General features: G+C 40.7%; 195 protein-coding genes, 1 other RNA gene and 1 riboswitch (2 of these 197 only partly in view). Of the genes, 113 read left to right on the top strand and 83 right to left on the bottom strand.

Annotated elements, in window-relative coordinates:
* Positions 1–1,253, top strand: the 3' portion of a protein-coding gene (locus K0S23_RS04285; RefSeq protein WP_300354751.1) for a T9SS type A sorting domain-containing protein. Its footprint begins 445 nt before the window's first position; the window shows 1,253 of its 1,698 coding nt (coding positions 446–1,698); its start codon lies off the left edge, out of view; the stop codon is at positions 1,251–1,253.
* A 27-nt stretch (positions 1,254–1,280) separates the two neighbouring features.
* Here K0S23_RS04285 and K0S23_RS04280 read toward each other — a convergent pair whose 3' ends face one another.
* The 5 genes from K0S23_RS04280 to K0S23_RS04260 all read right to left on the bottom strand — a co-directional run bounded on the left by K0S23_RS04280 (position 1,281) and on the right by K0S23_RS04260 (position 5,801).
* Positions 1,281–1,796, bottom strand: coding sequence for a VOC family protein (locus tag K0S23_RS04280; protein WP_300354748.1), 516 nt, complete (start codon positions 1,794–1,796; stop codon positions 1,281–1,283).
* Positions 1,797–1,819: 23 nt separating this feature from the next.
* Positions 1,820–2,182: a DUF2200 domain-containing protein gene (locus K0S23_RS04275; protein ID WP_300354745.1), complete on the bottom strand. Its 363-nt coding sequence runs from the start codon at positions 2,180–2,182 to the stop codon at positions 1,820–1,822.
* A 72-nt stretch (positions 2,183–2,254) separates the two neighbouring features.
* Positions 2,255–3,727 carry a glycosyltransferase family 39 protein gene (locus K0S23_RS04270; protein ID WP_300354743.1) on the bottom strand — a complete coding sequence of 491 codons (1,473 nt, stop codon included), beginning with the start codon at positions 3,725–3,727 and terminating at the stop codon, positions 2,255–2,257.
* A gap of 268 nt (positions 3,728–3,995) precedes the next feature.
* Positions 3,996–4,709 (bottom strand): hypothetical protein, encoded by a 714-nt coding sequence (locus K0S23_RS04265; protein ID WP_300354740.1) that lies wholly within the window; start codon positions 4,707–4,709, stop codon positions 3,996–3,998.
* Positions 4,710–4,892: 183 nt separating this feature from the next.
* Positions 4,893–5,801: a pentapeptide repeat-containing protein gene (locus K0S23_RS04260; RefSeq protein ID WP_300354737.1), complete on the bottom strand. Its 909-nt coding sequence runs from the start codon at positions 5,799–5,801 to the stop codon at positions 4,893–4,895.
* Positions 5,802–6,143: 342 nt separating this feature from the next.
* On the opposite strand from K0S23_RS04260, the gene K0S23_RS04255 reads away from it, so the two are divergent.
* The 4 genes from K0S23_RS04255 to K0S23_RS04240 all read left to right on the top strand — a co-directional run bounded on the left by K0S23_RS04255 (position 6,144) and on the right by K0S23_RS04240 (position 10,300).
* Positions 6,144–7,301, top strand: a complete 1,158-nt coding sequence (locus K0S23_RS04255; RefSeq protein WP_300354734.1) for an ADP-ribosyltransferase — start codon at positions 6,144–6,146, stop codon at positions 7,299–7,301.
* Between the two features lie 74 nt (positions 7,302–7,375).
* Positions 7,376–7,897 carry a DinB family protein gene (locus K0S23_RS04250; RefSeq protein WP_300354732.1) on the top strand — a complete coding sequence of 174 codons (522 nt, stop codon included), beginning with the start codon at positions 7,376–7,378 and terminating at the stop codon, positions 7,895–7,897.
* Positions 7,898–8,000: 103 nt separating this feature from the next.
* Entirely contained in the window at positions 8,001–9,146 is a 1,146-nt protein-coding gene (locus K0S23_RS04245) for a PHB depolymerase family esterase (RefSeq protein ID WP_300354729.1), read from the top strand.
* A 128-nt stretch (positions 9,147–9,274) separates the two neighbouring features.
* Positions 9,275–10,300, top strand: a complete 1,026-nt coding sequence (locus K0S23_RS04240) for a PAS domain-containing sensor histidine kinase (RefSeq protein WP_300354726.1) — start codon at positions 9,275–9,277, stop codon at positions 10,298–10,300.
* Positions 10,301–10,309: 9 nt separating this feature from the next.
* Here the strand turns inward: K0S23_RS04240 and K0S23_RS04235 are convergent, their stop codons facing one another.
* Both K0S23_RS04235 and K0S23_RS04230 read right to left on the bottom strand, forming a co-directional pair.
* Entirely contained in the window at positions 10,310–11,872 is a 1,563-nt protein-coding gene (locus K0S23_RS04235) for a WG repeat-containing protein (RefSeq protein ID WP_300354723.1), read from the bottom strand.
* Between the two features lie 49 nt (positions 11,873–11,921).
* Entirely contained in the window at positions 11,922–14,120 is a 2,199-nt protein-coding gene (locus tag K0S23_RS04230) for a radical SAM protein (protein ID WP_300354720.1), read from the bottom strand.
* Between the two features lie 134 nt (positions 14,121–14,254).
* Between K0S23_RS04230 and K0S23_RS04225 the strand changes: the two genes are divergently transcribed.
* The 16 genes from K0S23_RS04225 to K0S23_RS04150 all read left to right on the top strand — a co-directional run bounded on the left by K0S23_RS04225 (position 14,255) and on the right by K0S23_RS04150 (position 32,021).
* Positions 14,255–15,904 (top strand): tetratricopeptide repeat protein, encoded by a 1,650-nt coding sequence (locus K0S23_RS04225; protein WP_300354717.1) that lies wholly within the window; start codon positions 14,255–14,257, stop codon positions 15,902–15,904.
* 237 nt (positions 15,905–16,141) lie between these two features.
* Positions 16,142–17,467, top strand: a complete 1,326-nt coding sequence (locus tag K0S23_RS04220; RefSeq protein ID WP_300354714.1) for a T9SS type A sorting domain-containing protein — start codon at positions 16,142–16,144, stop codon at positions 17,465–17,467.
* A gap of 170 nt (positions 17,468–17,637) precedes the next feature.
* Positions 17,638–17,958: a metalloregulator ArsR/SmtB family transcription factor gene (locus K0S23_RS04215; protein WP_300354710.1), complete on the top strand. Its 321-nt coding sequence runs from the start codon at positions 17,638–17,640 to the stop codon at positions 17,956–17,958.
* A gap of 112 nt (positions 17,959–18,070) precedes the next feature.
* Complete coding sequence (locus tag K0S23_RS04210) at positions 18,071–18,529, top strand: SRPBCC domain-containing protein (protein WP_300354707.1); 459 nt, start codon at positions 18,071–18,073, stop codon at positions 18,527–18,529.
* Positions 18,530–18,613: 84 nt separating this feature from the next.
* Positions 18,614–18,997, top strand: a complete 384-nt coding sequence (locus tag K0S23_RS04205; RefSeq protein ID WP_300354704.1) for a DoxX family protein — start codon at positions 18,614–18,616, stop codon at positions 18,995–18,997.
* A 16-nt stretch (positions 18,998–19,013) separates the two neighbouring features.
* Positions 19,014–19,619, top strand: a complete 606-nt coding sequence (locus K0S23_RS04200; protein ID WP_300354702.1) for a DUF1801 domain-containing protein — start codon at positions 19,014–19,016, stop codon at positions 19,617–19,619.
* Positions 19,620–19,658: 39 nt separating this feature from the next.
* The gene (locus K0S23_RS04195; protein WP_366944281.1) at positions 19,659–19,832 is read left to right on the top strand and encodes a four helix bundle protein; all 174 of its coding nucleotides are present in this window, start codon (positions 19,659–19,661) and stop codon (positions 19,830–19,832) included.
* A gap of 166 nt (positions 19,833–19,998) precedes the next feature.
* Positions 19,999–20,556 carry a DUF4256 domain-containing protein gene (locus K0S23_RS04190; RefSeq protein ID WP_300354699.1) on the top strand — a complete coding sequence of 186 codons (558 nt, stop codon included), beginning with the start codon at positions 19,999–20,001 and terminating at the stop codon, positions 20,554–20,556.
* 23 nt (positions 20,557–20,579) lie between these two features.
* Positions 20,580–21,044 (top strand): SRPBCC family protein, encoded by a 465-nt coding sequence (locus K0S23_RS04185; RefSeq protein WP_300354696.1) that lies wholly within the window; start codon positions 20,580–20,582, stop codon positions 21,042–21,044.
* 69 nt (positions 21,045–21,113) lie between these two features.
* Positions 21,114–22,097 carry a winged helix-turn-helix domain-containing protein gene (locus K0S23_RS04180; protein WP_300354693.1) on the top strand — a complete coding sequence of 328 codons (984 nt, stop codon included), beginning with the start codon at positions 21,114–21,116 and terminating at the stop codon, positions 22,095–22,097.
* Between the two features lie 694 nt (positions 22,098–22,791).
* Positions 22,792–23,208, top strand: a complete 417-nt coding sequence (locus tag K0S23_RS04175; protein ID WP_300354690.1) for a DUF1761 domain-containing protein — start codon at positions 22,792–22,794, stop codon at positions 23,206–23,208.
* A 90-nt stretch (positions 23,209–23,298) separates the two neighbouring features.
* On the top strand, positions 23,299–23,871 hold the full coding sequence (locus K0S23_RS04170; protein ID WP_300354687.1) for a YdeI family protein: 573 nt from the start codon (positions 23,299–23,301) through the stop codon (positions 23,869–23,871).
* 317 nt (positions 23,872–24,188) lie between these two features.
* A complete protein-coding gene (locus K0S23_RS04165) occupies positions 24,189–25,907 on the top strand; it encodes a DUF4331 domain-containing protein (RefSeq protein ID WP_300354684.1) in 1,719 nt (572 codons plus the stop codon).
* A gap of 28 nt (positions 25,908–25,935) precedes the next feature.
* Positions 25,936–27,990, top strand: a complete 2,055-nt coding sequence (locus tag K0S23_RS04160) for a DUF4331 family protein (RefSeq protein ID WP_300354681.1) — start codon at positions 25,936–25,938, stop codon at positions 27,988–27,990.
* A gap of 398 nt (positions 27,991–28,388) precedes the next feature.
* Positions 28,389–29,723: a hypothetical protein gene (locus K0S23_RS04155; protein ID WP_300354678.1), complete on the top strand. Its 1,335-nt coding sequence runs from the start codon at positions 28,389–28,391 to the stop codon at positions 29,721–29,723.
* 30 nt (positions 29,724–29,753) lie between these two features.
* Positions 29,754–32,021 carry a TonB-dependent receptor plug domain-containing protein gene (locus K0S23_RS04150; protein ID WP_300354675.1) on the top strand — a complete coding sequence of 756 codons (2,268 nt, stop codon included), beginning with the start codon at positions 29,754–29,756 and terminating at the stop codon, positions 32,019–32,021.
* A 135-nt stretch (positions 32,022–32,156) separates the two neighbouring features.
* Here the strand turns inward: K0S23_RS04150 and K0S23_RS04145 are convergent, their stop codons facing one another.
* Together K0S23_RS04145 and K0S23_RS04140 are read right to left on the bottom strand one after the other, a co-directional pair.
* A complete protein-coding gene (locus K0S23_RS04145) occupies positions 32,157–33,485 on the bottom strand; it encodes a T9SS type A sorting domain-containing protein (RefSeq protein WP_300354672.1) in 1,329 nt (442 codons plus the stop codon).
* A gap of 470 nt (positions 33,486–33,955) precedes the next feature.
* A complete protein-coding gene (locus tag K0S23_RS04140; protein ID WP_300354669.1) occupies positions 33,956–34,705 on the bottom strand; it encodes a hypothetical protein in 750 nt (249 codons plus the stop codon).
* 165 nt (positions 34,706–34,870) lie between these two features.
* Here K0S23_RS04140 and K0S23_RS04135 point away from each other — a divergent pair, with 165 nt between their 5' ends.
* The 4 genes from K0S23_RS04135 to K0S23_RS04120 all read left to right on the top strand — a co-directional run bounded on the left by K0S23_RS04135 (position 34,871) and on the right by K0S23_RS04120 (position 37,161).
* Complete coding sequence (locus tag K0S23_RS04135; RefSeq protein WP_300354666.1) at positions 34,871–35,191, top strand: metalloregulator ArsR/SmtB family transcription factor; 321 nt, start codon at positions 34,871–34,873, stop codon at positions 35,189–35,191.
* Positions 35,188–36,153 (top strand): SRPBCC domain-containing protein, encoded by a 966-nt coding sequence (locus K0S23_RS04130; protein WP_300354663.1) that lies wholly within the window; start codon positions 35,188–35,190, stop codon positions 36,151–36,153. Before K0S23_RS04135 ends, K0S23_RS04130 begins: the two co-directional genes overlap by 4 nt.
* A gap of 118 nt (positions 36,154–36,271) precedes the next feature.
* The gene (locus tag K0S23_RS04125) at positions 36,272–36,778 is read left to right on the top strand and encodes an SRPBCC domain-containing protein (RefSeq protein ID WP_300354660.1); all 507 of its coding nucleotides are present in this window, start codon (positions 36,272–36,274) and stop codon (positions 36,776–36,778) included.
* Positions 36,779–36,783: 5 nt separating this feature from the next.
* Positions 36,784–37,161, top strand: a complete 378-nt coding sequence (locus K0S23_RS04120) for a DoxX family membrane protein (RefSeq protein WP_300354658.1) — start codon at positions 36,784–36,786, stop codon at positions 37,159–37,161.
* A gap of 208 nt (positions 37,162–37,369) precedes the next feature.
* Here K0S23_RS04120 and K0S23_RS04115 read toward each other — a convergent pair whose 3' ends face one another.
* Both K0S23_RS04115 and K0S23_RS04110 read right to left on the bottom strand, forming a co-directional pair.
* The gene (locus K0S23_RS04115; RefSeq protein ID WP_300354656.1) at positions 37,370–39,769 is read right to left on the bottom strand and encodes a hypothetical protein; all 2,400 of its coding nucleotides are present in this window, start codon (positions 39,767–39,769) and stop codon (positions 37,370–37,372) included.
* A gap of 107 nt (positions 39,770–39,876) precedes the next feature.
* Positions 39,877–40,218: a hypothetical protein gene (locus tag K0S23_RS04110; RefSeq protein ID WP_300354653.1), complete on the bottom strand. Its 342-nt coding sequence runs from the start codon at positions 40,216–40,218 to the stop codon at positions 39,877–39,879.
* A 576-nt stretch (positions 40,219–40,794) separates the two neighbouring features.
* Positions 40,795–40,939: riboswitch (cobalamin riboswitch) on the top strand.
* 141 nt (positions 40,940–41,080) lie between these two features.
* On the opposite strand from K0S23_RS04110, the gene K0S23_RS04105 reads away from it, so the two are divergent.
* The 6 genes from K0S23_RS04105 (at position 41,081) to K0S23_RS04080 (ending at position 49,382) form a co-directional block, all read left to right on the top strand.
* Positions 41,081–41,329 (top strand): cysteine-rich CWC family protein, encoded by a 249-nt coding sequence (locus K0S23_RS04105; protein WP_300354650.1) that lies wholly within the window; start codon positions 41,081–41,083, stop codon positions 41,327–41,329.
* A gap of 71 nt (positions 41,330–41,400) precedes the next feature.
* Complete coding sequence (locus tag K0S23_RS04100; protein WP_300354647.1) at positions 41,401–41,790, top strand: acyl-CoA thioesterase; 390 nt, start codon at positions 41,401–41,403, stop codon at positions 41,788–41,790.
* Positions 41,791–41,861: 71 nt separating this feature from the next.
* Positions 41,862–42,488: a hypothetical protein gene (locus tag K0S23_RS04095; RefSeq protein ID WP_300354644.1), complete on the top strand. Its 627-nt coding sequence runs from the start codon at positions 41,862–41,864 to the stop codon at positions 42,486–42,488.
* A gap of 163 nt (positions 42,489–42,651) precedes the next feature.
* Positions 42,652–44,745: a T9SS type A sorting domain-containing protein gene (locus K0S23_RS04090; RefSeq protein ID WP_300354641.1), complete on the top strand. Its 2,094-nt coding sequence runs from the start codon at positions 42,652–42,654 to the stop codon at positions 44,743–44,745.
* A 367-nt stretch (positions 44,746–45,112) separates the two neighbouring features.
* On the top strand, positions 45,113–48,664 hold the full coding sequence (locus K0S23_RS04085) for a GEVED domain-containing protein (protein ID WP_300354638.1): 3,552 nt from the start codon (positions 45,113–45,115) through the stop codon (positions 48,662–48,664).
* A 151-nt stretch (positions 48,665–48,815) separates the two neighbouring features.
* Positions 48,816–49,382 (top strand): alkylphosphonate utilization protein, encoded by a 567-nt coding sequence (locus K0S23_RS04080; RefSeq protein ID WP_300354635.1) that lies wholly within the window; start codon positions 48,816–48,818, stop codon positions 49,380–49,382.
* A gap of 109 nt (positions 49,383–49,491) precedes the next feature.
* Here the strand turns inward: K0S23_RS04080 and K0S23_RS04075 are convergent, their stop codons facing one another.
* A complete protein-coding gene (locus K0S23_RS04075; protein ID WP_300354633.1) occupies positions 49,492–49,773 on the bottom strand; it encodes a GNAT family N-acetyltransferase in 282 nt (93 codons plus the stop codon).
* 32 nt (positions 49,774–49,805) lie between these two features.
* Positions 49,806–50,684 (bottom strand): pirin family protein, encoded by an 879-nt coding sequence (locus K0S23_RS04070; protein WP_300354630.1) that lies wholly within the window; start codon positions 50,682–50,684, stop codon positions 49,806–49,808.
* A gap of 246 nt (positions 50,685–50,930) precedes the next feature.
* On the opposite strand from K0S23_RS04070, the gene K0S23_RS04065 reads away from it, so the two are divergent.
* The 5 genes from K0S23_RS04065 to K0S23_RS04045 all read left to right on the top strand — a co-directional run bounded on the left by K0S23_RS04065 (position 50,931) and on the right by K0S23_RS04045 (position 56,194).
* The gene (locus K0S23_RS04065) at positions 50,931–51,218 is read left to right on the top strand and encodes a DUF427 domain-containing protein (RefSeq protein WP_300354627.1); all 288 of its coding nucleotides are present in this window, start codon (positions 50,931–50,933) and stop codon (positions 51,216–51,218) included.
* A 9-nt stretch (positions 51,219–51,227) separates the two neighbouring features.
* The gene (egtB, locus tag K0S23_RS04060) at positions 51,228–52,376 is read left to right on the top strand and encodes an ergothioneine biosynthesis protein EgtB (protein WP_300354624.1); all 1,149 of its coding nucleotides are present in this window, start codon (positions 51,228–51,230) and stop codon (positions 52,374–52,376) included.
* Position 52,377: 1 nt separating this feature from the next.
* A complete protein-coding gene (egtD, locus tag K0S23_RS04055; RefSeq protein WP_300354621.1) occupies positions 52,378–53,328 on the top strand; it encodes an L-histidine N(alpha)-methyltransferase in 951 nt (316 codons plus the stop codon).
* Between the two features lie 176 nt (positions 53,329–53,504).
* Entirely contained in the window at positions 53,505–54,659 is a 1,155-nt protein-coding gene (locus tag K0S23_RS04050; protein ID WP_300354618.1) for a MauE/DoxX family redox-associated membrane protein, read from the top strand.
* Positions 54,660–54,880: 221 nt separating this feature from the next.
* Positions 54,881–56,194 (top strand): retropepsin-like aspartic protease, encoded by a 1,314-nt coding sequence (locus tag K0S23_RS04045; protein WP_300354616.1) that lies wholly within the window; start codon positions 54,881–54,883, stop codon positions 56,192–56,194.
* Positions 56,195–56,268: 74 nt separating this feature from the next.
* Here the strand turns inward: K0S23_RS04045 and K0S23_RS04040 are convergent, their stop codons facing one another.
* From K0S23_RS04040 to gyrA, 3 genes are all read right to left on the bottom strand, one after another.
* Positions 56,269–57,054, bottom strand: coding sequence for a prolyl oligopeptidase family serine peptidase (locus tag K0S23_RS04040; protein WP_300354613.1), 786 nt, complete (start codon positions 57,052–57,054; stop codon positions 56,269–56,271).
* Between the two features lie 267 nt (positions 57,055–57,321).
* Positions 57,322–58,431: a tetratricopeptide repeat protein gene (locus K0S23_RS04035; protein ID WP_300354610.1), complete on the bottom strand. Its 1,110-nt coding sequence runs from the start codon at positions 58,429–58,431 to the stop codon at positions 57,322–57,324.
* A 129-nt stretch (positions 58,432–58,560) separates the two neighbouring features.
* A complete protein-coding gene (gene gyrA / locus K0S23_RS04030) occupies positions 58,561–61,131 on the bottom strand; it encodes a DNA gyrase subunit A (RefSeq protein ID WP_300354607.1) in 2,571 nt (856 codons plus the stop codon).
* Between the two features lie 211 nt (positions 61,132–61,342).
* Between gyrA and K0S23_RS04025 the strand changes: the two genes are divergently transcribed.
* Together K0S23_RS04025 and K0S23_RS04020 are read left to right on the top strand one after the other, a co-directional pair.
* Positions 61,343–63,862: an ATP-dependent Clp protease ATP-binding subunit gene (locus tag K0S23_RS04025; protein ID WP_300354604.1), complete on the top strand. Its 2,520-nt coding sequence runs from the start codon at positions 61,343–61,345 to the stop codon at positions 63,860–63,862.
* Between the two features lie 81 nt (positions 63,863–63,943).
* Positions 63,944–64,798 (top strand): hypothetical protein, encoded by an 855-nt coding sequence (locus tag K0S23_RS04020; protein WP_300354602.1) that lies wholly within the window; start codon positions 63,944–63,946, stop codon positions 64,796–64,798.
* 59 nt (positions 64,799–64,857) lie between these two features.
* Here K0S23_RS04020 and K0S23_RS04015 read toward each other — a convergent pair whose 3' ends face one another.
* Positions 64,858–65,244: a hypothetical protein gene (locus K0S23_RS04015; RefSeq protein WP_300354599.1), complete on the bottom strand. Its 387-nt coding sequence runs from the start codon at positions 65,242–65,244 to the stop codon at positions 64,858–64,860.
* A 234-nt stretch (positions 65,245–65,478) separates the two neighbouring features.
* On the opposite strand from K0S23_RS04015, the gene K0S23_RS04010 reads away from it, so the two are divergent.
* On the top strand, positions 65,479–66,357 hold the full coding sequence (locus K0S23_RS04010; RefSeq protein ID WP_300354596.1) for a tetrahydrofolate dehydrogenase/cyclohydrolase catalytic domain-containing protein: 879 nt from the start codon (positions 65,479–65,481) through the stop codon (positions 66,355–66,357).
* Positions 66,358–66,375: 18 nt separating this feature from the next.
* Here K0S23_RS04010 and K0S23_RS04005 read toward each other — a convergent pair whose 3' ends face one another.
* Positions 66,376–67,869 carry an NAD(P)/FAD-dependent oxidoreductase gene (locus K0S23_RS04005; RefSeq protein WP_300354593.1) on the bottom strand — a complete coding sequence of 498 codons (1,494 nt, stop codon included), beginning with the start codon at positions 67,867–67,869 and terminating at the stop codon, positions 66,376–66,378.
* 65 nt (positions 67,870–67,934) lie between these two features.
* Here K0S23_RS04005 and K0S23_RS04000 point away from each other — a divergent pair, with 65 nt between their 5' ends.
* The 11 genes from K0S23_RS04000 (at position 67,935) to K0S23_RS03950 (ending at position 80,241) form a co-directional block, all read left to right on the top strand.
* The gene (locus K0S23_RS04000) at positions 67,935–68,417 is read left to right on the top strand and encodes a YkgJ family cysteine cluster protein (RefSeq protein ID WP_300354590.1); all 483 of its coding nucleotides are present in this window, start codon (positions 67,935–67,937) and stop codon (positions 68,415–68,417) included.
* 66 nt (positions 68,418–68,483) lie between these two features.
* Positions 68,484–73,535 (top strand): gliding motility-associated C-terminal domain-containing protein, encoded by a 5,052-nt coding sequence (locus tag K0S23_RS03995; protein WP_300354587.1) that lies wholly within the window; start codon positions 68,484–68,486, stop codon positions 73,533–73,535.
* A 79-nt stretch (positions 73,536–73,614) separates the two neighbouring features.
* Positions 73,615–74,154, top strand: a complete 540-nt coding sequence (locus tag K0S23_RS03990; protein ID WP_300354584.1) for a DUF6272 family protein — start codon at positions 73,615–73,617, stop codon at positions 74,152–74,154.
* A gap of 1 nt (position 74,155) precedes the next feature.
* Complete coding sequence (locus tag K0S23_RS03985; RefSeq protein ID WP_300354581.1) at positions 74,156–75,061, top strand: histone deacetylase; 906 nt, start codon at positions 74,156–74,158, stop codon at positions 75,059–75,061.
* A gap of 423 nt (positions 75,062–75,484) precedes the next feature.
* Positions 75,485–75,997 (top strand): hypothetical protein, encoded by a 513-nt coding sequence (locus tag K0S23_RS03980; RefSeq protein ID WP_300354578.1) that lies wholly within the window; start codon positions 75,485–75,487, stop codon positions 75,995–75,997.
* Complete coding sequence (locus K0S23_RS03975) at positions 75,987–76,784, top strand: glycerophosphodiester phosphodiesterase family protein (protein ID WP_300354575.1); 798 nt, start codon at positions 75,987–75,989, stop codon at positions 76,782–76,784. The genes K0S23_RS03980 and K0S23_RS03975 overlap by 11 nt, the downstream gene beginning before the upstream one ends.
* Positions 76,781–77,125 (top strand): translation initiation factor, encoded by a 345-nt coding sequence (locus K0S23_RS03970; protein ID WP_300354572.1) that lies wholly within the window; start codon positions 76,781–76,783, stop codon positions 77,123–77,125. The genes K0S23_RS03975 and K0S23_RS03970 overlap by 4 nt, the downstream gene beginning before the upstream one ends.
* A gap of 329 nt (positions 77,126–77,454) precedes the next feature.
* Entirely contained in the window at positions 77,455–77,994 is a 540-nt protein-coding gene (gene pyrR, locus K0S23_RS03965; RefSeq protein WP_300354569.1) for a bifunctional pyr operon transcriptional regulator/uracil phosphoribosyltransferase PyrR, read from the top strand.
* Positions 77,994–78,923, top strand: coding sequence for an aspartate carbamoyltransferase catalytic subunit (locus tag K0S23_RS03960; RefSeq protein ID WP_300354567.1), 930 nt, complete (start codon positions 77,994–77,996; stop codon positions 78,921–78,923). Before pyrR ends, K0S23_RS03960 begins: the two co-directional genes overlap by 1 nt.
* Before the next feature lie 64 nt (positions 78,924–78,987).
* Positions 78,988–79,326, top strand: coding sequence for an STAS domain-containing protein (locus K0S23_RS03955; RefSeq protein WP_300354564.1), 339 nt, complete (start codon positions 78,988–78,990; stop codon positions 79,324–79,326).
* Positions 79,327–79,329: 3 nt separating this feature from the next.
* Positions 79,330–80,241 carry a ribonuclease Z gene (locus tag K0S23_RS03950; RefSeq protein WP_300354561.1) on the top strand — a complete coding sequence of 304 codons (912 nt, stop codon included), beginning with the start codon at positions 79,330–79,332 and terminating at the stop codon, positions 80,239–80,241.
* Between the two features lie 57 nt (positions 80,242–80,298).
* Here the strand turns inward: K0S23_RS03950 and K0S23_RS03945 are convergent, their stop codons facing one another.
* The 5 genes from K0S23_RS03945 to K0S23_RS03925 form a co-directional block, all read right to left on the bottom strand.
* Positions 80,299–80,742 (bottom strand): DUF1572 family protein, encoded by a 444-nt coding sequence (locus K0S23_RS03945; RefSeq protein ID WP_300354557.1) that lies wholly within the window; start codon positions 80,740–80,742, stop codon positions 80,299–80,301.
* Positions 80,743–80,746: 4 nt separating this feature from the next.
* Entirely contained in the window at positions 80,747–81,661 is a 915-nt protein-coding gene (locus K0S23_RS03940; protein WP_300354554.1) for a GNAT family N-acetyltransferase, read from the bottom strand.
* The gene (locus K0S23_RS03935; protein ID WP_300354551.1) at positions 81,658–82,479 is read right to left on the bottom strand and encodes a 1-acyl-sn-glycerol-3-phosphate acyltransferase; all 822 of its coding nucleotides are present in this window, start codon (positions 82,477–82,479) and stop codon (positions 81,658–81,660) included. The genes K0S23_RS03940 and K0S23_RS03935 overlap by 4 nt, the downstream gene beginning before the upstream one ends.
* A 154-nt stretch (positions 82,480–82,633) precedes the next feature.
* A complete protein-coding gene (locus K0S23_RS03930; RefSeq protein ID WP_300354549.1) occupies positions 82,634–83,587 on the bottom strand; it encodes a DUF4249 domain-containing protein in 954 nt (317 codons plus the stop codon).
* Positions 83,569–85,962 carry a TonB-dependent receptor gene (locus K0S23_RS03925; protein WP_300354546.1) on the bottom strand — a complete coding sequence of 798 codons (2,394 nt, stop codon included), beginning with the start codon at positions 85,960–85,962 and terminating at the stop codon, positions 83,569–83,571. Before K0S23_RS03925 ends, K0S23_RS03930 begins: the two co-directional genes overlap by 19 nt.
* Positions 85,963–86,059: 97 nt before the next feature.
* Here K0S23_RS03925 and pheT point away from each other — a divergent pair, with 97 nt between their 5' ends.
* From pheT to bioA, 4 genes are read left to right on the top strand one after another with little or no spacing between them, the layout of a single operon-like run.
* Positions 86,060–88,492: a phenylalanine--tRNA ligase subunit beta gene (gene pheT / locus K0S23_RS03920; RefSeq protein WP_300354543.1), complete on the top strand. Its 2,433-nt coding sequence runs from the start codon at positions 86,060–86,062 to the stop codon at positions 88,490–88,492.
* Positions 88,493–88,532: 40 nt separating this feature from the next.
* Positions 88,533–88,985 carry a hypothetical protein gene (locus K0S23_RS03915; RefSeq protein WP_300354540.1) on the top strand — a complete coding sequence of 151 codons (453 nt, stop codon included), beginning with the start codon at positions 88,533–88,535 and terminating at the stop codon, positions 88,983–88,985.
* A 38-nt stretch (positions 88,986–89,023) separates the two neighbouring features.
* Positions 89,024–89,638, top strand: coding sequence for a dethiobiotin synthase (bioD, locus tag K0S23_RS03910; protein ID WP_300354537.1), 615 nt, complete (start codon positions 89,024–89,026; stop codon positions 89,636–89,638).
* A complete protein-coding gene (gene bioA, locus K0S23_RS03905) occupies positions 89,617–90,897 on the top strand; it encodes an adenosylmethionine--8-amino-7-oxononanoate transaminase (RefSeq protein WP_300354534.1) in 1,281 nt (426 codons plus the stop codon). Before bioD ends, bioA begins: the two co-directional genes overlap by 22 nt.
* Positions 90,898–91,031: 134 nt before the next feature.
* On the opposite strand, the gene K0S23_RS03900 is transcribed toward bioA, so the two are convergent.
* The 9 genes from K0S23_RS03900 to K0S23_RS03860 all read right to left on the bottom strand — a co-directional run bounded on the left by K0S23_RS03900 (position 91,032) and on the right by K0S23_RS03860 (position 100,588).
* On the bottom strand, positions 91,032–93,191 hold the full coding sequence (locus K0S23_RS03900) for an FUSC family protein (protein ID WP_300354531.1): 2,160 nt from the start codon (positions 93,189–93,191) through the stop codon (positions 91,032–91,034).
* A 155-nt stretch (positions 93,192–93,346) separates the two neighbouring features.
* A complete protein-coding gene (locus tag K0S23_RS03895) occupies positions 93,347–94,507 on the bottom strand; it encodes a kelch repeat-containing protein (protein WP_300354529.1) in 1,161 nt (386 codons plus the stop codon).
* A 111-nt stretch (positions 94,508–94,618) separates the two neighbouring features.
* Positions 94,619–95,812, bottom strand: a complete 1,194-nt coding sequence (locus K0S23_RS03890; RefSeq protein ID WP_300354527.1) for an aminotransferase class III-fold pyridoxal phosphate-dependent enzyme — start codon at positions 95,810–95,812, stop codon at positions 94,619–94,621.
* Positions 95,799–96,293 carry a sensor of ECF-type sigma factor gene (locus K0S23_RS03885; protein ID WP_300354524.1) on the bottom strand — a complete coding sequence of 165 codons (495 nt, stop codon included), beginning with the start codon at positions 96,291–96,293 and terminating at the stop codon, positions 95,799–95,801. Before K0S23_RS03885 ends, K0S23_RS03890 begins: the two co-directional genes overlap by 14 nt.
* Positions 96,294–96,329: 36 nt before the next feature.
* Entirely contained in the window at positions 96,330–96,845 is a 516-nt protein-coding gene (locus K0S23_RS03880; protein WP_300354521.1) for a hypothetical protein, read from the bottom strand.
* Positions 96,846–96,867: 22 nt separating this feature from the next.
* Positions 96,868–97,431 (bottom strand): RNA polymerase sigma factor, encoded by a 564-nt coding sequence (locus K0S23_RS03875; protein WP_300354518.1) that lies wholly within the window; start codon positions 97,429–97,431, stop codon positions 96,868–96,870.
* Between the two features lie 3 nt (positions 97,432–97,434).
* Positions 97,435–98,388, bottom strand: coding sequence for a transketolase family protein (locus tag K0S23_RS03870; RefSeq protein WP_300354515.1), 954 nt, complete (start codon positions 98,386–98,388; stop codon positions 97,435–97,437).
* Between the two features lie 2 nt (positions 98,389–98,390).
* Entirely contained in the window at positions 98,391–99,746 is a 1,356-nt protein-coding gene (locus K0S23_RS03865; protein WP_300354512.1) for a VWA domain-containing protein, read from the bottom strand.
* Positions 99,746–100,588, bottom strand: coding sequence for a transketolase (locus tag K0S23_RS03860; protein WP_300354509.1), 843 nt, complete (start codon positions 100,586–100,588; stop codon positions 99,746–99,748). The genes K0S23_RS03865 and K0S23_RS03860 overlap by 1 nt, the downstream gene beginning before the upstream one ends.
* Positions 100,589–100,728: 140 nt before the next feature.
* Here K0S23_RS03860 and K0S23_RS03855 point away from each other — a divergent pair, with 140 nt between their 5' ends.
* The 3 genes from K0S23_RS03855 (at position 100,729) to gap (ending at position 105,116) form a co-directional block, all read left to right on the top strand.
* Complete coding sequence (locus tag K0S23_RS03855) at positions 100,729–101,091, top strand: hypothetical protein (protein ID WP_300354506.1); 363 nt, start codon at positions 100,729–100,731, stop codon at positions 101,089–101,091.
* The gene (locus K0S23_RS03850) at positions 101,088–104,006 is read left to right on the top strand and encodes a gliding motility-associated C-terminal domain-containing protein (protein WP_300354497.1); all 2,919 of its coding nucleotides are present in this window, start codon (positions 101,088–101,090) and stop codon (positions 104,004–104,006) included. The genes K0S23_RS03855 and K0S23_RS03850 overlap by 4 nt, the downstream gene beginning before the upstream one ends.
* Positions 104,007–104,111: 105 nt before the next feature.
* A complete protein-coding gene (gap, locus tag K0S23_RS03845) occupies positions 104,112–105,116 on the top strand; it encodes a type I glyceraldehyde-3-phosphate dehydrogenase (protein WP_300354494.1) in 1,005 nt (334 codons plus the stop codon).
* A gap of 62 nt (positions 105,117–105,178) precedes the next feature.
* Here the strand turns inward: gap and K0S23_RS03840 are convergent, their stop codons facing one another.
* The 3 genes from K0S23_RS03840 to ribD all read right to left on the bottom strand — a co-directional run bounded on the left by K0S23_RS03840 (position 105,179) and on the right by ribD (position 108,559).
* Positions 105,179–106,528 carry an SPOR domain-containing protein gene (locus tag K0S23_RS03840; RefSeq protein WP_300354491.1) on the bottom strand — a complete coding sequence of 450 codons (1,350 nt, stop codon included), beginning with the start codon at positions 106,526–106,528 and terminating at the stop codon, positions 105,179–105,181.
* 29 nt (positions 106,529–106,557) lie between these two features.
* Entirely contained in the window at positions 106,558–107,415 is an 858-nt protein-coding gene (locus K0S23_RS03835) for an MBL fold metallo-hydrolase (protein WP_300354488.1), read from the bottom strand.
* A 100-nt stretch (positions 107,416–107,515) separates the two neighbouring features.
* Positions 107,516–108,559 carry a bifunctional diaminohydroxyphosphoribosylaminopyrimidine deaminase/5-amino-6-(5-phosphoribosylamino)uracil reductase RibD gene (gene ribD / locus K0S23_RS03830; protein ID WP_300354485.1) on the bottom strand — a complete coding sequence of 348 codons (1,044 nt, stop codon included), beginning with the start codon at positions 108,557–108,559 and terminating at the stop codon, positions 107,516–107,518.
* Positions 108,560–108,996: 437 nt separating this feature from the next.
* Between ribD and K0S23_RS03825 the strand changes: the two genes are divergently transcribed.
* Both K0S23_RS03825 and K0S23_RS03820 read left to right on the top strand, forming a co-directional pair.
* Positions 108,997–110,253, top strand: a complete 1,257-nt coding sequence (locus K0S23_RS03825) for an MFS transporter (RefSeq protein WP_300354483.1) — start codon at positions 108,997–108,999, stop codon at positions 110,251–110,253.
* Between the two features lie 84 nt (positions 110,254–110,337).
* Complete coding sequence (locus K0S23_RS03820; protein ID WP_300354479.1) at positions 110,338–111,615, top strand: dicarboxylate/amino acid:cation symporter; 1,278 nt, start codon at positions 110,338–110,340, stop codon at positions 111,613–111,615.
* 13 nt (positions 111,616–111,628) lie between these two features.
* On the opposite strand, the gene K0S23_RS03815 is transcribed toward K0S23_RS03820, so the two are convergent.
* From K0S23_RS03815 to K0S23_RS03780, 8 genes are all read right to left on the bottom strand, one after another.
* A complete protein-coding gene (locus tag K0S23_RS03815; RefSeq protein ID WP_300354477.1) occupies positions 111,629–111,937 on the bottom strand; it encodes a hypothetical protein in 309 nt (102 codons plus the stop codon).
* A 34-nt stretch (positions 111,938–111,971) separates the two neighbouring features.
* Entirely contained in the window at positions 111,972–112,190 is a 219-nt protein-coding gene (locus K0S23_RS03810) for a DUF4287 domain-containing protein (protein WP_300354475.1), read from the bottom strand.
* A gap of 54 nt (positions 112,191–112,244) precedes the next feature.
* Positions 112,245–113,006, bottom strand: coding sequence for a hypothetical protein (locus K0S23_RS03805; protein WP_300354472.1), 762 nt, complete (start codon positions 113,004–113,006; stop codon positions 112,245–112,247).
* 49 nt (positions 113,007–113,055) lie between these two features.
* The gene (gene nth, locus K0S23_RS03800) at positions 113,056–113,700 is read right to left on the bottom strand and encodes an endonuclease III (RefSeq protein WP_300354469.1); all 645 of its coding nucleotides are present in this window, start codon (positions 113,698–113,700) and stop codon (positions 113,056–113,058) included.
* A 117-nt stretch (positions 113,701–113,817) separates the two neighbouring features.
* Positions 113,818–114,222: a hypothetical protein gene (locus tag K0S23_RS03795; RefSeq protein WP_300354466.1), complete on the bottom strand. Its 405-nt coding sequence runs from the start codon at positions 114,220–114,222 to the stop codon at positions 113,818–113,820.
* Positions 114,223–114,224: 2 nt separating this feature from the next.
* Positions 114,225–115,121 (bottom strand): hypothetical protein, encoded by an 897-nt coding sequence (locus K0S23_RS03790; protein ID WP_300354463.1) that lies wholly within the window; start codon positions 115,119–115,121, stop codon positions 114,225–114,227.
* Positions 115,122–115,380: 259 nt separating this feature from the next.
* On the bottom strand, positions 115,381–115,779 hold the full coding sequence (locus K0S23_RS03785; protein WP_300354460.1) for a hypothetical protein: 399 nt from the start codon (positions 115,777–115,779) through the stop codon (positions 115,381–115,383).
* 7 nt (positions 115,780–115,786) lie between these two features.
* Positions 115,787–118,231, bottom strand: coding sequence for a thiamine pyrophosphate-dependent enzyme (locus tag K0S23_RS03780; RefSeq protein WP_300354458.1), 2,445 nt, complete (start codon positions 118,229–118,231; stop codon positions 115,787–115,789).
* A gap of 382 nt (positions 118,232–118,613) precedes the next feature.
* On the opposite strand from K0S23_RS03780, the gene K0S23_RS03775 reads away from it, so the two are divergent.
* Positions 118,614–120,365 (top strand): hypothetical protein, encoded by a 1,752-nt coding sequence (locus K0S23_RS03775; protein WP_300354456.1) that lies wholly within the window; start codon positions 118,614–118,616, stop codon positions 120,363–120,365.
* Between the two features lie 207 nt (positions 120,366–120,572).
* Here the strand turns inward: K0S23_RS03775 and K0S23_RS03770 are convergent, their stop codons facing one another.
* From K0S23_RS03770 to rpsA, 3 genes are all read right to left on the bottom strand, one after another.
* The gene (locus K0S23_RS03770) at positions 120,573–122,075 is read right to left on the bottom strand and encodes a PspC domain-containing protein (protein WP_300354453.1); all 1,503 of its coding nucleotides are present in this window, start codon (positions 122,073–122,075) and stop codon (positions 120,573–120,575) included.
* Positions 122,072–122,410 (bottom strand): PadR family transcriptional regulator, encoded by a 339-nt coding sequence (locus K0S23_RS03765; RefSeq protein WP_300354451.1) that lies wholly within the window; start codon positions 122,408–122,410, stop codon positions 122,072–122,074. The genes K0S23_RS03770 and K0S23_RS03765 overlap by 4 nt, the downstream gene beginning before the upstream one ends.
* A gap of 287 nt (positions 122,411–122,697) precedes the next feature.
* Entirely contained in the window at positions 122,698–124,497 is a 1,800-nt protein-coding gene (gene rpsA, locus K0S23_RS03760) for a 30S ribosomal protein S1 (protein ID WP_300354447.1), read from the bottom strand.
* 790 nt (positions 124,498–125,287) lie between these two features.
* On the opposite strand from rpsA, the gene K0S23_RS03755 reads away from it, so the two are divergent.
* On the top strand, positions 125,288–132,073 hold the full coding sequence (locus K0S23_RS03755) for a gliding motility-associated C-terminal domain-containing protein (RefSeq protein ID WP_300354444.1): 6,786 nt from the start codon (positions 125,288–125,290) through the stop codon (positions 132,071–132,073).
* Positions 132,074–132,200: 127 nt separating this feature from the next.
* On the opposite strand, the gene K0S23_RS03750 is transcribed toward K0S23_RS03755, so the two are convergent.
* Complete coding sequence (locus tag K0S23_RS03750; RefSeq protein WP_300354441.1) at positions 132,201–133,553, bottom strand: FAD-dependent oxidoreductase; 1,353 nt, start codon at positions 133,551–133,553, stop codon at positions 132,201–132,203.
* Between the two features lie 157 nt (positions 133,554–133,710).
* Between K0S23_RS03750 and K0S23_RS03745 the strand changes: the two genes are divergently transcribed.
* On the top strand, positions 133,711–135,198 hold the full coding sequence (locus K0S23_RS03745; protein ID WP_300354438.1) for an ankyrin repeat domain-containing protein: 1,488 nt from the start codon (positions 133,711–133,713) through the stop codon (positions 135,196–135,198).
* A 47-nt stretch (positions 135,199–135,245) separates the two neighbouring features.
* On the opposite strand, the gene K0S23_RS03740 is transcribed toward K0S23_RS03745, so the two are convergent.
* The gene (locus K0S23_RS03740; protein ID WP_300354435.1) at positions 135,246–136,157 is read right to left on the bottom strand and encodes a hypothetical protein; all 912 of its coding nucleotides are present in this window, start codon (positions 136,155–136,157) and stop codon (positions 135,246–135,248) included.
* Positions 136,158–136,223: 66 nt separating this feature from the next.
* Entirely contained in the window at positions 136,224–138,593 is a 2,370-nt protein-coding gene (locus K0S23_RS03735) for a M1 family aminopeptidase (RefSeq protein ID WP_300354432.1), read from the bottom strand.
* Positions 138,594–139,088: 495 nt separating this feature from the next.
* Here K0S23_RS03735 and K0S23_RS03730 point away from each other — a divergent pair, with 495 nt between their 5' ends.
* Positions 139,089–139,478, top strand: coding sequence for a hypothetical protein (locus tag K0S23_RS03730; RefSeq protein ID WP_300354429.1), 390 nt, complete (start codon positions 139,089–139,091; stop codon positions 139,476–139,478).
* Positions 139,479–139,536: 58 nt separating this feature from the next.
* On the opposite strand, the gene K0S23_RS03725 is transcribed toward K0S23_RS03730, so the two are convergent.
* From K0S23_RS03725 to K0S23_RS03690, 8 genes are all read right to left on the bottom strand, one after another.
* Positions 139,537–140,601 (bottom strand): PA0069 family radical SAM protein, encoded by a 1,065-nt coding sequence (locus K0S23_RS03725; RefSeq protein ID WP_300354426.1) that lies wholly within the window; start codon positions 140,599–140,601, stop codon positions 139,537–139,539.
* 114 nt (positions 140,602–140,715) lie between these two features.
* The gene (locus K0S23_RS03720) at positions 140,716–141,612 is read right to left on the bottom strand and encodes a WG repeat-containing protein (RefSeq protein WP_300354424.1); all 897 of its coding nucleotides are present in this window, start codon (positions 141,610–141,612) and stop codon (positions 140,716–140,718) included.
* A 22-nt stretch (positions 141,613–141,634) separates the two neighbouring features.
* A complete protein-coding gene (locus K0S23_RS03715) occupies positions 141,635–142,717 on the bottom strand; it encodes a PEGA domain-containing protein (protein WP_300354421.1) in 1,083 nt (360 codons plus the stop codon).
* A gap of 158 nt (positions 142,718–142,875) precedes the next feature.
* Positions 142,876–143,277, bottom strand: a complete 402-nt coding sequence (locus K0S23_RS03710; protein WP_300354419.1) for a hypothetical protein — start codon at positions 143,275–143,277, stop codon at positions 142,876–142,878.
* A gap of 11 nt (positions 143,278–143,288) precedes the next feature.
* Positions 143,289–143,735, bottom strand: coding sequence for an SRPBCC family protein (locus K0S23_RS03705; protein WP_300354417.1), 447 nt, complete (start codon positions 143,733–143,735; stop codon positions 143,289–143,291).
* Positions 143,736–143,765: 30 nt separating this feature from the next.
* Entirely contained in the window at positions 143,766–144,143 is a 378-nt protein-coding gene (locus K0S23_RS03700; RefSeq protein ID WP_300354414.1) for an iron chaperone, read from the bottom strand.
* The gene (locus K0S23_RS03695; RefSeq protein ID WP_300354411.1) at positions 144,115–144,510 is read right to left on the bottom strand and encodes a DoxX family protein; all 396 of its coding nucleotides are present in this window, start codon (positions 144,508–144,510) and stop codon (positions 144,115–144,117) included. Before K0S23_RS03695 ends, K0S23_RS03700 begins: the two co-directional genes overlap by 29 nt.
* A 240-nt stretch (positions 144,511–144,750) precedes the next feature.
* Positions 144,751–145,170, bottom strand: coding sequence for an SRPBCC family protein (locus K0S23_RS03690; protein WP_300354408.1), 420 nt, complete (start codon positions 145,168–145,170; stop codon positions 144,751–144,753).
* Positions 145,171–145,208: 38 nt separating this feature from the next.
* Here K0S23_RS03690 and K0S23_RS03685 point away from each other — a divergent pair, with 38 nt between their 5' ends.
* Positions 145,209–146,279, top strand: coding sequence for a helix-turn-helix domain-containing protein (locus K0S23_RS03685; protein WP_300354405.1), 1,071 nt, complete (start codon positions 145,209–145,211; stop codon positions 146,277–146,279).
* A gap of 23 nt (positions 146,280–146,302) precedes the next feature.
* On the opposite strand, the gene K0S23_RS03680 is transcribed toward K0S23_RS03685, so the two are convergent.
* Positions 146,303–148,138: an adenylate/guanylate cyclase domain-containing protein gene (locus tag K0S23_RS03680; protein WP_300354402.1), complete on the bottom strand. Its 1,836-nt coding sequence runs from the start codon at positions 148,136–148,138 to the stop codon at positions 146,303–146,305.
* 170 nt (positions 148,139–148,308) lie between these two features.
* Between K0S23_RS03680 and K0S23_RS03675 the strand changes: the two genes are divergently transcribed.
* The 6 genes from K0S23_RS03675 to K0S23_RS03650 all read left to right on the top strand — a co-directional run bounded on the left by K0S23_RS03675 (position 148,309) and on the right by K0S23_RS03650 (position 161,140).
* Positions 148,309–149,880 (top strand): helix-turn-helix domain-containing protein, encoded by a 1,572-nt coding sequence (locus K0S23_RS03675; protein WP_300354400.1) that lies wholly within the window; start codon positions 148,309–148,311, stop codon positions 149,878–149,880.
* 376 nt (positions 149,881–150,256) lie between these two features.
* Positions 150,257–150,925, top strand: coding sequence for a hypothetical protein (locus tag K0S23_RS03670; RefSeq protein ID WP_300354398.1), 669 nt, complete (start codon positions 150,257–150,259; stop codon positions 150,923–150,925).
* Positions 150,926–150,927: 2 nt separating this feature from the next.
* The gene (locus K0S23_RS03665; RefSeq protein ID WP_300354396.1) at positions 150,928–156,681 is read left to right on the top strand and encodes an Ig-like domain-containing protein; all 5,754 of its coding nucleotides are present in this window, start codon (positions 150,928–150,930) and stop codon (positions 156,679–156,681) included.
* 27 nt (positions 156,682–156,708) lie between these two features.
* The gene (locus tag K0S23_RS03660) at positions 156,709–157,632 is read left to right on the top strand and encodes a type IX secretion system membrane protein PorP/SprF (RefSeq protein WP_300354394.1); all 924 of its coding nucleotides are present in this window, start codon (positions 156,709–156,711) and stop codon (positions 157,630–157,632) included.
* A 17-nt stretch (positions 157,633–157,649) separates the two neighbouring features.
* A complete protein-coding gene (locus K0S23_RS03655; RefSeq protein WP_300354392.1) occupies positions 157,650–159,908 on the top strand; it encodes an OmpA family protein in 2,259 nt (752 codons plus the stop codon).
* A 485-nt stretch (positions 159,909–160,393) separates the two neighbouring features.
* The gene (locus K0S23_RS03650) at positions 160,394–161,140 is read left to right on the top strand and encodes an ice-binding family protein (protein WP_300354390.1); all 747 of its coding nucleotides are present in this window, start codon (positions 160,394–160,396) and stop codon (positions 161,138–161,140) included.
* A 101-nt stretch (positions 161,141–161,241) separates the two neighbouring features.
* Here the strand turns inward: K0S23_RS03650 and K0S23_RS03645 are convergent, their stop codons facing one another.
* Genes K0S23_RS03645 through K0S23_RS03630 form a run of 4 tightly spaced genes read right to left on the bottom strand, consistent with a single transcriptional unit; the run spans position 161,242 to position 163,341 of the window.
* Positions 161,242–161,610: a hypothetical protein gene (locus K0S23_RS03645; RefSeq protein ID WP_300354387.1), complete on the bottom strand. Its 369-nt coding sequence runs from the start codon at positions 161,608–161,610 to the stop codon at positions 161,242–161,244.
* Positions 161,611–161,617: 7 nt separating this feature from the next.
* Positions 161,618–162,352: a hypothetical protein gene (locus K0S23_RS03640; RefSeq protein WP_300354385.1), complete on the bottom strand. Its 735-nt coding sequence runs from the start codon at positions 162,350–162,352 to the stop codon at positions 161,618–161,620.
* A gap of 20 nt (positions 162,353–162,372) precedes the next feature.
* Positions 162,373–162,708 carry a hypothetical protein gene (locus K0S23_RS03635; RefSeq protein ID WP_300354382.1) on the bottom strand — a complete coding sequence of 112 codons (336 nt, stop codon included), beginning with the start codon at positions 162,706–162,708 and terminating at the stop codon, positions 162,373–162,375.
* Positions 162,709–162,753: 45 nt separating this feature from the next.
* A complete protein-coding gene (locus K0S23_RS03630) occupies positions 162,754–163,341 on the bottom strand; it encodes a hypothetical protein (protein ID WP_300354379.1) in 588 nt (195 codons plus the stop codon).
* Positions 163,342–163,533: 192 nt separating this feature from the next.
* Here K0S23_RS03630 and K0S23_RS03625 point away from each other — a divergent pair, with 192 nt between their 5' ends.
* Together K0S23_RS03625 and rsgA are read left to right on the top strand one after the other, a co-directional pair.
* The gene (locus K0S23_RS03625) at positions 163,534–163,911 is read left to right on the top strand and encodes a hypothetical protein (RefSeq protein WP_300354377.1); all 378 of its coding nucleotides are present in this window, start codon (positions 163,534–163,536) and stop codon (positions 163,909–163,911) included.
* Positions 163,912–164,248: 337 nt separating this feature from the next.
* Positions 164,249–165,301 (top strand): ribosome small subunit-dependent GTPase A, encoded by a 1,053-nt coding sequence (gene rsgA / locus K0S23_RS03620; protein ID WP_300354374.1) that lies wholly within the window; start codon positions 164,249–164,251, stop codon positions 165,299–165,301.
* Between the two features lie 88 nt (positions 165,302–165,389).
* Here the strand turns inward: rsgA and K0S23_RS03615 are convergent, their stop codons facing one another.
* From K0S23_RS03615 to K0S23_RS03605, 3 genes are all read right to left on the bottom strand, one after another.
* Positions 165,390–165,551, bottom strand: coding sequence for a hypothetical protein (locus tag K0S23_RS03615; protein ID WP_300354372.1), 162 nt, complete (start codon positions 165,549–165,551; stop codon positions 165,390–165,392).
* A 176-nt stretch (positions 165,552–165,727) separates the two neighbouring features.
* Positions 165,728–166,858, bottom strand: coding sequence for an alpha/beta hydrolase-fold protein (locus K0S23_RS03610; RefSeq protein ID WP_300354370.1), 1,131 nt, complete (start codon positions 166,856–166,858; stop codon positions 165,728–165,730).
* A gap of 250 nt (positions 166,859–167,108) precedes the next feature.
* The gene (locus tag K0S23_RS03605; RefSeq protein WP_300354368.1) at positions 167,109–167,489 is read right to left on the bottom strand and encodes a helix-turn-helix domain-containing protein; all 381 of its coding nucleotides are present in this window, start codon (positions 167,487–167,489) and stop codon (positions 167,109–167,111) included.
* A 92-nt stretch (positions 167,490–167,581) separates the two neighbouring features.
* On the opposite strand from K0S23_RS03605, the gene K0S23_RS03600 reads away from it, so the two are divergent.
* Positions 167,582–168,664, top strand: a complete 1,083-nt coding sequence (locus tag K0S23_RS03600; protein ID WP_300354366.1) for a Gfo/Idh/MocA family oxidoreductase — start codon at positions 167,582–167,584, stop codon at positions 168,662–168,664.
* 780 nt (positions 168,665–169,444) lie between these two features.
* Here K0S23_RS03600 and K0S23_RS03595 read toward each other — a convergent pair.
* From K0S23_RS03595 to recR, 5 genes are all read right to left on the bottom strand, one after another.
* Entirely contained in the window at positions 169,445–170,869 is a 1,425-nt protein-coding gene (locus K0S23_RS03595; RefSeq protein ID WP_300354363.1) for a DUF2971 domain-containing protein, read from the bottom strand.
* A 495-nt stretch (positions 170,870–171,364) separates the two neighbouring features.
* Positions 171,365–171,770, bottom strand: a transfer-messenger RNA (tmRNA) gene (gene ssrA / locus K0S23_RS03590).
* A 232-nt stretch (positions 171,771–172,002) separates the two neighbouring features.
* Entirely contained in the window at positions 172,003–172,731 is a 729-nt protein-coding gene (locus K0S23_RS03585) for a hypothetical protein (RefSeq protein ID WP_300354360.1), read from the bottom strand.
* A gap of 127 nt (positions 172,732–172,858) precedes the next feature.
* Entirely contained in the window at positions 172,859–173,248 is a 390-nt protein-coding gene (gene mscL, locus K0S23_RS03580; protein WP_300354357.1) for a large conductance mechanosensitive channel protein MscL, read from the bottom strand.
* A 221-nt stretch (positions 173,249–173,469) separates the two neighbouring features.
* Positions 173,470–174,075, bottom strand: a complete 606-nt coding sequence (recR, locus tag K0S23_RS03575; RefSeq protein WP_300354355.1) for a recombination mediator RecR — start codon at positions 174,073–174,075, stop codon at positions 173,470–173,472.
* Between the two features lie 121 nt (positions 174,076–174,196).
* Between recR and K0S23_RS03570 the strand changes: the two genes are divergently transcribed.
* Together K0S23_RS03570 and smpB are read left to right on the top strand one after the other, a co-directional pair.
* On the top strand, positions 174,197–174,865 hold the full coding sequence (locus K0S23_RS03570; protein ID WP_300354352.1) for a hypothetical protein: 669 nt from the start codon (positions 174,197–174,199) through the stop codon (positions 174,863–174,865).
* Positions 174,858–175,310 carry an SsrA-binding protein SmpB gene (gene smpB / locus K0S23_RS03565; RefSeq protein WP_300354349.1) on the top strand — a complete coding sequence of 151 codons (453 nt, stop codon included), beginning with the start codon at positions 174,858–174,860 and terminating at the stop codon, positions 175,308–175,310. The genes K0S23_RS03570 and smpB overlap by 8 nt, the downstream gene beginning before the upstream one ends.
* A gap of 2 nt (positions 175,311–175,312) precedes the next feature.
* Here smpB and K0S23_RS03560 read toward each other — a convergent pair whose 3' ends face one another.
* Together K0S23_RS03560 and K0S23_RS03555 are read right to left on the bottom strand one after the other, a co-directional pair.
* Positions 175,313–176,164 (bottom strand): J domain-containing protein, encoded by an 852-nt coding sequence (locus tag K0S23_RS03560; RefSeq protein ID WP_300354346.1) that lies wholly within the window; start codon positions 176,162–176,164, stop codon positions 175,313–175,315.
* Positions 176,164–177,162: an AMP-binding protein gene (locus K0S23_RS03555; RefSeq protein WP_300354343.1), complete on the bottom strand. Its 999-nt coding sequence runs from the start codon at positions 177,160–177,162 to the stop codon at positions 176,164–176,166. Before K0S23_RS03555 ends, K0S23_RS03560 begins: the two co-directional genes overlap by 1 nt.
* 110 nt (positions 177,163–177,272) lie before the next feature.
* Here K0S23_RS03555 and K0S23_RS03550 point away from each other — a divergent pair, with 110 nt between their 5' ends.
* Positions 177,273–177,725, top strand: coding sequence for a thioredoxin family protein (locus K0S23_RS03550; protein ID WP_300354340.1), 453 nt, complete (start codon positions 177,273–177,275; stop codon positions 177,723–177,725).
* 319 nt (positions 177,726–178,044) lie between these two features.
* Here the strand turns inward: K0S23_RS03550 and K0S23_RS03545 are convergent, their stop codons facing one another.
* From K0S23_RS03545 to K0S23_RS03525, 5 genes are all read right to left on the bottom strand, one after another.
* A complete protein-coding gene (locus K0S23_RS03545; RefSeq protein ID WP_300354338.1) occupies positions 178,045–179,040 on the bottom strand; it encodes a sialidase family protein in 996 nt (331 codons plus the stop codon).
* The gene (locus K0S23_RS03540; protein WP_300354336.1) at positions 178,997–179,935 is read right to left on the bottom strand and encodes a lysophospholipid acyltransferase family protein; all 939 of its coding nucleotides are present in this window, start codon (positions 179,933–179,935) and stop codon (positions 178,997–178,999) included. The genes K0S23_RS03545 and K0S23_RS03540 overlap by 44 nt, the downstream gene beginning before the upstream one ends.
* A complete protein-coding gene (locus K0S23_RS03535) occupies positions 179,932–181,206 on the bottom strand; it encodes a replication-associated recombination protein A (RefSeq protein ID WP_300354333.1) in 1,275 nt (424 codons plus the stop codon). Before K0S23_RS03535 ends, K0S23_RS03540 begins: the two co-directional genes overlap by 4 nt.
* A 154-nt stretch (positions 181,207–181,360) precedes the next feature.
* Complete coding sequence (locus tag K0S23_RS03530; protein WP_300354330.1) at positions 181,361–181,864, bottom strand: YqgE/AlgH family protein; 504 nt, start codon at positions 181,862–181,864, stop codon at positions 181,361–181,363.
* A gap of 145 nt (positions 181,865–182,009) precedes the next feature.
* Positions 182,010–184,574 carry a putative LPS assembly protein LptD gene (locus K0S23_RS03525; protein ID WP_300354327.1) on the bottom strand — a complete coding sequence of 855 codons (2,565 nt, stop codon included), beginning with the start codon at positions 184,572–184,574 and terminating at the stop codon, positions 182,010–182,012.
* 469 nt (positions 184,575–185,043) lie between these two features.
* Here K0S23_RS03525 and K0S23_RS03520 point away from each other — a divergent pair, with 469 nt between their 5' ends.
* From K0S23_RS03520 to K0S23_RS03495, 6 genes are all read left to right on the top strand, one after another.
* Positions 185,044–186,180, top strand: a complete 1,137-nt coding sequence (locus K0S23_RS03520) for an N-acetylmuramoyl-L-alanine amidase (RefSeq protein ID WP_300354325.1) — start codon at positions 185,044–185,046, stop codon at positions 186,178–186,180.
* 5 nt (positions 186,181–186,185) lie between these two features.
* Positions 186,186–187,223: an MlaD family protein gene (locus tag K0S23_RS03515; RefSeq protein ID WP_300354323.1), complete on the top strand. Its 1,038-nt coding sequence runs from the start codon at positions 186,186–186,188 to the stop codon at positions 187,221–187,223.
* 12 nt (positions 187,224–187,235) lie between these two features.
* Positions 187,236–188,564: a (Fe-S)-binding protein gene (locus K0S23_RS03510; RefSeq protein WP_300354321.1), complete on the top strand. Its 1,329-nt coding sequence runs from the start codon at positions 187,236–187,238 to the stop codon at positions 188,562–188,564.
* 107 nt (positions 188,565–188,671) lie between these two features.
* A complete protein-coding gene (locus tag K0S23_RS03505) occupies positions 188,672–189,466 on the top strand; it encodes a (Fe-S)-binding protein (RefSeq protein WP_300355353.1) in 795 nt (264 codons plus the stop codon).
* Complete coding sequence (locus K0S23_RS03500; RefSeq protein ID WP_300354319.1) at positions 189,463–189,915, top strand: hypothetical protein; 453 nt, start codon at positions 189,463–189,465, stop codon at positions 189,913–189,915. The genes K0S23_RS03505 and K0S23_RS03500 overlap by 4 nt, the downstream gene beginning before the upstream one ends.
* Positions 189,916–190,165: 250 nt before the next feature.
* Complete coding sequence (locus tag K0S23_RS03495) at positions 190,166–191,395, top strand: pyridoxal-dependent decarboxylase (protein ID WP_300354317.1); 1,230 nt, start codon at positions 190,166–190,168, stop codon at positions 191,393–191,395.
* A gap of 372 nt (positions 191,396–191,767) precedes the next feature.
* On the opposite strand, the gene K0S23_RS03490 is transcribed toward K0S23_RS03495, so the two are convergent.
* Together K0S23_RS03490 and K0S23_RS03485 are read right to left on the bottom strand one after the other, a co-directional pair.
* On the bottom strand, positions 191,768–192,802 hold the full coding sequence (locus K0S23_RS03490) for a DUF4421 family protein (protein ID WP_300354315.1): 1,035 nt from the start codon (positions 192,800–192,802) through the stop codon (positions 191,768–191,770).
* Complete coding sequence (locus K0S23_RS03485) at positions 192,795–194,900, bottom strand: S9 family peptidase (protein WP_300354313.1); 2,106 nt, start codon at positions 194,898–194,900, stop codon at positions 192,795–192,797. The genes K0S23_RS03490 and K0S23_RS03485 overlap by 8 nt, the downstream gene beginning before the upstream one ends.
* Before the next feature lie 68 nt (positions 194,901–194,968).
* Between K0S23_RS03485 and K0S23_RS03480 the strand changes: the two genes are divergently transcribed.
* From K0S23_RS03480 to K0S23_RS03420, 13 genes are all read left to right on the top strand, one after another.
* On the top strand, positions 194,969–195,742 hold the full coding sequence (locus K0S23_RS03480; protein ID WP_300354311.1) for a class I SAM-dependent methyltransferase: 774 nt from the start codon (positions 194,969–194,971) through the stop codon (positions 195,740–195,742).
* 44 nt (positions 195,743–195,786) lie between these two features.
* Complete coding sequence (locus tag K0S23_RS03475; protein WP_300354309.1) at positions 195,787–196,758, top strand: cytochrome c peroxidase; 972 nt, start codon at positions 195,787–195,789, stop codon at positions 196,756–196,758.
* Between the two features lie 160 nt (positions 196,759–196,918).
* Positions 196,919–197,500 (top strand): sigma-70 family RNA polymerase sigma factor, encoded by a 582-nt coding sequence (locus tag K0S23_RS03470; protein ID WP_300354306.1) that lies wholly within the window; start codon positions 196,919–196,921, stop codon positions 197,498–197,500.
* A 193-nt stretch (positions 197,501–197,693) separates the two neighbouring features.
* Complete coding sequence (locus tag K0S23_RS03465) at positions 197,694–198,596, top strand: hypothetical protein (protein WP_300354303.1); 903 nt, start codon at positions 197,694–197,696, stop codon at positions 198,594–198,596.
* A 381-nt stretch (positions 198,597–198,977) separates the two neighbouring features.
* Positions 198,978–199,832 (top strand): hypothetical protein, encoded by an 855-nt coding sequence (locus K0S23_RS03460; protein ID WP_300354300.1) that lies wholly within the window; start codon positions 198,978–198,980, stop codon positions 199,830–199,832.
* Between the two features lie 86 nt (positions 199,833–199,918).
* Positions 199,919–200,968 (top strand): quinone-dependent dihydroorotate dehydrogenase, encoded by a 1,050-nt coding sequence (locus K0S23_RS03455; protein WP_300354298.1) that lies wholly within the window; start codon positions 199,919–199,921, stop codon positions 200,966–200,968.
* Positions 200,961–201,815 (top strand): hydroxymethylglutaryl-CoA lyase, encoded by an 855-nt coding sequence (locus tag K0S23_RS03450; protein WP_300354296.1) that lies wholly within the window; start codon positions 200,961–200,963, stop codon positions 201,813–201,815. The genes K0S23_RS03455 and K0S23_RS03450 overlap by 8 nt, the downstream gene beginning before the upstream one ends.
* Positions 201,816–201,830: 15 nt before the next feature.
* Complete coding sequence (locus K0S23_RS03445; protein ID WP_300354293.1) at positions 201,831–202,484, top strand: hypothetical protein; 654 nt, start codon at positions 201,831–201,833, stop codon at positions 202,482–202,484.
* Between the two features lie 24 nt (positions 202,485–202,508).
* Positions 202,509–202,928, top strand: coding sequence for a hypothetical protein (locus tag K0S23_RS03440; RefSeq protein ID WP_300354290.1), 420 nt, complete (start codon positions 202,509–202,511; stop codon positions 202,926–202,928).
* An 88-nt stretch (positions 202,929–203,016) separates the two neighbouring features.
* Complete coding sequence (locus tag K0S23_RS03435; protein ID WP_300354287.1) at positions 203,017–203,463, top strand: hypothetical protein; 447 nt, start codon at positions 203,017–203,019, stop codon at positions 203,461–203,463.
* Between the two features lie 68 nt (positions 203,464–203,531).
* Positions 203,532–203,876, top strand: a complete 345-nt coding sequence (locus tag K0S23_RS03430) for a hypothetical protein (protein ID WP_300354284.1) — start codon at positions 203,532–203,534, stop codon at positions 203,874–203,876.
* 41 nt (positions 203,877–203,917) lie between these two features.
* Entirely contained in the window at positions 203,918–206,242 is a 2,325-nt protein-coding gene (locus K0S23_RS03425; protein WP_300354281.1) for a TonB-dependent receptor, read from the top strand.
* A gap of 24 nt (positions 206,243–206,266) precedes the next feature.
* Entirely contained in the window at positions 206,267–206,824 is a 558-nt protein-coding gene (locus K0S23_RS03420; protein ID WP_300354278.1) for a hypothetical protein, read from the top strand.
* A gap of 58 nt (positions 206,825–206,882) precedes the next feature.
* Here the strand turns inward: K0S23_RS03420 and K0S23_RS03415 are convergent, their stop codons facing one another.
* The 3 genes from K0S23_RS03415 to K0S23_RS03405 all read right to left on the bottom strand — a co-directional run bounded on the left by K0S23_RS03415 (position 206,883) and on the right by K0S23_RS03405 (position 211,069).
* Positions 206,883–208,331: a glyceraldehyde-3-phosphate dehydrogenase gene (locus tag K0S23_RS03415; RefSeq protein WP_300354275.1), complete on the bottom strand. Its 1,449-nt coding sequence runs from the start codon at positions 208,329–208,331 to the stop codon at positions 206,883–206,885.
* Between the two features lie 149 nt (positions 208,332–208,480).
* Entirely contained in the window at positions 208,481–209,347 is an 867-nt protein-coding gene (locus K0S23_RS03410) for an RNA polymerase sigma factor RpoD/SigA (protein ID WP_300354273.1), read from the bottom strand.
* Between the two features lie 255 nt (positions 209,348–209,602).
* The gene (locus tag K0S23_RS03405) at positions 209,603–211,069 is read right to left on the bottom strand and encodes a trypsin-like peptidase domain-containing protein (RefSeq protein ID WP_300354271.1); all 1,467 of its coding nucleotides are present in this window, start codon (positions 211,067–211,069) and stop codon (positions 209,603–209,605) included.
* A 127-nt stretch (positions 211,070–211,196) separates the two neighbouring features.
* Between K0S23_RS03405 and dapF the strand changes: the two genes are divergently transcribed.
* From dapF to K0S23_RS03360, 9 genes are all read left to right on the top strand, one after another.
* Positions 211,197–211,982: a diaminopimelate epimerase gene (dapF, locus tag K0S23_RS03400; RefSeq protein ID WP_300354269.1), complete on the top strand. Its 786-nt coding sequence runs from the start codon at positions 211,197–211,199 to the stop codon at positions 211,980–211,982.
* The gene (locus K0S23_RS03395) at positions 211,969–212,463 is read left to right on the top strand and encodes a hypothetical protein (protein ID WP_300354267.1); all 495 of its coding nucleotides are present in this window, start codon (positions 211,969–211,971) and stop codon (positions 212,461–212,463) included. Before dapF ends, K0S23_RS03395 begins: the two co-directional genes overlap by 14 nt.
* Positions 212,464–212,746: 283 nt before the next feature.
* A complete protein-coding gene (locus K0S23_RS03390) occupies positions 212,747–213,286 on the top strand; it encodes a GNAT family protein (RefSeq protein WP_300354265.1) in 540 nt (179 codons plus the stop codon).
* Positions 213,256–214,317 (top strand): endolytic transglycosylase MltG, encoded by a 1,062-nt coding sequence (mltG, locus tag K0S23_RS03385; protein WP_300354262.1) that lies wholly within the window; start codon positions 213,256–213,258, stop codon positions 214,315–214,317. Before K0S23_RS03390 ends, mltG begins: the two co-directional genes overlap by 31 nt.
* Before the next feature lie 2 nt (positions 214,318–214,319).
* Positions 214,320–215,315, top strand: a complete 996-nt coding sequence (locus K0S23_RS03380; protein WP_300354260.1) for a N(4)-(beta-N-acetylglucosaminyl)-L-asparaginase — start codon at positions 214,320–214,322, stop codon at positions 215,313–215,315.
* The gene (locus K0S23_RS03375) at positions 215,309–217,786 is read left to right on the top strand and encodes a hypothetical protein (RefSeq protein ID WP_300354257.1); all 2,478 of its coding nucleotides are present in this window, start codon (positions 215,309–215,311) and stop codon (positions 217,784–217,786) included. Before K0S23_RS03380 ends, K0S23_RS03375 begins: the two co-directional genes overlap by 7 nt.
* Positions 217,787–217,853: 67 nt before the next feature.
* Positions 217,854–218,297 (top strand): MarR family transcriptional regulator, encoded by a 444-nt coding sequence (locus K0S23_RS03370; protein WP_300354254.1) that lies wholly within the window; start codon positions 217,854–217,856, stop codon positions 218,295–218,297.
* Between the two features lie 186 nt (positions 218,298–218,483).
* The gene (locus K0S23_RS03365) at positions 218,484–220,910 is read left to right on the top strand and encodes a TonB dependent receptor (protein WP_300354251.1); all 2,427 of its coding nucleotides are present in this window, start codon (positions 218,484–218,486) and stop codon (positions 220,908–220,910) included.
* 352 nt (positions 220,911–221,262) lie between these two features.
* Positions 221,263–222,813: a DEAD/DEAH box helicase family protein gene (locus K0S23_RS03360; RefSeq protein WP_300354248.1), complete on the top strand. Its 1,551-nt coding sequence runs from the start codon at positions 221,263–221,265 to the stop codon at positions 222,811–222,813.
* Positions 222,814–223,184: 371 nt separating this feature from the next.
* Here K0S23_RS03360 and K0S23_RS03355 read toward each other — a convergent pair whose 3' ends face one another.
* Complete coding sequence (locus K0S23_RS03355; protein WP_300354246.1) at positions 223,185–223,805, bottom strand: carboxypeptidase-like regulatory domain-containing protein; 621 nt, start codon at positions 223,803–223,805, stop codon at positions 223,185–223,187.
* Between the two features lie 267 nt (positions 223,806–224,072).
* On the opposite strand from K0S23_RS03355, the gene K0S23_RS03350 reads away from it, so the two are divergent.
* The 9 genes from K0S23_RS03350 to K0S23_RS03310 all read left to right on the top strand — a co-directional run.
* Positions 224,073–224,432: a hypothetical protein gene (locus K0S23_RS03350; protein WP_300354243.1), complete on the top strand. Its 360-nt coding sequence runs from the start codon at positions 224,073–224,075 to the stop codon at positions 224,430–224,432.
* Between the two features lie 79 nt (positions 224,433–224,511).
* Complete coding sequence (locus tag K0S23_RS03345; RefSeq protein ID WP_300354240.1) at positions 224,512–224,979, top strand: hypothetical protein; 468 nt, start codon at positions 224,512–224,514, stop codon at positions 224,977–224,979.
* Between the two features lie 41 nt (positions 224,980–225,020).
* Positions 225,021–225,491: a hypothetical protein gene (locus K0S23_RS03340; RefSeq protein WP_300354238.1), complete on the top strand. Its 471-nt coding sequence runs from the start codon at positions 225,021–225,023 to the stop codon at positions 225,489–225,491.
* A gap of 20 nt (positions 225,492–225,511) precedes the next feature.
* Positions 225,512–225,982: a hypothetical protein gene (locus K0S23_RS03335; protein ID WP_300354236.1), complete on the top strand. Its 471-nt coding sequence runs from the start codon at positions 225,512–225,514 to the stop codon at positions 225,980–225,982.
* A gap of 21 nt (positions 225,983–226,003) precedes the next feature.
* Positions 226,004–226,441, top strand: coding sequence for a DUF5362 family protein (locus K0S23_RS03330; protein ID WP_300354234.1), 438 nt, complete (start codon positions 226,004–226,006; stop codon positions 226,439–226,441).
* A 123-nt stretch (positions 226,442–226,564) separates the two neighbouring features.
* Positions 226,565–228,247: an energy-dependent translational throttle protein EttA gene (gene ettA / locus K0S23_RS03325; protein ID WP_300354231.1), complete on the top strand. Its 1,683-nt coding sequence runs from the start codon at positions 226,565–226,567 to the stop codon at positions 228,245–228,247.
* Positions 228,248–228,321: 74 nt separating this feature from the next.
* The gene (locus tag K0S23_RS03320) at positions 228,322–228,540 is read left to right on the top strand and encodes a VF530 family protein (RefSeq protein WP_300354228.1); all 219 of its coding nucleotides are present in this window, start codon (positions 228,322–228,324) and stop codon (positions 228,538–228,540) included.
* Positions 228,541–228,618: 78 nt separating this feature from the next.
* Complete coding sequence (locus tag K0S23_RS03315) at positions 228,619–230,073, top strand: aminoacyl-histidine dipeptidase (RefSeq protein WP_300354226.1); 1,455 nt, start codon at positions 228,619–228,621, stop codon at positions 230,071–230,073.
* Between the two features lie 156 nt (positions 230,074–230,229).
* Positions 230,230–230,686 carry the 5' portion of a sensor histidine kinase gene (locus K0S23_RS03310; RefSeq protein WP_300354223.1) on the top strand. It continues 695 nt past the right edge of the window, so the window shows 457 of its 1,152 coding nt (coding positions 1–457); it begins with the start codon at positions 230,230–230,232; its stop codon lies off the right edge, out of view.

Genomic DNA, 230,686 nt, shown 5'->3' with positions numbered 1-230,686 from the left:
AGTGGGTAAAAGGAGTAGAAGAATCACACTTTGGCAACAATATTTGCATCGGATCAACGATTTCCGTCACCCCGGATAACCAGCTGATCCTTACAGGAGCTTATTTCAAAGGAATCATTATCGGAAATGATACATTGGCAGGAAACCCGGCTTTAGCAGGAGGTATGTCGCCATATGGTTTTTATGCCAAATTGAATTCCGACGGAACACCTGTTTGGGCCAGACGTTTTTCAAACCTGGTTACGGGAGCGTTCAATTCTCCCAGCGGTATTGGCTCAACGGCTGTTGACGAAGAAGGAAACCTTTTCTTTATGATGGGGCTTGACAGTGCAGTTGTAATGGGGAATGATACCATTTCATCAACGAGTTTAACAACGGTTATCAAAACAGATTCCGCAGGGAATTTTATCCGGGCGATTATTCCGCAGTCAACTTATAACATTGCAAAGGAAATTACGCTCGACAAATGTGGAAATGTCCTTTTTCTGGGAGAATTTATTGATTCCATTCAGCTTGAAAGTACGACCCTTATCGCTGCCTCATCACGAGATGTATTTGTTGCGAAACTGGATAACAACCTGGATTTGCTTTGGATGAAGCAATTTTACAGTTCGGGGGGTGATCTGTCCGGTGGAATTGCCTGTAACGACCGCAATGACGTTTTTTTTAATTTCGAGTTTTGGGGAGAGATAAACTACGCCGGGCCTTATTCTCCTTCACCGCTGGGAACAATGGATGCTCTTTTAATCAAACTTGATGAAGACGGGAATTACATCTGGCATAAATATACAAGCGGTCCCGGGAATACTTCTGTAAGCAATGTTTCCGTTTCTCCTTCAAACAAAATTGCAATGGCTGGGAGATACCAGGGACAGGAACAATTTGATGGGACTACCATCAACAGTACTCCGACCAATTTACCGGATGTCTGGTTTGCTTCATATACAGATAATACTTTAGCTTCCTTACCGGCAGATTGCGAGGGAGACCTGGGATTAAGCATTTTAACCGCAGATGAAGCATTAATCATTTATCCGAATCCTGCCAGTGAAAACATTAAACTTTCCTTTTCGGAAGAGCATCAGAGCGCTTGGGTAATTATCACGGATACTTACGGAAGGATCATGTATTCCGGAGAATATGAGAAAACCCAGCCGATTTCGCTTGCCGGATTCCCCGAAGGGATGTATATTGTTCGGATGCAGTTTGAAAACGGGAAAAGCCGCAACGGAAAATTCGTGGTAAAACTGTAGGCATGCGATTAATCGCATAGTGCATGTTTAAATGACCGGTTTTTTTTCCATTTGTTCAAGGGCGATCCAACCTGCCGGGGTAATTCCCATGATTTCTGTAACAAGCCCCAGGGCTTTGGTTGTGTCGAAGAAAGCCATCCGGGCAACCGGGTGGTCAACCTTACTGATAAGAGCATAACCTTCTTCGGAGAGTTTGCCTGTGATTCGTTCGAAATCACTCACAGGTAAACGAAAGGCAAGATGCTGAGTACCTCCTGCGGGATGTTGTTCCAGGTAATCATGGAACATACTTTGTCCGGAAAGCGGCTGCACCAGTTCAATGAAAGCAGAGCCGTTATAAGTCTGTGTTGTCAGCCATTCTGCGTTTACCACTTCGCCGTAATAGGTCATGTTCAGATCCTGAGCACGGACAAGTTCCGGTGGTGGAAATCCTGGGATCCCTAATGCATTTGAAAGGAATGCTACCGCAGCATGGATATCGGGAACAACCCAGCCAATCTGTGCTAGTTCCAGGTCTTTAGTTATTTTGGTAATATCTTTCATAACTGTGGGTGTTTATTCGCAATTCATCCTCGCAGAATCTTCTCCATTTTCCTCCCCTTGGCAAGTTCATCAACCAACTTGTCCAGGTATCGGGCTTGTTTGGTAAGCGGAGTCTGGATTTCCTCTATCCGGTAGCCGCAGATCATGCCGGTGATTAATTCAGCATTGGGATTCAGTTTTGCTTGTTCAAAGAAGGATTCAAATGTGACTTTCTGATCGATCAGCTTCTGGAGTTTGGCTTCGTCAAAGCCGGTAAGCCATTCGATCACCTGGTGCAATTCCTGTTTCGTCCGGCCTTTCTTTTCAACCTTTGTAACGTAATGCGGATAAACCGAAGCAAAGGTCATCTTTGCAATGCGCGAGTCGTGTTCCGGAGATGTACCCATACCATTCAATTTAAAACAATGAAACTGTAAGTTATAACTTGTCTTTCAAATGTAAGGATTCTTCAGAAATTCTTAATTGGCCTTTTTAAAATCGTAGATCACAAAAAAGTCATCAATGGTAACTTCTTTTTGTAAACGATAGTGTTGATTTAATGAGTCCAGAATGCCATTACCGGGAAAAGAAAAACTTGCTGCTGCATCCAAGTAGATGACCTGCTTTTTCCCTTTGAAATCTGCTTCGGTAATATTGTTTATTCCAATTACCGATTCCTGTCCCATTTTCGAATCAATGAGCTTATAGATGTCGGTTTCGTCTATTGTTGTAAACAAGGTCCGGTCATAATAATACGCAATGTTGAATGAAAAATGATGCGGACAGAATAGCGTAAGACTTTCCTTATCCTGTTTTAGTTCTTTCAGTACCCTGACAACTTCCCGGACATTTCGCTTCGTTGACAAATTGGGTTTACTGGTGATTATAAACAACAAACAGAACAACGCCGGAATTATGTATTTCCAGTTGGTTTTCCGGATCATAAAATCAGCGATCAGTGCCAGGAATAGGCAAAAACCAATGGACACAAACATGAGGTATCTGTCTAAAAATAGGGGAGTCTGGTAAGATATGAGGAACATCCCGATAAACGGAAGTAAAAACCAGGTGACAATGAGTTTACTTTGGAAGGATGCACTTAGTTGATTTTTTCGCTTCAAAAGAATGAATTTAATGAAAGCAGAAACCATTAATATGATTGTAAGAGCTGCTACTACCGGGGCATTCGTAAACTTCCATAGCATATTGTACAGATCAACAAATCCTGTCGGAGGTGTTAACCAGGTGCCGCCGATTCCAGCCGAGGTTGTAACCCGTTCAAGCAAAACTTTAATATTCGGCAGGTATGCCAGGAGAATAAGCAATGATCCTGAGATCCAAAAACGGCTATGTGCTTTTCGGATTTGTTTATTGAAAAGGATACAAATGAATTGTATGAAGAGTACAAAAAAGCCGAAATAATGCGCATAAATAAGGAGAATATTGACAAGCAGGAAAGCTGTTTTAACGAAACGAATTTCTTTGCGCTTACCGTTTACCAGTTCCAGGAAATAATACATGGACATGGCAGTCAGCATTCCCATCAACGAATATACACGCGCTTCGTGGGCATACGTGATCTGGTAGTTGGAAAAAATAAAAAACAGGGATGCATAGAATGCAATCCGGATATTGAAATTTCTCAGCCCGATCCGATAAATGAAAAACACCGTTAAACAACTGAAAATAAGCGAAGGGAAACGAACGGAGAACTCGGATATCCCAAAGCATTTAATCCAATAATGCAAAAACAGTTCAAATAATGGCGGATTGTTTCCGGTAGATAAATAAGAAACAAGCGGAGAAATATTCAATTGTGAAACATATACACTAAATGGTTCGTCTCCTCCAAGTGAATTCCCATCTAAATAAATTCCCTTAAAAATGAAATTCGCCAGTATAAGGAATAAAGGGAGAAGGTACTTCTTTAGGTAGTTGTTTGTTTCTAACAAAATGTGAAGGTTATGTAATTCTTGGGGAATAAAATTAATTAATCAATTTAATTATCCCATACTTTATTTGATCTGGCTGTGCAGAATAGTGATTTGGCAGCTCTGAAAAAGTAGGAATTATGTAAATAGTTTAAGAAAAATTGCAAATCATTTGATAGGCATAATTTTAATTTAGTACTGGTTGAAGGTTGGTAGAGCAGCAGCCGTATTAGGTAGTTTAAGTTTTAGGTTTAGGGTCCCGCAGCGGACCCTTTTTTTTGGAATCTAGTTAGAAAAATAAGCTCTTGTTATCGTATGCCAATTTTGCCAGTTTATATCCTGCAATTGTTTCGACCGTTAAGTTTTCAATCTCGGGTACTTCAAAGAACATGGGGTTTGTCCCGAATTTCTTTTGTTTATTCCGACTGAATGCGCTGCGGTTAAAAATATGAAAGATCGTATCTTCGAAGATCACGAAATGTGGTTCGTCCCGGAGAGTCGTAATAGGATAATTCGTGTTGCTGTATAAACGCTTCTCAACACGGGAAAGACTCATTAGGGAATCGAATTGCTGGTATTCATCATTAAGCACGTAGGTGTAATAACGTTCGATAGCCTCTTCGATGGTTTTGATCGAAAGCAGCGGATTGATGCATTGCGTCTGCATAAAATGCTCTCCGGCTGTTTTTTCAAGTGCACGAGCTGTGATCAGATCGGATGTCGGCATTTCTTCTAGGATTCGTGCATTGGAGTATTCTTCCGAATACATATCGGGATGCGGCAAATCGACAAAGGAAATCCTTGGAGTACCACCGCATGTTTGTCTCACGGTATTGGAATCGGTCGTAATCACAATGTGATTGATAGCTTTAATGGCAAGGAGTTTTTCGACCATCAAGCGGTACAAATGCCTTCCGTCAAATTCTTTAAAATGGGCATCGGGTAATTCTGTGCGGGGAAATTCCCGGACTGTAAGTAATGCAGTGATAGCTGGTTTATTCATGTGAACTAGTGTTTTTAGGGGGCAAGAATAGGGATTTTTCTTGAAAGTCTTGTGATGTCAGCTAATTATTTCATTGATCGCTCAAATACAAAAAAGCCCCGGCGATATATGCCGGGGGCTGTTTTTTTTATTTTACAATCCGGGGAAACGGATGACATCACCGAATAAAAAACACGGTCTCCTTCACAACATTACCAGCTTGATCCCGCTCATATCTGCTTTCCCGTTTTTCAGGAATTCATAAGTCAACCGGTCAGCCTGACAGTCGATAAATTTGATCTGTTTCAAACTCTTGTTTTTGAAGAATGTATTCGTGAGTGTTGCATTCTGGAAGGTCACTCTTTTAAAGGCACAGTTTTCAAAACTGCAATTCTCGATATTTCCTTCGAAAACAAGGTCGGCAAGATACATGGAGTTAAAGGAGCTGCGATTCCAAACAGCATTGCTTAATGTGTTTTTCTCAAAACCACCGGATTTAAATACCACCCCGGTAAGGTCAGTACCGCTAAAGTCGCAACCCAGGACATGGCTTCCCGAAAACTCGGTATCTCCCAGCGAACAGTCGGTGAATTGATCGTTCTGCAGGTGAGAACCTTTGATATGACTGCCGTTCAGATCCGACTCCGAAAAATCACAGCCGTTTATGTTATTGCCGCTGAGAAGGAGCCCTGACAGATCAGAACCGATAAATTTGCAGCGCAGCATATTGGAAGAGCTGAATTTTTCATTCAGGTTTTTCAAACCGGAAAAGTCGGCATCCACCCAGTTCCCGCGCGACATATCCCATTTAAGGGTTTTTCCTGCCTGCACGGTTTCAGTTGTCTGTGCAGAGCCTTGGTCAAAGGAAGCTTCGGAATTTTTAACCGGTTCGGAGGAGGTAGATTCCGGATGTGCTGAAAAATAATTCAGGTCGACCCCAAGGATTTCTCCCAAACGGTTTAAAGTAATAATATCGGGCATGGATTCTCCGCGTTCCCATTTTCCAACTGCCTGTGAACTGATAAAAAGCTGTTCTGCAAGTTGTGCCTGCGAAATGTTTATTTTCTTCCGCGCTTCGGTAATTCTGTTACCAATGATCTTTGTGTTCAACATAGTACTATTTATTAAAATTCGACTCTGCAAAGGTATTTTGACTCCTCCCGGGAATCGATGAAAATAACAATACTTATAGTTGTAATTACGCTACTTTTAGTTGTTTTTATACAATTATTAATGGTTCGTTTGTTTGATTAGTCATTAATTGGGTACCCCATTTGAATATTTAATCTCTTGCAGATTGAAATAAATAGTTAGTTTTGAGTTACACTATTCACAACTATTGTCTTGTACGATCAGATTAATCAAAATGAGCAGAAAAGCAACTTGACTGAGAAGAAACAATCTTCGCAGTACTTTAGTACTTTATTTAGAGACGATCGGCCTGAAGCTATTCAGATGCGAAAAATCCTGGAAAGAGGAAACAATAACTCACAGGCAAATCAGATCACTCAATTACTGGACAGACAAAATTTAAGCTTTTCACATGATCAGTCTCCAAATTCTGCTTTCGGTTCTAAGGGTGTTATTCAACGGATGCCTGGCGACTTTGATCGGATCAATAAAAGAGAAGGCAAAAAAATCCTTGTTTCGTATAAAAAAGGTCCGGAATGGTTGAAGCTAACGGGTGCTTTGACCCAAATAAAATCAACATCTCTTTATATAGGTGACAAGCGATTTGTGAAAAATTGGGTGGAGGATCATGATTTTAAGATTCTAAGTGGTGTGGAGGATTCTTCCGAGGGAGAAGTAGATCATTTCAGGCCAAATGATCAGGAATTATGGACAGAAGAGCCTGATAAGAACAAGTCTCCCGGTTTAGAGAAAAAAAGAGAACTGGTTGAACTGACGCGTAAAGTTGTGAAATTAGCTGAAACGATGCCTGTTGAACTACAGGAGATTATGCCTCACGATGATGTTTTCAATATGACCCCGGAAGGACAATTGGAATTTTGTGTTGATGTAAGTAAAGGATTTGACGTGGGAACATTGGCCAAATGCCTTTATACTTCCTATTTCTATGTTCCAATTAATAAATACCTCAGAAAGACTTTACCTAAAAAAGTAGATAAAACAATTCTTGAGCTGATAGAAAAAACTATTGAGGTACTGGACGAAACAATCAACGAAAGCAGTGTAAAAGAACAAATCAAACTTCAAAGAGTGGAATTGCAGGCTGAATGGATGGGAGAACCGAAAAAAGGTGACGTGTTAAATTTTCCGGGATTCACAAGTACACATGCGGATAGCGGTGGGGTGGAAAACATGGCTACGGATATAAGCGATGGAACATTTGGGAAAGTGACCAAAATGGCGGTACTGATATTTCAGGGAAATACAAAAGTAATGGTGCCGGAAAATGATATTAAGTATTTCCCCAAAGAGAACGAAATAATACTCCCTCGAGGGATGAAAGCAAGTGTAATGGATATAAAAGACGGTAACATGAAAATTCCCGAATCAGATAAATCAATTCCTTATATAGAGTATACATTGAAAATACAAGTACCTGAGGAAATGAAAGAGCTACAAGAGTCTAAGGAAAACTCGGAGTGACATAAGTTAAAAAAAACAAATCATTTTGATTAAAAATTGGAGAGCAGTACCTTATTGTTTATAAACAAAAAGATATGATGTTACAAGCCTTAATAGAAGAATTCGAGCAGGAAGCGGAAAGCACCCGGAAATTGCTGCATGCTGTACCCGCAAAACATATCGGGTATAAACCTTCTCCAACCTCCTGGACAATGGGTGAATTAGCCCAGCATATCGCTACCATTTATTACTGGTATGTCGGGACGCTTACCAAAGATGTATATGATATGGATGCTGATGAAATGGAACGCGGGTCCACGGACGATATTCATGCAACGCGGGATCTCTTTGAAAAAAACGTTGAAAAAGCGAGGCAAGCTCTGAAATCCATAACGGAAGAAGATTTACAGGATCAATGGACCATGAAATCCGGTGGTCGCACCGTGTTAGGACCTTTTCCGAGGGGCACTGTGGTACGCAGTTTTTTATTCAATCATATTTATCATCACCGGGGAGAAATGATCATATACTTGCGCGCAACAGGAAACGAAGTTCCGGGCCTTTACGGACCAACGTATGAGGACGATATGAAAGTAAAGGATATGAATAAAGAATAAGATTGCTTGCTATTTCTAAAAATAGTCGCAATTAATCTGAATATCTGAATATCTGAATATCTGAATATCTGAATATCTATTAAAAAAATCCTAAATTCCCTCTATGATATCTAAGTACTGCTTTTCTGCATTGTTTGTGTGCCTGTTGGGATTTGTACAGGCGCAAACTACCGTTTCGGGTTCTTTTGTTCACGGAGGAATTACCCGGACATATTCGTTTTATGTACCGGCTTCTTATACTCCGGGAAATCCTGTTCCAATGGTGATCGGCTTACACGGATTGAGTTCAAGTGGTGCTGATTTTGCGGAAAACAGGGATTTCAGACCGATAGCAGATACGGCGAATTTTATTATGGTCCATCCGGATGGTTCAACGATGTTCGGAGTGAGATTCTGGAACTATGAAAATATATTGGGGTCGACAGTAGACGATGTAGGATTCCTGGAAGCGCTGATCGATACGATAGCGGCAAGCTATTCTATCAATTCGGCTCGGATTTACTGCACCGGTATGTCAAACGGAAGTTTTATGGCTTATTTGCTGGCTTGCCGAAGTAATCGCTTTGCGGCGATCGGAACGGTTACCGGGTCGATGTCTGTTGATATGTACGATGAATGTGTTCCGGCACAGCCAATTCCGGTTCTTCATATTCACGGCACAGACGATAGTACCAATCCGTATGAAGGAACTTCAACCATGAAAGGAATAGATGAAACAAGTCTTTTTTGGGTGGATCAGAATAATTGTAATCCCGTACCTGCCGTTAGTTCAATTCCGGATATAAACACAAGCGACAATGCCACTGCGACACGCTATGTATATTCCGGTGGAATAAACGGACACACGGTAGAATTGTTTAAGATTAATGGTGGCGGACACAGCTGGCCAGGATGGCCGGTTTCAGGGTCTTCGGGTAATACCTGCATGGACTTTGATGCGACAAAAGAAATCTGGCGTTTTTTCAGTCAGTATGAATTGAATACGCTTGCTTCCCAAACGAATAAAAAAACAGTGGAAGTCAGTTTCTGGCCAAACCCGGCATCAAAAGAAATCACTGTTCAGGCGGCAGATAATTACCTGATTACTGAAATATCGATCAGCGACTTACAGGGACGCTTAATCGAAACAAAAACAGGAAAGAATCTTCAATTCATCCGCCTGGATTATCTGAAAGCAGGAAATTACTTGCTGAAAATTTCAGGTGATAACTTTACGGTCTCCAAAAAACTTGTGATACAAAACTATTGACCCATCAATGCGTGAGCCCCCGGCTCTTGTTAATATGGATTGTGATTTTACGATTCTTATTGTTATTTACCTGGTTTTTACTAAATTGGGATACTAATTAGTAACTATTACTTATTAACGCTACTTCATTGAAAAGATCTATTTTAAACTTAAGTATTCTTGATAGCTTGCTTGAAGGCTTCCAGGTCATCGATTACAATTGGAAATACCTTTATGTAAACAGGACAGTTGCAAGCCAGGGGCAAAGTACTATCGAACACCTGATTGGTAAAACAATGATGGAATGCTATCCGGGAATTGAAAACACGTTTATGTTCAGCCAGCTGAAAAAATGCATGGAGGAACGCGTAACTCTTCAATTTGAGAATGAATTTACTCAAAATGACAATACAAAAGGCTGGTTCGAGTTGCGGATAGAACCCATTCCGGAAGGAGTGTTCATCCTGTCGACAAACATCACCAATCGAAAAAGAGCAGAGGAGGAGCTTCTTCAATTGAAGAACGACCTGGAGAATAAAGTGCAGAAACGGACAGCCGAACTGGAAAAATTGAACAATGAAAAAGATGTGATTCTGAAAGAAATGCATCACCGCGTAAAAAACAACCTGCAGATCATTTCCAGTCTCATTCGCCTGCAGATGGAAGAAGGGGATAATAATTTCAATGGTGTATTAGACAAAACACAATCACGGATTGAAACCATCGCCAGTATTCACGAATCACTTTACAAACACAAGGATCTGGCACTGATCAATGTGGCCAACTACTGGGAAAAGCTCTTCAATGATTGCCTGAATTCTTTGGTGAATGATCCCGATAATTTTAAACTCGAACTGGATATCGATTACCTGGAACTCCCGGTAGATAAAATGATTCCGCTTGGATTACTGATCAACGAATGGATCACGAATTCGATCCTGCATGGATTTAAAGGGAGAAATCAGGGATCGATCTATCTTTCCCTTCGCTTGAAGGATGGTAAGTATTTATTGACATACAAGGATGATGGGGCAGGATTTTCGGAAAATTCCGGAGCAGACGGCGAACATCATTTCGGACATTTTTTAATTGATGGCTTTGCCGAACAATTGAACGGTGCGGTTCAAAGTAAGAAGAGCGGCAACGGCGTTTGCTTCGAACTGGAATTTGAGTAAATAAAAGGCTTATTTAACAGGCGCAGGCTTATTCCCATATAAGTCATAACGCATGCCTGGTGTTTTAATAAATCCATACTCGAGATCAAATTCTCCGATATTTAATTCACTGGTTTCATAGTAAACCCTTCCATCCAGGTTCATGATTTTAGTATGCCCTTCTTTTTTGCAGATAATTCCGCTGGAGGTCGTTTCAATGGATTCGTATTCAATGGGAATAAGTATTTTTTCTTTGGTATTGATGATTCCTTGCTTGGCGCCTTCCGTAATGACAAATACATCTCCGCGTTTGATATCCGTTTCAAAAGAGAAAGATCCAAAATGATCCAGTCCTTCATATTTAATGGGAAGGATGACTTTTCCCAGGCTGTCAACGACCCCGTATTTTCCGTCCTTCTTCACTATTAGAAACGGACTATCCCAGGTAGCGCTCAGTTCTTCGTATATTGGTTCGATCAACAATTTCCCACTTTTACCAGCCCAGCCGTGTAAATAACCGCTATTTGTTTTGATGTGTACATCCCTTCCATATTGGTAAACGATTCGCGAAACACTGTATTTGCCAGGGGAAAGTACAAATTGTTTTAAGCGGAGATCATAGATTCCGGAAGTAGTTCTGGAAGAATTTGGTTTCTCTCGCTGATTAAACTGGATTAAAAAATTGGAATCATTGTTTCCATATTTGTAGTACTCTGAATAAATGGTGTCGAGAATAAACTTTCCATTTAGGTCTGTCATTCCAACAACCAAGTCTTTGTTTGATCTACCTTTACTTACAATATAGAAACCATCGTAATCTCCAACTATTCCGGTGTAAATGCAAGGGATTATTTCTTTGCCCTTTAGATCAATCACTCCGCGATTATTGGGTTTTCCTTTAACACGGATATTTGTTTCGAAATAGGTTTTCTTGAAATTAAGTTGCTCGAACTCGAAAGGAATAGTCACGCGATTATCTTCAGAAATGATTCCCGCTTTACCGTCTTTCTTTGCGTAGTAGAAGAATTCAGAAGTTGCATTGCTTCCAATAGGACTTAGACTTTCATATTCTAGAGGAATAACAAGGATTCCTTTTTTATTGATAACACCGTATTTATTGTTTTTTTTGACAACGAACAGATGATCGGCAGAATAGATTGTTACTTCTTGATAAATGGCTTGAACAAGCGTATCACCGTCATAAATGAGTCCTCTTCCTTCAGTGGTGTTAAATCCTTGGAATTTTTCACTTTTCCAGTCATTCGGGCCGGGATCTAGTCCGTGGAAAGCATCGGGATGACCCATTTCCGGAATGTTTTGTTCGATCCGTAGCTTCTCACCCGGGCTTTCTATCTCTTTGCCGTTAACGTCAATAAAAGTCCATTTGGTTCCTTTGAGAACCTTTGCGGCTATAATACTTTTTTTTCCAACGCTTATCTGGTAAAACCGGCCAACAAGTTTATACCCCCGATTGGTAATAAATGCTTTGAATTTTGAGTCTCCTACATGTCCGAATTCGTCGTATTTGAAAGGTTGTGCATGAACACTCAAAAAGGATAAGGTGGCGATGACGCAAAAAACGAGGCGATTCATGAATGATTTTTTTACAAATATATAGCTTTTAGCATTTTATGTTCTCCGATTATAACGCCAACAACCCCGCTTCCTTCAACGGAACAAGTTGTTTTCCATACCAGAAAGGTTCAAAATCTTCTCCTTCGTTATCTTGTTCGTAATCGGATTTGATCTCATGGAAAAGACTTCTTTTGTTTTCGGATACGGAAATTTCTTTCAATAGTTTACCAAGCCAGATGCCTTGAGATTTGCTTACCTGGATTGAGAAAAGATCTTTTCGGGTGTGGAAAGTCAATTCTGCCATTTCCCATTGATTTCCTTTTTTCGCTTTGGTATAGAAACGGATGGAAGGTTGAGTCCCAAGCCATAAGATCCTGGAGCTTGGTTTGATAAAAACAGTTTCGTTTTCTTCGATAGCTTGCTCAATAAAATCGGAAGCAACGGAGGTGCGCGGTACTTTGAAGTCAAACCAGCTTTGCAAAGGAAGATCAAACCCAATTCCGTGCATGAAGTTATACAATGATTTTTTGAGTCCGAAGCTGAATTGTTCGTGGTCGATGCCGGTTTTATCCTGGTGGATAAGGTCGTTATTTGCAAAGGTTCCGGTCCCGGTTTCACGAATGACATTGAAACGTTCGGGCTCCAAACCAACCGGGCTATGTGCAGTCATCGCAAACTGGTGCCAGAATCCGGATTGTAAAACTCCGGTTTCGAATAGCTGGCGTACCATTTCAAGCGAGTCAATTGTTTCAAGGACTGTTTGGGTAGGAAATCCATACATCAGATAGGCATGAACCATAATTCCCGTTTCGGTGAAATTACGTGTCACTTTGGCAACCTGTGAAACGGTTACTCCTTTGTCTATCAATGCAAGCAGGCGGTCCGAAGCAACTTCAAGTCCCCCGGAAACAGCAATGCATCCGGAAGCTTTCAGCAGGATACACAGATCGCGGGTAAAACTCTTTTCAAAACGGATATTGGTCCACCAGCTCACTACCAGTTTCCTGCGAATTATTTCCAATGCCAGTTCGCGCATCAAAGCCGGAGGTGCTGCTTCATCTACAAAGTGAAATCCATTTTGCCCGGTTTGAAGAACTAACTCTTCCATTCTGTCGCATAGGATTTTCGCTGTTGCTGGTTCATAGATCCGGATGTAATCCAGTGAAATATCACAGAAAGTACATTTCCCCCAATAGCAGCCATGTGCCATGGTGAGTTTATTCCAGCGACCGTCGCTCCACATGCGGTGCATCGGGTTGACTACTTCAATAACGGAAATGTATTGATCGAGCAGTAAATCACTGTAATCCGGTGTACCCAGATCGCGTTGTTTATAGTCGGGCGTTTTGGAATTGTTGATGTAGACAACCCGTTCATTTACTAATGCAAAGGTGCGTTTGAGATCGTGAATATCTCTTTTACCGGAAAGATGTTCGATCAGGTTTTCTATTGGTGTTTCTCCGTCGTCGAGTGTAATGAAATCAAAAAATTCAAAAACGCGAGTGTCTGAAAGTGATCGCAGCTCCGTATTTGGAAAACCACCTCCCATGGCAGTTTTAATATGCGGGAAGTGTTGTTTGATGTATTGTGCAGATCGGAAAGCAGCATAGAGATTTCCTGGAAAAGGAACAGAAAATGCGATGAGTTCAGGCTCGGTATCCCGGAGTCTTTGTTCAAGTATTTCAAGTAAGATCCGATCAGTATAGGTGGCTTCCTGTTGAAGGGAATCATACAATTCATCGAAACTGAGTGCTGATCTTCCCAGGCGTTCTGCATAACGGCTGAACCCGAAATGCGGATCAATTGTTTCAACGATCAGGTCGGCAATATCTTCGAGATAAAGTGTTGCAAGGTGTTTCGCTTTGTCTTGTGTGCCCATGATCCCGAATGCCCAATCGAGTTCGTCCAGCTGGTTAAAACGCGAGGCTTCGGGTAAAAATTCATCCTGACAAATAAGATGTGCCAGGCTCGGGTTTTTGCCTTGCAGAAAAAGAATAACCGAATCAATGGTTTGAATGTAATCGGATTGGAGACGAATGATCCGCTCTGCGTTTGGACTCAGAAGAATGTCTTTTGATTCGATTTCTGCAAAAAGAGTCTTTAATCCTGCCTCCGAAAAGATCTTCAGGATCACTTCAATACCTAAATCTGCCTGGACAGCTGAGATGTTCTTTGTGTTTAGAAACCCTTTCAGGTAAGCCGTTGCCGGATACGGAGTGTTTAGCTGCGTAAATGGGGGAGTGACTAACAGGAGCTGATTTTTCAAAACAAGACTTTAAGTAAATGTGCTAACAAAAGTATCGCTATTTTTTGGAATGGACTAACGATTGAAATGGTGTCTTCAAACAGATAAAATGTATATTTGACTGTATTGACGGAATTATTTCCGGCTTGAAAACAATGAGAAGTATAAAATACAGGGCGGTTTGTTTATGCATGTTATTTGGTCTTGGGGCATTTGGCCAGACCGAAGAGCAGGTGGCCCGGATGCACCTGGGAACTTCCGTTGATCAGCTGGTGAAGAATACAGACTCCGCATTGGTTGAAGCACTGAAAGCAAAACAGAAGTTACCGGCTATTGCTTCGATCGGTCTGAAAATTGAGATTCTCCAAAACCTGGGAGACAATTATAAGGTGAAAGGTGATTTTGCAAGTTCCATGAAGTATTATTTCCAGGCGAAGACGATGGTTGATAATGCTGTTTCCAAAAATCCGGGGAATCTTAGTTTGAACTTATTGAAAGCAGACGCAAGGATCAAAATGGGAACTTTATACCTGCAGCTTAAAAATTACAGGAAAAGTATATACTACCAGGAAGAAGCTTTATCCATTTTGGAAAAAGCAGATAAAAGAACCCCAAAACTGGAATTGGTCAAACGGAAGCTGAAAGTATATAATAATTTAGCGGCCGTTTTTATCAGTCAAAGTGATTTCGAAATGGCGCTGGTATACTTCAGGAATGCGCTTGAACTGAATAAGATCATACAAGATCCGGATTACGAAAGTTCACTGCTGAATAATATTGGAATTTGTCACCTGGAGCAAAACGAACTGGATCTTGCGAGTCATTATTTTCAAAAATCCTTCAAAATAAGAAAACAGCAGGGAGACGAGCAGGGACAGGCACAGGTACTCAATAATTTGGGGAAAAATGAAGTGTTCCGGGGTGATTTCCATAAAGCGTTGGAATACTTTACAAAAGGCCTTGAGCTCAGTAGAAAAACCGGCAACAAGGCATCTACTCTAATTTCATTGGAGTCGCTTTCATCCGTTAATGATACCCTGGGGAATTACAAAGAGGCCCTGAATTTTCATAAAGAATTTAAAACGTTAAACGACCAGGTTTTTAACCTGGAAAGCAAAACAGCGATCGCCTCACTGGAAGAATCTCATCAGCGGGAACATGATAAAAAAGCTTACGAGTTGAAGTTGAAACAGAATGAGTCAGATAAACTTCGGAATCTGGTGCTACTTGCCGTACTTCTTCTGGTGCTTGCAATCGCAATTTTCTTCATCATTATCATGCGGAGCAGGATTAAAACGGCAAAGCTGCAGCAGGAAAAACTTACTCTTGAACGGGAAAACCTGAATCTGGCACACAAGACCCTGGAAGAGGACCTGGAATTCAAAGAGCGTGAATTAACTGCAAAAGCGCTTTTTTTGTTGAAGAATACAGAACTTTTGGACCGCGTTACGGAGAACTTGCAAAAAGCGAAACATGCACTTACGAAGGAAAATCAGCAGGTGATACAAGAAATTATTGCAGATCTTCAGTCCGGACAACGAAACAATGGCTGGGATGAATTTGAAGTTCATTTTACACGTGTACATTCGCGTTTTTATCAATCGCTCCAGGATAAATTTCCAACACTGACTTCCAACGAAAAGAAATTGTGTGCCTTTCTTAGATTGAATCTGTCAACCAAAGATATTTCGGCGATCACCAATCAATCCGTTAACAGCATTACTGTTGCCAGAACCCGCTTAAGAAAAAAACTGGGTATCGATGGAGAAGATGTTCACCTGATTAACTTCTTGATGAGCTTGTAATTGTTCAGGAACTTCCTTGAATATTTTAATTAGCACACATCTTAATGAATTGATAATTAACAACTTACAATCACCTGTATTGTAAATGTAATACTCTTTTTTTAGGGTGTACTGTCTTTGTAAGCACAGAAATAAGAATTCCCCCGGTTAATCCCTCTACTTTCGATTCAAGGTTGCAGTTTCTGAATTTTAACAGCATTGCTGCAACTGCAATTAACTATAAAATACCATATAAAAATGAAAAAAAAGCTAGTAATCATTGCGGGATTTGTTGGTCTTTCTCACCTCGGATTTTCTCAATTCATTGTAAAAAATGTCTTTTTCCAAACCCAGGGAGTATCAAACACCGGGGAAGTTGCCGGATATGAAGAATGGACCGGACCTTTTTCCATTTGGACACCTGAAACACAAGTTGTAGAGTATATTGGAGGAATTGCCCCGGGAAATGGAGTAGGTGGCGGTGTAACATTTTCGCTGAATGGGAATTTCCTTTCGGGATCTGCCCTTGCAAACAATAAAGTGGAAATGGCGCGCTACGACAGGACGACTAACTCATGGACAGCATTGGGAAGTCTTGGGGTTGCAATGGATACTGCAAGAAGCGGTGGATATTGTATTTCCGGAGATGGAAACACGGTGGTAGGAAATGCCTGGAAAAATGATGGTTATACAGATGCTGTTGCTTGGAACCCGACAGAAGGAATCATTGATTTGGGGACTTTGTTTGCGGGGAAAAGTACAAGAGCAAATGCGGTGAATAATGACGCTTCTGTTGTTGTTGGTTGGCAGGATTTCAACGGGCCATGGAAATCTGCTGTGTGGCGGAAAAATCCGGCGGGAGGTTATTTTCCCAATGAATATATTCTACTGGATCCGAACGGGAACCCGAATGATGAATACAATCAGATGGGGGAATGTACAGCCGTATCCGCTGACGGAAACTGGATCGGCGGAGCTGGAGATTATGCTAATAACAACAATGCCTGGATCTGGAGCCAAGCTACCGGTGTTATTGATTTAGGAACCCTTTCTCAGGGAGCTCAATCTTATGTAGCTGCATTAAGTGATGATGGAACAGTTGCAGTAGGAAGAATCCAGGTGGGACCTTGGGATCCGGAAATTCCATTCATTTGGACACAGGCAAACGGAATGCAAAACCTGAATGATTATGCGCACAATGTTCTTGGTATTGCTACAGGAAATAAATTGATCTACTCGGCGAATTGTATGTCCGCAAACGGAGATTACATTGTTGGATATGGTGTTGATACGGTTACGTTCGAGAGTTTCGCATACCGCTTAAGCCCCTTGAATTTAGGTTTGAATGAACTTTCGAATACGGAATTGAAGGTGTATCCGAATCCGGCAAGTGAGCTGGTTACAATTGAAAATGAAGGGAATGCTTCTCTTACGGTTTCCAATCCTGAAGGGAAGATGATCATTCAAAAACCGATTACGGGAACATATGAATTAAATGTGTCCTCTTTTGCATCTGGAATTTATTTCCTGTCGGTTCAGGGAGAGAACAGCATCAAAAAAACTACTAGGTTAGTGGTAGACTAGTAGTGTTTCATAGTAGAAAAGGAGGTCAAAAATCTCATTGGTTTTAGTTCGCGCTGACCTCCGTTTGGAGCGGGTAAAGTTTTTTACCCGCTTTTTTATTAAAAACTTGCGTAGTTAAATAACTACATATATATTTGTAGTCAAATAGCTACATATATAAAAGTTATAAGATGAATTTAAGAAGAGACGTATTTCAAGCCATAGCAGACCCAACCAGGAGAGCAATCTTGTTGTTGGTGGCTTCACAATCCATGACAGCCGGTGCAATTGCCTCCAACTTTGATACGGCAAGACCAACTGTTTCCAAGCATCTGCAGATCCTTACCGAATGTGAGTTGTTACAGCAAACACAGAACGGCAGGGAAGTCTATTATCAAATTAATGCAAAAAGTATGAAAGAGGTGGCCGACTTTATCGAACCATTCCGCCAACTATGGGATGACCGATTCAACAAACTGGAAGAAATCATGAAAACGTATAAAGACAAATAGAGGAAAAACATCTCCCACGAACGGGCACGGAAAAACACGGAAGTAAATAATGTAACTTATTTTCTTCTTAAGCGCCCCTCTGTGTTTCTGCGTGGGAAAAAAACAAAAAATTATGGAAAGAAAAACACAGATTCACGCCGAAGACGGCAAACAGGAATTGTTCATTACCCGCGAATTTGATCTGCCTTTGGAATTGCTTTTCAAGGCTTATGAAGAAGCTGAGATCGTTGAGCAATGGATGGGAACCAAAGTGCTGAAACTTGAAAACAAAAAGCACGGAAGTTATCAGTTTGAAACGACCGATCCGATGGGGAATAAACACGGATTCAACGGTACGATCCACGAATTTATTCCGAACCAAAAGATCATCCGGACCTTCGAGATGGAAAGTGCAGCTATTGGTGCGCAACTGGAATTCCTGGAATTCGAGAAATTATCTGACACCAGAAGTAAATTGATTATGCAGGTTATTTACCGATCCGTTGAAGCCCGTGCCATGCAATTGCAAATGCCATTCGCAATGGGATTGAATATGGCACATGACCGGATTCAGGAATTGCTTAAAAACTAGGATCGTCAATCCATCACGGAGGATGACGTATTATGGGGTACTTACTCTTGATAATTGATAATTACATCATTAATAATTTACACAATGAGAACAAAAAAAATAATCTATTGGATCGCCACGATCTGGCTTTCATTGGGAATGCTTTCTACCGGAATTGTACAATTACTTAAAATGGACCAGGATGTCGATCGGATGGCTGATCTGAATTACCCGGTTTATTTGCTGACATTATTGGGGATTTGGAAAATCCTGGGAGTGATTGCGGTGTTGGTCCCTAAATTCCCGATACTGAAAGAATGGGCGTATGCCGGTTTTTTCTTCGCAATGTCAGGAGCTGCATTTTCACATATTATGGCGGGAAGTCCTGCAAGTGAAATCTTTCCTTCGCTCTTGCTTTTAGTTTTAACTGTTGTATCTTGGTATTTCAGACCGGAAAGCAGAAGAGTGGCAGTAAGATTGGAACAGTAAAACAAATTAAATGAGTATGAATCCGAAAGTTGATTGGTTTTTCGATAAGGCTGAAAAGTGGCAGGAAGAGGTAAAGGAATTGAGAAGGATCGTTCTTGAATGTCACCTCACCGAAGATCTGAAATGGGGCTGTCCTTGCTACACTTACGAGAAAAGGAATATTGTGCTGATCCATGTATTCAAGGAATATTGTGCCTTGTTGTTTTTCAAAGGTGCTCTGATGAAGGATCCGGAAAATATACTGATTCAGCAAACCGAGAATGTGCAGTCTGCACGACAAATCCGTTTTACGGGTATGAAAGAGATCCGGGAATTGGAAACTGCTTTGAAAAAGTACATTTATCATGCCGTTGAAATAGAAGAATCGGGTGAAAAGGTAGCATTCAAAAAAACAAAAGAGTTCCCGGCTCCGGATGAATTAAAAGCGAAGTTCGCAGAGTTTCCCGCATTGAAACAGGCATTTGAGGCACTGACTCCTGGCCGGCAGCGGGCATATATCCTCCATTTTTCTCAACCTAAGCAAGCTAAAACGCGTGAGTCGCGGATTGAAAAGTGTATGGAGCAAATTCTGGAAGGAAAAGGATTGAATGATGTAAACGAATATTTGATCAGTAAAAGGTGAAAATACTTTCGTAATTGATAAGATATTAAGGCTTTCGAGATGAGCAAAGCACATAATTTTAGAGAATTGAAAATTTGGAAAGAATCTATGGTTCTTGTGAAAGAAGTTTATTCAATTACTTCACAACTTCCGGTAGAAGAAAAATTTGGACTCGTATCTCAAATTAATCGTTGCGCTGTTTCCATTCCTTCAAACTCAATTAATTCTTGTTGAAGATATATTTCAATTAGATCCAAGAAAACAAATTGACAATTTACACGAATTACAATTAAAAAACAGGAGCCTTAAAAGAAGTTTAAATAACTAGAAATCAAGAAAGAGGTTTAAGACATTTCCCGTCCTAAAATCTTAGAATCTTGATGTCCTAAAATCTTGAAAAATGAGTAAAGTATTGACAAAACAGGAAACGGAGGAATTGCTTAAAGTGTTAAAAGCCCGTTTTGAAAAGAATATGGACCGTCATAAAGGCATCGAATGGGCTAAGGTTCAGGAAAAATTGGAAGCACACCCAAAAAAACTATGGTCGCTGGATGAAATGGAAAGTACGGATGGTGAACCGGATGTGGTAGGCTACGATAAGAAAACCGATGAATACATCTTTTACGATTGTTCTCCCGAAAGTCCGAAAGGTCGCCGCAGTTTATGTTATGACCGCGAAGCCTTGAATTCCAGGAAAGAGCACAAACCTGCAAATAGTGCGGTAGATATGGCGGATGAAATGGGAATTGAAATCCTGACGGAAGAACAATACCGTGAATTACAGCAATTGGGAGAATTCGATAAGAAAACATCCAGTTGGGTGCAGACACCGGAAAAGATCCGGAAATTGGGAGGCGCCGTTTTTTGCGATAACCGCTTCGGAACAATTTTCCTCTATTGCAATGGTGCAGAATCGTATTATGCAGCAAGAGGGTTTAGAGGAATGTTACGGGTTTGAATTAATTGGGAATTATCACTGTTATGAAACATACGGAAAACAGAGAACTTCGTACAACAGCCACATTCAATGCACCGCTGGTTTTGATTTGGGAAGCCTGGACTGATCCCGAGAAGATCGTAAACTGGTGGGGACCAAACGGCTTTACGACCACGATCCATGAAATGGAATTCAAAGAAGGTGGGGAATGGAACCTGACACTCCACGGCCCGGATGGTACGAATTATCCGAACAGGAGTATTTACCGGGAAATAATCCCTTTAAAAAAGATCGTGTTTGAGCATTTTAACCCCCATTTTATTGCCACTGTCCTGTTTGAATCACAGGAAAACGGAACGGAAATGGAATGGAACATGCTCTTTGATTCTCCCGAACAATTCGAGATCATTGTGAAAGCACATAAAGCGGATGAAGGTCAGAAGCAAAACATTGAACGGCTTGAAAATTATACGCAACAGTTGCTGGATGAAGGAAAGTTCCTCGATTAAAGTGTAAATTAATGTAAATTACACCTGGAATACTTCACTCAAAGAGCGCATTCAAGTAGATTTGTATCTATGTCGGCAGAAAAGTTTAAACTGGTTTTATTAATTCTTATAAATAGTTTTTGGACCGTATCGATGAGTTATGGCCAGTCTGGTAAAGAAGAACAGCATATCCTGGTCTCCATGCGGATGATCGGACACCAGGTTCTGCTCAGTTCCGGCGATAGCGTATCGCGGGTTTTGCCGGTCGAGAAAATAGCCGATAGTTACAGAATCCAGTTTGAATCAGCTTTCGAATTTAATCCGGAGGATCTGACTTCTGTTATTGATCGTTTTGTACTGAAAACAAAAGTTGCGAAAAGTTATATTGTTGAAGTAAAAAGATGTTGGACGGATGAAGTGGTTTACAGCTATGAAAAGGGAGATTCCATCAATCCGGATCTGATTCCCTGCGGACCGAGATCTCAGCCTAAAGCTTGTTATACTTTGTTCTTTACTATTTTGAAAGGATACGATCTGAAAGCGATCTATAATCCTGCACCTGCGGAATCAATAACTACGGAAAATCTGAAACAAGTAACAACCACCCGGATCAGTACTTCTACTACTGAGAAAAAAAACAATTCGTCTCCCGTAAAAAAACAAACCAGCTATTCTATGATTGCTTTGCCGATCGGCTCACTCTTTGTGCTGATCAGTTTATTTCTCTATTTCAGGAAGAAAAAATCAATCCCGGTTTGGAATGATTTGAATAATCAGGATCTAATTGCAATTGGAAAATCACATTTTGACAAGAAAAACATGACACTTTCGGTAGGGAACGAAACAATAGAACTATCGGGCAAAGAGTCGGATTTATTATTCTTGCTCTATTCAAATGAAAACAAAACACTACAGCGCGAATATATTCTGAAAGTTGTTTGGGGAGATGAGGGAGATTATATCGGGAGAACACTCGATGTCTTTATTTCCAAATTACGCAAGAAACTCGAACCCGATTCCAGTGTCAAAATTGTCAACATCCGCGGAATAGGCTATAAATTTATCGTAAACTGAGAGGATATTAAGATAACATCTTTAGTCTTCCGTCTTCTGTCTTTAGTCTTCTGTCTTCCGTCTTCCGTCTTCCGTCTTCCGTCTTCCGTCTTCCGTCTTCCGTCTTCTGTCTTCCGTCTTCCGTCTTCCGTCTTCCGTCTCCCGTCTTCTGTCTCCCGTCTTCCGTCTCCCGTCTTTAGTCTTTAGTCTTCTGTCTCCCGTCTTTAGTCTTCCGTCTTTAGTCTTAACCTCCGAACCTCCATAAGCTTCTCAAAAGTGTAAAATTAACTGTAAAGAATTTCGTAGAAAAACTACTTGATTTTTGGTTCTATATGGTCCAAGTATAGGTTAAGTATGGATCAAGTATAGGTCAAGTATGGATATAGTATGAGTAATGTATGAAAGTGTTATGGATTTAACACTTGATTTTACTGGGTTTTAGGATTGTTATTGACCATTTTTGGAGAAAACCAAGTCTCAAAAATCCTACTATCTTAAGTCTTAAGGTCCGATCATTCCTTCCCAGAAGTGTAATCTTTCCGCGTACAATTAGACTCTTGACTCTCAGTCTTCGTTTTCGTCTCCCGTCTATACAGGCTAACATCTTTTTCAAATCTCAATTTTTGATAATTAAGCCATTGATAATTCAACACCCCTGACATACCGTTGTCACAATTGGCTTCTAAATTTGCTGAAACATTAAAAATTAAGATTTATGATTCAGTTTATTTCAGAAGTTAATTGGTTAGGCATCCTTGCAGCATTTATTGCCTATTCCGTTCTCGGAGCACTTTGGTTTACCTTATTCTTTAAAAAGCAGTACGCAAAATCCCTGGGTAAAGAAAATGAGAAACTCCAGAATTCGGCTCCTGTCTTTTTCATTGGTCCGGCAGTTTGTTCTTTACTGATTACGATTACAAGTTCCTTACTGATGCATGCACTGGAAATTGATTCATACGCTGAAGGATTGGAATTTGCATTGATCGTAGGTGTAGGATATCTATTCTCCAATACAGTAAATATTGCAATTAATCCGAATATGCCTAAACCGATTCCTTATGGATTGATCAGTGGATTTTTTCATTTGGTCGGAATTCTGATTGTTTGTACTATTTTGGTGGCAATGGGTTAATTTAAAATACTTTGCGCTCTTTGTTGCTTTGCGGTTAAAGATTTTACCGGGGAAGTGTGCAAAGAGCGTAAGAGGTTTATGTATTATTTTATGAGTGAAGTAGAAATTTTTTATCCGGAAAACCGCAATCAATGGCGGAAATGGTTGCAGGAAAATCACGATAAAGCGCAATCTGTTTGGGTGGTGTTTTACAAGAAAGCATCCAGCATGCCTTCTCTTACCTGGAGCGAAGCGGTTGATGAAGCACTGTGTTTTGGTTGGATCGACAGTAAGAAAATAGCCATAGACTCAGAGAAATCACACCAGTTTTTCAGCAGACGAAGAGCAAAAAGTATTTGGTCGAAGATCAACAAGGAGAAAGTAGACCGCTTAATTGAAAGTGGACAAATGACTCCAGCTGGTTTGGCGTGCATTGAAATTGCAAAGGAAAACGGTTCCTGGAATATTTTAGATTCGGTGGATGCATTGATCATCCCGGAAGATCTGGAGAAGGAATTCAAAACTGCACCGGGCGCGGAAGAGTTCTTTTTGAACTTGAGTAAATCTGTCCGAAAACAGATGCTATATTGGATTATCTCGGCAAAACGACCGGAAACAAGACAGAAAAGAATTGCTGAGATAGTTGAGCATGCCATTCAGAAACAAAAGCCACCACAATTTTAGAGCAAATCGTAAAAGAGCACCTCACTCTTAACTTCTTACTTATTAATCCGAAGTGATCCGGTACCTTGGATCTGCTTTGGATTCAATTCAATTCTCTGACTTTATTCCGCTTATCAGTGACTTTCAATCTATGATACAGAATTTGCTGCATGTAAAGTAAAATCCCCCTTGATAACTTAAACTATTGATAATTGATAATTGACAATTCCCCACTTTTCACTTCTAAAAAATCCGGATTCATTCTTTCTGCGTATGTAGTTGGTCTCTTATTCCATTTGGAGAGATAATAGACTATTTACTAATTAATTATGAAAAGGATGAAAAAAATCTTATTCTCGGTTATCTTAGCTGGAAGCGCAGCTTCGCTAAGCTACGGTTCGAGTCACAGAGAAGCACCTTTGATTGCAAATGACCCGTTGGCGGATAACACCGATGTGTATGCTTTCAAAAGCCCTGATGATCCGAACTCAATTACGATCATTGCCAATTACATTCCGACGGAGTTTCGAAATGGCGGACCGAACTACTACAGTTTCGGTGAAAACATTCGCTATGAAATCCATGTAGACAATGATGCTTCAACACCAGGAGACGATATCACGTATCGCTTTACTTTCTCCAAGGTAAATGAAGATCCTACTACCTTTTTCAACATTCGTTTGGGACAGGAAAACCTGAAAACCACCTACATGATCGAAAAAAGTACGGATGGAGGAGCAACGTTCACAACCTTTATGACAGGTTTGGCAGTTCCGCCGCCAAACATCGGTGATCGCTCTATTAATGATCCGGTTGTTGGTTTGGGTGCCGCATCTTACGAAGATCTGATCGCCAGTTCCATTTACACAACTCCGGAAGGCGGACAAGTGTTCTGCGGTCCGTCGGATGATCCTTTCTTCGTGGATCTGGGTGGTATTTTTGATCTGGGTGATGCCCCACGTCAAAATAATGGCGGTGTCGTTCGCGATGGTTTGGCGAAGTTCAATACCCATTCAATTGCAATTAAAATCCCGGTTTCTGTTCTTCAAAAGGACGGTTTGGGAGTTTCCTCCGCAGCAAACATTTTGGATCCGAACTTTGTGATCGGAGTGTGGGCTTCTGCAAGCCGTCAAACAACACGCACACTAACGGCAGGTTCTCAGAATTATGCCGGAAGCTGGGTGCAGGTTTCCCGTTTGGGAATGCCTTTGACAAATGAGGCGGTTATTCCGGTTGGAAAAAAAGATTTCTGGAATTCATTAACGCCTTACCAGGAATTGGCTGAAACGACTTTGGATGAGCACTTCTACAATCCCGAATTGGCTTTGTACATGGATGACAGTTTGTTTGGTGGAGCAGTTCCTGCTTTTGCCGGACTGCGAATCCAACGCAATTCATTACAAGGCTTCGACTTTGGAAACGGGCAAGATGGTTTATGGCCCCTGAAAGGTTCTGCAGCTGTTGCCGGAACAGCTTTGGATGATGCTGTTTTCGGAACATTGTTATTACCGGCTGCCGGAAAACCAAGATCTGTGGATCTTTGGCCGATCTTCCACACCGGAGTTCCGAATATGGCTCCGTATCAGTTGGCAACAGGGAAAAATGGAAACCCATTGGCTGCCGGAAAACCCTTCATTAGTAATTTCCTTCCGAATGGTGGAGATATGCTGCGTTTGAATATGGCTGTACCTGCTACTTCCAGATCGAGTGCTGCATTCAGTTCTTTGGGATTGGTAAATGCTGCTGTTTTAGGATTGACTGATCCTGCATACAATACAACTACTGCGATCCAGTTCATTCCAAATATGGATGGCTTCCCGAACGGGCGGCGCTTGGAAGATGATGTAACGCGGATCGAATTACAGGCGGTGAGTGGAGTAGTGCTGGCAGCTATCGGCCTGTGGTATGATGATTACGATGCATCGTCTTCAACTCAGTCACCGGTTACCAACCTGCTTCTGAATGTTTTGAACTATTCCACGGGGGTAGAACAGAACGATGTGGCATTTAAGACTTCATTTCCTTATGTTGCTTCACCTTGGGTAGGTAAAGATTAACCGAAGTTTCACATTAAAATTTTAAACGATGAAAAATTTAATTAAATATTTATTTGTGGTGCTTCCGTTTGGAACGGTGTTCGCTTCGAGTCACAGAGAAGCTCCGCTTATTGCAAATGATCCGCTCGCGGATAATACGGATCTGTACGCTTTCAAAAGCCCGAATGATCCCAATTCGATAACCATTATTGCGAATTATGTTCCTTTGCAGGTGCCTCATGGGGGACCGAATTACTACAGTTTCGGAGAAAACATCCGCTACGAGATCCACATTGAAAATGATGGGACTGCAGGTGATGATATCACTTACCGCTTCACTTTTTCTCAGACAAATGAAGATCCTACGACCTTCTTCGATATTCGCTTGGGTGCTGAGAATCACAAAACAACGTATCTGATGGAGCGCAGCATCAATGGTGGGGCTTTTACAACGGTTATTGCAGCCGGAGCAGTGCCTCCTCCGAATATCGGACCGCGTTCTATTGAGAACAACGTGGTTGGTTTGGGTGATTCGTATCAAAATCTTATGGATGATGCAATCGAAACCACGGGGATGAATGAGAAAGTGTTCTGTGGTCCGTCGGATGATCCGTTCTTTGTTGACTTGGGCGGAATATTTGATTTAGGTGATGCTCCGCGTCAAAATGGCGGAACTCCTCAAGACGCACTTCAATGTTTGAACGTAAGTACAATTGCAATTCAGGTTCCGGTTTCCGTATTACAGAAAAACGGCCAGCCGCTAAGTGCTGCAGCGAATATTTTGGATGGTGATTATGTTATAGGTGTTTGGGCATCAGCTAGTCGCCAGGAAACTCGCACCTTAAATCCTGCAACAGGAGAATTTGCCGAGTCAGGGAACTGGATTCAGGTATCTCGCCTGGGAATGCCTTTAACCAACGAAGCAGTGATTCCGCTTGGAAGCAAGGACGAATGGAATTCACGAACTCCATACAATGAAAACCCGGCAATGGAAGATTTCTTCTGCAACCCGGAGTTGGGATTATACATGGATGACGCCTTATTCGGAGGAGCAGTTCCGGCTTTTGCACCGCTTAGAATCCAACGCAACTCCTTACAGGCTTTTGATTTTGGAAATACAAACGATGGTTTGTGGCCGATTCGTGCTACGAATGGCGGAGCAGGAACCGCTTTGGATACTTTGTTATTCGGAAATTACCTGCTTCGTGAAGGGAAACCACGTTCAGTAGATTTATTGCCTATTTTCCATACGGGAGTTCCAAACCTGGCGCCATACCAATTGGCTACCGGTAAAAACGGAAATCCGCTGGCAGTAGGAAAGCCCTTTATCAACAACTTTTTGCCAACATTTGGTGATATGCTGCGTTTGAACATGGCCGTTCCTGCCACGCCGCGTAATGATCCGAATTTCAGTTCCCTGGGATTGGTTCAAGCTGCTGTTTTAGGACTGACCCAGGCGCCTTACAACACGACCGCGAATTTGGAATTCATTCCGAATATGGACGGATTCCCGAACGGCCGCCGTTTGGAAGACGATGTAACGCGTATTGAACTTCAGGCAGTTGGTGGGATAGTACTTGCCGCAATCGGATTGTGGTATGATGATTATACTGCAGGCGGACCAAATCCGGTAACTACTGATCTTTTGGAAGTATTGACATATTCCACGGGTGTCGGAGCGAATGATGTTCCGTTTACAAGCGGATTCCCTTACGTTGCAGCGCCGCATCGCGGAACGGATAATTGTCTTGGGAAACCATACAATTATACACAACCTGCTATTCTTTCGCCTTCTACAACTGCCGGACTCGCAGAGAATACGGTAAACGCAGAAAAATACGCGATCAAGGCATACCCGAATCCGTTTACAAGTTCAGTGAACTTTGAATACAATCTGGATGCTGATTCGCAGGTTGAGATACGTTTGTATACCTTATCTGGTCAGCAGGTTGGTACGGTTCTGCCGAATACGAATCAATCTTCCGGTAAGCATACGCAGGCATTCAATACTTCAGGTCTTTCGGACGGCGTGTATTATGCGCGTGTCAATATCAAAGGCCCGAAAGGGAAAGCATCAAAATTGGTGAAGGTGGTGAAATCATAATCATTCAACCAAAATCAGATAAGGACGTGATGCTTCGCGTCCTTATCTTTTACAATACAATAAAGCAGAGAAGGGGGATTAGTATTAGTCCTCCTTTTTGTGTTTTGGAAAATGCGACAGATTCATTATTCGATTCTTGGAAAGAAAGTTTACCACGAATAAACGAATAACACACTGTAGTTAATCTGCGAAAATCCATAAACTTCTCAAAAATGCAAAGTATTTCTCCCTACACGGAATCTTTGTCCTCGGTCTTAAGTCTCTTGTCCTAAAATCCTGAAGTCCTAATGTCTTAATGTCCAAAAAAAATCCGGTTTTCAAAAATCCATAACTCTTTGGAATGCGTATCTGATTTAATTCTGCTAATGAATTTTTTAAAAACGCTAAACGCTATAGTTATGAAAAATAATAATTACTCTTTTTACGCACTTTCAATTGCCGCTTTGTTATTCACCTCCTCCATGATTTCGTCATGTAATTCGACGGAAGAGAAGGAAGAACAAGTGCTTGTAAAACAAGGCTTTCAAATTCCGGAATTACTGGAACGGGAAAAAGATTTGTCGTATGATGAATTTTTGAAGATCAGGGAGAAATTCAATAAGCTTTCCTTTGAAGCCGGAAATGAAAAGACAAAGATTGAAAGCCTTATTAAACTTTCCGAAATCTATATCTATGAAGCACGCGTTACAGGTGAACACCCTTATTATTACAACGCTGCCCTGGTAACATTGAATGAGACCTTGAAGGATACAGCAAAGATGACTGCAGATCAGCATTTCACGGCTTTGTTCTATAAATCAACGGTTCAATTATCCCAACATAAATTCAATGAAGCACTGATTACCGGAAAACAGGCTTTGGCTTTAAATAATACCAATTCAGGAATTTATGGGGTGTTGGTTGATGCAAATGTAGAAATAGGGAATTACGAAGAAGCAGTGAAGAACTGTGATAAAATGATTTCTATTCGTCCTGACTTACGTTCATACAGCCGGATATCTTATCTGCGGGAAATTTATGGCGATATGAAGGGGAGTGTCAAATCAATGGAACAGGCAATTGAAGCAGGAGCACCATACTCCGAATACAAATGCTGGACGATTGTGACGATGGGGAAAATGCTCGAAAATCACAACCAACTGGATTCTGCAATGGCTTATTATCAGTTTTCTGCGAAAGAAAGAGCCAATTACCCTTTCGGGATTGCTGGAATGGCAAGTGTTGAGGCGAAACGGGGAAATTATGCAAAAGCAGATTCATTGTACACAGTTGCTTTGAATGCTGTTCCGGAAATTGGTTTCATTATCGATCAGGCGAAACTATATAAGAAACAAGGTAAAAAAGGAGAAATGAAACGACTGGTTCCACGCATCGAATCCATGTTCCAGGAGGATATCGAATCCGGACATAACGTAAATATGGAATACGCTTTCTTTTTGCTTGATTTTAAAAAGGATTATAAACGAGCATTGGATTTGGGATTGAAGGAGTACAAATTGCGTCCCAATAATATTGATGTAAATCGCTTGCTGGCCTTCGCTTACTATGCAAACGGAGATAACGAAAATGCTGCCAAGCACATCAAAATTGCGATGAAAACCAATAAGCAGGAAGGTGATCTGTATTGTATCAGTGGTTTAATAAATAAGGATCAGAAGCAGATCAAAAAAGGTTTTGCTATTGATCCTTACCAAGACCATTTGTTTGCGGATCGTGCGAGAAAAATGATCTGATTATAAAGTTCTTCTTTAAAACCTTAAGTTATGAAAAATGTGTACTCCTTCGTCATGAATGGCAAGCGATTCATGCTTCTGTTGACCCTTCTTTTGTTTACAAACCTGGGTTTTTCTCATGGTATCAATGGAATCGTCATTGACCTCCAATCCCAGGGAATTCCGAACGCCAGGGTGACTTTGAACGGTACAGCTAAGTTCAGCCTAACGAATGGGTTGGGAGAATTTGTTTTAACGGATGTACATCTGGGCGATTCTATTCTGATTGAAAGCCGGGGATATCAAAAACGGAAGTTTGTAATTGATAACGAAAGTTACTTCGAAAAAAATGTGCTGTTTCAGCTCTTTGAAAATGCAACGGAATTAAGTGAGGTAAAAGTGACCGGGAATAAGACTCAGTTGACACAAAGTGCAAATATCAACCTGAACTTGCAGCCTGTTCGTTCAGCACAGGAGTTGTTGACCCTTGTTCCGGGTTTATTTGTAGCTCAGCATGCCGGAGGAGGTAAGGCAGAGCAATTATTCCTGCGTGGTTTTGATATCGATCATGGAACGGATGTGGCACTTTCCCTCGATGGAATGCCTGTAAATATGGTTTCTCATGCACATGGTCAGGGATATGCGGATTTTCATTTTGTAATGCCGGAAGTAGTGGACAAAATCAATTTTGAGAAAGGTCCCTACGATGTAACCAAAGGCAATCTGGCAACTGCAGGATCTGTCGATTTTCAAACCCGGGAACAATTGGAAAAAAGTTTTGTTTCCGGTGAATATGGTATGTTTCAGCACAAAAAGATCACTGCAGGAATCAAGGTTTTGGAAAATCAAAGGAGCAATGCGTATTTCGCAGCAGATTATTTTCAAACGGATAATTATTTCGAATCACCGCAGGATTTCAAACGCATAAATTTCTATGGAAAATACACAGGGATCGTTTCTCCGAATTTCAAAGTAACTGTTTCAGCTTCCACTTTTCAAAGCAGCTGGAATGCATCTGGTCAGATTCCCGAACGGGCAGTTGCAAATAACGCGATCTCCCGCTTTGGCGCAATTGACAACACGGAGGGCGGGAATACTTCGAGAACGAATGTGCAGTTGGGAGTGATCCAAAAGATCTCTGCTTCTTCCTCTTTGAAAAGCGACTTTTTCGTTTCGATGTATGATTTCTCGCTTTTTTCCAATTTCACTTTTTTCCTGGAAGATTCCATAAACGGAGATCAGATCCACCAATATGAAAAAAGAAAGATTTATGGCGGGAAGACCGAATATAAAAGGTCTGTCTCACTGGATGAGAACACGGTATTTAGTTTCACAGGCGGTGGTGGATTCCGGTACGATGATATCAATGATATCGGACTGGCACAAACAACCGGGCGTACACAGTTACGGAATCAAATTCAGTTGGGGAATATCAATGAATCCAATATATTCGGCTATGTTTCGGGTAAACTGGAAATCAACCGTTGGGTGATCAGTGCTGCTTTGCGCGGTGATAATGTGAACTTTTATTACAATAACCTGAAAGACACGGTGTATCAGCCCAAAAGTCTGTCACAAATGGTGTTTTTGCCCAAATTGTCTTTGCTGTACAATGTCAGGGAAAATATGCAGCTATATTTGAAATCAGGGATTGGATATCATTCGAATGATGCGCGGGTACTTCTGTCATCAGATGAACTGAACAAAAAAGAATTGCCACTGGCCTTGGGAGTTGATTTGGGAACCAGCTGGAAAATCACAAAAAAGCTGTTATTCAGCGGAGCCTTGTGGTATTTACTTTCCGAACAGGAATTTGTCTATGTCGGTGATGCTGGAGTAGTAGAACCCAGTGGAAGTTCCCGGCGCCTGGGAGTTGATGCCGGTCTTACTTTTCAGCCCTTTAGCTGGCTCTTTTTGTATTCCAATCTGAATTATTCGCATGCGCGATCAGTTGCAGAACCAAAAGGGGAAAACTTTATTCCATTGGCTCCCGTTTTCACTTCTGACGGAAAAGTACAGGTGAATTTCAAAAAAGGAATTTTCGCTGCTTTCTCTTATCGCTATATGGGAGATCGCGCAGCAAATGAAGACCGGAGTGTTTTGGCAAAAGGATATCTGGTAAATGATCTCACTTTGGGATACCAGCGAAAGTCATTTGCAGTAACTGCTATTGTTAACAATGTGTTCAATGTAAAGTGGAACGAAACACAGTTTTTAACGGAATCGCGCTTAAAAGACGAGACCGAATCGGTGAGTGAAATTCATTTTACTCCCGGAACTCCTTTTGCATGCAGACTGCAGCTGAAGTTTATGTTTTGATTTGATTTGATTTGCGCTTCTTTATCCTCTGTTTTATCAACTTATTCTTTTTCAGGGGAAGATTTTCTTTTGAAAGGCGGGGATAATGAAAATAAAAAGCCATCCACCGGGGTGGACAGCTTTTTAGCGCATAAATTATTTCACTATTAGTAAGGAAGATGAAGTATTTCCCTTGTTTTCAATTGAAACGACATACGTTCCTTTTGCGAAATCGGATACATTCAATAGTTCTCTTTTGGTGCTTATTTTTGTACTGAGAACGGTTGTTCCGGAGGTGCTCGTAATCACTAATTCTCCGCCGATCAGCTTTTCATCCAGAATTTGAACTTCAACTTTTCCATCTGTCGGATTGGGTGACAATTGGAACCCGCTTTTTTCTGCAAAATCATTGTACTGCGGACGATTGCTTTGCATGGCTTTGGATTCGCCTCCGGGTAATGGTTCGGATGTTTGCGGGAATTTGGTACAAATGGTGTATTCACAGGCAGTACAGTCTTCGTTGGTGAAATTCACATCCAGGCAATAACTGACTACGTTTTTACAGCAACTCAGATCCAGTACTCCAGGGAATTTTAAATCGATCTGAACATTGGCATTGACCACTGTCGGAGTAAGGAAGTTCCAGCAGATTTTTCGGGAATAACCTAAATTGTGCGGATCATGAAGTAAGCCAGGGGTTCCTGCAATCGGAGCTGCCCCAAGAATTGTTCCGAAACGCTCTTTATTCTGAGGATCACATTTCAGACATGCGTCGTCGACGTTAGAAAGATAAAATGGCATATCGATGCATATTGATCGTACCGGGATTCCCATACTGTTTACGTTCACATTTGCGAAGGTATTTCCGTCGGAATCCACAGTTCCTATGATGTTGAATTTGGTATCGTGGCGGCATTCACATGGGCGGGTGCAGCAATCAAAAGTAATCGAATCAATGCTGAGTCCATAACCAACTCCGGGACGGGAATAAATGAAAGAAATATTCGTCACCGGCCCGTTCCATTGAACCCAGCCGGTCGCATTGTCTATAGTAGCGTCGACCGCCGTCATGGAAGACCCCGGATCAAAGAATGGCCCTGCCAAACTGCTGTAAGCGGGAGTAACCGCAGTCAGACTCTCATTTGAGATTCCATCCAAATCAACAAAACGGATTCTTAGGTTACATACTTCAGATGAGAATCTGAAATTCATTGGAATTCCTGTTGATGCGTCAGCAAGGGTGTTCGCCGGAATAATGATTCCATTAATCAATGCCGGATTCCCGCCCGAAGTGACATTTGTAAACTGATGATTGCCGGAACTTATTTCATAATTTACCTGGCTACCGTTGCAGAAATCAAAATTTGGACTGACGGCAGAACTGACGGGCGAACCGGAAACCCAGGTTAAATCGTCGGAAACAGTTTGTGCTTGTGCAGTGCTTGCTGCAAATAACAGCAAGATGCAAGAAATTTTTCTTTTCATAATGAATAGTTTAAAAGGTTGGTTCTAATGTAGTTAGAAGTTTTATTATCTCAAACAGAATGATAAAAAAAATGGATTAAGAATGAAAAACCCTTAAAATCACTTGAATTTGCTCTTCCTCATCAGCAGATATAAAATCAGCAAAAGCACCATAAGGACAGAAATGATTTTGATAATCAACAGATAGGTAGCCATACTTTGATCTTTAATGAATAAAAATGGTTGGTAGTTTCTGGCTGATCGGTTATAAATAGTTTGTAAGGATTCTATTGGATTTTTTTGAAAAGCTTGATCTATTATAGATTCTAAGTTGAAGTTCTCACATGAATTCCCGACTATCAAAACTCCCTGCTCTCTTATTTCGAGATAAATTTTCGCTCCTTGTGTGTTGATTCCCTGCGAAAAAAATAAGATTATCAAGAAGCAAAGATCTTTCATTCGAAATAGTTTAATACAAGTAAGAGTATGGTTCAATCCTTTTTCTTTTTTATAAAATACAACGAAAGTAACAAAGCAAACCCACTCGTTGGTAGCACATACCACCAAACAGAAGTCTCCGAATCTGCGTTTGGTGATTCGGTTTTTTGTGAGTTCTCCGGGTTTGCGATCTGCAAGGCAAGGGGAGAAGCAAGTTTTGGAACTGCTTCTGTAATACTAGAAGGTGCTTTGAATCCAATGGCATCTTCCCGTAATTCATACCTCCATGCCATTCCGTATTTTTTATCCAGGTAGTCAAAAATTACCTGGTTATATCCTGCTTCATCTTCGTGTTCCCCCGATCTGAGACAGCCTTGGGAGAAGAATTCAACCCGGTATTTTTCCTGGAATTCTCTATCTGCTTTGGAACTAAAATCAGGCATCCCGCCAAATCCACCTGGGAAAAGTATACGCGGATCTCCCTTTTTAATATCGGCCTTTGCACCTTCTTCGTTGTAGAGAGACACGATTTCAAAGGATTTTACTTGTACTAAAAGGGAGCTGAGATCAAACGTATCTATCTTCATTGGAATAATACAAGGTCTGCCGTATTCTCCCCATGGACCTCCCGGACCTGTTCTCCAATAAGAACTGTCAAGTGTTGCGCTTATAGGAAGAACTCCATTGGCCGAATCCTTTCCGTTTGTGATTGCCGTATCCGTAATGAGCGAACTATCCTGCTGTGCAATCAATTCAGTTGAAAAAATCTGGAAAAGGGCAATGATGACATAAATCCGTTTCATACGAAGTTCTTTTTAATACTAACGTGAATACACTACAAACGTTGTTTCGTTCAATAGAACCGATGATGACATAGATTTCGAAAAAAAACTATCAAAAATTTGCGAAACCGAAAAGTTGCTTATATATTTGCAACTGATTGGTTTCATATTTAAAAACTGAGTATTATGAGAAGAGACGTCTTTCAAGCTATTGCAGATCCAACCCGAAGAGCTATTATCTTGCTGGTTGCCGTGCAATCCATGACACCGAATGCCTTGGCCGAGCATTTCGATACTACCCGTCAGGCGGTTTCAAAACACTTACGGATCTTAACCGAATGTGAATTGTTAAAACAAAACCAATCGGGGAGAGAGATTTATTACGAACTCAATGGAGATAAAATGAAAGAAATTGATAAATGGCTGGAACAGTTCCGAAAGATCTGGGAAAGCCGCTTTAACCAATTAGACGATGTATTAGCAACCCTTAAAAAAAATAACAAATGAATTCAAACTTGCTTTTTGATTTTTCCGTAAACAAGGAAAATAACACGATTCACGTAACACGCGATTTTGCTGCAAACCTGTCTTTGGTTTGGGATGCATGGACAAAACCCGAACTGTTGGATCTTTGGTGGGCGCCGAAGCCGTTTCGGACCAAAACGAAATCAATGGATTTCAAAGAAGGAGGAGGCTGGCATTACTGCATGATTTCTCCCGAAAATGAAGTTCATTGGTGTCGCCTGGATTATCGGAAAATAGAAAATCAAAAATCCTATTCCGGATTGGATGGTTTTTGTGATGAAGACGGAGTTTTGAACATGGAATTCCCACGCTCTTTGTGGAATAATGAATTCGCTGTGAACGGTGAAAATACTACTGTGAATATTACGATCAAGTATGAAACCCTGGAAGACCTTGAAAAGATCATTTCATTTGGATTCAAGGAAGGTTTCATGATGGCTATGGAGAACCTGGATCAGTACATCGAAGCAAAATTCAAACTTCGGAACGAATTGAAATTGGATCGTCTGCCAAGAGTTTGTTCCTATTTGAATTTCCCTGGCAATACGGAGGAAGCCTTTTTGTTTTACAGGTCGGTTTTCAAAACAAATTTTTCCGGAAACGGAATCCAGCGCTTCGGGGATATTCCCGCAGACCAAAATCATCCGCCGGTAGCAGAAGCCATTAAAAAAATGGTGCTGCACGTAGAATTACCAATAACAGCGAATCATGTGCTGATGGGCACGGATGCCCCGGAAGAAATGGGATTTACACTTATACAGGGCAATAATATGAACATTTCCATCGAACCGGAAACCCGGGAGGAAGCAAAACGTATTTTTGAGGATCTTTCTGCCGGAGGAACAATTACGATGCCCCTGGAGGATATGTTCTTCGGAGCTTACTTTGGATCCTTCACAGATAAGTATGGAATCAATTGGATGATCAATTACAAGAATAATTAGTAACTTTTACTTACTTCAACTCCCTTCAGTAATCTTAATTTTTAAAGGTGGCTGAGCGCTGAAAACCTTGACCGGAGCGTCAATGGAAGTTGAAGATACATTTAATAAAACCAAGATTATGAAGCACAATTTAGCATTTGATTTTTCTGTGGATAAAGACAACAGAACGATCGCAGTCAAAAGAGACTTTGCAGCCGAGCTGCCTTTGGTTTGGGATGCATACACAAAACCTGAAATTTTGGACCGGTGGTGGGCTCCGAAACCTTGGAAAGCGCGCACGAAAAGCATGGATTTCAAAGATGGCGGAACCTGGCTTTACGCTATGGTCGGCCCGCAGGGAGAGGAACATTGGTCAGTGGTAAATTACATAAAGATCCATCCTCAGAGATCGTTTTCAGGGGAAGATGCTTTTTCCGACGACCAGGGCAAGATTAACCGTTCTATGCCACAATCCAAATGGGAAATCACCTTTGAAGATAAAGGGGAAGAACTGACAGGAGTGCACTTCCATATCAGTTTTGACGACCTGGCTCAATTGGAAGCAACCATCGAAATGGGCTTCAAAGAAGGATTGGCAACCGCGATGGAAGGATTAGACGAATTATTACCAACACTTAAAAAATAGAAAATATGAAGAATAAGATTTTGTTTGTGTTCAGTCTGCTTTTTGGATTGCTTTTCATTAACTCCGGCTTGAATAAGATTTTCCAATACATGCCAATGCCTAAGGATATGCCCGAGGACATGATGAAAGTAGTGGAAGCGTTCGGGGCGATTGTCTGGCTGATGCCTTTGATCGCAGTAGTGGAAATTATAGGTGGTATTTTAGTGATAATCCCGAAATACCGGGCACTTGGAGCGCTTATGATCTTGCCGATCATGGTGGGAATTCTGCTGACTCATATTTATAACGCACCGTCCGGCTTACCGATAGCTTTGATATTGGCTGCGGTTTTAGCCTGGATAATGATTGAAAACCGCCACAAATACGCGGCTTTATTCAGATAAAAAGATTAATACGAATTACAATCATTCGTAATTTTCAAGGGGAGATTCAGCAATGTTTCTGCCCTTTTTTGTTAACAAACACGATCTGAAATATAGAGTTAAACCGCGTTCCCATAGTGTTTTTTGAGATAATTATTTCGCGGTGGAAGTGCTATAAATAAGATGTTATAATCTCCCACCCCGTCCCGGAGGGTGGGAGAAATAAGAATTAATTGACTCTGAAACGGCTTATTCGCTGGTTTGCTGCCTCACCATTTTCCTTTACCAAGTAAATTCCGCTGCTTAAAACAGGTAATTCGATTTCACATCTTCCATCCAGGATTAGCAAAGAAACCGGTTGAATGATCTTTCCGTCTAGGCTTTGAATCACGAAATCAGGTGCGTCTGAAACAATGGTCAGACCTTCACCCGGTGAAACAGGATTCGGATAGAGGATTAGTTCATTTTTGCTCAGTTCTAAAAGTCCCAATTGATCGATCACAATACAATCGCTGGTATCGGTGCATGAATTGTGACTTGCGATGACAGCATAGGTCCCGTTAGCTGAAGGAGTAAAGGTAAATGTTCCGGATCCCGGAGCAGGGGTTCCGTCCAAACAATTGATCCAGTTCAAACTATTTGCTGTTGGGGCGTTTACTGTGATGGAAGTAATGTTATCCGTAATTGAACTGATGATCGGAGCCAAAACGTTCACAACTGTAATCACCGTACTGTCATCACCATTCATGTCCTGAAGGATATCAAAATAAGTTCCTGACTGAGAGTAATAATTTGTACCGACAGCGATTGAATCCCCGGCACATAAAGTGATTTGCTGCTGGGTGACATTGCTTGTAAAGCCAATCGTTATCGGACCGTTTACCGGTAAGTTACCTGAACTGTAAAGTGTTCCTGCATTCGCTCCGTTGCATAATCCGCTCGTGCCGGAGGGTAGAAATGCCCATTGTGTTCCGTTCCAAACTGTTAAAGAAATGTCGGCACAATCTGTTAACCCACTTGCAAGTGCATTATTCCAGCCAACTGTCACACCAACCAGGTCGCTTGCGTTTGAATTCGTAAAATCCCAATATTCAAATGCACTGACGCTTTGCATTGGGGTTTCAACAGGTGTTAAACTGCTGTAAGGATTATCCAGGTATTCAACTTTTATCTGAGTGCTTGCTGAAGTCGGGGAGGTAATTGTTAAAGGACGATACCTGTTGGGAACAGTACCAAGCGGAAATGTGAATGCATCATTTCCTGTTTTTTCTACAGCTCCGTTTATAAAGGTTGAATCCGATTGTCCGGACAAAATAAGATTATCAGCGAGTTTTACAAGAACTCCCGGGGCAGAGACAAGGATGCCGTCATACAACTCCAAGGAAGAACCAATACTGAGATTTGTGTTAAGAGAAATTCCGTATCCGCCGTCTGAAGGGCCGTTAGCCTGGTTTTCAATTTGCAAACCATGAAGTATCAGGTTGTTGGAAGTATGATCAACACTTTGGTCATCGGATCCGTTCAGGATCAATTGGTTTGTGTTGTGGTTGAAGGATCCTGAAATATTGAGATTTCCGCTGATATGTAATTCCGGAGGATAAACATGATTAAATGCTTTTCCTAAAGGAATGTTCAGATTCCCCAATTGATAAACTGCATTCCCCAACCCGGATTGATTCCCGTTAAAGGTCGTATTGCCTGATTGGAACACGGAATTACTCGTTCCGTAAACTACTCCGTCGTTCATCCAGATAGCAGAACTAAGATCTTTCCAAACTGCACTGTCTGCAAGAATGATAGAATCTCCTGCCAGCAATTGCACACTGGCTCCGGAGTTTTCCAAAACCGACCCGGAGCCGCTTAATTCCAAATGCATTCCCATCGTACTGGTGGGATCGTTTCCAATTGGTCCGGTAACGAAAACAGAGCCACCTGTTGAACGAAAGTAACCTTTTCCGGCTCCAGGAGCTGCGCCAAGCCAAAGGAGTGCACCGTTGACGTTCAGCGTTCCACCGTTTTGCTCGAAAGTAGGATAGAAGACACCTGCTTCGTTCTCAAAACCGAATTCAGCATTGGTGGTAATGATTCCTCCGTTTTGAACCAGTTTACTGGACCCTAAAGCACTTCCGTCAACCAATGCGATCGTTTCGCCGACTGTTACTGTTCCGTTGTTAATGGTTCCCGTTGCGCCCAACTCAAAAAGCAAACGTTGTGCACTGGATAAACTGCCGCCGTTCATTTCCAGGTGAGCATCATCTACAAAGATCAGTCGTGCATTATTTCCGGCACCGATCAATGAAAAAGCTCCGCTGTTTGTAATCGTGATTTGTGTTCCTATTCCGATAATTTCAACCTGGTCTGTTGTATTCAGGGTTCCGGAAATGGTCAGTTGAGCTCCGTTTTGAACCAGCATTTCTGCAGGCGTGAAGTTGGAACTTCCACTAATGATTGGTTGTGCCATTGCACCTGTGTAATTTGCCGGATCGATCTCAATATCGTCCCCGTTTGAAGGACTTGCCGACCAGTTACCCGGATTATTCCAGTCTGAGTTGACATTTCCTGTCCAGCTTTGCCCGAAAGCATGATTTGTAATAAGATAGATACTAAAAATCAGTAATATTTTTTTCATAATAATATGATATATAAAAACAGCCTTGCTATCCATTGTAAATGAATACAAACCGGACGAAAACCGTTTATTGTTTTTAAAAATTTAATAAAAAAGTACGCGAATTATTAAGCGCAACAGGGAGGACGAAACAATGCAGCCAATGCAGGATTCTTAGGTGGGTGGTTTTTGAAAAGGATTTGCAGATAAGTGTCCAAAGCAATTGTTCTTCCTTTTGGAATAGTTAAGATACCAGGCATAACACCGATCTGAAAAGGGAAGGGAGCTGTTATCTTTTTAAAGGGCAACTGCATGTCTTTATCCTGGTCTTTGTCATTAAAATCGTCTCCAACATAATGCATGGAAATGAAGTCGAAAAGGTCTATGCTCTTGTTTGCTGCTCGGTGTTCTGTGAAATGTGTGAGCAGGTCGGGAAGTTTGAACAATTCTCCAATGGAACTGTTAAACATAAAAATCGGTAAGAGTATGTATATGAACACCTTTTTCACATTGCAAAGATACTAAATTGAGATTTTGACTGAGTGTTTTACCAAAATTTATGAATGATAAATGGAGCCTGCATTTACGGTCATTGAAAAACATAAAATCAAAAATAGGATAAAATGACCTCCGGGTTTATCAATAAAAATTTGAGATCAGGTTTACTTCGGTAAAACCTGTTTTTTTATGTCAACTTCTCTGCAAAGACCGAAGGTCCGCAAAGTCCTCCACAGCGAAAGGCTCTGTCCGTCAATTGACGGACAGAAAATCGAGGGATATAGCTACTATATTCCCAGTATTAAGCATAGATACTCCACCTTTTAAGTATGGATTAAGCATAGATACCCCACCTTTTAACCTGCGAAGTCGACGACAAAGTAGGTTTCCGTAGCGTCAATGGTAGTAGTTTTCGTGCACTTCATCTGGAATAAAATAGGAAAACTTCGTGCTCTTTGTGTGCTTTGTGGTTAAATAATACGTGTGTTATAATATCCCGATAGCTATCGGGACGGCATTCGTAATTCGTAATTCACAATTATCCGTACATTTACCAAACGTTCTTTACTTGTTCAATATCCGGAAATAAAAAGGGGAATCGTGTGAGAATCACGAACTGTCGCGCAACTGTAATTCTATTCGTCATTCGACGGATGAAAAGTCAGGGTACCTGTTATTTCCTGTCTATTCGTTACTGACGGATGGAATTGACCATGCTTTCGCGATTTGAAGCTCATGTCAAGGTTGTTTTTTATGCTCTCTATCCGGGGTGTAAACTGCCTTTACGTTCTCTAAATTTTCGAAAGCGCCCGGAACTTAATTTAAAGAAGTACTATGAGTGATCATGAACATGTAATCTGTCCGCGCTGTAATTCCCGTTTTGAGTGCAAAGTCGGATCAATCTCCCTTTGTCAGTGCACTGCCATATCTTTAACAGTAGATGAAAGTCAGTATATCTGTGACAATTACGAAGAATGTTTATGTGCAGCCTGCATGCTCGAAATGAAAAAAGAGTACAATTCAAAACTCCTCGAGCAACGATTCAATCAGATTTCAACCCTTTTTAATAAAAGACATAGTTAAGTCAAAATGCAAGATTATCGAATCAACTGGTAATTCGTAATTAGGCATTCGTAATTCGTAATTAAAAATATATGAACGTAGAAGAACGTATTCAAAAAGCAGAAACACGCATTTTTAAAGCTGTTTTCCCCAACACAACGAATCATTACGACACCTTATTCGGAGGTACGGCAATGCAATTGATGGATGAGGTGGCATTCATTGCCGCAACACGGTTCAGCCGACAACGAATGGTAACCGTAAGCAGTGATAAAATTGATTTCAAAAAACCAATTCCCGCGGGAACAATTGTTGAACTGATCGGTAAAGTGACCTATCTGGGAAGTACCAGTTTGAAGATTCGAGTAGAAATTTTCATCGAACAAATGTATTCGGATGAACGTGAAAAAGCTGTAACGGGTGAGTTTACCTTTGTGGCAATTGATGAACAGAAGCAGCCGGTAAAGATTTTGAGAGATTGAGCTTTAATTTTACACTGTTTTTTTGAGTTGTAGCCGCTTATTTCCTATTTTCGGTATTGAATAGGCACTTTATGGTTCGATCAATTCTTGTTTGCATATATCCTTGCTTGCTGATATTCGCTCTTTCATGTGAAAGCAGCGGAAACAAACGGATATATACCAGTGAAAACCAGGAACAACTGGTTTGGGATTCTTCAAGTAATTTACCGTTCACCTGTGTAATAGATACACCGTTTTGTACTGATTCTGCCTGTTCGGGTATGTACCGCGGAGTTGAATTTGTATCGGAACGTTACATAGATCGCTTGGATTTAAACGGAACGGATGTGGCACATCAATACTCAAATAAAATGTGTGAGTATGTCGGGAACAAACTGAAGCAATTATATCGCGACACCTTATACAGCAAAGTTGATTTTAGCAGAATCCGTATTTCTACAAAAGGAATGAATTCCAACTATGTTGAATATAAAGTGTACATCCCTTTTAAGCGTGTTCCCAAAAGTCAGGCTATGACTGCTTTTGATCATTGCGGAGGGTGGGGACACAAACCCGAACTCAAAAAGAGGAAATTCGATTTGCTTTCCAGCCCGAATAAAATCGTCAAGAATCGCAGACTCTGGATCAGTAGGCTGTTTAAAACAAAAGAAGGATTGCAGGAATACTGGATTCAATGGCAGCATTCCGATTATAATTAAATGATTAATCAATTAATTTAACAATATGTGAAAATTTAACTGCTTTTAATTAAGAAGTTTAATTTTTCATTTAATTGGAATCCACGTTTCAATTTAAAAATGTCTGAAAAATGAATTCATTTATTCAGTATAATTGCTTTTGTATTAAAACATGCCGAAAATTATGAAGAAAATTTACCTATTGTTGGGTTGTTCGCTGCTATTGCAATTGTCGAATAATCTAACAGCTCAAGTGCTTGTCACTGAAGACTTCAGTTCCGCAACAGGAACAACTCCACCCGTAAACTGGATTAATAATGACATCGCAGGAGGTGGAAATGTTTGGGAATTTGATAATCCCGGAGGAAGAGACTTAACATTGCCGATTTCAGATCCTGCAGCAATTTTTGACAGTGACAACTATGGAAGTGATGATATTCCGGAAAACTGTGCCTTAGAAACTCCTTTGTTTGATGCAAGTGTTACAACAAATCCCATTTTCCTGTCATTTGATCAATATTTTGATGCACAATACGGTGGGTCCAGTTATATTGAAGTTTGGAACGGAAGTGCCTGGGTGGAAGTATATTCTTCGTTTACCACTTCACCTGATCCTGATCACATAACAATTGATATAACAGCTGATCTGAATGGTGCTTCGGATGCACAGGTGCGTTTTCGCTGGGAAGGCGATTATTCCATGTATTGGATCGTTGACAATATCTTAGTTGAGGCAGTTTCCTGCATTCCCGTATCAGACTTGGCCATTGATAATACCGGAACAGACTTTTTCGATCTTTCCTGGACAATCAACGGTACTGAAACAAGCTGGGATATCGAATATGGAGCACCGGGTTTTATGCCTGGAACAGGTAATGAACTCGGTTCGGAATCTGCAACCACAAATCCGTATACCCTGAACGGTTTGGATCCGGGAATGGCTTATGATATTTATGTCCGTGCAAATTGCGGAACCGAAGAATCTTACTGGACCCTTGTTTCGGGAACAACCGATTGTGCTCCGATCACAAACCTTCCCTGGTCCGAGAATTTTGAATCAATGACTGAGTTAGGATTTGGTTACTTCCAAACCTGCTGGTCGGCATCAGAAGAAATGTGGTTCTCAGACTTTACCGGCTCCTGGGAGATCGGAGCACCTGCTTACTCAGGTACGAACTACATGGCCAGTTATTCATGGAATGTACCTGATACTTTATGGACTCCAGAATTTCAGTTAACGGCCGGAACGAATTACGAATTCAAATTTTATTTCGCAGGCGAGTCGAATGCTTCACCGGGATGGGATGCAGAAGTTCTGTCACTGAACACCCAAACGAACACTGTCAGCACAATTCCTACAGGAACATTTATTACACCGACTGAATCTTTAGATGACGAATTCAGAAGTCATTTGACCTGTTTTACACCTGCAACATCCGGGGTTTATAAATTCGGATTGAGCATTGATTCAAATGGAAATCCTTACTTCCTTCAGGTGGACGACTTTAGCCTGATTGAAAGAGGAGCAGGTGCTGGAACAAATGGTTCTGCAAATGTTTGTCAAACAGAAGGATTGGTAGATTTAAACAGTTTAATTGTAAAAGACGATCAAATCGGATCATGGACATTTGCTCCGAATCCCAATGCAATCGTAAACGACTCGCTGTTCAATCCTCAATATGTACCAGCCGGAGCAGTTACTGTAAACTACATTACAGAAGGCTGTCTGCAGGATACTGCTTCAGCGGTTATCACGATCTATCCTCCTTCCAGTGCAGGAACCGACGGTTCAATTACAGCATGTAAAAATGAGCCGGTTGACTTATTGTCAGGTCTAGGTGGAACTGTAAACTTTGGCGGAAGCTGGTACGATCCTCAAAATAACTTGATGGCATCATCACAGGTTACAACAGGAACATTTCCGGGGCAATACAACTACGATTATATTACAGGGAACGGATTTTGCCCGAACGATACTGCAGGTGTTGTTATAACTGTGACGAATTGCAATTGGTTATCTGTCGATGAAAATGCTTTGGAGGAAATGAGCATATATCCGAATCCTTCTGCAGGTTTGGTATTCATTGAGTCTTCATTTGAAGAAGGAGTTTTTCAATTGGAAATTACAGATCTGAACGGAAGAATTGTGGAGAATGGAAAGAATACTATTTCCGCAGGAACAAATACGATAAACCTGGGTGATGTGCAAAAAGGAACTTACTTCTTCAAATTGTCAAATGAACATGCTGAAAAAGTATACCGGATTGTGATCCAATAAATCTCATTATAAACAAGAACCCTGATCCTATACGGTCAGGTTTTTTTGATTTAATAATGACCATCTTTCAAAGAGTTGACCAGAAGATTGTTAATAATGTAACATTGTGAATAAAAATTTTCAGTTGATGAAAAGTTTTTCGAATGTAAATGAAGCACAATGTTAAAAACAATGTATCATTTGTCATCTCAAGAGATTACGTGTAAATTGTCTTGTCAATTATTGACGTGGTTTAATTAGTTGAAACTAAAATTGCTGTTTTTTATTTGTCTGGAAGCAACAAAAACGGCTGAACACTAGTCTTTTAGGAAGAGTTTTATTTTTTAATATTATACTCAAAATAATCTAAACAAAACATACTATAATTATGAAGAAAATTTACAGTTTGTTAAGTTGTTTGCTCCTGTTACAGGTGACAAACGATCTCTCAGCCCAAGTCATTTTTAATGAAGATTTTAGTTCCGCATCAGGAACAACTCCGCCAACCGGGTGGACAAGCATTGACATTGCCGGAAATGGCGAGGTTTGGGAATTTGATAATCCCGGGGGCCAAACGTTAAACGCTCCGATATCTGATCCCGCTGCAATATTTGACAGCGATAATTATGGGAACAATGGTTTGGCTGAAGAAGCTACTCTGGAGTCTCCGGTATTTGATGCAAGTACGGTTTCAGGAGCAATCCTGCTTTCTTTTGATCAAACTTTCTACAACGACGATTCATTTGGAGGAGGAGAGTACTTTGTTGAAGTTTGGAATGGTACTTCCTGGATTACAGTTTTGAGCGGGATTAATGATTCACCTGATCCGGAACATGTAATCCTTAATATTACAAGTGCAGCAAATGGAGCGGCTAATGCAAAAGTCAGGTTTCGCTGGACAGGAAGCTGGAGTTATTGGTGGATACTTGATAACGTGGTGTTAGAAGAGACAAGCTGTGCCCCGATAACCGATTTGGCTTTTGTAGGTGCAACTTCAAATTCAATCGATATTTCCTGGAATGCCGGTGGAAGTGAAACAAACTGGAATATTGAATATGGAGTAAGCGGGTTTATGCCTGGCTCAGGAACTACAGTAGCTCTATCAGGTAACCCGGAGTTTTCTGCAGGTTTATTGACTTCCAATACATATTATGACTTTTATGTACAGGCAGATTGCGGCGGTGGGGACGAGAGTACTTGGTTCGGTCCGATAAGCGGATATACAGGATACTGCGAATTCAGCAATTCAAATTCCAATTATTACATCAATAATTTCTCTACCACAGGTGGAATTTCAAATATTTCAAACATGGCTTCCGGAAGTGCGGCCAATGGTTATGAGGATGCAACCGCAATGGTAGTTTCTCATTTTGCAGGCGGTCCGGATATTGATTTTTCAGTAGATTTCGGATTTGAGACCTGGTATACTTTCGGTTTTGGTATTTGGGTAGACTGGAATAACAATATGGTTTTTGACCCAAGTGAACAAATGTTTAGCTCAACGAGCTATGAAGACAATTTTTCAGGATCGTTCGGAGTTCCTCCAGGAACGCCGGTCGGGACTTACAGAATGAGAATTCTTGCAGATTATAACAATTCTGAGCCCACAGATGCCTGTTCTTTAGCTACAGGTGACGGAGAAGCGGAAGATTATACCTTTGAGGTAACTCCTACACCATCATGTTTGCCAATAACGGATCTGACTTTAGACGGAGTAACTCCAAACTCGGCAGATATTTCCTGGACAATCGGAGATGCGGAAACCAACTGGAATATCGAGTACGGTGTAAGTGGGTTTACACTCGGTTCCGGAATTACAGGAACAGCATCGGGTACACCGGCATTTACTGCTAATTCATTGACTCCTGATACGGAATATGAATTTTACGTTCAGGCTGATTGCGGTGGCGGAGATGAAAGTATGTGGATCGGTCCGTTAACAGCTTATACAGGTTATTGTGAATTCGAAGGAACGGATCCTGACTACTACATCAACAATTTCTCCACAACAGGAGGGGCAACATCCAATATTTCAAATTTGAATTCGGGAATTTCTCCGAATGGTTATGAAAACGCAACCGCAATGAGCGTGTCTCAGTTTGAAGGCGGACCTGATGTGAACTTTACGGTTAATTTCGGCTTAGAGAGCTGGTATACTTTCGGATTCGGAATTTGGGTGGATTGGAACGATAACATGATTTTTGAATCAAGTGAACAAATGTTCCAGTCTTTCGGATACCAGGATAACTTCTCCGGGTCTTTCGGAGTTCCCTTGGGTGTAGCGGTAGGTACTTACCGAATGCGTATTATGGCGGACTACAATAACAGTTCTCCGACTGATCCATGTACATTGTATTCGGGTGAAGGTGAGGCAGAAGATTACACCTTTGAAGTAGTTCCGATTCCTTCCTGTTTACCTGTTTCAGATCTTGAGACAGAAAATGAAACTTCGAATTCAATTGATATTACATGGACCCCTGGTGACAGTGAAACAACTTGGAATATTGAATGGGGAACTCCTGGTTTTGTTCCCGGAACAGGTACCGGAATTGATTCGGCACAGCAAACGTCCAGTGCATCTTTTTCAATCGGTGGATTGACATCTGCTACTAATTACGACATCTATGTTCAGGCAAGCTGCAGTTCAACCGATTCATCTTATTGGACAATGGTTAGCGGAACAACACTTTGTGCACCAATCACCGCTTTACCTTGGACTGAGGATTTTGAAGCAATGACGGATTTTGACTACAATTTATTCCCGCTTTGCTGGTTAAATGAAAATGACGACTGGCTTTCCGATAATGGTGGCAACACTCCTGGAGTTGCTAATTCAGGTTCAAATTTTGTCGGGATCTACAGTGGGTCAAACGACCACTTGTGGACGCCTGAATTCCAGTTGGTCGCAGGAAAAAAATACGAGTTCAGCTTTATGTGGACCGCAGTAGACAGCAATATAGGTTGGGCTGGTTCTGTTGTTGTGAATAACACACAATCATCAACCGGTGCTACACCACTCGGTGCTCCGTTTATTGCACCTACCGATCAGCCAAATGATGATTATGGAAGAGAATTTTTCTGTTTTACTCCACTTACTTCAGGGGTTTACACATTTGGAATCAAATTAAGTTCTTCATTTAATCCATATTTCTTATCATTTGATGATTTCAGTTTAATTGAACGCGCAAACTCTGCAGGAACCGGTGGTGCAACAAATGCATGTCAAATAGGCGGATTGGTTGATCTGAACGAACTAATTACAATTAACGATCCGTACGGAGCATGGACATTCTCTCCAAATCCTACGACAATTGTAAATGATTCCTTATTTAATCCTTTGTTTGTCCCTTCAGGTACAGTTAGTGTAGACTATGTTACCAGCGGTTGTTTAGTGGACACAGCTTCAGTAATGATTACCGTTTACCCTCCATCAGTTGCAGGTAATGACGGGGCGATCACAGCATGTAAAAACGAACCGATTGATCTGTTATCAGGTCTAAGCGGAACAGTTAATATGGGTGGAGATTGGTACGATCCCAACAATAATCCAATGCCAAATTCCCAAATAATAACAGGAACATTCCCAGGTCAGTTCAACTATGATTACATTACCGGAAACGGAGTTTGTCCGAATGATACTTCCGGTGTAGTGATTACTGTTACAGACTGTGATTGGTTATCTGTTGATGAAAACATACTTGAATCGGTGAATCTTTATCCGAATCCCTCAACAGGATTGGTGTACATTGAATCTACTTTGAGTACCACATCATTTGAGCTTGAGATTACAGATATCAACGGGCGTGTAATTGAAACAGGAAGCAATTCGATCACAAATGGAGTGACTGCTATTGATCTGAAACATGTTCAAAGAGGAACGTATTTCTTTAAACTTTCAAACGAACAGACTGAAAAAGTAGTTCGTATAGTTATTCAGTAAGATAAACGTAACAAAATCAAAGGTCCTGATCCATTTTATGGGTCAGGACTTTTTAGTTAAATTGATTTTATAGAGCTTCCGGTAGGTTTGTTAGCAAGTTTGCTAACCTGCTTAAAGTATTTTCTTCGATAGTTTCTGTTAACTTTGCAGCATGAATTTTGAAAAACAATTGATTGCCCGAAGTGGCGAAGTATGTGAATTAAGCGGATCAACAGAAAATCTGCAGGTATATCAGGTGCAGCCGTCGGAAGGGAATTCAGTTGACGATTTTATTCTGATCACTCAGAATCTGAAGGACCAGTTAGAAGGTACAAAGGAAGTCGTTCCCAATGATTGGAGATGTCTGAATGATGCAATGTGGAGTGAAGTTTCTGCAGTTAAGGTCGTTTCTTACCGGATGCTGAATAATTTGAAACAAGAAGGGTGGCCGAATGATTTGCTTGAAATGATCTATCTTGATGACAGTGAACTTGCCTGGGCAAAATCGGGAATGGAGGACGAAGATGCGATCAAACACATTGATTCCAACGGAGTGGTTTTGAAAGCGGGTGATACAGTAGTTCTGATCAAAGAATTGGATGTTAAAGGTTCAACTATTACTGCAAAACGCGGAACATCTGTTAGAAACATTCGTTTGGTTCAGGACGACCCAACATTGATTGAAGGAAAAATAGACGGTCAGTCGATCTACATCCTAACGCAGTTCGTGAAGAAATAATTAAAAATGCAAAATGCAAAATGCAAAATGCAAAATGCAAAATTTTAGATTAGCCTACTAACTCCGTCCCGTGAGGAAAATTGCCTTTTTTGGATTCTACATTTTGAATTCAGAGAACATCGTGGTAATCCGGAGTTTTATCAAATACACTTTTTGCGAACGGACACAAAGGAACGATCTTAATATTGGCCTTTCGTGCGAATTCAACAGCGGCCTGAACCATTAGGTTTCCAACACTTCTGCCTCTGAATGCCGGATTTACTTCTGTATGATCAATAATAATGCGATCGTCATTTACCCAGGCATAAGTCATTCTTCCTGCTTCTTGTTCATCTTCCGTTGCTTTGAAGAATCCCTTCGTTTCACGGTCAAATTGTTTTACTTCTATCATAATCGTATAAATTCAAAATTCAAAAAAGTCTGTTAAAATCGGGCTTCCGGCAAGTCAACAAATCCTGTTTCCCCTTCAATTTTAGGAAAAGTCCGGTCAGCCCATGCTTTTTTTGCTTCTTCTATTCGTTCTTTCCGGGATGAAACAAAGTTCCAAAAAATGAAGCGCTCTTCCGGAAATGCTTCTCCACCGAAAATATAAACCGTAGAGTTTGCAGCCATTTCGAAAGTACAAAGTGCAGCATTCTTTGCAATCAGGATTTGCTTCGGACCGTATTCTTCTCCATCGTCTTTGATGCTTCCTTCCAGGATATACAAAGCACTTTCCCCGAATAACTGTTCGCCGATATTGATTGTGGCTGCTTCCCGGCTCTTAATCTCAAGAAAATAGAGTGGACTAAATACGGGAACGGGTGATTTTCTTCCGAATGCTTCGCCGGCAATCAGCTTAAACTGAAGTCCGTTTTCTGTCCATGCAGGGATTTCTTGTGCTTCAACATGCGTAAATGAAGGTTCCATTTCTTCCAGTTCAACCGGTAGTGCAACCCAAATCTGCAGCCCATGAAGGTGTTTTTCCGAATGACGCAAATAATCCGGCGTTCTTTCCGAATGAACGACACCTTTTCCGGAAGTCATCCAGTTCACGGCGCCCGGTTGGATCTCAACTACGGAACCGATGCTGTCGCGATGCATAATGGCTCCTTCAAATAAATAGGTCAGTGTGGATAACCCGATATGCGGGTGAGGTCCGATATCCAGGTTCTGATGATCGTTTAGCTTTACAGGTCCCATGTGATCAATAAATACAAATGGTCCAACCGCCCGCTTTTGTCGAAAAGGAAGCAATCTTCCCACCAGGAAATTGCCAATATCCGCAGCGCGTTCTTCTATAATAAGCTGAATGTTTGACATGGATCTGAAATATTTTTTTGAAGTTCAGAATTAAAAATCGGATTACAAAATTTCAGTATAAAAGAGTATTTGACTTCCCGAAATCCGGGATTATTAAAATCTTAATAATTAAATATTTAGGTTTTTTTTACAAAAACAAAGAGTATCTTTAGTAAGTAAGGCAGTAATTCATTCTGAATTTTAGTAAAAAGTTGAAATCCAAAAGTGAATGACTGCCGTATTTATTTGCATTAATTCTGAGAGATTATGAAAAGAGCAATTTGGAACAATACTGTTGTTGCGGAAAGCGAAAACACGGTGGTGATTGAGGGAAATCATTATTTTCCGGCAGAATCAATCAAAAAGGAATACTTCAGGGATTCAGATACACATACAACCTGTCCGTGGAAGGGAGAGGCGTCATATTATACACTGGAGGTCGATGGACAAACGAACAAAGATGCTGCCTGGTATTATCCCAAAGCTTCGGAACTTGCTAAAAGTATTGAAGGGAAAGTGGCTTTTTGGAAAGGGGTTCAGGTAGTTGTCGATTAATTAAACAGCATGCATTTGAAAGAAAAATACAATGAAGTAAGGAGTAGGACAGAGGCAATATGTCAGCCCTTGCAGGTAGAAGATTATGTTCCTCAGCCGGTTCCTTTTGCCAGTCCTCCGAAGTGGCATTTAGCACATTCTACCTGGTTCTTCGAAGAAATGATCTTAAAGAAACACTTGGAATCATATAAGGAATACCATCCGGATTTCGGGTTCCTGTTTAATTCCTATTACAATACGATAGGTGAGCGCACTTTCCGGGCAGACCGGGGAAATATCACACGGCCCGGAGTTTCGGAAGTGTATGCATACCGCGCTTATGTGGATAATGGAATGGCAAAATTGTTTGAACAGGAATTGTCCCGGGAATTGAAAGATCTCATTGAACTTGGACTAAACCACGAACAACAGCACCAGGAATTGTTGATCACAGATTTAAAATATACACTCGGGCATAATCCGATTTTCCCGGTTTATGATGAAACACAAAATTTACTGGCTGATCACAACAAGTATTCCGGCTGGCTTCCCATGGAAGAGGGGGTTTATGAGATCGGACACGATAACGATGCGTTTTGCTTTGACAACGAACTGAACAAGCACAAAGTATATTTACAGGCATTTGAAATCGCTCACACACTCGTGACGAATGGAGAGTACATGGAATTTATGGAGGACGGCGGGTATTCGCGTTTCGATTGCTGGTTAGACGAAGGATGGGCTTGGCTGAATGAAAATAAGATTACAAGTCCGCTTTACTGGCACAGGATAAACGGAAAATGGCATTACTTCACCCTTGCGGGTCTGAAGGAAGTTGATCCGGATGCAATTTTGGGGCATATTTCCTATTACGAGGCACAAGCTTACGCAAGTTGGAAAGGACTTCGTTTACCAACAGAATTTGAATGGGAAGCAGCTTCTGGATTCCTGGACTGGGGTAAACGGTGGGAGTGGACAAACAGTGCCTATTTACCTTATCCGGGCTTTAAAACAGCAGAAGGAGCAGTTGGAGAATACAACGGAAAATTCATGATCAATCAAATGGTTTTGCGGGGAGCTTCAGTGGCAACAGCACCTGATCACAGCAGGAAAACTTACCGGAACTTTTTCCACCCGCATTTTCAATGGCAGTATTCAGGAATCAGATTAGCAAAATAAGATGATATTAGAACAATTTAAGCAAGACGTATTGTTTGGACTTTCTCAGACTCCCAAACAAATTCCATCGAAATATTTTTATGATAAACGGGGCGATGAATTGTTCGTTCAGATCATGAATATGCCGGAGTATTACCTGACCCGCGCAGAAATGGAAATCTTTCAGCAACAATCACGTGACATTATTTCAAGCTTTGATATTCAGAAAGGAGAGGAAATTGAAGTAGTGGAGTTGGGGGCAGGTGACGGAACCAAAACAATTCATTTGTTATTTGAATTGATTCGTGCACGGGTGACTTTCAAATACGTTCCGATCGATATTTCTTCCAATGCCTTAACCGGCCTGGAACACCGGATGAAAGAAGAAATCCCCGAGTTGGCAATTAACAGCCTTCACGGCGATTATTTCCAAATGCTGAGTGATCTGAAGAAATCTCCCAACAGGAAAATTATATTGTTCCTGGGTTCCAACATCGGGAATATGTCGGATGAACAAGCAACGGCCTTCATAGCCTCGTTGAGCAAGAACTTAAACAAGGGAGATAAGATCGTTTTGGGAGTTGACCTGATCAAGGAAAAAGAAGTTGTTCTTCCTGCATACAATGATCCTGCGGGGATTACGCGTGATTTCAATCTGAACCTGCTGAAAAGAATGAATCGTGAATTGAGCGCCGATTTTGATTTGAATTCTTTTGTCCACGATCCTGAATACCATGAATCGGAAGGAATAGCAAAGAGTTTCCTAAAGAGTACACGAAAGCAGGTCGTAGATATCAAGTTGATAGGCAAACAATTTCTTTTTGAGGAGAATGAGCGGATCCACACTGAAATATCCAGGAAATACAATGATTCCATCCTGGAAAAAATCATCGACAAATCTCCGTTGTCTGTTCAACATTGTTTTACGGATAAAAAAGCCTGGTTCGGAGATTATATTATCAATCGGGTTTAGCGATTATATATGTGTTAATCTGTTAATATTTAGTACAAATATCGAGATACACACGGGATATCTGCTTGTCAAATACGGAGTGTCATTTAGGAATAATTCGTTTGAATTTGTTAAGCTTTTCCTAAAATGGAAAAGAAGCCCACATCTTTCTGTTATTTTAGAGGCAAAATTGCAATATGACAACTACCGGCTTGGAAAAACAAACCTTCGTGAACAAACAACTTCCGATAATCATAAAAGGATTGATGGCATTTATGTTCCTGCTTTCAGCAGTGGCAAAGTTGTATCCATCACCAAATTTTGCGCTTTCCACATTTGAAGTGAAGCAACTAATCCCGATGGGTTTCAGTGAAACGAGCGCGGCTTATTTTTCGCGCATTCTGATCGGTTGCGAATTGGCTTTGGGACTTCTCTTACTTCAAAAGAACTACTTCAAGAGATTAGTCATTCCGATGTCCTTTTTGATGTTGTTGGTTTTCAGTATTCACTTAAGCTACGAAATTGCATCTTCCGGAAATAGTGGGAATTGCGGTTGTTTTGGTACTTTATTGCCCATGACACCGGTTCAGGCATTGATCAAAAACATTATAGGAATGGGCTTGTTGGTTCTTCTTTATCAAAAAACAGCTAAAGAAAGCGACCGATTGAATTTCTCTTTTTTAGCCGCGGTAACATTCGCTTCGATTCTTGCGGTCTTTTTAGTTGGACCAATGCAACGCAAATCCAACGATGAAAACGAAAAATTGGTGGAAGAAATGATGCAGGAAATGAACATGGATGATTCGGAGGATAATACTTTGAAGGCAGAAGATTCGACGGGTGTAAAAATTGAAAATTCTGAAAAGGCCAAAATTGTAGATCCCAAAGACTCGAAAATAACCAAACAGGAAACTGTGCCAGAAGAAAAACCTCTTGCAGACGAGCCGAAAGCAAAAAGATCCGGCTTTGCATCCCAGTTCGGAGACATTGACAAAGGAAGAAAGATTCTTTGCTTTTTCGCTCCCGGTTGCGATCACTGCAAGGAAACAGCGAAAGCTTTAACAGAACTGGCAGCGAAAGACGCCAATTTTCCGGAGATTAAAATTGTATTCATGGATGAAGAAACAGAATTGATCCCTGACTTTTTTGCTTTTGCAGGGAAAAAATACCAATTCAAAATCCTCGATGTTGCTTCATTTTGGACCGTTTTGGGTGGTACAAAAGATACACCTGGTGTTTTCTATCTTTGGAACGGAAACAGCGTAAAGGAATACGACGGAATCAATGAACGCGCGTTTAAAAAGGATGAGTTCCGAAAAATCGTTCAAAAGAAGTGGTCGGAATTAAAGTAAGGACCTGGAAATTATAGACTCGAAGCTTTTTAGAAGTAGATGTGTTTCTATTTTCCACAGATGCACTGATAGAAAGCTCGCTTACCAGTCTCACCTCAAAGTATCTTAACGCTACCGGTAGGAGCGCAAAGAATCTGTGCATTAGTGAGAAGAAAACAGGAAGTGGTTTACATGATGCTTATATCTCCGATTTGGTTATCTTCATGTCTCATTTTACTGATATGAAAAACCTGTTTACTGTTCTATTTTGTTTGCTAAGTCTCTTTTCGGAAGCACAAAAAAAACACTCCTTTAATGAGGCTCAATTTTATTCGGAGCTAGGAACTCTTGCTGAAAAGAAGGACTTCTTCCAAGTGAAGAAACTACTTGTTACCAATAAGTCAAGAATTGATCAGGAAGTTTACTACTATTATTGGAGTTTGGCAGAAAATGCATTTTCCCATTTTTCGGCATCCAATGAAGCAATCGAACTTTTTTTAGAGGGAGCAGGTTCCATGAAAAACGATTCGGTTTTCAAAGAAATCTTACTGGTAAAACAACTGAATCTGGTCAATTTATTTGAATACAAAGATGCCTACTTAACGAATCAGTACATCCTGGAACACTTCAAACATGTTTGTACGGAAGAGGAAATCGAAGACTTAACTAATACGGGAAAGATTTGGAAAGCATTGGAAAACTCAGGGAAACAGAAAATCCACCACCCGGTTGATGTGAAAATCGGACTCACACGCGATATGGCAAAACTGGCCAATGTTCCGGTTACCGTTTCTGGAAAAACGAAAAACTTCATATTTGATACGGGAGCTAATTTCTCCGTCATCCAGCGTTCTGTGGCACTTGAAATGAATTGCGAGATCATCCCGGTTCAATTTGACGTATCAGCAATAACCGGGGCTAAAGTGAAAAGTGACTTAGCTGTAGTGAAAGAATTATTTATCGGAGATCAAAATTCAGGACAAGTTGTAAGGTGCGAGAACGTTGTTTTTCTTGTTTTTGACGACAAAGATCTGACATTTTCAGAAGTGAATTATTCCATTCAGGGAATTATCGGTTTCCCTGTGATTCGCAATCTGGATGAAATCCGCATTACGAAAGAAGACGAGTTGTTAATTCCGAAAACACCGGAAGTTTACCAGCAAAGCAATATGATTTTAAACGGTTTTGTACCGGTAGTTCAGGTGATACAAGAAAAAGATACCCTGCAATTTTCTTTTGATACCGGGGCTGTCGAAACCTCATTGAATCGTGCATATTATCAGAAGTATAAAAAGAGAGTAGAGAAGAAGGGAAAAAAGAAAACGTTGAAATCCGGTGGTGCAGGAGGAATGGTGGAATTTGAGGGCTATTTATTGCCAAGTGTTACACTTGCTGTCGGGACATCAGAAGAAGTTACCTTGAAGGATATCCAGGTTCGAAAAGATCAGGTAGGAGAAGTAAGTGCTGATTTTGACGGAAATCTCGGACAGGATTTCATCAAGCAATTCGATGAAATGATCATCAGTTTCAAATATTCAGCAATACAGTTTAGATAAGAGAAAGCAAGGCTTTCGAGAATAAACTAGCGTTAGCGCAGTTTTTTTCAATTGTCAATCTCTATTTCCAATTTTTAATTACTCCCGACTCCTTTCGTTGTGGTTTTGTTTCCAGGGTTTGTTTCCTGAACTTTATCCTTATTTTCAGTAACCGGAATAGTCATTACGACTTCACCCGCTGCAGTGCGTACTTGAGCAAATAACCAATTATACATCTCATCTCCGCGGAAGATCCGTTCCAAGGCTCCGTGATTTGCTCCTGCAATTTCTGTATAGATCAGGTTTTTTCCATTGTTGCAATTTTTGATTGCGCTTACCATTTCTCTCGAATAACGTACCGGAACAGCTTCGTCTCTGTTTCCATGCTGGATCCACATGGGGATACTTGCCAGATTACAAGCGTCTTTTGGATTTCCACCACCACAAAGAGCAACAGCTGCAGTGATCTTATCTGCGTGTTTTCCAACAAAATGCATAGTTCCGTAACCACCCAGACTCATTCCGCAAACATATACCCGGTTCGTATCCGTTTTATAGAGTTTTTGAACGTATTCCAGAACTTCCAAAACCTTATCCGGGTTCCAGGATCCTGATGCTACCTGCGGAGCAATTACAATGGCGGGAACTTTTCGTCCTTTTTCAATTTCGTGAATTACACCGTATTTTTTCACCCGGTTCAAATCCGTACCACTTAAACTTTTCCCATGGAGGAAGATAAGAATAGGAGGGTTGTCGTTCAAAACACTTGAATCCGGAAGGTTTAGCCAAAAGTTGTAGGATGTTTTTCCTTTTACAGCACTTAACTGTGCAAAGGAATTCAAGCCAATAAATAAACAGATTGCAATAAGTATATTTTTCATATATTTTTCTCGGGATGGCTAAGATAAGGATTAAATAATAAATGGGATTTTAAATTTTGCTTACTGATTGTGGACGTCTTCAAGTTTTTGGATAATAATTCAATTTTAAATTACTGAAAATTAAACACTTCCACCATATGGTAAATAGGTAAATAGGTAAATAGGTAAATAGGTAAATAGGTAAATAGGTAAATAGGTAAATAGCAGGTTAAACAAAAAAGGCTACCCAACAGGATAGCCTTAATAACTTAACTTCTAAACAACTACTTATTGCTTTGCAGCATCGAGCAGTTGCTTGTATTTCGCTTCTTTTTCGGTGTTTTTAAGTGCACGTGCAATTTTCACTAAGCTGTTCAAAACCACTACGTCTTTTGGAGAAAGAGCTACATATCTTTCCAAGGGCTCCAATGCTAAAGCATAGAATTCCAAACTTTTTGCAAGTAACTCATCCGATTCCTTTTTGGCATTCGGAGGAAGATCACCTGCCTTTAAGCGTAAATCAGATCCTTTCCCGGAGAAATAAACTCCCAGGTTGTAATGTGCATCGGCATAGGCCGGATCAATCTCCACTGCTTTGTTCAGGTTGTCCAAAACTGTTTGATCATCCTTCATTTCCATTGCAATTGTACCTAAAGCAAAATATAAATGCTTGTCTTTCGGAGATTTGGCAATAGCTTGTTTCAGGAACTCAACCGCTTTGTCATTTTGACCTGCTTTGATGTAAGCCATTGCAGTTGAACGGTAAATGATGTCCGGTTTGTAATTCGCATCTGCTGCTTTTTTGTAATACTCAGCTGCCTGAACCCAATTTGTATCATTCTCTGCAGCAATAGCAGCATAATAAATGGAAGTTGTATCCATTTGATTGATAATATTGGTATAGTCATTTACAACAGCAAATGTCATCATAGCCTCTTTATACTTTTTAGCATCAAATGCAGCAGAACCTGTTGTGTAAAGCACTTGCTTAATCGTATTTACACTGTTCTCGATGTCCGAATCATACTTGTTAGAAAGATCATAAGCTTCTTTGTAAGCTTTGATAGAAACTTCCTTAGCATTTTCCGGAACATTTTTGTTGAACTCGGCATCTCCAAGCATTTTCAAGAAAAGCATCGAAGTGTAGATCTCACCTTTCAGAAACAATGTCTTCGGGCTTTTTTCGGTTTCAGGATTGGCAGCAGCGATATCAATAGATTCTTTTGCTTTCAACAGTTGCTTTTTCATTTCAACCATATCACCACTCATTTGAGCTTTCTCAAAATTCTGGAACGCTAAAGCCGCATCGGTTTCAACCTTTTTTTGAGCAAAAGAAAGAGAAGAAACCATCATGATTCCAGCTATTAATGCTCCTTTAGTAATGTTCAAATAGTTCATACTTATTAAATTTATCTGCACACCGTTTGATCTTTATCAAAGCTGCGCTTTTCTTATTTGCTGTGACTTCATTTCCAACTTTTATGCCAAGCTCGACACTAAGATGCAAATAAAATGCATTTTCCATATTTATTCCTCAGAATTTGTTTCGTTTGATTCTTCACCTGCAGATTCTTCTGTTGTGTCATCTATCGGTTTTTCGATGATTGTTCCGTCTTCATCGAATTCCGCTTCATCTTCATCTGAGCGTGGAACTCGTGCTACAGCAGCAATTGCAGCTGAACCTTTCAGGTTAATCAAACGAACACCTTGTGCAGCTCTTCCCATTACACGAATGCCGTCAATATGCATACGGATGGTAACACCAGCCTTAGTGATAATCATCAAGTCATCTTCGTCCGCAACGGTTTTGATTGCCAATAGAGGTCCGGTTTTATCCGTAATGTTAATAGTCTTAACACCTTTTCCTCCGCGGTTTGTGATACGGTAAACCGGCTCTCCGTCTTCAGGATCATTTAAGAATGAACGTTTTCCATAACCCTTTTCAGAAACAACCATGATCGTTTCAGCGTTATCTTTTACGCAAATCATTCCGACAACTTCATCCGAATCATTCTGAAGAGTCACAGCACGAACACCGGAAGCGTTTCTTCCCATCGGACGAACTTTCTCTTCGTTGAAGCGAATCGCACGTCCAGCTTTTGTTGCCAAAACCATTTCGTTAGTTCCATCTGTTAATCTTGCTTCAAGCAATTCGTCGTTTTCACGAATAGTTATCGCATTGATACCGTTTGCTCTTGGTCGGGAATATGCCTCCAGGGAAGTTTTCTTGATAATCCCCTGTTTAGTACACATAACTATGAAATTGTTCTCAACGTATTCTTTGTCGGTCAAATCTTTGACTTTCACATACGCTTTGATCTTATCATCCTGCTCAATATTCAATAAATTTTGAATTGCCCTTCCTTTTGCCGTTTTGTTTCCTTCAGGAACTTCAAATACACGCATCCAGAAACAACGTCCTTTTTCGGTGAAGATCAACAAGTAATTGTGGTTTGTTGCAACGAACAGGTGCTCAAGGAAATCTTTGTCCCGTGTTGTAGAACCTTTCGACCCCATTCCACCACGGCTTTGAACCTTGAATTCATCCAGGTTTGTACGTTTGATATATCCTGCATGAGAGATTGTAATAACCACTTCTTCATCCGGTATCAAATCCTCGATCTTCATTTCAGAAGCAGAGTATTCGATTCTCGAACGGCGGGCATCACCGTATTTGGTGCGAACATCAATTAACTCGTCCTTAATGATCTGCATTCTGCGTTCTTCACGAGCCAAAATGTCCTTCATATCAGCAATAAATGCCATCAAATCAGCGTATTCTGCGCGTAATTTATCCTGCTCCAGTCCGGTTAACTGACGCAGACGCATTTCAACAATTGCACGGGATTGAATATCCGACAACGAAAAGCGTTCCATCAAACGCTCACGCGCTTCTTCCGGGCTTTTGGATGAACGGATAATTGCAATTACTTCATCGATATTATCAGAAGCAATGATTAATCCTTCTAAGATATGCGCACGCTCTTCAGCTTTACGCAATTCATATTTTGTTCTGCGGACGATCACTTCATGTCTGAATTTAACAAATTCAGCAATCATTTCCCGTAAGTTCAATAAACGAGGTCTTCCGTCAACCAAACAAATGTTGTTGATAGAGAATGAACCTTGCAGCGCAGTGTATTTATAAAGTTTGTTTAATACCACATTCGGAATGGCATCGCGTTTCAATTCGAAAACGATTCGCATACCATTTCTGTCAGATTCGTCGCGAATGTCAGAAATACCTTCTATCTTTTTGTCATTTACCAGTTCAGCAGCTTTCTTGATCATTTCTGCTTTGTTGACCTGGTAAGGGATTTCAGTAACAATGATTTGTTCTCTTCCTCCTGATTCTTCGATCTCTGCCTTTCCGCGAATAACCACACGGCCACGGCCTGTTAACAAGGCCTCGCGGGCACCGTCAACACCATAAATAATACCTCCTGTCGGGAAATCGGGAGCTTTTACATGATGCAGCAACTCATCGTCTTCCAGGTCATTGTTGTCGACATATGCAATAATTGCGTCTACAACCTCACCTAAATTGTGAGGAGCCATATTCGTAGCCATACCCACAGCGATACCACTTGCTCCATTCACCAACAGGTTAGGGATTTTTGAAGGTAAAACCGTTGGTTCTTCCAAAGAGTCATCAAAGTTTGGAGCGAAATCTACCGTTTCTTTATCCAAATCATCCAGCATCTCTTCTGCGATCTTGCGCAAACGTGCTTCCGTATAACGCATTGCTGCCGGACTGTCACCATCGACAGAGCCGAAGTTACCTTGTCCGTCAACCAAAGGATAACGCAAAGACCAGGATTGTGCCATACGAACCATGGTATCGTAAACGGAACTGTCACCATGCGGGTGATACTTACCGAGTACCTCACCAACAATACGAGCTGACTTTTTGTGTGGTCGGTTGGAATAAACTCCCAAATCCTGCATACCATATAATACACGGCGGTGTACAGGTTTAAATCCGTCACGCACATCAGGAAGTGCACGAGATACGATCACTGACATCGAATAATCGATGTACGCCGACTTCATTTCATCTTCGATGTTAATCTGGATAATCTTTTCTCCATCTGCCATCTTGTCATAGTTTTAAATTATGCACGAAATTTGCGTGCTAAAAGCAAGTTTCGAAATTAGTTTTTTTATAGCTACAAAAAAGAGGGGTAAAAGGATTTTTACTAACAAAAAGCGGTGAAAAAATGCTATTTCGATGTACTTATTAACATTTAATGTGTTTGTATATTTGTATGGTGCAGTTGTTGTACCTGAATCTTAAATTAAGATAATTATGGAAGCGAAATTTTCACCCCGTGTAAAAGATGTACTTAGCTTCAGTCGAGAAGAAGCTTTGCGTTTGGGGAATGATTTTATTGGGGTAGAACATTTCTTGCTTGGAATCTTGCGTGAAGGAGAGGGGAACGCTGTGCGGATCCTGACCGGATTTAATCTGGATTTACAAAAGTTAAAGGCAGAATTAGAAAAACCATTGCTGGAGGCAGCTAAATCGAATTCGCCGGTTGGTGCGAATATACCTCTGGTAAAACAAGCTGAACGTTTGTTAAAAATAACCTATTTGGAAGCGAAATTGTTTAAGAGTCCTATGATAGGAACAGAACATTTATTACTTTCGATGCTAAAGGATGAAGATTCCGTAGTTTGTAGGGTGTTAAACCGCTATGGAGTAAATTATAATACAGTTCACGAGGAATTAGAGAATATGGTCGACGAAAATAAACTACCAAGAGCAGAAATGTCGTCTTCTTCTGAAGATGACGACCAAACATTTGGAGCCAGCCAAAGAAAAGCTACTGACCCTAAATCTAAAACACCTGTTTTGGATAATTTTGGTCGGGACTTAACAAAGATGGCGGAAGCCGGAAAACTGGATCCGATTGTTGGACGTGAAAAAGAAATTGAGCGAGTGTCTCAGATTTTGTCACGCAGAAAGAAAAATAATCCGATTCTGATCGGAGAACCCGGAGTAGGAAAAAGTGCAATTGCCGAGGGATTGGCATTGAGAATTGTTCAGCGCAAAGTTTCCCGGGTACTGTTTAATAAACGAATTGTTTCATTGGACCTGGCTTCCATGGTTGCCGGTACAAAATACCGCGGTCAGTTTGAAGAACGCATGAAAGCCGTGATGTCGGAAATTGAGAAAAATCCGGATATCATTTTGTTTATTGACGAAATCCACACCATTATCGGTGCGGGTGGAGCGAGCGGTTCTTTGGATGCTTCCAACATGTTTAAACCGGCTTTGGCACGCGGTGAAATGCAGGCGATCGGAGCTACTACTTTGGATGAGTACAGACAGTACATCGAGAAAGATGGTGCTTTAGAGCGTCGTTTTCAAAAAGTATTGATCGAACCAACCAGTATCGAGGAAACAATCCAGATCTTGAATAACATCAAAGAGCGTTATGAAGACCATCACATGGTTACTTATACGGATGAAGCGCTTGCTGCTTGTGTGAAATTGACAGAACGTTATATTACTGACAGACATTTACCGGATAAAGCAATTGATGCCCTGGATGAAGTTGGTTCACGTGTTCATATTACAAACATCAATGTTCCGCAGGATATTATTGATATCGAGCAGGAAATTGAAGAATTGAAGGATCAGAAGAACGAGGTCATTAAATCTCAGCAATACGAGAAAGCTGCCGAATTACGTGATTCTGAGCGTAAACTTCAGGACCGTTTGGAGGAGGCTAAAAAACGCTGGGAAGAAGATTCCAAGGCGAAAAGAGTTGTTGTGACCGAAGAGGATGTAGCAGAAGTGGTTTCCATGATGTGCGGAATCCCTGTGACACGTGTTGCTCAAACCGAAATGGGTAAATTAGCAACTATGGCTGATGAACTTCAGGGGAAAGTAATCGGACAGCAGGAAGCAGTTGAAAAAGTGGTTAAAGCTATTCAGCGAAACAGAGCCGGATTGAAAGATCCGAATAAGCCAATCGGTTCGTTCTTCTTCTTAGGACCAACAGGTGTCGGGAAAACGCAATTGGCAAAAGTTCTTGCGAAGTATTTATTCGATTCGGAAGACTCGTTGATTCGCATTGACATGTCTGAATACATGGAAAAGTTCTCTATCTCTCGTTTGGTAGGAGCGCCTCCGGGATATGTAGGTTATGAAGAAGGTGGTCAGCTGACTGAAAAAGTAAGACGCAAACCGTATTCGATCATTTTGTTGGATGAGATTGAAAAAGCACATCCGGATGTCTTCAATTTATTACTTCAGGTTCTGGATGACGGACATATGACGGATGGTTTGGGTCGCAAGATCGATTTCAAGAACACCATATTAATTATGACTTCCAATATCGGAGCACGTCAGTTGGCAGATTTTGGTGCCGGAGTTGGTTTCGGAACAAAATCACAGACAGATCAGCGCGATGATAATGCCAAAACGGTTATTCAAAATGCTTTGAGAAAAGCCTTCTCACCTGAGTTTTTGAATCGTATTGATGACATGATTATTTTCCATTCATTAACGAGAGAAAACATTCATAAAATCATTGATTTGGAATTGGTGAAATTGTTTGATCGCATCGCTATATTGGGTTATCATGCCTCAATGACTGAAAAAGCAAAAGATTTCATTGTAGACAAAGGATACGACGAGAAATTTGGTGCAAGACCATTGAAAAGAGCAATTCAAAAGTACATTGAAGATCCATTGGCAGAAGAGATCATTAAAGCAAATCTGCAAGAAGGAGATACCATTGTTCTGGATATGGACGAAGCAAATACAGGCTTGAAAATTTCTATTGAAAAAGGAAAAACGAAAGCTGCAAAAAAGTAAATAAATTCTTTTAAAGAAAGGTGGGGGTGTGATTAATTGCATCCCCACTTTTTATTCAAGCCCATTTTTTATCTTTGAATAATGAAGTTAAGATTAACCATTTTGTTTTTGAGCTTTTCTGTATTGGCATTGAGCTATGTAGAAATGACACGCGTTGATGCAAGAGTTTTTATTGCGAATCCCGAAACGGATTTCAGTAAAATTCAGGTAAATAATGAAGCGTTGAAAGCTAAAATGGTAGAATTCCTCTTTAGCAATGATTTGGTAGATCATATCGGAACGAAAGCTTATGATCCGGGGGCTTTATTTGTTAACTATTACAAACAATTCGCACCCTTGTATCAGTTGATTGATTTGAATAATGACAAAGTTCCGGAACTTATTTTCAACGGATATGCTGATGAAGAAAGGGAAAAGGAACACTTGCAGATTTTTACCACGATCAAAGGTGAATTGGTTTCAGTTTATAATGAAATAGGGCATGTGTTAGCTTATAAAATCCATCCAAATACAAAGGAGGTTTTATTGTATCATCATCAGTATCCATGTTGTGAAAATGCGTCACATAACCTGAACCGTTTGCGATTAGTTGATAATAAAATTGTACAGATCAAACGTTATTTTTTAGGAAGGGATCACGGCATGCTCGGAAGGTTCTTCCCGGATAAGTCCGGTTTCTCCGGTAAATTTCACCAAACCACAGCGAAAACAGCGCTTTATTGGTCCGGGGAGGAAATAAATAAAGCTGCCTGGCCCGGCAGATCTGAAAAGAATATCATTGCGAATTATCCGGATTCGACCAATTATTCTATCCTTGCAGAAAAAGGAAAATGGCGCTTTGTTATTATGCATGGAGCACCGCTTGCAGAAGAAAACCGGGTAATTAATCCGTCCAACTTTTCGAATACCTGGATTTACGGGTGGATCAGAAATTGAATGATTAATTATCAAGGAAGGAATTCCTTTTCATAGTTAAATCATTTATAATTGATCAGTTAATTAATGTCGGTTTGTTTCCAGTTAAGCACGAGTTGATGATGCTTGTTTTGGAATATGGCCATTAATTTATCGGAATCAGATTCTTTGCCAGGTGAGCGTTTTTCTATTGCCCGGAAAGTTTGTTGAATGATTTCCAAAATGTCTGATTCCATTAATATTTCAGAAGTGCTTGTGTCGAAACTATAGCTTTTGTAAACTTCAATAATCTTATTCCGATCACTTTGCTCTTGTGGCAGTAGTGTGTTCTTTTTAGATAATTCATTGAAAAAAGGCAGCAATTTTGCACTCAGTTCAATAAAATGCCTCAAAACAATCGTAGCTTCATTAATTTGCTGAATTGCAGAGGTCTGAATAAAGCGTTTCTTAGTGAGTTTGTTTTCCATGACATTTTGTTTTGTCGTTTCATAATTAAGACGCCGCAAGGGTTAAATGGTTGGATTCATAAATTGGTATTTGATTAAACCCTTGCTTTCATTGAGTAAAATGGAGTTTTATGTTATTATTTAATTGCTAAATCAATTAATGTTTATAAAATTTCACAAATCAATTTGTTTTCAATCGCATTAATCATGCTGCTAAATCGATGTAAGCCTTATATTTGCACAAAAAATCACGACATGCAGATACTTAACGGGAAAGAAACAGCTGAAATAATCAGGAAAGAATTGGCAATTCAAGTGAAAGAGCGTAAAGCTGCAGGTCGGAAAATCCCTCATTTAGCTGCTATTTTAGTTGGAAATGACGGTGGTTCGGTTACTTACGTGAACAATAAATTGAAATCCTGTGAGGAGATCGGTTTTGAAAGTACATTGATCCGTTATGATGATTCGGTTTCGGAGGAAGTACTTCTGAATAAGGTGATTGCATTGAATGAAGATAAAAGTATTGACGGATTTATTGTTCAGTTGCCGCTTCCGGCTCATATTGATGAAATGAAAGTGACTTTGACAATTGATCCGAAGAAAGATGTGGATGGTTTCCATCCGATCAATGTTGGAAATATGATGTTGAATATCCCCGGATTTGTTCCCGCAACACCAGCGGGGATCGTTGAATTAATGCGTCGTTACAAGATTAAAACTGCGGGGAAAAACTGTGTGGTTGTTGGAAGAAGCAATATCGTGGGGACCCCTTTGAGTTTGCTTTTGGGGAAGAATACGGATCCTGGAAACTGTACGGTGACACTCGTGCATTCAAAATCTGAAAATATTAAAGAAATCTGTTCTCAGGCTGATATTTTGGTTGCCGCAGTTGGTATTCCGGGATTCATCACAGCCGATATGGTTAAAGAAGGTGCGGTGGTGATCGACGTGGGAACAACCCGTATTGAAGACGCAACAAGAGAAAGAGGATGGAGACTGGCAGGTGATGTGGACTTTAAAGAAGTTGCGCCTAAAACTTCTGCGATTACCCCGGTTCCGGGTGGAGTAGGACCAATGACAATTGCATCTTTGATGATCAATACATTAAAGGCAATGGAGTTGAAAGGAAAGTAGGCTGATCGATATAACCTTTTATAATCGCTCCAGCGGAGTTTTCACACCGTCGACCAAAGAGTAACAAGCTAGTTTATCTTTAAATACCGAAGACTTAAACAGGGATCGGTTTAAAAGCATCCTTACACATTCCTGGATTCCTTCCGCAATAGAAGGATGGGGATGAACTAATTCCGCAATCACGTGAATGGGAAGTCCCAGTTTCATGATTAAACCGATGGTTTGAATAGCTGTAGAAGCATGTTCACCGACAGCACGCATTCCGAGAACCTTCATATCACTATCGTTCGTAACGATGATCTTGAAAAAACCTTCGGTCTTTCTCATAGCAATTGCTCTGGCGATTACAGAATAATCGATTTTGACCACTTTTACCGGAATATTCTTTTCAAGACATTGCATTTCGTTAATTCCGACTGCAGCAACTTCGGGTTGAAGAAACATAATCGTACAGACATTATCGTAGCTCAAGCGTTCGCGGATCGTTCCAAAAGCTCTTTCAACCGCATGGCGAGCCTCAATTTCACCCATGTTTACCAATGCAATTCTCCCGGAAACATCTCCGACAGCGTAAATATGCGGAACATTCGTTACCGTATCATCATCACCGATATGTTGTCCGCGCTTAGACATTAGAACACCGGCATTCTCCATTTTTAAGCTTTCAATATTGGGTACACGTCCAATAGAAAGAAGAGCTTTTTCAACACGAATCACTTCGCGGGTGCCGTCCGGATAACTTAATTCATATTCGACCTCGTTACCCAGGTTTTCCAGTCTTTCAAGTTGTGCATTATGGTGAATTGTAACCCCTTTTTCTTCCAGGTTCTGACTGACAATATCCGTGATGTCGGTATCTTCAAACGGAAGGATCCGATCAGCACGGTCGATCAGGTATACTTTTGTTTTTCCAAAATTTGAGAAGATCGTTGCATATTCACAACCGATTACACCGGCTCCTACAATCACGAGGCTTTTGGGATAATCCTTCAGGTTTTCGATCCCATCACTGGTGAAAATGGTTTGTTCGTCCACTTTAACATCTTTCATTTTCCGTGGTCTGCTTCCACTGGCAATGATGATATTTTCTCCGTAGACCACTTTGCGATCTCCATCATTCTGAACGATTTCGACCTCGTGTGGAGAAATGAAGCTGGCGGTTCCACGTTCATAGCTGAGCAATTTATTCATTGTCTCCGCCTGCAGAAGCTTTAAGTGGCAAGAATATTGGAATTTACGTTCGAAAACGGCTTCGTCAACAGTAGCGTCGACATCCTGCCAGGAAAGGTAAAATTTTTCTCGTCCTTTTCCGCCAATAGTATCATTTACAGATGCGATTTTCTGGGAGATCTCCCACAATGTTTTTGATGACAGGGCGCCGTTATAAACTCCGGCACCGCCAACCCGGTCTTTTTCAATTAAGCAAACACGTTTTCCATAATCGATCCCGCGCATTGCTGCTGCATAACCAGCCGGTCCACCACCTATAACGATTAAATCAAAATTTTCCATAAGTATCTTGGACTAAATTAAGCAATACTTTAAAATTCAGCATCTGTTTCTGTTAATTTTGTAAGATGAATTTGAAAGAGCTAATTGATTACGGAAAGGCCGAGAAGGAATTTTTTGTTAAGTGGATTAAAAAAGCCAAAAAGGCTAACAATCGAAACTTGGATGAACAATTCCATCAGTTGCATAACGAAACCTTTCGTAAAATCGATTGTTTGGCGTGCGCAAATTGCTGTAAAACCACCAGCCCGATTTTCAGAGACGTGGATATCAAACGTTTATCAAAACGCTTGCGACTCACGGAAAGTAAATTCATTGACACGTATTTGAAAATGGACGAAGACCAGGATTATGTTCTCCGGACAGCCCCATGTCCTTTTCTTGGTGAAGATAATTACTGCTCGGTTTACGAGGACAGACCCCTAGCTTGCAGGGAATATCCGCATACTGACAGAAAGAACATGTACCAGATCTTGGATCTGACAAGAAAGAATATGGAAGTCTGTCCTGCTGTAAGTTTGATAATGAAAGAAATATCGAGAAAAATATAACAAAAATTACAACCTTTTGTATAATTTGGCGTCTCTTTAGTGAACTAGTTTTATCCAATTTATAGCATGAGGTCTACACTTCTCTCCACATTACTACTATTTGTTTGTACTCTTACATTTAGTCAGCAGGCCAAAAACGGAAATTATACGGTCACCGCAGCAGGAACAGTTCTTAACGCTTATACTAATGTTACGGCAGATATTACTGCAAGTGCTACTACTATTCCGGTAGCTTCCAGTGTCCTGACTAATGGTGTGAACCTTACTATGGCTTTAGCTCCAGGTGATTTGATTTTAATTATTCAAATGCAAGGCGCTACGATGGATATTAGAACTGATCCAATTTTTTGGCCTGGAAATTATACACTTTCTAATTCTGCAATGGGCGATTTAGGAAATATGGATAATTATCGTCCTGATTGGGGAGGAGTCACCAATTATAACAATGCTGGAAAATATGAATATGCGGAAGTGCTTTCGGTTCCCAATGGCACATCTATCATTGTACGATGTGCTTTAAAGAATTCCTATACGGCAGCTGGTCATGTACAAGTTGTTCGTGTACCCAGATTCGGAAATTTGACTCTGAATGCGAATACAACAGTAGTTCCAGGATTTTGGAATGGATCAGCTGTAGTGGCCGGCGGATGGAATGGTGTTACTGGGGGGATTGTAGCTTTGGAAGTAAATGGCACATTGAATTTTGGAACAAACTCAAAGATTATTGCTACCGGATATGGATTTAGAGGTGGGATTACAGATAATACAACTGGAGGTCCTGCAGGTTCGGCTACCCAAAAAGGGAAGCCAGGATATTCTACAGCAAATGAAGGAGCTGAGAAAGGAGAAGGAATCGGAGGTTCGGCAGCTAATGAATATACTGTACTTTATTCAAGATATGGACTAGGAGCTGCTGCTAACGGTGGTGGCGGTGCAAACTACAAAAATGCCGGAGGAGGAGGAGGTTCCAATATTGGAACTGGAATGTATAATGGAAAAGGTGTTGCTACCGCTGGTTATGCAGCATTTTGGAATTTGGAAACTGCAGGAATGGCTACTACACCCAGCTCTGGAGGAGGGCGCGGAGGATATTCCGGTGCACAAAGTGATCAGAATGAAGCAACAGTTGGACCAAATAATGCCGCTTGGTCTGGAGATAGCAGAAGAACAGAAGGAGGTCTTGGAGGTCACCCATTGACCTACGATGCAACGCGTGTTTTTATGGGCGGCGGCGGCGGCGCCGGTGAAATGGATCAAAATCAAGGCGGAAGTGGTGGAACTGGTGGAGGAATTGTTTTCATTCAATCATATGGAAGCATTACTGGAACAGGAATAATAGAAGCTAATGGAGCAAACGGACAGAATTCAAATCCGACCAATACACCCACACCAGGAGCTTTTTCTAATACAAAATTGGGTGTTGATGGTGCTGGTGGTGCTGGCGGTGGCGGTGCGATTATCATTTCGAATGGAACAGCTCTACCCAATACAATCACATTAAATGCAAATGGCGGAACAGGAGGAAATAACGCGCTTGCCTTTGGTGGAGTTGCTTCAGGAGTTGAAGTTGATGGTCCGGGCGGTGGCGGTGGCGGTGGTATGATTGCTTTTACTTCGGGAACACCAATTCAAACGGTTACTGGCGGAGCTAATGGGATTGTTACTGCTGTCGGCACAACGAACATAGTTGCGAGTTTCCCTCCAAACGGAGCTACTGTTGGGGCGGCAGGTTCTTCATCTTTACCTCAAACGTATTATAACTTAATCCCAAACAATGCAACTATTTGTACCGGGAATACTGCAAATCTTTCCGTAACGGTTCAGGGTACTTTACCTGCACCAATAACAAATGCAAATATTACCTGGTATACAAGCTATACGGGAAATGTTTCCGTTGGAACGGGTCTTACTTTTACAACTCCTGTTTTAACAACTACAACAACTTATTATGTCGGATTTTGTCCGGGTGGAACATTCAGAGTTCCGGTTACTGTTACGGTTGGCGGACCAACTATTTCCGGAACAGCTGTAGTAACAAATGCAACCTGTTCCTCAGGCGGTTCAATAACAGGCTTAACAACTTCCGGCGGAGCACCAACACCTGTAATTACCTGGAACGGGGTGGTAACACCTTCCATGAATTTGTCAGGAGCATCAGCAGGATCCTATACGGTTACTGTCACTGATGGAGTAGGTTGTACGGCTACTTCCGGACCATACATTATCGGAACATCGGGAGGACCGGCTATCAATTCAACCAATATGCTTGTGACGAATGCCTCTTGCCTGGGCGGTGGCGGTTCGATATCAGGAATTACAGCAACGGGAACAGGGCTTACTTATAACTGGAATTCAGGAGCTTATTCAACATTGAATATCGCAGGTTTGAATTCGGGAAATTATAGTTTGGTAGTAACCGATAATAACGGATGTACGGCTTCTCTCGGACCAATTAATGTAGGACAAAATCCGGGACCAACAATCAATACGACCAACATGCTTGTTACAGGAACTTCCTGTGGTGCAAATAATGGGAGTATAAGTGGAATTTCTGCAACAGGTGCAGGTTTAACCTATCAATGGAACGGAGTAAGCTCGCCAACATTGGATCAAAGTAATCTTGCTTCAGGAAATTACAACTTACTTGTTACGGATAATATCGGTTGTACTGCTTCTGCCGGACCAATAGCAATCGGTGCTTCGAGTGCTCCTGTCATTAATTCGGCCTCGATAGCGATTACTCATGCTCATTGCGGGCAATCGAACGGAGCTATTTCAGGGATTACAGTTTCCGGAGGACAGGCAGCATATACTTATTCCTGGAATGCCGGGGCATATTCAACGCTGAACTTAAATGCAATCCCGGCCGGAAATTATACACTGACTGTTACGGATAATCTCGGATGTGTTGCGAATGCAGGTCCTTTTACTGTGAATGATATTGCCGGCCCGGTGATTAATAGCACAAATGTTGTAATTACCAATGAAACCTGTGCAGGAAACGACGGATCGATTACAGGGATTACTGCAAGTGGAACCGGAACCCTGACGTATAATTGGAACCTGGCTGTAAGTCCAACTTTAGATCATACAAATATCCCGGGCGGATCTTATGGCTTGTTAGTATCTGATGCTTTTGGTTGTAATGCGGTAGCCGGACCTTTTAATGTAGGTTTATCTCCCGGTCCTGCAATCAATACCACCAATATGACAGTAGTAGGAACTACTTGTGGCTTGAATAACGGATCGATTAGCGGAATTACTGCAACAGGAACGGGTTTAACTTATCAATGGAACGGAGTGAGTTCTCCGACATTGGATCAAAGTAACCTGGCTTCAGGAAATTATACTTTGGTTGTTACCGACGCCGGAAGTTGTACTTCTACTTTCGGGCCGGTTTCGATAGGCGCTTCGAGCAATCCGGTTATCAATTCGGCTGCAATTTCGATTACACATGCACATTGCAGTCAGTCGGATGGAGCGATCTCAGGATTAGCTGTTTCCGGCGGACAAATGGCATATACCTATTCCTGGAATTCAGGAGCATACAATACTTTGAATCTTTCCAATATTCCAAGTGGAAATTATAGTTTGCAGGTTACGGATAACTTGGGCTGTATTGCAAATGCAGGACCATTTACTGTGAATAATATCGCAGGTCCGGTATTGAATTCTTCCAATGTTCTGGTGACTGCGGAAACCTGCGCACTGAACGATGGAACAATTTCAGGCTTAACAGCTAGCGGTGGAACAGGGACATTAACTTATATGTGGAATGGTGTTGGTAGTCCGACTTTAAATCAGACAAATCTGTCTCCCGGCAATTACAATTTAGTCGTAACAGATGCATTTGGTTGTACCGCAAACGGAGGTCCTTTTGTTGTCAATGCAATGATTCCATTGAGTTTGGATCAAGGTTTACTTGTTATTACACCAACCGGATGTACAGGAAATACGGGAGCAATTCACGGATTACAGATCGTAGGGGGTATAAATCCAACAGTTTCCTGGTCACCGAATGGTGAAACCACATTGAGCATCGGAGCTTTAGCAGCAGGAAATTATACTATTACAGTTACCGATGATCAAAACTGCTCTGTTCAGGAAACATTTACAGTTCCAAGTACATCAGGCCTTACTATAAATACGAACAATGCCGTCATTACAAATGATATGTGCGGTGTTGGGTCAGGTTCAATAACAGGAGTGAGTGTTTCCGGTGGAACTACTCCTTATACTTATTCCTGGAATAGTTCACCTGCTCAGAATTCCCTGAACGCTTCCAATTTAACTACCGGAAATTACACCTTGACCGTTACGGATAACGGAGGATGTCAAGCTACAACTTCGATGTTTGTTGGAATTGTACCTCCTTCAACAATTGATCAAACTGCTGTGACAATAAGCAACGAGAGCTGTGTTGGAAACAACGGTGCAATTAGTGGTGTTCAGGTTTCCGGAAACGGACCATTCATGTATGCATGGACCGGAAGTCCGTTAACAACTCTAAATCTGACTAATCTGAATTCGGGAATATATACATTAACAGTTACGGATGCTAACGGGTGTATCACAAACGGTTCACCGATTACGGTTGGTTCAATGGCTTCTCCGAATGCGGATTTCACGATGTCCAGCTCGATTGTATCACCGGGAGAGACTATTAATTTCACAGATGCCAGTTCGGGTGGACCATTTCAAAGCTACAGCTGGACGGTCTCAGGAGAAGGACTTATTGGAACAGGATCTTCAGTGAGCTATAATTCAATGGTCGAAGGTGATTACAGCATGACACTTGTAATAGAAACGGTTGACGGTTGTGTTGATTCAATAACAAAGACATTCCAGATTTTAGGAGAAATCAGAATTCCGAATATCGTAACTGCCAATGGGGATCACACGAATGATGAATTTTACATTACGAATTTAAAGCCAAATTCAAAAGTGATTATTCAGAATCGTTGGGGCAATGTGGTGTTCGAATCTGACAACTATAAAAATGATTGGGGCGGCATTGATATCACGGGGGAAAAGTTGGTAGATGGAGTTTATTTCTACCAATTAATAACTGCGGATGGTAAAATGTGGCAAGGAAATGTTCATTTGCTCATTGATTGAGATAAGTCTTTTTTGCTTTGTTATATTTACTGATTGTTAACAGTTGATGCAGCCTGGTACACTTTACATAGAACCCAAAATGATATTGGCCTCTTGGATTCAAGACGTTAAGGATAGTCATTTCAATTCGGTTCAGGTTGCTCATTTCGGTCCCTTAAATCAGGATCTTGTGAATAGCTTCACGCTTAGCACGGAAGATTTCATGATTTCAGCCGGAGATAAGAAAACCCTGGTCAAACGCGTTTTCTCCATATTAATTGAAGGTTTACAGAACATCCTGCTTCACGGTAAGAAATGGGAAAACGAACAGCAGGCACTGATAATTGTGGCTTTCAATGAAAATGCATACAGAATTGCGCTTGGAAATCTGACAGATATTTCTGAAAAAGAAAAACTGGCGTCTTATCTTGACAGGTTAAACTCAATGGATGAAGAGGAGGTCAAATCATTTTACCTGGAAACGCTGAATAACGGATTGATTTCGGACAAAGGAGGGGCTGGGCTTGGCTTCATTACCATGAGAATGAAATCTAAAAGCCAGCTGAATTACCAGTTCGTCCCCGTGAATGATGACTTAATGTTATTTACCATTTCGACAGACGTAGACAGGACACAATAACATGTCATTTTTTGTAGCTTATCATCCTGCATATATTCATTCCGTTCCAAGTACCCATCGTTTCCCGATGGAAAAGTATGGTTTGATCCATCAGCAACTGCAATACGAAGGAATTCTGGAAGAGAAAGAGTTTTTAAAGCCATCTCTCATCGATCTTAAACATGTCCGGCAAGTACATTCAGAAGTCTATCTAAATAAATTACTGAGTTTAAGCTGTTCTCCCAGGGAACAGCGGGTAAGCGGTTTTATCCATAATAACGAATTGATCCAACGCGAACTCAGGATCATGGAAGGTACCCGCTTATGTGCTGAAATGGTGAAAAACGGTGGAGCAGCTTTAAACATTGCCGGCGGAACACATCACGCATTTACGGATAGGGGCGAAGGTTTCTGTTTGTTGAACGACCAGGCAATTGCAGCTAAATGGCTTTTGGACCAGCATTTATTCAAACGGATCTTAATTGTAGATCTGGATGTTCACCAGGGAAACGGAACAGCGCAAATTTTCAGGGATGTTCCGGAAGTATTTACCTTCAGTATGCATGGTGGTGCCAATTATCCCATTCACAAAGAAGAATCCGACAAGGATGTTCATCTGGAAATATTTTTGGATGATAAATCTTATTTGAACATTTTAAAAACCGAACTGACTGCTATTGTGAAATCCTTTAATCCGGATTTTATATTCTATCAATGCGGAGTAGATATTTTAGAATCCGATAAACTGGGTAAACTAAAGATCACGCAGAACGGAATCCGGCTGAGAGATGAATTTGTACTAAACCTGGCACGGGAAAGAAACGTTCCGATTGTTTGCAGTATGGGAGGCGGATACAGCAAGGATGTTCGTGATATTGTCAATGCACACATGCATGTTTTTCGCTTGGCGCATCAGTTGTTTTCATAGTATTCCTGGTCATTCCTGCAACGAAGCGTTTTGAACCGATTTCTGTTAACCTTTTAGTTAATTAGTTTCCCCTAATTAGCGGAATACTTCATCGCTGAAACGCAGTTATCCTCGTAAACTTGCAAATTTGCAGTTTCACGTTTGGATCTGATTAAAATAAAGATTCAGCTACTTTTAACAAAATAATTACTAACAATGCTTGGTAATTTATTTTCTAAGAGTACCTTTGTGTAGAATTAGTCTAAATAAAGATGGTTAAAAAAGAAGTTTACTCAGCGCAAACGATTTTACCTCTGTTCACTTGTAATAATTGCTCTTGCGACAAAAAGAAAGATTGTTGTAAGAAGTATAAAAGAAAAGGATACCACTGTAAAAAGTGCCCGAAACTTTAGTTTTAGGAAAAGCATTCCTTATTTTTGAAGCATGTTTCGAAGACTTGCTTTTTTGGTGTTATTGCTTATTCCATTTTCGGGAAGATCACAGGACTCAGCGAAGTATTCCTTAGGAGCAGATTTTAATTATCATCCCCAGGGTTTCTTTTTTCATGTTCGTGGTCAATTGATCCAGAAGCATCTGACTCATGAAGTCTTTTTAGGCTTTGGAATCACCAATACAATTCTTCAGGGACAATTAAGACCAGCTTTGGGTTACGACATATCGTATCCTTCGAAACTCATCGATTGGATCACCATTTCCCCGTTTATTCGTCTTTCTTATTCTCTTCTGAACACAAAGGTTCCTGAAAAACATCCGCTTATTCATACAACAGAAAGTTTTTTAGCCTGTCGGCTGGCTTTTGGAAAAAGGAGTAAAATTGCACTTGCCGGCGGAATTGGTCCTGCGATAGAATGGAAGTACGATGCCTACTTAGCGAAAAGGAATCATTTTTTTATGTGGAATTATTTTGCGGAAATTGCTTACTACTATGAGTTCTAAATATCTGATATGGATTATTTTGCCGCTTCTTTTCTGCTGCGGGAAACGCAAAGACCTTTATCCCGATACGGTTATCGGCGGACATGCTTGTGCGGGTTTGCATATCTCCAGCAGCAATTATCACGACAATAGCTTAGAGGCTTACAAATACGCCAGAAGCTTTGAAACGGTCTTAATGATTGAAGTTGACGCTCAGTTATCCTCAGATGGAACTTTATGGCTTTTTCACGATCCCGAGTTGGACAAGGAATCAACAGGTACCGGATCCGTTTCTCAAAAGAGCGATGCATACTTGTCCGGTGTGAAATACGAATCCTTGGAACACGAACGTTTGATCCGCTTATCGGATCTTCCGGCTGATTTAAAAGGAATCCGGTTATTGATTGACCTGAAGGAGTCTGATGGAGCAGGAGGCTTGATAGATTCAACGAAGCTCATAAGTGCCCTGAATCAGGCAAAACAGTATTTTTACAACGGTGATCTGGGAATGGTAACAAACACCGGAAGATTCTTATCAACTATTAAGGGGCTAGGATTCAGGATTTACTATAACGCAGTGAACTCCGGTCAGTTTTTGAGTTATCCGAATATGTCTTTGGCTGATGGAGCAATCTTTCGAAATTCAGATATTGCAATTTCGGATGTGAATTCTGTTAAATCTTTTGGAAAAGAGGTAATAATATACGATGTTCGGTCTCCGGTAGGAATAAAGTCTGCATTGGATAAAGCTCCCGATTATTTATTGACAGATGATATTAAAGCAACATTAATTGAAAAATACAAATGAGTAAAAAGAATAAAGAAAGACTAAATATTGTGTATTCCACAAATCCTGATTTCTCTTATGATTTCGAAGCGGATGAAGCACCTGAAACTTTGGAACCTTCCAAACAATTGTTGTATGTTTCGCTGGATAAAAAACAGCGTGCGGGTAAAGAAGTGACTTTGATCGAAGGATTTATCGGTTCGGATGATGATTTGAAGGAACTTGGGAAATTGTTGAAATCAAAATGTGGAGTAGGCGGATCAGCAAAAGACGGAGAAATAATAATCCAGGGATCTTTTAGAGATAAAATTATCGAATTATTGACCAAAGAAGGGTATAAAACCAAACGAAAAGGTGGTTAAAATGGAATCTAGATGCCGGCTTTACGTTTCAAAATTTATAACCAATAACCAACCCTATGAAAAAGTAAATATCTTCCGACACCTAAAATTCCAAATTAAATATCAAAATAGAAAAATGTGAAAATTCCTTCGATCCTGTTTCAAAAGTACATTAACTTTTTATTAAATCCATAAAAAATGAGTAAAATATTTACTTTATTGATTGAACGGTAAAAAATTGATTATTAATCTTTTCAAACTATAAGAAAGCGATTTAAAACGATTTAGTTTGCACATCGAAATTCGAAAAAAAGCTTGACTAATCGAATCCTTTTACTAAATTTGTCTCGATGGAAAAGCAAGTCATTTTAGATGAACAGCAGGTTCAGTTAACCATGAACCGTCTTGCTTATCAATTAATCGAAAATCACGACGACTTCTCGAATACAGTTCTGATCGGTTTGCAACCGCGGGGTATTTTTGTGCTGGAAAGACTGAAACAGATCCTGGAAGATGTGCGTCAGGAAAAAGTGACTTGCGGACAACTGGATATAACATTCTACCGCGACGATTTCAGAAGAAGAGAAAAACCGCTTATTCCTAATGTTACCAATATTGATTTTACGATCGAAGGAAAAAATGTTGTTTTAATTGATGATGTTTTATACACCGGGAGAACCATTCGTTCCGGGCTGGATGCTTTAATGGCTTTTGGTAGACCGCTTCGTGTGGAATTAATGGTACTGATCGACAGAAGATTTCAGCGCGATTTGCCGATCCAGGCGGATTATGTTGGAAAAGCCGTTGATACGCTTGATTCTGAGCGTGTAACCGTGGAGTGGAAGGATAGTGAAGGAAAAGATAAAATTGTATTGTATACACCCGAATAATGGAGCATTTAAGTGTCGATCATTTAGTTGGAATTCGAGACCTGACCCGTCAGGACATCGAATTGATCTTTAAAACTGCAGATAGTTTTAAGGAAGTTATTAATCGGCCAATTAAAAAAGTTCCATCACTTCGAGACATTACCATTGCCAATCTCTTTTTTGAGAATTCTACCAGAACAAGACTTTCATTTGAATTAGCTGAAAAACGCCTTTCCGCAGATGTGGTTAATTTTTCAGCCAGCTCAAGCTCCGTAAAGAAAGGGGAAACACTGATCGATACCGTAAACAACATCCTTTCCATGAAAGTGGATATGGTGGTGATGCGCCATCCGAATCCCGGAGCGGCAAAATTCCTTTCCGAAAGAACGAATACCTGTGTGATCAATGCCGGGGACGGAACCCACGAACACCCGACTCAGGGATTACTCGATGCCTTTTCGATCCGCGAAAGATTGGGTTCTGTTGAGGGGAAAAAAGTGGTGATAGTCGGAGATATTCTACATTCCCGTGTAGCTCTATCGAATATTTATACACTTCAAAAATTAGGCGCAGAAGTAATGGTTTGCGGACCTACAACTCTGATACCAAAATACATTGATACTTTAGGAATTAAAGTCGAACACAATTTGAGAAGAGCCCTTGAATGGTGTGATGTGGCAAATATGTTGCGTATTCAACTGGAAAGACAGGATATCCAATACTTCCCAAGTTTAAGAGAATATTCCATGCAATACGGACTGAATAAGGAAATTCTGGACAGCCTGGACAAGGAAATTATTGTCATGCACCCGGGACCGATTAACAGGGGAGTTGAAATCACTTCAGATGTGGCTGATTCAAAGCAATCGATTATTCTTCAGCAGGTTGAAAATGGTGTTGCTGTCCGAATGGCGGTAATTTATTTGCTCGCAGCAAAAATCGGACGCTAAAGTCTTTTTATTTTCAGGCTGTAAGAAAGAATATTTTGTTACATTTGATAAACACTGTGGCAACATGAATTTTATTATTGCACAAGATACCAACTTTACGGTCATTCAGTCTTCTGTTGAAAAATTGGATGCTTCCAATGCTCCCGATTTGAAAAGTGAACTGCTTCTTTTAAACAAAAACGGAGTAAACTCAATTATTTTAGATCTTTCCAAAACAAGATACTGCGATTCATCTGGCTTATCTGCTGTTCTGACGGCAAATCGATTGTGCAAAGACACGAATGGTCAATTTGTTTTATGCGGTTTGCAGGAGAATGTAGCAAAGATGATCCGGATCGCTCAATTGGATAAAGTTCTAAATATCTCTGAAACACTGGAAGAAGCAAAATCAGTTTTGATATAGCGAATGAATTTTGAAGTAACCATATTGGGTTCAGGTGCTGCATTGCCAACTTCAAATAGAAATCCCACTGCTCAGTATGTACAATGCAATGACCGCCATATCCTAATTGATTGCGGAGAAGGTACTCAGGTTCAGCTGCGTAAATATCACGTACATATTCAGAAGATCAATCATATTTTAATTTCCCATCTTCACGGCGACCATTTTTTCGGGTTGGTCGGTTTACTGAGTACTCTGCATTTGTTGGGAAGAGATAAAGGAATAACGATCTATGGTCCTGAAGAACTGGAGCAAATTATTCGTCTGCAATTGGAAGTTGGCGGTACCAAACTGGGATTTGATCTTCAGTTTGTTTCGCTGAACGGAAAGGAGGAGCGTTTGCTTTATGAAGATAAACTGATCGAGATTCGGACCTTTCCTTTAAGCCACAGAATCCCGACAAACGGTTTCCTGATCAGGGAAAAACCGAAAGAACGAAAGCTGGATGCCGCGCGTTTTGAAGAAGCCGGCTTATCATTGACCCTGATTCCAAGATTAAAGCAAGGAATTGACGTTGAATTGGAATCCGGTGAGATTATCTATGCGGATGAATATACCTATCCGGCAAAACCGTTCAAAACATATGCCTATTGTTCCGACACTATTTTTGATGAACGAATTGTACCATACATTAAAAACGCGGACGTTTTGTATCACGAGGCAACATTTTTGAACGACAAACTGGAGCGCGCAAGGCAAACATTTCACTCAACGGCTGAACAAGCTGCTGTGATCGCTAAACAAGCGGAAGTTGGTAAATTGTTGCTGGGTCATTTAAGCGCGCGCTATGATAATGGCTTAAAGCATATGGAAGAAGCTTCAAGAATTTTTGAGAACGTCAGAGTGGTGGAAGACGGGGAAACGTATCTTATTTAAATTGATTGAGGAGTTTTTTCTTATTTCAAACAATCCACTCTTTTCAATTATTCATTTTCAATTCTGTATAATCCTCCTCAAATAATTGATTTGCCCCAGGTGATATCCCAAATGACTCGCCAATTTTGTAATCATGTGATTGGTGCTCATTGAATACCCGAAAGGTTCATGAGGGTATGTCCTCTCCAATTGTTCATTGGTAAGTGATCCAAGTACTTTTTGAAGCATTTCGGAAGTTTTGCCAAGTTCAGTTATCAGCTCCGCTTTGGTGAAATAGCGTTCCGAAAATTCAGCTTCCCGGTTTCTTACATATCCCGTTTCACCAATTGTAGCTCCGATAAAATGATTCAGGTTTCCGATCAGGTGCTGGGTCAGGTTCCCGATCGAGTTCGTAATTCCCGGAACAACACGCCATAAAACAGTTTCTTCGTCGCAAAGTTCTATTTCCTTGGCTAATGACTCCAGGTCCTTTGTAAAACAGCGTTCAAACTCGTGTGTCATCTTATTAGTAAGTTAAATGTCGTTCTTTTTTGTCCTCATAAACATCGGCAATGGTAACCAGTATCCCGGTTTCTTCAACATTCCCGAAATCCGGATTTACAGCGGTTCCGAAAGTCTTCATCGTTGGAGAAAGGTGCATATAAATGTTTACTAAAGGCGGTACATTTTCTCCGTGTTGTCTCACAAAGGTGTTGAGTACTTTAAAACCATCTTTGAAATCCAGCCCTTTTAACTGTTCCTCCACGAACATGGCATTGTATTCGATTTTCAGCGGATGATAAGGAACCATCAGGTTTTCAGTATCCGGGAAATAATGTTCCATGAATAACAGCAGAAAGTCTCTTGCTTCGCGGTTATAATAAGGGTACATGGTTACTTTTCCAAAGAAATAACGGATCTCCGGGTAATGAATAACCAAAGCTCCCAATCCGTCCCAAATATTATCCAACGCGAATAATCCTTTGCGTGGATTTTGTGTCGGCTGATAATTAGGCTGTACCCAACTTCTGCCCAATTCACAGGTTGTTGGCAGGTAGTCTTTTATGAACTTTTCAGAGAAATCAAAATAATGAGTTGTAGACAGATGGATTTCTCCACTTTCATCAATGGCGTTTTTACACAGTATAAATCGGTATCCGCCTATAATTTCTTCATCTTCCGGCGACCAAACGATCAATTGCTCATAGCAGTTTTCCTGTGTGTCGAATTCGTCCAAATCCAACTCTTCACCGGTTCCCCCGCCGGCGAAACGGAAAGTAACTTCACGTAAGCGACCGATCTCACGAAGGATATTCGGAGCGTTATGAATATTTACAAAATAGATCTCATTATCACCTTTCCGGGTAGTGCGAATTAATCCTAGCTCGGCAAGTTCTTTTTTGATGATCTCTTTGTCTACAGCAGGTATTATTGGTTTCATAAATTGTGTTTCAAGGTATAGACGTAATTTCTGAACCATTCGGCCCATGTAACATCTGAGATATTTGTGTCTAATGTTTTAGCTTCAACGGGTGTTCCAACGGTAAATTGAATGTGTTTTCCTTTTTGACGAAACATTTCATCTGCAAGGTAAAGCATTTCAATGTTGGCTTTTATTCCCAGAAATTTACGAAAATTCGCCAAACGGTAAAAAAAGTTTGACAACTCGCCGTCAATATGCACCGGAATGATCAACTGATCATTTAACCGGGCCTGTTTTACAAACGCCTTCTTCCATTCCAGGTCTTTTACAACCCCGTTTTTCTTTCTGCTTACCAACCCGGCAGGGAATACACAGATCAACTGGTCTGAAGAAAATAATGTGTTCACCTGGAGCAGGGAACTGCTTTTCGTTTTTCCGTGTTTATTGATTCCTACAAAAATTTCCTTTAGCGGGTCTAAGTTCAAAAGAAGGTCGTTGACGATAAACTTGATATCTGTCCGGTGATCACGTAATGCGTCAACCAATGCAATTGCATCCATACCTCCGAGCGGGTGATTCATAACGATCACACACTTTCCTGTTTTTGGAATATTCCCGATCCCGTTAATGGAATAAGTAACGCCAATTTCTTCCAGTACTTCTTTACAGAAATCCTGATTTTTAGAATCATGTGTATTTAGAAAATGATTGATTTCCTTTTGGTGAAGAATACGCTCCAAATAACGGATGATAAAACCAGGGATCCATTTTAATAAACGTGGATTCTTGCTTTTAATCAATCTCCGTACATTAATGAAATCTTCTTGTTGTTTCATGGGACAAAGTTAATATCTATCTGACAGTTCACGATAAAATTGTCAAAATGAAAATAACAAAAGGGCGTGAATAACTAAGATTAAAAAGTTCAAGGTTCAAAATGATCAAATATTGTGAGCTGGTAACTTATGAACCTTTTCAACCCTTTGAACTTTAAGGAACGCAATATAAAGTGTCAAACGATGGTGAGTATCCTGCCCAAACGCCAATCGCACCACCTTGAATATTTGTAGGAATGGTCGTCGGTGAGGCAAACGGATTTCCTGCGGTTCCAAGTTGCATGTATTTCTTTTCTAAAAAATCGAACACATTTGCGTCAATCTTTGAGAATTTGATAACTACGGAATCTCCCTGCTTGTAATACCCTTTATCATCGTCTTCTACTGTTTCATCATCCCAGGTAAAAGGATTTTCATAAGAGAAGTCAAATGATTGTCCATTGAAAAATTCATCGTTGAATACCGGGCTGAAAGTCGTTTTAAAGTTAGGGTCTTTAGTCTGACCGTTTACCATATTGATTCGTTTTACCTGCCACAGGTATGCATCGAATCCCGGCGGATCTGTCAGTTTTGCCCAGGAATAGCCATGCCCCGGATTTGCTCCCGGATCTTGTTTCCAGTATACTGAATCAAGTGGGGTAGGATTTACTATCTGGGTGCTGGAAAGGAAGATTTCCCCGTTTAACTGAACTTTTAGGGAATAGGTTTTTCCGACTTGTCCCCAAATAGCAGGATTGAAAGTAGAATAAGCGCATAAATGATAATTTTCCAGTTCTTCTTCCGGAATGCCAAATAATGCGGCTGCCATGGCTTCTGTTCCCGGGGGAAGATTATCAGAGCAAATTTCGTCTAAAACCACGGTGGTTGTGCCATCGGAAACAGTTACAATAGCTCCCGACTGGAAGCTGTTTAAAAAAGCATCCAAAGTTGTCGGTGAATAGATATTCTGCGTTTTGGAAATCAATACGATAGGAGGCATGCCTGTTTCGATCCGTCCATCAATGACTACTTTTTCTTCAAAACCCGGAATATCGATCTTTACTTCCTTGGTACAAGCTGCAAGGACCAGGGTCAAACTGAAGAATGCAATTAAAATTCGAAATTCCATGTTATACTTGGTAAAATTGGAAATAATGAAACTTGTTTTACGGATATTTTAAAATCGTTGGAAGTAATACTTCCTTCGTTATCAATATACAAAAAATAAGGATTCGCCCGGTTATAAACATTGTAGATCGAGAAAGCCAGGTTTTGTCTGAATCGTTTAACGACCTCTGTCTTTTCACCAGTTTTTTTGTCGATTTTTGTTTTTGTTGGTTTGTCATACCAGGTTGCAGACAGATCCAAACGGTGATAAGGAGCCATTCTCGTGGAATTTCTTGATCCGTATTCGAACAGCAGATCCTGGTTGTTGAAATACCAGCTGTTTGGAAGTGTTAAGGTGTTTCCGGAAGCATAAATGAAGGAAAATCCAAAAGTCCAGCGTTTGTTCAGTTCGTAAGTACCGACAAGAGTCAGATCGTGTCTCCGGTCATATTTCGCGGGATACTTTGTGCTTTGAATATCCTGGAAGTAACGGTCAGAGCGCGCAAGCGTGTACCCGATCCATCCGGTAAGTTTTCCGAAGGTTCGCTTAATGAAGAATTCTGCCCCGTAACTCCATCCAACTCCGTAAACAAGCAAATTGTCTGTATTGTCATTGACGTTGTCTGCGGGTAAAGCTCCTTGTTTGAACTCGATGATATTCAGCATTTTCTTGTAGTAAAGCTCCACGGAAGTTTCCCATTTGTTGTTATTGAAATTCCTGAAATACCCCAAACTTGCCTGCCAGCCTTTTTGCGGACGTGCTTTGTCTGTACTCGGGTACCAGATGTCAGTCGGAAGTGAAACTGCACTCAAACTTGCCAGGTGCACATATTGATTGTTGTAAGTAAAACCTGCCTTGATAGAGCTTTTATCTTTCAAAAGGAAGCGCGCAGAAATTCTGGGTTCGATTCCAAAATACGACTGGATAATTTCTCCTTTTCGATATGTTTTGGTGGAATCGGTATATCCCGAAAAGCTTTTGTAATAACGGGTAAAAGGACCTGTGAATTGATACATGCTCACCCGTATTCCCGCATTCACACGTAACCAGGAAGTAATGTCAACTTCATCCTGGACATACACCCCGGATTCGTGACTGAATAACTTCTGAGCTAAACCCGTGTCGAAAACCACATCCTCCTGCGAAGCGGAAACACTGGTAGGAGTAAAGATGTGATACAGGTAATCTGCTCCCATCTTAATCGAATGCCGTGTGTTTGGAAAGTAGGATAATTCAATTTTCCCGCCGTAATCGCGGATCCCGGATTTCAGCTCGAATTTAAATTTATCCTGTTGGGAACCGAAACTGAAAAGATAATCAGTCATTGTAGCGGTGGTGTTCATGAATAATTTGCTGTTAAACTGATGGTTCCATCTGAGCGCGGCAATTCCATTCCCCCAGGGCATTTTCACACTGAAATCTTCGTCTTTATTCCCGAAATTGAAGAGATCCTTTCCGTAGTACCCGCTTAAATAGATCTTGTCTTTTGGACCCAGGCGGTAATTCAGTTTGGCATTGAGATCGTAGAAATAATAACTTGAGCCATAAAAAGCACTCGATTTCTTTGAAAATGCTTTCATGAATACATCAATATAGGTTCTTCGGGCAGAAACAATAAATGAACCTTTGTCTTTTACAATCGGTCCTTCAAAAGTAAGACGGGAAGAGATCAGCCCCAGTCCGCCGGTAACCTTGAATTTCTTATTGTTTCCTTCATTCATGTTTACTTCCAGTACGGATGAAAGCCTTCCGCCGTAACTTGCGGGCATGCTTCCTTTTATCAGGTTGACACTTTTTACTGCATCGGAATTGAAAACCGAAAAGAATCCGAATAAATGGGAAGCATTGTAAACCTGTGCATTATCCAGCAATACAAGGTTTTGGTCGGGACCGCCCCCACGGACGTAAAATCCCTGTCCGCCTTCACTCACCGAAGATACTCCGGGAAGTAACTGGATGATTTTTATGACGTCCACTTCTCCAAGAAAAGCGGGGAGTTTTTTAATAAGATTGATATCCAGTTCGATTTGTCCGATCTTGGTAGAATTGACATTGTCTGATTTTTTTGCATTGATCTCGACTCCGTCTATTTGAATCGCTTCACTTAATTCTGCACGAATAACAGTATCGTTTACCAGGTTAATACGGATGGTATCATTAGGGAAACCTCCACCGCGATAAACGATTTCATATGTTCCTTTGGGAAGTGTTAGTGAGTAAAACCCAAATTCATTGCTTGAAGTTCCTTTCTGAAGTCCCGGAACAAATACCTGTCCGCCGATAATTGGTTCTCCCGAACTCTCTTCATTGATATAGCCGCTAATTGTGGCATTTCCCTGTCCGAAAGCGGCAGAAACAGCGAATAGAAATAAAATTTGTATCGTAAGGGATTTCATCCAATCATCAGTGTGAACGAATTTAATGCTTTTATGTCAAATTAAACCTCGTTTTCTTTGCTTTTTCTTAAATTTGAGCTTCGAAAAAATTACAACAATGAAAATTTCATCTGCTTGGTTACACGAGTTTTTACCGGTTCACAAATCTCCCGAAGAATTAGATCAGCTTTTAACAGATACAGGTCTTGAGGTCGAAGGGTTTGAGACAATTGAAAGCGTAAAGGGTGGCTTGCAGGGTGTTGTAGTTGCGGAAGTGATTGAATGTGAGCAGCATCCGAATGCTGACCGTCTGAAAGTGACCAAAGTAAACAATGGAAAAGAAATTCTCCAGGTTGTTTGTGGTGCACCCAATGTAGCTGTCGGACAAAAAGTGATCCTGGCGCAGGTTGGAGCTGTTCTCTATCCGAAACCGGATGAAGCTTTGAAGATGAAGGTTTCCAAAATTCGGGATGTGGAATCGCACGGGATGCTTTGTGCCGAAGATGAATTGGGTTTGGGGACAAGCCACGATGGAATCCTGGTTTTGGATCCGGATGCAAGAGTAGGAATGCCCGCTGCTGAGTACCTGGAATTGGAAAGCGATGTTCAGATTGAAATTGGCTTAACGCCAAACAGGGCTGATGCAATGGGACACATTGGTGTGGCCCGTGATGTACTTGCTTATATGGCTTGTCATGAAGGAAGTAATGCAAGACTTCAGTTAAAAGAAATAAAGAAAGCTGTGAAGGAGGCTAATCTGCCTGTTTCGGTTTCAGTAGAAGATTTAGAGAAATGTCCGCGTTATATGGGAATTACCTTGAGCGGGGTGACAGTGAAAGCTTCTCCGTCCTGGCTGCAGAACAGGCTTAGAGCTGTTGGTTTATCTCCGATTAATAACGTGGTGGACGTAACCAATTACGTGATGCGAGAGTTGGGAACACCATTGCACGCTTTCGATGCTTCGGTAGTCAAAGGGAAAGTTGTGGTCCGAACAGCCAGAGCAGGTGAAAAGATGATCACACTGGATGGTGTGGAGCGCGAACTGAACGAAGAAGACCTGATTATTGCAAACGAAAAGGAAGCCATGTGCATCGCCGGTGTTTTCGGAGGAAATCACTCCGGAATTTCTGATTCCACAACGGAAGTATTCCTGGAAGCAGCATACTTTCAGCCTGTGTCCGTGCGTAAAACTGCCAAAAGACATGGCTTGTCTACTGATGCAAGTTTCCGTTTCGAACGGGGTGTGGATGTTGACCTGATTCCGTATGCTTTGGGAAGAGCCGTGGAATTGATTCAGCAACTTGCAGGTGGGAAAGTTGGAATGGAGGTAGTGGACCTGTATCCTAATCCGGTTCAAGAACGCAAAGTGACTCTTCGCTATTCACGGATCAATCAGATCTTAGGACATGAAATTGAAAAGCATATCATCCGGGATATTTTAACTTCTCTTGATTTTGAGATTTTGTCTTCCACTGACGATGGTTTGGAGCTTTCTGTTCCGAATTACCGGGTGGATGTGGATCGTGAAATTGATGTGATCGAAGAAGTATTGCGTATTTATGGTTTCAACCTGATCCCGCTACCGGAAAAATTGAATACCTCTTTGGTTGTCAGTGAAAAACCGGACCTCGAACGTTTGGGAGTGAATTTGGCGGAAGTTTTAGCTGGAATGGGATTCAATGAAATGATGAACAATTCTTTAACAAGTCCGCAATACGCTGAAAAACTGGGAGGAAATCAATTCCCGCTTGCGAAGGCAGTAAGAATGCTCAACCCGCTGAGCCAGGATCTGGCTGTGATGCGTCAAAGTTTGCTGTTCCAGGGAATGGAAACAGTTGCGCATAATCAAAACCGCCAAAACCCGGATTTGCGTTTGTTTGAATTTGGTAAAACCTATTCATTCGAAAATGATATTTACTCGGAGAATAAACGTCTATTGGTTTTAATGACCGGAAATAAGCAGGACGAATCCTGGGCTTTAACACAGGGGAAATCTACCTTGTTTACGTTGAAAGGTGTTGTTTTAAATGTATTCGAACGTTTAGGTTTGGCATCTTTCATCCAGGAAGAGAGCCTGTCTGATCAGGAAGTTTTGGCAGACGGTTATCAGATCCGCATCCTGAAAAATGTGGTTGGAACGGTAGGCTGGGCCAATGCAAAAGTGAAGAAGCATTTTGGAGTGAAGCAAGACGTTTTCGTTGCAGACCTGGATTGGGATGCAATTTTGGATTCATTGAAACTGGTAAAAGTTCAATACAAAGAATTACCGAAAACATTTGAGGTTCGTCGCGATTTCTCTTTGCTTCTGGATTCGAAAGTCCGTTTTTCTGAAATTGAGCAAATAGCTAAAAAGGTGGATAAGAAAATTCTTCAAAAAGTTGGTTTGTTCGACGTTTACGAAGGGAAAAACCTGGCTGAGGGCAAGAAATCTTATGCAGTTTCATTTACGTTCCAGGATTCGGAGCAGACATTGAAAGATACCCAAGTGGATGGAATTATGAATTCGATCCGAACCGAGCTGGAAAAACAATTGGGTGCAGAATTGAGATAAACTGCTATAAAATCATTAAATTGTCTGTAAAGAATTCATTATGAAAATACTGCTGATAATACCGTTTCTGATTTTTTCGTGCGTTTCTTTTTCCCAAACTGAGCCTGAGGAACGTGTTTGGGAGAAAATAGAGAATGCTCCGGTAATCGATGTGAAGAATGCTGCGACTTTTTCCACTTATGAAAATACTCTGGAATCTGTAGTGAACTATTTTTATGCTTCTCAGATCCGAAAAGATAAAGAATGGGAAAAAGTGGTTCCGCTTCCTGAAGAGAGAACGGAACGACTGCAAAGCAAATTGAAAAGATATGAAGAAGTCTGGACGATTACTACCTTTCATTTAGTAAGCAAGACGCAAACTTCGACGAATCGATTTATGGTGAGAGTCTATTTCGAAATAACCGGCCCGGACGGAAGAAAAGATGGAGGAATCGATACCGCTGAAGTACGCTTGATAGACGGGAAATGGGTGATCACCAGCATTCCGACCTAGATTTTCATTCAAAAAAATACACCGAAAGGAAAACGAAGATGAACTCATTTGTAGTTACAGGAATCGGAACGGAAGTAGGAAAAACAGTGGTGAGCGCTGTTCTTTGCGAAGCCTTGAAAGCGGATTACTGGAAACCGATTCAGGCTGGAGATCTGAATGCACTGGACAGTGATTTTGTTCGTTCCTATACATCCCAAACAAGTGTTTTACCTGCGAATATATTATTGAATCATGCACTTTCTCCGCATGAAGCAGCACGATTGGACGGAATTGAATTGACGGAGGATCAATTCGATTTACCCCGGTTTTCAAAACAAACCATCATTGAAGGTGCGGGAGGAGTAATGGTTCCGCTGAATGATGAAGGACTTTGTTATATCGACCTGTTTCAATTATGGGAACTTCCTGTTTACGTGGTGACGAAACATTACCTGGGAAGTATCAATCATACTTTATTGACATTGAATGCATTGATGTCGCGCGAAATTCCCATAGCAGGATTGATCGTTAACGGTGAACGGAATGAAGCTTCTGAACGTATTTACCAAAGCCATTTTTCAGATCTGCAAATTACCACGATTCCGGAATTGAACGAATTTTCAAAAGAAAGCATACAACATGCAGCCAAATTATGGATAGAGCAACAAGCTTAGAAAAAGACAAAAAACACGTTTGGCACCCATTCACGCAAATGCAAACGGCTAAAGATCCCTTGCACATTGTGAGAGCTGAAGCGACCACCCTTATTGATTCGAACGGAAAAACATATATAGACGCGAACTCTTCCTGGTGGGTAAATGTGCATGGACACAGTCACCCGTATTTGGGGCAGGCGCTCAATGAGCAGTTTTCACAGCTGGATCATGTAATATTTGCCGGAGCTACACATCCGCAAGCTATTAAACTGGCAGACCGTATAAGCTCCCTGCTTCCGGATAAACTGGAAAAAGTATTCTTCTCCGATGACGGTTCAACTGCTGTGGAAGTGGCATTGAAAATGGCTTTCCAGTATTGGTTCAATAAAAACGAATCAAAAAGGCGGGTGATTGCATTGGATGGAGCTTATCACGGAGATACTTTCGGTGCTATGTCAATCGGTCAGCGCGGTACTTTCAATAAACCTTTCGAACATTTGTTCTTTGATGTGGATTTCATTGATTTCCCGGCAAATGAAGCACGCGGCCGGGCATTGATCCAGGCGGAACAAATTCTAAAAACGGGTGAAGTGGCGGCTGTTATTGTGGAGCCATTGGTGCAGGGATCTGCCGGAATGCGGATGTATGATTCCAACTGGTTGGATGCCTTTGTTTCGTTGGCTAAAAAATACAATGCACTGGTCATTTTTGATGAAGTAATGACTGCCTGGGGAAGAACGGGGAAATTGTTCGCCCATAATTTTTGTACACAAGAACCCGATATCATTTGTTTGTCGAAAGGTTTGACAGGCGGCATTCTTCCTTTGGGTTTGACCGTGGCAACAGATGAGATCTACAATGCCTTTCTTCACCCGGAAACAGCAAAAGCCTTACTTCACGGACATTCGTTTACCGGAAGCGCGCTTGCCTGTGCAGTTGCGAACGCAAGCCTGGATTTGTTTGAGCAGCCGGAAACCTGGGATTCAATCGAATGGATCGAAGAGCGCCACCGCTATTTTATCGAGGCTTTGAAAACTCATCCGAAAGTAAAAGAGATCGGTTTGTGCGGTACTATTTTGCGTTTTGAAGTAGAAACCGGGGAAGGAAACAATTACTTTTCTTCGATTCGCGACAAAGCATACGATTTTTTCCTGGAAAAGGGATGCCTGATTCGTCCCCTTGGAAATGTACTGTATTTAAATCCGCCATATTGCATCTCGGAAGAAGAGCTGGATAAACTGCATGTGGTTTTATTGGATTTTTTGGACAGTTTGTAAGAAATAGTTTTCAGTTTCCCTCCTTGAGGAGGGATTAAGGGAGGTGGTAAGTGTACAGATTTTAGCCACCCTCCTTTGTCTTTCCCTTCGTTCTTCAAAAGCAGTGCTTTCTCTTCTCAAGGGAGGATTTTTTGTTACCCTCTAAACGCTTTCAATGCTTCCAATTCGAAGACAATTTTCTCCAGATCTCCCTGGATAGCTTGGAGCTGCTCGCTTTCTTCGAAGACCGGATCCTGGAGGATGGCTTTGATGGGTTTGAAATCAATTTCCTTTTCCCGCTGAATATGCTGGTAAAAAATAATTTGGATCAGTTCGATGTACTCGTTCAGAACCGGGGTCAATTTTCCCGATGTTTCCTTTTCCAATGCAAAGGCCAAACTGGTGATCTCACGGGAAATCCGGATATTGGAACCAACCTTGGCAAAGTGAACATCGATTTGCCGCTGATGTGCCTGAGGTTCTTCATACATCCGCTGAATGCAGGCAAATAAATTGTTATTAGCTGCCTCGCTCAGGCGACGGCTCTTATGCCAGGTAATTCCTGGAGGAAGTTTTTTCTGGTAACTCAGGATCACCTGGTTCAAAAAGAAGAGATTCTGGTTAAATGAACTATTCAGTAGAGCAGGGAAGCGCTGTTTCTCCCACATGGGCCAAAACGCAAAACTGATGAGAATTGCTAATGCGGAACCGATCAGGGTAGAAAGAACGCGCCACCAGATCAAATCCCAGGAACCCTGCTTGGAAAGCTGCATCATTACAACCAGCATAATGGTGACGAAAAACACTCCGACCTTGTAATTATTCCTCAGGTAATAGGCAACAAAGAATGAAATGAAAATGAGGATTATCACGAAGGTTTCGTGCTTGATCGGAAGCAACATGATTGCACCGCCGATTACAATTCCGGCAACAGTTCCAATGATCCGTTCAAAACCTTTTTTCCGGGTTGCTCCGTAATAAGGCTGAATAACGATGAGCAGGGTCAGGGCGATCCAATGACCGTGATCAATTTTAAAGAATTTAAATATAAAGACAGAAAGAGCCAGCCCGAGGCCAACCCGGAGCGCATATTTGAATTGCTGGGAATCAAAATTGAAAATTTCGCGGACGATTTGAAATAAAATCCGTGGCTGCAAGCCTGCAATGAAGTGGTTGAATGATAATTTATAATTCTCAAAATAATTGCTGCGCTTGAAATTCAACTTTTGATTCATCAGCTGTATAGTGGTTTCCATGAATTGCTGACACTGGTTCAGACTGACAATAAACTGGTTCAACACCAATTTATGATCTTCGGATAAGTCTTGTTGCTGCAGGTTTTGCTTCAGGATTCCGGCAGCAATCTCAAAACGCTTGATACGCACTTTTGCCATTGTCAGATCTTCTCCCCGGAAGGTGAAAATAACGATCGAGAGTCGGGCAGAAGCTTGCGAGAGTGCCGAAAGGGTTTTGTACAAAATGGAATGGTTTTGTAACAGAACGGGTTCGTTCTTAATCGCTTCCAATTCTTCGTGGATCAGTTTAATACTGGCACCAAAATAGGCAGCTGATTTCCGGATCTCGATCATCTGGTCGTAATGTTCGGCTTTGAAGCTCGAATTTTCCTTTCTCCGGTTAAAAAGTTCAATGGACTTATCGATGGCGGTGCGAATTTCAATTTCTTTTGCGGTGATCTCCAGCAAATCTGCTTTTGTCTCCGGATCCAGGAATTGCTGAATGATCGCATCGAGGTAATCGGTATTTCTTTTCCAAATTGTAGCAACAGAACGTCTTAAGGGATTTGATGCAGAGAATGGAAAGGAGAGGAAAATAATGGCAATAGCCCAGAGTGCTCCGAAAATGATATACTTGCCATAAACCAACGATTCCGGGAATGTTGTGGGATTGGAGATTCCGAAAAGATAAAAGAATCCGACTCCCACACCAATGGTGGAACCATAGTCACTCCAGTTCCGGATCAAAGCAGCGAAGACCCCAATGACCAACATTCCGATAACGGAAAGAATAACCGAATCACCGATATTCATTCCGAGGATCGCTGCAATTAAAATAAGGATCGCTTCGACCAGCTGTATGATCATTTTTTTGTAGTGAGACCCCCTGTAATCGATCAGGGTGAGCATGTAAGCTGCAAAAGCGGACCAGATAATGTGGTATGAAAATCCAAGGAAAATCGGGAAAACAATTAAGGGAACATTCAAGGCAAGAACTACACGGATAGACCAACTGATTGTGGGCTCAAGATATTCTTGCTGAAGAATGGTGTTAAATTGCTTAATCGGCTGAAACCGCATACCAAGTGAATTTCTTAACAAAGATAGTCACTGAGAATGGAAAGAACTAATCCTAACCCGGATCAAAAGTTTAAAAAGCTTAAAAGTTCAAAGAGCCCGATCAATCTCATTAAACACGAAGTTCTTTATCTGAACATTTTGGAACTTTTAACCTGTTATAATTTGGCAATCTTCTTGATTTCTGTGGTGTTTTTCCCTTCAATGAGACAGATGTATAAACCTACCTGAAGTTGTTTGATTTCCAAAAATCCGGCATCATTGGTTTTTAAAGTTTGAACAAGTTGTCCGCCAACGGTGTACACGGAAACTTTCGCCTGCGGTTCTGAGATCAGGTTAAAGTAATCTTTACTAGGGTTTGGGAAAAGGAGTGTTTCCTGAACAGTTACGGTGGGAACTTGAAGTTGGTAAAAATCCGAAACACGAACGTAATTATCGTTGATTCCTGTTCCAAGAAAGAACTTACTGTTTAAGGCAAAGCCTTTTGCGCCTCTCAATCCGTTTGGAGGAAGGGCTGCTATTGATTTCCAAGTTTTGGTGTAATCGAGGTAATAACATTCATTTTTAAAGATACTGTTTTCGTCCATTCCACCGCAAACAATCGCACTGAACTCATTGCTGACAGCCATGCCGTAAGAGCGTAAGCCGGCAGGAAGAGGAGGGATCTCTGTCCAGGTTTCAGTCCCGGGATTATAAGAATGCCAGGATCCTTCATAGGCAATGGGATTGACATCAAATCCTTCACCGAAAATTCCCTCGTTTAAAAGCGGGAAACCCAATACACTTCGATTGGGTCCGGCCGGATAATCGGAAAGCCTGGTCCATGAATCTGAATCCGGGTTGTATTTCCAAAAATCGGCAAGTGTTGAATCCGGAGAAGTTCCCATCCCGAAATAAGCCTGGTTTTGAATGTGAAGGGCTGTTGCATGCCAGCGTGCAACTCCCGGAAAATCATTCAGCTGTGTCCAGTTATTGGTGAAACCATCGTATGCCCACACATCCTTCAGAGCTTGGCTCGATTCGGAATAACCGCCGATTACATAGGCCTTATTGTTTAGCGTAAAAACAGCGGAATATTGTCTGGCGGTTCCGGGAAAAGCGGCTTTTTCGTTCCATGAATCAGCGTTTGGATCGTATTGGAATAATTTGTTGCTTTCAGTGAATCCGTTTAGGTACCCGGTTACAATATACCCAAAACCGTTTAATGCAAAGGCAAGTCCATCGTCTCTTCCGGCACTTGGAACCGAACTAACAGGAGCCCAGGTTTGAGCATTGAGATGAATATTAATCAATAAAAACAGGACGAAAATCCCTTTCATGGTAAAGCATTTGTTTGGTTTAACGCTGAATTTGGGGAAATCGTATTTGCGAATTACGAATTCGGGGATTTGATTCAATTGTTGAATTAATTCGTAATTGGGCACTCGTAATTAGGAATTAGTCTCTCTGACCGCCTGCTGTATTAATTTCCCAACCTCGTGAATTTGCTCTTCGGTAATATTCAAGGGTGGTGAAAGCCTGAAACTGTAAGGGTGGGAAAGAAACCAGAAGCTAATTACCCCCAGTTCCAACAAGCGCTCGACCACTTTTGCAACGCGTTCATCACTTTCCATGTCACAGGCAAACATCATTCCTTCTCTCCGGATTTCAAAGATTTCATCAATTTCACTTAAATAGCTTTCAAGCAAACTTCCAAGTCTTTCAACTTCGGAAAAATCAATTTCGGATTCAAATACTTCCAGCGTTCCCCAGGCTGCCGCATTAATTACCGGATTCCCTCCGAATGTTGTGATGTGTCCCAGCATAGGTGAATGGCTCAACTGGTTCATGGTCTCGTGCTTTGAAATAAATGCTCCTATCGGCAATCCGCCTCCTAACGCTTTTCCCAGTGTCAACACATCCGGAATTACTCCACTGTGTTCAAAAGCGAACATTTTACCGGTTCTTCCCATACCACATTGAATTTCGTCGAAGATCAAAAGCGCTCCAACTTCATCACATCGTTTGCGAAGGGCTTTCAGAAACTCATCCGATGCTTTTCTAACTCCGGCATCACCTTGAACTGTTTCCAGGATCACTCCTGCAGTTCTTGTGGTAATTCGCTGAAGATCGCCTGTTTCATTCAATCGAATAAAATCTACATCAGGCAATAAGGGGCGGAATGGAGTTTTCTTGATCTCGTTTGCCGAAACACTCAAAGAGCCATGTGTGTTTCCATGATAAGAACCCTTGAACGCGATCAACTGAGTTCGTCCTGTAACGCGTTTTACCAGTTTTAATGCAGCTTCATTGGCTTCAGTACCTGAATTTACCGGATAAACACAATTCAATTCTTCCGGAAGGAATTTACGCAGCAAACGGGCCATCTCCAGGGAAGAATCCTGGATAAATTCACCGTAAACCATCACATGCAGATATTTGTCCAATTGTTCCCGGATGCGTTTGATGACTTGCGGATGCCGATTTCCAATATTACTTACGGAAACACCTGAGATCATATCGGTGTAGCGTTTTCCTGATTTATCATAAATGAAAATCCCTTCCGCCGATTCAACATCAATTAAATAGGGGAAGGGATTTGTTTGTCCTAAATGCTTTAAAAAGTCTTCTTTACGGTTTTCCATGATGTCTTTTGTCATGCGGCGGCGGTCCATCCCTGCGGTCTTTTAAGCGCTCAAGGAGAACCCGTCTGAATTCATGTTCCAAACTTAAGAGTTTTAAGGTTCTTTTTTCACCGATGATCTTAATAAATTTCTCACTGTACTCTTTTTTCAGATCCAGTTCTTTCTGATCGTTCTCGAAAAGCGTATTGAGTTTTTTCTTTGCATCGTCGTTGGTGATCTTTTCTTCCGATTCTCTCAATTCCTGGTTGATCTTACGGGCACTTTGGCGAATTTCTTTCATTTTCGCTTCCATTTCGTTGTAGACAGGCCAGAATTTTTCGGCTTCTGTAGAAGATAAACTCAATTCCTGGGTGATAAATCCAACTTTTAAAGCTTCAATTTTATCATCCTTTTCTTTGTCATCACCGGGTCCCTGAGCAAACGTATTTGCTGCAAACAGGATTGGGAGGATTGTCCATGCTAATTTATGTATCAATTTCATATTTTTCTTTTTTAGACCCACTGTAACGGATCGGTTTTAACTTTCTATCAGTAAATATTCATCCAATTCACCGGATTCATCATCCAGGTAATCCAAAATTTCTTCATCCTTTATGTTGTCCAGTAAAGTTACCCCCGAAGAAATCGTCTGTTTGGGTGCTTCAACATTTTCAGATGTTTCGTTTTGTGCTACCGCTTCGTCACTTAAATGAAGTGCGATCGTTTCGGTATCCAGATCTTCAATATTTTCACTGAGATACTGATAAATCTCTTCATCACTGACCGAAGAAAAATTGACTGGTTCAGAATCTGTTGAAGGATTGGTATTGTTGCGGAAAAGAAGAATGGCAAAGGCAAGAATTGCTGCAGCAGATCCCCAAACGTACCAGCGCTTGTACATGGGAATAATTCGTGTTTTTTCGTTCTTATTCAGACGATCATTTCCGATCTCCTTCAGGATGTTTTTTTTCAAATCTTCAAAATAGGAATCAGAAGGCATTTGAACAGGCGCAACCTTTAAATCATCAATAATATGTCTCTTTTCCGGATTCATAACTCTAGGATTACTTTGTTATTCAATGGTTTAATTTCCCTTTTAAAAATTCTTCGATCTTTCCCACTGCATGAAAATAATTGGCCTTCAATCCGCCTACCGAACCGCCGGTCAATTTGGCAATTTCTTCGTATTTCAAATCCTGAAAATACTTGTATTCAAAAACCATGCGTTGCTTTTCAGGTAAAGTGTTGATCGCTTCAAAAAGTAATTTTGAAATTTCTTCCGAAGTCAGTTTACCGTAATGTTCCGATTGATGAGAAAATGAAACAGCCGGCTCATCGATATTGAGAGTGCGGTGTTTGTTTTCTTTTTTGAGAAAATGGATGGTTTCATTGTAGGCGATCCGGTAAATCCATGAAAACAGGGCGCTATTGCCTTGAAATTGCTTCCGGTTATTCCAAACCTTTATGAAAACTTCCTGGATAATGTCGTTGGTGATCTCGTGGTTATTGACCCAGCGGCGAATTGTAGTGTAAAGGCGCTTACTGTGAAGATCAACAATCCATGTAAACGCGGTATAGGCTAAAGCATCATCCCGATGAAAATAAGAAATGATAATATTTTCATCGGGAATTTGACTCATGTATTATTTTCGTTTTAAAACTTTTTTAACTGCTTCAACAATATTTGGAGTATCCAAACCATATTTTACCATTAGTTCGTCAGGTGTTCCCGATTCACCAAAAGTATCGTTTACTCCAACATATTCCTGGGGTAAAGGCATGTATCTCGAAAGCACTTGTGCAACGGCATCACCCAAACCTCCATTTAACATGTGTTCTTCTGCAGTAACCACACATTTGGTTTTACCAACTGAATCTAGGATTGCTTTTTCGTCCAAAGGTTTAATCGTATGCATATTAATTACTTCTGCACTGATTCCCTGTTCTGCTAATTGTTGTGCCGCTTCAATTGATTTCCATACCAAATGTCCGCAGGCAATGATCGTAACATCGGTTCCTTCGATTAGTAAATCCGCTTTACCAATAGTGAATTTGGCATCCGGCTGAACGAAAATCGGAACGACAGGTCTTCCGAAACGCAGATAAACCGGTCCGATATGATCTGCAATTGCCATTGTAGCCTGTTTTGTCTGATTAAAATCACAAGGAACGATCACTGTCATGTGAGGAAGCATACGCATCATCCCGATATCTTCCAATATTTGGTGAGTTGCACCATCTTCTCCTAATGTCAAACCGGCATGAGAAGCACAAATCTTCACGTTCTTTTGAGAATACGCTACTGACTGACGAATCTGGTCGTATACCCGGCCAGTAGAGAAATTGGCGAAAGTACCGGTGTACGGGATCTTACCTCCGATAGTCATCCCGGCAGCCATTCCAATCATATTCGCTTCAGCAATTCCAGCCTGGAAGAAACGATCGGGAAATTCTTTTAAGAAGGCATCCATTTTAAGAGATCCGGTCAAATCTGCGCATAATGCGACAACGTCCGGATTTTTGCGACCGATTTCTAATAACCCTTCACCAAAACCTGAACGGGTATCTTTTTTTCCTAAAATTTCAAATTGCTTCATTGCTATAAATTAATCGAAGTTGTTTTATTGGATTGTATTCTAAAATCTTTTTCTGTTGTGTAAGTAGTTGATTTCAATTGTTTTTGCCTGTAAATCAAGCGGTATTTCCCCGGTTGAAGGTAGATCAAATCTTTTAAATTGACCAAGTCAAGATTACAGACCCATTCAAGTTCTCCGTTATCTTGAATAACAAATATTTGTGCCGCTACCATTTTTGTAGCACTGTAACTCAACTGGCCAGGAGCAGGTAAATCGATTGTTTCAGTAGCACTTTGACTTACTTCGACAGTATGATAAATGCGCGGAAGGGTTAAAATCTCCACCTGATAAGTTCCAACGATGTATTTGTCAGTCGAACCTACTGCTTGTGTATTCAGTGTTTTTTGGTCTGTTTTCTGATAAACCCTTGAAATTACCTTGTAAGGGCTGGTAGCATTCGTAAACCGGAGTCTGATGAATCCCTGGGGACAATCGACCGGAATGACATTATGTGTATTCTTTATAATAGAAATGTTGTTCTTGTAAACTTTTGGAATGGTATTGACAACCAAATCGTATTTAAAAGCAGGATCCATTGTTAAAGTATCCGGATTTCCCTGGCGATTTAAAGTGTGAACAAAAGTGTACATCAGTTGTTTTGTTCCGGCTTTGTACAAGAACATAGTAACATCCGTTTCATTCGGAACCTTATTGATATTATTGAGATTAATCTGGACAGTTGTATTAATCACTGCTTTTGCAATGACCGTTTTCAACACATTACTGAAAGCTTCTTTTGTTTCAGCTTCAGAATAACTTCCGATACATTTAAACTGTTCCAGGTAAGAAAGGTCGAGGCCCAAACCAATTACGAAAGGTGTGACTTTTACTCCCTTATCATGCAGTTTTTTTGCAATGACGCACGGATCGTTGTCACAGGCTTCCAAACCATCTGTAATTAAGATAATAATGTTCCGGGCATTTGTGTCCGGGAAATCGGCTGCTGCAGCTTCCAGGGATCTGGCTATTGGGGTTGTTCCTTTTGCGATGATCGTTTTGATCTTATTGCGGACTTTCATGAAGTTATCCGGCCCAAAAGGAACTTCCAGTTTGGTATCGTTACAATCCTGGTAAGTTGCTGTAATAGGAGATTGGTGACCGTAAACCCGTAAAGCAATCTGCAGGTTTGCGCTGCCGTTTAAACTATCAACAGTTTTTATTAATAATTCTTTTGCGGCTTCAATCCGGGTTTGGGCTCCCCAATTCGCATTCATAGAGTTGGATGCATCGAGGATAAATAAAATACGCGTCAGTTCTTGTCCCTGAACCTTTGAGAAGCTCAAAAATAAAAAACAACAAATGACAGCGAAAAATTTCATTAATAATCTCCTAAAGTTTCTTCCAATTGGATTAAAGCCTGTTGCAGTTGTTCCAGATTCGGCGCTACGCCATGCCATTTATGAGAACCTACCATGTAATCAACTCCCTGACCCATTTCTGTTTTCATTATAATGATAATTGGTTTCCCGTTTCCGGTCATGCTTTTCGCTTTATTAAGTGTTTCGATCAAATCTGAATAGTTATGTCCATCCATTTCCAAAACTTCCCATCCAAAAGCTTGCCATTTTCCGTGCAGGTCTCCCAAGGAAAGAACATCCTCTACGTCACCATCAATCTGACGGCCATTGTAGTCAATCGTTGCAATTAAATTATCAACTTTATTTGCTGCTGCATATAGGGCTGCTTCCCAAATTTGTCCTTCCTGCAATTCACCGTCACCATGTAACGAATAAACCAAGCGGCTGTCACTATTCAATTTCTTGGTAAGCGCTGCACCAATTGCATTTGACAATCCCTGTCCAAGAGAACCCGATGCCATGCGTACACCGGGGATTTTTTTATCCGTACTCGGATGTCCCTGAAGCCTTGCATTCAATTTGCGGAAAGTTGCCAATTCTTCGATAGGAAAATATCCTGATCTTGCTAAAACGGAATACCAAACAGGTGAAATATGACCATTTGAGAGAAAGAACAAATCTTCATCCTTTCCATCCATTGAAAAGTGATCCGGATTGTGTTTCATCATTTCAAAGTAAAGTACGGTTAAGAAATCTGAGCATCCCAAAGATCCACCCGGATGGCCTGAATTTGCTCCAGAAACCATTCGTACGATGTCTCTTCGTACCTGTGTTGCAATTGCTTGTAATTGTTGAATTTCCATTGTTATTCCTATTTGGCATTGCAAATCTAAGCTTTATATTTGCTTCCACTTCTTTTTTTTTTAACTACTTTTAAACGTTCGTGCAACTCTTTTTTAATGAATGGAGTCTAGAACATTAAATAAATCACAAATAATAAACAATGATAAAGACACTACTCTCCCTTGGTTTTTTGTTTTGCATGGGGCTGTCTTACGGACAACAAACATCCAAGACTCCAAAGACACGTGACGGATCTCAATATCCGGTTCCGGTTTTGACCAAAGAAATGCAGAACTATGCTATTGCACATGGTAGTTTTATTACTACAGAAGTAATTAAGGACGGTGCTCCAATTCAATATGACGGGGAGATTTCAGCTGAAACTGCAAAAAAGGTTAATCCTGCTGAGATGGGAATAGCAATTACAGACAAAGATCAATATTATAAAATAACCGGAACTAACCAATATTTAGTCGTGAAATCTACTTGGGCATTGGATGGTGAAATGAAAATGCAAAAATGATGAGAAAATATACACAACTTCTTTTAGTCTTTATTCTACTTGTGGTTTCTAAATCTGCATTTGGACAAAATGTGATTATGGGATCGGGGGTGGAGTTTCCTCAGAACAGCCCTGCAGACTGTAATATTTACGATGGAGCAACAACCAATTTCTTTGATGACGGTGGCTCGGGAGGTAATTATGCTCCTAATTTTAATGATACCGTAGTTCTTTGTCCGGATCTGACATTGGGGACAAAGATGGGGATGACTTTCGGAATCAATGCTGGTTATGCTTTTGATGTTGACGGATCGGATTCCATTTATGTTTATGATGGTCCTACTACCAGTGCTCCTTTGGTTGGAGTTCATAATTCCGTTACGGATCCGGGAGGATTTTCTCATACGGCATCCTGGAGTAATCCAACGGGTTGTTTGACTTTCGTATTTATTTCAGACGGCGCTACAGAGGGGACGGGATGGATTTCCAGTATTGAGTGCGGGAATCCGGCTCAGCCTTTTGAAATGCATATGGAGGCGTTCGTCAACGGATCACCTTTAAATTCGTTAAATCCGATAGATACCGGGTTTGTCGATGTATGTTTGGGAGACAGTATTCTTTTCGTAGCAAAACCTCTTTTTCCTTATTCACTTGAGACGACGGGCAACGGATATTCTCAAAACCTGGGGAATGTAGTTTATGACTGGAACATTTCGGATGGAGGAACTTATCCGAATAATGATTCTATTTGGTTTGTACCTCCTACAAGAAATGGTTTTTTAGTTGATTTGAAAATCACTGATATTTTCCCTAGTTCAGAGCGAATAGTTGCGAAGGCAAGGGTTTCCCAGCAACCGATTTTTGCAGGTACAGGTCCGGTAGAGGATACGGTTTGTCTAGGGGAGAACACAATCCTGATTGGTGGTGTTACGCCAAACGATACAGTTGGTGTCACAATTCCTGAAGGGTCTTTCCAATTAGGTGGTTCTTATGCAGGATTAACCTATCTTCCTGATGGTTCAGGATTGCAATATGAAACAAGTATTACGATGAGTGGTTTTCCAAACGGAGCAACTGTTCAAAATGCACAGGATTTGAACCAGGTTTGTTTGACAATGGAACATTCCTATACCGGAGATTTAGAAATTTGGTTAGAATGTCCGAACGGTCAAACTGTGGAATTGTTGAATTCCTACGCTCCAGGTTTTTTACCTGGTGGAAACAGCGGTGGCGGAATCTTCTTAGGTCATCCTTATGATGTTAATACTCCGAATCCTGGAATCGGATGGGAATACTGTTTCAGCTCTGTATTTAATACGATCGGACCAATGAGCCAAAACTGGGCAAATACAGTTCCTGTGGCTGCACAGGTAGGTCCACCACAACTTTCTGCAGGAACTTCCATGGATCCTTCGGATGTATATGCTCCGGATGAGGCGTTTAACCTTGCTTCAGGGTTATTAGGTTGCCCATTGAATGGAGACTGGACAATTCATGTACAGGATAATTTGACTCAGGATAACGGATATATTTTCGAATGGGGATTATTCTTTGATCCTTCTTTCTTCCCTGGAATGGGTGGTTATTATACATCTGCTGTTGATACTTACTGGAATCCGGACCCTACAATTGTCAGCGGACCAAATGATACATTGGTGAATGTTATACCAAATCAAACAGGAAATCACAATTACATTTATAACCTCGTTGATAATTACGGCTGTCATTACGATACAACCGTGACGATTTACACCTTGCCTTTGCCAATCATATTCCCGGATACTCTTGCATGTGACATGACTTACCAGGTCACAGGTACACAAGCATATAACGGAGGAGTTTGGAATGCTACACCAGCCGGGTTGAATTTCAGTTCAACTACAAATAACAACCCTTTAATTACAACGAATACGGCAGGAACGTATACTGTTTCCTATATAGATAATGCCTGTAGCGATACCGTCACCTCGACGATCATATTCCCGCCTTATCCGCAAATATTTGACGATACCTTGCTTTGCGGGGATGATTTTCAAGTGACAGGAACCCTGGCTTATGCTACCGGAGGAGTTTGGTCCGCAGCATCGCCTGAAGTAAGTTTCCTTGCTAATAACACGACATTGAATCCTACAATTACAGCGACTACAAGCGGGCAGTACACGGTTACATTTACAGATAATGTTTGTAACAATTCTACATCATCGCAAGTAACATTGTTCTTGCTTCCTCAGATTTTCCCGGATACATCTGCTTGTAATTTTACTTACAATGCTAGCGGAACTATCGCTGCAAACGGAGGTGTTTGGTCAAGTGCAGATACAAATATTCATTTCAGTCCGAATGCGAATGTATTGAACCCGGTTATTACATCCAGTATTCCAGGAACATTCACTGTAACGTTTACAGATAACCAGTGTAATACTTCAGTAACATCGGAGATTGAATTTATTAATTACGCTTACGTAAATACAGTTGACACCGTAATTTGTTTCGGTGCAACGATTCTTACATCTTGTGGGGTTTACCCACAGAATGATAGTTATGTTTGGAGTGAGGGTACCGTTGGTAATAATATTTTGGCTGGACCAGGTGTTTATACAGTGACGGTGGAGAATGAGTGTAATACACATTCCTCGACAATGACAATCGGCGGAAAAGTATGTTACATTACAGCACCGAATATCATTGTTCTTTCATCTAATTCAGGGAACAATAAATTCTTCCTTTCTTATGATGGGGTAGAAGAGTTCCACATTTCGATTGTAAACCGATGGGGTAACCTGGTCACTGAGTACGACGATCCAAACGCAGCTTGGGATGGGAAGAACTTAAACGGAGAAGTAGTTTCAGAGGGTACTTACTTTTACACCTTTACAGCAAAACTCCAAACCGGTGAAGAAATACAACAACAAGGATTTGTTCAAGTCTTCCACTAAATAAATGATGTTAAAAGGCCCTGACGAAAATGTCAGGGCCTTTTTTATTTTTGTAATTTCAAATTAAGATTACAAACTGCATTATTAAACTTTACACAATAACAGATGGAACAACGCATAAGAGTAGGAGTTAACGGATTTGGAAGAATCGGACGTTATTTTAGCAGATTAGCTTTGATGAACCCGCAAATAGATTTGGTGGCGGTTAATGATCTGGCACCGATAGAGACTTTGGTTCATTTGCTGAAGTATGATTCCATCCATGGCAGAATGCACGATGAATTGAAGATCAATGACAATCAACTCATTTTTAATCAGACACAGAAGATCGAGTTTTTACAATATAAGAATCCGGAAGAAATTCCGTGGGGAGCTTTGGGAGTTGATATTGTTATTGAATCGACCGGTTTGTTTTTAACGAGTGAAAAAGCAGGAGTTCACTTAAAGTCGGGTGCTAAACGCGTTATTTTAAGTGCTCCTTCCGTGGGAGACGATATTTTTAATGTGGTAATCGGGGTGAATGATCACCTGATCACTGACGATCATAAAATCATCAGTAATGCTTCCTGCACTACCAATTCTGCGGCTCCGTTGGTAGCTGTTTTAAAAGAGTTTTGTGATATTGAGGAAGCTTACATTACAACGATTCACAGTTATACATCAGATCAACGTCTGCATGATAGTCCGCACAAGGACCTGAGAAGAGCCAGGGCAGCAGCTCAAAGTATTGTACCTACATCCACCGGTGCTGCAAAAGCAATTACCCGGATTTTCCCGGAACTTGAAGGCAAGATGGGAGGATGTGGAATGCGTGTTCCTGTTCCGGATGGTTCATTGACCGATTTAACGGTCATTGTAAAAGAAAACCCACCGACTGTTGAACAGATCAATACTGCATTTAAAAATGCAGCTGAGTCCAATCTGAAAGGAATTGTCCGCTATACAGAAGATCCGATTGTTTCTGTTGATATTCTGGGGGATTCCAATTCCTGTATTTTCGACAGCGAACTAACTTCGGTAATCGGGAATATGATCAAAGTTGTGGGATGGTATGACAATGAAGCCGGTTTCTCGAATCGTTTGATTGATTTGGTTATAAAGCTTGGTTAAATTTATAGACAAAAAGTAGGGGGGCGCGATTAATCGCGCCCCCCTACTTTTTATAAGGTATTTTACATTTTCAATACCCAGGCACCTGGTACTGAACTTTGAATAGTTGCTGCTTCGGCTGTTGCTTCGTTTAAAGTGCTGAATCCTTTTACACTAACGCGGTACATTCCATTGTTCATTGTTACAGAAGCCTCATTGAATCCTTTTGATTGAAGTTTTTCTGCTAATTTTTTTGCATTTGCTTCAGATCCGAAAGAACCGGCAATAATGTGGAAATGTCTTGAACCATCGAATGATGCAACAGAACCACCCGTATTTTGAGGTTTTGATTTTGTAACAGGTTTCTTATTAACCGTAACGGTAGTTTTTGGCTTTGGAGCAGGTGTTTCCTTTTTGGGAGTTACCACTTTCTTTGGTTCTTCCACCTTTGTTTCAGGAAGCTGATCCTCCACTACCTGTACCTGATCTTCAGGAATTGGTTCGGATTCGGTTTCCGAATCAATATTCACATCCGGTTCATCTTCCAATTGTTTTACATCATCACTTCCTTTTGCTACATCGTCGTTTTCACCTGCCAGATCTGCCAGGATCGGGAAATCTTTTTTGAGACTGTCGAATTTAATAGCAATAAAGGTTCCCGAGCCAAGGATCAAAACAAGGAATCCCCATAAAATATAAGCAAATACGGAAATTTTTTTCTTTTCTTTCGGAGCTTTAGGTTCTTTCACCGGTTTTTCCTTCTTAATCGGAGCTTCTTGTTTTGGGGCTTTTGGTTCCGTTTTTTCCACAGCAGGCGGAATGATTTTCGCTGTTTCCACTTTCAGATTTTCAACCACTATTTTTGGTTCTTCAGCGGCGGGAGCTTCTTTTGCTACCGGTTTTTCTGCTATAATTTTCTTTTCTTCTTGCTTAGGTTCTTCGACAACTTTTTCCGGCTCTATTACAAGCGGTGGAACTTTTTCCTGCTTCGGTTCCTGAACCGGGGAATCCTCTTTTTGCTCTGGCTCCTCAATCACCGGTTCCTGAACGATTAGAGTTTCTGTAATTATTTCCTTTGGTGCTTCATTCTTGTCAGATGAAACTTCAGTATTTCCGATAGTTTCTCCCCATGCTTCAAAAGCAATTTCCCCGTCTATTTTTACAAAACGGCCAAATTGGTACATATCATAGGAATTTCCTTTATCGAGTTCGGCAGTTACTTCCCGGACAAATTTAGAAATCAGGTTACTTGCATCATTCAGTTCCATGTTTTCCTTACTCGCGATATGCTTGGCCAAGGTGCCGTCATCGAACTTTAAATAAGGCATAAAAAGGATTTCCCCAGTGCTTTCATTGGTAACTGTTAAAGCCCCAAGTCCGGGTATAATCAATGTTTTGACCTCTTTTAATAGTTGTAGCAAGTAATTATTCATGATGTGAAGTTTTGTTCTAATTTACAATTTTATCCAAATACCGATGAAAAAGTCATACTATCTTTTAAGCGGACTCCTCTTTCTGTTTGTTCTACCAGGCAACATTCATTGACACTGTCATGTTCTAAAAATAATACAAGTTCCTGGTTTGCAGCTTTTTCCAGGAATAATCCTTTTTCCCCAAGTGTGATTAAAGGTCTGGTATCGTATCCCATAACATATGGCAAAGGAATATGTCCGGTACTCGGAAGCAGGTCAGCCATAAATACCAGTGTTTTATTTTGATAATGAATGTGAGGCACCATCATACTTTCGGTATGACCATCTACAAACAAGACATCAAAGTTGTTGAATACAGATTCTGTATAATTCCCGGTTCGTTCAATGAATTTCAATTGTCCGCTTTCTTGAAGAGGAAGAATATTTTCACTTAGGAAGGATGCTTTTTCTCTTGGATTCGGTTCAGTAGCCCAACGCCAGTGATTTTCCGTGCTCCAATAAATTGCATTTTTAAAAACAGTTTCCAGTTTTGTCCTGTCTGAATTCCATTTAACAGCTCCGCCGCAATGATCAAAATGAAGGTGAGAAAGGAATACATCCGTAACCTGGTCCAGGCCAAACCCCAATTTATTTAAGCTTTGTTCCAATGTTTGTGTATCTGCGAGGTAGTAGTGAGAAAAGAACTTTTCACTCTGCTTATCACCAATTCCCGTATCAATCAGAATCAGTCTGTTTCCGTCTTCGATCAATAAACAGCGCATAGACCAAGTACACAGGTTGTTTTCGTCTGCCGGATTTGTTTTTGACCAAAGTGTTTTCGGAACGACTCCAAACATTGCTCCTCCATCTAACTTAAATGTGCCGGTTTCAATCGGGTAAATTTTCATCTTTATCTATTTGAATGCTTCATGTGAAATCAGCTGTCAGATTTCTTAATGCGAACTAAAAATAGAAAATTCAAGGGTTTCGGCAATAGAATCGTTGATTTTAGACGGAATAATTCTGAAAATAGTTCAGCGTGTCTTTTCCGAAGCGAACAGTTTTGACCGGATTTTTCGCAAGAACAGGAGCCTTAAGTCCTGATTTGAATTCATTTTCTCCCGTAATTACGAGTGCTTCATCCCATAAACCGGATTCTATGAAGCTACTTAAAGTGGCTGATCCACCTTCTATTAAAACAGAATTAAGATTGTTTCGATAAAGTATTTCAAGGATCGATTGCGGATCCAGGCTGTCTGATTTGATATAACGGACTTCGTTCACGATCTTGTCTTCCAGGAGATTTAAAACAATCGTTTGATTTCCATCATTGAAAACCTTTGCGTCTTTTGGGGCCTGTAATTGTGAATCGAGAATAATGCGAATTGGGTTGGGACCTTTAAAAGCTCTTGTCGTAAGTGAGGGATTGTCATTTTTAATTGTGATCCAGCCAACCAGAATAGCCTGTTCGCGACTGCGTATCTGATGAGTGATGACTTGTGTTTCAGGCTGTGAGATCCAATTTATCCCGGTTTTTTGTTCACCGGTACGGTCCAAATCAATAAAAGCATCTTTTGATTGAGCCCATTTCAAGGTTATAAACGGACGTTTTTTTGTTTGAAAAGTAATAAAACGCTTGTTTAGTTCCTTTGCTTCCTGCTCCAGAATTCCGCAATCAACCTGAATTCCAGCCTGTCTCAGTTTTTCAATTCCCCGACCGGCAACTTCCGGATACGGATCTATCTGAGCGATTACAACCCGCTTGAACTGATAACGAACCAACAAGTCTGCACAAGGCGGTGTTTTGCCAAAATGGGAGCAAGGTTCCAGTGTCACGTAAATAGTTGCTTCATTAAGAAGTGATTTGTCGGCTACTGAATTCACCGCATTTACTTCTGCATGAGCTTCCCCATATTTTTGATGATAACCTTCCCCGATAATCATGTCATTCAGAACAATAACAGCTCCAACAAGCGGATTGGACTGAGTCGCAATGCCACCCATTTTTGCCAGTTGTAAAGCACGCAACATATATCTTTCGTCGGAAACCATTTTATAAAATTACAAATTCCTGATTACGAATGCCTAATTTTTGGACTTCAATCTATGCTTCATCTATGCTTCAATCATGGTTCATTCATGCTTGAAAGACGGAGTACCTATGCTAAAACTACGTTATGTCCCTCGGCTTTTCCGTCTTGTAAGACGGAACCTTCCGCCTCGGCGGACTAGCGCTGTCCTTCGGCTATTCTGTCTTGTGAGACAGAGCCTCAGTCTTCGTCAGCTAGCGCTGTCCTTCGGCTATTCTGTCTTGTGAGACAGAGCCTCAGTCTTCGTCCGCCGCGGCGGACTCTTATGTCTACGAAGTATCTTCGAAGAAATTCGTTTATATCCTTTTGGCTTTTTGTCTTGTAAGACTGAATCACTTTTTCACTTTAACTTCTCACTTTTAAGTTTCAAATGCTATCTTAGGGCTCAAACAAACTACTTTGGAAAAGATCACTTCATATAGGCCTTTATGGTCATTGCCGGTAATTGTAGCCGCACTTGGTTACTTCGTAGATATTTACGATTTACTTCTTTTTGGGATCGTCCGCGTTCCAAGTTTACAAGGTCTTGGATTTGACGAAAAGGAAATAACCCATGTTGGAACGATGATCGTGAACTGGCAAATGGGAGGTTTGCTTTTGGGAGGGATTCTATGGGGGATTTTGGGCGATAAGAAAGGACGTTTGTCAGTTCTTTTCGGATCGATCGTACTGTACTCGTTGGCAAATATCATGTGTGGGTTCTTGCCTTATTTCCCGAATGACAAAGAAAATCTGACCTATACTTATGTTGCGCTGCGATTCATTGCCGGGATTGGTCTGGCAGGGGAGTTAGGAGCGGGGATCACCCTGGTTTCTGAAGTATTGCCAAAGGAGTTACGTGCGCTCGGAACTTCATTGGTAGCGGGAGTCGGGCTATCAGGGGCTGTAGTTGCGAATCTGACCGTTAAACTGACACCTGATTGGAACATTGCTTATTTCATAGGTGGAGGAATGGGGATCGGTTTGCTTTTATTGCGGATCGGTGTGTTGGAATCCGGAATATTCAATGAAACAAAGAAGACAACTGTCAGTCGTGGAAACTTCCTGATGTTTTTCACCAATTGGGACCGTTTTTGGCGCTATTTGCGCTGTATCGGAATTGGTCTTCCAACCTGGTTTTGTATCGGGATCCTGGCCATGTTTGGTAATGTATTCGGTGAAGCGCTGGGCATCAAAGGAGGCATTAATCCGGGAGACGCGATCATGTGGGGATACATCGGTATTTCTGCAGGAGACATTTTCAGCGGAATCCTGAGCCACTGGTTAAGATCACGAAAGAAATCCATTTTATGGATGATGGCTTTTACCCTGATCAGTGTGGTTTGGATCCTTTCGGGAACTATTCATACTGCTCCGATGTATTATTTCATGTGCTGCTGGTTTGGATTCGGAACCGGTTACTGGGCGATGTTCGTAACAATAGGAGCAGAGCAGTTTGGGACCAATATCCGTTCTACAGCTGCTACGACGATTCCTAATATGGTGCGGGGAACCGTTATTTTAATGACAATCGGATTTGAATCTCTGATGGGATCAGGTTTAACAGTCCTTGTTTCTGCTGGTATTGTAGGATTTATTGCTTTCGCTATTGGAATTTACAGTACCTGGAGCGTTTCCGAAACACACAATCGCGACCTGGATTTTGTGGAGGAATAAATCAAGCGATTCAGGTGACAAAGGCTTCCAATTGATCAATAATTAATATATTCAACGAATTATCCTCTAAAAAGAAATTCTCCGATGGAAATAGACATGCATGCAAAACCGGCTAAGCCAAAACCGTGGTACAGAGCCCTGTACTTTCAAGTGTTGGTTGCCATTGTTTTAGGTGTTACACTTGGTTATTTTAAGCCGGATCTCGGGGAAAAAATGAAACCACTGGGAGATGGATTTATCAACCTGATCAAAATGATCATTGCTCCTGTTATTTTCATTACAATAACCGTTGGAATTGCTTCGATGAATGATTTGAAAAAAGTAGGTCGAATTACCGGGAAAGCGTTTATCTATTTCCTGACATTTTCCACCTTGGCGCTGATCATCGGAATGATCGTAAGTAACGTGCTGCAACCCGGAAACGGTCTGAACATTGATCCGAGTACGCTTGATCAAAAAGATGTTTCCGAATACGTAACAGCTGCTCATGGAAATACATTTTCAAACTTTATATTAAATATTATTCCCAAAACCTTTATGAGTTCGCTCACGGGAGAGAATATTCTGCAGGTGTTGTTTGCGGCAATTATGTTTGGTGTGGCATTGTCATTAACTGCGGATAAAAGCAAACCCGTGTTGGATTTCTTCCAGGCATTGACTCATCCGATCTTCAAGATTGTAGATATCCTGATGAAACTTGCTCCGATCGGTGCATTCGGTGCAATGGCTTTTACCATTGGAAAATATGGTGTCGAGACACTGCAGAATTTATTTTTCCTGGTAGGGACATTTTACCTGACGGCAGCTTTATTCGTAATCGTGATACTCGGTTTGGTAGCCAGGTATAATGGTTTTAATATTTTAAAACTGCTTCGCTATTTGAAAGACGAATTGCTGTTAGTACTCGGCACAAGTTCTTCCGAATCTGCTTTACCGTCATTAATGAAAAAACTGGAAAAAGCCGGGTGCTCGAATCAGGTTGTCGGTTTGGTTGTACCAACGGGATATTCTTTCAATTTGGACGGGACAAATATTTACATGACCCTGGCAGCACTGTTTATAGCCCAAGCTTGTAATGTGGATCTAACCTTTAGTCAACAGGTGACTTTACTTTTAGTGGCGATGTTGAGTTCCAAAGGTGCGGCTGGAGTTTCCGGTGCCGGATTTGTGACTCTGGCAGCAACTCTAACAGTTGTTCCGGATATTCCTATTGCAGGTATGACCCTGATTTTGGGGGTAGACAAATTCATGTCGGAATGCAGGGCATTGACAAACCTGATTGGAAATGCAGTAGCTACAATCGTTGTTGCGCGATGGGAAAAGCAATTGGACCCAGAAGCCCTTAAGAAAGCGTTGAGATAATTACGAATTATTTTTATTCTAAATTTCCTTTGGAACCAATGGATTGAAGTACTTCTACTTTGTGAGAATTATTTAGTCCGCTGTCATCGCGCATTTGCTGAAAAGCTTTGAAAGACGGAACATTTAGCAGTTGATTTTGCATTACTTCATCCGAATAGCGGGAATAATGAACGAATGTAAGGCCGTCATCTTTCAAAAACACACTGTATTCGAATTTTGAAGCATCCAGCTGTTCAAAATCTGCTAAAAATGTCCGGATGTTTAATTTGTTCTGTTCAACAAATTCCGGTTTTACCTGGTAACTTACAATTACTGAAATCATTTTGTAAAATTAGAATTACGAATGGTCTGTTTTCTTATGAGCGTTTTCCTTTGAACCAGGCGTAAATCGCCATTGCGTGTCCGTGTCCCAACTCATATTCTTCTTTCAGCCAGGCTACTATTTGTCCGGCTTTTATATCTGCTAATAATTCTCCATCCTTAATGAAGCCTTTCTCCTGTGCTCTTTTTTGTAGTTCTTCCGGAAGTTTCCCGGTGAGGGCTTTAATATTGTCTAAATATGCTTGAAATGACATCCTGATTGAGTTATAAGTTCAATTAAAGATAAAGAAAATATAACCACAGGATTCTTAAGGGAGGGTGATTTTTCCGGAAATAGTAATTGCCCCGTTTCCGGATGGGTCATGAAAAACCCCATTGCAGAAGGAGATCACAGTATGCCCGTTTACCAAGTTGACATAAACAGCATGGCCTGAATTCATATTATAATATTGTAACGGAGTATTAATAGTAATACGAACTCTATTTAAGCCTGAAATAAATTGCTCGTGATAGGATGTATAAACCCCGGGAATTGGAATGTCATTATCGTTAAATAGAAAAGAGATATTCTGTGAAGATCCTAAAGCTTCAATAAAATAGGTCGAACTGCCCGCAGTTGAGCCTTCAATATTATTATAAGTTGTACCACCGATACCTGCAACACTTGTAGTTGTTGAATTATTGGTAACTGTACACGGGGGATTTGGAACCGGAACAACCTGAATGTTTATTTCTCCATGTTTTAGAATACAATCTTCCGACATAATATCAACCATATAAATTCCTGCTTTAGCTGCAGTCATGGAGTCAACGATTTCCATTGGAGAATCACTTGAGGGGTAAACAGATTCTTTGCTCCATCCAGCAGGACCTTTCCATTTATAAGTAAAGCTTTGTCCTGTGTAGTAGTTATCTGCGGATAAGTACATAGGCCATCCTTCGTATATCACACTGTCTGTAGTTAATGTAACTGGTTCGGTAGGCGAACAGGATTCTTCCTGTAGTTTTTTACAGGCATTTAAGAATAACGCAAGAATCACGATTATGATGATGGTGGTGATAAGTTTCATTCGTTTATTTATTAGGATTGTCAAAAATAACATTTTCTACAGGAAATAATTATTTTAACTCCTTCAATGCTTCCTTCGTTCCGATCTTTGCCGTGATATAGTCGACGTCTCTTTTCGGAGAACGTGCAGGAGAGTGGCTTCTTCCATAAAAAATAATCTGCAGATGCAATTTGTTCCACAATTCGCGCGGAAAGAGTTTTTTTGCGTCTTTCTCTGTTTCAGTCACATTTTTACCGCTTGTAAGCCCCCAACGTGTCATCAAACGGTGAATGTGAGTGTCTACCGGAAAGGCAGGGACTCCAAAGGCCTGTGACATGACAACAGAAGCGGTTTTATGTCCGACTCCGGGCAGTTCCTCCAGTTCTTCAAAAGTTTGAGGAACTTCACCGTTGTGTTTATCAATTATGAGGTGTGATAAATCGTAGATCGCCTGCGATTTTTTCGGCGAAAGTCCGCAGGGCTTAATTATATCCCTGATCTCTTCCACAGATAACTTAATCATATCCTGCGGACGGGAAGCACGTTTGAACAGAATAGGTGTGATCTTATTGACTCTTTCATCTGTGCATTGTGCCGAAAGTAAAACTGCTATGAGTAGGGTGTAAGCATCCCAATGGTCCAAAGGGACTGGAGTTTCCGGGTAGCACTTTTCCAATTCTTCGATTACGTATTGTGCTTTTTCTTTTTTTGTCATGGGTAACAAAAATAAGGAATTGATTGGGATGATGTCAAAAACATTTGGGTATAAACATGTGGGAACGCGATGTGTCGCGTTCCCACATGTTTCATCAATAATTTTGATTCCAAAGGATCAATGAACTACAAAATGAACTGTTTTTACCGCAGTGTTGCCATCGTGGTCCAAAGCTACCAACACTTCCAGCTTCAATGGTGTGAATGTGGTATACGTTTGTGAGACGGCTTGATTGATCGTAAAATCTGCCAAATGATCGTGCACTTCATTTTGATAAATGATGGAATCGTTCAAAGTATTTGTAACAGTTACCTGATATCCGTGAAGGTTTTCAGTTCCGTCAATTGTTCCAGTAACAGTGAAGTTCCCCTGAATGGTATCGTTTTCAAGCGGAGATGTGATTGTAATTATCGCTGTCGGATGATTTTCTTCCTCCGTTGTGCTGTTTGTTTTTTTATCTTTTTTGCATGCACTTAAACTGATGCTGCTTGCAAGAATTGCTATTATAAAAGATGTTTTCATATCTAATTGAAAAAATAATTAAGTGAAATACTACATGCGGTTTTTTGACTGGAGTTTCCATCTCCTAAATTCTGAGCAGCCGGAATATGTATATTTCCCTGGATCACCCACGAATTAAATTGAACTGATGCACCAATAATTCCCGTTAGAATACTGCCCTGAGTAGGAGAACCAGGAATTGCTTTCCGGTTCAAATAATCAACACCGCTCCAGGAATATTGTGCTCCGGTGTAAATACCCCAGGTCCTGAATTTGTATTGTCCGAAAAGACTAGTACTGAATAAGGATCCGGGAATGTATCTGTATCTGTTTTCTCCGCGGAGAAGGTATTGTGCAGTCTGCAATAAACTCCATCTCTTTTTTTGAAAAAAGAAGGAATTCTGAAACAGCGCATCAAATGTTCCTGTTCCCGGATAGAGGTACAAATCCACATCGTTCGGACGGGTGAACTTTCCTACCGGACTTTTTACCCCAACACCAACAATCCATCGAAACAAGCGGGTTTGTAAACTGTCCTGCCGATTAAACAGGAAATAGTTGACCATTAAAACGGGGTCGCCTAAACCATTCTTTTGTGAAGTTGTGTCGTCTGCCACGTGCTTATTGAAAGTGATGGGGACCGAAAGCTGCAGCTGCCATCTTTTCGAAACCCTTACTTGTCCCAAAACATCTAATCGCTGGAAATAATCGGTACTGTGCTCCATACCTTCGCCAAATAGTTTAGGGTGCCGGCTTTTATACAGACGGTATTGATAGTTCAGTCCAATACTTGTTCGGTTGCCTTGTGCCAATGTTCCCAAACCATGTGTGGAATTAAAAGCTCCGCATCCGCAAACATCGCAAGAGAGCGCGGAATGAGACACGACAAGCCACACGAAAAAGAGGATCTTTTTTTTCATGATTCTGTATTAAATAATAATGTGTAAATCTCTTTTGCTGATAGGAGTTAATTTCCCGTTTATTACACTAGCAGTGCAGAAGAGGGAAGTACTTAAACATCCATTACAAAAGGTTTGCTAATTGAAATGAAATCCTGTTTGCCAACAGCGTAATAAACACGAACGTGAAATAGATTTTTTCATTTATATATGCAATAAAAAATCTGTGCCATTCGCGTAATTAGCGGGCAAATATGGAAACCAATTTCAATAAAAGAAATTATCCTGCAGCAGGTGGGTGGAAAGTGAACGCTGAAAAGGAAATCAGCTCCCTGTTTTGATAAAAGAAAGAAACGGATCTTTCAAGCGGGAAAATTTCAACTGTTTCGAAAATAGAAATAGTATGAGAATCCGCAGTCCAGACATTTTCCTTCAGTTTTAAAGGCATTTTTGGAACAGGCTGATTCTTTTTTTCCTCCTGTTCCAATTTCTTCAACTGTTTTGCCAGATAACATTTACCGTTACAGTGAAGCATCGGTTTTTTCTTATTGACACAATATTTGGCTGCGAGTTCAATTTGATTGTTATAAAACCAAATATTCCATGAGAACGCTGCAATATCTTTCCAAATCAAAGCTATTGCGAATAGGATACTCAATATGCCCGCAGTTCTTTTCAAATTTTCATCAGTAAATCGAAGGGAATGCAGTCGGATCAGCCTCGTTCATAATCGAATAAGCAGTTTCAACAATATCGTCAATACTTGGTTTGGAGAAATAATCACCGTCTGTTCCATAAGCAGGTCTGTGATCCTTCGCACTTAAAGTAACCGGAGCTGAATCCAAATGGGCATAACCACCTTGCTTAACCAAAATCTGATCCAGCAAGAATGCCGTAGCACCCGAACTTACGTCTTCGTCTACAATCATCAAACGGTTTGTTTTCTTAAGAGATTCTGCAACCATTCCGTTGATATCAAATGGAAGCAAGGTCTGTGCATCGATCAGCTCAACTGAAATTCCCATTTCGGACAGTGATTTTGCTGCTAGTTCACATAAATTAAAAGTAGAACCGTATGAAACGATCGTCAGATCAGTTCCTTCACTTACAATTTCAGGAATTCCCAAAGGAGTTGTAAAGCTTCCGATATTTGTCGGCATTTCTTCTTTGATACGGTATCCGTTCAGAGGTTCAATAACCAAAGCCGGCTCATCCGCCTGCATTAAGGTATTGTAGAAACCTGCAGCTTTTGTCATATTTCTGGGAACGCAAACATGGACTCCACGGATGGAATTAATGATCATTCCCATTGGTGATCCGCTGTGCCAGATTCCCTCCAGGCGGTGCCCGCGCGTAGAAACAATCAGGGGAGCTTTTTGTCCGCCTTTTGTTCTGTACTGAACAGTTGCCAGGTCGTCTGACATAATCTGGATTCCGTAAAGCAAGTAATCCAAGTATTGGATTTCCGCGATCGGACGCAAGCCACGCATAGCCATTCCGATTCCCTGACCAATAATGGTACATTCACGAATCCCGACATCAGAAACGCGTAATGTTCCGAATTGTTCCTGGAGACCTTCCAATGATTGGTTTACACCACCGATCTTTCCTGCGTCTTCGCCAAAAATCAAGGCTTCCGGATATTTTTCGAAGATGGCTTTGAAATTATCCCGTAGAATAATCCGTCCGTCTTCCATGTGTCCGCTTCCGTCGTATGCGGGAGCTACCGAAGTTACCTTCAACGCACTGTTTTCCGAGTTGGAGTACAAGTAATCGCTGTATCGGTTGTAATTATTTTCTGTTTCCTGTTTTAACCAGGCGATCAAAGCAGTTCTGGAAGCTGTATTTTCATCGCGAACCAAACGCAATACTTTTCGAACGGTATTGAATACGTCTTTGCGGATCGGATTCATTGTTTTTTGAAGCGCTTCGATCTCTCTTTTAATGAAAATACCATTTGAACTTTCATTTGCAAGGTTTTCCAATACGGCAACAGCGCGATCCAAATCTTGTTTCAGATCCTGAGTGAAAAGCGTCCAGGCTTCTTTCTTTTGCTCGTTTACATATTCTTTGGCTTCTTTCGCTATTTGTGCCAATTCTTCTTCCGTTGCCAGTTTTTGACCGTCAGCATCGAAGTTCAGGATCCATTCTTTGAATTTATTGATACAATCGAAATCAGATTCCCATTGTAATCGTGCAGCATCTTTATAACGCTCGTGAGATCCCGAAGTTGAATGTCCCTGAGGTTGATTCACCTCTTTTACGTGAACCAGTACAGGAATGTGTTCGTTTCTGGCTAATTCAACTGCTTTTTCGTACGTTTCGCAAAGGTGAGCATAATCCCAACCTTTGGTTTCAAAAATCTCGTATCCCGGAGAATCAGCAGTACGTTGCATGCCACTTAATGCCTGGGAAATACTTCCTTTAGTCGTCTGATGTTCGCGGGGAACCGAAATTCCGTACCCGTCATCCCAAACAGACATGACCATAGGAACTTGTAATACCCCTGCAGCGTTAATGGTTTCCCAGAAAGGTCCTTCTGAAGTGGAAGCATCACCAATCGTTCCGAAAGCAACTTCATTTCCACCGTTTGAGAATTTTTTGAATTCTTCCAGGTCTTTCAATGTAGGATGCTCGCGGTATACTTTTGAAGCCTGAGCCAATCCTAATAAACGCGGCATTTGTCCGGCAGTAGGAGAGATATCAGCTGAAGAATTTTTTTGTTGTGTTAAATTTTTCCAGTTTCCTTTTTCGTCCAGGTTACGCGTGGAGAAATGTCCACCCATTTGGCGACCTGCAGACTGAGGTTCGATTACTTCGTCTGTATGACCAAATAAACCTGAGAAGTATTCGCGAACGTTCAATTGATCAATGGCCATCATTAGGGTTTGATCGCGGTAGTATCCGGATCTGAAATCCCCGTCTTTGAATTGTTTTGCAAGAGCAATTTGTGCCAATTCTTTTCCGTCACCGAAAATTCCAAACTTTGCTTTTCCCGTAAGAACTTCTTTTCGCCCTAAAAGTGAGGTCTCTCTTGAAATACTAGCCAAACGAAAGTCTTTTAATACTTCCGATCTGAATGTATCAAAGTCAACTGCAATCAATTCTTCCTGGGGTGTTTGTGATGCCATAGCTTTCCATTAAAGTTGGACAAATATAATGAATCTTGGGCAGTATAAGAGGGGATTGGAAGTGAAGAAAATCAATTTTCCGCGGTTGGGACAACGCTTTTCGGTGAACGAATTAACTAAATGGTTTACAAACTTTATTTAAATTATTGAAAATCAATTGGTTGTGTCGTAAAAATTAACCAATTAATAAAATGGTTAACAAGATTGATTTAACTAGTTGGTTTTCATCTGTTTGAATTGATATTTATGCCTTTTAAACTTCTGCATTTCTCCCGATTTATTGTTTTTTCAAATATAAATCATACCTGGTCAGAACATTTTTCAGCTCACAGTTTGAACGAATGTATTTCAAGTCTGTAACACTTATCAAAATTGATCCATTATGAAAACAACCATCTTTCTTCTCTTGCTGGGATTTAGTTTATCCTCACAAGCAAACACATTTTTTGAACAGCTGTGTACTTTTAATCCGAATTGGAACAAGCATCAAAAACATGTTCCGCTGGAAAATGAACGGGTATTTCTTTCAGATAAGCAGTTTGTACAGGCACATTTGGAATTGGTGCTCCGGGTTTTGAATTCAGCAGATCTGAAGGATCTGAATAAAGAACAACTTGTTATGAGGAAGCACCTGATCGATGTTCTTTCCGATTATCGTTTACAGGGTGTGTTCCCAATAAATTACTACCATGCGGAACGGATTCCTGTTTTTATTGATGAACACAACACGCACTGTGCCGTTGGTTATTTAATGAGAGAAAGCGGTTACGGAAACTTAGCGCTTCAGATCTCGAAAGAAGATAATTACATTTGGGCGAAGGACTTGAAAAACGAGCAGGTAGTCGAGTGGCAGCAATTATCCGGATTTTCCGTGGAAGAATTAAAACTGATCCAGGGAGCTTACGATTCGTATTTGCCTTTTGCTATTGAAGCTCCAAACAGAATCGAGATTCCGCAAAAACCGGAAGTAATCGCCATGAGCTTTAAAGCCAAAGATTTGATCCATAGTGAAAACAAGACCGGAAAGTATAAGTTTTGGATTCGCGGAGAGGGGAAAGACGGAATTTTACATGGTCGCTGGGAACAAAATTATTCTCCTGCTTTGCCATGGATCGTTGGATTTTATCAAAATGGAAAACGGGAAGGGAAATGGTTGGAATATTACCAGGGAACAAACCAGTTGTGCAGAACCGAACATTGGAAAGATGATAAATTGAATGGGATCCGTACGCGTTTTAACAGGGAAGGAAATGTGATCGAAGAGATCCTGTTCCAGGATGGAAATGCCGTGGTAAAAACCAATTACGAGTTGAATCAATCTTTAAAATATGTCCGTAAACCAATTGGGGATAATATTGTATGGACAGAAATTTACGATATGGGCGGAATGTTAATCGCTTCCGGTCATGAATCGGTGCACAATCCGGGGAATTTACAGTGGTTCCAAAATATCGAACTGACAGCTTTAAATACGATGTCTTTGGCTTCACAGAATTACTTAGAGCCGACTGAGGTTTCATTATTCCTGACTTCAGGACCACAAAAAAAACACTATCCTAAAACTTCTGTGCGTTTATATTCCGAACCACCTTTGGTGGAATACATCAAGCAGGGGGATTGGGTTTATTACAGCGATGACACGAATATCGAAGCAATCAATCTGACAACAGCTCAAGCCTTTCAAATGGATCGTTTTTTCAGAGGAAGATTTAGCCGTTTAGGCGGAGATATATTACCTGATACAGAGCTCTTACAGGCCCCGGACCACCTTCCGCAATTTGATTCATTGCATGTGAATTTCACCGACGGGAATGCGAATTGGTGGAATGGTTATTCTCAGGAAGAAAGGTTGCGTATGGAGTTCGAATGGTTTGCAAGCGGTAGTCTGCCAATAACGGCGACTATTTATAATCCTTATGGACACCAGCGTTTTAATGCACTAAGCCAACTCAAAAGCTATGGTTTTGTTAATGGAATGGATGAGAAGATTAATAAGTGGTATCATTTTGATGTGCATGGTCAATTGTCGAAAGTAGAGGAATTCATTAAACCGCAACAGAAAAATCCGATAGAAGTGGCAGATGCAGAAGAGCGGAGGGCTCAAAGTCAACTTCCTTTTACTATGGGAAAATAATTGATTGTTTGAAAATCGAATTATTTTAACCTGCAACCTAAAGTAAAAGCGGTATTCAATCTTACTTGAATACCGCCTGCTTTACTTTACTCTACTTATGTTGGGTTGGCATTGATTTTAAAGAAAGTTGGATTTGTTCAAAAGGGTGAAAAGTTGAAAGAGTGTATTTAACTTTTGAACCATTTTACCTTTTTTGAACTTCTTTAGTTAGTCTTCGAATGCTTCATAAGCCTCAAAAGGCTCATCAGCGTACATTACTCCCATGTATTCCTGACCTTCAACTAATACTTCGCGGTTATTGATGAATAATTTTTTTCCTTTCGGTACTTCGATTATGATTTCAACTTCCTGGTTTCTAAGTCCGTCTTTTGCAGGGAAATTATAGTATGGGCTAACCAATAATTTATTTCCTTCTACCTTGATCTGATGTTTGATATGCATTCCCCGTTTCTGAGCGCTTGCCAGGTCAACACCATGGGCTCTGAATTTTTGAGAAACATGAAACAAACTGTCATTTGACTCCTTATAAGTTATATTAATTCCATGCTCCATGATCTCACCGTCCCGGATGGAGATAAAATCAATTCCTCCGCTGCTTTCAATTTTACTGTTGTTAATGATTAAGGGAAGCTCTTCCAGTTTCAAATCATCTGAAGCAATTGTTAACTGCTCATTCGGATGCCATGCATAGACTTCATAGTCTCTTGCCGAGTTAATAGAACCGATGATTCCAAGAACAATTCCGATGAAGATAAAAGATGGAAGGATGATGAAATTCCATTTAAAGTATTTGTTCACTTTACCCAGGAGTAATCTCGCTCCAATTGCAATCGAAAGCAAGGGGCCGGCAAACCCTACCAGCAGGATTCCCATCCAGATCAGTGAAAACGATTTGTTTACAGGAGAAACGAGCTGAAGAAATTCATATAGGGAAGCAAATTCCTGGTCACCTGTCATTGGTACGACATCAATAACTCCACTTACGATGAGTGTGAAAATAATTAACCATATCAAAGCTCCTGCAATGAATAATACACCAAATATCTTTCCTATGAATCGCAGGATGCTTGTTGCCTGGTTGGCAAGGTGCTGATTGTTTGCTTTGAATTTATTCGCGGCATTTATGGTGTCGTCTTTTAAACGGCTGGCAGTTTTTTCAAACTCTTCCTTCAGCGTGTCGATATTTACAGGTTTTCCTTTCATTTGTAAGCGCTCGGAAGGTGTTTTTGCGCTCGGAACGATTATCCAAAGAATGATGTAAACCGGAACTCCAAATCCCATAAATCCGAAGATCACGAAGATGGCACGGATGATTACAGGATCAATGCTTAAATAAGCTGCAAGTCCGGAAGCAAGTCCGCCGAGCATTGCATTATCCATATCACGGTACATTCTTTTTTGCCCGTTTGAATCCTGGTTTGATTGCGTTTGTTTAGGTTGCTCTGCTTCTTCTGTGATTTCTTCCGGTTCACCCAAAGACGCAATGGCTTTTTGTATGTCACCAATTGTAACCACTTGGCGTGTTTCGCCTAAATATTGTGTCAGTAACTCAGCAAAGCGCATCTCAATATCTTCTACAATTTCAGTAATTCCTGACTCGTTTGCTAATGAAGTTTCTAATTTCTTCAGATAAGCCTGTAAGCGGTCGTATGCATCTTCTTCGATGACAAATAATTGACGACCTAAATGTATTGAAAGTGTTTTTTTCATGATTTGTTCTTTTTAGTAGTTAATGTTTCCACAGCATGTTGAAGCTCATTCCATGTAATTTGCAGGGCTTCCAGCGTGTTTTTCCCTCCTTCAGTGATGGAGTAATATTTTCTGGGTGGACCAGAAGTTGATTCTTCCCAGCGATAGGTAAGGAGTTCGATATTCTTCAGGCGAGTTAAGAGAGGGTACAGGGTTCCTTCAACTACAATTAACTTTGCCTGCTTCAGTTGATCGAGAATTTCGGAAGGATAAGCTTCTTTACTATTCAGGATGCTGAGAATACAGAACTCCAGGATTCCTTTCCGCATTTGGGCCTGAGTATTTTCTACATTCATAACAAGTACTATTTATGACACAAATATATGTATAAATTAGTACTATGCAATACAAAGTACTATAAAAATAAAAAATATTTTCTTGAAAATGACCAAAAGTCAATAGGAGTAAGGAGTTTGATGATTGAAAAAAAATAATTAAATGGGAGAATAAAAGAGGGAGGACTAAAAAGTGGGAGAATTAAAAGTGAGACACGATGCTTCGCGTCCCCACAGTTTCAGTTTTCTGGAACAAAAAAAACGCCCCAGCTAAGCCGGGGCGTTCCATTATTTAAGAGGGATTGAGATTACTCTCCTCCTTCCATTTTTTCTTTCAATGCAGCTAAAGCATCCAAATCACCTAAAGTTGATTTCTCATTACTTTGGTTGATTGCTTTAACAGCCTGCGATGTAGAAGAACCAGCTCCTGCTGTTCCTTTTTTACCGCTAGCTGCAGGTTTAGCTGTTTTCTCATCTGTTCCATCCTCGAATGTACGTGTATGAGAAACAACAATTTTCTTAGACTCCTTATTGAATTCAATTACTTTAAAGTCAAGAGTTTCTTCAACTTTCGCGTTGCTTCCGTCTTCTTTACGTAAATGCTTGGAAGGACAAATTCCTTCAACTCCATAAGGAAGAGCTACGATACCAGCTTTATCTTTTGTTTCGATAATAGTACCCTGGTGAACCGAACCTTCTCCGAAGATAGTTTCAAACACATCCCATGGATTTTCTTCCAATTGTTTGTGTCCTAGAGAAATACGACGGTTTTCGCGATCGATTTCCAATACAACTACTTCCATTTCATCACCTACCTTACAGAATTCAGACGGGTGTTTGATTTTCTTTTGCCAAGAAAGATCAGAAATGTGGATCAATCCATCAACTCCTTCTTCCAATTCAACGAATACACCGAAGTTAGTGAAGTTGCGAACTTTTGCATGGTGCTTAGTTCCAACAGCATATTTTGCTTCGATAGCAGACCATGGATCCGGCATCAATTGTTTAATACCTAATGACATTTTACGCTCTTCACGATCCAAAGTAAGGATAACAGCCTCAACTGTATCACCAACCTGCATGAAGTCTTGAGCAGAACGTAAATGCTGAGACCAGCTCATTTCAGAAACGTGGATCAATCCTTCAACTCCTGCAGCGATTTCAACGAATGCACCGTAATCAGCTAAAACAACAACTTTACCTGAAACTTTATCACCAACAGCTAAGTTAGCATCTAAAGCATCCCATGGATGTGGTTGTAATTGTTTTAAACCTAAAGCGATACGTTTTTTATCGTCATCAAAGTCTAAGATTACTACGTTTAATTTTTGGTCTAATTCAACGATTTCTTCCGGGTGGTTAACACGTCCCCAAGATAAATCTGTAATGTGAATCAATCCGTCTACTCCACCTAAATCGATGAACACACCATAAGAAGTAATGTTTTTCACAGTTCCTTCCAATACTTGTCCTTTCTCCAGGCCAGAGATGATTTGTTTCTTTTGTTCTTCCAATTCTGCTTCGATCAACGCTTTGTGAGAAACAACAACGTTTCTGAACTCCTGGTTAATCTTAACAACTTTGAATTCCATGTTCTTTCCAACATATACATCGTAATCGCGGATAGGCTTAACATCGATTTGAGAACCTGGCAAGAAAGCCTCGATTCCAAATACGTCTACGATCAAACCACCTTTTGTACGACATTTTACGAAACCGGTGATTACCTCACCTGAACGCAACACGTCATTTACGCGAATCCAAGCTTTGTGCATACGAGCTGTACGGTGAGAAATAACCAACTGGCCACTTTTGTCTTCCTGACACTCAACGAATACATCTACTTTGTCACCAGCTTTTAATTCAGCATTGTAACGAAATTCCGAAGCAGGAACAACCCCTTCAGATTTGTAACCAACATTAATGATTACTTCTTTTTTTGAGACTGCGATAACAGTTCCTTCAATTACTTCTTTTTCGTTAATTGAAGTCAGGGTGTTTTCATAAACGTCAGAAAGTTCTGAACGTTGTGCTAAAGTGTACCCGTCTAACGCTAATGCGTCCCAATCAAAATCCGCAGAACCCTGCGCGCTAATTTGTTTTGCCATTTGGCTCTTTTCTACTTGTATTTCAGGGTGTTTCGTATTTCCTGAAAGAAATTAATAATAAACTGCAAACGAAACTTACAGTGTTTTCCATTCGAAAACGGGTGCAAAGATACAACTATAACTTTTATTTACAAAGAGTTGAGACAAGTATTTATACTTTTTTAAGGTGTTATAAGAAGTAAGTTGAAAGAGTAAATAACTGGAATTAAAACTATTGAAATCCTAAGTTTTCATTTATTCGATTTAGTAGCTTAAACTCTTCGGATTCCCATTTGTTAAATTTAAATAAACAAAAATTATATTTTTTTTAACTGACAACTTATTGTTTGCGAGTGTTTTAAGATGTTTAATGTCTTTGATACCTTATTTTTAATGTTTGAAAAGGATGGTGATATGAGGAATATTAACTTAAATTTGCACGTCCGTTTGGATTAAACCAACATAGAAATCCTAATTGTTAATTGCCGAACACTTGTAGCATATTTTGTTAATTTAAATGTAAAATAAAGTATGGGAATGTTAAAAATAGCATGCAAGCATAGTTAAAATTAATTGATATATCACACAATTTGATTTAAAACACTGATAATGAAGAGTTTTACAATTATTTAATATTTATCAACTAGTTAATCAATTGAATAATATCATCAATTTTGTCCTAAAAAAGTGGGATTCTTAAATGTTAATATTCGTTTGTAATTGGGAAATGAAAAACAAAAACCAACAAATATTCACTGGCGCTAGTCTACATCATACTTTCTGGCGTCTTTAAAGTAACTAATACACTGCGATGAAAACGAAATCTCTTCAAGCAAACCCGGATATGGGATATATCCGCTTTGTACTCTCCGTCGTTCTCTTCTTGTCCGCCTATTTTGCATTTGGACAACCAGGAAAGAATGGTGCAGTAACAATTACTGCCCTTAACACTGTAGTGAACTGTTACAGTCCCGTCACTAATAATATAACAGCAGGATCGAATACTGTTACTGTTAATAACTCCGGCGGAAACAATTGTAACTGGGAATGTGGTGACATGGTCATGGTCTACCAGGCTCAAGGAGCAAGCATCAGTACTGCTAATTCCAATTCTTATGGAGATATTACTGCTTATAACAGTTCAGGTCTGTATGAATTCAATTACGTTTCTGCTTATAACGGGAATACCGTTACCCTTCAAAATCCGCTAGTAAACAGTTATGCAGCAGCCGGAAGGATACAATTAATAAAAGTACCCTCTTATACAACTCTGACTGTGAATGCAGGAGCTTCCATAGTTCCTCTTTTATGGCAAGATGGTGGAAGTTTTAGAAGAGGAGGGGTTGTTGCAATTCATTGTGTAGGTACAGTTACTGTAAACGGAATGATTCAGGCAACTTCTTTTGGTTTCAGACCAGGTGCAACTGAACAAAATACGAGTGGAACAGGTGCAAACTTCGTTTCGGCATATGTATCAACAAGTTCAAATGACGGTGGAGAAAAAGGTGAAAGTATTGCAGGTTTTGGTGCAGAATATGCTGGAGGCGCATACAACCGTGGAGCTCCTGCCAATGGTGGTGGTGGTGGAAATGGTCACAACGCCGGTGGTGGTGGTGGTGCCAATGGTTTAAATGGAACTCCCTGGAATGGTCAGGGTATCATGTGTACTGCTTGCCCCGGAACTGCTGCATGGCTCTTAGATCCTTATGTAATAGCAAATGGAAATGTACTTACCAGTTCATCGGGTGGTGGACGAGGCGGATATTCTTACGGATCAAGTAATCAAAATGCATTAACTACTGCACCGGCTAATACAAACTGGGGTGGTGATTACCGCGATCCAAATGGTGGCTTAGGCGGAAGACCTTTAACAATTACTCCACAAACGCGTATTTTCTTCGGAGGAGGAGGTGGAGCAGGAGATTCCAATAACGGATCCAACTTACCGGGAGGATCAGGAGGTGGAATTGTTTATATCATCGCTCCGAATATTGCCGGATCCGGAAGTATTCGTTCAGATGGAGGAGCTGCCGTAAACCAAATTTCAGCCGGAACAGGATCAAATAATGATGCACCTGCCGGAGGTGGTGGCGGTGGAACAATCATTGTCAAAGGTACCGTAGCAAATTCACTTACTTTGAGCGCCGTTGGTGGAAAAGGAGGTGATCAGGGAAATATCGTTAATGAAAGTGAAGGTCCCGGTGGTGGCGGTGGCGGTGGCTATATTGCAATTACTGCAGGAACTCCGACACAAGTGGTAACAGGAGGCCAAAGCGGTATTACTATTTCCACTTCATTGACTGAATTTGTTCAAAATGGAGCTACCGACGGAGGAACGGGGCAATTGGGAACAATCCCAAATACTTTTATTACCTATACGGTAACGGATATTTCTGCAACAGTGAATACTCCGGTTTGCGTTGGGTCCGCATTAAATTTTACTTCTGTAGTTTCAACTCCGGGAGGAACCTATCAATGGTCCGGTCCAAATGGATTTACGTCCACAGCCGCGAATCCTGTTATTGCAGGAGCTGTTGTTGCTCATACGGGGACTTATCGTGTAATTTATACAACTCCGGGCGGATGTGCAGATACCTTTTTTGTAGCTGCGGTAGTTAACCCTAACCCGGTTATCAGTTTGGTTCCAACAAACCTAACCTGTGCTAATCCATGCAACGGTAGTGTCGCACTAAACTTTACAACATTAACAGCACCGTCTTATACATTTGCATGGAACAACGGAGCAACAACTCAGAATATTTCAAGTTTGTGTGCAGGTGCTTATTCTGTAACAGTAACGGATGCTAACGGATGTATTGCAACGGCGAATACTGCTATTACTTCACCGACTCCATTGGTTGTTGGATTTGTAAAAACTAATGCAACCTGTAATAATACGTGTAACGGAAGTATTACGGTAAATGCTTCAGGTGCTACTCCGGGATATCAATACAGTTTGAACGGAGCGGCTAACCAGGCTTCGAATAGTTTTACAGCTTTATGTGACGGAGCTTATACAGTTCTGGTAACGGATGCTAACGGATGTTCTGCTACCATAAACACAACGGTTACCGAACCGCCGGTATTAAATCTGGTACTTGTTTCAACAGTTCCTTCCAGCTGTGGATCGAATAACGGTTCATTGACTGTAAGTGCTTCGGGTGGTACGCCTAATTATACGTATACAGTAGGGGCCGTAACCCAAGCATCAGGTACTTTTTCAGGACTTGCTCCGGCGGTATACAATGTTACGGTTACTGATTTAAACGGTTGTACGCAAGTTCTTTCTGTAACAGTAGGGACTACTGTATCGCCAACCGCTTCAATTTTGAGTCAGCAGCCAGTAAGCTGTTTTGGCGGATTCAACGGTTCGGCAATCATTGGTTTTTCAGGAGGAACTCCTAATTATACTTTTTCATTATCTCCTGGTCCATCAAACCAGGCTTCAAACGTGTTTAATAATTTAGCTGCTGGTTCTTACACTGCTACTGTAACTGATGCGAACGGATGTATAGCAACAGTACCTTTGACAATTGTTCAGCCTGCTCAGCTTACTTATACTACGGTTATAACAAATGCTTCCTGTAACGGAGTGTGTGACGGTCAAATCCAGATCAACGCAACAGGAGGTACAGCACCTTATGATTATTCGCATGATAACGGTTTGACTTTTACACCTGCAAATCCAATTACGAACTTATGTGCAGGAAGTGTAGATATCGTAGTACGTGATTTTAAAGGATGTCTTGTCAACTCAACAGTAAATATTACTCAGCCTGCTCCTCTTGCAGCAACATTTACAACAGTTAATCCTGTTTGTAACGGCAGCTGTGACGGTTCAATCACTGTGAATGCTAGTGGGGGAGTTCCTGCATATAATTATAGTTTGAACGGAGGTGCAACTCAGGTATCAAACACGCTATTGAACGTTTGTTCAGGTACTCAGGATGTAATTATTACTGACGCTAACGGATGTACACTTGAAGTGAATCCTGTATTGGTTGATCCACCGGCAGTTGAGCTTGATCTGGTTGATATGATCGAATCGAATTGCGGATTTAACAATGGTGAATTGATTGTTATTGCAAGCGGACCAAATCCTGGATTTACATATACGGCAAATGGTGGTGCACCGCAAACCAACGGAACTTTCTCAAATATCTTTGCAGGAGCTTATGATATTATTGCTGTTGATGATTTGGGTTGCCAGGCACAAGAGTTCTTCGGTGTAAATGACATCGAAATGAGCGGGGTCCTGATTGAACAAACAGATCCGCTTTGTTTCGGTGCGTTTGACGGAACGCTTGAAGTTACAAATGTGAGTGGGGCGGCTCCAATCAGTTATGAATTGGATAACTCCGGATCCTCACAGTTTTCAGGATTCTTCCCAAATCTGGGTGCAGGAAGCCACATTGTTGTAATATCGGATGCGGGGAACTGTATCTTTACAATTCCAGTAAACCTTGGTCAGCCGGATCCGATTACATTTAACACGGTAATTACGGATGTTACGTGTTTCGGAGATTCTACAGGAGGAATTGAATTCATTAACACTGCCGGGGGAACCGGTGCTTACATGTATAGTATTGATGGCGGAAATAACTTCGTTTCAGGTGCAACATTTAGCGGTTTACCAATCGGTACTTATGGCTTAGCAGTTACAGATATCAATGGTTGTATGGAGTTTGATTCCGAGGATATTATTCAACCTCTTCCGATTGAAATCACTAATAACAAAGCTGATTTAACCTGTTTCCAAAATGCTTCCGGATTTATTCAGTTAGGTGCTACGGGAGGAAACTCAGGATATCAGTACTCAATTGATGACGGGACGACTTTCACGGCTTCAAGTTCATTCTTCAGTTTAACGGCACAACTTTATAATGTAGTTGTAGTGGATCAGGAAGGTTGTCTTCAGGATACCACAATTACCTTAACTGAGCCAACACCATTGGTTGCAGGGGCTACTTCAACGGATGTTTTATGTAATAATGCATGTGATGGTACTATCACAGGAACAGGAAACGGCGGAACAGTCAACTACATGTTTAGTGTCGATGGTGGAATTATTTACAATGTAACCGGCTTCTTTGATAACTTGTGCGCTGGGTCTTACGATTTGATTGTTAATGATTTTAATAGTTGTTTGGACACGGCAGATGCGATAATCGGTTCACCGGCAGGAGTTACTTTAAGTGTAACCCTGACTCCTTCCACTTGTGGAGATGCAAACGGACAAATCGATATGAGTCTGGCAGGTGGAACAATGCCGTATAACTATAGTATTGATAACGGAACAACTTTTACTACTACTAATGTATTTACCGGCTTACTTGCGGATAATTATCCTTTGGAAGCAGAAGATGCAAACGGATGTAGTGTTGATTCCATTGTTACTATTGTTGATCTTGCCTCACCGGTTATTTCCGGAGTATATGTTACCGAGCCTACTTGTTACAGTATTTGTGATGCAAGTGCACATGTTAGTTCTGCCGGAGGTACAGGAGCATTGTCTTTTGAGATCAACGGAGTTTCGCAAACAGACAGTATTTTTAACGGTCTTTGCGCAGGGACTTACGATGTAATTATTACAGATGTAAATGCTTGTACAGACACTTTAAATATTGTTATTGACCAACCGGATACTTTAACATTTACTACCGTGGCAACAAACCTGACTTGTTTCCAAAATCAGTCGGGATCTATTGCGGTTACAGTTCAGGGTGGTACAGCACCGTTCGATTATTCGTATGACGGTGGCTCGACCTTTGGAGTAGTAAGTAATGCACAGATTCTTTCTGCAGGTAACTACTCGATAGTTGTTCGGGATGATAATAACTGTATGGCTACAGGAACAGAAGTTCTGACTCAACCCGCTTTGCTAACATCTACGCTGAATCTGACTGATCCAACTTGTTTCGGATTCTGTAACGGTTCTGCAGTAGCTAATGCGAGCGGCGGAACTCTTAACTATACTTATCACTGGAACGGGGTTACAGGAGCATCAAATACGAATCCAAATCTTTGCAGTGGTACATATACACTGGAAATTACAGATGCAAACAACTGCTCTTTCGATACGACATATACAATTTCAGATCCAATCGAATTTGTAATTGATTCAATCGGGCATACCAATGCATCATGTAATACTTTCTGTGATGGAAACGCAACAATTTATGCTCCAGGAGCAGTGTCTTACAGCTTTGATAACGGAGGAACTTTCGGACCATCAAACACCTTAGGTTCTCTATGTGCCCAGGCATATCTGGTTCAGGCAACGAATGCTGCAGGTTGTATTGCATTGGGTTCTGTTGCAATTGCAGAGCCGCTTCCGGTACAATTATTCTCTACGATGGATAGTTTGATGTGTACAGGTGATACGATTCCACTTTTTGCAATTGCATTCGGAGGAACTGCTCCTTACACTTATACCTGGAGCAACGGATTCGTGGGGCAAACTCAAAATGTGATTCAGACAAGCCCGGCAACCTATACAGTTTCCGTGACGGATCAAAACGGATGTACTACTGCAGCACCTAATTCTGTAGACTTAACAATGTTACCGGTTCTGGCATTTACTTTGACCGGAGATACTTCGATCTGTAGCGGAACTAATATTGTTCTGCAGGTGAACGTAACAGATGGTGCGCCGGCTTATTCCTATCAGTGGAGCACTTCTGCAAATGATACCTTAGACCAGATTACAGTTACACCTTTGGTGCCGACGCTTTACAGTGTAAGTGTTTCCGATGTGTGTGTTACGGTTGATACAAATGTTCAGGTTAGTTTCTATGCGGTTCCAACTGTACAATTTGTGACAAGTGCTCAGGGCGGATGTAGTCCATTGGAAATTACTTTCTCCAATGACCTGGCAATCACAAATCTTGAAAACTGTACATGGACTTTCTCTGACGGTCAGACATTCAACGGTTGCGGAAGTATCAGTGCGACCTTTATAAATCCTGACTGCTATGATGTGGTCTTTACCGGAAACACAACGGACGGTTGTCCGGTTACCGGAACGTTCGGCTCAGCAGTATGTGTTTATGACAATCCGGTAGCAAACTATACTTATTCTCCTCAGTTACCTACCGAGTTGGATAATACGGTTCAATTTACCAGTTTGTCTTATGGTGCAACAACATTCGACTGGACATTCGGAAGCAGCTATGGTACTTCGACAGCGGAGAATCCTAATCACACTTTCCACGGAGTTGATCCCGACCAAACAGTAAATGTTTGTTTGTTGGTTACTTCAGAACATGGATGTGTGGATTCTATTTGCAGAGCGATCAAATTCTACGGCGACTTCCTGGTTTGGGTTCCGAATACCTTTACACCGGATGGTGATGAGTTTAATAACCAGTTCAAACCTGTCTTCTCAAAAGATCGCATGATCGAAGATTACAATTTGATGATCTTCAATCGTTGGGGAGAATTAATCTTTGAATCACATGATCCGGAGATCGGATGGGATGGAACGTACCACGCAGAGTTTGTTAAGGATGGAACATATACCTGGACAATTGATGTGAAAGACGGTTTAAAAAATAAAAGTGAACGATTCATCGGTCACGTGAATAAATTGCAATAATCAAGTTTAGTTAGAAGCTGAACTATAAAATACCGACCGTCTGTTTCCAAGGAAACAGACGGTTTTTTTTTGTTTCGCATTTAGGACGTAATTCCGCAATATTACGTCCTCTTTTTTTAAATGATAATCACTTTCCTTTCGACGTAAATGCCTTGTATTTCTCAGCAGCATGCTTCCCTGAGATAACAGCACTGTTCTGCGTTTCCAATCCTTCAGACCAACCACCGGATAAATAAAGTGATGGAAATTCATTGACCTGTTTGTGGAGTGTTTCTAAATGTGTAATAAATTCAGTGGTGATCAAAGGATGCCAAAAACTACTTACATGAAGCAGTTTCCCGGATTTCTTCAATTCTTCAATTGCATTGGCACTTAACCAACTTTTATAAATACCATTCAGCCTATCTGAAATCATACCTAAGTTCATTGTGTTTGAAAGTAACTGATTGGAATCATTTGTCATCACATTCAAAAAAGCGGGTTTACCAGTGTTCACAAAATCTGAATCCGTGTGTAAGGCAATTTTAGCCTCGAAATAGGTAAGGTGTTTTAGGCTGTTGGTTACTTCTTTCAGGTCCGGCTCCGATTTCAGGATTTTAGCAGTATGATCCGCATGGGTTGCAAAAACGACAAAATCCACTAATTCGGTTTGTTCGACTCCATTATTGGAATAGGTTACCAGCCATTTGTCTTTGGAACGAACAACTTTAGTTACCGGTGAATTGCATTTGATTGTTACCTGTTCCGGATTCATTTTCTCACCGACGCGCTGGATCAATGTTCCCATGCCTTCTGTCATGACTTTGAATTTATTGGAAGCCTTTGGTTTCCGGAAGGCAAATAATTTTACAATATCAATAGCGGAAGTTTTTTTGATTTCCGTAATGGTGGTTCCCAATGAAGCAGCGAGAAAAGGATAAATAATCTCGTTTTTATAGCTTTCTTCAAATTTCAGTTCTTTTACCCAGGTTTCAATAGTAATCCCTTTCCATTTATCCGGGTTCTTATACATCGCATAAGCTTCTTTATTGAATCGTTTGAATTTGAGGAGTTTTCCCAGCTTTTCACCGCGCAGTTTTATTCCCAGTGGGGAAACCAGTACCGGTTTTTCCTGACTTTCTCTTTGAATCAATAACGTTCCCGCCACAGATTCAGTTTGATAGGGATTTTCTCCAAGTGTTTTTGTCAGAAATGCGATGTAATCATTCCAGGGGCCTTCAACGAAATATTGTGGTCCGGCGTCAACATTAACGAATAGTCCTTCCTTGTTTTTTACCAGTACTGTTTGTGCATTTCCTCCGAGTTTCGCCTCCTTTTCGAATAAAATAATCTTTGCCCCGGGATCCGATTCCGAAATAAAATACGCTCCGGAAACTCCAGCAATTCCACCACCGATGATGGCAACTTTATTCTGAGAAAATGAAGAGCTGCAAAGGAAAGTAAAAACAATTGCAAGATGTAAACGCAGAGAAAATAGCATGAAACAGCAGTTTTTTTATATGAGGCTAAGATAGAAAGATTTCAGTAAGGACGAATATCAATTCAGAAAGGACAAATATCAATTAAATGTGTCTGTAGATTGTGATTGAGAGAAAGAAAATTATCTTTGAACCAGTTAACCCTTAATGTAATACCTAATGAAATTAAACAAAAAAGAATTGTTGGATGCAGAAACCCCTGTACTGAATATTCTCAAAATCATTCTTGAAAATCGTATTGAAGAGTGGAGCTCCGAAGGACATAATGGAGATAATTATGTCCAGTATAAGATTCACAACGGTTTATTTACATATCATGTAAATAAAGAAAAACGTCCTTTTTCACTTTCGAGTCAGCGGTATTGTGCAGCGCAAAGCTGGGGACCTTCTCAACAATTGGTTTACTACGACGCAATTGATATTGCACTTTCAATTATCAAACAAACAGCTAATTCTGAAGAAAGGGACGAGGATGGAAATACGCCGTTAATGCTGGCCTGCCTGATTGGAGAGCCTCGTTTGATAAGGTCTGTCCTTGCAGAAACCAAAGATAGTTCATTGACAAACAAGAATGGGGAGACAGCACTTCATTGTTTAGCAAGAAGCGGGAGAGAAGATGCAGCGAAGTTGTTTTTGAAGAAAGAGAACAGCCCAAACATAAATGTGGTGGACAAAGCTGGTTGGACCGCTTTACACCATTTGGTGGATTCCGGAGATGAAGTGGGAATTTTCAAACTGCTTCAAAAAAGAAAGATTGACTTTAAGCTAGCTTCGATAGCAGAAAAGTCTGGTTTTTCGAAAGGAACATTGGTACTTGATATCGCTAAAGATAAATCCAGATCACTTATTTTACCTTTGCTGGATACGGAGAAAACAGAGTTCACTATTGCTGAAATCAGAAGAGAAGCTTTATATAGCAGGTTATCTGTTGTGGAAAAATACCTCAAGAATGGAGGAGCTCCGGATATGACTGATGAGGAGAATCCGGAATCTATTTTATTGAGTGTTTCGAGAAATGATTATGCGGAAGAGCATACTGCTGAAATGGTGGCACTGCTTCTGAAATACGGAGCAAATGTGAATGCGGTTCAATCTTCGGGATTCAATGCTCTGATGCTATGCATCAACAGTTTGTTCAACAAAGGTCCCCGAATCCCTGCATTTGACGGTGAATACATGGAGCATGTCAAGATTGCTAAAGTTTTGATAGACAATGGAATTGATCTCACACAAGCAAAGGATGGATCGATGCAAAAAGCCCTGAGGGATGCAGCTGAAATTTCTCCTGAAATTACCAAAATGATCCTGTCGAAATTGGTGCTTCTACCTCATGTAAAGAAAGAATTGGACCACCAGGATTCTGAAGGATTTACGGCTATGCATACTGCAGTTCGTTCCGGAAAACTGGAAACGATCAAGGGATTGGTGGAAGCAGGTGCAAATATCAATATTGCGGAAGATTATGGATTTATCCCTTTACATGAAGCAATTATTAGGGGCGATTATGAGAATGCAAAATACCTGATCGAAAAAGGTGCGGATGTAACTCATGCAATTACCAGGGCAGACGGAGCTTATTCAAGTGGCGATGATGCGAAGGTCATCGCTTCTAAGTCGAGAAATAAAGATATTCTGAACTTATTTTAACTTTTCTGATTCTATTGAGAAAGCCATTAGATACGCTGATGGCTTTTTTAATCTTTTACCTTCCCAACTTTACACTTAAAACTGAAGGCTGTCAAATTCTCTTTTGCTTCTTTTTGCTGATAGACCGTTCCTTCTTTCATGTTCGTTGTATTAAAACGCCAGCTTGCGATCGGGTCGTGGAAAGCATCATCGGTGTCAGTTAAAAAGATCGTTACTTCATCATTTTCAGAAACAAGGAACCGGAATACACGTGGTTTTGCCGCAAAAGAAATGAAATAGTTGTTTCCCTTGTGAATATTTCCCACTTCGAGATCTCCCATTTTAATTGAAAAATCCAGGTCCGGTGCGTCGGTACCGAATAATTCATGATCCCAGGCCTGACCCTGATTATCGAAAGGTTTTACAACAAGTGAATCCAATGAGCATTCGAAGATTTTGGTAAGTGGTTTCGTGAAGGAAAAAACGGTTGAACGGGTATTTTGTTTGTAAGGTGTATTAAATCCGTCCTTTCCATAGAGATCTGCAGAAACGGAAAGATTTTGTTTTCCTTCCTTTAACTTGAGTGCAGCATAAGGGATAAATACAAAATGGTTGACGGAAAGAGGTTTTGAATCTGAAAATTGAGGGTCACACTTGAGTTTTATTTCCAGGAAATCACCTCTGCCAAATGCAGATTGGTATCCAAATGCCGGTTTCACCTGGTTACTGTCCTGGAATAAACTTAGTATGAAAGTGAACTTTGCCTGCCCCAAAGCGATGTTCAATAAACTGTCAGTTGGGTATTTTTTTCGAAGTACGGGGAAATCACAAAGCACTGAAATGCGAAGGCCTTTCACGCCATTTTCTACAAAATCGGGCTGCACCTGGATGTTGGAAATGATGTTTTCCTTGTTTTGAGCGAAAGAGTTGTTTCCCAAAAGAAAGATCAATAACAGGATGAAAAGATTTTTTTGTTTCATTTTCAATTAAGTTAATTACGTTCGTCAGCTGACGGGACGAATATCATTTGTTTGGTTGCGTTAATTTTATTGAACAAGCAACAATTTATGAAATACCGGTTTGTCTTGTTTGTACCCGGTGACCCAATAGTTTCCTTTTTTCCAGGAATCGGTTGCGAAATCGGTTTTTGTCCCCGGTTTCAAACGCTGATCTACAAAGCGGCCAAGCACATCGCTTATTACGATCCGGTCTGTGGAAATACTTGTTTCAAGGGTTACCAAGTGCGTTGCAGGATTTGGATAAAGTATCACTTCATTCTCTTTCGCCAGTTCATTGAGTGCTAAATTAACTCCTTTCAAAGCAATGGCATATTCTCCTTTTTGCAGGTTGGTAGCATTCAGCGTTCCGGTTTTATCGGTCGTATTTCCCATAGTCTTGGTATAAGTTGGGAATTCAGCCCAGTCAACAGAACGATTAGGACGATAAAGCAGGATGATACTGTCTTCGGCACCGGTTATGAGTAAATGATCCAAGTAGGCGTTCCCACCGGTCAATTGTCCACTGTATCTGAAGGTTGCGTTGGTGTTAAAACCTGCATTCCAAATCCCGTCAATACGCCAATAACGCTGTGGTGAGATCAGTTTTCCCGATTCCCAGTCAATTACAGGGTCCGGAGCAGCCCAGTTGTGTTCGACTACTACGAAAGCAGAATCCGCAATGTTTTGAATTTGAAGCATCAGATTTGAATGAATCAGGTTTTTCGTCCCAACAGTATTGTAAGTTGCATAATTTGCAGTTACTGCATGGGAGATCAATTCGTCCCGGTTTAAATAGCCGAATGAGGGAGCGAAGGGAACAGTTACCGTTACCGAATTATTCATTCCGGAAGAATGGATCGTTTGTTCAAAGGTATTCCAGTTATTGTCGCGCAGGGTTAAGGTTACCGGAACCTGGTTGCTGTAAGTGGTTCTGCCCACCAATTTTTGTTTCAGGTGAATGGTTACATCGTATTGAATTCCATTTTGAGTAACAGATAAGGAATCGATGGAAATGTGCGGCCAGCCTCCCTGGAAGATCCAGTCAGCAAAGAAATTATCGAGATTTACCCCGGTAATTGCACTCAGATCATCGCGGTATTCAAGCGCATCGATATCGGAAAATTTATTCTGTTCAAGTAATTCGGATAGTCCGTTAAAGAAGAGTGAATCTCCCAAATATGCACGAAGTGTGTGGATCATATCTGCTCCTTTCGAATAGGTGGTGCTTCCGTAAGTATGTGCCTGCGGAACGCCGGAGAGCGGCCAATATCCACTGTCATCCATATGGCAGGTACGCAGCAGATTTTTATGTTGATTTCTGACAAGTGCTTCATATGCAGACCGGCTTGAGAAGTTTTCGGTGAAAACATATTCGCAGTAAACCGCGCTTCCTTCGTTGATCCACATATCTTCGGCTGTACGGCAAGTTACGAGGTTTCCCCACCAGTGATGAGCTAATTCATGTGCCATAACCGATTGCCAGGCCAGGCTTCCATCAACTGCTGCTTTTGGAAAAGCGATATTCATGGCATGTTCCATAGCTCCGGCTGTCATCGGAACAAGGACATATCCCACACGATCCCAGCGATAGGGGCCGAATTTATCTTCAAAAATATCAAAAGCACTTTCCAGGTTTATAAAGGAATTTTTCATTGCGATTGTATCCGAGGCATGGGCCGCTAATTTTACCGGAACAGGATTGTTTTGAAAATCCGTGAATGAATCATTTACGAAGGTGTAGTTTGAAACAGCTACCGAGATCAGGTAAGAGGGAATGCTTTGATTCACCTTCCAATGATGTGTTTTCGAAAGATCCGGGTTTGTAACAGTTAGCTGATGCACTCCGCCACAGGCCGCATCGTGGGTTGGGAGAGTTGTTACATATAAATTGTAAGTAGAACGCGTAGTGAAATTATCGAAGCAGGGAAACCATGTTTTCCCGTAATTATGAGGAATGTCGTCCAAAGAAACGCCAACATTGTAGGCATAAGCCGAATTGAAATAGAAACCGCCGAAGGTAGGATCCTGAACGGTTGTTCCGTGGTAGAACACTTCTATGGAGGTCGAATCACCGATATTGTAAGTTCCACCCAAATTTACTTTAAAACCCAGCGGTGCAGCGGTAAAAGAAAGCATGTTTCCATTCGCATCATGCACGCTATCTACTGACAGACCCAATAAATCCAGTTTTATTTCAGTAATGTTATTAACCAGGGGTTCAAAAATGACCTGAGTTTGTCCTTTTAGAATAAAGGTACTGAAGTCGCGCAAGTCCAGGTGAACGTTGTAGTGCTCAATTGAAATACTGTCACTTCTCGTATCGTAAGGAAAGGAAGTTTGTGCATTAGTTATGTTGAACAAACCGGAATAAAGGACCAGGGTAAGCGAAAGGCAAAGGGTGACGTTCATACGATTCATAGTCAGAAAATAAAGTTAAATATAGGGAATTACTTATTATTATAGTTCTCATCTCCCGCAGTGTCTGAAAAGGAGTTGGAAGGAGCGTGCAGATATTTCTAATCTTCTCACTTTAGAGAAGAGCCAATCGCTGCGGACCAAAACTAAAGCAAGCCTGAAAGTTCAGGTTGCAGAAGCAAATTAACAGATATGTTTCTCTGTACTAAAATGTTGGATTATCCGATAGAATCCGGCTTTTGAAAGATTGGGGGACTTGTTAAATCCTTCACGTTCTCATACATCCTTCATACTATATCCATACTTGACCCATACTTGATCTATATCTAAGCCATAAAGTTGTGAAAGACCTGCGATAAAGGAGGTGAATTTTCCGGTCTGAATTTTCATTTTATGTTACATATTTGAGCAACAGGAGTATTGAAGGAAAGAAAGCGGGGGTCAATTAAAAAAAAAGATAGTATTTTTAGTTCCGTAAACTAATTAAACTTAAATACTATGCGTGTAAACGTTGAACAACCGTATACTTTAGCGGAATTAAAACCTAAATTGGAAGCTGCATTCCCGGAGTACAAAGTTAAATTCAGAGGTCCGAAGGTTTTGGTTATTTCCCAGGGAAATGTTGCCGGTGCAATGATCGTTGGTGAAAAACAGAAATTTGTAAGATTACAGGAAGCATTCCCGACTATTGGCGGACAAATGTTATTTACCTTGTCGATCCTTCTTTTAGGAATTTTGATTCCTTTCATCATTTTTCTTACTACAATGAAACCAAAGCAAGTGAAGGTGCGCGATGCCGTTGCGAACTTTATCCGTGAGGAATACGGGACAGGAGCGATCCCAACTAAAAAAGAAGAATTGGCTACAGCTGATTTATTGGACGCTTAAATAGAAGTGTGAAAAGAATAATTTGAAAGGGATTCGCTGCGGTGAATCCTTTTTTTAGTTAAAACAATTTCATTTGTCCGCTGGTATCCGGAACGGAGAACAGATCGGTTCTAAGTCGCGGATAGGGCAGGTTAGGGAGGAAGCGTTTTCTGGCCAACTGTACCTGCCGGTGTATATTCAAGGCGTAATTTCCTTCTCCTTTCATTCGTGTTCCGAATCTGCTGTCGCTCAGTTTTCCTCCGTGCGTGTCACGCAGCTGGTTGAGTACTTTTTCCGCCCGATCCGGGTAATTCTTTGTTACCCAATCTGTAAATATCTCCCCGTTGGGTCCATTTAAACGCACGATTTGGTGATGCATACTTATGGCACCGCGTTTTCCTACTGCTTCAGCAATCGAAAAAATCTCGTCGTCGTTGAGGGCCGGGATGATGGGCGCCATCATGACATTTACAGGAATCCCGTGCTGGGAAAGTTTTTCGATAGTGTCCAGTTTCTTTCGGCAGCTGGCAGTCCGCGGTTCCAACTTTCTGCGCAATTCCTCTTTCAGGCTGGTTAAACTGATATTTACTACCACTAAGTCCAGTTTGGCGAGTTCTTCCAGGATATCCAAATCCCTGGTGATCAATCCGTTTTTGGTTATAATTCCGACAGGATGCTTGTATTTCAGCATGATCTCCAGTAATCTTCTGGTGATTTGGTATTCCCGTTCGCAGGGCTGATAGCAATCCGTATTTCCCGAGAGAGTGATGGTTTGAACTTTCCAGGATTTCTTATTCAGTGCTTCTTCCAGCAATTCGGGAGCGTTTTTCTTGACGAGGATCACGCGTTCGAAATCCGTTCCGGCACTGTAGCCCCAATATTCATGAGTGGGGCGGGCATAGCAATACGTACAGCCGTGTTCACAGCCCTGGTAAGGATTGAGTGAATAAGCCATGCCAATATCCGGACTTGTCAGTTTGTTCACGATGGTTTTCGGATGAACCTCAATGAATTTCGTTTTTAATTCTGGTTCTTCGGATGGATCAATATCGTCAAAATCTTCTCCTTTTTCTTGAGAAAAGAAGCGGTTATGCGGATTTATTTGTGCTCCGCGCCCGTTTTTGTATGGTAAATTATCAGACATAACTGTGTTGAATTGAAGCGCTTCAACAAAGATATGATTATTATTTAGTTTATTTTAGATTAATTTTTAATCAAAATAAATTTATTGGTTTACATTGTTGAGGGGGAGCTATTTTTATTTGATTTCATTGCCATTTTTATCAATATAAAATTCCCGCCCATTCAATTTTACTTTTGCTTTTTCCTCTGAAAAGCTTTCTGCCTCATCATATTTGCAGACGATCTTTTCTTTTCCTGTCGCATCGATGAATCCGAACTTTCCATCTCTGCTTACTTTCGCCAGCTCGTTGCTCATATAGTTCATATCAGTATAGGTGATATCACTGGCTGGTTTACCGGAACGGTTCACTAAGTACCAAAGTCCGTTGTCCAGAAAAGCGACCAGTTCCGGGGCGATGGGAGCTACATTCTTGTATTTGGGAGGGACAATTTCTTCTAATGCCGGATTCAGTAATCCGAATTTTGAATACATATCAACCTGAACATAATCGTAATCAACCCATTTAACGGAAGAGTATTTTGGTTGAAGAATTACCTTGAAATCACTATTCATGATTCCATGAATATTATATCCCCAAGTATGTTCGTTCGGATCATCTATGGCGATATCTGCTAACCCGGTGAAAAAATCAAATTCAATGGCATAAGCATATTCCGGAACAACTACTACTTTTCCCGTGGTATCGATCACGCCCCATTTTTTTGCAAGTTCCACATTGGCATAACCCAATGCAAAATCCCGGACTTGGTCGTATTTCGGAGCAACAATTTCTTTCCCGCTTGCATCAATAAAGCCGTATTTTTCGTTTAATTCTATCCTGGCGTATCCATTGACAAATTCGGCCATGTAATCGTATTTTGGTTTTAGGATCACATTTCCGGAAGCATCTGAAAGTCCGTATTTCCCTTTCTTGTAGAGAATTGTTTGTGACCAGATCGAAGAGGTAAAAAGGAGTGAACAAAGGATAAAAAGGGTCGTTTTCATTGGATTGATAATAATTATTGTTGACATAAAAATAATGCAATTGATTTTTCTACTCCAATTCCTTTAAATGAAGGAATGCCTTTTTTAACTTTGGAATCGAGTTGGAATCCGGTACACGGACTGGGAAAGCCGAATGATAAGTAGTGGAAGAACTATTATCATGGAATTTGACCCATAAGGTCAAACAAGTACCTGAGATCACATTATTGTCACAAGGTTCTTCTTCGAATACGATTTCGCCGGCGAATGAGATGTCCTTATAATCATAGGTGCTTTCCCGGTTGTTTTCGTAATGAACTCCATTGGTTTTTTGATAGGTTTGAGTATTTGTTGTCTCAGTTAAAGAGTAGGTTCCAGTTTGTCCAGAATAAGTGAAAGCGTATGAACCGTATGACTTATCAGCTGTTTTCTGCAATTTATTATCCACTTTATCCTTGCAATAAGAACACCACAAGGTTTTAAAGTAAACCCTGCTTTGTGTTGTCAATAATTTGTTAATGTATGCAATGGTTTCTTCCCGTGTCTCATAAGGTAATTTTTCTTCTATTTTTTCAGTGAACTCACCGTTAAGCATATTTACAAAAACACTTGTGACCTGGTCCTTTTCTATTCTAACAGTTTTTGTAATGACTTTTTGTCCGTAAGAAAAAGTAATTTCATAAAGTCCTGTTGAAATTTTATCGGCCATCCATTTGTCTTTCGCTTTCGGGCTATTGTTCACACCTTCAATATCGGGGATCGTAATTTTTATTTCTATGGGAAGTGACTGAACAATCAATTTACCGGTTTCTATTGTTGCTTTTTTATCTGTCTGTCCCGTATTTCCCTGTTCACTGATGTAAACGGTGTTTTTGGTAAATGGCTTTACCTTGTAGGCAAAAACTTCTCCCGGTTTAACCGTGATGGTTTCTTCAAACGGGGTATATCCCTCCTTGACAATTTTAATGATGTTCTTACCCGGGTTTACATTTTCAATGATATAACCGTTGTATTCGGCAGTCGTTTTTCCCTTAAACTGGCTGTTCAGAAATACGGAAAGATTTGGTTCTCCGGTAACTTGGATGTAAGCAGTTTGTCCAAACATACTTGTGGAAACTAAGAGTAGTAGTAAGAAAAGAAAGGTGTTTTTCATTTTGGTTTTTTACTAATTAAGGATGGAATTTCCGGTAATTGGTTCGATTATACACCCCAATACTACGCAAAAAAAAATGAAATACACCGAGCTTAAAATAAAAACAAGCTATAGTCCCGTGAGCAAAAGAGACATGTAAAGCGGTTACCGGGATGTTGCTAAATACCCAATAACCACCTTACATCAAAAGCATCCGTTAGCTCAACCAGTTTTTGGTCATCGTAATTCTTATCGAAAACATGCTTTTTATTAAATTCCAGTTTTTCAATAAGTGCTTTTCGATCATCCCTCGTTTTGCAGTGCAGAAAAATAGACATATAATTCCCGATTTTTCTTCCTTCTTCATGCACCAGGTCCGAGCCGTGAATAATTATTCCATCAGAAATCAATGATCCGCTAACGACGGGTGTTTCTGTGTACCCCTGTAATAATTCTTTCCCAAAAGTTTCAAATTGCAATGTGCCACCAAAGCAGGATTGGTAAAATTTGAGTGCTTTTATACAATTCCCGGAGAATGTTATGAAAACCGCACTGCTTATCTTATTATTATGCTTATCCATATGGAATAAATTTAAGCGTCGGGAATTTCTGGTTCTACGAGCCTGATCAATTTATCCAGTGATTCCTGCCAACCCAAATAACACATTTCTGCCGGGATTGCCTGAGGGATTCCTTCCTGTAGCACTTTAAGTTCGGTGCCGCAGATCACCTTGTTTATCCAGATGCTTGTTGTCATTTCTCCGGGTAAATTCGGGTCGTCAAACGTATCGGTGTATTTGATAAATTCATGAGGTTTTATTTCGAGATACTCTCCGCCAAAAGAATGTCCGTTTCCCGTACTGAAATTGGTGAAGGTCATTTTGAACTTACCTCCGACCTTAAAATCCATGTGCTGTACCGTGCATAAAAACCCATATGGGGGAAGCCATGCGGAATGTGCAATTGGGTCTGCAAAGGCCCGAAACACCTTTTCCGGGCTTGCTTTAATTACTCTGTGGAGCGAAACACTATTTTTCATTTTATTGAATTTTAGTTTATGATTAATCCATTATTTTTTTGCTTTTGCCTTCTCCTCATTTTCCTTTTTCCTGAAGGTCACAATTTTTTTGATCAGTTTTTCAGGCAGTGGCCGATCCGTTGGAATCTGGATTACAGACTTGCTCGTTTTATACCCCTTCAAATCATCCTTGAAATGTTCCCAAAAAGCCTCGCTGTAAGGATGCGATAACGAAATGTGTTTAGGAAATCCACAATAGTATATCAGGTAACCATTATACTTAAAGCACGGTATCTGATAGCTGATCATTTCCTCTGCATCAGGGACCACATCCTTAATGATTTTTCGTATAATTTGCATCCTGGACAAAGTCTCACCGCTAAATACCTGGTGATATTCATCAATTGACTGATAATCTGTTTTGGCCATAACTCTGAATTTTATCGTTATAAGCATAGGAAACTGCCAAAATGGCCAGTACCACAAGCGGCATTAACATGAACCCGATGTTTTTGTCTACACAGGCATGACTAATGAATGCAAAGATTAAATTAAAAGTAAGTCCCGCGTATGCCCATTCCTTTAGCTTTTCCGGAGTTTTAGGATAGGAAATTGCCAGAACTCCAAGTACTTTACAGATAATAAGTGTATAGGCAAAGTAATCCGGATAGCCCAGGGGTTTTGTACCCGCATTTACATACTCAGGAGCAAAGATTACAGTGCTAAGCGGCATGACACCTTCCATAAGGATGATGATGGTCGTTGCCACCCAAAAAATTATTTTATACTTTTTCATCGTATTAAATTTTAGGATTTGTACAAGAAATACAGGTGATTTTATAATTTGTTGCCTGCTAGCAGGCACTCTTTATTCTTTTCCACAAATGCACAAATTAATTGCTCGCCTACCCCCGAATAACTTCGTATACGGGACAGGCGGTCTCGCTCAAATGGTGAATCTGCCGCCGCCATAAAATCAGTACATCTGCGGGAAAATTATCATTCTCTTACAAGCTAAATTTTATTAGTTTGACAATTATTTTGATTCAACATATTTTATGAAGCTGTTCATAATCGCTTGCCATCCTTGTTTTTGAAATTCAGGGTCATTTTCTGTTTCAGGGTCAAATGTGGTAGCTATTTTGGTTTGCCCGTTTTGCTCTGTAAACAAAGTCGTTGCCTTTCTTCCGTCAGGCATGGTGTAAGTAATTTCCTTATGCAGTTCTACCTGGTCATAAGTGCCTTCAAAATCAAACCCGAAACTGCCATCTCTGGCTTCCATCCGGTGCTTAAATTGCCCGCCTGTTCTCAGGTCGTTTTCACTACTTGGAGTATGCCAACTTGGATCTGCACTATTCCATTGCATAATGTCGGCCGGTGTATTCCAAGCTTCCCAAACTTTTGCTACGGGAGCATTTACTGCTGCTTCTACCGTAATTCTTGTTACTTGTGTCATTGTTGTTTTTTTTATACGTTTTATAATCCAAAAGTACAATGGAAGGTGAAATTACGACTGTTGTAAAAATGACAACTTTAGGGGTGGATTATGACAAAACATTTTTATCTTTCGATCAAATTTTGTTTGATATGCGAATTTCAGTATTTGTACCTGAGTATGGGGTAATCGAAGCCGTTACACCAGCGTTTAGAACTTTTCATACGGCCAATGAATTTTTGACAACATTCGGTAAAAAGCCTGTTTTTGAAGTAGAATATGTTGGCTTAAATGAATATGTACCTGCAAATAACGGGGAATACACAATCAAAACAAACAGGTTGCTTAAGGATGTAACTGAAACGGACTTATTGATCATACCTCCCACATTTGGCGATACCTTAAGAGGAATAGAAGCCAATGCGGAAGCGATACCTCATTTTAAAAAGTTATACGAGGAAGGAGCAAGTCTTGCCAGTTTATGCATCGGTGCCTTTCTTTTAGCTGAAACAGGTTTACTCAATGGTAAGAAATGCTCTACACATTGGGCGCATATTAATGAGTTTAAAGAAAGATACCCGGATGTGGAAGTCGAAGACGGTGCTATAATAACAGAACATGAAAATATTTACAGCAGTGGCGGAGCAAGCAGTTTATGGAATTTAATATTATACCTGGTTGAAAAGTTTGCAGACAGGGAAACGGCAGTAATGATTTCAAAATATTTTGCGCTGGATATCGGGAGAGACAGTCAATCCCAATTCGCTATATTCAGAGGGCAACGAAATCACGGTGATACTGAAATTCAAAAAGTACAGGATTATATTGAAAAAAACTATTGCGATAAGATAACAATAGAAACGTTGGCAGGTTTAATTAATACAGGCCGCAGGACCTTTGAAAGAAGATTTAAGGAGGCTACGAATAATACCTCCATGGAATATATTCAAAGAGTAAGGATCGAAGCTGCCAAAACCTTTTTTGAAGCATCCAGAAAGAATGTAACAGAAATAATGTTTGACGTAGGTTATACTGACACAAAAGCATTCAGAGATATGTTCAAAAAGATTACCGGGCTTACTCCAATTGAATATAGAAACAAGTTTGCAAGGGTTGCAAATGAGGTGTAATGATTCCGCCTCAGCAATACCTATTATTCTTCCACAAAATACATATTGATTTCTCCTTTGTTTTTTGCGGGAATTTTTCCTCTGTATGAGCATTGGAAGCGGTCTTTGACCAGTTCGTATGTTTCACCTGATATATTGATCTTGCCTTCTTCGCTGCTGCTTTCCATTCTTGATGCCGTATTTACAGTATCTCCCCAAATATCGTAGGCAAATTTTTTCAAACCTACGATTCCTGCTACTACTGGGCCCGAGTGAACTCCGATACGAATCCGGAAGGGTACCAATCCATCCGCTTCTTTTCTTAATGCCAATTCTTTCATGAATTTCCTGATCTCAATTGCCGCATTCAGAACATCAACAGCGTGAGTAGTATTTTCACCTGGCAATCCTCCCGCGGCCATATAAGCATCTCCAATGGTCTTGATCTTTTCTACACCGAATTTATCCATAATCTTGTCAAATTCTCTAAAGCATTCATCAATTTCAGCTACCAATTCTTTTGGCGACATTTGTTCTGCAATCGTTGTGAATCCAACGAAATCTGTAAAGAGTACAGTGACATTATTGAATAATTGTGCATCGGCGAATCCTTTCTTTTTGAGTTCGGAAGCCACTTCTTCAGGTAGAATATTATGAAGTAAATTCTCTGATTTTTGTTTTTCAACCGTAAGCAGTCCGTTTAGTTTTCGTTGTCTGAGATTGTTAGAAACGATAAAACCGATTACCACAAGCAGGAGTACAATTCCACCTGCAAAATAAATGAATTCTGTACGTTTCTTTAATTGTTGAATCTCAACTTCCCGTCTGTGTACTTCTGTTTCACGCTTTTTTTCCAAATCGGCAACTTGCTTCCTGGTTTCTTTTTTATTTAGTTTTCTCTGGATGGATGCATATTTTTTAAACGCGTCAAGTGCCAGCGAATGATCATTGAGTAACTCGTAAACATTGGTTTCAGCACGGTAAACTTCCTTCAGATAATCCAGGTCGTTCAGCTTGTTCAGAATGTGTTCTGCCTCTTTCAGATTGCGAATTGCTTTTTTCAGAAGTTCTTTCTTGGATTCGCTTGCTTCCGCTTCTAATTTGGCCAATTCAAAATACATTTGTCCCAAACTTAACAGACTGGTTGCTTTAAACGACTGATTATTTAATTCCTCGTAAATCTTAATTGAAGTTTCATGAGCACGGATTCCGTTCTTAAAGTCTTTACTTTCGGCATAACTGTCTCCAAGATTAGAAAGAATCCAGGCTTCATTGTTTCTGTCTCCCAATTCTCTGAATAATTTCAGGGCCTCGAGGCTAACAAGCTGTTGTTTTTTGAATTGTTTCGTTTCAAAATAAATAACCCCTTTATTTCCTAAAACCTGGGCCTCGGTTTTTTTATCCTTGCTCTTTCGTGCGATTTTCAATGCCTTATCGTATTGATCAAGTGCCATTTGATATTCTTCCAGCGGGCGGTAGACAGTTCCGATATTCATATGAAGAATGGAAGCTTCCTTCATCATGTTGTTCTTCTCAAAAACGTTGAGGGCTTTGTAATAATGTTTGAGTGCTGCCGTATAATTCGACTCAAATTTGTAGTAAGTACCGATGATATTTTGAGCCTTTCCAATTCCTTTGGGCCAGTTCAGTTTTGTCGCAAGATTCAGGCATTCGTTTGCGTAAGTCAATGATTTTTCCGGGTCGCTGTACAGGTAGTTAAAGGCGATATCTCCAAGCACTGTAACCTTATTCGTATCCTCTTTCATCATTGGCAATTCAGTCCGAAGCGAATCAATAAGTGCTTCACCCTGTTTTTGCGCCACAGACAAAAGCGGGAACATGAAAGCTATGGCGAAAATAAGTAAGAGACGAGTTATCATAAGATTATAGTATGAACGAAGTTAGCTAAAATTTGAAAAGCTCAGGTAAACTTAAGAAAGTAACTACCCGGATCAGGATTTAAATAAGAGATCTGTACCGAACGGATTTTTGGCTAATTTTGTGTGCTTAAAACACACAATTTAGTTCGCTACTAATTCCTGGAAAAAACATGAAATTCATTAAGACACTTGTATTCACTTGTTTCTCAGTAAGCAGTGTGGGGGCTCAGAAGGCGGCGGATCAGCGTAAATTTGACAGTATTTACTTCGCTACGGCAGTAACCGTTGCGGCGGAGGATATCAATAAGGCGACCCGGATCGCAGATTCTTTGTACCGACATTCGAAACCCGAGATTTTCCGTCTGAAAGCATTGATGCTTTCTTCTTCCTTGTTCCAGCAAAAAGGAGACATCAAAAAATCTGTTCAGTATGCTGTGAAAGCCGATTCTATTGCTGTAAGTCAGCAGTTTTACGATTGGGAAGCGCGGATAGCAGGCTTTTTATCGACACAGTACCGGATCATGGGCTTGTACGAAGAAGGAGAAGAGTACCTGGAGAAAGGTAAGAATGTCAGCAACAAAATTGAAAATGAACAGATGAAGAAGCTGTATCTTGGGATGATCTACCAGGAAACGGCTTATTATGAGATCGAATACGAAAAGTATAAAAAGGCTTACAAAGCAGCAAAAACTGCGGATAATTATTTTAAGCAACTGACTTATAGTGAACAGGACAGGGATTATTTCTTAGCCACCAATGAGCAACTTCTCGGACAAATTTGTACCGAGCTAAAAAAATGGGACGAAGCTTATGATCATTATACCAAAGCACAGGAAAAGCTGACAAAAGTAACCCAGGAGAACGCCATGTTGAGTGGATTCATATATAGCGGATTGGGAAGAGTTTACCTGGAGAAAAACGATCTGAAAGCTGCTTTCGAGAATCTTCAGAAAGCAGAGAAAATAGTGGAAAAGTCCGATTACCTGGAACTGAAAATCGAAGTCTATAAAACATTGGCGGATTATTACCAGCTTTCAAAAGATTTTGCGAAGTATTCGGAATACAATGACAAGTACGTTGAATCCCTTGAACTAAGCGAAAAAAAGAAGAAGGAATCTATTACCGACTTTGTAAAAACGACAAAATCGGAAGGAAAAGTTCTTGCATATAACAAGAACGTGCTCCTGATCGTATCCATTGCACTGTGCGTGCTGGTAGTGCTTATCATTATATGGCACAGAAGAAGTCGTAAACGCGACCGTGAACGCTTCAGAGAAGTCATGAACAGGATGAAACAAGCTCAGCTTGATCGCGAACAGGAAAAATTACAGCCTGAAGTATCCGAGAAGAAAGATCCCAATCGAAAAATCATGTCGGATGCTATTGAAGCAAAGATATTGAAGGATCTGAAAGACTTTGAAAGCGGAAACAAATACACCGACAAACAAATCTCACTTTCTATGCTGGCGGGAATGCTGAATACCAATACGAAATACCTTTCCCATGTATTGAACACTTACCTGAACAAGGATTTTAACACCTATATCAATGAACTTCGCATCAAATACATTATTGAAAAGATCGAACAGAACGAGAAATTCAAAAACTATAAATTAAGTGTTCTAGCGGAAGAGTGTGGTTTTTCCTCACACAGTAAATTTTCTGCTGTATTTAAATCTGTTACTGGGCTTTCTCCATCTACGTTTTTAGCCTATATGGAAGAAAGCAGAGGGACGAATTAATAAGCTCCGAGGGGATTCTGAAATCTTAAAAATTGAAAATGCAGGTACCTGCGTGAAGACTGTTTGCTTTGTCAGACAGTCTTTTTTTCTTCCGGGAAAACTGAAAACAAGCTTTTTGATTACTGAATTTTAGCTGTTTCAACCGATCACTACAACGATATTGTCCTTCCAGGCCGGAAACAGGATCTGAATTGAAAAGCACCACCTCTATTTAAGGCTAAATACCTGGTTATTATTTCTTTACGTGTTGTTTGCGGGAGCTTTTAGCCTGTTTAAATTCATGAATCCGGACATACATCTTCCCCTAAAGAAGGACCATTGCGGTCTACCTTCGCAGCAAATTTCAAAACAATAACTAAAAATAATTTTTTTAATTATGAAAAAACTATTCACCGTGTTGGGATTCTCCTGGATATGCTTATTTGCATCCGGAAGCGGAATCCGGACACCATTTTCATGTGAAGATGATGTTAGCGTCCTGCAAAGCCATTATTCGATTTGCTTTGGTGATGCTATAGAGGCGGGGGTGTCCACAGATCTTTCATTAGCCATTTCATGGAGAGTTGCTCCTCAGACAGGAGTTAGTAAAGGATCCGGTTTGGGAAAAACAACCGGAAACCTGGTTTTCTCACAACCCGGAACATACCAGATTACATTTAATATTCCTGCCCACGGGGATCATCCTGCTAAAACAGAAACCGTTACGGTAGAAGTTAGCAGTGCCAAACTCATTTTTGACCTGGAGCATCCTGTCTTTTCAAAACAACTCAAAACAGGAGATGCGTCGGGAATTGTAATGACGGTACCTGTAATGGTAAAAACGTATGACGGAAAAGCATACAACTATACCATGCGGGAAGTTCAGACAACAGGAGTTGCCAACGTTTCTTCCCATTTGAAAAATGACAAGGCAGTATTGAAAGACGGTTTGAATGAGCTTTCATTCGAATTGTCCGGTGCAGTTCCCACAAAGGGGAACATTCAATTTCGTGTTTACGATGCGAAGGGAGAAGCTCAATTTTTTACTTACTCAATTACGAACTAAAGATGAGAAAGAAAATCCTTTTTAATAAAGCAAGGTTTCACTCTGCAATTATTGGTCTTGGGTCTCTGACATTTTTTGCTTCAGCGGTTCAGGCACAATCTTCAGGTTGTAACCCGCTTCAGCCATATGATCAGATCCAATCCGGATTCCACACGACAATTGCTTCCCGTCCGGATGGTACATTCCTGATTTGGGGTGCGGGTTCAACAGCTAATGGAAATGGAGCAGCGGCGGCGAGACATTTATCACCGGTGGTAATTGAGCCAAATCCGGGAATTCCTGCACAACATTACAATTATACGGGAGATCCGTTGTTTGCAACATTGGCTACTCAATCTTCCTCTACAACCCAGGCATTTGTCCTCTCTACAGACGGACTTTACTCATGGGGTGCCAATAACGTTGCAGTAGGAACGGGATTGGATAATCTTACAGGGTTTGCACAGATCGCTATGCCTGTAGGAGTTGTTCCAACAGACATTAAGAATATGATTGCTTCCTGGGGGGCCTTGGTATTGCTAACACATTCGGGAGAAGTATATGTAAGTGGGCGCAACGATGCCATTCACGGAATCGGGGGAACCTCGCCGGGAGCCGCAGAGAACTATTGGGCAAGAGTAACCAGAGATATAACAGGAAACCCTCCGCTTAGTGGAGTAGTTGATATCCGGGTTACTCCTGTCGGGGCTTTTGCAGTAACTTCTACCGGTCAATGGTATACCTGGGGACCAAGATGTTATCGTGGTGATGGTACGGCAGTAGCTACTTACGATCGTGCAGTGGCGATGACTACGCCGTTTGCAGGTCTTCCTGTTATGATTGCCATGACAGCTGATTTCGGTAATAACACCTGGAATGATGCCAGCAACAGGGCAAGTTATTTTGCTATTAACCCAGCAGATAATAAATTGTATGCACTTGGAAGTAACGGAAACGGACAGCTTGGACAGGGGAATACAACCAATTCTACCGGATGGGTACCTGTAAGAAACTCAACAAATACAGCAGATCTTGATAACGTTATTTTTGTTTCTGCAAACGACAATGACGGATCGCCCGGTACACCCAATGCTTCTGTTTCGGTAATTCTTTCCAGCGGAGATTTGTGGTCATGGGGTTCTAACAACAACGAAATGATCGGTGTACCCGGAGGGACAGGTAATCATACACTGCCAAAAGTTCCCAATGGATTTACACCCGGAACGGATAACGCAACATATGTCGAGATCGGTGGGCATACCACAGCTATCATGAAATTATGTGCTGAAAGGTACTGTTACATGGGACACAAAATTGACGGTTCAATGGGAGACGGCGTATCGGGAACGAGCACTGTTTCTACATTTGACTGCGCCAACACACCAATCGGTTTGATTTGTGGTTCCAGTACATACGATGCGGGAGATGCGCCACTTTCTTATGATAGCGGAAATCCTGCAGCACATTATTATATGTGTGGAGATGAGATCTACCTGGGAGCAAGCCAGCCGGATCCGGACAATGGACTAAGTAATAACGTTACATCAGGTGCAAACAATACCGGAACAAATGGTGACGGAGCGGATGAGGACGGATTAGTAACGCCTTTGTCGCATACGACTGTTAATCCGAATTTCTCAACTACATTATCCTACACAAATAATTCAGGGACACCTGCCAATGTTTACGCATGGGTTGACTGGAATAATGATGGAGTATTTTCGCAGGATGAGGTCTTTACTGCTTCAGTTCCTACAGCTGCTACTGCGCAGTCAATCAATCTCGTATGGAATGCTATTTCAACTGCTTGCGGAAATAAATATGCACGTATCAGAATAACCACTGAGACATTAACTGACGATCCGGCAACTGCGACAATCGATGAAAGAAGTTTTGGACCGGTTATTCATGGTGAAGTAGAAGACTTCTTAGTGGATGTAGATATCCTGACAGATCTTGCAGGTGACTGTGACGGAGATGGAGTAACAAACGGACAGGAAATCACTGATGGGACAGATCCCGGAAGTGCTTGTAATTTTCTTTTGGCAAGTCAGGGTACACCGGACGCATCATGGAATGCAAGTGATTGTGACGGTGACGGAGTAACTAACGAACAAGAAGTTACAGACGGAACGGACCCATTGGATCCATGTGAATTGCTTATGGCAAGTACGACACTTCCTCAGAGCGGAGCATGGCTGAACGGCGACTGCGACGGTGATGGAGTAACTAACGGAGATGAGGCAACAGATGGAACTGATCCAAATGATCCGTGTGATTTTGTTTTGACAAGTCAAAGTATGATACCGGATATGGCATGGAATACGAATGACTGTGATGGTGACGGAGTAACAAACAGTACGGAAGTAACAGATGGTACGAATCCCCTGAATCCGTGTGAATTTAATGCTGCACATATTACTTTAGCAGTAACAGCAACAAACTGTCCTCCTATAGCAAACGGGAATACAGCAACTACGAACGAGGATACTCCTGTTGTGATTGATGTACCTTCAAATGATACGGATTCTGATGGCAACCTGGATGAAACAAGTGTAACGGTTGTTACACCTCCGTCCAATGGCAATGTAACAGTTGATCCAGTTACAGGTGAAATTTCATATACACCAAATCCGAATTTTAATGGAATCGACACGCTGATCTATTCGATCTGTGATACCGGAATGCCGGTATATTGTGATACTGCAATGGTTATTATCACGGTAAATCCAATCAATGATGCTCCGGTAGCGAATGGAGATACTGCGACTACCAATGAAGACACTCCGGTCGTAGTTGATGTACCTTCAAATGATACGGACCTTGACGGAAACCTGGATGAAACAAGTGTAACGGTTGTTACTCCACCATCCAATGGCAATGTAACAGTTGATCCCGTAACAGGTGAGATTACCTATACTCCGGATCCCGGGTTTAGCGGAAACGATACCTTGATTTACTCGATCTGTGATACAGGAATGCCTGTGTTGTGTGATACAGCACTGGTAATTATCACGGTAAATCCAATCAACGATGGTCCGACAGCTAACGGTGACGCGACAACGACCAATGAAGATACTCCGGTTGTGGTCGATGTACCTTCAAATGACACGGACCTTGATGGTAACCTGGATGAAACAAGTGTAACAGTTGTTACGCCTCCATCCAATGGTACGGTGACAGTTGATCCTGTTACAGGTGAGATTACCTATACTCCTGATGCGAACTTTAATGGGATTGACACCCTGGTCTATTCGATCTGTGATACAGGAATGCCTGTGTTGTGTGATACAGCATTGCTTATTATTACGGTAAATCCAATCATTGATGCTCCAGTAGCTAATGATGATAACGCAACTACCAATGAAGATACTCCGGTTGTTGTCGATGTACCTTCAAACGATACAGATGCGGACGGCAACCTGGATGAAACAAGTGTAACTGTTGTAACACCACCATCTAATGGTACGGTAACAGTTGATCCTGTCACAGGTGAGATCACCTATACTCCGGATTCCGGGTTTAGTGGAAACGATACCTTGATTTACTCGATCTGTGATACAGGAATGCCTGTGTTGTGTGATACAGCATTGCTTATTATTACGGTGAATCCAATCAATGATGCTCCAACAGCTAACGGTGATGCGGCAACTACCAATGAAGAAATTCCGGTGGTAATCAATGTACCTTCAAATGATACGGATGTTGACGGTAACCTGGATGAGACAAGTGTAACAGTTGTTACGCCTCCGTCTAATGGTACGGTAACAGTTGATCCTGTTACAGGTGAGATCACCTATACTCCGGATTCAGGGTTTAGCGGAAATGATACCTTGATTTATTCGATCTGTGATACAGGAATGCCGGTATTATGTGATACCGCAATGGTTATTATTACGGTAGTACCATGTTTGTCTAATCCTTTAAACGATTGTGACGGGGATGGAATAAGCAATGGAGATGAAATAACAGACGGAACGGATCCGAATGATCCGTGTGACCTTACATTGGCAAGTCAAACGCTAACACCAAGTACCGTTTGGAATACTTCCGACTGTGACGGTGATGGTGTAACAAATGGTACTGAAGTAACAGATGGCAATGACCCGCTTGATCCTTGTGACTTTACATTAACTAGCCAGACTGTAGCACCGAATAGTGCCTGGAACAATTCGGATTGTGATGGTGACGGTGTGACAAATGGTACTGAGGTAACAGATGGCGATGATCCACTTGATCCATGTGATTTCGTATTGACAAGCCAGACTGTGTTAACAAGTACAGCATGGAACAACTCGGATTGTGATCAGGATGGAGTACCGAATGGTCAGGAAGTAACTGACGGAACGGATCCGCTTGTTCCTTGTAACTACAATGTAGCAAGTCAAAATACCGCAAATGCAGGGCCACTATGGAATAATGCAGATTGCGATGGTGATGGAGTACTTAACGGTACTGAATTAACAGATAACACGGATCCGCTTGATCCATGTGACTTTATATTGACGAGTCAAACTGTAACACCGGATACAAGCTGGAATACTTCAGATTGTGACGGTGACGGTGTGACTAACGGAACAGAATTAACGGATGGAACTGATCCGAATAATCCATGTGACCTTACATTGGCAAACCAGACGGTGACACCAAATACAGCCTGGAACACTGCAGATTGTGATGGTGACGGAGTTCCGAATGGAACAGAATTAACAGACGGTACCGATCCGACCAACCCATGTGATTTTGAATTGGCAAGTCAGACTGCAACACCAGGTACACTTTGGAATAATGCAGATTGCGATGATGACGGCGTGACGAATGGAACTGAACTAACAGATGGTACTAATCCGAATGATCCATGTGATTTCGAGTTTGCAAGTCAAACCGTGACACCAAACACAGCATGGAACGCTGCAGATTGTGACGGTGATGGAGTTCCGAATGGTACGGAAGTAACCGATGGTACTGATCCGACTGCTCCATGTGACTTTACTTTGGTAAGTCAGACATTAACACCAAACACGGCTTGGAATACTGCAGACTGCGATGGTGATGGAGTTCCGAATGGTACAGAAGTAACAGATGGTACTGACCCGAATAATCCATGTGAATTTACATTGGCAAATCAGACAGCGACACCAGGTTCGGCTTGGAATACTGCAGATTGTGACGGTGACGGAGTTACTAACGGACAGGAAGTAACGGACGGAACAAACCCGATGAATCCGTGTGATTACAATGGATCAAATGTTACACTCACACAAGGAGGAATGTGGAATACTGCTGATTGTGATGGGGATGGAGTGATTAATGGCACTGAAGTGAGTGATGGCACGAATCCAAACAATCCGTGTGATCTTTTAGTGGCAAGTCAGACAGTAACACCTGATGCAGCCTGGAATAACGGAGACTGTGATGGAGACGGCATTACGAACGGTGAGGAAGTATCCGGAAGTTCTAATCCATTGGACGGATGTGATCCGAAAAACTGCGGTATTGTTATACCGAATGCATTTACACCGGATGGTGATGGTATCAATGAAGTATGGGTAATTGAAGGGATAGAAAATTATCCGGACAACGAGGTGATGATATACAACCGCTGGGGGAACCTAGTATACTCGGCAGACAAATACCTGAACACCTGGGGTGGTACATCCGACAGTAATCTGAATGTTGGGGGAGAAGAACTTCCAACGGGAACATATTACTATGTAATTGATACCAAAGATGAAACTGCGGGTGTATTGAAAGGGTATGTATACATCCAACGTTAAGAATAGAAATTTTTCAAAATTGAAAAAATGAAAACAATACAATTTTTAGTAGCTTGTTTCACACTGGTGCTTATTGGAAGCACCAGTGCAAGCGCACAGCAGGACCCTCATTATACGCAGTATTTTGACAACATGCTGTTCATCAATCCGGCTTATGCGGGAAGCAGAGGAATGTTGAATATGACAGCAATCCACCGCGAACAATGGGTAGGATTTGAAGGAAGACCGCGTTCTTCGACATTCAGTATTCATTCACCTTTATCATACGAATCCGTAGGATTGGGATTGACGGCGGTTAACGATAATGTAGGACCTATGAATCAAACCATGTTTTACGCTGATGCTTCTTATACCATTAAGTTTAAAAAGCACAAAGGGAAACTTGCATTTGGAGTAAAAGGAGGAATTAATCTGATCAATATCGGAAGAGACGGGTTGAATACAGGTAATCCGGATGATCCGAAATTATTGCAGAACGTACAAAATTATATCAATCCAAATTTTGGAGCTGGGATTTATTACCACACCCCCGGATTTTTTATAGGAGTAAGTTCCCCGAAGATCATCGAGCAAAGTTATGACGGAGTGAGCACGACCAATTTAGAACGCCGGCATTATTTCGGAACAATAGGAGGGGTTATCGGTTTGTCAAACAAATGGAAGCTGAGACCGACATCTTTGGTAAAAATAACGGAAAATGCCCCTTTGAGTCTGGATATGACCCTGGCGGCGATCTACAATGAGAAAGTGTGGTTTGGTGCGAATTACCGCCTGCAGGCAGCTTTCGGAGCTTTCGTACAGGTACAGCTTTCTCCTCAGTTTAAAATTGGAATAGCGAGTGATTTCGGGACTCAAAAATTGAGAAATTATAATGACGGATCGTTTGAAATCATGGCATCTTATGATTTCACTTTCAAAAAAGAAGGTATCCGTTCACCTCGTTATTTCTAATCAACTAAAACACAAACATGAAAACAATATTATTAGCAATTATTTGCAGTGTTTCATTATCAGTATGGGGGCAATCGGGGAAACTGAAAAAAGCGGATAATTATTTTAACAGGTTATCCTATGCCTACGCTGCCGAATTATATGAAGAACTCATTGGTTCGGAGGTTGACAGTCCTGCACTGAAAAGCAAACTGGCTTATAGTTACCTGAAAATGGATAATTATACGAAATCGGTTGATTATTACAGCAAAATGATCACTTCTTCAGAAGCGAAACCCGATGATTATTATAATTATTCACAGGTATTAAAGCAAACCGGCAATTATTCCGAAAGTGATAAATGGATGAATAAATACAGCGAATCGGTTACCGCAGATATCAGAAGCCAGTTGTTCTTGTCAAACACAGCGTACAAGTCTAAGATAGAAAAGAACCAGGCATTTTTTTCCTTGGAGAACCTTGCTCTGAATACTTCTTCGGCAGATTTCGGAGGATATTACAATTCGAAACAAGACCAGGTCTATTTCATCACGGCAAGAAAGAAAAGAGCCTTTGTGAAGAATGAGTGGTCCTGGGACGCAAGAAGATTCCTCGATTTGTACCAGGTTTCTGTCAGTAAGGAAAATAAATTGGGGACTCCGGAACGCGTTTCCAAAGTAAATACCAAATTCCACGAAGGACCTGTAGCTTTTGCACCTGACGGAAAAAAAGCTTACTTCACACGGAATAATATTTCATCCGGCAGCAAGAGACGTGACGGACAGAAAATTCAAAACCTGAAGGTCTATATTGCCGACATTGATGAAAATGGAAATTTGGTAAACGAAACGGAATTCCCTTACAATTCGAAAGATTATTCCGTAGGTCATCCGACAATCACTGCTGATGGAAAAACGATGTATCTTGTGTCAGACAAACCAGGAGGCATCGGTGGGGCGGATATTTACAAAGTAGCCATTTCGGATAACGGAACATTTGGAGAAATGATCAACCTTGGTAACAAGATCAATACGGAAGGACAAGAAATGTTCCCGTTCATTGATACCGAAGGTCGCTTGTTCTTTTCGACAGACGGTCATCCCGGATTGGGAGGATTGGATGTGTTTGTCGCTTTTTTTGATAAAGGAACGATCGGAAAAATCCACAGTCTCGGATTACCAGTCAATAGCCAATTTGATGATTTCGCATTCAACATGTCGAAAGATTTCAAAACCGGATTTCTTTCTTCTAACCGCGATGGCGGCAAAGGAGGAGATGATATCTATTCAGTGCAATTACTTCGCCCGTTTGTGTTTGGTGTAACAATCAAAGGAACCGCAAAGGATAAAAAAGGTGGAATTGTACCGTTTGCAAAAATTGATTTGAAAGATGACAAAGGAAACATCATTGAAACAGTTACAGCTGATGAAAACGGGGCATATACTTTTGAGGCCGAATACGAGAAAAATTATGGATTAGGAGGCACAAAAGCAGATTATTTCGCCGGAAAAAACACTGCAAGTACTTTTACGAACGAACAAGTAGTTATAGCCGATGTTGTACTGGAAAAAGATCCGGGCTTGTCACTGTATGCTTTGATTACAGACAAGAAAACGGGTAATCCTTTGCAAGGAGTTAAGGTTTTCTTAGTTGACAACATGACCGGGCAGTCAAAACAAATTGAAACCCCTGCAAGCGGAGATTTCAGAGAAGCATTATTCGGAAAGAAATTGAATGACCGCGGAAGTTATAACCTGGTTCTTCAAAAAGAAGGATACTTCTCCAAAACGATCACATACAATACACTTTTCGACAGACCGGGACAATACGACGTTCACGGAAAGCTGGATTTGGGTATGGACCCGGAAGTAAAGGATTTAGCTGAAATGATCCAGATCAACCCGATCAATTTCGATTTGAATAAGTTCAACATCCGTCCTGATGCAGCTAAGGAGCTGGATAAGATTGTCGAAGTAATGAACAAATATCCCTACATGGTGGTGGAATTGGGTTCACATACCGATTGTCGCGCATCGAAAGCATACAACATCAAATTGTCTGACAAACGTGCAAAAGCTTCTGCTGAATACATTAAGAAGAAAATTACCAATCCGGAACGTATTTACGGAAAAGGATACGGAGAATCCCGTTTGCTCAATGGCTGCGAATGCGAAGGAGCTGTTAAATCCGATTGTTCGGAAGAGGAACATCAGAAAAACAGGAGAACAGAATTCAAGGTCATTTCTACCGGGGATGATAAATTAAAAGTAAAGAATACCAGTACGGACAGTTTCTAATAATTACTACAACCAAGGGTGTTTTAAACACTGACTTTTAAAACCGGTGAAAGGGTGGAAAGGGGCGTAATCGCGTAAAGTGATTGCGCTCTTTTTTTGTGGAATTTTTCATTACCTAATAAAGATACAACTCTATTTTCAACTAAAAGTTACTTTTTCAGATAATTGTATATCACAATTGAGCTTTTTCACTGCTGTTTAATACTCAATAGCCTGAATTCCATGTTTCTCAAAGTGCTCCATATCGAGTTGTTCGGCAGAATGTTCTTTCCAATCTGGAGAAAGCTTATCAGCTTACGGAATAAGGAAGTTCTCAATTAATTTTCAGGGTCAGTGCCACACTCAGTAATTCTCTGGACCTGATTAGTCCGGTATCAGAATAAATCACAATATTCACTCTAAGCGGAAGACTTTCTGTCGGGCGCTGGATTAAAAGGCCTACCTTCACCTTGTTGTGAAAATTCTTTCACAGATCAATTTACATTATGTTTATCAAAAAACTACTGCCCGCATTTGCACTTGCACTGGTGTTTACCACTGTTGCCTGCAAGAAAGATAAACCCGCACCTTCAACTCCCGGAACACTTACGGAGATCCCCTTGCAAACAACCATACAGTCAGACATTCCATTGGGAGCAGCAGATAACTTCGCAATTCTTGCCGGATCCGGAATTACCAATACCGGAGCCACCGTTATTAATGGTGATATGGGGTTGAGCCCGGGAACTTCGGTTGGCGGATTTCCTCCGGGAATACTGAACGGAACGCTTAACATCAATAACGCCAGTGCGAACCAGTCAAAACTGGATATTGCAGCAGCTTATGATAATGCCAAAAACAGAACGGCAACCGACATCGTGACGCTTTCCGGCAACATCGGCGGACTGACACTTACTCCCGGTCTTTATAAGTCCACATCTTCACTGGCACTTTCTTCAGGGAACGTAACTTTTGATGCCCAGGGTAATGCTGATGCAGTTTTCATCATCCAGATCGCTTCCGCATTCACGGCAACATCCGGAAGACAAGTGATCCTGGCAGGAGGTGCACAATCTTCCAATATTTTCTGGCAGGTCGGGAGTTCTGCTACCTTCGGAACTACCTCTGTATTTAAAGGAACAATCATCGCACTTCAGTCGATTTCCTTTAACACAGGTGCAACTTTGGACGGACGTGCTCTTTCGCGAAACGGAGCAGTGACGATGTCCGGCAATACGATTACGAAAGAATAAATTTTTAATATATTAAAAAGCGCTATACCGAAAGGATAGCGCTTTTTTTGTGAAAGAATCTTTAGTTGTTATAATGTTCTTCGGAATTGTCGACAGTTGTTTTATTTAACCACCCTGACATAGTTTACCTTCTTTCTTTCCCCGTTTGAACTGCACACGCTTCCTCCGCCAACATGACTTGTGCGAAGGTTCAGTTCAACTGAAAAAATTCCTGGCTGGTTAAATTTAACTTTTGCATGCGGAGTTGTCGGACTTGTTGGAGTTGCTCCCCAAATCAACCAGTTAAATTCCCGCTTCTCACAAATATTTCCGATGATGGATTTTATGGTGTATTCTCTGCCTGCCTGCAGTGTAACTTCTGTAGCATCTTCACTAAAACCTTCAAAATAGAAGTCTACAAAAGCAATTTCTCCGACCTGCTTATTATCAGATGAGCTTTGATCTGATCCCGGTGTATTTTTTGTTTCCATGGTTTGTTTATTTATCAGAATTTAAAGAGATTGTTTCGCTGTCAGTCCATTCCTCGAAGTGGTCCACTTCTTTAACTCTCAGAATTTTTCGTGTATTCAGATCATTATTGATAAAATAACCGACAGCTGTTTTCGCACCAAAGGGTGTATAGGAAGTCTCGCATTTCCATGCAATAACATATGGCTGGTTAGCATCAAAATTTCCCATGGGAACAACCGTACCATTAGAGATTTGATAACTGTTGGATAAATCAACATCCGAATTATTTACGGTTATATTGACAAACCTGGCAAACGGGCCGGAATCAAAAGGAAACCATCCGATATATAAGGAGACTTGTGGCTTAAGTTCTGCAAATAGGATATCTTCTTCCCATTTTTGGTCTTTGGAAACGTCAACATTACGGGTGTCAGCAAGTGGCAGATCGAGCTTGTCGACATAGGCATGAAAATCGTCACAGCTTTTTGCGCTCAAAGTATATTGGGTAAGGCCCAGAATTAGTTCGAATACATTTTGCTGTTCGTCACAAATGGATTTTAAGGGCATATTTATCTTGATGTACTGGCCAATGTGCATTAGGAAATACAATCCGTCTGTCCCCGCATATTTTGAGCACCGGCTTAATATGTATTCCTCATTCAGGTAAGTCATTCTTCCGATTCGTTTCTTTTCATTAATTGAAATCTTGAACTCATAGGTAGCACCCAAATGATCTGTAATATTCGCAGAATAGTCTTTCATAGCTTGTTTTTTTTAGATTATTATACAGCCTGTTCCATAACGCCTTTGAGGAAAATCGTCATTAAATAGGCGTCGTGATTTATGTTTTGAATGGTCCCTTTAGGAAAAAACTGGTGATAAATGTGATCAATAAAAGCGCTTATTCTTCTTGTTTTGCCAAAATCATCAAACTTCAATAATATCACTTCTTCTCTTCGGGGTCCATCGACGGATGAATTGAATTGCATGACAACAGAACGATCCATCGATTGAAATTTAAATTGAAAGTCGATAGCATATACAATCGTGTTACTGAATAGTTCTTTCAATACTTTTTCATCATTTTGTAATGACTTAAAATTGTTCATCTTGTCCATAATTGTTGAGTTTTTCAGGTTAAATTATCAGGCGGCAAATATTTTTTAATCCTTCTTAAATTTCAAGCTGTTTGTACCCTTGTTAAATAGTTTCGGATGAACCTTCAATGATATTTTGAAACCGACATACTTATCCCTTGAGCTGTGGGTTACTATTTCCGGTCCGAATGATAAGTCGCCATTGATCAAATCAAAACCCAGGTGCGGATAGAAAGAAAAATAAGCCTGGTTGTTTTCATTTTTTGAACGGAAACTCGCTTCGAACCCGGCTTTAACAAAGATTAAGGTGTATTGTAAGTTGGCTGAGAGACCAAGGGCATTGTACTCAGGCAGATACTCGATGTAATAATTGTGGGCAGGTCTTGACCAGCCCCAATCATCCTGGAATTTCACAAAATTATATCCAAGCCCGAATGAAAATGTTTCAAAGGTGCTGCATCCAACCTTCACAGAAGGCCCGTGGGCAGTACTTTGCCCATTAGATTTTGATGGTGAAAAAATGAATAAGCATAAAATAAGGAATAGACTTTTCACGGATAATTGAATAGTGAATATTTCACTTATTGTGTACCGGGAGTAGCAGGCGGCAAATAGCTTTATAGGGCTGAAAATAACATGTGCAATTGGTTTCATATCGGTTCCTGTTTAATTGAAGTACCCGGAGGCTTTGTACAAATCTATCCATCAATCTGTTGGACGACAAGCGTACTTTTCCCGTATGACACCGGGAGTTTTCACAGGAGGACAGAAATAATGGTTGATCACAATGTATCCCAAAAAACCGCGGATCATCATTCCGTTTATATACCTTGTAAGAAAAACAATATGTCAGGAAAACACAAAAAACAATTTGGGGTGTGGATGGATGCTCATCACGCAACAATAGCAGGTCTTAAAGACGGAGATGGTACCGAGTTTGTTATCCTTGGAAGAGTCGACAATCCGGGTGCTGACCGGAATACGAATGAGAATGCCGAAAACAACCAGGAACAGGCGCTTACACATAAGTTTTTCAAAGAAATAGCCGCGAAAATGGTCAACATCGATGAGATCCATGTTACAGGTACCGGCCAGGTTCAGGAGCAATTCATTCACTTTCTTTCCGATACGCCCCAGTATAAGCATGCAGTGGCTACCGAAAGCACTTCGAACAGAATGAGCGACGAAGCTTTCCTATTGATGATAACGGATCATTTCCGTTAAGCGGAGGCTCCAATAAACTGTTATACCCCGGAGCATTGCTTTGGGGATTTTTTATTCCCGTAAGTCTGAACAGGATCTGGAATTCATTCAATAGCGAACTCAATACTAACCGGAATTGATAAGCTGAATTAGTTTTTTATATCTTTGTATCTCATGCAAAAACAAATATTCACATATTATAGTTTAGCGGATGGAATGATTGCCTGATTCCGGGTGTTTTTGTTTCTAAAGTCGCCGGCTTGGTAATTTCCATATTGCCAAAGGTGATTTATATGCTGCAAATCATTCGGATGAAGAATTAAGCAATTTTTATTTCATCATTTTAAACTATTAGGTAGTGAATAACTTATCATTATATGGTTGGAACGACAGTCTGTTCCAATTAAAACAAAATTCACAATACAAACATCTGTTACACGGTCGTGTTTCAACAGTAAACAAAACCAATTATGAAGTTGTCACCGAGAGTGGTGTGCTATTGTGCGAACTAAGCGGTAATGTGCTTTATGGAAAGTCATCATTTGAACTTCCCTGTACTGGCGATTGGATTATCTTTCAAGCCTTTGACGATAATAAAGGAATAATCGTTGATGTTTTACCACGTAAACATACCTTGTACCGAAGAAAGAGTGGAACAATAGCTGACAGACAAGCTATCGCATCTCATATTGATAAGGCATTTATAGTGCAAAGCCTCGATGCCAATTTCAGCGTTCGCAGAACGGAGCGTTTTATGTATCAGATATTAGAAGAAAATATACAGCCGGTATTGATACTCACTAAATCTGATCTGGAGTTCGACCGTCAGCAAGTAGATGAATCGCTGAAACACATTCTTCGCCGGATGCCGGTATTTTTCACAAGCATTCTTTCTCCTGAAACAATCCTTCCTGTCCGAAAATTTATCAGCCCGGGAGAATCGGTTGTATTTGTCGGATCATCGGGTGTCGGGAAAAGTTCATTAATCAATGCATTGTGTGAACGGACAGTGTTTTTAACTTCTGAAATAAGCAAATCCACAGGCAAGGGGAGACATACCTCAACCCGAAGAGAAATGGAGTTGATGGATAATGGAGGCGTCTTAATTGATACGCCTGGTGTAAGAGAATTTGGCTTAGCCTCAGACAATTCTGAGGTCTTGGAAGATATGTTCGATGTTTCTGATTTTGCAGAATCCTGCCGTTTTAAGAATTGTACGCATGTCAATGAACCCGGTTGTGCGGTTATCGAAGCTGTAAACAGCGGTCTGTTAGAACCGGAAGCATACAATAGTTACCTCAAATTGCGGAAAGAATCTTGGCATTTTTCGACTTCTGAACATGAAAAGCGCAAAAGGGCTAAATCTTTTGCCAGAATCTCAGATGAGGTTAAGAGAATAAAAAAAAGGTGATTTTCCTAGTATTAAGTTCAGGCGCTCTGCTATTAAGTGGAGTGCTTGAGCTATCTTCTCCGGTGCCAAACAAGCGATAAGTCCCGGTTTAGGATTCGTTATTGTCTTCCTTTCTCAATTTATTGGCCAATTGATTTAATTCGCGAAGTTTTTGCTTGTTTAACTCTTTCGCAACTTGCTTCTTGTTTTTCTTCTGGCCCATTAATTTGGAATGGAGCTTTTTATTATCTGTATTTTTCTGTTTTGACACCTTGCAAAGGTAAAACACATTTGGGAAAGATGAGCTAAAGAAAGCGCTTATTGGAAAAGGCAATCAGTCTTCCTTAAACAGATACGATAAAAAACATGAGAAACAACACCTTCAAAAGGTATCGAAAAGACATAACAGTCACATCCTAATGTCGAAAAGAAATAGGCAATGAATTTTTACTTGTTTAAATCTTTCTTTATTTTCTCAACCCATTCAATTGCATCCTTATTGTCAGGATGACAGGTGAGGTTATATTCAGCAATTGCATATGCTTTTTCTTTTTGCTTTTTGTATTCAAAAAGATACCAAATCATGACAGAGTTCTCTGGTGGAATAACTTTATAGCCAAGATTACCAGAAATCATTTCATAATAATCCTTCAATAGTTTCAAAGCATTCTGAGAGGACGTTTCCGGGTCGAGGATTTCACTCAGGTAAGTCATTTTATACCAATTGAATAAAAAGCATATTCCTTCATAGGTTACAAGTTGCGTTAAACTTTGATGCGATTCATTCGGATGAAATTTCCATTCGAACTTTTTATCACTAGCAGTATCTTTCTTCATCATCGTTTCGGAGAATTCCATTATTCTGCGCATATGATTTGAATGGTCCGTATTGTCTTTTTTTATGCTTGCTGTGTCTTGTGGCATTTTATAAGGCATGGTCTGTCCCATTCCGATATACATTCTATTTTTTCCTAAATCGAATTTTTCTATATCTTTTCTTGCATGTTCATACCATTTGTTTCTTTCGTGTCCCAAACTTGGGTCTATTGCTAAATAAGAATTAAATAAGTTACTGTAATAAATAGCAGTATGTACAACCCGCAGTCCTGCAATAGAATGTCCGATTAACATTCTATATGGCTCTGTTGGGTAGTTCTTATCGATATACGGCAATAATTCGTCTTTTAGAAAAATAGCAAATGAGTCCTTTTCAAATGGCGGATTGAAATCCCTGATGCGATCTGTGTTCAAAAGCCCGACAATAATCATCGGAGGACATTGCTCATTGCCAATATTTGTACTAAATCTATCCACCATCCCAACGATAGAGAAAAAATGATCATCTCCGTCCAATAAAACCACAACAGGAAATTTTTTATAAGAAATATCAGGTCGAAACGAGGAGGGTACGCTCACCCAGAAATCTCTTTTTTCATTTAACGCTTTTGAAAATAAGCTGTCTTTTTTGCCAATAGTAATTGCTGTGTTTGGGTTTTGCGCCTGGCTGACATAGCTTGTTAAAAAGAACATCACGGATAGAACACAGACCGTTTTACAGAGGAGGAGAAAATTTTTCATTATGTCAAAATATTCAGTCGGTTTACAATATTTCAGTAAATAGTTAATGCTTCAATACTACCAAAAAAATCTGAAACACAATACCTTTCGAGCAAACGGGATTGAACCACTTTAGATTTTGGGAAACTGAATGAAATCGGAGCTTGCGGAAGATTTAAACTTGCCCCCCTCTCTGACGGAGTCTGATACTCGTTAGTCCCGATAGCTATCGGGACGTCAGACCTTAATACTCCTTACAACATGTTTCTGCTTAAGGAACTAAAGTTGACGAAATTCCTAAATGGACATCTTTATGTTTTGCCCCCCATTCATCCAATTGCAGGCATATTGGGATGAGCATACTGCTTAAAGGGGTTAATTCATATTCAACACGAGGAGGTACTTCATGATATACGGTCCGTGTTACTAATCCATCACGCTCCAGCTCGCGAAGCTGCAGCGTCAGCATTCTTTCGGTAATGTTCGGGATCATTCTTTTAAGCTCTCCAAACCGTGTTTTATCGTTACTTAAACGTATTAAAATCGGTAGCTTCCATCGTCCTCCCATGAGCTGTACAGCGTATGTAAGATTGCAATCTAAAAGGAAATTTCGATTGATGCTATTTGTGGTATTTTCTTTTCTGGTTGTCATTACTTACAAAATTGTATGTACATACAATGGGGTGTGTACCCTGTAAAATTAGGGTGTTACTTGTAATTTTACAATCAATTGAATGAAAACAAATGAAAAAAGAAAAAATCAAAGTGGGGATTATAGGTCTTAATCCCAACAGCCAGTGGGCATCAAAGTCTCACCTTCCTGCACTAAGCCATTTGTCTGATACCTTTGAGATAATCGGAGTAGCCAATTCTACACATGAAAGCGCGGTAAAAGCTGCAGATATGTTACAAATCCCGATCGCTTATGAAAATGCGGATACCTTAATTGCATCAGCCGATATAGAGCTCGTTGTAATTACAGTAAAGGTCCCTTACCATTATGATCTTGTAAAAACTGCGCTTGAGGCAGGTAAACATGTATACTGCGAACACCCCTTAGGCAATGGACTTGCAGAAACAGAGCAATTAGCAGCTATTGCAGCCAGAAAAAACGTTGTTGCAGTAGTAGGAACACAAATGGCTGTTTCACCGGAAGTGATTTACCTGGAGCGTCTTATTAAAGATGGCTATGTAGGCAGGATTTTATCAACTACTCTAATAGGGTCTGGAGGTCCCTGGTCAGATGAAGCAATTGCCGCTGATTACTATTTGTATGATAAAACAAACGGCGCTACAATGCTAACCATTCCCCTGGGGCATACATTGGCCGGTATTACTAAAGTATTAGGCGATTTTGATACTTTGACTGCAAAAATGATAAACAATTTCACTACCGTAAAACTTAGGGATAATGGTGAAATAAAACCTAAGACCAGTGAAGACCAGATTATGGTGATAGGCCAATTAAAAAATGGAGCTGCAATTTCTATTCATTACCGGGGTGGCGTTTCAAGAGGCACTAACCTGTTGTGGGAGATCAATGGAACGGAAGGCGATATACAGGTTACAGGACCACTTGGACATGGTCAGTTTGTTCCGTTAACCATTCGGGGAGCCAAAGGAAAAGACAGGGAATTAGAAACCCTGCTAATTCCAAATGAAATGGTTGAGGGGTTGCCAGATGATCCGGTAATTAGAAATGTGGCACAGGTTTACAAAAGACTAGCCGCTGATATCAAAAATAGAACAAAAACAGCACCTTCTTTTGAGGACGCGGTTGTATTAGGAAAGCTAATCAATGAAATTGAGCAATCCTCAAAAAGTTAACATAATAGGCTTAAACTCTGGGCGAGATAGTAAGGATTTAGGAGCCTTAAACAAATTCTGATTAGCAAATAGTTTTCGTCACAAATCTAAAACACAATGCCCTTAAAAGCAAAAGGGGATTGAACCGCCATGAATAACCCAATCTATCACTCTGGATCTAGTATAGATCACCTATGGATACTTCCACTATCAAGTATGGATTAAGCATAGAAGAAAGTGCGATAGCACTTGAAGACGAAGGTAACTTCAACAGAAGTTATAACCTGAGGTACCCCACCCTGAGACGTAGCGACTGTAAAGTCTACTACTGTCACGTTTTGTTAAATATGATATCGATAAATTGAACTTCGAACCGAGATTCCGCACTCAAAACGCGCACTGCTTGCGAAGACTGAGGCTTCGTCTTAAAAGACGAAAAAGCCGAAGGATAAGCCCAGAAAGAGTGAGTGTGAGAGCGAGAGAAGAGGTACAAAAAGAAAAAAAGCGTTGTTTAATTCAAATCCCTGCGACTTTTCCGTAGCAGACTTCCTTCGTCAGTCGCTACGGACCACCACAAAGTGAAAAAGCTATCCGTATGGATAGCCTTTTTCTACTTTCGTGGTGGAGAAGAGCGAACGGAAATGGAACCCTCAACGTTTTCGGGATTGGCGTTCGGGTGGTTTTTCGGAGTACAAAACTGTCAACCAAGCACTAAAGTTCATTTTAAAAACTACTTTCGAATTTTGCATTTCCATCCGCCTGACGCAAAACCTATGTTAGCCGCAGTTATTTTTAATCAGTTCATTTTTGACCCTCAATTTCAGAAATAATTCCATAAGCCCTTCGATGTCCAAGACGGTCAGCCATTTTTAAATATTTTAGAGCATCGTTTATATTTTCATTCTTCTTTATGAGTTCAACCCCTAGGTTAAAACAAGTGCTCGCATCATTAGGATTGATTTTAAAAGCCTTTTCTAATGCTTCTATCGCTTCATCATTTCTACCTAACGCTGAGAGTGCACAAGCTTTTTGATACCATGAATCAGATATTTCGGGGTGCAATTCGGCAATTTTGGTGAAACAGATTAATGCTTTTTTATGTTCTTGTGCATATCCGTGAGCAGTTCCTTTTAAACTCAATAAAAAAGGTGAATTAGGATCACTCTTCAGGTTCTCGTCAACCTGAAAGATAACCTCACCATAGTTTCCTTGCCTTATTAATTGGTCCATTTTATTTCCAAAATCATTTGAGTCCATTTGAGTTTTTGGTTCAATAGTTTTGGTAGGCCTTGAATTAATTTTGGGTTGACTTACAGCAACCTCTAATGGAATTTTTTCAAGTTGATTACTCCCTCGCTTCTTTTTCATCTCACTTAGACGTACTGGATATTCAACATTCTCTTCCAATAGATTTATATAATGTCTCCGTCTATCTTCGTTGCATTTTAAACCAAATATTACTTCAACTAATTTATCTGGCCACTCAAATTCTCCTGGATAAGGCTCCACATATCTCCATTCTTCTTCGTATTGCCAGCAAGTTGGTTTAGTTGTAATGGCTTTTTGGAATGTACTGTCAGAAAAAGCAATTTTATGGCTTGACGTATAAAGCTGTCCATTCTCATCAAGACTAAAGCCCATTTCTACATTAAACCCCTTTTTATCTATTTCAGGCAACTTGTCTGAATATATAACAGGTAACAAGTTTTCTGGATTTGAAAGTCGAGATTTCTCTGTTTTCTCAAACCCTAAACAAATCCCCGAATGTTCACCTGCATAATGGGCCCACATTAAAGGGTGTTCTGGATTTACCGATAGACTAAATATTCCTACTGTTAATAACTGTGCGTCAAGCTTAGAAAATAATTGCTCATTATTCGCAGGGTAGTGACCCGTTAACTTTTTCATGATTTCAGATCTATAGGCAGCTGCTTCATTTATATCTTTTAATTCCTTGAATTTCTCAAGCATCTTTTCAGTCTCCTTAGGAGCCAGTCCAAAAAAAGGCTGATGATTATCCATAGATCGTTTTGCTTCAATTACAAATCCAGCGACACCCGCTTGATTCATTTCTTTTATTTTTTCTAATATCCAGTCCTTTCCAATTTCAATTAGAGAACATTCAAAAGGATCATTTAATCCCTCTGCGGTGGAGAGGAAAACTTTTCGTTTTAAAAAAATGTCTTCGGTATATTTTGTGTCAGATTTGTACTTATAGTAGATCATATTATTTCGACTTTATTCTACAATTGCAGCTAACTTGATAATATATGCAACAGTTAACTACTTACACAACCAGTTAAAACTGACTTTTTCACTGAAATTGAACCTTTAGGGATGGAGTTTCAGCGAATAGTTTCTCGTTACGTTAATACCTCAATACTACCAAAAAAATCTGAAACGCAATACATTCCGGGCAAAAGAGAATCGAACCGCTGTCGTCTCGATACTTTCGCCAGTCAGTTCGAGTGCGAAGCGTATCGAGAACACAGGCGAAAACTCGACCTGACAGCTGATTTTCGGAGATTGTAGACTTTGCCATCCTCCTCGGTCCTCCTTTGAAGGAGGAAGCTTGATTACAGCTTCGAACCACCATCCCACACTCAAAACTCACGCTCACTACTCAAAAAGAAAAAAGCAGGGATAGTGTGAGTTTGAGAGTGAGTATTGAGGGACAAAAAGAAAAAAGCCCAGACGATAAATGTCTGGGCTTTTTTCTTTTTGTGGAGTCGGAGGGGTTCGAACCCTCGTCCAAACAATGGTTCCGAATGTCTTCTACATGCTTATTTTTTGATTAATTGTCGGGATGGATTCGGACAAAAACACCCAAGATCCAACCGTAGCTTCTGAGATCTCACACCTTGCGCGAAGCTCGCTCAGTGCCAGATTTTCTAAAATGATTCCCCTTGGCCTGCTGATCGAAAATCAGAATCGTGCAGAGGAGAAACTTGTCCGTGTACTAAACTTCCACTGGATTAAGCCTTATTTACATTCAGTAAATTAAGCAGCAAGTGCGTATGACGTATTGTCAATTATTGTTCGCAGCAAGATATTTAAGAGCTTCACTACAACGCTCTGCATGCTTCCCACCGAAATCTCGATTGCTGTCAAATCCAATGTCGACCCCAGTTGTAACAGTACAAAATTACAAAGAAAATATGGATTTGTGATCTTAAGTTTTGTTAAGCAAAAAAGGGGGGCTAAAGCAAGGTTGTTTTGAAATAGGAGATCTGATTTTTTAGAATTCCGCGCTTTCTGGTTGCATGTTCGCGATATTAGGTACAGCCCTTTATTTACTTGGGCCGTAAGCTTATTTTTAAACATAAAAAATCCCGGCTCAAGCCAGGATCTTTTAGTATCTATTCTTCTTCATCGTCTTCTTCTTTATCTTCCCAGTCGTCCTCATCGTCGTAGTCTTCATCAGAATCCTCGTCTTTGTTTACGATGTATTTACGATAATCTTCTTCTTCGTCTTCTTCTCCGTTTCTTCCGAACAAGTCCAATTCTTCATCGGATAAATCGTCATCGTTTATAAACAGGTTGTCTTTCCCGCTTTTCCGGTAAGCTTCCATTTTGGTTTTCTTCGGGGCATCTTTCCCTCCGCGAACGTCTTTTTCTTTCTTACGTTCAACTTTCATCGGATTTACTTCGTCGGGATTGAAGATCTTGCCGGGTTTTGTATCATCCAGCTTTTTGTAATCAGTCTTCAAATCAGAAACTGTAGAGCTTCTGTCTTCTCTCGGACGATCATTTCTAACAAAAGGTCTGTCAGCCGGGCGAGGGGAGTCGCCTGACGGTTTTCCTCCTGAAGAGCGGTCATCTGCTTTTTTAACGGCTATGTTTCGTCCGTTAATTGCATAGTTGTCTAAAGCTTCAATTGCTTGGTCAGCTTCTGATTCATCAGCCATTTCGACAAAAGCAAAGCCTCTGGGCTTGCCTGTCTCACGGTCTTTTGCAATGGTAACACGATTTACACGACCGTGTTCTTCAAAAAGGGATTTCAACTCGTCTTCTGTTGTGTTGAAATCAAGTTTTGCCACAAAAATACTTGTCATCGGTATTTGAATATTCTCTTTTGCGCCCCACATGAGGCTGTTGTTTCGAACGAAGATATATAAATTTTCAAATCCACAAAACTTTGAACGCGATTTCTGTCAAACCAATTAGTTATTGGCGTCATCAACTGTTTTAATGGATCTGATTTTAATTCGCATTTTACCTGTTTTTTAGCAGATCGCGAATCTCCGTTAAAAGCTTCTCTTCGTTGGAAGGTTCCACTGGCGGAGCGGGAGTTTCATCTTCTTTCTTCTTGCGTAAAGTTAACGCTCTGTTCATTCCTTTGACCATTAAAAAAATACAGAATGAAACAACTAGGAAATTAATTACTGAGGCAATAAATTTGCCATACATAACACCTCCGTCCGTTTTGATCTCTTCTAATTTATGGACATTCAAGGTAGTCATCACAGGTTTTAAAATCAACGGAGTGATAATATCCGTTACCAGGGAAGTAACAATAGCTCCGAATGCTGTCCCTAAAATTACCGCAACGGCTAAATCAACCACGTTTCCACGCATGATGAATGCCTTGAATTCTTTTAACATAACTCTAAGTTTGAAGTCTGATCAAATATAGTATTTTCAAGTAAAAATGAGAACAAAAACAGATACGGTGTTTTACATTGGAAGTATGGAACTTTTTGTAAGGAAAGAAATTCCCTTATACAAATCCTCACATAATCAGAATCTGCGAAAATCCTTTTAATCTGCGTGCAAGAAAACTCGCGCAGATTTGATAGATTAATGCAGATAATTACTGGTTTTGATTACGACTGAAAGGGAATGCGTTGCTGAATGGAACGGGATAAAGTGATCTCATCGGCATACTGGATCTCTGAACCAACCGCAATTCCGCGGGAAAGGGTAGTGATCTGTACGTTGGATGCATGCAGTTTTTTATACAGGAAGAAATTCGTCGTGTCACCTTCCATTGTTGGGCTTAGTGCAAGAATAATTTCGTCTGCCTGTCCTGCAGTGCATTTGTCAACCAAAGGCTGTATAAACAGGTCATTCGGCCCGATTCCGTCCATGGGTGAAATAATTCCGCCCAGTACGTGGTAAATTCCCTGGTAGGTTCCGGTGCTTTCAATTGCCATTACGTCGCGGATATCTTCAACAACACAGATCAGTCGGTGATTGCGCTTTTCGTTGGAACAAATGGAGCAAACAGGGGTGTCTGAAATATTTCCGCAGGAAGTACAACTCTGAACGTGGGTTTTAAGCTGTTGCAATACATCCCCGAAACGTTCCAGTTCTTCCGGGTCACGCTTCAGTAAATTCAATACCAAACGCAAAGCAGTCCTTTTACCGATGCCTGGTAAGGAACTAAATTGCTCTACAGCTTCTTCAACGTATTTCGATGGAATATTCATCGCTTCAAAAGTAAGGATTTTAGCTCGTTTTCTGCCTCTTCCGGATGAAGCCGGATTAATTTTAGCGGTCTATTCGGAAGAAGTACTTGTGTTTTCTGGCTTGAAGCAGTACTTTCGCAGAGTGGAATTAATACAATTTGATTTTTTAGGTTTACATCTCCAGGAACCGATGGCCCTTCTTTTTAATTGGGTAATTGCAGGCTTTTGTTTTTATGCTTTTAAAAAACTGGGGGAGTTCAGGAATGAAGCAAACTTCTATTGGAGACTTTTTTACCTGACATTTGGTATTTCTACCGTTTTTGGTGGTTTGGGACATTTATTCTTTCAATATACCGGTTTTCCGGGGAAGTATCCTTGCTGGATCCTGGGGTGTGTCGCTAATGGCTTTGCTGCAATGGGAATGCTTCATTTTAAAGGGATTTCAGAACCTAAAAAAATAGCCTTTCAACTTATTTGGATCAAATGCGTCATATTATGCAGCGCTTCCATTCTTACGAATAAATTCATTTTTGTAGCTGTTGATGCAATTGTTACGTATATCGGCTACACAGGTGTATATGCTTATATTTTGATGAAGCGAACGGAAAAAGCAGCATTTCTAAAGAATATGATCATTGCAGTAGTGATTTTGACACCTTCTGCATTTATATTTGGATTGAAAATCAATATCCACCAATGGTTGAATAAGGATGACTTGAGTCATCTTTTAATGATTGTCACGATTTATTATTTTTATCGTGGCTTAAAAGAGTGGGGGAAACAAAATGCCCTGCAGGCAGAAAATGGCTAAGAACGAAGTAAATATTAAGAATAAACGCGCCCGGTTTGAATTTCAGTTAGATGAAGTTTTTACGGCAGGAATGGTGCTGTCCGGTACTGAGATAAAGAGTATCCGAAACGGCAAGGCGAGTATTTTGGAAGCCTATTGTATCGTGGATAACGGGCAGGTATTTATCCGGAATATGCATGTTTCACCTTATGAAAATGGTTCGTTCTACAATCATATGGCGCGTTCCGACAGAAAGTTATTGCTCAATAAGAAGGAAATCAAGAAGCTGGAAAAGTGGGTGAAAACAAAAGGAAATACGATTGTTCCGTTGAAACTGTTTTTATCTGAAAAAGGCTGGTTGAAACTGGAATTGGCAACAGGTGTCGGTAAGAAATTACACGATAAACGCAATGATCTGAAAGAAAAAGACGACAAGCGCGATATGGATCGTGCAATGAAACGATAAGCCTACAAAAATCCGAAACTTAATAAATGAATGATCCGCTCTTGTGTAAGCAGGATGTAGGCTGCGATTGTTCCGATTCCCCAAAATGAAAGGTGGTACAGGAAAACAAAAGTGAGTGTTTTTTTACGTCTCAAATAGGGGTAAAGCGGAACAAGAAAAAGGATAATGAGCGCAAAACGTATGCTCCCGATGTGAAAATCAAAGATTGTGCGGTACCTTGCGAAATCATCGGAAGAGATCATTTTTACCGGTGTATGCAAAAACCAGGTTGTTTCCAGAATGACTTCAGGATAGGTATAACGCCAGACATTGGTATTTTGAACATAATATTTTCCCCTTTCTTGAAGCTCAATGCTGGTGATATTGCTCATGATAATCCCATTGTTGATTGATTTGGAATAACCTGTCAGGACATCATCTTCATAATGAAATGGCAGGAAATATTCTGTCGACATAGCCAACGCAAGTACCAGAGAAATACGCATGATATACTTGTAAATACTCCAGCGCATGCCTGTTGTGAGTGAAATGAAATAAAGGTTATTGTCTTGTTCCTGTTGTTTTTGTTGGCGCTCGAACCTCATTTTTGCTACCCGCATGCGCTCCAGGCGCTCTTCTTCCGATTCTTTACCTGATCTCCTGGATTCTCTCTTTTCTGCCTGATCATCCTTGTAATCCGGGTTTAAAAGGATTTCTACCGCTCTTCCAAGTTTGATGAACACTTCGTGAGCCATAGGGTCCGGGTTTACGTCCGGATGTAGGCGCAGGGCAAGTTTTTTATATTGTTTTCGGATCTCAGCATCACTGGAGCTGGAAGGAATTCCTAGTAAACGAAAACATTCTGCCCTGGTCATTACAAAATCGAGTTTAAAGTTTCTTTCCGGCGGATCTTACCGTTTTCAGTTTTCAAAACGGGAGATACCAACTGTTGTTTGGGTGCTGCATATTTACCAAACTTTTCCCGGATAACCACCTGGATCTGTTTGAATTTTTCTTCCGGAAGTGCTTTTTCAAGAATCAGAACACAGGCTTCCCCGAGCATTTCATGCGGAAGTCCGCCGATAATAAAGGGAATGTCTATAAACGGATCAATTGCTTGTTCTATGTTCTCCGGGTGGATTTTGATTCCGCCGCTGTTTATTACAAAATCTGCCCGACCGAGCCATTCAAAATGGCTTGAATCATGTAAACGAACGATATCATTTGTAAGCAGGCGCTCGATCCCGAGTTTTGAATCTGTGATCACCAAACAATCATCGGAAATTTCCAGTTCAACTCCTTCAAGGGCTTCGTAAACCGGGTTTCCCATTTTTCGTAAAGCAATGTGTGAAACCGTTTCGGTCATACCAAAGCCAATATAAACCTGTGGATTTACAGATGAAAGTATTTTTTCCAATTCAATGGAAAGTCCCATTCCTCCGAGCAGTATGTAATCAAAAAGATCCAGTTTCTCAGGTGTTTCTTCCAGAATGCGCTTTACCTGGTAAGGAACAAGGGAAATGAAGGAATAATGGGATTTGTTGCTTAAATCGCTTATGGGATTGGCTCCCGGTTCTGTAACTTCAATGGAGTAATCACCTGTAAGTGCACGGATCAGCATCATTTTTCCTCCGATTGTATTGGGGGATAAGGACATTAAAACCTTCGAGTTTACATCCAGGCCAAAAAATGAATTGGTGCGTCTGGCTGAAGCTTCCAGTTGTGCCCTGGTGAGCGTAATGGATTTGGGTGTTCCGGTTGAACCGCTTGTCTTTGTTGTGTAATGTGCAGACTGTTCGTTCCATAATTCAATAAGTGCCCGGATTTCCTTTTGTGTTTCTGCAGAACAACTGGTGTAATTTACTTCAAACATTGATTTGGAACAAAAATTGAGAGATTAACGCTAATTAGTAATTGGGCATTCGCAATTAGGAATTATAATCGCTAATTTAGACAAAGATTATGACTCGTAAAAACCAACATATGAAATTTATAGTATTGCTTCTGACAGGACTTTCGTTCTTCGCTTTTTCTTTCCGTTCAGTAAATAATTATCCGGAATCTAAAGAATTGACAACAAGCAGTTTGTCCGGGATTAAGTTTTCTAAAATGTCTTTTGAGAAGGCGATCAAACAGGCTAAATCTTCGGGGAAACTCATTTTTATTGATGTTCACACAAGCTGGTGCGGACCTTGTAAGGAAATGGCGAAAACAACTTTTACGGATCAGGAAGTAGGGAAGGTCTTCAACCAAAAATTCATTAATTTGAAGATCGATGCGGAACAAGATGCTGATGGACCTATGATCTCCAAAGCATATACGGTTTCTGCTTATCCTACCTTACTCTTTATCAATGGTGAAGGAAAATTGGTTCGGAAATTAGTGGGAAAACAAAGCAAAGAGAAGTTATTGGCTGCAGTTTCTTCAATGAAATAAAATCTATAAGTGACGCGACGGGATATATAGTAGAGGCCAAAAAGAGGTTACCTGTAATGGTAACTAGGTACTTAAGTCAGGTTCTTATATCAGATTACGGAATATTCGATTTTTTTTTAAAAGTTTCTAATAGTTGCATGTTCGTCCGCCGCGGCGGACAAACAGCCCTTTAACTGACTGTGGTTTAGAGGATAAAATCGTCTTAATTTCCCTAACAAGTTAATAGTTTAAACAGACTATTTTGCCGTTGTTAGTTTTTGAATAATAATTCCTAAACACCTCTAATTATCTGTGTAACTTGTTCTTGCACATCAGGTACCTACTTTTTTATTTTCAATTTCAAACAGTAACCCTTGTTGCTTGTAGCATATAAGGTCTTCTTTTCCAGAAGCAAAGCACAAAAATTCCCTTTCATCAAAAAGTGCCAGCTTTTCCCACCATCTTTGGAATAGTCTATTCCCGTTGTTCCGCAAGAGAAAAGTATCTTCTTGTTTCCTGTAACGCAGGAACGATAGCCATTAGGATAAACTTCAGAAGCTGTCCAGGTTTTTCCGCCGTCAATTGTAAAACACGCGTTTTGAGATGCTTCACTGCTTTTCCGGTAATCACCGCCAACGATAACCCCGTTCATCGGATCCCAAAAGAAAAGAGAAAAAGGACCACAGCCTTCGCCGGTCTTTAAGGGGAGCTTTACACTTAAAGTGGTTTTCGACCAAAGATCCATTGAATGAAACCGGGCAGAACTGTCACCGCCGGAAACAAAAAGGTAGGTCTGTGGATTGAGAAACTGAGCGCAGGTTCCGCTAGCTGCATAACAACCTTCATTAGGCTTATTATTAACTTGTTGGTCGAGTTCATTGAAAGTGCCTGTTTCAGCATTTCTTTTTCTTAAAAAGAATTTTCCGTCAACGGGATCACCCAAAATGATCAGCTCGTCATTCAATAAAGAAATGTCATCCAGGAAAATTCCATTTTCACTGAAAACAGGAATAGCAGCTCCCGGATGTCCTTTGTAAACAATCCCGACATCTCCTGAAACGATCGCGAATAGTGTATCTGCACTGACTGCAATGTCCCGGAATTCTCCGCTGCTTACGGGTGGAATAATTACTTTCCTGCTATGATCTTGCTCATCAACGGAAATAACTCCTGTTTTTGAGGTGCCGAATAATAGTGTTTTCTTGTCATAACGCACAACAATGCGCGAGTAGGAAGTGTCTGCTGAAAAACGCATGGTGTCAATCGAGATCACTTTCTGTGCAAACCCCGGATTACTTAGGAATATGAGTCCTAAAAAGCAAATTAAATTTCTCACGTTGTTCTTCTTTTAATTTCGGAATATTATCCGGAACTGTCCTTTTCCAGCGTTTGTGTGACCATAACCAGGGACCCGGTTCAGCAATAATACGCTTTTCAAGCAAACGGGCATGTGTTTCTGTAATTTCTCCCCACGGTAAAGTTCGTGGTTCATCTGTCAGAAGCTGCAATTCTACCTCGTAATAACCGCGTTTGATCTTTTTGGGAAGATAGAAAACAACCGCCTGATCGTAGCTGTTTGCCAATTGTTCTGCTCCAAAAATAATTCCCGTAGTCTGGTTTAAAAAAGTCATCCAGTAACATTTATTGGAATCCGCCGGGCTTTGATCGCTTAGTACGAGCGTTGCTGTTGGAATTCCCTTTTCAATAGCCGAATTGAATGTTTCCTTTACCGTTTTTGCGTGGATTACCTTCATTCCGAAACGGGAGCGAAGAGTGTTTATTTTTTTATCCCAATATCCGCTTGTCAGAGGCATCCCGATTCCGATTGCCTGGTGCGGGAAGAACAGGTCCTGACCGGTGATCATCCATTCCCAGTTCATGTAATGAGCAGAAACCAGTAAAACGCTTTTGTTTCGTTCGTAAAGTTCCTCCATCAGTTCAGGATTCTTAATTACAAAGCGTTTTCGCAATTCCTTTTCCGAAATGCCCAGGTTTTTGACTCCTTCCAGCATCATATCAGCGAAATGACGGTAAAAGGAACGTTTGATCTTTTGCTGTTCTTTCTTTGTTAAATGCGGAAAAGATCGGGCAATATTTCCTTCGATCACTTTCTTCCGGTAAGGAAAAACGGTGATCAGTAACAGGAAAAACAGATCTGAAAAACGGTAAGTGATCCAAAGCGGAAGCCTGGAAAGCGGAAGCACGAACAAATAGTAAGCTACTTTACTCATTTTTTGAATTTATTTGGCCAAAGTGTTAGCAACTGTTTCTTTATTTCCTGCTCGCGCGCACTGCTTCCTGCATGAAAAAAGGTACGGTCTTTCAAAGAATCAGGTAAGTATTGCTGGGAAACAAAATTCCCGGGAAAATCGTGTGCGTATTGATATTGGGCGCCGTATCCCAGGTCTTTCATCAGTTTGGTTGGTGCATTTCTCAGGTGAAGCGGAACCGGGGCATTCGGGTCTTGTTTTACCGTAGCGATTGCTTCATCTATTGCAAGGTAAGCCGCATTTCCTTTAGGCGAAGTAGCCAGGTAAATGGCGCATTGCGAAAGGATGATTCGTGCTTCGGGCCAGCCGATCACCTGGATGGCCTGGAAGGTGTTGTTTGCCATGATCAATGCTGTGGGATTGGCCAAACCGATATCCTCTGCAGCTGAAATAAGTAATCTGCGGGCAATGAATTTCGGATCTTCGCCACCTTCGATCATTCGTGCCAGCCAGTAAACTGCAGCATCGGGGTCACTTCCACGAATGGATTTTATAAAGGCGGAAATAATGTCGTAATGCTGCTCTCCGTCTTTGTCGTAGCGTACACGCTGTTGTGCTAGCTGGTTGACTAATTCGTCCGTAATAACGGCGGTTTCATTCGGAGAGAAAGTATTGACAACCATTTCCAGCAGGTTCAGCATTTTTCGTGCATCTCCTCCTGCAACGGCAATCAGGGATTTGTATTCGCGTAATTCTATTTTCCGCTTGGAAAGGATGATGTCTTGTGTGATGGCCCGGTTGATCAGCTCTAGCAGATCTTCCACTGTGTGACTCTCTAAGGTGTAAACCTGGCAACGTGAAAGTAATGCTGAAATAACCTCGAATGAAGGATTTTCAGTAGTGGCGCCAATCAGGGTAATGGTGCCCTTTTCTACTGCGCCAAGCAAAGAGTCTTGCTGTGATTTCGAGAACCGGTGAATCTCATCAATGAACAGGACAGCTCCGTTTGACTGGAACATTCCCTGGCTTTCAGCTTTTTGGATAATCTCTCTCACGTCTTTAACACCGGAAGAAATAGCTGAAAGTGTATAAAATGGCCGGTTTAATTGCTTTGCAAGTAAGTTTGCCAGGGTTGTTTTTCCAACACCCGGAGGTCCCCAAAAGATAATGGAAGGAAGGATTTTGGATTGTATGGCTTTCCTCAAAGCTCCGTTTTCTTCCAGCAAGTGCCTCTGTCCGATGTATTCGGACAATTCATTGGGGCGCATACGTTCTGCCAGTGGAGCACTCATCTTGTTTTTGATTTTTATTTAATGATTCAGACTTCAACTGCACTCAGTTTATGTTTGAATTATCTAAAGGACACTGAGCGTTGAAAACCTTGACCTAAGCGTCAATGGGAGTCGAAGTGACCTTTTCACATCTCAAAAATAAGATAATTCTTCCTTAGTTGTCTGCCGGATTTACAGGATAATCGGCCATTAATTTGTATTTCCCTCCCAGGCGGGAAAGTAATTCGCGCCACAGGTCATCGTCAAATGCATTGAAAACGTTCAGGTCTTCGGGTGCCTTCATGACGATCCAGCTCAGGTCATCGATTTCGTTTTGCAGCTGTCCTTTGCCCCAGCCGGTATATCCGATGAAAAACCGGAGATTCGAAGGTGTCATTTCATCGCTCGAGATCCGTTTCTTGATCTCGGGATAATCTCCGCCCAGATAAAGGTTGTTGCCGATTTCCGCAGAACCTTCTATTTCTTTGTTTTGATGTATGTAAAACAACTGGTTGCGCTCAACAGGCCCGCCAAAACCAACCGGGATCTTTGCTTCCGGGAAATCATTTACTACCGAATTGATCTCGATTTCCAGTGTATTATTCAAAATCAAACCAAAACTCCCGTCTTCGTTGTGTTCACAAAGAAGAATAACTACGCGGGAAAAATTACTGTCCATCAGAAAAGGTTCTGAAAGAAGCAGATTACCTTTGGATGGACTTGGTTGCTTATTTATTTGTAAGGGAATCAACGTTGTTTGTTTTTTATGTAAAATACAAACAATTTTTTAGTTCAAAAACGAAACCAGGCGCAATTTTGAATAATTAGTTGAGAACAATAGGTGGTTTACGGATATTGATGTTTGCATTTTGCAACATAGACGCATTTCCTCTGATTCCGACAGTAAAGCTTTTGTTTGTTCCGATAGGTGTCCAGTTGAAGACTACATTCCAGCAATGGATATTCCGGTACAGGTTGATATTGAAGTTACTGATTGCTCTTCGTTCAATGTCGTACATCACCCGCGCACCGACTTTCCAGTTCGGGGTTAAATTCACATCTCCGCCAATTGTTGCGGTATTTGTAGGTAAATAATGTTTGTCCCTGTAAGTGGAAGTGTCCGCGTTTAAATTAATGGCAAAAATGTGGTCGATCGTTAATTTCCATGGAATCTCAAAATAAACCAGGTGATTCGGGTTCACGATCCATTGCTGATATTCCGGGTTCCATACATTCGACATTTGATTGGAAATGTTTTGCAGACGGTCACGACTCTTTTTGGTGGTTAAGATCAACGTTGTGGCAAATGAAGCGGATTTTATCCGTCCGATTCCCTGTTTGGTTTTAAGAGCGTAATCTTCTTTGATTAATCCGCTGTTTGTATCCCAACCATACCAGCTGTGATCTGCAGTAATTGTCAAATTGATGAATTCATTTGGATTGATGACCATGCGCATATTCAGATCTCCCCAGTTCATGGTGTCTTTGAAAATGTCGTAATCTGTACTCAAAAAGAAGTTGTCGATCAATCGGGTCTTTTTAAACCCGGTAATGGTGTCTTTTTCGCTTTTTTGCTTGATCTCAAAGGTGTTATTCAACCCGAGAACGATTCTCCCCGAAGATTTGGTAAGGTATTCGGAATACAAACTGCGTTCAAATCTGCTATACCTGATTTCATTGCCGGCAGTATCCGTGTAACTGGTTATTCCCTGCTGAATGGCCGGTGCATAATTGAATGAAACCGTTGGTGTCATGACGTGACGTAGTAAGGTTTTCCGTTTGCCTACGAACCGGTAATAGGAGTACAGGTTGCTTGTCAGTGAAAGACTGGAACTGAATGAATGACTGAATCCGCCTCTTCCGATCGTATCAATCAACACAACATTACTTGTGTCCACAACTGTTTTTTCGATTGTCTGAAAGTTATAGATCTGCTTGTATGTAGCGGAAGGAGTAATCCGGACAGTGTTTTTGAGTATGCTGAAGGTGGCCTGAACGTTAAAATTTTGTGTGAATCCATTCCTGAAATTCCGTCCGATACTATCAAAATCACCGTTTTTCAAATAGCGGTCTTTAAACGAAGAGCGATTCTGAATTTCGTTTGCATAGCTGAAACCAACAACCTTGTTTACTTTCTTGAAAGGGAATATCCGGTTGGTTGTCTGAAAGTTGAAGATAGGAGAGGTTAAATCGATGATCCGGGTAGTGGAGTTTTGTCTCAGGCTCAGTTTCAGGTCTGCAGAAATAGGCAAGGCACCAAAGCGTTTTCCCAGGCGAATATCCGAGTTGAGGGTGTTGTTAAAATACTGTGGATTATTTTGCTGGTTTAAAGTCTGTTTGTTCGTTGAATTAGAGTTGTAATTGACATTAGCCGTAAAAGACCAGTTTGGATTCAGTTTTGGATCCTGGTTGTGATTCCAGCGGATCGTCGTCGTACTGAAAACAGTAGAATCGGGGTAACCGTATCTGAAACGTGTATAACCCAGGTCGAAATTTCCGTTGTGCTTGTATTTTGTTGCGTATTCGGAGTAGTTTCTGAATCCGAAACTTCCGCGTGTATAACCTGTAGCGTATGCGATGGTTTGGAAGCGTTCTGATATGGGAATGTAATATCCTAAGTCCAGGAATCCCATTCCATATGGAGACATCAGGGAGAATTGAGGCATAATGAATCCGCTTTGCCTTTCTTTCTTCTTTTTCAATGGGATCATCGCAAACGGAAGTCCGAGAGGTGTCGGAACTCCCATAACCCACAAGTTAATAGGACCGGAAACGATTCGCTTATCGGGTACCATAACAGCTTTGGAAAGTGCAAAATGGTAATGGGGTTCTTCTAAATTACAGGTCGTAAATTTTCCATGGATAAAATGTACATCCTCGTTTGGCTGCCGTTTAGCTTTTTCCATGCTCAGGTAATATTCATCCTGCTTGATGGCAGCTTCCTGGATGTATCCTTTCTTCGTCTCAAAGTTGTAGCGAATGGATGCCGCTCTCAGAGTATCTCCGCCATCGATGAATACGGGTTTTCCAATTTTTCTTCCGAGTGAATCAACGGCAAAAGTCGCCAGGACTTCATTTTTATTCAGGTCGATGAGCAGGTATTCTGCAGACATGTCGACACCTTCGTAATTCAACTTGGCTTCACCGTACAGATGGACCTGCTTCTTTCTAAGATCCGAATAAATGGAATCCCGTGCCGAATAGGTGATAATGGATTTGAAATCGCTGTCGTTGATGTAGATCTTGCGGTTCCGGTAACTATCGGAATTGGTACTGTCTTTTGTACCGCCCTGACCGAATGCAAATGTGGTGGAAATACAAATCAGCAAATAGAATACAATTCTAATTGCAGCATAAAAAATAAGGAAAGAGCCTTTTTTTGTTTTCAATACTTGTATTAACGGTTACAACGCTTGGGCTGAAGCTTCAGCGAAGGCACAAAGCTACGAAATTACGATGGTTTTGATGAATCTTAAAACATGATAATACGTAACTTGTTATTAGTTTAAAGTCTCATGCATGAAAATACAAATAGTCACATGCGTGAAAACAGTTATTTTTTTCTCCGCTGAAGGCTTACACCTTAGATTCAGCCTTGGCGAATCACGCAGATTGCGCCGATTTTTCAGGTTTCATTAGAATCTAACTTAAATTTCCAATTACTGAAATCTGCATTATCTGCGGGAGATACTTGAATTTTCATCAAGAAAATGCATTTATACAAAAGTCGTGCTAGAAATACCGTTTAATCGATTTTTCCCGCTTTTTCAACATTCTCTTATAGATAAGTTTCTAAAATGGTCTGAAGATTGCTTGGTAAAGAATAGTACTTTTATTCAGGAATCGATATACTCCGATATGAACCGATTAGAAAATAGTTTGCTTTGGTTGAGATGGGTTGCAGTTGCAGTCCCCTTTGTTATGCTTTTTGGCTTTCAGATCCAGAAACAACCGGCTCAAAGTAAGCAGCCCGGCACAATAAGAACCATTGTGATTGATGCAGGACATGGCGGGAAGGATCCCGGCTGTCACGGATCGTCTGCTCATGAAAAAAACGTTTGCCTTGCAATGGCACTGGAGCTCGGAAGAAAAATCAAAGAAGGATATCCTGAAATCAAAGTGGTTTTTACACGCGATAAAGATGTGTTTGTAGAATTGGATGACCGCGCCAAGATTGCAAACAAGGCAAATGCCGACTTATTTATATGCATTCATGCAAATTCTGCTTCCCCGACAGCCTACGGAACTGAAACCTACGTTCTGGGACTCCATAAAACAGATGCACAGGCAAAGATTGCGGACCGGGAGAACAGTACGATTTATCTGGAAGCGGATAAAGGTGAGAAATACAAGGATTTCGATATGTCGCCTGATGCGATCATTGCCCGGCAATTGCAGCTCTCGGTGTTTTTAGATCAATCCATCCTTTTTGCAGACAAGTTACAGAACGAATTCAAGTCGATTGGCCGCTTTGACCGGGGCGTAAAACAAGCAGGTTTCCTGGTTCTCTATAAAACTACGATGCCGAGTGTCCTGATCGAAACCGGGTTCCTGACGAATAGGGATGAAGAGAAATTTTTGGCAGATTCGGCCGGACAGAAAAAAATGGCCGGTGCGATGTTTATTGCGTTTGAGAAATACAAAGCGGAATTGGAAGGCGTTGATTACAAAACAAGAGCGAAGCAGGAAGTAGCAGATAATTCGGAAACGGAAAAAAAGGAGCTGAAAGATAAAGTGGTTTTCAGAATTCAAATCGAAACGTCCGAAACAAAGATCGCTGCAAATTCAAGTCGCTTCAAAAAACATGAAGTATTTGAATATCAACAGGATAGATTATATAAATATACTGTTGGAGAATTTGTTGGCGATTTCAATGCAGCGAATACTTATAAGAACGAACTAAGGCAAAAAGAATTTCCGAATGCTTTTGTTGTTGCTTTTCAAAATGGAGAGCGTATTAGTTTGGAAAAAGCTATTAAATTAGCAGAAAAATAAAAGTTTTGAAGATCAAAAAAGAGATTAAAGCGGGGATAATTGCTATCGTAGCGATAGGTTTACTTGTGACGGGTATTAATTTTTTGAAAGGCTTCTCATTTTTTGGAGGAGACTCGCAGTATACTGCTTATTTCCCGAATGCCGGTGGAGTTAGTGCGTCTACTTCCGTTTATGTAAATGGGGTGGTTGTCGGAAAAGTTATTTCTGTAGACTATAACCCTGGTGGAGATTCTACTTCAAAAGTAAAGATGGTGTTTACTATCCAGGATGATAATCTGAGAATTCCCAAAAGCTCTGTTTTGGAAACGGGCTCTGTAGACTTGTTGAACAAAGGATTGTTGTTGTTTATGGGGGATGATCTTTCCAAAGGATATTACACTGAAAAAGACGCTATCCAGGGGCGTGTGCAGCTGGATATGTTCGGACAATTAAAATCTTATGCAAATCCGGTATTGCAAAAAGTTTCCGCATTGGTTGTAAACGTGGATAAGACCATTACTTCTTTAAAAGGATTTTGGGATACAACGGCTACTTCTGAAATCAGGGAATCACTGGAGTCATTGAAACTGACATTTAAAAAGTTCGGAAATATTGCAAACGACGTTGAAGGTTTGGTTGCTACTGAAAAAGTGAAGTTAAGCCGGATCATGAGTAACGTAGAATCAATTACCGGGAATTTGAAAGCATCGAATGATAAGGTGTCTAAGATCTTGGGGAATTTCGAGAAGGTTTCGGACGACCTGGTAACTGCCGATTTCAAGAAGGTTATCACCAATGCAAATTCGACCATTGAAAAATTGAATGCAACCTTTACCCAGATAGAATCCGGTAACGGAACACTTGGGAAACTCTTGAAAGACGAGAAATTATACAACGAACTGGTTCAAACCAATAAGAGTCTTCAGAACCTGGTTCAGGACCTGGAAAAACATCCGGAAAGGTATATTCACTTCTCGGTATTTGGCGCAAAAACGAAAGGAGTTCCAATTACTACGGGTGACGAGAAAAAATTACGTAACTTGTTAGATTCTATCCCGGATTAATAAAAACAGTTTATGATTGCTGCAATTATTTTTAGTATAATGCTGGTTGCCGGATTCGGATGGTTCGGAGTGAACATCCTGAAAATCCGTTCAAATATTTTACTTGGGAGAGATGTAAACCGCAAAGACAGACCTGCGGAACGCTGGAGAGTGATGACCCTGGTTGCACTTGGTCAAAAGAAAATGTTTGCCAGGCCGATCCCTGCACTGCTCCATTTGGGAATCTATGTTGCTTTTGTTATCACACAGGTCGAATTAATTGAGATCGTGGTAGACGGGATCACTGGATCACACCGGGCGTTTATGGAATCCTTGGGAGGATTTTACACCCTGGTTATTTCAATAATTGAAATACTTTCTGTTGCCGCACTGATTGCAACGATTGCTTTCCTTGTAAGAAGAAATATACTCAGACTCAGACGTTTTCATAAACCTGAAATGAAAGGTTTCCCGACATTTGATGCGAACCTGATCCTATGTATGGAACTCATTTTGGTTTTCTGCATTTTCACAATGAACGGAGCTGATGAAGCCTTGTACTTGCAAGGAGCTTCACACGCATCTCACGAAGCAGGCTCTTTTGGTTTTGCAATTTCCTCATGGGTTGGTCCGCATATTTTTGGCGGATTCAGTGTTGAAACATTACATGTTTTGGAAAGAGTAGGATGGTGGGGACACTGGATCATGGTGCTTTCTTTCCTGAATTACCTGCCGTATTCAAAACATTTCCACATTTTACTGGCGTTCCCGAATACCTGGTATTCCAACCTGGAGAAAAAAGGAAAGTTTACCAATATGGAGGCCGTTACCAATGAGGTGAAGCTCATGCTTGATCCGACGGCTGATCCTTTTGCTGCTCCGGCTCCGGAAGGAGCTCCGCAACGCTTCGGTGCTAAGGATGTAACAGATCTGACCTGGAAAAACCTGATGGATGCATACACGTGTACGGAATGTGGACGCTGTACTTCAGAATGCCCCGCTAATATTACAGGGAAGAAACTTTCTCCGCGCAAGATCATGATGGATACGCGTGACAGAATGGTTGAACTTGCCGATGGAAAGCGTAAAAACGGGAAAGAATACGAGGACGGAAAATCATTGATGTTCGATTACATTACAGAAGAAGAAGTTTGGGCGTGCACATCATGTAATGCTTGTGTTCAGGCATGCCCGGTAAATATTGATCCGCTTGCTATTATTGTCGATTTGAGAAGATACCTGGTAATGGAAGAATCCAAGATGCCGACAGAATTGACCGGAATGCTTACAAATATTGAAAACAATGGAGCTCCATGGCAGTTTTCTCCTGCAGACAGAGGAAATTGGATTCACGAGGATTAATGTTGTAGAAATAAATTTGAACTTTTTGAACCTTTGAACCTCTGACTTAGCGTTGAAAACCTTGACCGAAGCGTCAATGGGAGTCGAAGGCACAATAACAGAATAAGATTATGAGCACGTTACATGTACCAACAATGGCCGAAATGATGGCGCAGGGACAAACCCCGGATATCCTGTTTTGGGTTGGTTGTTCAGGTAGTTTTGATGACAGGGCAAAAAAGATCACGAAGGCCCTGGTTCGCATTTTGAATGAGTGCAAAGTGAATTTTGCAGTTTTAGGTGCGGAAGAATCATGTACCGGAGATCCGGCAAAGCGTGCAGGAAATGAATTCACATTCCAGATGCAGGCAATGATGAACATCCAGGTATTGGATGGTTATGAAGTAAAGAAAATTGTTACTGCATGCCCGCATTGTTTCAATACCTTGAAAAATGAATATCCCGAATTAGGAGGGAAATATGAAGTAATTCACCATACACAGCTGATCCAGGAATTGATCAACACCGGGAAACTATCCCTGAAAGGCGGAGGTATGTTCAAGGGTAAGAAAATTACTTTTCACGATCCGTGTTACCTGGGAAGAGGAAATGATATTTACGAAGCTCCGAGGGAACTGATCGAAAAACTGGATGCCGAGTTGGTGGAGATGAAACGCTGCAAAACCAATGGCTTATGCTGTGGTGCCGGTGGTGCTCAAATGTTCAAAGAAGCTGAAAAAGGAAATAAGGAAGTCAACGTAGAACGTACGGAGGACGCCTTGGAAACTCAGGCTTCGATCATCGCAACGGGTTGTCCTTTCTGCAATACCATGATGACGGATGGAGTAAAAAACTTCAACAAAGAACATGAGATCCAGGTACTCGACGTCGCTGAATTAATTGCAAACGCAGCTGAATTATGATCCCTTTTGATCAACTTCCGGATAATGCACGTTTATGGAGCTATCAGGCTGACCGTAAACTGACTGCCACCGAAAAAGCGTGGATTGAAGAAGTTCTTCCCCCGTTTCTTACTGAGTGGGCCGCACATGGTGCCAAGCTGAATGCATATGGTGCGGTTTTGGGTGATTATCATTTGATTCTGGTTGTGAACGAGGATCAGGCAAATGCTTCAGGCTGCTCGATTGATAGTTCGGTGCGTTTCATAAAACACCTCGAGAAAGAATTAGGGCTTTCGTTTTTTAATCGCTTGAAAATGCTGGTTGATAACGGCGAGCAGGAATTCTTTACCTCTTATGCTGAATTAGATAAGCTGGATCGGGATGCCATGGTCTACAATAACATGGTGATGACTGTAGGTGAGTGGAAGCATTCCTGGAAGGTTCCTGTTTCGGACCTGGTAAATAATTAATCCTTCGGAATAATTCCAAACCATTTTACTCCGTATTTATTTCGTATCTATCCAGTACTTATCTCGATATTTGTACTAATTTTTAACACTCGAACATTTCCGTTTAGGATACTCTCCGAAAGCCAAAAGCATATCTGGTAACCAGTGCGAAAAATTTCATTCTCAATCAAAAAAGTGAAAAATCAAATATGCTGATCCTAATCAGTGTCCGGTACTTTTTTTAATCCAAACTTTGTGGCAAAAGAATGCTATGGAGTGGAAACGAAAATCGGAAAGTGAAGCCAGGCAACGTGTTTTTGATGCCTTAAAGAACAATGTGGATTACAGGAGTGGGTCTGTGCTGGGAATTCCTGGAACTTACCTGGATCCGAAAGTCTTTTCGGCAGAGATCAGTTTTGTTCGTGAAGCACCCTATCTTTCTACCTTGGTTCAAAATCCGAATCATATCGGTTGCCATACCCTGGGTAATTCCGAATCTTACTTTGAAGGAACACATGTCTTGGAACGCGAAGTAATACGTATTTGTGCCGAAAATATTTTATGCGCAGAACCGAACAGTATTGATGGATATATGGCCACCGGGGGAACAGAAGCAAATTTACAGGCCGTATGGATCTATCGGAACTATTTTATGCAGATGCACCAGGCGGATCTATCCGAAATTGCAGTGGTATGCAGCGAAGACAGTCACTATAGTATGCAAAAAGCCGGAGATATGTTCAATGTGCATTGTGTCTTGCTGCCGGTAGATCAAGAAACCCGCAAAATTGATCTGCAGAAGGCAAATGAAAAACTGCTTGCTCTGAAAGAGGGTGGGGTAAAATATAGTGTTGTTGTGAGTAATATGATGACAACCATGTTTGGTTCGATCGATGATGTGGATGTTTATGCCGGGTTAATGAAGAACCACGGATTTCAGTTTAAAATACACATTGATGCGGCTTACGGTGGTTTTTATGCTCCGATCGTTGATGATAACAACCGGATTAATTTCCTGCATCCGGAAGTGAATTCCTTTACAATGGATGCACATAAAATGCTTCAGGCACCCTACGGAACAGGAATTTTCCTCATTCGGAAGGATTGGATGAAGTACGCACAAACAGATGCAGCTTCGTATGTTGTAGGTGCGGATTGTACGATATCAGGAAGCCGATCGGGCGCCAACGCCATAGCGGTTTGGTTAATTTTCGCAGCTTATGGCAGACATGAATGGTTTGAGAAGTGCTCGATTTTGGAGCAGCGAACGTCCTGGCTGGCTAAACAACTCAATAAACGCGGAATTCAGTATTTCCGTGCACCCTTATCGAATATCATTACAATAAATGCATACCAGATTTCACCCGCCTTAGCGAGTCAATTTGGTTTGGTCCCGGATGATCACACTAAACCTTCCTGGTTCAAAATTGTAGTGATGCAGCACGTTACGGTTGAAAAATTAGAGGTTTTCCTAACGGAGCTGGATAAGAGTCAGCGATAGCTGACGAAGACTGAGGCTCCGTCTCACAAGACGGAAAAGCCAAAGGAAATATATAGTATGCGAGTGTGAAGGATTTAGTGGCGATTTTACTTCATTTCCACATTAGTCCTCCATCTATTTGAAGAAAATTTAATCTTGAAACCTCTCCCGATACATCAGAGGCCTTGGTATCTGAAAACTTCTCAGAAATGTAAAATGAATAACTTTGGAATAATTATATAATCCTGCTTAAACTAGGTAAAGAATAGATAGCGTGTGGATAGAGCGACTATAGAGCGTAGATAGAGCGACTTTTGTAATGAAATTTAACAAACGATTTTACGGGCTTTTTTGGAAAAATAATCCCGATAGCTATTGGGACGTAATTCGGAATTATTTTAATCCTTCCTTCGCTTTTTTCTCCTCCGCTTCGCGCTGTTCTTTTTTCTTAGTCACATTTAAACGCAACCCTCCAACCAGCTTCAGATTGTAAAAGGTTTGTTTATAGGTGAAATCGTTAAAGGCAATGGACTTATTATCAAAATCCGTGACAAACATAATGAAGTACCTGGGCTTATTGATTCCGCCGACCAGTTTGATATCTATGCGGGGTGCGAGTCCCAGGAAACTTCTTGTTGTACCCTCAAAGGTGTAGATCTTCGATTGAAGTACCAGTCCTAAACCACCCATAATTCCAAGTTGGAACATCCGCCATCTGCGGACATAGGCATAACCGGGCACAACTCCCACATCAAAAGCAGCGATGAGATTGGAAGAGGTTTTGCTTTCGCTTGTGTCTTGAAGTTCTATCGGAAGTAATGATTGATTGGAGGAAACACCGTGATAATTCATGGTGTATTTTAAGTAAAACGTCCTTACATCCCTGTGATAAGAAGCGGTTTTTCCTTTGAAAGCAGACATTTTGAATTCATTTCGGAAGAATTGCCAGGAATTAATGGAAAAACTGGCTGCACTGATATCTTCCCGGATCAGATTGGGATTGTCGGGAGTAATTGTATCATTCCACCTGTAAGCGCGTTTCATAGCATACCCTTGGTAAATATGGGCATTCACATCGAAATACATGTTCTTGAAACTAAAGTCAAAACCAAGATCGTAGTATTGCGTTTTCCCGAATTTCTTCTTTGATCGGACCGAATTAGGAAGGGTTACACCAAATCGCAGTGACATCCACTTGTAGGAAAATCCGAAGCCCAATACAGGATTGAAATTATTCCGGTATTTCACGCTTTTCATTCCCTGGCTGAAGGGATAGGCAATAGACATCGGTGCAGTGCTCCATCCGAAATCAGAATACAAGACCAATCTTGTCCGGTACCTTTGATAAGGAAGCGAATCTGCATCCTGACTGTAAACCGCAGATGTAAAAACACTTAAAAATAATATGAGAATATAAATCCTACTCATTAATTATACCTTGTATCTCACACAAAAATGCAAATTCTTTTGCAACTTCTAATCGCTCTGTCGATCTTCCGGAACCACCGCCATGACCCGCACTCATGGTGCAGTCAAAGAGGATAGGAGCTGAGCCGGTGTTGTGTTTTCTAAGTTTGGCAACCCATTTCAAAGGCTCCCAGTACTGAACCTGGGAATCATGATATCCGGTCGTAATAAGCATTGCCGGGTAATCCATTTTCTTTACGTGATCGTAAGGAGAATAACTCAGCATATACCAATAAGATTCTTCTTCATTTGGGTTTCCCCATTCTTCGTATTCCCCGACAGTTAACGGAATACTTTCATCCAGCATAGTCGTTACAACATCTACGAACGCTACCTGGGCAATCATTCCTTTAAACAGGTAAGGCGCCATATTACTTACTGCCCCCATTAATAAACCTCCGGCACTTCCGCCCTGGGCATACATGGAGTTCGGATCGCAATATCCTTTCATTGCCAGCCATTCGGCAGCATTGATAAAATCGGTGAATGTATTTTTCTTGTGATTCAATTTCCCGTCCTGGTACCAGTTTTCACCGAGAAACTTTCCACCCCGGATATGAGCTACCGCATAAACAAATCCTCTGTCAAGCAAGCTTAAACGTGTGGCAGAAAATGCAGCCGGGATGGTAACACCGTAACTTCCGTAGCCGTAAAGCAAAAGAGGTGCTTTCTTCAAATCAATCCCTTTTTTATAAACGATTGAGATGGGAATCTTTTGACCGTCGTTTGCAGTGGCCCAGATTCGTGCGGAAACATAATTGGAAGAGCGGAAGTTCTTATCGATCAGTGTTTTCTGGAAGAATAACTGAGTTGATTTGTTTTCTACATTGTATTTGTAAATCGAACTCGGGTTAGTGAAGGAAGTGTAATGATAATTCACCACTTTCGATGCATAATTTTCATTGAAGCTGAAATTCAGTTCATATACTTCTTCCGGCATGGATATTTTGGAGAAATTGCTTGCATCCAAACTGCCGACTGAGATTTCAGTTCTTCCCATTTTCCGCGATTGGACGGCCAGAAAGCTTTGAAAAACTTCAGCTTCTTCAAGATAAACATCTTTGTCGTGCGCAATCAGGATGTTGCAATCTTCTATGGAATTGGGAACGGATTTGGAGAATACCAATTTTCTGTTCGGGCTGTTCTTATTTGTAAGAACATAAAAACCGGTTTCGTGGTGGTGAATTTCATACAAATGATCCTTTTCTCTTTTCAGAAAGCACACTGCTTTTTCAGAAGGTCTGTCGGCTTCGATCATCCATGTTTCGGAACTGGTGCTGCTCACGGTATGGATCAGGATGAGTTTTTTGTCTAATGTCTTAGTGATATAAACCGCAAAACGTTCATCTTTTTCTTCGAAAAGCAATTCGTCTTTTGAATGAGAGGTTCCGAGAACATGTTTGTAAACCTGGAATTCACGGAGAGTAGTAGGATCTTTCTTTACGTAAAAAACCGTTTTGTTGTCATTTGCCCAAAGAATGCTTCCGTCTGTATTGGGAATCTGTTCTTTCAGTATTTTTCCCGAATTATTTTCCCTAAACGATATAATATAATTACGTCGCCCGATTTTATCCTGCGAAAAAGCAAGCAGTTGATTATCCGGTGAAATAGAAAAATCTCCGAGCGAGTAATATTCGTGACCTTTCGCCAATTCGTTTTCATCAATAAAGATTGTTTCCTTCTTTCCTTCAATAAGAATCAGTTGCTTATAATCTTTATCCTTTATTTGTCTCCATTGGTAGGTTTTCCCCTGGATCTCAAACGGTGCACTTGTTTCTTCAGGATTGATGCGCTCATCGAATTCCTTCAAAAAAGTGTTTACCAGGTCCTGTTTTCGATCAAAGAATGCTTTTGAATAATTATTTTCTTCAGCGATATAATCCAATACAGGTTTTGAATCGCGCTCGTTCATCCAGAAATACGGATCAATTCTGACATGATTGTGTTTGATCAATTCTTTTGGAATTTCCTTGGCAATTGGAGTAACTGACTGGCTTTGTGAATTCACGATAAATGGAGTAAATGAGAACAATGAAAGTAATCGGAGAAAATTCTTCATATTACAAATTTAAAAGAAGTCTTTTAAGAATTGCAGGTCGGATGCGCTAGTTTATTAACTTTGTTTTCATGAAAAAAGCTTATAAGTTTCTTCTGAACAAATTGCCAAGGCCGCTTTTAATCCGTTTAAGCTACGTATTTAAGCTTTTTGCGCCGTTGATTTACAAGGGAGATAAGGTCGAATGTCCGGTATGTGAACGAAAATTCAGAAAGTTTTTATCCTACGGTTCTAATGTCTCGCATCGTGAAAATGTACTTTGTCCATATGATCTGACTTTGGAAAGACACCGGTTGATGTGGCTCTATCTAAAAAGAGAAAGCAATTTCTTTACTGCTGATAAATTAAAGGTTCTTCACATTGCGCCAGAGCAGTGTTTTCATAAAAAGTTTAAGAATCAAAAAAACCTGGAGTATTTAACGGGAGATTTAGTTTCCCCGATAGCTGATCTTCATTTTGATCTGCACCAGATTCCCCTGGAAGATAACCGTTTTGATGTGGTGTTCTGCAATCACGTAATGGAACATGTAGATGACGCATTAAAGTGCATGAAAGAATTGTACCGTGTGATGGCTCCCGGAGCCTGGGGAATTATGCAGGTGCCTCAGGATATGAACAGGGAAGAAACTTACGAGGACTGGAGTATCACATCTCCGGAAGATCGTGAAAAGCACTTTTGGCAGAAGGACCATGTCCGGCTGTTTGGAAGAGATTATCCTCAATGGCTTGAAAAAGCAGGCTTTGAAGTGGAAATTGCTTTTGCAGATAATCCGATTCCGAATGAAGAAATTGAGCGTTACAGAATCGCTAAAAATGAAACGCTTTATATAGTAAGAAAAAAATGAGTTTCCTGTTTCCCTGTTTCATAGTATCTTAGAAATTAAGTGTTATGAAATTCAATCGGTATTTGTTTATAGTGCTTCTTCCGGTTTTGGCAATCGGCTTGCGATGTTCTGATCCGGAGGAAAATTATGTGCTTGGAAAAATTCCTTTTCCTGAAGACAATCCGATTACAGCAGAGAAAATTGAGTTTGGCAGAAAGCTGTTTTTTGATAAACGCTTATCGAAAAACGATCAAATCTCCTGTGCAAGCTGCCATCAACCGAATAAAGCCTTCACAGATGGTTTGCCGAAGAGCAAAGGAGTAAACGGAGTAACTGCCCTGCGAAATGCTCCCAGTCTGCTAAACAGTTCTTACTTCACAAGCTACATGTACGACGGGGAAGTGAAAACTCTTGAAGAGCAAGTTCTTGTTCCTATTCAGGATCACCTGGAGATGGGAAGTTCAATGAAGGAAGTTCTCCAAAAGCTTTCAAAAGATTCTGAATACCGGCGTTTGGCAAGATCCGTTTTTAATCGCGAACTGGATGCTTATGTAATCACGCGGGCAATCAGTACTTATGAACGGTCCTTAATTAGTCAAAACAGTAAATTCGACTGGTACAGGGCAGGAGTGAAGGGAGTTCTCAGCCCCGATGAAATTGCCGGATGGGTTTTATTTTCGGAAAAACTCTATTGTACGAAATGTCACACCGGGTCTAACTTCACCGACTACCGGGTTGTTAGCAACGGACTTTATTCTGATTATGGAACAGACCAGGGAAGATTCCGTATTCGCGGATTGGAAAAGGAGAGAGGTACTTTTAAGGTTCCAAGCTTGCGGAATGTATCACTTACCGCTCCATACATGCACGATGGAAGCATGCGCACCCTAAGAGAAGTAATTCTTCACTATTCCAAAGGCGGAAAGGCTTTCCCAAATAAATCACCGATCATCAAACCCTTCCGATTAAATAAATTGGAAATCAGACAATTGGAATTGTTTTTGAAAACACTGACCGACACTTCTCAAGCGTATTAACTTATAGTTCTACTTAATTGATAGGACTAATTGGCTTATTCGTCGAAAAACTGTTAAAAAAAAGCTCGATAATTCAATATTTGATAATATATTGAAAAATATCCCGTTATATTAGTTATACCCAAATGCAAATTATGCAAACCCAAAATCCAAATATACCATGGCAATTAATGTCTATTTCCACCAGTCACCGGAACTGCTCCAGGAGGAGCAAGTATGGGTGATGCAGGCAAAGGAGGATCCGGCAAGATTCGAACCTTTGTACCGCAAGTATTATGATGCAATACTTCGCTATCTGAAACAACGCATGGAAGACCCCGAGCAGGCACACGATGTGGCTTCCCAGGTTTTTATCAAGGCGATTAAGAATTTAGCGAAGTATGAAGACCGGGGAGTACCTTTCGGTTCCTGGCTTTATCGAATAGCTAAGAGCGAATTGTACCAGAGTTATCGGGAAATGCAGTCGAACAGAACTGTTTCAATGGAACATGTTCAGATTCCAACTTTCGACACCTTGTTTTTTGATAATCAGGAATTTGAGCACAACCAGTCTTTACTTTTGGCAGCAATGCAGAAGTTAAAAGAAGAACAGTTAAAATTGATTGAGATGCGATTTTTTGAACAGCTAAGCTTTAAAGAAATCGGTGAATCAATTGGTATTACAGAAAACAATGCAAAAGTGAAAACGTTCCGTGCATTGGAAAAACTAAGAGAATACTTCTTAGTCAGATACGCAGCTTAAAAAAAGAGAAGGTCTTTCAATTTGAAAGACCTTTTTTATTGAATTGATTTTTTGTTAAAATTCCATTCGCTAAAACAAGTCACTTGCTCGTCCACAGTCTCTGTTTGAATAAAAACAACTAATTTTTTAGGAAGCTGTCATTTAAAATCTTAAATTATTGTTAGGAAGCACTTTACAATGTTAATTTTTTACTATGAATTATACGGCTCTAATACTTGCATCCCTGATTCCTGCGATTTCTTTTACGCAAAGTTTAAATTTCAATTCACAGCGAAACTGGGCCATGAATAAGCACGAAATTTCAATCGGGCTTGGTGTAACCAGTTTTTTAGGAGACTTGGGAGGTTCCGACAGGATAGGTTCCGATTATAGCTTGAGAGATATTGATTTTAATTCAACATTAACGGGTGGTTCTTTTTCTTACAGGTATCGCTTCCATCCCTTTTTCGCAACTTCGACCATGGTCAATGCAGGAATGTTAAGCGGAAGTGATGCATTGACGGCTGAACGTGTCAGGAATATGCGGAACCTAAGCTTTCGTTCGTTTTTCGGGATGGTGAGTCAGCGATTTGAGATTATTGTATTGGCCAATGAGAGAATTGGCGGCAGCTACAATATTCCAGGATTAAGAAGATTTACGGATCACAACGAACAATTGTATTTGATTGCGGGTATCGGTGCGATGTATTACAACCCGAAAGCTTTGTATGATGGGGAATGGGTTACATTGCGGGACATGCATACGGAAGGGCAGGGGCTTCCAGGTGGTCCGGCTGAATACAAGCGCATTACTGCAACAGTGCCTCTGGGAATAGGATTCCGAATGGGGATCAATCGTCTGTGGAGATTTGGTTTGGAAGCAACTTACGTAAAAACATTCTCTGATTACATCGATGATGTTCACGGCGAATACTACGATCCGGCTGTTATTGAGGCAAATTACGGACCGCAAGCTGCATATTTGTCAAATCCTTCAACTACTCCTGAAGCCTTTAATCCGGGGAGCAGGAGAGGCGGAAAACAAAACGATGCTTTCCTTTATCTGAACATAATGATCACCAGAAATATTACCTACAAATCTTCTTCCGGAAGGTAAGTAGTAGAGTTGAAAAGACCACTGAATGAATCAATTTCAGATGAAATAAAAAGAAGCATTGGAAATTTTAAAAGAATATTTCTTAAGAAGATATTACTGCTTGAATTCGAGCGGATCGAGGTCCCCTTTTTTCATGAATTGGTTTCTTTTTGTTAAAAATCATTCAATAAAACAGCTTACTTATTCATTAACAGTGCCTATTTAAAAAAAAGCAACAAAATTTTTAGGTCGCTGTTATTTAAAAATCTTAATTTAGCGCCGTGGAATTCTACTACAACATAAATTTTTAGAATGAAGTATACAACTCTAACTATTTTATCTATAGTTTCGACAATTTCTTTTGCGCAAAGTTCAAATTTCAATACACAGCGAAATTGGGCTATGAATAAGAAAGAAATTTCAATCGGTCTTGGCGCAACTAGTTTTTTAGGAGACTTGGGAGGTGCTAATCAAATCGGTACCGATTATAGTTTGAAAGATATCGATTTTAATTCAACTCATTTCGGAGGCTCATTATCTTACAGATACCGTTTTCATCCTTATTACGCAACTTCTACCATGGTTAATTTGGGAATGCTGCGCGGGAATGATGCTTTGACGGCTGAACCGATCCGGAACATGAGAAACCTGAATTTCCGTTCGTTTTTCGTGATGTTGAGTCAGCGATTTGAGATTATCGTATTGGCGAATGAGAAAATTGGTCGCAGATACAATATTCCCGGATTAAGAGGTTTTTCCGATCACAACGAACAATTGTATTTGATAGCAGGTATCGGTGTAATGTATTATAACCCGAAAGCTTTGTATCAAGGCGGTTGGGTAGCCTTACAAGGCATGCATACTGAAGGACAGGGACTTCCCGGTGGTCCGGCTGAATACAAACGCATTACTGCGACTGTTCCTTTGGGAGTCGGATTCAGAATGGGGATCAATCGCATGTGGAGAGTAGGATTGGAAGCAACTTATGTGAAAACATTCTCGGATTATATCGATGATGTGCACGGCGAATACTACGATCCGGCTATTATCGGGGCAAGTTACGGACCTCAGGCGGCATATTTATCTAATCCTTCAAATAATCCTTCGGCATTTGAGCCGGGTAGCCAGAGAGGTGATAAGCAAAAAGATGCTTTCCTATATGTGAACATCATGGTAACAAGAAATATTACATACAGATCTGCTTCGGGAGGTGGACCGATGAAGTTCGGAAAACGCCGTTACAGAGCGAAGTTCTAAGCTAAGTTTTAAAATTCTTTTAACAAAACGAGTTTGTCTATTGATAAGCTCGTTTTGTGTTTTTACCTTTGGTACAAATTGATAGAATGTACCCTTTGTTGAGATGGTTTCTCTTTAAGTTTGACCCCGAAAAAGTTCACTATTTTACCTTCAGACTACTTGGCTTTTGGCTGAAAGTGCCTTTGGTAAAGCCCATTTGGAAATCCATTTACTGTATTAAGAACCCCTTACTGGAAACGAACGTTGCCGGGATTAAGTTCCCGAATCCTGTCGGATTGGCAGCCGGGTTCGATAAGAACGCGTTAAGGATCAATGAACTTGCCGCTTGTGGCTTTGGGTTTGTTGAAATCGGAACGGTAACTCCTGTAGGTCAGGACGGAAATCCAAAGCCCCGTTTGTTTCGCTTATTGGAAGATAAAGCCATTATTAACCGCATGGGATTCAATAATGACGGAGCAGAGGTGATCGTAGAGCGCTTGAAGAAATTGAATCCGGCCTGTATTATCGGAGGGAATATCGGGAAAAATAAAGTGACACCGAATGAAGATGCAATTTCGGATTATCTCGCATGTTATCACGCACTGGAACCACATGTTGATTATTTTGTAGTCAATGTTTCTTCTCCGAATACACCCAATTTGAGAGAGCTCCAGGATAAGGAGCCGCTTACCAAACTGCTTCAGACACTTATGGATGAACGAACAAAAGTAAGTTCTTCAAAACCAATTTTCCTGAAGATTGCACCCGATTTAACTGATTCTCAGTTAGATGATATTGTTGACATCGTTAATGAAACCAAAATTGCCGGAGTAATTGCTACAAACACGACTATTGAACGAGGGAATTTAGTAACTTCAAGTGCCGAAGTTGAGGCGATAGGTGCGGGGGGAGTTTCTGGTAAGCCTTTAACAGCCAGAGCTACAGAGGTTATCAGCTATTTGTTCCAAAAATCGAATGGTGGATTTCCAATTATCGGAGTAGGAGGAATCTATTCAGCTGAAGATGCGCTTGAAAAATTACGGGCAGGTGCAAGCCTGGTTCAGATTTATTCCGGGTTTATTTATGAAGGCCCGGCTTTGGTGAAGCGAATCAATAAAGCGGTGTTAAAAGAACGAAAGAAAATTGCACATGGATAATCGCGTTTTTATTACAGAATGTCCCAGAGACGCTATGCAGGGAATCAAAGATTGGATTGAAACTTCCGATAAGATCAATTATTTGAACCACTTATTGAAATGCGGTTTTGATACCTTGGATTTTGGAAGTTTCGTTTCACACAAAGCAATTCCTCAAATGCAGGATACGGCAACCGTACTGGAAGGATTAGACGAGAGCGAAACAAAATTATCGGCCATTATTGTGAATGAAAGAGGAGCGGAAGAGGCTTCCAGATTCGAACGGATTCATTATTTAGCCTATCCGTTCAGTATTTCCGAAACATTCCAATTGAGAAATACAAATGCAACAATTGAAGAATCCTTAAAAAGGGTAGAGGCCATCGCAAATATTTGCCATAAGGAAGATAAAGAGCTGGCGCTTTATTTGTCAATGGGTTTTGGGAATCCTTATGGGGATGCCTGGTCTCCTGATCTGATTGCTACCTGGTCTGAACGATTGACACAGCTGTTTGAAGTTTCCAGGCTTTCCTTGTCTGATACGATCGGGATAGCATCACCGGAATTGGTTAAACAGGTATTTTCAACTACTTCAGCTGAATTTACGGATATTCAAATCAGTGCCCATTTACATACTGTGCCGCAAAATGCAAGTAAACTGACCCAGGCAGCTTACGAAGGCGGGTGCCGTTATTTTGAAGGTGCAATTAAAGGTTATGGAGGTTGCCCGATGGCTGCGGATGAATTAACTGGAAATATGCCTACAGAACGAATGCTCGACTGGTTTAAAGAAAAGGGAATTGAAACCGGAGTGGATAATACCCGATTCTCAGAAGCATTTGTAACATCAGCCAAAATCTTTCATTAATTGGTAAACATTCACATGAAACTAAGATTCTTATACATCCTTCCTGTTTTCTTTTTATTTATGTCTTGTGATGATGAGGCAGATGACGAGATTTCAATTGAACCAAGACATTCCGCCGGAAAGGAGAAAGTAGTTGATCAGACAATCAGTACAAACTTTAATGAAAACTCCTTTAAGTCAAAGGTTGAGACTGAATTATTAAAAGAACTGCATATTTGCGACCCGAAGGCTGTTTCTGACGATGATCCCGAACACCCATCCTGTAGTCCAAATTTCTTTCGATTCTTTAAATTGAATGACCAGACTCCTTTAAAGGATGGTTTCAAATTGCTAATAAAAGCGGGCGTGAACGGGTTTCCGTTAAGAAGGTTATTGATTTTTGAGAGGGAGAACGATGTGCTTGTCAAATTGAACGGTTTCAACGGAAATTTGATCGAAGAGCGTAAATCTGCTTCCGGTTATAATGATCTGGTAATCCGTTTTCCTGATAATGTCAATGGAAATATCACGTATTATAATTGCTTGTTTAAGTGGAAAGAAGGGAAGTACAATTACGTAAACTGCGAAGTGATTGATGAAGATGTTCCGAGAAGAGTAAGAGCTGAATTCATTGATTCGATGGGAGTTGAGATTAAGAAAATATTGGATAAGAATGATATGATCTTTTAATAGAAACGCATATTAAAAAGTAAGATGAAATTTACCCGTTTATTTTTATTTCTGCTTTTAATACTGAGTTCTTGTGGTGATACAAGTATTGAACCGATTGACCGTTACATTTTAATTCATGACAATTCTTCAAAAGTCTGGCTTGTCGACAAACAATTGGACGGAGATAAAGATTATACACCCCTTCAGATCGAATACAAAGAAATAATCGTTTTTCACGAATCCCGGAATGCATACTTCCATACTTTAAAAACCTTGGGGACAAAACCAGGAGTTAAAAAGTCTTTTTGGTTGGATGAAGCTAAAAATGAATTCGGGTTTTCAGGAAACAAGAAAGATTTGGTTTTTGAAATCGTCAGCATATCCCGCAAAAGGATTGTACTCAAACCAAAAAATAATTCCTACAAGTATACCATTGTTTTGATTCCTTTTCCTGAATATTAGATCTGGACTCTTGATATGTCAATTTGAGTTAATAATTAAATCTTGCCCTTCAGGACATTATTTTTATATTTGCCTGTAACTCAACCTTATGAAAAAACGAATATATTTTCAATTCTTGTTCCTTGGTTTATTTGTCGTTTCCTGTGGTTCCAATGAAGAATGCAAAGATTGTCAGGTAGAAACCATTGCAGATACCATTACAAAAAAAGACGATTTAACGACTGTTCTTAAAGATACAGCGACTGAGAAAAAATCTGTTTCAGTTGAAATGAAGGAGAATCATGAAAAGATTGTAAAGAAGTACGGAGAGCAATGGGATTTTTGTACTTGTGTGATCGCGCATGATTCAATCAACGATGCTTTCGAAAAAGGGGGAATGACCGCCAAGCAGGAGGAAAAATTGATGGCTCGCTGGGAACATGTAGATAATAAATGTAAAGAATTGCTTACCACTCCCAATACCACTCCGGAAGAACGGGCCAAACACGATAAGAAGGTTATGAAGTGTTTGAAACAGAACGGATTGAGAAAGTAAGCCATATCTTCAAAAATATTTTTCAAATCCTTATTGCAATTTGATTGCATTTAGTTTACTTTTGTTCCATGAGTAAATCATTGGTGCGGATTCTTTCTTCCCTCTTACTGGTTGGTTTTCTGGGCTTCCTGGTTCCGATAAACAACTGGCATGCGCTTGCTCATAACCATACGGCAAAACATACAAGCGACCCTTCAGATGGATTAACCTTTAAGCAGGGATTCGAAAAATGTGCGCTTTGCGATCTTCAGATTCCACTGCTTTTTAATCATGCACCAAGTGCAATAACGAGTTGGGAAGTTTCATTTGATTTTCTTTTTACAGATTATAGTTGTTCTGAGTTACCGGTAAAAGACACTCCTTTATCGCTTCGCGGACCACCCTTGATGTTTGGATCTAAAATCAGTATCTGATGCTGATGACTTTCGAGTTTAGTTAACATCATTCACATTTCATGAAAGTTTATTTACTAGGAGTATTCATTTGCTGCTCCGTACTGTCATATTCACAAAATTGTGATTATTCAGTTCGTGGTGAAGTAAGAGATATTCATACAAATGAATTGATTCCTTTTGCACGGGTTTCGATTCAAACAAATACCATCCAAACGGATTCAAACGGAGTTTTCCTGTTTTCCGGGTTGTGCGCCGGGCGTTTTACATTGCGCTGTGTTCCTCATTTTGGTTGTGAACCAATGGATTTGGAGATCACAGTGCCAAATGCAGGATTAATTGTCTTTAAAGTAGAAACACACCAGGTTGAACTGGATGAATTGTTGATAGAGGCTTATCATTTTCCGAGAGAATCCCAGGAATCAATGACCCTGAAGACAAATGACATCAGTAAGATAAAGGGAAATACCCTGGGGGAACAGCTGATTCGTTTTCCGGGTGTGAGTAGTTTAAGTACAGGATCATCCATTGTGAAGCCGGTAATAAACGGAATGCACAGTAACCGGCTGGTAATCGTAAATAATGGCATCCGCCAGGAGGGACAACAATGGGGTAGTGAACACGCGCCGGAGATCGATCCGAATTTAGCGGGGAATTTAACAGTTATCCAGGGAGCATCCGGTTTGCAGTACGGAACAGACGCAATTGGTGGAGTGATCTTAGTTTCTCCTGACGAACTTCGCTATCATAAAAATACTGCCGGTTGGGTCAAGCTGAATGGAAACAGTAATGGACGCGGTGGCGGAGTCTCAGGCTTGATTGCAGGATCATTTATGAAATCAGGGAAGTGGGCATACCGGGTTCACGGAACAGGAAGGATCAACGGAACACAAAAAGCTCCGAACTATTGGATCAGGAATACGGCTTCCAATGAATACAGTTACAGTGCTGCTCTTGGTTATAAGGGGGAGAAACTTGAAATAGATTTGTTCTATACGAAGTATTCTACCAACCTGGGAATATTCACAGGTTCGCACATTGGTAATTTATCTGATTTGAATGTGGCATTTACATCTTCAACACCAAAGGATACGGGATCTTTTACTTACAACTTGGAAAATCCGAAGCAATTGGTTCAGCATGATCTGAGTAAAGTTCACCTGGTTTACAACTGGAATAAAAAGATCAGTACAAGTCTCGTTTACGGGTATCAGTTTAACCTGAGACAGGAATACGATTTACACAAAGCATACAATGACAGTATAGCAGCTCTGAATTTACCTGCCTTTGAATTAAACCTTTGGACCAACTCGCTGGACATAAAAACCCAAATCAAACATTCCGACCGATTCAAAAGTGTATTCGGTGTTTCTGGTTTGGAGCAAAGCAATGCGTATTCAGGAAGGTTCTTCATTCCAAACTTTAAAAAACTACAGGCAGGAGCTTATTATTTAGGAGTTTACGAGAATGAAAAGTGGCTGTTTGACTTCGGGCTGCGTTATGATTATTCCAAATTACAGGTATTTATTTATGAGGAAGATGTATTGACAAAGCCGGTAAAGCAGTTTCAAAATCCCAGTGCTTCAGCCGGTATTTCGAGACTTTTGGGGCATCATTGGATTGTGCGAATGAACCTGGGGACAGCCTGGAGACCTCCTTCCATTAATGAATTGTACAGCAATGGATTGCATCATGGAGCAGCCTCAATCGAAATCGGTGATGCACAGCTAAAGAAAGAGATCGTTTACAACTCGCAGCTGGGTGTTCAGTACAAGTCGCATATTGCAAAAGTGGATGTCTCCGTTTTTTACAATTATTTCGATGGTTACATCAACCTGCAGCCTTCACTTCCTCCCATGCTGACAATCATCGGTGCATTTCCGGTCTTTCGCTATGTACAGTCTAATACGCAGATATACGGTTTGAATGGAAGTATAGAGGTTCCGATTGGAAAACATGTTTCGTACCAGTTTCAGGGAAACTTGTTATTGGGAACAGATTTAAGAAACAATCAGTTTTTATACGGAATGCCATCCAACCGAATTACCCAGCGTTTGCGCTTTTCAACATTGGGAACCGGCAATAAACTGAATTGTTTCGTGGAAGTTGAATTAATGGACGTATTTAAACAAAAGAGGTATGTGGATAATTCAGATTATGCAAGTCCTCCGAAAGGATATGACTTGCTGAGTGCACAAGCCGGAATTATTAAAAAAATGAACAGCGGAGAAAATTTGCAGGTAGTTCTTGCATGCTCCAATCTCACAAATTTAAGTTACCGGGATTACATGAACCGATTCAGGTATTTTACTGATGAATCAGGAAGGAACTGGACAATTAAAGTGTTGGTTCCATTTTCAATTATTAAAAAACAGTCCAGACTATAATGTCAGGATCTAAACTTAAAAAAAATGAAAAAGTTAGTGATGATTTTAAGCGTAGTGTGTATTGCACTGACAGCTTGTAAAAAAGAAAAGAAAAAGGAAGTAACAAATCCGACGAATCCGAATGAGGAAGAGCTGATTACAACTTTTAAAATTGTTTTTACCGATGCAAATGGGGTTCTGCCTAATGTGGAGGCACAATTTGTAGACATAGATGGTCCGGGAGGAAATAATCCTACGGCGTTTGATACCATTCGCCTGGTTGCAAATGCAACTTACAATGCATCGATTACCTTATTAAATGAAAGTTTAATTCCGGCTGAAGATATTACCGTGGAGGTAGAGGAAGAAGGGGTGGATCACTTATTTTGTTTTGATTTGACCAATGGCTTGAATGCAGTTATTACACGCACTGATCTGGATGCAAACAATTTACCTATTGGAATTACAAGTCAATGGGTTCTTGGAGCTGCTTCTACGGGAACTGCCACTATTCGATTGAGACATCAGCCGGGAATTAAAACGGGGCAATGTGATGTAGGAGAAACGGATATTGAATTGGATTTCCATACGGAGATCCAGTGATCGTTAAAAATAGTAGGGACGTAATGAATCACGTCCCTACATTATTTTTGGTTAACGACTAATAATAAATCAAACGCTGAACCTTTGTAATGTGTTTCGCCAGGCGAATTACCTGTTTTGTATATCCGAACTCGTTATCATACCAGGTATATAGAACTACGTTCTTACCGTCCAAAGACACGATCGTTGCATGCGAGTCATAAACTGAACAGCATGTATTTCCGATAATATCACTTGACACCAATTCAGGATCGTAAGAGTAAAAGATCTGGTTTACAAGATCTCCTTCCAAAGAAGCAGTTCTTACCACATTGTTCACATCTTCGATTGTTGTTCCTTTTTTCAATTCCAAAGAAAGAATTGCCAATGAACCGTTTGGAGTAGGTACACGCACCGCATTCGCAGTTAATTTATCCTTCAGATCCGGGATAACTTTCGTTACGGCAGCTCCGGCTCCTGTTGATGTGATTACCATATTGATAGCAGCAGAACGTCCTCTACGGGAAGATTTATGCATGTTATCCAACAAGTTTTGGTCATTGGTATATGCGTGAACCGTTTCGATATGGCCTTTAACAATTCCGAAAGCGTCATTTACCACCTTCAAAATAGGGGAGATTGCATTAGTTGTACAAGAAGCAGCAGAATAAATCGTTTCACTCTCCACATCCAATGTTCCCTGGTTAATACCGTAAACTACGTTTGGAATTTCTTTCCCCGGAGCAGTTAAAAGAACTTTAGAAACACCTTTTGCTGCCAAATGTTTGGATAAAGCCTCCCGGTTTGTGTAAACACCGGTATTATCGATAACCAATGCGTTGTCAATTCCATATTTCGTATAATCAACATCTTCAGGATTTGAAGCGTCGATCATATGAACGATTTGTCCGTTGATGATCAAGGTTTTGTTTTCCAAATCTTCTACCACACTTCCTCTGAAAGCACCGTGAACAGAATCAGAACGCAATAATGCAGCACGTTTAACGATATCTTTATCGCTGGCACCACGTGTTACGATAGCACGCAAGCGCAATTGCTGACCTTTACCTGCCTGTTTGATCAACTCGCGGGCAGCTAAACGTCCGATACGTCCAAAACCATATAAGACTACGTCTCTTGGCTCAACGGATCCGGAAGCACTTGAGAATTTACCCAATTTAGCAGAAAGGAAAGATGCTTTGGTATCGAATGCACTTCCTTCAGCAATCCACTCACTGGATAATTTACCGATGTCAATTTTGGCAGGAGCCAAATCCATTTTCAACAATTCTTCCGCCAAAGCAGCTGTTGTTTCAATGTCAATAGGTTTTTTTACTACATTCTTTGCATACTCGTGCAAGTTTAGAATCTCTGAAATAGTAATGTCTGTAAGGTGATTACGGAACAAAACCAATTCGACTCCCTTGTCGTAAAGCAATTCACCTACGTGACTTGACAATTTTACAGCAGCGCGTTCTTTTTGAACGTGCATGTTTAACTCTTTTTCATAGCCCAATGCAGCTTCCATCTAAAGTGTATATTTATTTAATTTATGTTCAATCCACTGCCGTGGATCATTTATCGATCAGCCGTGGCTGACTTCTTGTTTAATTTTCAATGATTTAGCATGTGTATAAAGCAAAAAAGGCCGCCCGCGTTAGCAGACAGCCTTTTTTCTTATCCTAAATATGCTTTCAATAACTTATTTCGAGAAGTGTGTCGAAGGCGTCGTATTGCCTTCTCCTTAATTTGTCGAACACGTTCACGTGTCAGGTTAAATTTGGCACCGATCTCTTCCAGGGTTAAACCGTGATTCATTCCGATTCCGAAGAATAGACGAATGATCTCACGTTCTTTATCTGTTAAAGTGCTCAATGAACGCTCGATCTCTCTTTGAAGAGATTCCGCCATCAATGCGTGGTCTGCTTTTGGTGAATCCAAGTTTGCCATAACATCCATCAATGTACCACCGTCTTCAGAAGAAGAAAGAGGAGCATCCATAGATACGTGACGACCGGAAACATTTAAGCTTTCTTTAATTTTATCTTCCGGAACTTCCAAAGCCTCTGCTAATTCTTCTGCTGAAGGAGGTCTTTCGAATTCTTGTTCCAGTCTTGAAAATGCCTTATTGATTTTATTTAAAGAACCAACCTGGTTTAATGGTAAACGTACAATACGTGCTTGTTCAGCTAAAGCCTGTAAGATTGATTGACGAATCCACCATACGGCATAGGAGATGAATTTAAATCCACGCGTCTCATCAAATTTCTGTGCAGCCTTGATCAAACCTAAATTCCCTTCGTTAATAAGATCGGGTAATGTTAATCCTTGATTTTGATACTGTTTTGCTACAGACACGACGAAACGTAAATTTGCACGAGTTAATTTCTCTAATGCTCTTTGATCGCCTTGTTTGATTTTACGCGCCAATTCTACTTCTTCTTCGGCGGTGATTAGCTCTTCTTTACCAATGTCTTGAAGATACTTGTCTAATGACTGGCTCTCGCGATTGGTAATCGATTTTGTAATCTTAAGTTGTCTCATGTAATGAACTCCGTTGTTTTAATAGATTAATGAAAATCTGGGTGCAAAGTTACGACGAAATGGGAGTGATTTCCAAATAAAAAAGGCAGATTTTTGGGAGATTCTCACCTCTCAAAAACCATGCCTTAACATTTTTCATTTAAACCATCCCGAATTCATTGACTTTCCTTTCGGAAGTTCAATTGATTCAAAGAGTTAAAAAAGTTAAAAGGGATTTCATTTTGAACCTTTTTGAACACTTTGGATTGTTTTCAGCTATAAACCGAAGCCAACATATTCTTTTTTGCCGCTCTCTGAGACAATTTCGAGGAGTATTCCTCCTTTGGTACTGTTAAGCACCCGGGTAAGCTGTTCAACCGATTCAATCTGAGTCTGGTTGATTTTTGTGATGATATCTCCTTCGGTAAGTCCGCTTGATTTCAGTTTCCCGGGCTCCAGGGCTTTGACTTTTACCCCGTAGCTTAAATTCAATTCCTTTTTCTCTTTGGCAGTTAACTCAGTAAAGGTTGCTCCAAGTGCTGTTGTCTTGCTCATTTCTTCCTTTGATTTCAAAGCGGTTTCGCCATCAACAGATCTCAAAAGGATTTCTTTGATCACTTCAGTTCCGTCTTCTGTGCGCAACGTAAGGTTCACTTTGTCGCCAGGTCTGCGTTTACCGATCTCTTCCTGCAAGGAAGCAACCGAATTCACCTCTCTGGATCCGACTTTCAGGATTACCCAGTTTTTCTTCACACCAGCTTTATCAGCTCCACCATCTTCAGTAACTGCAGAAATAAATACTCCTCTTGTGGAAGGCAAACTGTTCTTCACTTTGATTTCCTGATTGATGTCTGCGATCTGAACACCCAAATAAGCTCTTTGGACAATTCCGAAGTCGATAATGTCACGCATCACTTTGTTAACCAAATTCACCGGTACGGCAAAGCTATAACCGGAATAAGAACCAGTTTGAGAAGCTATTGCAGTGTTGATCCCGATTAATTCGCCTTTTGTGTTAACCAAAGCACCACCGGAGTTCCCGGGGTTTACTGCTGCATCTGTTTGAATGAAGGATTCAATAGGGACGTTTGTGTTGCTTGTTCTGTCGGAAAGTAAGTTGATGTTTCTTGCTTTTGCACTGACGATTCCGGCAGTAACAGTTGAAGTCAGATTGAATGGATTACCAACTGCCAGTACCCATTCCCCGACACGAAGATCGTCACTGTTTCCAATGCTGATCGGTCTTAATCCGGGAGCATCTATTTTCAATACGGCAATATCTGTTGACGGATCCGTTCCGATCACTGTTGCAGTATATTTTGAGTTATCGTTCAAAATCACTTCAATTTCCGAAGCGTCCTGGATCACATGATTATTGGTTACGATATATCCTTCACTGGAAACGATCACTCCGGATCCGGAACCACTTCCGTATTGTTTGAATTCGCGCCCGCCAGTTCCCGGTCCGTAAAAGAATTCATAGAAAGGATCCCGCTGAACCTGAGTCCGAACTACTTTAGTCGTAACATGGACCACCGAGTTAATCGTGTTTTCAGATGCTTCAACAAACGAAGCGCCTTCAACGGGCATTCCATTGTAAGATACAGTCTTTGCCAAACGATTACCATCAATTACCTGTTCAGAAAGAGGAGTATCATAGTTGTTAGATAAAAAGAAACCGAAGGCAAATGGAATCATCCCGCCTGCAATTCCTAGTCCTAGGTATTTCAATGAGTTGTTCATGATATTAAATTAGTTTATGCTAAATTTCTACGCAATTATAACAGTATTCAGGTGATGATTGTTACTTTTGTGCTGTTAAAGATTGTTAAGCCTTTTTTGCTTGTAACTCAATCATAGCAAAGGATATATGGATTTACATTTTGTAAAATATCAGGGAACGGGGAATGATTTTATACTGATTGATAATCGTTCGGGTGAATGGGATAATCTGTCGGTTTCTACCATTCGGCAGTTGTGTGATCGCAGGTTCGGGATCGGTGCGGATGGTCTGATAAAAATCAATTCACTTCCGTCTTACGACTTTGAAGTGGATTATTACAATTCGGACGGATCCAAAAGCTTTTGCGGGAATGGCGCCCGTTGTTCGGTTGCTTTTGCTCATGAATTGGGTATTACAGCAGATTCTGTTTCGTTTATGGCAATTGACGGAGCTCATACGGCAGAGAAAAAAGAGGGCTTGGTATTTTTAAAAATGAATGATGTAGCGGAAATCGATAGTTCTCAGCAGGAATTTGTGTTGAATACAGGTTCTCCTCATTTTATTCATTTCACGGAAAACGTGGCTGATTTCGATATTGTGGCTTATGGCAAGCAGATTCGTTATTCGGAGCGGTACAAAGAAGAAGGTATCAACGTCAATGCCATTCACCAACTTGATGATCATTCGTTTGAGATCAAAACTTACGAACGTGGTGTAGAAGATGAAACGCTGAGTTGCGGGACCGGTGTTACCGCTGCAGCCCTGGCTTTGGGAGAGAAAAATCGGGTAGAAGGTCAGGTTGAATACCAGGTAAAATCTCAGGGCGGTAATCTTTCGGTAAAGTTTAAAAGAGAAAATTCGCGATTCACGGATATTTGGCTGATTGGCCCTGCAGTAGCTGTATTTAAAGGGAGAGTGGATGTCCAAATTTGACTTTCAATCAATCAGCCGGGAACTTCCGGAACAAGTGCTTCAAAAAACGTTTATCTGGATCTGGAATGCAGATAAGATTCCTCCGCATATCGGAATTTCATCAGGCAAAGACTATTACAGTCTTACATACCGTAAATCAGAACACTTGTTAAGTGCTTCTATGCTGAGGAAAGCAAAAAGAGCCGCAATTCCACTTGTTTTGGTGGAGATCCCACAAACAATGATTTGTTTGGAACCGGAAACTGTATTTTCAAAGTATGACCGGGCAAACGGAGAACTCACCTGTCTGAAACCCATCAGTGAGGTTATGCAATTGGCCGGTTGGATAAATCAACTGGCAGATCTGTTGATTTACCTGGAATCAGAAGGATTGATGCTCAGTGTAAGCGGTTTGAATTTACCGGAAGGATACCGGGGGATAGCAGCTTATTCGATGGAAGATATTTTGGGACGGATCAGGTCTTTGAATGGGGAAGCTTGATCAATTGCGAAGCAGTTAAATGTACATCCTTATTGTTAAATAACTATACAAACGTAACTATATCTATGCTTCATCTATGCTTTAACTATGCTAGATATATGCTTTAACTATACTTGTTTCCAGCTTTGTTATTGCCTGATTTAATTTTTGAGTCGCCTCCCAGTACCCTGTGCTCGTAATTACTCTTAGTAACTTGTTGAAAGAATTCATTTCGCTGCAATTCAATTAAGCAGTTTTTAATTTACATTTGATCGCTTTAAAAGGCCATTAAAATGAGCAAGTCATGAGTTTAACCGGTAAATCCGTTTTCCTGCGTGCTGTTGAAAAGGAGGATGCTACCAAGCTGATGCTTTGGGAAAATAATCCGAAACACTGGAAGATTACAGGTACTGAAGTGCCGTTTTCATTTTCTTCCATTCTTGAATACATTGATCAGGCGCAGCATATCCGCACACATGGTCAGTTGAGAATGATGATCTGCATGGTGGGAAGCGGTGAAGCAATCGGAGCAATTGACCTGTACCAGGTGGATTTTAAGCATCTTCGTGCGGCGGTTGGGATTTTAATTGCCGACGAAGACAATAAGAATCACGGTTTTGCTTTTGAAGCGTTAACGCTCTTGGAAAAATATGCCTCTCAAATATTGGCTTTACATAATCTTCACTGTTCCATTCATAGTGATAATCTGGCAAGTGTCGGTTTATTTGAAAAGGCCGGATTTGTGAGGGTAGGAATAAGAAAAGAATGGTACCTTGAAAAAGGTGTTTGGTTGGATGAAATTTTATATCAAAAATGTCTGGAAAGAAAAGAAACAAAAAATTAGTTGTAGCAGCAGTGGCTGTAATGTTAATCGGTGTCGCACTGGTTTTTGGCTGGACGCCGCTAATGATCTATTTGAAGAAAACTTCAAATAATAAGGAAGCACGTGTAATCATCGATAACCGGCAATCTCTGGACGAAATTGCTGCCGAGCTGGAAAAGGCAGGAGTTATTAAGGATGTGGACGCATTTCTTTCCATGGCAAAGTATAAAGAGGTTACAGTTGAGAAGATTGAACCCGGATTGTATGCTTTTCCGGCAAATACATCTTACCGAACTTTATTGAACTCATTGCAAAGCGGAAACTTTGAAGTGGAAGTGGTGGTGACCTTCAATAATTGTAAAACGATCCACGATTTGGCCGTTAAAGTATCCAAATGTATCGCTGTTGACAGTACTGAACTCGAAGATTACATTACCGCCCCGGAAACATTGAATAAATACGGATTTACAATTGAGCAGATTCCGGCTTTGTTTATGCCAAATTCTTATAGGATGTACTATGATACGGGTAAAGAAGCATTTCTTGATCGGATGGCAAAAGAATTTAAAAACTTTTGGACTCCGGCGCGAATGGCTCAATTGAAGGAAGTGGGGTTGAGTTCTCCTTCCCAAGCTGTTACCCTGGCTTCAATCGTTTACGGAGAACAATCCACCAATGCTTCCGAATGGCCGATCATTGCACGCCTATATCTGAATCGACTGAATACCGGGATGAAGTTACAGTCGGACCCCACGTTTAAGTTTTGCTGGGGAGACCAATTGGAGGGAGTGCAGCGCTTGACGTATGAGCATCGGAATAAAGATTGTCCCTACAATACTTATTTGCATAACGGATTACCTCCGGGACCAATTTCAATGCCGCCGACAGGTGTGGTTGAAGCAGTTTTGAACCCGGATAACAACGATTATTTATACATGTGTGCCCAGCCAAACTACGATGGACTGCATAATTTTGCGAAGGACTACGCCGATCATGCAAAATATGCTGCAGAGTTTCAGAATTGGTTAGGTGCAGAAATTGCCAATCAATAATTATGGAACGCAGGTCTTTTGTAAAGTTAGGTGCTGTCGGATTAGCCGCATCTATTGTGAAACCGGGTTTTGCAGGTGAAAATCTAACAGAGAATTCATTTTCTTCCGAATACAAGGGCGGGGCAAAAATAATTTCGACCTGGAGCCATGGACAGGAAGCTAATCGTGCGGGTTGGAAGCGGCTTGAGTCGGGAGGTACTTCTCTGGAGGCAGTAGAAGAAGGAGCCAGACAAACCGAGAGTGATATAAAGAACAGAAGCGTCGGGATCGGCGGAATGCCGGATCGTGAGGGGCATGTGACTTTAGATGCATGTATTATGGATTGGGAATCGAATTGTGGTTCTGTTGGTTACCTTGAAGGGATTGCGCATCCTATTTCCGTTGCAAAGCATATTATGCAACATACACCGCATGTTATGCTGGTTGGTGCAGGTGCTAAAAAATACGCACTTCAGCACGGTTTTGAAACAATAAAAACTCCGCTTCCCGAAGTGAAAAAGGAATGGGAGAAATGGAAAAAGGAGCAGGCGGCGATTGCCAAGAAACCTGCGATCAATCATGAGAATCACGATACGATCGGTCTCCTGGCAATTGATGAGGCCGGCAGGATCAGTGGTGCCTGTACAACGTCCGGATGGGCATATAAATTACCTGGCCGTTTGGGGGATTCTCCTATCATCGGTGCAGGTTTATTTGTTGACCAGGAAGTAGGCGGAGCAGTTGCAACCGGTTTGGGAGAGTCGATCATTAAAATAGCCGGATCTCATACTGTTGTTGAGTTAATGCGACAGGGAAAAACACCGGAACAAGCATGTAAAGAAACTGTTGAACGATTGATTCGTAAACATAAGGATATGAGTGGGTTACAATGCGCTTTTATAGCGATTAATACCCGTGGAGAAGTTGGCGGTTATTCTGTTTTCAACGGATTTAACTATGCATTGAAAACACAAGACAAGGATGAATTAATTGATACTCCTTTCGATCGAAAATGGTAAAAACCGGTTTGATTATTGGCCTGATCTTTTTTGCAAGTCACGCAGTGGCGCAGATGAATTTATCCTGGAAAGTACAGCATCCGGTATCGAAGCATTGGTTTCCGTTCGGTGAAAAAGGATCTGTGCAGGAAGCCCTGATGGAAGCAAAAGTTCTCCCCGATCCATTTGTAGGAATCAATGAGGATAAATTTGCCTGGATTGAAAATCATCAATGGACCCTTGAGTCCGAATTTCTTCTTACCGAAGCAGATCTCAAACAATTTGTGGAACTGGATTTTCCAAGCATTGATACTTATGCCTCCATTTTTTTGAATGGGAAGCTGGTGGCAGAAACAAACAACTCCTTTGTCCACTATCGTTTTGATGTACAGGACAAAGTAGTTCCCGGTAAGAATAAAATAAAGGTAGTTTTCACACCGCCGATAATGTACCAGAAATCCCGCATAGGGAAAGTGGGAGTTACACTGCCTGCTCCCAATGATGTAGGGAAGGTCAAAGTGGCACCTCATTGCCGGAAACCACAGTACCAGTTCGGTTGGGACTGGTCTTTGAGAATGCTCACGATGGGTTTCTGGGAGCCGGTAAAAGTCGAAGTTTATTCGGTAAACAAGGTGCTTGCCAACTATTCCAATACACTTGAAGTAAGCGATGAACAGGCTACTTCCGAATTTACACTTGTTTTAGCAAAAGAGAGTTCGGAGTCCTTTATTTGGAAAAGTCAATTATTCGGTGAACAAAAAGTAACGTGCGAGAATAAACAGTTAAAACGCATCGAAATCATTTCAAATCCGAAATTATGGTGGCCAAGAGGACAGGGAGAGGCCTATTTATATGAAGATCACTGGATTTTGCAAAATGAAAAAGGTGATGTCATTTTGGAAAAAAAGGTGCGTTTCGGAGTGAAAAAAGTAGAATTGCTCCAGGAAAAGGATCAATGGGGGACTTCCTTCCAAATCAAAGTAAACAAGCGACCGGTTTTTTGTAAAGGAGCAGATTACATTCCCGATGACATTTTCCCATCCCGTATTACAGATGATAAGCTGAAAGAAGCTGTTCAAACCATGCTGGATTGTAATTTCAATATGGTACGCATTTGGGGTGGAGGTTTTTACCCGAGAGAATCTTTTTTGGAAGCCTGTGACGAAGGCGGATTAATGGTCTGGCAGGATTTTATGTTTGCCTGTGCCATGTATCCGGGAACCGATGAGTTTTTGACAAATGTAAAAACAGAGCTTCAGCAGCAAATCCCGAGACTGGCATCTCATGCTTCACTGACCTTATTCAATGGTAATAATGAAGTTGATGTGGCATGGAAGAACTGGGGATTCCAGACAACTTATAATTTATCGCGGAAAGACGAATTATTGATCAGTTCCTATTATCAAAAACTCTTCCGGGAATTAATCCCTCAAACGCTTAAAACTTATACAAATTTACCTTATGAGCACACTTCGCCTCTTAGTAATTGGGGAAATGATGAATTCTACAATTCAGGAACCCAGCATTATTGGGGAGTCTGGCACGGAACGGATCCAATCGAAGATTTCGGCAGGAAATCGGGGCGATTCAATGCCGAATACGGGTTTCAGTCTTTTCCCGAATTGGCAACATTGTCGATGTTCAGTGTTCTGACTGACTGGAAGTTAGATAGCCAGGTAATGAAACAACGCCAAAAAAGTTATGTCGGGAATACCATGATCGCAAAGCATTCGGATTTGCTTTACGGAAAGACCGCAGATTTTCAGCGTTTTGTTTACTTCTCCCAACTTACTCAGGCGAAAGCAGTAGGAATTGCTGTTGTAGCTCACAGAACGACCTATCCCCGGTGCGCAGGAACATTGTACTGGCAATTTAACGATTGCTGGCCGGCCCCGACCTGGAGCAGTATCGATTATTACGGGAGGTGGAAAGCTTTGCAGTACGAAGTGAAAAACGATTTTAAAGACGTAACAATTGCTGCACGGATCGATACACTCGGAAAAGAAAAATATGTACTTATTTCAGATATTCCTTCCGGATTTTTATGTGAAATAGAAGCAAATCTGTATGATTTTCAGGGAAAACACCTGGAGACCTTCAAATGTCATCAAGCAATTGCATATCCGCATGCGGTAGAATTATTTCCCCAAGAGTTGAAGCAATATAAAGGGAAAGAGTTCGCAGTTCAGTTCAAGTGGAAAGACGAAACCGGAAAAATGTGTGAACGGATTTTTATGCACGAATCCTTCCCTGGAAGGCCCATTGCGGGTGCGGAACCGCTTGTAACGATCGAATTATTAGATCTGAAAACAGGAAAAGGAAGTGTAGTTATCGAAAATGAAATTATATTGCGGGACTTTTGGTTTACCGCCAAAGAAGGAAAAATAAAGACAGACCAAAACTTTATTCACCTGCTTCCCGGTAAACACCGCATAGAATTTACATTTGAAGGAAATTTAACCAAGGATCAGTTTTATTGGTTTTACCATTAATTCAAATAATAAGAAAATTTAACGAGATAAATTTTGTAAATAATACCACGGTAATTAATTTTGTAGCATGGAAATAGGACAAGTAATCCAATCGAAATTCAAAAATTCTAAACATAAAGCTGTGGTAAATCTTCGCTACACCTCAAATTACCTGGGAAATATTCAGAATTCTTACATGGCGAAATATGATTTGTCGATGCCACAATTCAATATTTTGAGGATTCTTCGCGGAGCCAAGGATGCGATCAGTGTTAATTCAGTGAAAGACAGAATGGTAGAGAAATCTCCGAATACTACACGCTTAATGGATAAATTAATCGATAAGGGATTGATGGAGCGTGTTCGCTGCGAAGCCGATCGCCGGGTTGTTTATGTTTCGATCACGGAAGCGGGATTGGAAATCCTGAAGCAGATCGATGATGATGACCAGTCTCAGCTTGATTTTACTGGAAATCTGACAGAAGAAGAGGCAGAAGTCTTGAGTAACCTGCTGGATAAACTGCGCGGATAAATTAATTACGAATTACGTCCTGATAGCTATCGGGATACGAATTACGAATTTGAAATTCTAACAGCTTTTTTAATTCCCCGAATCATGTAACCGGCTTCTTATGCAGGAAAGTCATCTTTTGGGTGAATGTTCCTCGCGTATTGAGCTAATTCCCGTATTTTTGCTATCTTATTTGTACCCATTTTTATGCGCTTTACGCTTTTTACATTCTTTTTGCTCAGCAGCTTTTTTATCTATTCCCAGGCAGTAAATGGTACGGGGTCAATCGATGGCCGGGTTCTCGATTCCGTTTCGAAAAATCCCTTGGAGTATACAATGGTCCGCATCTATAATCTAATTGATTCTTCAGTTGTAAGCGGAATTTACACAGACGAGAATGGAGCCTTTGTAATAGAGGACATCAAATACGGAAAGTATTACATCGTTATTTCCAATCCGGATTATAAGAGTAAAACCATTCCCAACATTTCCCTGTCTCCGGATAAAAGTCTCCGGAAATTAGGCACAATTGCACTTGTAAACTCTGTGAAGCAACTCGATGAAGTAATCATTCAACAGGATAAGAATGCCTTGCAATTAGGTCTCGACAAGAAAGTTTACAACGTTGGAGAAGATATTGCAACTTCCGGCGGAAGCGTGACCGACGTATTGAATAACGTTCCATCTGTTGAAATTGACCAGGACGGTGCTATTTCTCTCCGTGGTGACGGAAATGTGACAGTTCTTATTGATGGTAAGCCAAGTAACATGTCGGGAGGAAATGGAAAAAGTGTCCTGGAAGGAATTCCAGCTAGCAGTATCGAACGAATTGAGATTGTTACCAATCCATCAGCAAAATACGATCCGGACGGAACTTCCGGAATCATCAATATTGTACTGAAGAAAAACATAAAGCGAGGGATTAACGGAAATATCGCTGCTACTTTAGGAACAGGGAATTTGTATACCGGATCCTTAGGTCTGAACCTGAGAAATACCCGATTCAATCTTTATGGAAATTATTCCTACTCTTACCGCGACGGTTACCGGAACAACTTTTCCGATTTAAATCAATATAACGGAGATACAACTATCAGCCTGAATCAAATGAGGTACGGGGGCGACCTAAATGTCACCCATACGGCCAAAGTAGGGATGGATGTGTATGTGAAAGACCGGAATACGCTTTCCTGGAGTATTGCAGGAAATGCAGGAGACAGGAAGAGGAGCGGAACCCAGATAAATACGCGCTACAACAATTTTGGAGATACCACAGACATTTGGACCAGAAAAACCGAAGATCCGACATTAAGCAAGAATATTGATTTTTCTTTAGGATATAAATGGGATTTTAAAGATGATAAAGGTTCATTGGATGCAAATGCGTATCAGTCGCTTTCCCAAGGATCCGATGAAGGATATTATCTACAAACGGTTTATCTTCCCGGAGGTTCACCTTCAACGGATCAGCACATTTACAGCAGGGAAGCAAACGATTTTACAACCTTATCATTGGATTTTATACGTTTTCTAAAACACAAGATCAGAACGGAAAGCGGTTTGAAAATGATCCAGCGGAACATGAGTTTACGCTCGTCATCCGAAGCAAAAGATGCATCCGGAAATTATGTGTCCGATACGATCTCGAATTACAATTACAAGTACCTGGAAAGCATTTATTCCGCTTATGGGATTATCGGAGGTCAATTGAAAAAGTTTAAGTACCAGGCCGGTATCCGCCTGGAGTATAGTATCCAAAATCCCAACCTGATCTCGGAGAACCAGAATTTCAAGAATGAGTATTTTAATTTCTTTCCCTCGGCAACGATACGCTATGAAGTAAAAAAAGGCACTGAATTGTCTTTGGGATACAGCAGAAGAATCAACCGTCCGAACTCAGGAAATTTGAATCCGTTTACTTCCTACGCAGATCCATACAACCTGCGGAGCGGAAATCCGGCATTAAGGCCCGAATATATTCATTCTATTGATTTGGGAGTGGATTACAATTCGAAGAAATTCACCCTGGCCTTCGCTCTTTACCAACGCTATACCAGTAGTGTAATTCAGCGTGTGAAGCTCTTTTACGAAAACGGAACATCAGCAGCCACTTTTGCCAATATTGATAATTCGGTGAATTCCGGAGGGGAAATTGTGATGCAATTAAGACCTTTCCCTGTTTGGAGAAACATGCTTTCATTCAATGGGAATTATATTACATTCAAAGACGATAACCCAAGTACCAACTGGAACAGACAAGGTTTCGTATTTGGCATGAAGTTCAGTTCCACTCTTGATTTGATGAAGAAAACCCTTACACTCCAGATCAACGGGAGATATAGTGCTCCATCAGTTACCGCTCAGGGAAAAATGAATCCGAGAGGTTCAATAGACTTTTCTGCCGATAAATCACTTTGGGATGGTAAATGGGGAATAGGATTGAGGGTGACAGATATTTTCGATACGCAAGGATTTAGCTTTGAAGTAGATCAGCCAACGGTATTCCAATCTTCCGAGTTCAAGTGGGAGACGCGAAGAATTATTGTCAGTATTCGCTATAGATTCGGGAAAACTGATTTAAGAGAGGACAAGCGCTCCAATGAAAACACCGGAGGCGGAGGTTTTGACTTTTAAGCTTGTTTGATCACTACAGGCTGAACCGGGTAATGGATTCCCAAATGGATCAAAGCTTTATCAAAACTTTTTGAATTGCCCTTTTTTTCTTTTAACATTTTTGGTTTCATGACGTTCATTTTAATAAACTTACTCAATTAATATGCCAGTATCCTGGCTCATTTATTAAAATGTCTTAATAAACGAATGAAGTGTAGCAGATAATAATTGATCAAAAAACCAGTTAGAGTACTTATTGGGATACCATAGAACCCGATAAATGAAGCATTTAAATAAAATTATGAGAATATTTGAAATGTCTATTGGGAAATCCTTAAAAGAACCGTACTTTTGTAACCCCTTTTTTTAACAAATGATCGACGAAGAGCTGTTTCAAGCAAAGAAATTATATCCATTTCAGGAAAAGACTGTAAATGCAATCATAGATGAACTGGATAAGAATGGTTCCGATTACAATCTACTATTCCAGCTTCCTACGGGAGGTGGGAAAACTGTTATCTTTTCCGAGGTAGCAAAGAGTTACATTGAACGTTATCAAAAAAAGGTATTGATCCTTACTCACCGAATTGAATTATCCGTTCAAACATCCAAGCAGTTAAATGCAATCGGGATCTCCAATAAAGTTATTTCCAGCGATGTAAAGAACCTGATCGACGAAGAACATCATCCGTGTTATATCGCGATGGTTGAAACACTGAATAATCGTTTGCAGGAAGATGAAAATTTTGTTGACGGAGTAGGGCTGGTAATTGTCGATGAAGCGCATTACAATAGTTTCAGAAAGATCTTCCAGTATTATTCCGGTGCAAATATTTTAGGAGTAACGGCCACACCGCTTAGCTCCAATAAAGCATTACCCTTAAACGATCATTATAATAAATTACTGGTAGGTGAGAGCATTGCTTCATTGATCCAGGGAGGTTATTTGTCTGATGCAGAAACGTTTACCTATGATGTGAACCTTCACGGTTTGAAAATCGGTACCAATGGTGATTTTACGGTAAGTTCTTCTGAAACGGTTTACGGAAACTACTTCATGCAGGAAAAATTGCTTTTTGCCTATGAAGAAGTAGCGGTGGGTGATAAAACACTGATTTTCAACTCGGGAATTGAGACATCACTGCGTGTGGAAGAAACCTTTAAGAAAAGAGGCTATAAAATCCGGCATTTGGATTCTACTTTCTCGGATAAAGACAGAAAGGATGTCTTATCCTGGTTTAAAACCACCAAAGATGCGATTTTGACTTCAGTTGGAATTTTGACAACCGGTTTTGATGAACCGACTGTTGAAACTATTATCCTGAATCGCGCAACACGCTCACTGACTTTGTATCACCAGATGATTGGCCGCGGATCACGTCGTTTGCCTAATAAAGCGAACTTTAAGCTGATCGATCTGGGGAACAATGTTCGTCGTTTCGGTCTTTGGCAGGATTATATTAACTGGCAGGATGCATTCAGATTTCCCGACAGATTCCTTGAATCGCGTTTGAGTGAAGATGATGATCTGGAATTTGAAGTTGAATTCGAATTTCCGCGTCACATGGAGCAATTGGTGGACACCAATTTCCTGGAAGAGTTCAGCATTCGCGATGTATACTATGAGTGTATTGATAAGGGAGAGAAGGGGAAACTTGCCGTTGACTTATCCTTGAGTAATCACTGTGAAGGAATTGTCAGAAAAACAAAAGACCTGGACGATGCGATCCAGATCGTGGATGCCCTTCAGGATCATATAGAACATCGCTTAAAGCTTTACACCAAGTGTATTGCAAAGAGTACCCCGAATTACTTCAAGTATTTAATGGAAACTTATAATCGTCAGTTGCGCCAGGAAATACGTATGAAGTTTGATGAAATCGAAGCTGAGGCTGAAGTTAATAGCGAGAGCGAGAAGCAATAAACGTTGCATATTAGTTAGATATGCGGTGTGATTGTTTGTTCAATCGATAAGCATGTTAACTAACTTGTTTACAATTTTTAGCTGAGTGAGTTTAAAAGCGGTCTTCAATGCTTAGCTTGTTAACTAAATCGTTTACATTCAGATTGTCTTGCTAACATCATTTCAAATAAGTCGTTTGAACAGTCTCCATCAATAAAACATGTTAACTAACTTGTTTACAGTTTTCAGCTGAATGAGTTTAAAAGCGATCTTCAATATTTAGCGTGTTAACTAAATCGTTTACATTCAGATTGTCTTGATTCTTTAACGTGTTAACTAATTCGTTTACATTGTTTGTAAAACCTCTGAGCCCTGTCAGATACTAAATTCAATCAGTAACTGATCAGAATATCGGTCGTATCAAAAGGAGTCGTAATTACATTCAATGTTCCATTGTTTGATGTTCCCTGAACATCGTAGAAGATCTGGTATTGTGTATTCCCATTATTGATACAATAAACGCTGTGATCCGTTATATTGTTCAACTGAATCTCGCCTGTCGGACAACATTCTGCACAACCGTTTTTCCCCACTTGTTTATAATACTTGATCGTTTTTGTGCCATCGCTTACAAAATGAAGCCTTGCCCAGGATTTAGCATAGATATTGTAATTAAAAGTGTTGTCATCTTCAAGTGATAAATTATCAAGAGTAGTAGTCATACCGTCACTGAAATAGTTCTGCTTGCTGACAGAGATCGTAATGCTTTGCAGTTTTTCCCTTTCAAGTTCGTAGGAGTAGTTCCCCGCGGCATCGGTTGTTAGGGTTACTTTTTCGACTGGAGTCGAATTGGAGGTTGTCGTAACATAAATTGAAACATTGGCGCCCGAAAGCGGTGTATTGAATGATGCGTCGTAAATAGTACCTTTAATAGTATATTTTAAGTTCTTTTTTTTACAGGAGAAGCTGAAGATTAAAAGCAAAGCGCCAAAAAGCAAGACTAATTTTTTCATAAAAATATTTTTTTTCAACAAAAAGAGTAGAAATAATTAATAATTAAACACTTCTCGCCTTCAGTCGATTGTTAACAACCTTTTAATTCATCATTCATTAAAGTGATCTTTTAATCTGGATTATGTATTGAAAACCTGATAAATATGGGGATTTTGACGATTATCAACTTAAAACCTAGGACAAAAAAATATTCACTTTTTTTAACAATAGTGCTGAATCTACAAATAAAGATATTATTTTCGCCGAGTAACTCAAAATTTATAATTATGTCAGAAAATTTAGACGCAACAACAATGAAGCCGGAAGGAAAAGGTGCCGCGGTAGGTGGATTTATCTTATCATTGATTGGAATCATTGTTCCTTTTAACGTAATCGCAGTACTTATGGGTTCTGCAGTAATGTCTTACATCGGACTTGTACTTTGTCTTTTGTCAGTAGTACTTTGTGCTATGGCAATGGGTAAATTGAAGAAAACTGGAGGTAAGCGTGGATTAGCTATCGCTGGTTTGATCATTGGTCTTGTTGCTACAGTTTGGTCAGCAATGGCTGTTGTAAGCATCAATGATGCAATCGATGCTCGTAACAAAGGAGTAAGCGATTTACAAAGAGAATTGCGTAATATGTAATTCATATTAAACAATATGTTTGAATCCCCGGTAGTTTTTACCGGGGATTTTTTATTTTTAGAGAAATGGTATTTAAAGGATGGAAAGCTGGCAAACAGAAGAATCGGTTGATAGTTTAGGAGTACAGCTGCAAAACAAACGTTCTGTTTTACTAACCGTACTTTGTATTCTTACCTGGATTGGCTGTGCCTTTCCCCTTGTGCTTACCGGAATGTCGATCTTAAGTTCCGATCTGACAAAAGTTTTTACTGATACGAATAGCTATTCCGGCGCCTGGTTTTTCCTCGATTGGCTGGTATTTCCGGGGCTCTGCACTTTAGGTGCATTTTTGATGTTCCGGTTAAAACGCTGGGGATTCTGGATCTATTGCCTGGGGCAAGTTCCGCCATTGGTATATTCTATATACATGATCATCGGTTTGACCCAAAGTCTGGGTTCGGGAGTGTTTTTCGGCTTGTTATGGAATTGCCTCTCTATAGCTTTCATTGTGATGTATGCCATAGAGATGAATAAATTGTCGCGGAAACCGGTTTCAACTGATTTTTAATTTCTATTTTAGCCTCCTTAATAATTATTACTATTTTACTTATGGCAGCAGGACTGATAATCGCCGCGTTTTTTCTTTATCTCCTAATTATTGGGGGTTGTATAACAGCCAGTGTGTTTTACGTTAAGAATCTGATGGATTTATTGAGACAGGTTGATCCTAAGAATCGTCAGGTTGCTCCCGGATTCGTTTGGATGTTGTTTATCCCTTTTTATGGACCAATTATTTTTCCGTTTAGTTTATATCCAAAGATCGCTGAAAGTTTGAAACGTGAATTTGAAGATCGTAACAGCCCGCAGCCGGGAGATTATGGGAAGTCACTTGGATTTATCCTTCCGTTTTTATTTATGGGTTTGTTTATCCCTTTTATAAATTTTGTAGCTATACTAGGGATTCTTGTAATAGGAATTATGTTTTGGGTTAAAATGACCCAGTATAAAAGAATGCTGAGATCACTTCCAAAAGTAGCTGGCGGAATTAGAATTTCAAGTAATTCCGATTTGTTGGATTAATAACTTAAAAAGCTAATGTTATGAGATTTGGTGCGACTGAACTTTTAATTATTCTTATTCTTTGTGGAGGATTGGTGGTTCTTGTTGTCTTTTACTTAAAGAATTTACAGGATCTGTTGAAGGAATGTGACCCTAAAAATCGTCAGGTCCCACCCGGGAATGTTTGGTTGATGCTTATTCCATTGTTTAATTACGTGTATGGCTTTATTCTGTATCCTAAGATTAGTGAAACTCTTAGACGGGAATTTGAAGACAGGAATTCTCCTCAATCAGGTGATTATTTAAAAGTATTGGGAATATTAATGCCATCTATGAATGTAGCTGGATTGCTTCCAATTCCTTTAATCAAAGTTCTTGTCGGTTTGGGAGGTCTTGTTGTTTTCATTATGTATTGGGTTCAGTCGGCTAATATGAAAAATATACTTCGTTCACTTCCAAAAGGTGATGGCACAACATTTATAATGTCAGAAAAACCAGATTTATTAGATTAAAACGATTAAACAGTTAAAAGAATGGATACATTGGACCAACACATTGAATTGGATTCGGATAAATTGAGAATCAACAATTCGATTAAGGAAAATTTAATAACTGCTGCAAAATGGGCAAGGTTTTTAGCAGTTATGGCTTTTGTTTTCACGGGGATTATGGGGATTGCTTCCCTGGTCATTTTGATCGCTGCTCTTTCAAGCGGTATTCCATCTCTGATAGGTATGGGATTAGGTTACATGATAGTTACCATAGTCTTTATCTTCCCTGGATTGTATCTTATTCGATTCGCGGGCTCAACGGAAAAAGGACTGAGATCCAACAAGCAGGGGGAATTTGATTACGGTATTCAAAATCTGAAATCCTTGTTTAAGTTCATGGGAATATATACGATTGTTTTGATTGGTGTTTATATTTTGATTTTCATGTTTGCGTCAATTGCGAATCCAAGAGTATTTTAAAAAGCAAATCAAGTGATATTTGAAAAGGAACTTACATTTGAGTTCCTTTTTCGCGTTATAAGAACTTATTTTTGGCCATTTTTTTGAGCCAGAATGTTATCTTTGTTTTCCTAAAAATTCAATATGTCTGACGATAAAAAAATCATATTTTCCATGGTTGGGGTTTCCAAGGTGACACCACAAGGAAAGCAAATCATCAAAAACATTTATCTCTCATTTTTCTACGGTGCAAAAATCGGTATTATCGGTTTGAACGGCTCCGGTAAATCTACGGTAATGAAAATTATTGCAGGCCTGGATAAATCATTCCAGGGTGATGTGGTGTTTTCACCTGGTTATACGGTTGGATACCTTCCGCAGGAACCGGAATTGGATTTGAAAAAGACTGTGAAGGAAGTGGTGATGGAAGGAGCACAGGAGATCGTCGATATTTTGAAAGAATACGAGGAGATCAATGCGGCTTTCATGGATGAAGAAGTTCTGAACGATCCGGATAAGATGGACAAGTTGATTGCACGCCAGGGAGTTGTACAGGATAAGATTGATGCAGTTGATGCGTGGGAACTGGATAATAAGCTGGAGCGTGCGATGGATGCTTTGCGTTGTCCGCCGGATGATCAATTGATCGAGACACTTTCCGGAGGTGAAAAACGCCGCGTTGCTTTGTGCCGACTATTACTGCAAAATCCAGATATCTTATTGCTGGATGAGCCTACCAATCACCTGGATGCGGAATCTATTGACTGGTTAGAGCAACATTTACAACAATATAAAGGAACCGTTATTGCAGTAACTCACGACCGTTATTTTCTGGATAACGTTGCTGGTTGGATTCTTGAGCTGGATCGCGGAGAAGGAATTCCGTGGAAAGGAAATTACTCATCGTGGTTAGAGCAAAAAGGAGAACGACTGAAGGGAGAAGAGAAAACGGAATCCAAACGTCAAAAAATGCTTGCCCGTGAATTGGAATGGGTGCGAATGAACCCGAAAGGACGTCACGCGAAAAACAAGGCACGTATTCAGAACTACGACAAAATGATGTCGGAAGAAATGAAGGACAAAGAAGTGAAATTGGAAATTCCGATTCCAAATGGTCCGCGCTTAGGAAATAACGTGATTGATGCAGAGCATGTCATGAAGGCATTCGGAGATAAATTGTTGTACGATGATCTGAACTTCAAACTACCGCCTGCCGGGATTGTTGGAATTATCGGGCCGAATGGAGCCGGTAAAACAACCATTTTCAAGATGATCATGAATGAATTGCAGCCGGATAAAGGAACTTTTTCTATTGGTGAAACAGTGAAGATCGGTTATGTAGATCAGACCCATAAAGATATTTCTCCGGAGAAAACAGTTTTTGATGTGATCGGTGGCGGGAATGAATTTATCGAGATCGGAAATCAGAAATTCAACGCACGTGCTTATTTGTCCAAATTCAATTTTGCAGGTTCAGATCAGAGTAAAAAAGTCGGAGTACTTTCGGGTGGTGAGCGAAATCGTTTGCACCTCGCAATGACACTTATGACCGAAGCGAATGTTTTGTTGCTGGATGAGCCTACGAATGATATCGATATTAATACCTTACGTGCCCTGGAGGAAGGAATTGAAAGCTTTGCAGGATGTGCGGTGGTAATTTCCCACGACCGTTGGTTCCTGGATCGTATTTGTACGCATATATTAGCATTCGAAGGAGATTCACAAGTGGTGTGGTTTGAAGGTTCTTATTCCGAATATGAGGAGAATAAACGCAAACGCCTTGGTGATGCAACACCGAAGAGAATTAAGTATAGAAAACTGGTTTAATTACGAATTCAGAATGTAGAATTAAGAGGAGGTTCATCTCTACATTCTTAATTCTTCATTCATAATTTGAAAAAATGGATCCGCTTCACGGAATAACACTGGAAAAGATAGTAACGGAACTTGTTGAAGAGTTTGGTTTTGAGCGCCTGGGAAAATTAATTCCCATCAATTGTTTTATCAGTAATCCCAGTATTAAATCAAGTCTTACTTTTTTACGCAAAACCCCTTGGGCACGTGCGAAAGTGGAAGAACTATACATCAATAGAATAGTAAATATTCGTAATAGCGAATAGAAATTTAAAATTAAGAATGCAAAATGAAGAGAAATGCATCCTCTCTTAATTCTACATTCTACATTCATAATTAGAAACATGGAAGTAAGAGATTTAGAGCCTTCAGCATTGTGGAATCATTTCGCTGATTTGAACGCAGTACCACGTCCTTCAAAAAAAGAAGAGCGTGTGATTGAATTCATGATGAATTTTGGAAAGTCGCTAGGTTTGGAGACTATTCAGGATCACATCGGCAACGTAATTATTAAAAAGCCCGCAACTCCGGGAATGGAAGGCAGGCAAACAATTGTCATGCAGTCGCATTTGGATATGGTTCACCAGAAAAATTCCGACACGATCTTTGATTTTGACAAACAGGGAATTGAAATGCTGGTCGATGGTGATTGGGTGAAAGCCAATGGAACTACACTTGGAGCAGATAACGGTATTGGAGTTGCAGCAATCATGGCTGTTTTGAAATCGACTGATATTGCACATCCTGCTATTGAAGCTCTTTTTACAATCGACGAAGAAACCGGGATGACCGGAGCTTTACAGGTTGATGCTTCAAATATTACCGGAACAATCCTGTTGAATCTCGATACGGAAGATGACGATGAATTGTCAATCGGCTGTGCCGGTGGAATTGATACCAATACAAAGACTACCATTAAATATGAAGATCTACCGAGCAACTACATTTGCTTTGAAATTAAATTGAGAGGCTTGCTTGGCGGTCATTCCGGAATGGATATTCATCTGGGAAGAGGAAATGCAAATAAATGGATGAATCGTTTGTTCAGACATGTTAAATCTGCAGTGGATTTAAAATTATGCAGTTTAGAAGGGGGAAGTCTTAGGAATGCCATTCCAAGGGAAAGTACAGCTGTTGTAGCGATTCCCCGGGATGAAAAAACCAGCTTCCACGAAGCTGTTGACGAGGTAATTGCCCAAATCGAAGCTGAATTTAAAACAATCGAAAAGGATGCTAACTGGATTGTTTCTGAAAGCAATAATTTGAATAGGGTAGTTGATGATTCTGATTTTGAACGAATTATAAACTCAATTTACGCGGTTCACAATGGTGTCTACCGAATGAGTCCTGCAATAGCAAGTTTAGTGGAGGCATCTTCAAGTTTAGCTAAAGTAACAGTTGGAGATGAGCTTTTTACGACTCAGTCTCTGCAGCGTAGTTCGGTTGAATCATCCAAAACGGATGTGGCAAATACGATTCGTGCTGCTTTTGAAAGCGCAGGAGTAGAAGTGGTACAGGGTGGTGAATATCCCGGTTGGGAACCAAATGCGAACTCGGCAATTTTGAAAGTAATGACGGATCTGTACCGGCAAAAGTTCAATGCCGAACCGAATGTGAAAGCATGTCATGCAGGTTTGGAGTGCGGAATCTTAGGAAAGCACTTCCCTGGAATGGATATGATCTCTTTCGGACCGAATATTCGCGGCGCACATTCTCCGGATGAGTGTGTACAGGTTTCGTCTGTTCAAAAGTTTTGGAGTTACTTGTTAGAGGTTCTCAAACAAATTCCACTGAAATAATTAATATAGCGCTCAAAAGGCGCTATTTTTTTGTTACATTCTTGTGAAGTCAAAGAATTTCCGAAAAAAGATGCTTTATTTGTTATTGAAATCTAAATAATGGACAAGCTCAACACTAATTGGTTGGAATTTCACGAGAAAAGTAAATTCCGTCTTGTGCTGCATTTACTCTACTTTTTCATGGGGTTGATGTCGCTGGTGACGCTTGTAAATCTTTCCAATGAGCATTTTAGTGCTACGCCCAATTTTTTTGCTGTGGGTATGTGTATTGTTGGGCTGGTTGTTCTCTATATCACTAAAAATTACCGTCTTGTAGGTGCAATTTGCTCTATCCTCACTTTTGGAATTGTATCCGGAGCCTTTCTGTTTCTGAAAGCAACACATTATCTCACGCCGATATGGATGATCGTAAATATCATGTTCACCTTCTTTATCCTGGGGAAAAAGTGGGGGATTCCAATGCTGATCGCGCACTTTTTAGTTTTGTTCTATTACCTCATTTACCTGCATGAAGAAAATATTGTTTCGGTTGAATCATTTTCCGGGAATGATGTAACGACCTTTATCATGGAATATTCCATCGCGGGCTTTGCAATTGCATATATTCTGAATC

It is taken from the genome of Fluviicola sp. (genome assembly GCF_029266855.1).
Taxonomy (GTDB): Bacteria; Bacteroidota; Bacteroidia; order Flavobacteriales_D; family Crocinitomicaceae; genus Fluviicola.
This window is presented reverse-complemented; position numbering and strand designations above follow the sequence as displayed.

Coding starts and splice junctions, on each gene's coding strand:
- K0S23_RS04280 (WP_300354748.1), bottom strand. CDS start 1,796: ATGAAAGATATTACCAAAATAACTAAAGACCTGGAACTAGCACAGATT.
- K0S23_RS04275 (WP_300354745.1), bottom strand. CDS start 2,182: ATGGGTACATCTCCGGAACACGACTCGCGCATTGCAAAGATGACCTTT.
- K0S23_RS04265 (WP_300354740.1), bottom strand. CDS start 4,709: ATGAATAAACCAGCTATCACTGCATTACTTACAGTCCGGGAATTTCCC.
- K0S23_RS04260 (WP_300354737.1), bottom strand. CDS start 5,801: ATGTTGAACACAAAGATCATTGGTAACAGAATTACCGAAGCGCGGAAG.
- K0S23_RS04255 (WP_300354734.1), top strand. CDS start 6,144: ATGCGAAAAATCCTGGAAAGAGGAAACAATAACTCACAGGCAAATCAG.
- K0S23_RS04250 (WP_300354732.1), top strand. CDS start 7,376: ATGATGTTACAAGCCTTAATAGAAGAATTCGAGCAGGAAGCGGAAAGC.
- K0S23_RS04245 (WP_300354729.1), top strand. CDS start 8,001: ATGATATCTAAGTACTGCTTTTCTGCATTGTTTGTGTGCCTGTTGGGA.
- K0S23_RS04235 (WP_300354723.1), bottom strand. CDS start 11,872: ATGAATCGCCTCGTTTTTTGCGTCATCGCCACCTTATCCTTTTTGAGT.
- K0S23_RS04225 (WP_300354717.1), top strand. CDS start 14,255: ATGAGAAGTATAAAATACAGGGCGGTTTGTTTATGCATGTTATTTGGT.
- K0S23_RS04220 (WP_300354714.1), top strand. CDS start 16,142: ATGAAAAAAAAGCTAGTAATCATTGCGGGATTTGTTGGTCTTTCTCAC.
- K0S23_RS04215 (WP_300354710.1), top strand. CDS start 17,638: ATGAATTTAAGAAGAGACGTATTTCAAGCCATAGCAGACCCAACCAGG.
- K0S23_RS04210 (WP_300354707.1), top strand. CDS start 18,071: ATGGAAAGAAAAACACAGATTCACGCCGAAGACGGCAAACAGGAATTG.
- K0S23_RS04205 (WP_300354704.1), top strand. CDS start 18,614: ATGAGAACAAAAAAAATAATCTATTGGATCGCCACGATCTGGCTTTCA.
- K0S23_RS04200 (WP_300354702.1), top strand. CDS start 19,014: ATGAATCCGAAAGTTGATTGGTTTTTCGATAAGGCTGAAAAGTGGCAG.
- K0S23_RS04195 (WP_366944281.1), top strand. CDS start 19,659: ATGAGCAAAGCACATAATTTTAGAGAATTGAAAATTTGGAAAGAATCT.
- K0S23_RS04190 (WP_300354699.1), top strand. CDS start 19,999: ATGAGTAAAGTATTGACAAAACAGGAAACGGAGGAATTGCTTAAAGTG.
- K0S23_RS04185 (WP_300354696.1), top strand. CDS start 20,580: ATGAAACATACGGAAAACAGAGAACTTCGTACAACAGCCACATTCAAT.
- K0S23_RS04180 (WP_300354693.1), top strand. CDS start 21,114: ATGTCGGCAGAAAAGTTTAAACTGGTTTTATTAATTCTTATAAATAGT.
- K0S23_RS04175 (WP_300354690.1), top strand. CDS start 22,792: ATGATTCAGTTTATTTCAGAAGTTAATTGGTTAGGCATCCTTGCAGCA.
- K0S23_RS04170 (WP_300354687.1), top strand. CDS start 23,299: ATGAGTGAAGTAGAAATTTTTTATCCGGAAAACCGCAATCAATGGCGG.
- K0S23_RS04165 (WP_300354684.1), top strand. CDS start 24,189: ATGAAAAAAATCTTATTCTCGGTTATCTTAGCTGGAAGCGCAGCTTCG.
- K0S23_RS04160 (WP_300354681.1), top strand. CDS start 25,936: ATGAAAAATTTAATTAAATATTTATTTGTGGTGCTTCCGTTTGGAACG.
- K0S23_RS04155 (WP_300354678.1), top strand. CDS start 28,389: ATGAAAAATAATAATTACTCTTTTTACGCACTTTCAATTGCCGCTTTG.
- K0S23_RS04150 (WP_300354675.1), top strand. CDS start 29,754: ATGAAAAATGTGTACTCCTTCGTCATGAATGGCAAGCGATTCATGCTT.
- K0S23_RS04145 (WP_300354672.1), bottom strand. CDS start 33,485: ATGAAAAGAAAAATTTCTTGCATCTTGCTGTTATTTGCAGCAAGCACT.
- K0S23_RS04140 (WP_300354669.1), bottom strand. CDS start 34,705: ATGAAACGGATTTATGTCATCATTGCCCTTTTCCAGATTTTTTCAACT.
- K0S23_RS04135 (WP_300354666.1), top strand. CDS start 34,871: ATGAGAAGAGACGTCTTTCAAGCTATTGCAGATCCAACCCGAAGAGCT.
- K0S23_RS04130 (WP_300354663.1), top strand. CDS start 35,188: ATGAATTCAAACTTGCTTTTTGATTTTTCCGTAAACAAGGAAAATAAC.
- K0S23_RS04125 (WP_300354660.1), top strand. CDS start 36,272: ATGAAGCACAATTTAGCATTTGATTTTTCTGTGGATAAAGACAACAGA.
- K0S23_RS04120 (WP_300354658.1), top strand. CDS start 36,784: ATGAAGAATAAGATTTTGTTTGTGTTCAGTCTGCTTTTTGGATTGCTT.
- K0S23_RS04115 (WP_300354656.1), bottom strand. CDS start 39,769: ATGAAAAAAATATTACTGATTTTTAGTATCTATCTTATTACAAATCAT.
- K0S23_RS04110 (WP_300354653.1), bottom strand. CDS start 40,218: ATGTTTAACAGTTCCATTGGAGAATTGTTCAAACTTCCCGACCTGCTC.
- K0S23_RS04105 (WP_300354650.1), top strand. CDS start 41,081: ATGAGTGATCATGAACATGTAATCTGTCCGCGCTGTAATTCCCGTTTT.
- K0S23_RS04100 (WP_300354647.1), top strand. CDS start 41,401: ATGAACGTAGAAGAACGTATTCAAAAAGCAGAAACACGCATTTTTAAA.
- K0S23_RS04095 (WP_300354644.1), top strand. CDS start 41,862: ATGGTTCGATCAATTCTTGTTTGCATATATCCTTGCTTGCTGATATTC.
- K0S23_RS04090 (WP_300354641.1), top strand. CDS start 42,652: ATGAAGAAAATTTACCTATTGTTGGGTTGTTCGCTGCTATTGCAATTG.
- K0S23_RS04085 (WP_300354638.1), top strand. CDS start 45,113: ATGAAGAAAATTTACAGTTTGTTAAGTTGTTTGCTCCTGTTACAGGTG.
- K0S23_RS04080 (WP_300354635.1), top strand. CDS start 48,816: ATGAATTTTGAAAAACAATTGATTGCCCGAAGTGGCGAAGTATGTGAA.
- K0S23_RS04075 (WP_300354633.1), bottom strand. CDS start 49,773: ATGATAGAAGTAAAACAATTTGACCGTGAAACGAAGGGATTCTTCAAA.
- K0S23_RS04070 (WP_300354630.1), bottom strand. CDS start 50,684: ATGTCAAACATTCAGCTTATTATAGAAGAACGCGCTGCGGATATTGGC.
- K0S23_RS04065 (WP_300354627.1), top strand. CDS start 50,931: ATGAAAAGAGCAATTTGGAACAATACTGTTGTTGCGGAAAGCGAAAAC.
- egtB (WP_300354624.1), top strand. CDS start 51,228: ATGCATTTGAAAGAAAAATACAATGAAGTAAGGAGTAGGACAGAGGCA.
- egtD (WP_300354621.1), top strand. CDS start 52,378: ATGATATTAGAACAATTTAAGCAAGACGTATTGTTTGGACTTTCTCAG.
- K0S23_RS04050 (WP_300354618.1), top strand. CDS start 53,505: ATGACAACTACCGGCTTGGAAAAACAAACCTTCGTGAACAAACAACTT.
- K0S23_RS04045 (WP_300354616.1), top strand. CDS start 54,881: ATGAAAAACCTGTTTACTGTTCTATTTTGTTTGCTAAGTCTCTTTTCG.
- K0S23_RS04040 (WP_300354613.1), bottom strand. CDS start 57,054: ATGAAAAATATACTTATTGCAATCTGTTTATTTATTGGCTTGAATTCC.
- K0S23_RS04035 (WP_300354610.1), bottom strand. CDS start 58,431: ATGAACTATTTGAACATTACTAAAGGAGCATTAATAGCTGGAATCATG.
- gyrA (WP_300354607.1), bottom strand. CDS start 61,131: ATGGCAGATGGAGAAAAGATTATCCAGATTAACATCGAAGATGAAATG.
- K0S23_RS04025 (WP_300354604.1), top strand. CDS start 61,343: ATGGAAGCGAAATTTTCACCCCGTGTAAAAGATGTACTTAGCTTCAGT.
- K0S23_RS04020 (WP_300354602.1), top strand. CDS start 63,944: ATGAAGTTAAGATTAACCATTTTGTTTTTGAGCTTTTCTGTATTGGCA.
- K0S23_RS04015 (WP_300354599.1), bottom strand. CDS start 65,244: ATGGAAAACAAACTCACTAAGAAACGCTTTATTCAGACCTCTGCAATT.
- K0S23_RS04010 (WP_300354596.1), top strand. CDS start 65,479: ATGCAGATACTTAACGGGAAAGAAACAGCTGAAATAATCAGGAAAGAA.
- K0S23_RS04005 (WP_300354593.1), bottom strand. CDS start 67,869: ATGGAAAATTTTGATTTAATCGTTATAGGTGGTGGACCGGCTGGTTAT.
- K0S23_RS04000 (WP_300354590.1), top strand. CDS start 67,935: ATGAATTTGAAAGAGCTAATTGATTACGGAAAGGCCGAGAAGGAATTT.
- K0S23_RS03995 (WP_300354587.1), top strand. CDS start 68,484: ATGAGGTCTACACTTCTCTCCACATTACTACTATTTGTTTGTACTCTT.
- K0S23_RS03990 (WP_300354584.1), top strand. CDS start 73,615: ATGATATTGGCCTCTTGGATTCAAGACGTTAAGGATAGTCATTTCAAT.
- K0S23_RS03985 (WP_300354581.1), top strand. CDS start 74,156: ATGTCATTTTTTGTAGCTTATCATCCTGCATATATTCATTCCGTTCCA.
- K0S23_RS03980 (WP_300354578.1), top strand. CDS start 75,485: ATGTTTCGAAGACTTGCTTTTTTGGTGTTATTGCTTATTCCATTTTCG.
- K0S23_RS03975 (WP_300354575.1), top strand. CDS start 75,987: ATGAGTTCTAAATATCTGATATGGATTATTTTGCCGCTTCTTTTCTGC.
- K0S23_RS03970 (WP_300354572.1), top strand. CDS start 76,781: ATGAGTAAAAAGAATAAAGAAAGACTAAATATTGTGTATTCCACAAAT.
- pyrR (WP_300354569.1), top strand. CDS start 77,455: ATGGAAAAGCAAGTCATTTTAGATGAACAGCAGGTTCAGTTAACCATG.
- K0S23_RS03960 (WP_300354567.1), top strand. CDS start 77,994: ATGGAGCATTTAAGTGTCGATCATTTAGTTGGAATTCGAGACCTGACC.
- K0S23_RS03955 (WP_300354564.1), top strand. CDS start 78,988: ATGAATTTTATTATTGCACAAGATACCAACTTTACGGTCATTCAGTCT.
- K0S23_RS03950 (WP_300354561.1), top strand. CDS start 79,330: ATGAATTTTGAAGTAACCATATTGGGTTCAGGTGCTGCATTGCCAACT.
- K0S23_RS03945 (WP_300354557.1), bottom strand. CDS start 80,742: ATGACACACGAGTTTGAACGCTGTTTTACAAAGGACCTGGAGTCATTA.
- K0S23_RS03940 (WP_300354554.1), bottom strand. CDS start 81,661: ATGAAACCAATAATACCTGCTGTAGACAAAGAGATCATCAAAAAAGAA.
- K0S23_RS03935 (WP_300354551.1), bottom strand. CDS start 82,479: ATGAAACAACAAGAAGATTTCATTAATGTACGGAGATTGATTAAAAGC.
- K0S23_RS03930 (WP_300354549.1), bottom strand. CDS start 83,587: ATGGAATTTCGAATTTTAATTGCATTCTTCAGTTTGACCCTGGTCCTT.
- K0S23_RS03925 (WP_300354546.1), bottom strand. CDS start 85,962: ATGAAATCCCTTACGATACAAATTTTATTTCTATTCGCTGTTTCTGCC.
- pheT (WP_300354543.1), top strand. CDS start 86,060: ATGAAAATTTCATCTGCTTGGTTACACGAGTTTTTACCGGTTCACAAA.
- K0S23_RS03915 (WP_300354540.1), top strand. CDS start 88,533: ATGAAAATACTGCTGATAATACCGTTTCTGATTTTTTCGTGCGTTTCT.
- bioD (WP_300354537.1), top strand. CDS start 89,024: ATGAACTCATTTGTAGTTACAGGAATCGGAACGGAAGTAGGAAAAACA.
- bioA (WP_300354534.1), top strand. CDS start 89,617: ATGGATAGAGCAACAAGCTTAGAAAAAGACAAAAAACACGTTTGGCAC.
- K0S23_RS03900 (WP_300354531.1), bottom strand. CDS start 93,191: ATGCGGTTTCAGCCGATTAAGCAATTTAACACCATTCTTCAGCAAGAA.
- K0S23_RS03895 (WP_300354529.1), bottom strand. CDS start 94,507: ATGAAAGGGATTTTCGTCCTGTTTTTATTGATTAATATTCATCTCAAT.
- K0S23_RS03890 (WP_300354527.1), bottom strand. CDS start 95,812: ATGGAAAACCGTAAAGAAGACTTTTTAAAGCATTTAGGACAAACAAAT.
- K0S23_RS03885 (WP_300354524.1), bottom strand. CDS start 96,293: ATGAAATTGATACATAAATTAGCATGGACAATCCTCCCAATCCTGTTT.
- K0S23_RS03880 (WP_300354521.1), bottom strand. CDS start 96,845: ATGAATCCGGAAAAGAGACATATTATTGATGATTTAAAGGTTGCGCCT.
- K0S23_RS03875 (WP_300354518.1), bottom strand. CDS start 97,431: ATGAGTCAAATTCCCGATGAAAATATTATCATTTCTTATTTTCATCGG.
- K0S23_RS03870 (WP_300354515.1), bottom strand. CDS start 98,388: ATGAAGCAATTTGAAATTTTAGGAAAAAAAGATACCCGTTCAGGTTTT.
- K0S23_RS03865 (WP_300354512.1), bottom strand. CDS start 99,746: ATGAAATTTTTCGCTGTCATTTGTTGTTTTTTATTTTTGAGCTTCTCA.
- K0S23_RS03860 (WP_300354509.1), bottom strand. CDS start 100,588: ATGGAAATTCAACAATTACAAGCAATTGCAACACAGGTACGAAGAGAC.
- K0S23_RS03855 (WP_300354506.1), top strand. CDS start 100,729: ATGATAAAGACACTACTCTCCCTTGGTTTTTTGTTTTGCATGGGGCTG.
- K0S23_RS03850 (WP_300354497.1), top strand. CDS start 101,088: ATGATGAGAAAATATACACAACTTCTTTTAGTCTTTATTCTACTTGTG.
- gap (WP_300354494.1), top strand. CDS start 104,112: ATGGAACAACGCATAAGAGTAGGAGTTAACGGATTTGGAAGAATCGGA.
- K0S23_RS03840 (WP_300354491.1), bottom strand. CDS start 106,528: ATGAATAATTACTTGCTACAACTATTAAAAGAGGTCAAAACATTGATT.
- K0S23_RS03835 (WP_300354488.1), bottom strand. CDS start 107,415: ATGAAAATTTACCCGATTGAAACCGGCACATTTAAGTTAGATGGAGGA.
- ribD (WP_300354485.1), bottom strand. CDS start 108,559: ATGGTTTCCGACGAAAGATATATGTTGCGTGCTTTACAACTGGCAAAA.
- K0S23_RS03820 (WP_300354479.1), top strand. CDS start 110,338: ATGGAAATAGACATGCATGCAAAACCGGCTAAGCCAAAACCGTGGTAC.
- K0S23_RS03815 (WP_300354477.1), bottom strand. CDS start 111,937: ATGATTTCAGTAATTGTAAGTTACCAGGTAAAACCGGAATTTGTTGAA.
- K0S23_RS03810 (WP_300354475.1), bottom strand. CDS start 112,190: ATGTCATTTCAAGCATATTTAGACAATATTAAAGCCCTCACCGGGAAA.
- K0S23_RS03805 (WP_300354472.1), bottom strand. CDS start 113,006: ATGAAACTTATCACCACCATCATCATAATCGTGATTCTTGCGTTATTC.
- nth (WP_300354469.1), bottom strand. CDS start 113,700: ATGACAAAAAAAGAAAAAGCACAATACGTAATCGAAGAATTGGAAAAG.
- K0S23_RS03795 (WP_300354466.1), bottom strand. CDS start 114,222: ATGAAAACATCTTTTATAATAGCAATTCTTGCAAGCAGCATCAGTTTA.
- K0S23_RS03790 (WP_300354463.1), bottom strand. CDS start 115,121: ATGAAAAAAAAGATCCTCTTTTTCGTGTGGCTTGTCGTGTCTCATTCC.
- K0S23_RS03780 (WP_300354458.1), bottom strand. CDS start 118,231: ATGGCATCACAAACACCCCAGGAAGAATTGATTGCAGTTGACTTTGAT.
- K0S23_RS03775 (WP_300354456.1), top strand. CDS start 118,614: ATGAAAACAACCATCTTTCTTCTCTTGCTGGGATTTAGTTTATCCTCA.
- K0S23_RS03770 (WP_300354453.1), bottom strand. CDS start 122,075: ATGAAAAAAACACTTTCAATACATTTAGGTCGTCAATTATTTGTCATC.
- K0S23_RS03765 (WP_300354451.1), bottom strand. CDS start 122,410: ATGAATGTAGAAAATACTCAGGCCCAAATGCGGAAAGGAATCCTGGAG.
- rpsA (WP_300354447.1), bottom strand. CDS start 124,497: ATGGCAAAACAAATTAGCGCGCAGGGTTCTGCGGATTTTGATTGGGAC.
- K0S23_RS03755 (WP_300354444.1), top strand. CDS start 125,288: ATGAAAACGAAATCTCTTCAAGCAAACCCGGATATGGGATATATCCGC.
- K0S23_RS03750 (WP_300354441.1), bottom strand. CDS start 133,553: ATGCTATTTTCTCTGCGTTTACATCTTGCAATTGTTTTTACTTTCCTT.
- K0S23_RS03745 (WP_300354438.1), top strand. CDS start 133,711: ATGAAATTAAACAAAAAAGAATTGTTGGATGCAGAAACCCCTGTACTG.
- K0S23_RS03740 (WP_300354435.1), bottom strand. CDS start 136,157: ATGAAACAAAAAAATCTTTTCATCCTGTTATTGATCTTTCTTTTGGGA.
- K0S23_RS03735 (WP_300354432.1), bottom strand. CDS start 138,593: ATGAATCGTATGAACGTCACCCTTTGCCTTTCGCTTACCCTGGTCCTT.
- K0S23_RS03730 (WP_300354429.1), top strand. CDS start 139,089: ATGCGTGTAAACGTTGAACAACCGTATACTTTAGCGGAATTAAAACCT.
- K0S23_RS03725 (WP_300354426.1), bottom strand. CDS start 140,601: ATGTCTGATAATTTACCATACAAAAACGGGCGCGGAGCACAAATAAAT.
- K0S23_RS03720 (WP_300354424.1), bottom strand. CDS start 141,612: ATGTCAACAATAATTATTATCAATCCAATGAAAACGACCCTTTTTATC.
- K0S23_RS03715 (WP_300354421.1), bottom strand. CDS start 142,717: ATGAAAAACACCTTTCTTTTCTTACTACTACTCTTAGTTTCCACAAGT.
- K0S23_RS03710 (WP_300354419.1), bottom strand. CDS start 143,277: ATGGATAAGCATAATAATAAGATAAGCAGTGCGGTTTTCATAACATTC.
- K0S23_RS03705 (WP_300354417.1), bottom strand. CDS start 143,735: ATGAAAAATAGTGTTTCGCTCCACAGAGTAATTAAAGCAAGCCCGGAA.
- K0S23_RS03700 (WP_300354414.1), bottom strand. CDS start 144,143: ATGGCCAAAACAGATTATCAGTCAATTGATGAATATCACCAGGTATTT.
- K0S23_RS03695 (WP_300354411.1), bottom strand. CDS start 144,510: ATGAAAAAGTATAAAATAATTTTTTGGGTGGCAACGACCATCATCATC.
- K0S23_RS03690 (WP_300354408.1), bottom strand. CDS start 145,170: ATGACACAAGTAACAAGAATTACGGTAGAAGCAGCAGTAAATGCTCCC.
- K0S23_RS03685 (WP_300354405.1), top strand. CDS start 145,209: ATGGAAGGTGAAATTACGACTGTTGTAAAAATGACAACTTTAGGGGTG.
- K0S23_RS03680 (WP_300354402.1), bottom strand. CDS start 148,138: ATGATAACTCGTCTCTTACTTATTTTCGCCATAGCTTTCATGTTCCCG.
- K0S23_RS03675 (WP_300354400.1), top strand. CDS start 148,309: ATGAAATTCATTAAGACACTTGTATTCACTTGTTTCTCAGTAAGCAGT.
- K0S23_RS03670 (WP_300354398.1), top strand. CDS start 150,257: ATGAAAAAACTATTCACCGTGTTGGGATTCTCCTGGATATGCTTATTT.
- K0S23_RS03665 (WP_300354396.1), top strand. CDS start 150,928: ATGAGAAAGAAAATCCTTTTTAATAAAGCAAGGTTTCACTCTGCAATT.
- K0S23_RS03660 (WP_300354394.1), top strand. CDS start 156,709: ATGAAAACAATACAATTTTTAGTAGCTTGTTTCACACTGGTGCTTATT.
- K0S23_RS03655 (WP_300354392.1), top strand. CDS start 157,650: ATGAAAACAATATTATTAGCAATTATTTGCAGTGTTTCATTATCAGTA.
- K0S23_RS03650 (WP_300354390.1), top strand. CDS start 160,394: ATGTTTATCAAAAAACTACTGCCCGCATTTGCACTTGCACTGGTGTTT.
- K0S23_RS03645 (WP_300354387.1), bottom strand. CDS start 161,610: ATGGAAACAAAAAATACACCGGGATCAGATCAAAGCTCATCTGATAAT.
- K0S23_RS03640 (WP_300354385.1), bottom strand. CDS start 162,352: ATGAAAGACTATTCTGCGAATATTACAGATCATTTGGGTGCTACCTAT.
- K0S23_RS03635 (WP_300354382.1), bottom strand. CDS start 162,708: ATGGACAAGATGAACAATTTTAAGTCATTACAAAATGATGAAAAAGTA.
- K0S23_RS03630 (WP_300354379.1), bottom strand. CDS start 163,341: ATGAAACCAATTGCACATGTTATTTTCAGCCCTATAAAGCTATTTGCC.
- K0S23_RS03625 (WP_300354377.1), top strand. CDS start 163,534: ATGTCAGGAAAACACAAAAAACAATTTGGGGTGTGGATGGATGCTCAT.
- K0S23_RS03610 (WP_300354370.1), bottom strand. CDS start 166,858: ATGAAAAATTTTCTCCTCCTCTGTAAAACGGTCTGTGTTCTATCCGTG.
- K0S23_RS03605 (WP_300354368.1), bottom strand. CDS start 167,489: ATGACAACCAGAAAAGAAAATACCACAAATAGCATCAATCGAAATTTC.
- K0S23_RS03600 (WP_300354366.1), top strand. CDS start 167,582: ATGAAAAAAGAAAAAATCAAAGTGGGGATTATAGGTCTTAATCCCAAC.
- K0S23_RS03595 (WP_300354363.1), bottom strand. CDS start 170,869: ATGATCTACTATAAGTACAAATCTGACACAAAATATACCGAAGACATT.
- K0S23_RS03585 (WP_300354360.1), bottom strand. CDS start 172,731: ATGTGGGGCGCAAAAGAGAATATTCAAATACCGATGACAAGTATTTTT.
- mscL (WP_300354357.1), bottom strand. CDS start 173,248: ATGTTAAAAGAATTCAAGGCATTCATCATGCGTGGAAACGTGGTTGAT.
- recR (WP_300354355.1), bottom strand. CDS start 174,075: ATGAATATTCCATCGAAATACGTTGAAGAAGCTGTAGAGCAATTTAGT.
- smpB (WP_300354349.1), top strand. CDS start 174,858: ATGGCTAAGAACGAAGTAAATATTAAGAATAAACGCGCCCGGTTTGAA.
- K0S23_RS03560 (WP_300354346.1), bottom strand. CDS start 176,164: ATGACCAGGGCAGAATGTTTTCGTTTACTAGGAATTCCTTCCAGCTCC.
- K0S23_RS03555 (WP_300354343.1), bottom strand. CDS start 177,162: ATGTTTGAAGTAAATTACACCAGTTGTTCTGCAGAAACACAAAAGGAA.
- K0S23_RS03550 (WP_300354340.1), top strand. CDS start 177,273: ATGAAATTTATAGTATTGCTTCTGACAGGACTTTCGTTCTTCGCTTTT.
- K0S23_RS03540 (WP_300354336.1), bottom strand. CDS start 179,935: ATGAGTAAAGTAGCTTACTATTTGTTCGTGCTTCCGCTTTCCAGGCTT.
- K0S23_RS03535 (WP_300354333.1), bottom strand. CDS start 181,206: ATGAGTGCTCCACTGGCAGAACGTATGCGCCCCAATGAATTGTCCGAA.
- K0S23_RS03530 (WP_300354330.1), bottom strand. CDS start 181,864: ATGGACAGTAATTTTTCCCGCGTAGTTATTCTTCTTTGTGAACACAAC.
- K0S23_RS03520 (WP_300354325.1), top strand. CDS start 185,044: ATGAACCGATTAGAAAATAGTTTGCTTTGGTTGAGATGGGTTGCAGTT.
- K0S23_RS03510 (WP_300354321.1), top strand. CDS start 187,236: ATGATTGCTGCAATTATTTTTAGTATAATGCTGGTTGCCGGATTCGGA.
- K0S23_RS03500 (WP_300354319.1), top strand. CDS start 189,463: ATGATCCCTTTTGATCAACTTCCGGATAATGCACGTTTATGGAGCTAT.
- K0S23_RS03495 (WP_300354317.1), top strand. CDS start 190,166: ATGGAGTGGAAACGAAAATCGGAAAGTGAAGCCAGGCAACGTGTTTTT.
- K0S23_RS03490 (WP_300354315.1), bottom strand. CDS start 192,802: ATGAGTAGGATTTATATTCTCATATTATTTTTAAGTGTTTTTACATCT.
- K0S23_RS03485 (WP_300354313.1), bottom strand. CDS start 194,900: ATGAAGAATTTTCTCCGATTACTTTCATTGTTCTCATTTACTCCATTT.
- K0S23_RS03480 (WP_300354311.1), top strand. CDS start 194,969: ATGAAAAAAGCTTATAAGTTTCTTCTGAACAAATTGCCAAGGCCGCTT.
- K0S23_RS03475 (WP_300354309.1), top strand. CDS start 195,787: ATGAAATTCAATCGGTATTTGTTTATAGTGCTTCTTCCGGTTTTGGCA.
- K0S23_RS03470 (WP_300354306.1), top strand. CDS start 196,919: ATGGCAATTAATGTCTATTTCCACCAGTCACCGGAACTGCTCCAGGAG.
- K0S23_RS03465 (WP_300354303.1), top strand. CDS start 197,694: ATGAATTATACGGCTCTAATACTTGCATCCCTGATTCCTGCGATTTCT.
- K0S23_RS03460 (WP_300354300.1), top strand. CDS start 198,978: ATGAATAAGAAAGAAATTTCAATCGGTCTTGGCGCAACTAGTTTTTTA.
- K0S23_RS03455 (WP_300354298.1), top strand. CDS start 199,919: ATGTACCCTTTGTTGAGATGGTTTCTCTTTAAGTTTGACCCCGAAAAA.
- K0S23_RS03450 (WP_300354296.1), top strand. CDS start 200,961: ATGGATAATCGCGTTTTTATTACAGAATGTCCCAGAGACGCTATGCAG.
- K0S23_RS03445 (WP_300354293.1), top strand. CDS start 201,831: ATGAAACTAAGATTCTTATACATCCTTCCTGTTTTCTTTTTATTTATG.
- K0S23_RS03440 (WP_300354290.1), top strand. CDS start 202,509: ATGAAATTTACCCGTTTATTTTTATTTCTGCTTTTAATACTGAGTTCT.
- K0S23_RS03435 (WP_300354287.1), top strand. CDS start 203,017: ATGAAAAAACGAATATATTTTCAATTCTTGTTCCTTGGTTTATTTGTC.
- K0S23_RS03430 (WP_300354284.1), top strand. CDS start 203,532: ATGAGTAAATCATTGGTGCGGATTCTTTCTTCCCTCTTACTGGTTGGT.
- K0S23_RS03425 (WP_300354281.1), top strand. CDS start 203,918: ATGAAAGTTTATTTACTAGGAGTATTCATTTGCTGCTCCGTACTGTCA.
- K0S23_RS03420 (WP_300354278.1), top strand. CDS start 206,267: ATGAAAAAGTTAGTGATGATTTTAAGCGTAGTGTGTATTGCACTGACA.
- K0S23_RS03415 (WP_300354275.1), bottom strand. CDS start 208,331: ATGGAAGCTGCATTGGGCTATGAAAAAGAGTTAAACATGCACGTTCAA.
- K0S23_RS03410 (WP_300354273.1), bottom strand. CDS start 209,347: ATGAGACAACTTAAGATTACAAAATCGATTACCAATCGCGAGAGCCAG.
- K0S23_RS03405 (WP_300354271.1), bottom strand. CDS start 211,069: ATGAACAACTCATTGAAATACCTAGGACTAGGAATTGCAGGCGGGATG.
- dapF (WP_300354269.1), top strand. CDS start 211,197: ATGGATTTACATTTTGTAAAATATCAGGGAACGGGGAATGATTTTATA.
- K0S23_RS03395 (WP_300354267.1), top strand. CDS start 211,969: ATGTCCAAATTTGACTTTCAATCAATCAGCCGGGAACTTCCGGAACAA.
- K0S23_RS03390 (WP_300354265.1), top strand. CDS start 212,747: ATGAGTTTAACCGGTAAATCCGTTTTCCTGCGTGCTGTTGAAAAGGAG.
- mltG (WP_300354262.1), top strand. CDS start 213,256: ATGTCTGGAAAGAAAAGAAACAAAAAATTAGTTGTAGCAGCAGTGGCT.
- K0S23_RS03380 (WP_300354260.1), top strand. CDS start 214,320: ATGGAACGCAGGTCTTTTGTAAAGTTAGGTGCTGTCGGATTAGCCGCA.
- K0S23_RS03375 (WP_300354257.1), top strand. CDS start 215,309: ATGGTAAAAACCGGTTTGATTATTGGCCTGATCTTTTTTGCAAGTCAC.
- K0S23_RS03370 (WP_300354254.1), top strand. CDS start 217,854: ATGGAAATAGGACAAGTAATCCAATCGAAATTCAAAAATTCTAAACAT.
- K0S23_RS03365 (WP_300354251.1), top strand. CDS start 218,484: ATGCGCTTTACGCTTTTTACATTCTTTTTGCTCAGCAGCTTTTTTATC.
- K0S23_RS03360 (WP_300354248.1), top strand. CDS start 221,263: ATGATCGACGAAGAGCTGTTTCAAGCAAAGAAATTATATCCATTTCAG.
- K0S23_RS03355 (WP_300354246.1), bottom strand. CDS start 223,805: ATGAAAAAATTAGTCTTGCTTTTTGGCGCTTTGCTTTTAATCTTCAGC.
- K0S23_RS03350 (WP_300354243.1), top strand. CDS start 224,073: ATGTCAGAAAATTTAGACGCAACAACAATGAAGCCGGAAGGAAAAGGT.
- K0S23_RS03345 (WP_300354240.1), top strand. CDS start 224,512: ATGGAAAGCTGGCAAACAGAAGAATCGGTTGATAGTTTAGGAGTACAG.
- K0S23_RS03340 (WP_300354238.1), top strand. CDS start 225,021: ATGGCAGCAGGACTGATAATCGCCGCGTTTTTTCTTTATCTCCTAATT.
- K0S23_RS03335 (WP_300354236.1), top strand. CDS start 225,512: ATGAGATTTGGTGCGACTGAACTTTTAATTATTCTTATTCTTTGTGGA.
- K0S23_RS03330 (WP_300354234.1), top strand. CDS start 226,004: ATGGATACATTGGACCAACACATTGAATTGGATTCGGATAAATTGAGA.
- ettA (WP_300354231.1), top strand. CDS start 226,565: ATGTCTGACGATAAAAAAATCATATTTTCCATGGTTGGGGTTTCCAAG.
- K0S23_RS03320 (WP_300354228.1), top strand. CDS start 228,322: ATGGATCCGCTTCACGGAATAACACTGGAAAAGATAGTAACGGAACTT.
- K0S23_RS03315 (WP_300354226.1), top strand. CDS start 228,619: ATGGAAGTAAGAGATTTAGAGCCTTCAGCATTGTGGAATCATTTCGCT.